Annotated in this window: 196 protein-coding genes and 2 tRNA genes (2 of these 198 only partly in view); 80 read left to right on the top strand and 118 right to left on the bottom strand. The window is 42.0% G+C overall.

Annotated features, from left to right (window positions below; translation table 11 throughout):
• A protein-coding gene (locus ACOOE0_RS13515) for an IPT/TIG domain-containing protein (protein WP_420399431.1) crosses the window boundary here: on the top strand, positions 1–980 show its 3' end. It extends 997 nt beyond the left edge of the window; 980 of the gene's 1,977 nt are visible here — the last part of the coding sequence; its start codon lies off the left edge, out of view; its stop codon occupies positions 978–980.
• A gap of 74 nt (positions 981–1,054) precedes the next feature.
• On the opposite strand, the gene ACOOE0_RS13510 is transcribed toward ACOOE0_RS13515, so the two are convergent.
• From ACOOE0_RS13510 to ACOOE0_RS13455, 12 genes are all read right to left on the bottom strand, one after another.
• A complete protein-coding gene (locus ACOOE0_RS13510; RefSeq protein WP_420399430.1) occupies positions 1,055–2,173 on the bottom strand; it encodes an AMP-binding protein in 1,119 nt (372 codons plus the stop codon).
• Positions 2,148–3,086, bottom strand: coding sequence for a CPBP family intramembrane glutamic endopeptidase (locus ACOOE0_RS13505; protein WP_420399429.1), 939 nt, complete (start codon positions 3,084–3,086; stop codon positions 2,148–2,150). The genes ACOOE0_RS13510 and ACOOE0_RS13505 overlap by 26 nt, the downstream gene beginning before the upstream one ends.
• On the bottom strand, positions 3,077–4,129 hold the full coding sequence (locus ACOOE0_RS13500) for an o-succinylbenzoate synthase (RefSeq protein ID WP_420399428.1): 1,053 nt from the start codon (positions 4,127–4,129) through the stop codon (positions 3,077–3,079). Before ACOOE0_RS13500 ends, ACOOE0_RS13505 begins: the two co-directional genes overlap by 10 nt.
• A 49-nt stretch (positions 4,130–4,178) precedes the next feature.
• Positions 4,179–6,140, bottom strand: a complete 1,962-nt coding sequence (locus ACOOE0_RS13495) for a sensor histidine kinase (RefSeq protein WP_420399427.1) — start codon at positions 6,138–6,140, stop codon at positions 4,179–4,181.
• A 511-nt stretch (positions 6,141–6,651) separates the two neighbouring features.
• A complete protein-coding gene (locus ACOOE0_RS13490; RefSeq protein ID WP_138832588.1) occupies positions 6,652–7,407 on the bottom strand; it encodes a LytR/AlgR family response regulator transcription factor in 756 nt (251 codons plus the stop codon).
• A 33-nt stretch (positions 7,408–7,440) separates the two neighbouring features.
• On the bottom strand, positions 7,441–8,349 hold the full coding sequence (locus tag ACOOE0_RS13485) for a 1,4-dihydroxy-2-naphthoate polyprenyltransferase (protein WP_420399426.1): 909 nt from the start codon (positions 8,347–8,349) through the stop codon (positions 7,441–7,443).
• Between the two features lie 2 nt (positions 8,350–8,351).
• Positions 8,352–8,951 carry an SPOR domain-containing protein gene (locus tag ACOOE0_RS13480; protein ID WP_420399425.1) on the bottom strand — a complete coding sequence of 200 codons (600 nt, stop codon included), beginning with the start codon at positions 8,949–8,951 and terminating at the stop codon, positions 8,352–8,354.
• Positions 8,952–9,105: 154 nt separating this feature from the next.
• A complete protein-coding gene (locus tag ACOOE0_RS13475) occupies positions 9,106–9,936 on the bottom strand; it encodes a S1 RNA-binding domain-containing protein (protein WP_420399424.1) in 831 nt (276 codons plus the stop codon).
• Positions 9,937–10,017: 81 nt separating this feature from the next.
• Complete coding sequence (locus ACOOE0_RS13470; protein ID WP_420399423.1) at positions 10,018–10,359, bottom strand: DUF2853 family protein; 342 nt, start codon at positions 10,357–10,359, stop codon at positions 10,018–10,020.
• 39 nt (positions 10,360–10,398) lie between these two features.
• Positions 10,399–12,120: a 2-succinyl-5-enolpyruvyl-6-hydroxy-3-cyclohexene-1-carboxylic-acid synthase gene (menD, locus tag ACOOE0_RS13465; RefSeq protein WP_420399422.1), complete on the bottom strand. Its 1,722-nt coding sequence runs from the start codon at positions 12,118–12,120 to the stop codon at positions 10,399–10,401.
• A 40-nt stretch (positions 12,121–12,160) separates the two neighbouring features.
• Positions 12,161–13,237, bottom strand: a complete 1,077-nt coding sequence (locus ACOOE0_RS13460) for a chorismate-binding protein (RefSeq protein ID WP_420399421.1) — start codon at positions 13,235–13,237, stop codon at positions 12,161–12,163.
• Positions 13,218–13,640: a PaaI family thioesterase gene (locus tag ACOOE0_RS13455; protein ID WP_420399420.1), complete on the bottom strand. Its 423-nt coding sequence runs from the start codon at positions 13,638–13,640 to the stop codon at positions 13,218–13,220. The genes ACOOE0_RS13460 and ACOOE0_RS13455 overlap by 20 nt, the downstream gene beginning before the upstream one ends.
• Positions 13,641–13,701: 61 nt before the next feature.
• On the opposite strand from ACOOE0_RS13455, the gene ACOOE0_RS13450 reads away from it, so the two are divergent.
• The gene (locus ACOOE0_RS13450; RefSeq protein WP_420399419.1) at positions 13,702–14,346 is read left to right on the top strand and encodes an alpha/beta hydrolase; all 645 of its coding nucleotides are present in this window, start codon (positions 13,702–13,704) and stop codon (positions 14,344–14,346) included.
• Positions 14,347–14,350: 4 nt separating this feature from the next.
• The gene (locus ACOOE0_RS13445) at positions 14,351–14,746 is read left to right on the top strand and encodes a VOC family protein (RefSeq protein ID WP_420399418.1); all 396 of its coding nucleotides are present in this window, start codon (positions 14,351–14,353) and stop codon (positions 14,744–14,746) included.
• On the opposite strand, the gene ACOOE0_RS13440 is transcribed toward ACOOE0_RS13445, so the two are convergent.
• The 4 genes from ACOOE0_RS13440 to ACOOE0_RS13425 form a co-directional block, all read right to left on the bottom strand.
• Positions 14,747–15,676 carry a hypothetical protein gene (locus tag ACOOE0_RS13440; RefSeq protein WP_420399417.1) on the bottom strand — a complete coding sequence of 310 codons (930 nt, stop codon included), beginning with the start codon at positions 15,674–15,676 and terminating at the stop codon, positions 14,747–14,749. It lies immediately after the preceding gene.
• Between the two features lie 78 nt (positions 15,677–15,754).
• On the bottom strand, positions 15,755–17,011 hold the full coding sequence (locus tag ACOOE0_RS13435; protein ID WP_420399416.1) for an NAD(P)/FAD-dependent oxidoreductase: 1,257 nt from the start codon (positions 17,009–17,011) through the stop codon (positions 15,755–15,757).
• 1 nt (position 17,012) lies between these two features.
• Positions 17,013–18,023: a 4-hydroxyproline epimerase gene (locus ACOOE0_RS13430; protein WP_420399415.1), complete on the bottom strand. Its 1,011-nt coding sequence runs from the start codon at positions 18,021–18,023 to the stop codon at positions 17,013–17,015.
• Positions 18,023–18,931 (bottom strand): dihydrodipicolinate synthase family protein, encoded by a 909-nt coding sequence (locus ACOOE0_RS13425; RefSeq protein ID WP_420399414.1) that lies wholly within the window; start codon positions 18,929–18,931, stop codon positions 18,023–18,025. The genes ACOOE0_RS13430 and ACOOE0_RS13425 overlap by 1 nt, the downstream gene beginning before the upstream one ends.
• 125 nt (positions 18,932–19,056) lie before the next feature.
• Here ACOOE0_RS13425 and ACOOE0_RS13420 point away from each other — a divergent pair, with 125 nt between their 5' ends.
• Both ACOOE0_RS13420 and ACOOE0_RS13415 read left to right on the top strand, forming a co-directional pair.
• Entirely contained in the window at positions 19,057–19,899 is an 843-nt protein-coding gene (locus tag ACOOE0_RS13420; RefSeq protein WP_420399413.1) for an AraC family transcriptional regulator, read from the top strand.
• 69 nt (positions 19,900–19,968) lie between these two features.
• Positions 19,969–21,525, top strand: coding sequence for a M28 family peptidase (locus ACOOE0_RS13415; RefSeq protein WP_420399412.1), 1,557 nt, complete (start codon positions 19,969–19,971; stop codon positions 21,523–21,525).
• A gap of 268 nt (positions 21,526–21,793) precedes the next feature.
• Here ACOOE0_RS13415 and ACOOE0_RS13410 read toward each other — a convergent pair.
• Positions 21,794–21,869, bottom strand: a tRNA-His gene (locus ACOOE0_RS13410).
• Positions 21,870–22,194: 325 nt separating this feature from the next.
• Between ACOOE0_RS13410 and ACOOE0_RS13405 the strand changes: the two genes are divergently transcribed.
• Positions 22,195–24,279, top strand: a complete 2,085-nt coding sequence (locus ACOOE0_RS13405; protein ID WP_420399411.1) for a tetratricopeptide repeat-containing sensor histidine kinase — start codon at positions 22,195–22,197, stop codon at positions 24,277–24,279.
• Here the strand turns inward: ACOOE0_RS13405 and bshB1 are convergent.
• From bshB1 to ccsA, 4 genes are all read right to left on the bottom strand, one after another.
• On the bottom strand, positions 24,276–24,998 hold the full coding sequence (bshB1, locus tag ACOOE0_RS13400) for a bacillithiol biosynthesis deacetylase BshB1 (protein ID WP_420399410.1): 723 nt from the start codon (positions 24,996–24,998) through the stop codon (positions 24,276–24,278). The two genes, ACOOE0_RS13405 and bshB1, sit on opposite strands and share 4 nt — an antisense overlap.
• Before the next feature lie 9 nt (positions 24,999–25,007).
• Positions 25,008–26,177 carry a trans-sulfuration enzyme family protein gene (locus ACOOE0_RS13395; protein WP_420399409.1) on the bottom strand — a complete coding sequence of 390 codons (1,170 nt, stop codon included), beginning with the start codon at positions 26,175–26,177 and terminating at the stop codon, positions 25,008–25,010.
• A 35-nt stretch (positions 26,178–26,212) separates the two neighbouring features.
• Positions 26,213–27,622, bottom strand: coding sequence for an MATE family efflux transporter (locus tag ACOOE0_RS13390; RefSeq protein ID WP_420399408.1), 1,410 nt, complete (start codon positions 27,620–27,622; stop codon positions 26,213–26,215).
• 173 nt (positions 27,623–27,795) lie between these two features.
• Positions 27,796–30,972 carry a cytochrome c biogenesis protein CcsA gene (ccsA, locus tag ACOOE0_RS13385; RefSeq protein WP_420399407.1) on the bottom strand — a complete coding sequence of 1,059 codons (3,177 nt, stop codon included), beginning with the start codon at positions 30,970–30,972 and terminating at the stop codon, positions 27,796–27,798.
• A gap of 153 nt (positions 30,973–31,125) precedes the next feature.
• Here ccsA and ACOOE0_RS13380 point away from each other — a divergent pair, with 153 nt between their 5' ends.
• The 6 genes from ACOOE0_RS13380 to ACOOE0_RS13355 all read left to right on the top strand — a co-directional run bounded on the left by ACOOE0_RS13380 (position 31,126) and on the right by ACOOE0_RS13355 (position 38,425).
• On the top strand, positions 31,126–31,887 hold the full coding sequence (locus ACOOE0_RS13380; protein ID WP_420399406.1) for a Rossmann-like and DUF2520 domain-containing protein: 762 nt from the start codon (positions 31,126–31,128) through the stop codon (positions 31,885–31,887).
• The gene (locus ACOOE0_RS13375; protein ID WP_420399405.1) at positions 31,871–32,398 is read left to right on the top strand and encodes a KdsC family phosphatase; all 528 of its coding nucleotides are present in this window, start codon (positions 31,871–31,873) and stop codon (positions 32,396–32,398) included. Before ACOOE0_RS13380 ends, ACOOE0_RS13375 begins: the two co-directional genes overlap by 17 nt.
• Positions 32,391–32,990 carry a Maf family nucleotide pyrophosphatase gene (locus tag ACOOE0_RS13370; protein ID WP_420399404.1) on the top strand — a complete coding sequence of 200 codons (600 nt, stop codon included), beginning with the start codon at positions 32,391–32,393 and terminating at the stop codon, positions 32,988–32,990. Before ACOOE0_RS13375 ends, ACOOE0_RS13370 begins: the two co-directional genes overlap by 8 nt.
• 34 nt (positions 32,991–33,024) lie before the next feature.
• Positions 33,025–33,972: a septum formation inhibitor Maf gene (locus ACOOE0_RS13365; protein ID WP_420399403.1), complete on the top strand. Its 948-nt coding sequence runs from the start codon at positions 33,025–33,027 to the stop codon at positions 33,970–33,972.
• A gap of 105 nt (positions 33,973–34,077) precedes the next feature.
• Positions 34,078–36,609 (top strand): PIG-L family deacetylase, encoded by a 2,532-nt coding sequence (locus ACOOE0_RS13360; protein ID WP_420399402.1) that lies wholly within the window; start codon positions 34,078–34,080, stop codon positions 36,607–36,609.
• Between the two features lie 109 nt (positions 36,610–36,718).
• The gene (locus ACOOE0_RS13355) at positions 36,719–38,425 is read left to right on the top strand and encodes a sodium:solute symporter (RefSeq protein WP_420399401.1); all 1,707 of its coding nucleotides are present in this window, start codon (positions 36,719–36,721) and stop codon (positions 38,423–38,425) included.
• Between the two features lie 43 nt (positions 38,426–38,468).
• Here ACOOE0_RS13355 and ACOOE0_RS13350 read toward each other — a convergent pair whose 3' ends face one another.
• Together ACOOE0_RS13350 and ACOOE0_RS13345 are read right to left on the bottom strand one after the other, a co-directional pair.
• Entirely contained in the window at positions 38,469–39,314 is an 846-nt protein-coding gene (locus ACOOE0_RS13350) for a DUF2911 domain-containing protein (protein WP_420399400.1), read from the bottom strand.
• 89 nt (positions 39,315–39,403) lie between these two features.
• The gene (locus ACOOE0_RS13345) at positions 39,404–40,555 is read right to left on the bottom strand and encodes a T9SS C-terminal target domain-containing protein (RefSeq protein ID WP_420399399.1); all 1,152 of its coding nucleotides are present in this window, start codon (positions 40,553–40,555) and stop codon (positions 39,404–39,406) included.
• 126 nt (positions 40,556–40,681) lie between these two features.
• On the opposite strand from ACOOE0_RS13345, the gene ACOOE0_RS13340 reads away from it, so the two are divergent.
• From ACOOE0_RS13340 to ACOOE0_RS13320, 5 genes are all read left to right on the top strand, one after another.
• Complete coding sequence (locus ACOOE0_RS13340) at positions 40,682–41,179, top strand: SRPBCC family protein (RefSeq protein WP_420399398.1); 498 nt, start codon at positions 40,682–40,684, stop codon at positions 41,177–41,179.
• 53 nt (positions 41,180–41,232) lie between these two features.
• A complete protein-coding gene (locus ACOOE0_RS13335) occupies positions 41,233–42,540 on the top strand; it encodes a cryptochrome/photolyase family protein (protein WP_420399397.1) in 1,308 nt (435 codons plus the stop codon).
• 110 nt (positions 42,541–42,650) lie between these two features.
• Complete coding sequence (locus ACOOE0_RS13330) at positions 42,651–44,078, top strand: amidohydrolase (RefSeq protein ID WP_420399396.1); 1,428 nt, start codon at positions 42,651–42,653, stop codon at positions 44,076–44,078.
• 6 nt (positions 44,079–44,084) lie between these two features.
• The gene (locus tag ACOOE0_RS13325; RefSeq protein ID WP_420399395.1) at positions 44,085–44,978 is read left to right on the top strand and encodes a VOC family protein; all 894 of its coding nucleotides are present in this window, start codon (positions 44,085–44,087) and stop codon (positions 44,976–44,978) included.
• A gap of 111 nt (positions 44,979–45,089) precedes the next feature.
• Entirely contained in the window at positions 45,090–46,094 is a 1,005-nt protein-coding gene (locus tag ACOOE0_RS13320; protein WP_420399394.1) for a pirin family protein, read from the top strand.
• A gap of 195 nt (positions 46,095–46,289) precedes the next feature.
• On the opposite strand, the gene ACOOE0_RS13315 is transcribed toward ACOOE0_RS13320, so the two are convergent.
• Positions 46,290–46,463, bottom strand: a complete 174-nt coding sequence (locus ACOOE0_RS13315; protein WP_420399393.1) for a hypothetical protein — start codon at positions 46,461–46,463, stop codon at positions 46,290–46,292.
• A gap of 167 nt (positions 46,464–46,630) precedes the next feature.
• Between ACOOE0_RS13315 and ACOOE0_RS13310 the strand changes: the two genes are divergently transcribed.
• The 5 genes from ACOOE0_RS13310 (at position 46,631) to ACOOE0_RS13290 (ending at position 49,414) form a co-directional block, all read left to right on the top strand.
• Positions 46,631–46,837 (top strand): helix-turn-helix transcriptional regulator, encoded by a 207-nt coding sequence (locus ACOOE0_RS13310; RefSeq protein ID WP_420399392.1) that lies wholly within the window; start codon positions 46,631–46,633, stop codon positions 46,835–46,837.
• Positions 46,838–46,841: 4 nt separating this feature from the next.
• The gene (locus ACOOE0_RS13305; protein ID WP_420399391.1) at positions 46,842–47,408 is read left to right on the top strand and encodes a YdeI/OmpD-associated family protein; all 567 of its coding nucleotides are present in this window, start codon (positions 46,842–46,844) and stop codon (positions 47,406–47,408) included.
• Positions 47,409–47,411: 3 nt separating this feature from the next.
• Positions 47,412–48,272, top strand: coding sequence for a polysaccharide deacetylase family protein (locus ACOOE0_RS13300; RefSeq protein WP_420399390.1), 861 nt, complete (start codon positions 47,412–47,414; stop codon positions 48,270–48,272).
• A 159-nt stretch (positions 48,273–48,431) separates the two neighbouring features.
• Entirely contained in the window at positions 48,432–48,809 is a 378-nt protein-coding gene (locus ACOOE0_RS13295; protein ID WP_420399389.1) for a nuclear transport factor 2 family protein, read from the top strand.
• Positions 48,809–49,414, top strand: a complete 606-nt coding sequence (locus tag ACOOE0_RS13290; protein WP_420399388.1) for a carboxymuconolactone decarboxylase family protein — start codon at positions 48,809–48,811, stop codon at positions 49,412–49,414. Before ACOOE0_RS13295 ends, ACOOE0_RS13290 begins: the two co-directional genes overlap by 1 nt.
• On the opposite strand, the gene ACOOE0_RS13285 is transcribed toward ACOOE0_RS13290, so the two are convergent.
• Positions 49,411–50,220 (bottom strand): sugar phosphate isomerase/epimerase family protein, encoded by an 810-nt coding sequence (locus ACOOE0_RS13285; RefSeq protein WP_420399387.1) that lies wholly within the window; start codon positions 50,218–50,220, stop codon positions 49,411–49,413. The two genes, ACOOE0_RS13290 and ACOOE0_RS13285, sit on opposite strands and share 4 nt — an antisense overlap.
• Positions 50,221–50,223: 3 nt before the next feature.
• Positions 50,224–50,934, bottom strand: a complete 711-nt coding sequence (locus ACOOE0_RS13280) for a phytanoyl-CoA dioxygenase family protein (RefSeq protein ID WP_420399386.1) — start codon at positions 50,932–50,934, stop codon at positions 50,224–50,226.
• Between the two features lie 93 nt (positions 50,935–51,027).
• On the opposite strand from ACOOE0_RS13280, the gene ACOOE0_RS13275 reads away from it, so the two are divergent.
• Positions 51,028–51,891, top strand: a complete 864-nt coding sequence (locus tag ACOOE0_RS13275; protein WP_420399385.1) for an AraC family transcriptional regulator — start codon at positions 51,028–51,030, stop codon at positions 51,889–51,891.
• On the opposite strand, the gene murA is transcribed toward ACOOE0_RS13275, so the two are convergent.
• The 3 genes from murA to ACOOE0_RS13260 all read right to left on the bottom strand — a co-directional run bounded on the left by murA (position 51,888) and on the right by ACOOE0_RS13260 (position 54,233).
• Complete coding sequence (murA, locus tag ACOOE0_RS13270) at positions 51,888–53,195, bottom strand: UDP-N-acetylglucosamine 1-carboxyvinyltransferase (RefSeq protein ID WP_420399384.1); 1,308 nt, start codon at positions 53,193–53,195, stop codon at positions 51,888–51,890. The genes ACOOE0_RS13275 and murA overlap by 4 nt on opposite strands.
• A 14-nt stretch (positions 53,196–53,209) precedes the next feature.
• Positions 53,210–53,863: a DUF4290 domain-containing protein gene (locus ACOOE0_RS13265; RefSeq protein ID WP_420399383.1), complete on the bottom strand. Its 654-nt coding sequence runs from the start codon at positions 53,861–53,863 to the stop codon at positions 53,210–53,212.
• Positions 53,864–53,945: 82 nt separating this feature from the next.
• On the bottom strand, positions 53,946–54,233 hold the full coding sequence (locus ACOOE0_RS13260; protein WP_420399382.1) for a DUF493 family protein: 288 nt from the start codon (positions 54,231–54,233) through the stop codon (positions 53,946–53,948).
• An 88-nt stretch (positions 54,234–54,321) separates the two neighbouring features.
• Here ACOOE0_RS13260 and ACOOE0_RS13255 point away from each other — a divergent pair, with 88 nt between their 5' ends.
• From ACOOE0_RS13255 to ACOOE0_RS13235, 5 genes are all read left to right on the top strand, one after another.
• Positions 54,322–54,885, top strand: coding sequence for an AAA family ATPase (locus ACOOE0_RS13255; protein ID WP_420399381.1), 564 nt, complete (start codon positions 54,322–54,324; stop codon positions 54,883–54,885).
• The gene (locus ACOOE0_RS13250) at positions 54,885–56,777 is read left to right on the top strand and encodes a RecQ family ATP-dependent DNA helicase (protein ID WP_420399380.1); all 1,893 of its coding nucleotides are present in this window, start codon (positions 54,885–54,887) and stop codon (positions 56,775–56,777) included. The genes ACOOE0_RS13255 and ACOOE0_RS13250 overlap by 1 nt, the downstream gene beginning before the upstream one ends.
• Positions 56,755–57,720 carry a methionyl-tRNA formyltransferase gene (fmt, locus tag ACOOE0_RS13245; protein WP_420399379.1) on the top strand — a complete coding sequence of 322 codons (966 nt, stop codon included), beginning with the start codon at positions 56,755–56,757 and terminating at the stop codon, positions 57,718–57,720. The genes ACOOE0_RS13250 and fmt overlap by 23 nt, the downstream gene beginning before the upstream one ends.
• 176 nt (positions 57,721–57,896) lie before the next feature.
• On the top strand, positions 57,897–58,169 hold the full coding sequence (locus ACOOE0_RS13240) for an HU family DNA-binding protein (protein ID WP_299381736.1): 273 nt from the start codon (positions 57,897–57,899) through the stop codon (positions 58,167–58,169).
• Positions 58,170–58,294: 125 nt separating this feature from the next.
• Positions 58,295–58,855 carry a YqgE/AlgH family protein gene (locus ACOOE0_RS13235; RefSeq protein WP_420399378.1) on the top strand — a complete coding sequence of 187 codons (561 nt, stop codon included), beginning with the start codon at positions 58,295–58,297 and terminating at the stop codon, positions 58,853–58,855.
• A gap of 1 nt (position 58,856) precedes the next feature.
• On the opposite strand, the gene ACOOE0_RS13230 is transcribed toward ACOOE0_RS13235, so the two are convergent.
• Entirely contained in the window at positions 58,857–59,702 is an 846-nt protein-coding gene (locus ACOOE0_RS13230) for an aminotransferase class IV (RefSeq protein WP_420399377.1), read from the bottom strand.
• Positions 59,703–59,757: 55 nt separating this feature from the next.
• Positions 59,758–60,141 (bottom strand): START-like domain-containing protein, encoded by a 384-nt coding sequence (locus ACOOE0_RS13225; RefSeq protein WP_420399376.1) that lies wholly within the window; start codon positions 60,139–60,141, stop codon positions 59,758–59,760.
• Positions 60,142–60,279: 138 nt separating this feature from the next.
• Here ACOOE0_RS13225 and ACOOE0_RS13220 point away from each other — a divergent pair.
• Positions 60,280–60,353 (top strand) — tRNA-Met (locus ACOOE0_RS13220).
• Between the two features lie 92 nt (positions 60,354–60,445).
• Here the strand turns inward: ACOOE0_RS13220 and ACOOE0_RS13215 are convergent.
• From ACOOE0_RS13215 to acs, 4 genes are all read right to left on the bottom strand, one after another.
• Complete coding sequence (locus tag ACOOE0_RS13215; protein WP_420399375.1) at positions 60,446–61,714, bottom strand: NAD(P)/FAD-dependent oxidoreductase; 1,269 nt, start codon at positions 61,712–61,714, stop codon at positions 60,446–60,448.
• A gap of 141 nt (positions 61,715–61,855) precedes the next feature.
• Positions 61,856–62,242 (bottom strand): DoxX family membrane protein, encoded by a 387-nt coding sequence (locus tag ACOOE0_RS13210; RefSeq protein ID WP_420399374.1) that lies wholly within the window; start codon positions 62,240–62,242, stop codon positions 61,856–61,858.
• A 94-nt stretch (positions 62,243–62,336) separates the two neighbouring features.
• Entirely contained in the window at positions 62,337–63,926 is a 1,590-nt protein-coding gene (locus ACOOE0_RS13205; protein WP_420399373.1) for a LamG-like jellyroll fold domain-containing protein, read from the bottom strand.
• Positions 63,927–63,992: 66 nt separating this feature from the next.
• A complete protein-coding gene (gene acs / locus ACOOE0_RS13200; protein WP_420399372.1) occupies positions 63,993–65,900 on the bottom strand; it encodes an acetate--CoA ligase in 1,908 nt (635 codons plus the stop codon).
• Positions 65,901–66,022: 122 nt separating this feature from the next.
• Between acs and ACOOE0_RS13195 the strand changes: the two genes are divergently transcribed.
• Together ACOOE0_RS13195 and ACOOE0_RS13190 are read left to right on the top strand one after the other, a co-directional pair.
• A complete protein-coding gene (locus tag ACOOE0_RS13195) occupies positions 66,023–66,886 on the top strand; it encodes a helix-turn-helix domain-containing protein (protein WP_420399371.1) in 864 nt (287 codons plus the stop codon).
• A 77-nt stretch (positions 66,887–66,963) separates the two neighbouring features.
• A complete protein-coding gene (locus ACOOE0_RS13190; protein ID WP_420399370.1) occupies positions 66,964–67,719 on the top strand; it encodes an SDR family NAD(P)-dependent oxidoreductase in 756 nt (251 codons plus the stop codon).
• Between the two features lie 38 nt (positions 67,720–67,757).
• On the opposite strand, the gene ACOOE0_RS13185 is transcribed toward ACOOE0_RS13190, so the two are convergent.
• The 4 genes from ACOOE0_RS13185 to ACOOE0_RS13170 all read right to left on the bottom strand — a co-directional run bounded on the left by ACOOE0_RS13185 (position 67,758) and on the right by ACOOE0_RS13170 (position 71,802).
• Positions 67,758–69,533, bottom strand: a complete 1,776-nt coding sequence (locus ACOOE0_RS13185; RefSeq protein WP_420399369.1) for a sodium:solute symporter family protein — start codon at positions 69,531–69,533, stop codon at positions 67,758–67,760.
• Between the two features lie 3 nt (positions 69,534–69,536).
• A complete protein-coding gene (locus ACOOE0_RS13180) occupies positions 69,537–69,791 on the bottom strand; it encodes a DUF4212 domain-containing protein (RefSeq protein WP_138832465.1) in 255 nt (84 codons plus the stop codon).
• A gap of 94 nt (positions 69,792–69,885) precedes the next feature.
• Entirely contained in the window at positions 69,886–70,842 is a 957-nt protein-coding gene (locus ACOOE0_RS13175; protein WP_420399368.1) for a phosphoribosylaminoimidazolesuccinocarboxamide synthase, read from the bottom strand.
• Between the two features lie 6 nt (positions 70,843–70,848).
• The gene (locus tag ACOOE0_RS13170; RefSeq protein WP_420399367.1) at positions 70,849–71,802 is read right to left on the bottom strand and encodes a PhoH family protein; all 954 of its coding nucleotides are present in this window, start codon (positions 71,800–71,802) and stop codon (positions 70,849–70,851) included.
• A 123-nt stretch (positions 71,803–71,925) separates the two neighbouring features.
• Here ACOOE0_RS13170 and ACOOE0_RS13165 point away from each other — a divergent pair, with 123 nt between their 5' ends.
• From ACOOE0_RS13165 to dnaN, 5 genes are all read left to right on the top strand, one after another.
• On the top strand, positions 71,926–72,756 hold the full coding sequence (locus ACOOE0_RS13165; protein WP_420399366.1) for an SAM hydrolase/SAM-dependent halogenase family protein: 831 nt from the start codon (positions 71,926–71,928) through the stop codon (positions 72,754–72,756).
• Entirely contained in the window at positions 72,757–73,068 is a 312-nt protein-coding gene (locus ACOOE0_RS13160; protein ID WP_420399365.1) for a putative quinol monooxygenase, read from the top strand.
• Between the two features lie 84 nt (positions 73,069–73,152).
• Positions 73,153–73,884, top strand: coding sequence for a gliding motility-associated ABC transporter permease subunit GldF (gene gldF / locus ACOOE0_RS13155; protein WP_420399364.1), 732 nt, complete (start codon positions 73,153–73,155; stop codon positions 73,882–73,884).
• On the top strand, positions 73,881–75,548 hold the full coding sequence (gldG, locus tag ACOOE0_RS13150) for a gliding motility-associated ABC transporter substrate-binding protein GldG (protein ID WP_420399363.1): 1,668 nt from the start codon (positions 73,881–73,883) through the stop codon (positions 75,546–75,548). Before gldF ends, gldG begins: the two co-directional genes overlap by 4 nt.
• Before the next feature lie 118 nt (positions 75,549–75,666).
• Positions 75,667–76,785, top strand: a complete 1,119-nt coding sequence (gene dnaN / locus ACOOE0_RS13145; RefSeq protein WP_420399362.1) for a DNA polymerase III subunit beta — start codon at positions 75,667–75,669, stop codon at positions 76,783–76,785.
• Positions 76,786–76,834: 49 nt separating this feature from the next.
• Here dnaN and ACOOE0_RS13140 read toward each other — a convergent pair whose 3' ends face one another.
• Positions 76,835–77,194, bottom strand: a complete 360-nt coding sequence (locus ACOOE0_RS13140; protein WP_420399361.1) for a DUF4870 domain-containing protein — start codon at positions 77,192–77,194, stop codon at positions 76,835–76,837.
• An 86-nt stretch (positions 77,195–77,280) separates the two neighbouring features.
• Between ACOOE0_RS13140 and mnmE the strand changes: the two genes are divergently transcribed.
• Positions 77,281–78,651, top strand: coding sequence for a tRNA uridine-5-carboxymethylaminomethyl(34) synthesis GTPase MnmE (mnmE, locus tag ACOOE0_RS13135; protein WP_420399360.1), 1,371 nt, complete (start codon positions 77,281–77,283; stop codon positions 78,649–78,651).
• Between the two features lie 50 nt (positions 78,652–78,701).
• Positions 78,702–79,442: a tyrosine-protein phosphatase gene (locus tag ACOOE0_RS13130; RefSeq protein ID WP_420399359.1), complete on the top strand. Its 741-nt coding sequence runs from the start codon at positions 78,702–78,704 to the stop codon at positions 79,440–79,442.
• On the opposite strand, the gene ACOOE0_RS13125 is transcribed toward ACOOE0_RS13130, so the two are convergent.
• The 4 genes from ACOOE0_RS13125 to ACOOE0_RS13110 are packed head-to-tail and all read right to left on the bottom strand — an operon-like array spanning position 79,443 to position 85,677.
• Complete coding sequence (locus ACOOE0_RS13125) at positions 79,443–81,836, bottom strand: GumC family protein (RefSeq protein WP_420399358.1); 2,394 nt, start codon at positions 81,834–81,836, stop codon at positions 79,443–79,445.
• An 11-nt stretch (positions 81,837–81,847) separates the two neighbouring features.
• Positions 81,848–82,624, bottom strand: coding sequence for a polysaccharide biosynthesis/export family protein (locus tag ACOOE0_RS13120; protein ID WP_420399357.1), 777 nt, complete (start codon positions 82,622–82,624; stop codon positions 81,848–81,850).
• Positions 82,625–82,651: 27 nt separating this feature from the next.
• Positions 82,652–84,592 (bottom strand): polysaccharide biosynthesis protein, encoded by a 1,941-nt coding sequence (locus ACOOE0_RS13115; protein WP_420399356.1) that lies wholly within the window; start codon positions 84,590–84,592, stop codon positions 82,652–82,654.
• Positions 84,589–85,677, bottom strand: coding sequence for a DegT/DnrJ/EryC1/StrS family aminotransferase (locus tag ACOOE0_RS13110; RefSeq protein ID WP_420402229.1), 1,089 nt, complete (start codon positions 85,675–85,677; stop codon positions 84,589–84,591). Before ACOOE0_RS13110 ends, ACOOE0_RS13115 begins: the two co-directional genes overlap by 4 nt.
• A gap of 431 nt (positions 85,678–86,108) precedes the next feature.
• Here ACOOE0_RS13110 and ACOOE0_RS13105 point away from each other — a divergent pair, with 431 nt between their 5' ends.
• From ACOOE0_RS13105 to ACOOE0_RS13075, 7 genes are all read left to right on the top strand, one after another.
• Positions 86,109–87,137, top strand: a complete 1,029-nt coding sequence (locus ACOOE0_RS13105) for an NAD-dependent epimerase (RefSeq protein WP_420399355.1) — start codon at positions 86,109–86,111, stop codon at positions 87,135–87,137.
• Positions 87,138–87,318: 181 nt separating this feature from the next.
• The gene (gene cysQ, locus ACOOE0_RS13100) at positions 87,319–88,137 is read left to right on the top strand and encodes a 3'(2'),5'-bisphosphate nucleotidase CysQ (protein ID WP_420399354.1); all 819 of its coding nucleotides are present in this window, start codon (positions 87,319–87,321) and stop codon (positions 88,135–88,137) included.
• A gap of 24 nt (positions 88,138–88,161) precedes the next feature.
• The gene (locus tag ACOOE0_RS13095) at positions 88,162–88,590 is read left to right on the top strand and encodes a DUF2061 domain-containing protein (protein ID WP_420399353.1); all 429 of its coding nucleotides are present in this window, start codon (positions 88,162–88,164) and stop codon (positions 88,588–88,590) included.
• Entirely contained in the window at positions 88,575–89,174 is a 600-nt protein-coding gene (gene cysC, locus ACOOE0_RS13090) for an adenylyl-sulfate kinase (protein WP_420399352.1), read from the top strand. The genes ACOOE0_RS13095 and cysC overlap by 16 nt, the downstream gene beginning before the upstream one ends.
• Positions 89,167–90,072: a sulfate adenylyltransferase subunit CysD gene (cysD, locus tag ACOOE0_RS13085; protein WP_420399351.1), complete on the top strand. Its 906-nt coding sequence runs from the start codon at positions 89,167–89,169 to the stop codon at positions 90,070–90,072. The genes cysC and cysD overlap by 8 nt, the downstream gene beginning before the upstream one ends.
• Positions 90,073–90,082: 10 nt before the next feature.
• The gene (locus ACOOE0_RS13080; RefSeq protein ID WP_420399350.1) at positions 90,083–91,339 is read left to right on the top strand and encodes a sulfate adenylyltransferase subunit 1; all 1,257 of its coding nucleotides are present in this window, start codon (positions 90,083–90,085) and stop codon (positions 91,337–91,339) included.
• Positions 91,340–91,560: 221 nt separating this feature from the next.
• Positions 91,561–92,889 (top strand): UDP-glucose dehydrogenase family protein, encoded by a 1,329-nt coding sequence (locus ACOOE0_RS13075; protein ID WP_420399349.1) that lies wholly within the window; start codon positions 91,561–91,563, stop codon positions 92,887–92,889.
• A gap of 147 nt (positions 92,890–93,036) precedes the next feature.
• Here ACOOE0_RS13075 and ACOOE0_RS13070 read toward each other — a convergent pair whose 3' ends face one another.
• Positions 93,037–93,765: a sulfotransferase domain-containing protein gene (locus ACOOE0_RS13070; RefSeq protein ID WP_420399348.1), complete on the bottom strand. Its 729-nt coding sequence runs from the start codon at positions 93,763–93,765 to the stop codon at positions 93,037–93,039.
• 345 nt (positions 93,766–94,110) lie between these two features.
• On the opposite strand from ACOOE0_RS13070, the gene ACOOE0_RS13065 reads away from it, so the two are divergent.
• Positions 94,111–95,019 carry a sulfotransferase family protein gene (locus ACOOE0_RS13065; RefSeq protein ID WP_420399347.1) on the top strand — a complete coding sequence of 303 codons (909 nt, stop codon included), beginning with the start codon at positions 94,111–94,113 and terminating at the stop codon, positions 95,017–95,019.
• A 199-nt stretch (positions 95,020–95,218) separates the two neighbouring features.
• On the opposite strand, the gene ACOOE0_RS13060 is transcribed toward ACOOE0_RS13065, so the two are convergent.
• Positions 95,219–96,223 (bottom strand): heparin lyase I family protein, encoded by a 1,005-nt coding sequence (locus tag ACOOE0_RS13060; protein ID WP_420399346.1) that lies wholly within the window; start codon positions 96,221–96,223, stop codon positions 95,219–95,221.
• 533 nt (positions 96,224–96,756) lie between these two features.
• Here ACOOE0_RS13060 and ACOOE0_RS13055 point away from each other — a divergent pair.
• Both ACOOE0_RS13055 and ACOOE0_RS13050 read left to right on the top strand, forming a co-directional pair.
• A complete protein-coding gene (locus ACOOE0_RS13055) occupies positions 96,757–97,890 on the top strand; it encodes a glycosyltransferase family 4 protein (RefSeq protein WP_420399345.1) in 1,134 nt (377 codons plus the stop codon).
• On the top strand, positions 97,877–99,136 hold the full coding sequence (locus ACOOE0_RS13050) for a hypothetical protein (protein ID WP_420399344.1): 1,260 nt from the start codon (positions 97,877–97,879) through the stop codon (positions 99,134–99,136). The genes ACOOE0_RS13055 and ACOOE0_RS13050 overlap by 14 nt, the downstream gene beginning before the upstream one ends.
• Before the next feature lie 61 nt (positions 99,137–99,197).
• On the opposite strand, the gene ACOOE0_RS13045 is transcribed toward ACOOE0_RS13050, so the two are convergent.
• The 5 genes from ACOOE0_RS13045 to ACOOE0_RS13025 form a co-directional block, all read right to left on the bottom strand.
• Positions 99,198–100,154 (bottom strand): sulfotransferase domain-containing protein, encoded by a 957-nt coding sequence (locus ACOOE0_RS13045; protein ID WP_420399343.1) that lies wholly within the window; start codon positions 100,152–100,154, stop codon positions 99,198–99,200.
• A gap of 78 nt (positions 100,155–100,232) precedes the next feature.
• Positions 100,233–101,690 carry a lipopolysaccharide biosynthesis protein gene (locus ACOOE0_RS13040; RefSeq protein WP_420399342.1) on the bottom strand — a complete coding sequence of 486 codons (1,458 nt, stop codon included), beginning with the start codon at positions 101,688–101,690 and terminating at the stop codon, positions 100,233–100,235.
• On the bottom strand, positions 101,687–102,544 hold the full coding sequence (locus ACOOE0_RS13035; protein WP_420399341.1) for a sulfotransferase: 858 nt from the start codon (positions 102,542–102,544) through the stop codon (positions 101,687–101,689). Before ACOOE0_RS13035 ends, ACOOE0_RS13040 begins: the two co-directional genes overlap by 4 nt.
• A gap of 30 nt (positions 102,545–102,574) precedes the next feature.
• Positions 102,575–103,699 carry a glycosyltransferase family 4 protein gene (locus ACOOE0_RS13030; protein ID WP_420399340.1) on the bottom strand — a complete coding sequence of 375 codons (1,125 nt, stop codon included), beginning with the start codon at positions 103,697–103,699 and terminating at the stop codon, positions 102,575–102,577.
• Entirely contained in the window at positions 103,699–104,880 is a 1,182-nt protein-coding gene (locus tag ACOOE0_RS13025; RefSeq protein WP_420399339.1) for an O-antigen ligase family protein, read from the bottom strand. The genes ACOOE0_RS13030 and ACOOE0_RS13025 overlap by 1 nt, the downstream gene beginning before the upstream one ends.
• 436 nt (positions 104,881–105,316) lie before the next feature.
• Between ACOOE0_RS13025 and ACOOE0_RS13020 the strand changes: the two genes are divergently transcribed.
• The 15 genes from ACOOE0_RS13020 to ACOOE0_RS12950 all read left to right on the top strand — a co-directional run bounded on the left by ACOOE0_RS13020 (position 105,317) and on the right by ACOOE0_RS12950 (position 121,188).
• Complete coding sequence (locus ACOOE0_RS13020; RefSeq protein ID WP_420399338.1) at positions 105,317–106,534, top strand: glycosyltransferase family 4 protein; 1,218 nt, start codon at positions 105,317–105,319, stop codon at positions 106,532–106,534.
• An 82-nt stretch (positions 106,535–106,616) separates the two neighbouring features.
• Positions 106,617–107,402 (top strand): VOC family protein, encoded by a 786-nt coding sequence (locus ACOOE0_RS13015; RefSeq protein ID WP_420399337.1) that lies wholly within the window; start codon positions 106,617–106,619, stop codon positions 107,400–107,402.
• A 305-nt stretch (positions 107,403–107,707) separates the two neighbouring features.
• Positions 107,708–108,319 (top strand): sugar transferase, encoded by a 612-nt coding sequence (locus ACOOE0_RS13010; protein WP_420399336.1) that lies wholly within the window; start codon positions 107,708–107,710, stop codon positions 108,317–108,319.
• 172 nt (positions 108,320–108,491) lie between these two features.
• Positions 108,492–109,535 (top strand): GNAT family N-acetyltransferase, encoded by a 1,044-nt coding sequence (locus tag ACOOE0_RS13005; RefSeq protein ID WP_420399335.1) that lies wholly within the window; start codon positions 108,492–108,494, stop codon positions 109,533–109,535.
• A 233-nt stretch (positions 109,536–109,768) separates the two neighbouring features.
• A complete protein-coding gene (locus ACOOE0_RS13000; protein ID WP_420399334.1) occupies positions 109,769–110,434 on the top strand; it encodes a hypothetical protein in 666 nt (221 codons plus the stop codon).
• Between the two features lie 581 nt (positions 110,435–111,015).
• Positions 111,016–111,495: a hypothetical protein gene (locus ACOOE0_RS12995; protein ID WP_420399333.1), complete on the top strand. Its 480-nt coding sequence runs from the start codon at positions 111,016–111,018 to the stop codon at positions 111,493–111,495.
• 244 nt (positions 111,496–111,739) lie between these two features.
• A complete protein-coding gene (locus ACOOE0_RS12990; RefSeq protein ID WP_420399332.1) occupies positions 111,740–113,260 on the top strand; it encodes an amino acid adenylation domain-containing protein in 1,521 nt (506 codons plus the stop codon).
• A gap of 65 nt (positions 113,261–113,325) precedes the next feature.
• Positions 113,326–113,535, top strand: coding sequence for an acyl carrier protein (locus ACOOE0_RS12985; protein ID WP_420399331.1), 210 nt, complete (start codon positions 113,326–113,328; stop codon positions 113,533–113,535).
• Positions 113,532–114,599, top strand: a complete 1,068-nt coding sequence (locus ACOOE0_RS12980; protein ID WP_420399330.1) for a 3-oxoacyl-ACP synthase III family protein — start codon at positions 113,532–113,534, stop codon at positions 114,597–114,599. The genes ACOOE0_RS12985 and ACOOE0_RS12980 overlap by 4 nt, the downstream gene beginning before the upstream one ends.
• A gap of 6 nt (positions 114,600–114,605) precedes the next feature.
• Positions 114,606–114,821, top strand: coding sequence for an acyl carrier protein (locus ACOOE0_RS12975; RefSeq protein WP_420399329.1), 216 nt, complete (start codon positions 114,606–114,608; stop codon positions 114,819–114,821).
• A 303-nt stretch (positions 114,822–115,124) separates the two neighbouring features.
• Positions 115,125–116,363 carry a GNAT family N-acetyltransferase gene (locus ACOOE0_RS12970; RefSeq protein WP_420399328.1) on the top strand — a complete coding sequence of 413 codons (1,239 nt, stop codon included), beginning with the start codon at positions 115,125–115,127 and terminating at the stop codon, positions 116,361–116,363.
• 10 nt (positions 116,364–116,373) lie between these two features.
• Positions 116,374–117,567, top strand: a complete 1,194-nt coding sequence (locus ACOOE0_RS12965) for a GNAT family N-acetyltransferase (RefSeq protein ID WP_420399327.1) — start codon at positions 116,374–116,376, stop codon at positions 117,565–117,567.
• Positions 117,568–117,578: 11 nt separating this feature from the next.
• Positions 117,579–118,745, top strand: a complete 1,167-nt coding sequence (locus ACOOE0_RS12960; RefSeq protein WP_420399326.1) for a GNAT family N-acetyltransferase — start codon at positions 117,579–117,581, stop codon at positions 118,743–118,745.
• A 3-nt stretch (positions 118,746–118,748) separates the two neighbouring features.
• Positions 118,749–120,203: an MBOAT family O-acyltransferase gene (locus ACOOE0_RS12955; protein WP_420399325.1), complete on the top strand. Its 1,455-nt coding sequence runs from the start codon at positions 118,749–118,751 to the stop codon at positions 120,201–120,203.
• A 4-nt stretch (positions 120,204–120,207) separates the two neighbouring features.
• Positions 120,208–121,188: a hypothetical protein gene (locus ACOOE0_RS12950; RefSeq protein WP_420399324.1), complete on the top strand. Its 981-nt coding sequence runs from the start codon at positions 120,208–120,210 to the stop codon at positions 121,186–121,188.
• Between the two features lie 228 nt (positions 121,189–121,416).
• On the opposite strand, the gene ACOOE0_RS12945 is transcribed toward ACOOE0_RS12950, so the two are convergent.
• The 12 genes from ACOOE0_RS12945 to ACOOE0_RS12890 all read right to left on the bottom strand — a co-directional run bounded on the left by ACOOE0_RS12945 (position 121,417) and on the right by ACOOE0_RS12890 (position 139,719).
• The gene (locus ACOOE0_RS12945; RefSeq protein ID WP_420399323.1) at positions 121,417–122,352 is read right to left on the bottom strand and encodes a type IX secretion system membrane protein PorP/SprF; all 936 of its coding nucleotides are present in this window, start codon (positions 122,350–122,352) and stop codon (positions 121,417–121,419) included.
• A gap of 21 nt (positions 122,353–122,373) precedes the next feature.
• Positions 122,374–125,739: a gliding motility-associated C-terminal domain-containing protein gene (locus ACOOE0_RS12940; protein ID WP_420399322.1), complete on the bottom strand. Its 3,366-nt coding sequence runs from the start codon at positions 125,737–125,739 to the stop codon at positions 122,374–122,376.
• Positions 125,740–125,787: 48 nt separating this feature from the next.
• Complete coding sequence (locus ACOOE0_RS12935; RefSeq protein WP_420399321.1) at positions 125,788–128,733, bottom strand: Ig-like domain-containing protein; 2,946 nt, start codon at positions 128,731–128,733, stop codon at positions 125,788–125,790.
• Positions 128,734–128,933: 200 nt separating this feature from the next.
• Positions 128,934–130,118: an OmpA family protein gene (locus ACOOE0_RS12930; RefSeq protein ID WP_420399320.1), complete on the bottom strand. Its 1,185-nt coding sequence runs from the start codon at positions 130,116–130,118 to the stop codon at positions 128,934–128,936.
• A gap of 119 nt (positions 130,119–130,237) precedes the next feature.
• Positions 130,238–130,654, bottom strand: coding sequence for a hypothetical protein (locus tag ACOOE0_RS12925; protein ID WP_420399319.1), 417 nt, complete (start codon positions 130,652–130,654; stop codon positions 130,238–130,240).
• Between the two features lie 36 nt (positions 130,655–130,690).
• Positions 130,691–131,833, bottom strand: coding sequence for an N-acetyl-alpha-D-glucosaminyl L-malate synthase BshA (bshA, locus tag ACOOE0_RS12920; RefSeq protein WP_420399318.1), 1,143 nt, complete (start codon positions 131,831–131,833; stop codon positions 130,691–130,693).
• A 29-nt stretch (positions 131,834–131,862) separates the two neighbouring features.
• Positions 131,863–134,778 (bottom strand): glycoside hydrolase family 3 N-terminal domain-containing protein, encoded by a 2,916-nt coding sequence (locus ACOOE0_RS12915; RefSeq protein WP_420399317.1) that lies wholly within the window; start codon positions 134,776–134,778, stop codon positions 131,863–131,865.
• 92 nt (positions 134,779–134,870) lie between these two features.
• A complete protein-coding gene (locus tag ACOOE0_RS12910; RefSeq protein ID WP_420399316.1) occupies positions 134,871–135,353 on the bottom strand; it encodes an ABC transporter ATPase in 483 nt (160 codons plus the stop codon).
• A gap of 1 nt (position 135,354) precedes the next feature.
• On the bottom strand, positions 135,355–136,140 hold the full coding sequence (locus ACOOE0_RS12905; RefSeq protein ID WP_420399315.1) for a (Fe-S)-binding protein: 786 nt from the start codon (positions 136,138–136,140) through the stop codon (positions 135,355–135,357).
• Positions 136,141–136,150: 10 nt separating this feature from the next.
• The gene (locus ACOOE0_RS12900) at positions 136,151–137,473 is read right to left on the bottom strand and encodes a 4Fe-4S dicluster domain-containing protein (RefSeq protein WP_420399314.1); all 1,323 of its coding nucleotides are present in this window, start codon (positions 137,471–137,473) and stop codon (positions 136,151–136,153) included.
• A gap of 3 nt (positions 137,474–137,476) precedes the next feature.
• Complete coding sequence (locus ACOOE0_RS12895) at positions 137,477–138,442, bottom strand: MlaD family protein (RefSeq protein WP_420399313.1); 966 nt, start codon at positions 138,440–138,442, stop codon at positions 137,477–137,479.
• 71 nt (positions 138,443–138,513) lie between these two features.
• Entirely contained in the window at positions 138,514–139,719 is a 1,206-nt protein-coding gene (locus ACOOE0_RS12890) for an N-acetylmuramoyl-L-alanine amidase family protein (protein WP_420399312.1), read from the bottom strand.
• A 262-nt stretch (positions 139,720–139,981) separates the two neighbouring features.
• On the opposite strand from ACOOE0_RS12890, the gene ACOOE0_RS12885 reads away from it, so the two are divergent.
• Both ACOOE0_RS12885 and ACOOE0_RS12880 read left to right on the top strand, forming a co-directional pair.
• Entirely contained in the window at positions 139,982–142,546 is a 2,565-nt protein-coding gene (locus ACOOE0_RS12885) for a putative LPS assembly protein LptD (protein ID WP_420399311.1), read from the top strand.
• Positions 142,547–142,590: 44 nt separating this feature from the next.
• A complete protein-coding gene (locus tag ACOOE0_RS12880; protein ID WP_420399310.1) occupies positions 142,591–142,971 on the top strand; it encodes a RidA family protein in 381 nt (126 codons plus the stop codon).
• Here the strand turns inward: ACOOE0_RS12880 and ACOOE0_RS12875 are convergent.
• From ACOOE0_RS12875 to ACOOE0_RS12860, 4 genes are all read right to left on the bottom strand, one after another.
• Positions 142,964–143,815 carry an N-acetylglucosamine kinase gene (locus ACOOE0_RS12875; protein ID WP_420399309.1) on the bottom strand — a complete coding sequence of 284 codons (852 nt, stop codon included), beginning with the start codon at positions 143,813–143,815 and terminating at the stop codon, positions 142,964–142,966. The genes ACOOE0_RS12880 and ACOOE0_RS12875 overlap by 8 nt on opposite strands.
• Positions 143,816–143,884: 69 nt before the next feature.
• A complete protein-coding gene (gap, locus tag ACOOE0_RS12870; RefSeq protein ID WP_420399308.1) occupies positions 143,885–144,886 on the bottom strand; it encodes a type I glyceraldehyde-3-phosphate dehydrogenase in 1,002 nt (333 codons plus the stop codon).
• A 21-nt stretch (positions 144,887–144,907) separates the two neighbouring features.
• Positions 144,908–145,894, bottom strand: coding sequence for a 6-phosphofructokinase (gene pfkA / locus ACOOE0_RS12865; RefSeq protein ID WP_420399307.1), 987 nt, complete (start codon positions 145,892–145,894; stop codon positions 144,908–144,910).
• Between the two features lie 129 nt (positions 145,895–146,023).
• Positions 146,024–150,451, bottom strand: a complete 4,428-nt coding sequence (locus ACOOE0_RS12860) for a translocation/assembly module TamB domain-containing protein (RefSeq protein WP_420402228.1) — start codon at positions 150,449–150,451, stop codon at positions 146,024–146,026.
• 102 nt (positions 150,452–150,553) lie between these two features.
• Here ACOOE0_RS12860 and tsaD point away from each other — a divergent pair, with 102 nt between their 5' ends.
• From tsaD to ACOOE0_RS12845, 3 genes are all read left to right on the top strand, one after another.
• Positions 150,554–151,582 carry a tRNA (adenosine(37)-N6)-threonylcarbamoyltransferase complex transferase subunit TsaD gene (gene tsaD / locus ACOOE0_RS12855; RefSeq protein ID WP_420399306.1) on the top strand — a complete coding sequence of 343 codons (1,029 nt, stop codon included), beginning with the start codon at positions 150,554–150,556 and terminating at the stop codon, positions 151,580–151,582.
• Positions 151,583–151,712: 130 nt separating this feature from the next.
• Entirely contained in the window at positions 151,713–152,039 is a 327-nt protein-coding gene (locus ACOOE0_RS12850; protein ID WP_420399305.1) for a TfoX/Sxy family protein, read from the top strand.
• A 3-nt stretch (positions 152,040–152,042) separates the two neighbouring features.
• Positions 152,043–152,747, top strand: coding sequence for a 16S rRNA (uracil(1498)-N(3))-methyltransferase (locus ACOOE0_RS12845; protein WP_420399304.1), 705 nt, complete (start codon positions 152,043–152,045; stop codon positions 152,745–152,747).
• Here the strand turns inward: ACOOE0_RS12845 and ACOOE0_RS12840 are convergent.
• Complete coding sequence (locus ACOOE0_RS12840) at positions 152,744–153,526, bottom strand: DUF1223 domain-containing protein (protein WP_420399303.1); 783 nt, start codon at positions 153,524–153,526, stop codon at positions 152,744–152,746. The genes ACOOE0_RS12845 and ACOOE0_RS12840 overlap by 4 nt on opposite strands.
• Before the next feature lie 39 nt (positions 153,527–153,565).
• Here ACOOE0_RS12840 and ACOOE0_RS12835 point away from each other — a divergent pair, with 39 nt between their 5' ends.
• The 3 genes from ACOOE0_RS12835 to ACOOE0_RS12825 all read left to right on the top strand — a co-directional run bounded on the left by ACOOE0_RS12835 (position 153,566) and on the right by ACOOE0_RS12825 (position 156,509).
• Positions 153,566–154,216, top strand: a complete 651-nt coding sequence (locus ACOOE0_RS12835; protein WP_420399302.1) for a DUF4159 domain-containing protein — start codon at positions 153,566–153,568, stop codon at positions 154,214–154,216.
• A 3-nt stretch (positions 154,217–154,219) separates the two neighbouring features.
• Positions 154,220–155,320, top strand: coding sequence for an AI-2E family transporter (locus ACOOE0_RS12830; protein WP_420399301.1), 1,101 nt, complete (start codon positions 154,220–154,222; stop codon positions 155,318–155,320).
• Between the two features lie 73 nt (positions 155,321–155,393).
• The gene (locus ACOOE0_RS12825; RefSeq protein WP_420399300.1) at positions 155,394–156,509 is read left to right on the top strand and encodes a THUMP-like domain-containing protein; all 1,116 of its coding nucleotides are present in this window, start codon (positions 155,394–155,396) and stop codon (positions 156,507–156,509) included.
• 36 nt (positions 156,510–156,545) lie between these two features.
• Here ACOOE0_RS12825 and ACOOE0_RS12820 read toward each other — a convergent pair whose 3' ends face one another.
• The 11 genes from ACOOE0_RS12820 to kduI all read right to left on the bottom strand — a co-directional run bounded on the left by ACOOE0_RS12820 (position 156,546) and on the right by kduI (position 169,190).
• Complete coding sequence (locus ACOOE0_RS12820; RefSeq protein ID WP_420399299.1) at positions 156,546–157,466, bottom strand: alpha/beta hydrolase; 921 nt, start codon at positions 157,464–157,466, stop codon at positions 156,546–156,548.
• Positions 157,467–157,479: 13 nt separating this feature from the next.
• Positions 157,480–158,193, bottom strand: a complete 714-nt coding sequence (locus tag ACOOE0_RS12815) for a M15 family metallopeptidase (RefSeq protein ID WP_420399298.1) — start codon at positions 158,191–158,193, stop codon at positions 157,480–157,482.
• Entirely contained in the window at positions 158,190–158,918 is a 729-nt protein-coding gene (locus tag ACOOE0_RS12810; RefSeq protein WP_420399297.1) for a dienelactone hydrolase family protein, read from the bottom strand. The genes ACOOE0_RS12815 and ACOOE0_RS12810 overlap by 4 nt, the downstream gene beginning before the upstream one ends.
• Before the next feature lie 8 nt (positions 158,919–158,926).
• Positions 158,927–159,448 carry a 5' nucleotidase, NT5C type gene (locus tag ACOOE0_RS12805; protein WP_420399296.1) on the bottom strand — a complete coding sequence of 174 codons (522 nt, stop codon included), beginning with the start codon at positions 159,446–159,448 and terminating at the stop codon, positions 158,927–158,929.
• Between the two features lie 129 nt (positions 159,449–159,577).
• Entirely contained in the window at positions 159,578–160,621 is a 1,044-nt protein-coding gene (locus ACOOE0_RS12800) for a LacI family DNA-binding transcriptional regulator (RefSeq protein WP_420399295.1), read from the bottom strand.
• 72 nt (positions 160,622–160,693) lie between these two features.
• Complete coding sequence (locus ACOOE0_RS12795; RefSeq protein WP_420399294.1) at positions 160,694–162,310, bottom strand: sodium:solute symporter; 1,617 nt, start codon at positions 162,308–162,310, stop codon at positions 160,694–160,696.
• A 12-nt stretch (positions 162,311–162,322) separates the two neighbouring features.
• Positions 162,323–163,648: a xylose isomerase gene (gene xylA, locus ACOOE0_RS12790; protein WP_420399293.1), complete on the bottom strand. Its 1,326-nt coding sequence runs from the start codon at positions 163,646–163,648 to the stop codon at positions 162,323–162,325.
• Positions 163,649–163,654: 6 nt separating this feature from the next.
• Entirely contained in the window at positions 163,655–165,136 is a 1,482-nt protein-coding gene (locus tag ACOOE0_RS12785) for a xylulokinase (protein ID WP_420399292.1), read from the bottom strand.
• A gap of 301 nt (positions 165,137–165,437) precedes the next feature.
• Positions 165,438–166,997, bottom strand: a complete 1,560-nt coding sequence (locus tag ACOOE0_RS12780; RefSeq protein WP_420399291.1) for a sulfatase family protein — start codon at positions 166,995–166,997, stop codon at positions 165,438–165,440.
• Between the two features lie 177 nt (positions 166,998–167,174).
• Positions 167,175–168,335, bottom strand: coding sequence for a DUF4861 family protein (locus ACOOE0_RS12775; protein WP_420399290.1), 1,161 nt, complete (start codon positions 168,333–168,335; stop codon positions 167,175–167,177).
• Positions 168,336–168,350: 15 nt separating this feature from the next.
• Positions 168,351–169,190 carry a 5-dehydro-4-deoxy-D-glucuronate isomerase gene (gene kduI / locus ACOOE0_RS12770; protein ID WP_420399289.1) on the bottom strand — a complete coding sequence of 280 codons (840 nt, stop codon included), beginning with the start codon at positions 169,188–169,190 and terminating at the stop codon, positions 168,351–168,353.
• Positions 169,191–169,301: 111 nt separating this feature from the next.
• Between kduI and ACOOE0_RS12765 the strand changes: the two genes are divergently transcribed.
• The 5 genes from ACOOE0_RS12765 to ACOOE0_RS12745 are packed head-to-tail and all read left to right on the top strand — an operon-like array spanning position 169,302 to position 174,297.
• Positions 169,302–170,345, top strand: coding sequence for a LacI family DNA-binding transcriptional regulator (locus ACOOE0_RS12765; protein WP_420399288.1), 1,044 nt, complete (start codon positions 169,302–169,304; stop codon positions 170,343–170,345).
• Positions 170,342–171,529 carry a glycoside hydrolase family 88 protein gene (locus ACOOE0_RS12760; protein WP_420399287.1) on the top strand — a complete coding sequence of 396 codons (1,188 nt, stop codon included), beginning with the start codon at positions 170,342–170,344 and terminating at the stop codon, positions 171,527–171,529. Before ACOOE0_RS12765 ends, ACOOE0_RS12760 begins: the two co-directional genes overlap by 4 nt.
• Positions 171,530–171,584: 55 nt before the next feature.
• The gene (locus ACOOE0_RS12755) at positions 171,585–172,535 is read left to right on the top strand and encodes a TRAP transporter substrate-binding protein (RefSeq protein ID WP_420402227.1); all 951 of its coding nucleotides are present in this window, start codon (positions 171,585–171,587) and stop codon (positions 172,533–172,535) included.
• Positions 172,536–172,537: 2 nt separating this feature from the next.
• On the top strand, positions 172,538–172,996 hold the full coding sequence (locus tag ACOOE0_RS12750; protein WP_420399286.1) for a TRAP transporter small permease: 459 nt from the start codon (positions 172,538–172,540) through the stop codon (positions 172,994–172,996).
• Between the two features lie 2 nt (positions 172,997–172,998).
• A complete protein-coding gene (locus ACOOE0_RS12745) occupies positions 172,999–174,297 on the top strand; it encodes a TRAP transporter large permease (RefSeq protein ID WP_420399285.1) in 1,299 nt (432 codons plus the stop codon).
• 11 nt (positions 174,298–174,308) lie between these two features.
• Here the strand turns inward: ACOOE0_RS12745 and ACOOE0_RS12740 are convergent, their stop codons facing one another.
• From ACOOE0_RS12740 to ACOOE0_RS12705, 8 genes are all read right to left on the bottom strand, one after another.
• On the bottom strand, positions 174,309–174,671 hold the full coding sequence (locus ACOOE0_RS12740) for a DUF7009 family protein (protein ID WP_420399284.1): 363 nt from the start codon (positions 174,669–174,671) through the stop codon (positions 174,309–174,311).
• Positions 174,672–174,706: 35 nt separating this feature from the next.
• Entirely contained in the window at positions 174,707–175,936 is a 1,230-nt protein-coding gene (dsrP, locus tag ACOOE0_RS12735; protein WP_420399283.1) for a sulfate reduction electron transfer complex DsrMKJOP subunit DsrP, read from the bottom strand.
• A gap of 19 nt (positions 175,937–175,955) precedes the next feature.
• Positions 175,956–177,053: a 4Fe-4S dicluster domain-containing protein gene (locus ACOOE0_RS12730; RefSeq protein ID WP_420399282.1), complete on the bottom strand. Its 1,098-nt coding sequence runs from the start codon at positions 177,051–177,053 to the stop codon at positions 175,956–175,958.
• Between the two features lie 12 nt (positions 177,054–177,065).
• Positions 177,066–177,710 carry a cytochrome C gene (locus ACOOE0_RS12725; protein ID WP_420399281.1) on the bottom strand — a complete coding sequence of 215 codons (645 nt, stop codon included), beginning with the start codon at positions 177,708–177,710 and terminating at the stop codon, positions 177,066–177,068.
• A complete protein-coding gene (locus ACOOE0_RS12720; protein WP_420399280.1) occupies positions 177,703–178,401 on the bottom strand; it encodes a cytochrome C in 699 nt (232 codons plus the stop codon). The genes ACOOE0_RS12725 and ACOOE0_RS12720 overlap by 8 nt, the downstream gene beginning before the upstream one ends.
• A 2-nt stretch (positions 178,402–178,403) precedes the next feature.
• Positions 178,404–180,731 (bottom strand): molybdopterin-dependent oxidoreductase, encoded by a 2,328-nt coding sequence (locus ACOOE0_RS12715; RefSeq protein WP_420399279.1) that lies wholly within the window; start codon positions 180,729–180,731, stop codon positions 178,404–178,406.
• 8 nt (positions 180,732–180,739) lie between these two features.
• The gene (locus ACOOE0_RS12710; RefSeq protein ID WP_420399278.1) at positions 180,740–180,973 is read right to left on the bottom strand and encodes a hypothetical protein; all 234 of its coding nucleotides are present in this window, start codon (positions 180,971–180,973) and stop codon (positions 180,740–180,742) included.
• A 211-nt stretch (positions 180,974–181,184) separates the two neighbouring features.
• The gene (locus ACOOE0_RS12705) at positions 181,185–182,468 is read right to left on the bottom strand and encodes an alginate export family protein (RefSeq protein ID WP_420399277.1); all 1,284 of its coding nucleotides are present in this window, start codon (positions 182,466–182,468) and stop codon (positions 181,185–181,187) included.
• Between the two features lie 123 nt (positions 182,469–182,591).
• Here ACOOE0_RS12705 and ric point away from each other — a divergent pair, with 123 nt between their 5' ends.
• The 3 genes from ric to ACOOE0_RS12690 all read left to right on the top strand — a co-directional run bounded on the left by ric (position 182,592) and on the right by ACOOE0_RS12690 (position 185,211).
• On the top strand, positions 182,592–183,302 hold the full coding sequence (ric, locus tag ACOOE0_RS12700; RefSeq protein ID WP_420399276.1) for an iron-sulfur cluster repair di-iron protein: 711 nt from the start codon (positions 182,592–182,594) through the stop codon (positions 183,300–183,302).
• 114 nt (positions 183,303–183,416) lie between these two features.
• Complete coding sequence (locus ACOOE0_RS12695) at positions 183,417–184,640, top strand: hypothetical protein (protein WP_420399275.1); 1,224 nt, start codon at positions 183,417–183,419, stop codon at positions 184,638–184,640.
• A gap of 103 nt (positions 184,641–184,743) precedes the next feature.
• Complete coding sequence (locus ACOOE0_RS12690) at positions 184,744–185,211, top strand: RrF2 family transcriptional regulator (protein ID WP_420399274.1); 468 nt, start codon at positions 184,744–184,746, stop codon at positions 185,209–185,211.
• Here the strand turns inward: ACOOE0_RS12690 and ACOOE0_RS12685 are convergent.
• The 11 genes from ACOOE0_RS12685 to nrdG all read right to left on the bottom strand — a co-directional run bounded on the left by ACOOE0_RS12685 (position 185,188) and on the right by nrdG (position 196,018).
• On the bottom strand, positions 185,188–185,430 hold the full coding sequence (locus ACOOE0_RS12685; protein ID WP_420399273.1) for a cytochrome C oxidase subunit IV family protein: 243 nt from the start codon (positions 185,428–185,430) through the stop codon (positions 185,188–185,190). The two genes, ACOOE0_RS12690 and ACOOE0_RS12685, sit on opposite strands and share 24 nt — an antisense overlap.
• Positions 185,431–186,006 (bottom strand): cytochrome c oxidase subunit 3, encoded by a 576-nt coding sequence (locus tag ACOOE0_RS12680; protein WP_420399272.1) that lies wholly within the window; start codon positions 186,004–186,006, stop codon positions 185,431–185,433. It abuts the gene before it with no gap.
• Positions 186,007–186,024: 18 nt separating this feature from the next.
• Positions 186,025–187,800, bottom strand: coding sequence for a nitric oxide reductase activation protein NorD (locus ACOOE0_RS12675; RefSeq protein ID WP_420399271.1), 1,776 nt, complete (start codon positions 187,798–187,800; stop codon positions 186,025–186,027).
• Positions 187,801–187,867: 67 nt separating this feature from the next.
• Complete coding sequence (locus tag ACOOE0_RS12670) at positions 187,868–188,689, bottom strand: CbbQ/NirQ/NorQ/GpvN family protein (RefSeq protein WP_420399270.1); 822 nt, start codon at positions 188,687–188,689, stop codon at positions 187,868–187,870.
• Positions 188,690–188,796: 107 nt separating this feature from the next.
• The gene (locus ACOOE0_RS12665) at positions 188,797–189,513 is read right to left on the bottom strand and encodes an SCO family protein (protein ID WP_420402226.1); all 717 of its coding nucleotides are present in this window, start codon (positions 189,511–189,513) and stop codon (positions 188,797–188,799) included.
• On the bottom strand, positions 189,500–190,207 hold the full coding sequence (locus ACOOE0_RS12660) for a formylglycine-generating enzyme family protein (protein WP_420399269.1): 708 nt from the start codon (positions 190,205–190,207) through the stop codon (positions 189,500–189,502). Before ACOOE0_RS12660 ends, ACOOE0_RS12665 begins: the two co-directional genes overlap by 14 nt.
• An 82-nt stretch (positions 190,208–190,289) precedes the next feature.
• Positions 190,290–191,750, bottom strand: coding sequence for a copper-containing nitrite reductase (gene nirK / locus ACOOE0_RS12655; RefSeq protein WP_420399268.1), 1,461 nt, complete (start codon positions 191,748–191,750; stop codon positions 190,290–190,292).
• Between the two features lie 16 nt (positions 191,751–191,766).
• On the bottom strand, positions 191,767–193,104 hold the full coding sequence (locus tag ACOOE0_RS12650) for a cbb3-type cytochrome c oxidase subunit I (RefSeq protein ID WP_420399267.1): 1,338 nt from the start codon (positions 193,102–193,104) through the stop codon (positions 191,767–191,769).
• Positions 193,105–193,114: 10 nt separating this feature from the next.
• Positions 193,115–193,555, bottom strand: coding sequence for a c-type cytochrome (locus tag ACOOE0_RS12645; RefSeq protein WP_420399266.1), 441 nt, complete (start codon positions 193,553–193,555; stop codon positions 193,115–193,117).
• A gap of 130 nt (positions 193,556–193,685) precedes the next feature.
• Positions 193,686–195,563, bottom strand: a complete 1,878-nt coding sequence (nrdD, locus tag ACOOE0_RS12640; RefSeq protein ID WP_420399265.1) for an anaerobic ribonucleoside-triphosphate reductase — start codon at positions 195,561–195,563, stop codon at positions 193,686–193,688.
• Positions 195,560–196,018, bottom strand: a complete 459-nt coding sequence (gene nrdG, locus ACOOE0_RS12635) for an anaerobic ribonucleoside-triphosphate reductase activating protein (protein ID WP_420399264.1) — start codon at positions 196,016–196,018, stop codon at positions 195,560–195,562. The genes nrdD and nrdG overlap by 4 nt, the downstream gene beginning before the upstream one ends.
• Before the next feature lie 153 nt (positions 196,019–196,171).
• Between nrdG and ACOOE0_RS12630 the strand changes: the two genes are divergently transcribed.
• Entirely contained in the window at positions 196,172–197,275 is a 1,104-nt protein-coding gene (locus ACOOE0_RS12630; RefSeq protein ID WP_420399263.1) for a bestrophin family protein, read from the top strand.
• 26 nt (positions 197,276–197,301) lie between these two features.
• Here the strand turns inward: ACOOE0_RS12630 and ACOOE0_RS12625 are convergent, their stop codons facing one another.
• The 20 genes from ACOOE0_RS12625 to ACOOE0_RS12530 all read right to left on the bottom strand — a co-directional run.
• Positions 197,302–198,915, bottom strand: a complete 1,614-nt coding sequence (locus ACOOE0_RS12625; protein ID WP_420399262.1) for a sulfatase — start codon at positions 198,913–198,915, stop codon at positions 197,302–197,304.
• Between the two features lie 8 nt (positions 198,916–198,923).
• Complete coding sequence (gene bglX, locus ACOOE0_RS12620) at positions 198,924–201,155, bottom strand: beta-glucosidase BglX (protein WP_420402225.1); 2,232 nt, start codon at positions 201,153–201,155, stop codon at positions 198,924–198,926.
• Between the two features lie 92 nt (positions 201,156–201,247).
• The gene (locus ACOOE0_RS12615) at positions 201,248–202,627 is read right to left on the bottom strand and encodes a glucoamylase family protein (protein ID WP_420402224.1); all 1,380 of its coding nucleotides are present in this window, start codon (positions 202,625–202,627) and stop codon (positions 201,248–201,250) included.
• On the bottom strand, positions 202,620–203,990 hold the full coding sequence (locus ACOOE0_RS12610) for a glucoamylase family protein (RefSeq protein WP_420399261.1): 1,371 nt from the start codon (positions 203,988–203,990) through the stop codon (positions 202,620–202,622). The genes ACOOE0_RS12615 and ACOOE0_RS12610 overlap by 8 nt, the downstream gene beginning before the upstream one ends.
• Before the next feature lie 29 nt (positions 203,991–204,019).
• On the bottom strand, positions 204,020–206,407 hold the full coding sequence (locus tag ACOOE0_RS12605) for a LamG-like jellyroll fold domain-containing protein (RefSeq protein WP_420399260.1): 2,388 nt from the start codon (positions 206,405–206,407) through the stop codon (positions 204,020–204,022).
• 26 nt (positions 206,408–206,433) lie between these two features.
• The gene (locus tag ACOOE0_RS12600; protein ID WP_420399259.1) at positions 206,434–207,972 is read right to left on the bottom strand and encodes a RagB/SusD family nutrient uptake outer membrane protein; all 1,539 of its coding nucleotides are present in this window, start codon (positions 207,970–207,972) and stop codon (positions 206,434–206,436) included.
• A gap of 10 nt (positions 207,973–207,982) precedes the next feature.
• A complete protein-coding gene (locus ACOOE0_RS12595) occupies positions 207,983–211,024 on the bottom strand; it encodes a SusC/RagA family TonB-linked outer membrane protein (protein ID WP_420399258.1) in 3,042 nt (1,013 codons plus the stop codon).
• 235 nt (positions 211,025–211,259) lie between these two features.
• A complete protein-coding gene (locus ACOOE0_RS12590; protein WP_420399257.1) occupies positions 211,260–214,013 on the bottom strand; it encodes a LuxR C-terminal-related transcriptional regulator in 2,754 nt (917 codons plus the stop codon).
• Positions 214,014–214,240: 227 nt separating this feature from the next.
• A complete protein-coding gene (pafA, locus tag ACOOE0_RS12585; RefSeq protein ID WP_420399256.1) occupies positions 214,241–215,860 on the bottom strand; it encodes an alkaline phosphatase PafA in 1,620 nt (539 codons plus the stop codon).
• Between the two features lies 1 nt (position 215,861).
• Positions 215,862–217,118, bottom strand: a complete 1,257-nt coding sequence (locus ACOOE0_RS12580; protein ID WP_420399255.1) for a ComEC/Rec2 family competence protein — start codon at positions 217,116–217,118, stop codon at positions 215,862–215,864.
• Entirely contained in the window at positions 217,108–217,986 is an 879-nt protein-coding gene (locus ACOOE0_RS12575) for a nucleoside phosphorylase (protein ID WP_420399254.1), read from the bottom strand. The genes ACOOE0_RS12580 and ACOOE0_RS12575 overlap by 11 nt, the downstream gene beginning before the upstream one ends.
• 7 nt (positions 217,987–217,993) lie before the next feature.
• A complete protein-coding gene (locus ACOOE0_RS12570) occupies positions 217,994–218,923 on the bottom strand; it encodes a glycerophosphodiester phosphodiesterase family protein (RefSeq protein WP_420399253.1) in 930 nt (309 codons plus the stop codon).
• A 140-nt stretch (positions 218,924–219,063) separates the two neighbouring features.
• Positions 219,064–220,479 carry a RagB/SusD family nutrient uptake outer membrane protein gene (locus ACOOE0_RS12565; RefSeq protein WP_420399252.1) on the bottom strand — a complete coding sequence of 472 codons (1,416 nt, stop codon included), beginning with the start codon at positions 220,477–220,479 and terminating at the stop codon, positions 219,064–219,066.
• An 18-nt stretch (positions 220,480–220,497) separates the two neighbouring features.
• On the bottom strand, positions 220,498–224,019 hold the full coding sequence (locus tag ACOOE0_RS12560; RefSeq protein WP_420399251.1) for a TonB-dependent receptor: 3,522 nt from the start codon (positions 224,017–224,019) through the stop codon (positions 220,498–220,500).
• A gap of 195 nt (positions 224,020–224,214) precedes the next feature.
• Entirely contained in the window at positions 224,215–225,339 is a 1,125-nt protein-coding gene (locus tag ACOOE0_RS12555) for a FecR family protein (protein ID WP_420399250.1), read from the bottom strand.
• A 123-nt stretch (positions 225,340–225,462) separates the two neighbouring features.
• Positions 225,463–226,053 carry a sigma-70 family RNA polymerase sigma factor gene (locus ACOOE0_RS12550; RefSeq protein WP_420399249.1) on the bottom strand — a complete coding sequence of 197 codons (591 nt, stop codon included), beginning with the start codon at positions 226,051–226,053 and terminating at the stop codon, positions 225,463–225,465.
• A 218-nt stretch (positions 226,054–226,271) separates the two neighbouring features.
• Complete coding sequence (locus tag ACOOE0_RS12545; protein WP_420399248.1) at positions 226,272–227,516, bottom strand: M14 family metallopeptidase; 1,245 nt, start codon at positions 227,514–227,516, stop codon at positions 226,272–226,274.
• 20 nt (positions 227,517–227,536) lie between these two features.
• Positions 227,537–229,069 carry a glutamate racemase gene (locus ACOOE0_RS12540; protein WP_420399247.1) on the bottom strand — a complete coding sequence of 511 codons (1,533 nt, stop codon included), beginning with the start codon at positions 229,067–229,069 and terminating at the stop codon, positions 227,537–227,539.
• Positions 229,070–229,103: 34 nt separating this feature from the next.
• Positions 229,104–230,672 (bottom strand): N-acyl-D-amino-acid deacylase family protein, encoded by a 1,569-nt coding sequence (locus tag ACOOE0_RS12535; protein ID WP_420399246.1) that lies wholly within the window; start codon positions 230,670–230,672, stop codon positions 229,104–229,106.
• A protein-coding gene (locus tag ACOOE0_RS12530) for a M14 family metallopeptidase (protein WP_420399245.1) crosses the window boundary here: on the bottom strand, positions 230,653–230,686 show its final stretch. It continues 1,136 nt past the right edge of the window; the window shows 34 of its 1,170 coding nt (coding positions 1,137–1,170); its start codon lies beyond the right edge, outside the window — the gene reads right to left on this strand; the stop codon is at positions 230,653–230,655. The genes ACOOE0_RS12535 and ACOOE0_RS12530 overlap by 20 nt, the downstream gene beginning before the upstream one ends.

The raw sequence follows: 230,686 nt of genomic DNA, 5'->3' as shown, positions 1-230,686 counted from the left end.
GTGTTCATTGGAGTGAAGTGCAAAAGTTAACAGGCAATCAATCTGAAGATAGGTTTGGGGTGGATGTAGATATCGATGACAATTATATCATTATAGGTGCCTATCTAAATGACACCAATTCAAAGGCAGAGGCCGGGGCCGCATATATCTTTAAGAAAAGTGAAGGTGATGTCTGGAATCAGATACAGAAAATAAACGCCGATGACCCAGCGAATCAAGATTATTTTGGGATATCTGTTGGGATATCTGGTGACAAAGCCATTGTTGGCGCCACCGGAGATGACGACCTAGGTAGCGAGAGTGGTTCTGCTTACATTTTTGAAAAAAATGAAGAAACATGGAGTCAAATTCAAAAGTTGAATGGTATAGATACCAAATCCGATGAATATTTTGGCAGATCTGTTTCCATTGATACTGATTATGCGGTTGTTGGTGCCCACTGGCACGACGGAAATGGAGGAACGAATAGCGGGGCTGCATATATTTTTAAACTAGAATCAGGTGCTTGGAATCAAAAACAAAAATTAAGTCCTTCATTGGCCAATGATAATTTTGGAAAGTCAGTCGATATTAGTGGAAGCTTTATAATTGTCGGAGCAAGGTTGAGTGATGAGCATGGCTCGAGTAGTGGTTCTGCATTCGTGTTCCAAATAAATAGTGAAATATGGGAACAACAAACCAAATTAATAGCAAGTGATGCTGAAGGTGGAGATTTTTTTGGTGTATCGGTCTCGATCTCTGGTAACTATGCAGTTGTTGGATCATATGGAAATGATGATGATGGGGCTAACAGTGGTTCCGCTTATGTCTTCGAAAACATTGGAGGTATATGGACGGAGCAGCAGAAGCTATTAGCTGCGGATGGCGCTGCCGGTGATGAGTTTGGCACCTCAGTAAGTATCAATGGAAATTATATCTGTGTGGGGTCCGCTCTAGACGCAGATAACGGTGAGGACAGTGGTTCCGTATATTTTTACTAAGCGGAAGGTTTCGGCAAATAAGCTCAAGGCCTAGGTCAAAATTAGTAAGGCGTTGCACAATGCTGTAACACTTTTTATTTTGTTTTTCCCATTCTTTTAAGGGTGGCAGTACGTTGCGGTTTTCCACTGGCTGTTTCCACAAAAGTTGAAACGAAAAAGATTTCTTTAGGTACTTCATACTTGTCTAAATCATTTAGCGATTTTATTTGCCGAAGTAATTCGGTGCGGTCCGTTTCTTCCCCTTCGATCACCAAAACCAGTTTTTGCCCCAAAGTTTTATCCGGGATTCCAGCTACAAAAAAGCGTGAGGGAATTATGGGAGCTAACTTTTGTTCAATTTGTTCTGGAATCAGCTTTACCCCTCCAGAATTGATGACGGAGTCATATCGTCCCAGCCATTTGAATTCCGATTCACTGATGAGTTCCACTATGTCATTGGTGATAACTGGCTTATCGGAAATTTTTGGGGCGTCAATAATCAAACAGCCTCGTGAGTCTTGGGAAATAGCTGTTCCTGGGAGAATAGTGAAAGCCTTGTCAACAGGTCCTTCACTTTGTTCAGGACGACAATCCAAGCTGGTATTGAGCTGCTTGACGGCAACATGGGTAATGGTCTCTGTCATCCCGTAAGTTTCATAACAGGTTGTGGAAACCGTTTGTAGTTTCTCCTTTAATCCGAAGGAAACAGGAGCACTACCAACAATCAAGGTTTTGATTTGACCCAATTGGGTCAAGGACCTTTCCACCTGTAAAGGCACCATGGCGGAAAAATCATAGGTCTTACGGATTCCTGATAAAGGCATGGACGAGGGTTCCACATAGTCCAGTTCCAGCCCCAACACCATGGCTCTGACCAACATCATCTTGCCAGCAATGCTGGAACAGGATAAACATAAAAGAGCGGAATTTCCAGGCTCAAGATTAAAATACGACCCCGTAGCCAAAGCGGAGTTGACCATATGCTCCTTTTTCAAGCCAATGTCTTTTGGCGTTCCAGTTGAACCAGAAGTTTGAACAACCACTGTGGTAGTTTCCATCCCCCACTCCACCAAAAAATCGCCTATGGATTTCTCAAAAGGGACACCTTCCTTGATCAAACTATAGCCTACCTCCAGCAGTTCATCAGAAGCATAATGAATGCCATTAAGCTTAAAACTAGGATGTATTTTATGCCATGAGGGATTCCGCATCATTCGAAGCTACAAATTCTTCCTTGGTCAACACACGACCAAATAATTTATCCTTCCAATTGGTCCATTTGTACTTTTTGCCAAAGAACCATAACAGCAACGGGAAGACCACAAAAATGGGAACCAGCACATCATATCCCATAACGGGATCAGAAATATCTTTGTATATGGAATTGGTTTGAAATGCCGTCCAATCCGCGGTTACCAAAAGCGCGGTAATCAAATTGTTGGCGGCATGAAATCCCAAGGCCAATTCCAAGCCTTCATCCATAAGCGTCAAAATACCAAGGAAAAGCCCGGTTCCAATGTAATACACCATAATCCCCATTCCCAATTTTTCTACTTCAGGATTGGCCGCATGCATCACTCCAAACAACGCAGAGGTAACCAACAACGGAATCCATCGTCTTCCTGTGGCAATCCCCAAACCCTGCATCATATGTCCTCGGAACAAATACTCCTCAAAACTCGTCTGCAATGGAATCAGTAAAATGGCAATTACTGCCAAAGAGAGGAATTTTGCCATGTCAAAATTCAGGACATAATCATCTGGAGAAAAATAAATGTCAATGGCCGTAATCAAGATCGTTACCCCACCCCATAATCCGAAAGCAAAAAAGATACGCTTCCAATCTATCTTTTTACGAGAGGTAGTCAAGGAGGTAATAGATTGCTGGTGAATCAATTTGGTCCATCCCAATACTACAAAAAAGCCCACAGCCAATGGAACCAAGGCCAGAATCAAAACCAAATTGGAACCCCATTCACTGATCATTTGCTGCATAGCATCTTCCACACTGATGGGAGAATTAATGGTCATCACATAATTCACTGCCATTAATCCAATAAAACCGAGGGGTAAAAAAAGGTACTTCCAAAGTCCTATATCTCCTTTATATCCTTGTGCTATGTACATAAATTATCAATTAAGTTCATATTCCATTTTTTGTCCGAGCGGTAAAACAGTTTTCCATCGGAAACTTCCAGTGGACTCTCTATATTGTTGGTGAACAAGCTACCTGTTCCCAAACCTTGGGGCATTTTGGTTCCCAACGTATAGGTCCATTGCGCTATGGAGTTAAGTCCAACGTTGCTTTCCAAGGCGCTGGTAATCCACCAACCTATATCTTGTTTTTGCGCCAAATCTATCCATTCCTGCCCACCTCCAAAACCGCCTATCAAGCTGGGTTTAATAATTATGTATTGCGGTTGAATGGTTTGTAGCATTTTTATCTTTTCCGTTACATCAAAAACTCCTATCAGCTCTTCGTCCAAGGCAATGGGTATTGGAGTTGTTTCACAAAGTTTCGCCATCGCTTCCCACTGTTTGGACTTTATGGGCTGTTCAATGGAATGCAACTGGTATTCCGACAAACGCTTGAGTTTTTCCAAAGCATCAGACAGCTCAAAAGCGCCATTGGCATCTACACGAAGTTCAATCTCTTCAGGGCCAAAAACTTTTCTGATGGATTTTAAAATGGTCAATTCCTTTTTAAAATCGATGGCTCCAATTTTCATTTTGATGCAATGAAAGCCAGACCTCAGTTTCTCCTCCAATTGGGAAAGCATGAAGTTCTCATCGCCCATCCAAATTAAACCATTGATGGTAATAGGGGATTCTTTCTGAACAAAATCCGAAGCGAAAAGTTCCATTGGATGATCTGATTCCAAGGACAAAAAGGCTTGTTCCAATCCAAATTGGATGGACGGGAATTCCAACAACTCCTCCAATAACTTTTCTTTGCCCAGGTGAATATTATCACAGACCCAGGCCAATTTTTGCTCGTAATGCGGCACATCATCCACACTTAGCCCTCTAAGGATTCCGCATTCCCCAATTCCCTTTTTAGCGCCTTCTTGAAGACACAGAAACCAGGTTTCCTTTTCAGTCATCACTCCTCGGGATGTCCCACTGGGTATTTTAAATTGTAGAATGTACTTTGAGTAGCTCGCTTTCATCCGATGGTTTCAAATTTAACCAATTTAGGATGCAATGAAAGGAAATAATTTAGCTGAAGTTGAACCAAAAACGGACTCCCTCGGTGGCCTTGTCTATATTGAGTTTGGACTGGAGTTGGTTCACCAATCTATTCATCAATCGGATTCCCATGGAGGAATGGGCGCGTTCATCCGCATCTTCAGGTAGACCTATTCCGTTGTCGGTATATTCAAAATAGCCTTGGTCCCCATTTTTTCGTAGGTGGATATAGATTTTTCCATTTTCATCATTTTCCGGGAAGGCATACTTAAACGAGTTGGAAACGAGTTCGTTCAGAATCAACCCAAATGGAATGGCCCTGTCGATATCCAATTCGGTGCCCTCCGCGTCAATGGTAATGCTGATGTTATGACCCCCTTTCTTATAAACAGACTGTACACTATTGATCAAGCTTTCGATATAGCCCTGCATTTCAATAACGGAAAGGTCATCATTTTGATAGAGCTTTTGATGTATCAAGGCCATGGCCTTTACCCTACTCTTTCCTTCTTCCAAGGCCTCAATTGCAGATTTGCTTCTGGTGTTTTTGGTCTGAAGGCTTAAAAGGCTGGAAACCATTTGAAGGTTGTTCTTTACCCTATGGTGAATTTCTTTCAATAAGGAATCCTTCTCCACCAAGGCATTTTCAATGATGTGTTTTTGCTCTGCGATCAAGCGTTGATTCTTGATACTTTTTAGGTAAGCATACACCAACCCAGCAAAACCCAGTAGCGTAAAAATCAAGGAGATAAACACCAGGTTGATACGCTCGTCCTTGGCCTTCATCTCGCTTCGGGCCAATTCATTGATACGCTTTTGCTCATCAATCAAACGCTGGGAGTTTTCCAAATCCTCATTGGCCACAATGGTCACCAACTGTTGTTTGATAATGGACGATTGTTTTTGGTTAAGGGAATCCTTGATACGTTCGTTGCGCTTGTAATACAATGCCGCACTTCTGAAGTTCTCCACCTTGTCATAAAAAGCAGCCAACAAACTGTTGCGTTTAATATTTTGTAGTATGCTAATATTCTCAAATTGAATATCCAGACTCCGCTTGGCAGCCACATACCGTTCCAAATGTAAATTTGCATCGGCAAGGTTGAGGGTATTCTCTATTACCTCGCTTTTATGATCACTCCTTGAAGAGGTGTTCAAGACCTCAATGCTGTTTTCCAGTAGCGGAATGGCTTCCTCATATTCACTGAGCAACACATGGCATTTCCCTATGTTACCTTCAATTTCGGCCTTGAGCAATTCGCTTTCAAAAAGCTGTTCCTCGGTTTTTTCTTTGGAGATATCGTTCAGGAATACATCTAAATAAGCCTTTGCTTTTTTTAACTCACTAAGGGCGGTTGGGGCCGAATTATCCAATCTGAGGTAGTTACCCACTTTGCTGTGATACTTGGCCAGACCATAGGAATCATTGTCGGCAATGGTGGGCTTGACCTCCATAATATATTGGTTCCTTGCTTTTCGGTGCAGGCCAAGGTTGCTGTAGATATCATAGAAAGCCACATTGTCTGTATAACCAAACTCCCGTTTTTGCTTTCGGATTTCTATCTGCTTGTCATACAGTTGAAGGTTCGCATAGTTGTTGTCCAGCACATCCAGTATTACCTTTCTGGAACCCGCGTCCATGGTATCTTTTGCAGCGTAGAGTTCCATGGCCAGTGCTACACTCTTATCGTACTCCCCCAAATCATTGTACAACTGCGCCTGCATTACCTTATACAATTGCGTAGCTGCACTATCATTTATTTTTTGGGCATTGGAAAGATATACTTTAACGGTATCCAACCAATCATAGGCTGAATTAACGTTGTATCGATTTACGACATTAAAGAAAACATCAAACCTGTCCTGGGAACCATTGGTATTCTGGAATTCCGTCAAAGCACTGATTTCTTCACTATCAACGGATTGTGCAGAGACATTCAAAAGCAGTACAAAAAATAGGACTGAAAATAATGGTTTGAGGTTATGCATCATTAATCTTACGGGTAGTGCTTATGAAGATTTTAGTTTGTACGTTCTGTTTTGTGTTGTTTCCTAGGTCAGCGTCTCATCATTCCTGCTTCCAATTCAAATGATGTCCTCCTTAATTTAACGTAGGATTTGAAACAAAATTAAATGCATTCGAAAAGACTTGTTGGGTATTGTTGTGAAAGTGTCCATTTCTGTTGTGAAACCCTCTCTGCTGTATGCAAAAATGTATTTTGTCGGTGTTTTGTGCATTTCATGGAACTGTAGCTCGCCAAAACCTTTGTAAAACCAAAAAGGTCCTGCCGATTACGACAAGACCCTTTTACGAGAACACTATATGAAAATGAAAAAATTACTTTTCTGAACTAATAACACTGCTAAAGTATGGGCGTTCTACCAGATGGGGAAACTAATGTTGTGAACCTTCCAAATCTTGTGGTAATTCCTATAATTGAGTGTGTGATATAAAAAAAGGTGCCCAAAGGCACCCTTATATATTCTTATCCATTCAATCTCTTTAGCTGTTCATGGAAGAGATGATAAACTCCTTGAAATCTTTGGAAATTGGAATGAGGTTGTTGTTGATCATGATATCCTTGGAGTTTATGGCATCTATATGATCCACATTTACAATGTAGGATTTATGTGCCCTATAGAATTTATTCTTTGGAAGTTTTTCCAAATAATCCTTCAAGGGCGATCTTACCAAGAATTTCTTATCCACCGTATTTACTTCCAAATAAACATTGTCCGCTTTGATGAACTGGATATCGCTAAATTGAATTCTGTAATACAGGTGTTGTTTTTTTACAAAAATGGAATCTTTCAACACGGAGTTGGAAGTAAAAGTATCTCCTTCGTTCCCTGCAATCTCCTTGCTCTTCTCCTTTCTTGCATAATCAAAATTGGAAAGTGCAATTTCTATCGAGGTATATAGGTCCTGCTGTTCAAATGGTTTTACCAAGTAGCCATCAGGTTTAACCGTCTTGGCATTTTCAACAGTGGCTCTGTCCGAGTTGGAGGTAACAAAGATGAAAGGAATGTTGTAGACATCCCTGATGTGTTTTCCAAGATCTATTCCTGTTTTGTCCGAAGCCAGTATGATATCAATAAGTACTAAGTCTACATGGTTGTTCTTCAGTACTTCCACAGCCTGCTCGTACACTATTACATTGTCCACAATCTCATAGCCGATTTCCTCCAGCATGGATTGCATATCATCTGCAATAATTACGTTGTCCTCTACAATCAATATTTTAATGGCGTGTTCCAAATTGTCTAATGTTTAGTGGGTTGTTAATCAAAATTACAAAAAAAACTTAACTGCCATGAAGAACAAAAGAGACAGTAAAAAGGTACTTAGCGCCAATTTTTTGAGCTCTCCATCCAGCAATATGGGCTCTTTGGTACGGACCACTTTGGTCAAGTGAACAAAAATGGGAATAAAGGCCAATAGGAAAAACCAATATTGAATTTCCTGGATACTTAAGATAGCATACGTCAAAAAACAGAAAAAGGATAACACAATCAAGAACTTATGGTAGTGCTTACCATTTTCAAAACCCATTTTAACGACTAAGGTATTCTTACCATGCTTCTTATCCGAAACCACATCCCTTAAATTGTTCAAATTAAGAACACCTACACACAACAGTCCTATGGAAATTGCAGGAAGTATTGAAATCCAATCCAAAGACTTGGTATACAAAAACATGCTTCCCAACACGCCCAATAAGCCGAAGAACAAGAACACAAAGATGTCTCCCAACCCCATATAACCATAAGGATTGTCCCCCATGGTATAACGGATAGCCGCCCAAATACTTAAGATACCCAATACAGAGAAGATGAGGATATACTTGAGATTTTCTTTACCAAAGGCAATATAAACCAAGGTCAGTGCCAATATCAAACTTAGGACTATAGCTGTAATGATGCCTTTTTTCAAAGCCTTTCGGGACAAGATTCCGCTCTGCAGTGCTCTCGCAGGTCCAATGCGATCTTCATTGTCAGTGCCTTTAACGCCATCCCCATAATCATTTGCAAAATTGGACGTGATTTGAAATCCTATGGTGGTCAACAGAGCCAGGGTAAAAATGGTGGAATTAAATTGCCCTTGGAATACAGCCAATGCAGTTCCAACTATAATACCTGATAAGGATAGCGGTAATGTGCGTAACCTAGCAGCTTGGATCCAAGCCTTAAAATTCCCCAAGATTAATACGGATCTTCAATTTTAACTCGCTTCCCGTCTTGATAAGAAGCTACAAAGGCATCCTTGAATCCCATATTGACCAACTGCTTCCTAAAGGATTGTGCCTCGCCCAAGGTTTCAAAGTTACCCAAGGAATAGGCATAGAAAGGATTGGTCTTCACGAAAAGGGTATTGGTCAATGCTTCGGAAGCCAAAGTTACGTTGTTGTCCACAAAGGATTTCACCTGTACCGAATAGATGGTCTCTTTTTCCAAAAAGGCCTTGGCCAAATAGAACTCCCTCACCAAACTCAATTCTTCGTTTTGAAGTTTTAAGTTGTCAATTCGGGCCTTGATAACATCCAAGCTATCTATGGAGACCAAAAGGCTATTCTGATTCTCATACGAATTTTTACTGCTCAGTCCTGCGGTAAAAGAAGTAATGGCCAAAGTACCCACGATAAAAAGGGCCGTGAATCCCAGAAGTATATTGCGCTGCAGTTTAATCTTGCGCAAATCTTTGTTCTTATATTTAATCTGGTCTAAAAGTCTTTCATTGATAATCTGGGCTTTATCAATATCCTTATGCAGATCCAGTAAATCGCTTTCTTCAATAAATGGCATATTAGGTAAGGCTAGTTTTCCTGTCGGCGCCCTAATCAGATAGCTGTCAAGGAGTTAATATACACTTATACAAATGTATAATTTTTGGGGAAAGAAAAAAACGGATTGGTATCAAATCCGTTAACAATTTTTAAACTTTTCCAAGGATTATTTACTACAACAAATAGATTCCATCGTCCTTGATAGCGATCTTTCGCTCCTTATACAAGGTGCCTATGGCTTTCTTAAAGGCCTTTTTACTTAAGTGCAATTGAGTTTGGATCTCCTCCGGGCTTGACTTGTCATGCAACCCTAGAAATCCTTGGCTTTCCTTTAATTTATCCAATATCAAGTTGGCAGTTGGTTCCAACATTCTGGCTCCCAGGGGTTGCAGGGAAACATCTATCTTATTGTCCGGCCTTACCGTTTTGATGTATCCCTTGAGCCTATCGCCAATGGCAATAGGTTTAAAGACATCACTTTCAAAAACAAGCCCTTTGTATTTGTCCTCAATAACAACTTCCCAGCCCAAAGGGGTTTTTCTACCCACAAGCAGGTTGACTTCTGTGTTGGGTTTGAGGTCAAAACCTTCATTGGACAGAAATTTATTGATTCGGCTGGAGCCGGTCAATCGGAAGGTAACCTCATCCAAATAGCAGTGTACAATGTAGCTTTTCCCCTCCTCCATTCTAACCGCCTGTTCTCTAAATGGAACCAATAGGTGTTTTTCCAGGCCCCAATCCAAAAACGCTCCGTATGAACCCACCTGAACCACCTTCAAATAAGCAAATCTGTCCCTTATAATATAGGGTTCCAAAGTAGTGGCAATTGGTCTTTCCGAACTGTCCAGATAGCAGAAGACCTTCAATTCCATGTCAATCTCAAAATCTTCGGGAACATATTTATTGGGCAACAAGACTTCCGTTCCCTCCCCATCTCCCAAGAAAAGACCAATCCTTGTACTGCGTAAAACTTTAAGCGTGTTATAATTTCCCAATGCTATCATGCGGCAAAGGTAGATTGAAATTATGGGTATAAAAAAGCCGGCCTCCCAAGAAACCAGCTAGATGATATTTTTTATCGCCGTCTAGTTATAGACCGACTCTTTTCCAAAGTGCTTACAGAGCATATAGTAGATTACTGCTCTATACTTGTTCTTGTCTGCGCGACCATACTGATCAATGACACCGTTCACAGCTTGCATAAGCTCGTCACTGTCCGCTAGCCCAAGTTTGTTAATGAGGTAATTGTTTTTCACGGTGTCCAGTTCTTTTTCATCAGACCCCGAAACCCTGGAGGCATCCAAATTATAAATGGACGGCCCCAAGCCCACCGTCACCTTGGTCAATAAATCCATATCCGGATTTTCACCAAATTTTTCTTTGATATCGGCGACGTACTTCACAATTAATTCCTCCCTTTTGTTCATGGTTAAAGTATTGGTTTTTATGGTTATTATCTATAGCTTCTAAGATATAAAATCGAAGTAGTCGAGCAAAATTTTGTTATTGGCTTCCCTAGGGGTGAAGATTTCCAAAATCTTGGGCTTTTGAGAGTTTTCATAGAAATTTTTCAGGGCCTGTCCTACTTCGTTTTCGTTCCCCGCTTTTAGATATTCAAATTGAAACATTTGCGCCAAATGTTCGGCCTTATGCTGATGACTGGTTTCAAAAAAAGTGGAAAACTCTTCCGTTTCTTCAAAGCCTGGCAAAATCCTAAAGATTCCTCCTCCTGAATTATTGATCAATATAATTCGGAAGTCTGGTCGTATGTATTGGTTCCAAAGCCCGTTACTGTCGTAGAAAAAACTCAAATCGCCAGTGATCAACAACGTGGGATTGTCATAAAAAACGGACGCTCCTATTGCTGTTGACGTACTCCCGTCAATTCCACTGGTTCCCCTATTACAATAAACATGCAATGAGGAATCCATAGGGAACAGTTGATTGTACCTTACCGTTGAGCTGTTGGCCAAATGCACTTGATAATCCTTGGGTATTTCACTCTGGATTTGATGGAAGACAGTGAAATCGGAAAAGCTAATTTTTTCCAGAAAGGCCTGTTTCTTCAGTTCATAATTGTTCTTGGTTTGTAGCCAACTATTTCTATAGGTGCTTTCAATTTTTTGAAAATTCCCGAGCCCATTTCCAAAAAATGCGTTGGGATGGGTTGTTATATGTTCTGATAAACAATAAAAGGTGTCATAAGCCTTCTTGGAATCAATATGCCAATGATGTTTTGGTTGGTACTTGCGTAGGAAGGCTTTTATCTTTTTGGAAACAATCAGCCCACCAAGGGTAACCAGCAAATCCGGCTGAAGTGCCTGGAAGAGACTTTCCCGATCTGAAGATTTTTCTATAGGCGCTATGATGCTGTCAATGCTTGGAAAAAAATTGGAATGGTGCACATTAGAAGTTGTTTCAGTAAAAACCAGTACACTCTCATCATTGGCCAATAACTCCACTATTGCCGTATCCAAGTCCTTGGGAGGGTTTACCCCGATCAACACCATTTTCCGTGGACTGGCATTCCAAATGGGTAGCAAATGTGACCAATCCGTTTCCTGGTGACCCCCATCATCCATGGTTTGAACCTTTGACAATTCAACAGTTGCATTTTCCATGAGATCATACAAGGGTTCTTCAAAGGGGATATTAATATGAACTGGGGAAGAGGTTTTAAAGGCAATATCGAGCGTCTTGCCAATTTCCAATTCATTGTAGTCCTGAATGGTCTCTTGCTTGTCGTTGGATTTGACCGGTTCAAGACCATGGGTATTATCCTGCTTTAGGTTGGCGGAATACCCAATGTGTTTTTCAAAAATATGCTCTTGTCGGATGGTTTGTCCATCCCCAATATCAATCTTATCAGTGGGTCTATCCGCAGAGACAACCACCAAAGGGATATCACTGTAAAATGCCTCGGCCACTGCTGGATAGAAGTTTAACATCGCACTTCCAGACGTGCATACCACCGCCACAGGTTCCTGCAACTGCTGCGCCATCCCCAAAGCAAAAAAAGCAGCGCAACGTTCATCCACAATGCTAAAACAGGAAAAAAATGAATTCTTGGTAAAACTCAGGGTCAAAGGAGCATTTCTGGAACCTGGGGAAATCACAATATTTTTGATTCCCCTAGATTGAAAATAAAGAACCAAGGTTTGGGCCGAGGGGATATTGGAATACATCATGGATTACAAAAATAAGCTCCAAAATGTTCTCCGCCTAAAATTAATGACTTACAAATTGCAAGATGTTAAGTAAGGTTTTGCTTTTATTCTGGGTCTCAGTCCATTCCTTTTCTGTATCGGATGCCGAGGTGATTCCGCCGCCTACAAAAACGGAAGCTTTTCCAGCCTCGATCTCCATACATCTCAGATTCACAAACAACGAAGTGGAAGCGGTTTCTTCCAGATTCAATTCCCCTAAAAATCCTGTATAGAAAGTGCGGGGATAGCCCTCATGATCTTGAATAAACTTCTTGGCCTCTTTAGTGGGAATACCGCAGACCGCTGGAGTTGGGTGCAAAGCTTTAACCACATCTTTTATCGTAGTACTGCTTTGTAGCTTGCCACTTATCTCGGATTTCAAATGCCAAAGGTTTCCCGCCTTGGAGGACTTTACGGTTTCCATCTCCAAGCCATGGGCTATTTCGGATAGCTGCTTCAGTATGTATCCCGAAACCATTTCCTGTTCCTCCACTTCCTTGGAACCCCACTGGGGTTGTACACCTTCCAAATAAGGTAGGGTTGCCGCCAAGGACATGGTCCTAAGTTCCCCATTGTCAATATGCACCAATGTTTCGGGAGAGGCACCACACCAAGTTCCCACCTTGGGATGATGAAACAGATAACAAAAAGCTTGGGCATAATTTTCAAGAAGTCGTTGAAACACCTCTAATGGGGACTGATGGAATTCCAAGTCTATTTTTCTGGACAATACCACTTTCTTTAAATCCCCCTGCTTGATTTGGGTCACTCCTTTTTGAACCAATTTCAAAAAGGGTTGTTTCCCTTTTTCAGAAAGCTCATCAACTTCCCCAACGGGCCCGCTATTTGCTTCATAAGAAGATGTCGCAACTTTGTCAGCCTGAATCAGTATCGCATTATCTTGCCAATCAAAAGGAGCAAAAATAAAACCCTCCTCGTCAAAACTTAAGGCTAAATTAAGTGCGTTGCTATCTTGAAAAACTGCTTTTACCCTAGTTTCGTTGGGTTTGCGATAAACCGCAAATGGCCGTTTATTGGCAAGGGCAGATGCCAAATCCTCCAACAACTCTTGGAAATCTTTATTTTCTGGGTAAGGCAATAGTAGTCAATTTACAATTGGAAATTAGGTCGCCCTCCTCATTGGTAATCTTTATCTCCCACAATTGGGTAGTGCGCCCTTTATGGATGATGGAAGCCTTGGCATAAACAAAACCATCTTTTATGGATCTGACGTGATTCGCGGAAATCTCGATTCCCCTAACAAAGAACTCCTGCCCATCCAGGAACACGTAGGATGCCGCGCTGCCCACACTTTCCGCCAAAGCCACTGATGCACCTCCGTGCAAAACGCCATCGGGTTGATGCACCTTTGGGGACACGGGCATTTTGGCAATCAAAAAATTCTCACCCACATCCACATAGCTGATGTCCAAGGTTTCCATTAAGGTATTCTTGCAAATGTTATTGCATACCTCAAGTATTTTGGCTTTGTGTTCTTCCATACCCTTAATTTTTGTAAAATTACGCAAAGGTATCGCTTTAAAATATTAAGTTGAACAGTTTATGAAACTGACAGAAAAAAGGGTGGTTTACCAAACCCAAAACAGTTATGAGACGTTGAACACCTTGAGCGAAAAGACCCAAAACGTTTGGATGGTCTTTCACGGAATGGGCTATTTAAGCCGATTTTTTATCCGATATTTTTCCAAGTTGGATCCAGAGGAAAACTATATCATCGCCCCGCAAGCCCCTTCCAAATACTACCTCAAAGATGAATTCAAATATGTAGGCGCAAGTTGGCTTACCAAGGAGAATACCCAACTGGAAACGGAAAATGTGCTGAACTATATTGATGCGGTTTTTGAAGCAGAGAACATACCCTCCCACCTCAATTTGGTGCTTTTTGGTTTTTCGCAAGGAGTGTCCATTGTTTCGCGGTGGATGGTTCGCAGAAAAATACAATGCCATTCTTTGGTGATGTATGCTGGTGGTATTCCTAAAGAATTGGTTCCTGCAGATTTTGATTTTTTGGATTGGAAATCCACAAAGGTCACCCTGGTATATGGCAGTAACGATCACTATTTAACCCCGGAACGCAGGAAGCAGGAACAGGCAAAAATGGATACACTTTTCTTGGGAAAAGCAGAGGTGATTCATTTTGAAGGAGGACATGAAGTGAAACCGGAATTATTAAACCAATTGATTTAGAATTATGACAAGCCCCAAACAGCATTTGACCCATGTTACGCTTGTGGTACGGGATTACGACGAGGCTATTTTGTACTACACGGACAAGCTGAATTTTGATTTGATCAAGGATATTGATTTGGGTGAGGGTAAAAGATGGGTGCTGGTCTCTCCCGAAAATTCGCAATGCCAATTGGTACTCGGTAAAGCAGTAGGGCCTGAACAAGAAGCTGCCATTGGCAACCAAACCGGTGGCAGGGTGTTTATGTTTCTACACACCACAGATTTTTGGGCCACCTATAGACAAATGCAATCCAATGATGTGGTTTTTAAAGAAGAACCCAGGGAAGAGCCTTATGGAACCGTAGTGGTTTTTGAGGATTTATACGGTAATCTGTGGGATTTGTTAGAGCTGAAATAATCAATTAGGTTCACCTTCTTCCCCAACTTCCGCTTCGGGAAAATAGGTTATCCGTCTGGTTGAATAGGTATTGTCAGGAGTAATAATCTGTTTAATCCAATTTTTATCCGGATTGCTATCAAATTGATGGATGTATTCTTTTACGGATTCTGAATTGGAGGTACGTGTAGTTACCTTTTCCAACATACTTTCCGTATCGTATGTGTAGATAAGTTTCCTTTCAGATTCGAATTTCTTTTGTACAGCATTGAAATGAAAAAACTCCTTGGAATCCAACTTTCCGTTAGCATTGAAAACTTCTTCTGTAGCCTTATTGGGTTCTCCGTCTATAAACTCCTTGGTCAGGACAATCCTTTGTGAACCTGTAGCCATCTTCTTTTCCGAAGTTCTTATTGACTTTTCCAAAACACCGTTGCCAAAATAACTCGTAGTAAGCTCATTCTTATAAGGGACATATTCAACGGTGCATTCATCCACACCCTCGGCATTGGAAGTGATGATTTTCACAAGTCGTTCCTCCTCATCAAACAGGTACTCTTGCTGCTCCAAGAATTCCTTGTCATAGGATACAATTCGCTCAAACAATTTCCCCGGTTGCAAACTATCCCTAGTATAAAAATTGACCATGGAGGTAGCCGCATCCAATATATTGTCTTTGTAGCTCTCCATTCGTTTTTCAACTAAATGGCCTTCCTCATATTTGTACAGGGTAATATCCTGATCCGTTTCATTGTACTGGGTAATCGTTCGGATTAAAAACCCATCTTCATCAAATTCAAAGAGTTCCTTTCCGTAATCTGTGATTACCAAACAAGATTTAACCTTCCCCCTTAAATCAAAGTCCTGAACCTTGAGCATTTGAAGGTCTTGGGCCAAAATCCCAAAATGTGCGGTTAAAAGAATAAAAACAAAGAGGTACTTTTTAATCATATTGTAAAATTACTTCGAAATGATACAATTATAAAACAAAAAGAATGCCAGTTGTCGATTATCCTTAAAAGCTGGGAATCAAAACTTTCGTTCAGGCTGAAATGGATTGATGTCCATGGAAGGTTTTGACCCCGAAATCAATTCCGTGATCAATTTTCCAGTAGCTGGTCCTAGGCTCCATCCCATCATGGCATGGCCAGTGGCCAAATGAAGGTTTTTGTGTTTGCTCGATGTGCCAATATAAGGTAATCCGTCAGGGGTTACCGGTCTTAGGCCACATTGGGCATTTTGTTTGTCCGCCTCCGGTATTTGAAGTCCTTTGTAATAGAGGCTTGCTCCCTTGGCAATGGCTTCCACCCGTTCTTTTCTAATCTTATTGTTGATTCCGGAAAATTCCATGGTTCCCGCAAAACGGGTAAAACCATCCATCGGCGTTACGGCCATTTTTGCTTCCATCAAAATGGCAGGCATGGAAATATTGGTTGGGGTTTCCACATTGATTCTATAACCCTTTCCGGCTTGAAGTGGTAATTTAATCCCTAATTTTTTTGACAATTTGTAGGTCCATGACCCAGCTGCAAACACAATCTCATCAGCCTGATAGTTGGCCTGATTGGTTTTAACCCCTGTAACCTTGTCTGAGCTTATGGTCACATCCTGAACCTCCTCATTTTTTCTAATATCAACCCCACTTTTTTGGAGATGGGCCAACATACGCTCCATAATCTGATGCGGAGTGGTATGCCAATCCGATTCATAGTGAAAAGCTCCCTTTGCATTCAGCTCCACATGGGGTTCTAGAATTCGTAATCCGTCCAAGTCCAGATGATGAACGGTTAAACCAAGTTCCTTGGCTCGCTCGGTAACTTCAAGCTCATGATCCCTTTCCTTTTTGGTCTGGTACATCATCAGCAACCCTTTACGTTCCAATTGAAACTCTCCCAAATCCCCAGAATTCCAAATCTCCTCATAAAGCGATCGGCTCAAAAGATTAATGTCCATGATTACAGGCATCGCCTTCCGAACCTTTTCCGTTGTAGAAGATTTTTTGAAGTACCAGGCCCATTTAATAAAATCTGGATCCAATCGGGGTTTCATATAAAATGGACTGGAGGAATTGAACATATATTTGATTCCTTTGGAGATCATTCCCGGGGAAGCCAAGGGAACAATATGGCTTGGGGTGATATAGCCAGCGTTAACATAAGACGCCCCGGAATCCATGTTGGATTTATCCAAAACAGTTACCTGATGTCCTTCCTTCTGTAAAAAATAGGCAGTGGAAAGACCAATGATGCCTCCACCTACAACAATTACACTCTTATTTTTTCCCATTTTAAATTACTTGGAACCCGTGGGCATAGGGATCATCATCCGTGTCAATGGTGATGGTATTTCTGCCATAGACCTTGGCCCATCCCTGAATACTGGGTATTATGGCCACTTTGTTGTCCAAGGTAGTTTCCCGCTCCACTTTCCCTACAAATGTAGAACCTATGTAGCTTTCATGGACGAATTCCTCCCCTAATTTTAATTTTCCTTGGGTAAACAATTGAGCCATACGGGCAGAAGTTCCTGTACCACAGGGCGATCGGTCAATAGCCTTATCCCCGTAGAAAACCGCATTCCTGCTGGAAGAAGTTTCGTTCAACGGATTCCCTGTCCATAACATATGGGTAACCCCATTAATAGCAGGGTTCTCTGGATGGATAAATGCATCTGGGTATTTCTCGTTGATTCGTTTTCGAAGTTCTTGGGAAAACTGTATCAATTCCCCAGCGGAGTAATCCTGCACCCCGGAAAAATTGGATTGCGGATCCACAATCGCATAAAAATTCCCTCCAAAAGCAACATCAAATTTCAATGCCCCGAGAAAGGAAGATTCAACCGTGAAGTTTTGCGCAGCCAAATAACTCTTCACATTGGTTATCCGCACCCATTCCACTTTCTCCTGAGGTTGTGAATAGGATATTTCAACCAATCCCGCAGGGGTTTCCAAGTTCACCTTTCCCTTTACTTTGGGTTGGATAAGTCCTTCCTCCAAGGCAATGGTCATGGTACCAATGGTTCCGTGACCACACATGGGCAGACAACCACTAGTCTCTATAAATAGAATGGCTGCGTCATTTTTTGGGTCATGCGGTGGATACAGAATGCTTCCGCTCATCATATCGTGCCCTCTGGGTTCAAACATAAGCCCTGTTCTGACCCAATCGTATTTTTTTAGGAAGTGTTGGCGCTTTTCCTCCATGGTCTTTCCCTGGAGTTCGGGGCCTCCCTCTACAACCAGGCGAACCGGGTTTCCACAGGTATGGGCATCAATGCACTTAAACGTATGTATGGGCATTAAAAATTTGGAATTTCTGGTCTTGTTTTTACTCCTTCTTCTATGATGGCAAGAACTCTTTGGCGTTCTTCGCCATGCAAAGGTAACCTTGGTAATCTTACCTGTTCGGTTCCAATGCCTGTGGCCACTTCGGCCAACTTAATGTTCTGTACCAATTGTGGGCTGATATCCAACTCCAATAAGGGCATGAACCAACTATAAATCTTTGAAGCTTCCTCAATTCTCCCTGCTTTGACCAATTCATAAATTGCGACTGTTTCCCTTGGGAATGCACAAACCAAACCGGCCACCCAACCGTCTGCTCCCATCACCATGCTTTCCATGGCCAAGGTATCCACGCCACATAAAATGGCTAGTCTGTCCCCAAAGCGGTTTTGAATTCGGATAATGTTGGTAATATCTCTGGTTGATTCCTTAACGGCTTGGATATTATCGTACTTTAAAAGTTCTTCGAACATATCCAAAGTTACCTCAATCTTGTAATCCACAGGGTTATTGTAGATCATTATGGGAAGCGAAGTGCTCTCCGCTACGGCCTTAAAGTATTCTACAGTTTCGCGATCGGTAGATTTGTACCTCATGGGAGGCAACATCATAAGTCCGGAGGCTCCTTGCTTTTGAGCAAGAGCTGCAGCTTTGACGGCCTGCCTTGTAGATTGCTCCGCAATGTTCATAATAACCGGAACCTTGCCGTCCGCCAATTCAACTGTGTGTTGCACCAATACCTTCTTTTCCTCATCTTCCAAGGTACTGGCCTCACCCAGTGTCCCTCCTAAAATAATTCCATGGACCCCAGCCTCCAATTGGGCATTGATGTTCACCGAGAACATTTCAAGATCTAGCTTATCATCTTGAGTAAATTTGGTGGTAACGGCAGGCATTACCCCTTTCCAGCTTATGTTTGTCATTTTCGATTAGTTTTCGCAAATGTAAATGGAGTTCCTTGCATACAATTCCTGAAAATTAGCCAAATATTACGATATATTATCTTCATTTGGTTAATTTTGCTTTATAGAAGGTAATTTTTGAACAAATGAAGGTTTATTCCTTTAAGATTCCCAAAAAACCCGGCGAGAACATCATCGTTCAAAAAGATCAAGGCACTGCCTTCTACGACAAGCTCCATCAGCACGAGGAAATACAAATAAGCCTTATTGCCCAAGGTAGTGGAAAGCTAATTGTGGGTGACAGTGTGCACTCTTTTACATCCGGAAATTGTTTTGTCATTGGTAGCCATATCCCCCATTTGTTTAAAAGTGATCAAAGCATAGATCGCGTGCAGATGATTTCCATATTCTTTGCGCTGGATTCCTTTGGGAATTCTTTTTTCAAGCTCAGGGAGATGGAAGAGCTTCAAGCCTTTTTCAGCTATGCGGAAAGCGGTTATAAAATACAAAGTCAAAGGGATGAAGTAGCGTTTACCATGCAAGGTATCCAAGTCAAGGGTCATTTTGCACGATTCATGACCTTGTTGGAACTCCTAAAAACGATAAGCGGTTCCGAAGGGCTACGACTGTCAAGCTTTGTACATTCCAAAGAAATTTCACATGATCACGGAGAAAGATTAAGGGTGGTTTTTGATTTTGTAATGGGGAACTTTGATCAAAAAGTGGATTTGGAAACAGTTGCGAGGCTAGCACACATGACGCCAAATGCATTTTGTCGATTTTTTAAACAGCGAACCAATAAAACCTTCTTCAAATTTTTGAGTGAAATCCGAATTGAGCATGTTTGTCAATTGCTGAACCAAAACAAAGACCTTTCCGTGGTGGAAGCAGCTCATGCTTCCGGCTTTAATTCCATATCCAATTTCAACAAAACTTTTAAGGATATCAAAGGAATCAACCCCACAAAATATAGAAAGGAAATAAGCTAATTGCTTAAAGCGATGTTTTGATACAAATTGTTTGTTACTTTTGGCAGATTATTGAACAAATTCCTAGAAATGAGATTCATACTTCTTTTGTTATTCGGTCTTCAAATTTCCTGCAATTCCGCACAAAAGCCGGTCGAAACCAATACGGTGTCCACAAGTATAGAAGGTCCCGTTACCTATGCCCAGACCATTACAGAAGAAGATTTAAAGGAACACCTTTATGTCTACGCTTCGGACGAGTTTGAGGGTCGGGAAACTGGACAACCCGGGCAAAAGAAAGCAGTGGAATATCTTAAGTCGTATTACGAATCTTTGGGAATCCCAGCCGCCAAGGCCAATGGCGATTATTTACAAAAAGTGCCCTTAGAAATTGCTCAAGTGCCCGAAGGTTCGGTCTCCTTTAATGGATCCACCTTTGAGTTGGGTGATGATATACTTAGTTTTTCGGAAGCGAAAGGAAATTACGAGGAACTGGTGTACGTTGGTTATGGCATTGAGGAAGATTCTTATTCTGATTATTCGAATGTGGATGTAACAGGAAAACTGGTTTTGATCAAAGCAGGGGAGCCTATAAATGAGGATGGCACTTATACCCTTTCAGGAAACAAGGAAAAGTCCATGTGGAGCAATATGAGCGAAGGGGTGGGGAAAAAATCAGGTCTGGCCATGGAAAAAGGAGCCCAGGCCGTGCTTTATTATGACACCACAAACTATCCCAGGTTCAAAGGATATTTTGACTTCATGAAAAATAACAAGAGTGGTCAAATGACCTTAAAGAATCAATCCGACACCCAATCCTTGATACTTTTGAATGAGAAATCAGTTAAAGCCCTAAAATCAGATATTGAAGCAGATCATGCTCCCAATACCCTGTCTGCCACTGTTCAATTGAGCATAGAAAGTTCCAATGGAAAAGTGGATTCTGAAAATGTTGCGGCTATTATCAAAGGAACCGAAAAACCTGACGAATACCTGATCATCTCCTCCCATTTGGATCATATTGGTATTACTGCAGATGGGCAAATCAATAACGGCGCCGATGATGATGGTTCTGGCAGCGTGGCTTTACTTGAAATAGCAGAAGCATTCAAAAAAGCGTCTGAAGCGGGGGAAGGTCCAAAACGTTCCATTGTTTTTCTTCATGTAACGGGTGAAGAAAAAGGGCTGTTGGGCTCCAAGTATTATACCGATGTAGATCCCATTTTTCCCCTAGAACAAACCGTTGCGAATTTAAACATTGACATGATAGGACGGATAGATCCCAAAAGAGGGGGAAACAGAAACTATCTCTATCTAATTGGTTCGGACAAGCTAAGTACGGAATTGCATAATTTATCCGAAGAAATCAACGCCAAATACACTCAAATAGAGTTTGATTACAAATACAATGACGAGAATGATCCCAATCGGTTTTATTACCGTAGCGATCACTACAATTTTGCCAAGAACAATATTCCCATCATTTTCTATTTTAATGGCACCCATGCAGATTACCACCGACCAGGGGATACTCCGGATAAAATAAACTATGATCTTCTGGAAAACAGGACCAGACTTGTTTTTTATACCGCTTGGGAAGTAGCGAATAGAGAAAAAAGGGTGGTTGTGGACAAGTCCGCAAAATAGAGGCTTAGTAGCACAAAAAAGCCCATCCTGAATGAGAAGGTTGACTTAGGGTGTAAGATCGAGTTCCCTTCGGCATAGCTCAGGACAGGCCTCTCACCCGTTCTTCCTTGATCATCTGGCACAAAAAAAGCCCATCCTATCGGAGGGCTTTGCTATTTGGGTGGAAGACCGGGTTCCCTTCGGCATCGCTCAGGACAGGCCTCTCACCCGTTCTTCCTTGATCATCTGGCACAAAAAAAGCCCATCCTATCGGAGGGCTTTGCTATTTGGGTGGAAGACCGGGTTCGAACCGGCGACCTCTGGAACCACAATCCAGCGCTCTAACCAGCTGAGCTACAACCACCATTTAAAGCGGAGGCAAAAATACTCCTTTTTATTTTTTCTGTCAAAAGAAATTCACCTTTCACAACCAATAAAATCAAAAAAGTTTTTAATGCGCTGTTCAACAGTATTCTTTTCCCGCTTTTTGTCCCAAACAAAACCCAACAAGCCAATTTCAGTCCACAACGTCTCTCATGGACTCACCCACTCAGACTGGCTAATTCTGTCAAAACATCGATGAAATGCGCATTTTGTCAGACAAAACACACAATTTTTGCATGTTCACAACATTTAGTTTCGAAAGCGGCCTCGCGCGGGTATTTTTAATCTCATTTAGTTTAAGGCCCCATGTCCCAAAAAAAGTATTGCTATCAGGAACTTTTTAAACCCGGTAAAGTAGTCGTTTGGCTACTTATGTTCATTATCGCATTTTCATCCTACGCCCAAAGTGGAGAGCGGGATAGCCTAGCTTTTCGATTAAAGCGTTTGGAAATCACAAACAGGTTTAATCCGAAGGATACCACCCATATTAAACTGCTTATTAATCTTGCTGACTCCTATAGATTCTTCAATAACGATAGCCTCTATTCCATTAACAACCGGGCCATGGATTATAGCAAAGCAATTGGCTATTCACATGGAGAAATTAGGGCGCTTGAGAATCTAGGGAGTTTTTACTCTGATCAGGGGAATCGAAAAAAGTCCATGCCCATCCTTCAAAAAGCATGGCAATTATCAAAAAGCACAGGGGATAAGGATTGTGAACTAAGCATCATAAATGCGCTCTCCAATGAATATTACTATGAAGGAAACGTGGCAGAGGCCCTAAGCCTATATTTAAAGGGAATTGACGTGGCCAAACAAGTTGGAAGTGATAGGATGTTGTCCATTTTAAACGAAAACATCGCTAGTCTGTATTCTGACCAAAAGGATTTTGCCAACGCGCTTGTTTACTATGATACGGTGCAAGCCATAAACCGAAAATTGGGTGATGAAATTTTCCATGCACAGACCCAAAGTAACATGGCTTCACTTTTCAAGGATGCGAAGAACTTTGATCATGCCATGTTCAACATCAACAAGAGTATTGCCAGTTTTGAAGAACATGGGGTGTACGAATGGTTGGCTTATGCCTACCAGGTTAAAGGAAGTATTTATTTGGAACAGAAAAAGTACCAATGGGCCTTGTACTGGTACGACCAAAGTAACTTACTCCATAAAGAGCTAGACGATGATCGGGAAAAAATCCATTTACTGAACGGGATGGCCAAGGTGTATTATGGCTTGGGGAAAGATAGTCTATCCATGGCCTACGCGAAGCAGGGCTTGTTTTTGTCCAAAAAAATTAAATCCCTGCAAGGTCAGATTGACTGCTCCGAAACTTTGTACAAATTGTACAAGGACAAAGAAAATACCCTTACGGCTTTGCTGCATTTGGAAACGTTCAAACAGCTTTCCGATTCCTTGTTTAGGGACAAAAACAGACAGAGCCTTTCCATGTTAAAGACCAAATTGCAGTATGAGCAGGAAAAGGAACAATTGATCAAGTCCAATAAATTGGCCTTGGCCAAGCAAAGAAGCTACATCTACTTTGCCATCATGATTCTAATCGTTCTCAGTGTGGTCACATTTATGGTAAGGCGCAACGCCCATATCCAGAAAAAGCTTAATGTTGAACTTCAGCAAAAATCGGAGGTGGTAAGCCAGCGGGAATCCGAACTTCATGAAATCAACAAAACAAAGACCAAATTGTTCTCCATTATCGGGCATGATCTAAGGGGACCTGTAGGCGCTATGCAAGGTATGTTGAAACTCTTTACAGATGGTGAAATAGGAAAGAATGAATTCATGTCGTTCATTCCCAAGTTCAAATCCGATGTTGAAAATATCTCCTTTACCCTAAACAATTTACTTTCTTGGGGACAGACCCAATTGAACGGGGTTGCCACCAAACCCAAAAGGATATCCTTGGACAAAATAGTAAATAGCAACATACAGCTGCTCTCGGAAGTAGCATCTGGTAAATCGATAAAAATTATAAACCAATTGCCTGAAAATCCTGTAGGTTGGGCCGATCAAAACCATATTGATATCGTTATTCGAAACCTGCTGAGCAATGCCATCAAATTCACCCCTGAAAATGGACTTATTACCATTGAAGCCGAAGAAAAGAGAAATGATTGGCAGATTATGATCCGGGATACTGGAATTGGGATGAACAAGGAAATCCAGAAAAAAATATTTACGGATACCACCAACATCACTACCTACGGTACCAATAATGAAAAAGGAACGGGTCTTGGACTTTCGCTTTGTAGGGAAATGATTCTAAAGAACAAAGGGGAAATATGGGTGGAAAGTGTGCTGCGAAAGGGATCCACTTTCTTCTTCACAGTGCCCAAAGCTGAGGACAAATATCAAAAAGCTAGTTAAATCAGCGCATCCAGGTTGTCCACAGCAACAAAGCGTTCCACATTAAATCCTTCGGCGTACCCAACACCCACTAAGCGTCCCATATCCCTTGCCCTGTAGGTTACACTATCAATAAAGTTTTTACTGCTGATAGGTGTTTCAGGTTCATCACTCTTGGGGTCAAAAAATTGGGAGCTATAGGCTAAAATAGCTTCATTCTTTTTTTCAATAAAGCCTGAGACATCCACCACAAAATCAGGTTCCAGGTTTTTCCATTGGATAAAATGATATACCACTCTTGGCCTCCAGGGTTGCTGCCATTGGTCATCTCCGTCCATTTTGGTGTCTATTTTTACCAAACCACTCAAAAAGCAGGCATCACTTACCAGTTGGCTGCCCTTGGCATGATCAATATGTCTATCATCAACGGCATTGCAAAGCACCACATCCGGACGATATTTGCGAACCATTTTAATGATTTCCATTTGATGGCTCTTGTCGTTCACAAAAAAACCATCCGCAAATTGCATGTTTTCCCTAACGGCCACTCCCAGGATCTCTGCAGCTTTGGCTGCCTCTTCATCCCGAATCTCAGCGGTTCCCCTGGTACCCAGTTCTCCTCGGGTAAGGTCAATAATTCCAACTTTTTTACCTCTTGCCACTTCCTTGGCAATGGTTCCTCCTGCTCCCAGCTCTGCATCATCAGGATGGGCGCCAAAAACTAAAATATCTAATTTCATGAATGTTTGCTATGCATGCACCTGCATGGATTTTACCTCCTTTATCGCTTGTTCGATATCCCCAGTTAGGTCTTCAATATTCTCAATTCCTAACGAAAAACGAACCAAAGAATCTTTAATTCCCTGTTTTTGCCGGTCTTCCGGACTCATGAGCGCGTGGGAGGTGGTTACAGGAGATGAGACCGTACTTTCCAATCCAGCCAGACTCATGGAGGGTTTTATCAGTTTTAATTGCTTGAAGAATTGGGAAACATCCACCTCATCGCTCAACTCAAAGGAGAGCATTCCCCCAAAACCTTTCATCTGGGATTTTGCCAACAAATGATCAGGATGATCCTCCAATCCTGGATAATGCACATGTACAATATCTGGATTTTCCACAAGGTAAGCGGCCATTTTAGCTGCATTGGCATTTTGCTCTTTCACCCTCAGGCCCATAGTCTTTAAACTGCGCTCCAATAGCCAAACGGTATAGTCGCTAAGACTTCCCCCAAAACAAATAGCGGTTTGGTATACCCTTTCCATGTTTTCTTTGGAGGAGGCCACAACCCCCGCACAGATATCTGAGTGCCCACCCATGTATTTGGTGGCACTGTGGCACACCATATCAATACCAAAATCGATGGGGTTTTGGTTGATTGGGCTTGCAAAGGTATTATCGATCATGGTCATGATACCTTTGGACTTGGCAAAATTGGCCACTCCAGCTAAATCTGTAATGGTCAACAACGGATTTGATGGTGTCTCAATATAAATAAGCTTGGTGTTGTCCCTAAGCTCTCGTTCAAAGTCCTCCACTTGCCATCCTGTAGTAAAGGAATAGGAAATACCGAACCTTTCCAATTGGGTCACCGCAAGATTATAGGTTCCTCCATACAAGGTCTGCTGAAAAACAACATGATCCCCTGCTTGCAGAAATGTCAACAAAGCAGTACTGATTGCTGCCATCCCACTTCCAAAGATCATGGCTTGCTCCGCATGTTCCAAGGCCGCCAGTTTTTTGCCCAATGCTTCTTGATTTGGCGTGTTGAAATATCTCGGATAGCGTTTTACATCCACATCTTCAAAGGCGTAGGACGTGCTTGTGTAAATTGGAGAGGTGGCGCCTTTGAACAAAACATCCTCAACGCCACCTTCATGGGTACATATGGTATTGATTCCCTTTTTTTCTGGATTCATATCTGCAAATGTTTATGCTAAAGATACGAAACAGGTCATACTTGGACCTTCTTCCAATTTCCTTTTTTGAACCAGATTACCGCCATTACCGCCAGCAATACTTCTGCCGCAGTTATGGCCACAAAAACGCCAGCCGCGCCCCAGTCCAATACCAAGGCAGTAACGTAGGCAATGGGCAATTGGAACATCCAAAAGGAAAAGAAATTGATCTTGGTTGGTGTCTTGGTATCCCCTGCTCCATTAAAGGCTTGGGTAACCACCATACCATAGGCATAGAACACATACCCAATGGCAATGACCTGTAGGCAAAGGGCGCCGCTTTCCACCACGCTGGGCGTATCGTTGAACAGGGAAATAATGTTCTTGGCAAATATCAAATACACCAAGGACACCAAGCCCATAAAATAGGCATTGTACTTTCCTGTTTTCCAAACTGAAACTTCCGCTCTATCCGGTTGTTGCGCTCCTAGATTCTGGCCTACCAAGGTGGCCGCCGCGTTGCTCATACCCCAAGCAGGCATCAAGGTAAACATGATGACCCTGATGGCAATGGTATATCCAGCAAGTACCTCGCTTCCAAATTCGGACATGATCCGCATAAGAAAAACCCAGCTAGAGGTACCTATCAAGAATTGGGCAATTCCACCTAGCGATACTTTGATCAGGTTGATCATAACTTGGATATTGACCACCAAATCTTTCATGGCCAATTTGATCTTGCCCCATCCGAAGAACAGAATTCCCAGTTGAAACAAAACGGCAGAACCTCTTCCAATGTTGGTAGCAATCGCAGCTCCCATAACTCCATACTCAGGAATTGGTCCCATTCCAAAAATGAAAATGGGGTCCAAGATTATATTGAGTCCGTTGGACAACACTAGGGTCCACATGGCGATGGACGCATCTCCTGCTCCCCTAAAAATAGCGTTGATCAAGAACAACAACATAATGGTGATGTTCCCTCCTATCAAGAATCTGGTGTATCCACTGCCTTCGGCAATAAGGTCCGGCTCTCCTCCCATCAACTGTAGGATTTCCTCTGCCCACAAAATGCCCACAATTCCCAAAACAATGGAAACCAGCACCCCCAAACCGATAGCCTGAACGGCAGCCACCCTTGCGCCTTGAACGTCTTTTTCCCCGATCCTGCGGGCCACTACGGCTGTTGCGGCCATGCTCAACCCAATAGCCAGAGCATAAATCAAGGTAATCACGGATTCCGTTAGACCGATGGTAGCCACAGCATTAACGCTGACCCGTGACACATAGGCGATATCCACAATGGCAAAAATGGACTCCATCAGCATTTCCAATATCATAGGAATGGAAAGCATGAAGATGGCCTTGCGAATACTTCCAGAAGTAAACTCAGTTTCCTTTCCGGATACAGCAATCCAGAAGTAATTGAAAAATTTTTTAAGTGATAATTTATTTGAATAAGTCATTGTAAAAGAATTATGAGTAAAAAAAGAGGGTAAACGTCACTAAACCGAAAGAAGATTTTCGGTTACATTTTCGGCCTAAAGGCCAATGTGACATCTATTGCGTACATAATTCCTATAACTTCATGATGGTGCAAAGATGCAATTTTTTTTGAAAGCACAAAGGGGTGCCCCAATTATTTGGCATAATTTACTTTATACCTCCACAAGCTAACACCTCCCAAAATCAACACACCCAGTACGGTATACCAGATAAAACTTGGGGTAATGACCTGTTCTCCGCTGGCATAGCTATGTAAGCCCACCAGATAAAAATTCACTCCAAAATAGGTCATCATAATACTGGCAAAGGCAACAATACTTGCAAAATTAAAGGTCCATCTGCCTCTCAAACCAGGAACCAAACGCATATGTAGGACAAAGGCATAGACCATTATGGAAACCAAGGCCCAAGTCTCCTTGGGATCCCAGCCCCAATAACGCCCCCAACTTTCATTGGCCCATTGACCACCCAAAAAGTTTCCAATGGTCAACATTACAAGTCCAACGGTCAATACAATTTCATTGATAAGTGTCAGTTCCTTTAAATTCAGCTCCATCCGTTGTTTATTCTTTTTAGTGGTAAGAATAATCAATATCATGCAGACAACACCCAAAATCATACCCACTGTCAATGGACCATAACTACCCACAATTACCGAGGTATGGATCATTAACCAATAACTATCCAACACAGGAACTAAATTGCCTATGGTAGGGTCTATCCAATTTCTATGCGCAAAAAACAATAGCATTGCACATACAAAAGCTGCCGCGGACAAGGTCAAAATGCTTTTTCGTACGAAGAGCATTCCCATCCCCATGGTAGCCCAAGCAACAAAAAGCATGCTTTCATACGCATCACTCCACGGTGCGTGTCCCGATATATACCACCTAAGAATTAAGCCTGCCGTATGCCAAATAAATAAAATGACTATGACTCCCTTGAGTGCATAAGCAGCTGCTTTCCAAATCTCCCTATCCTTAAAAATTTGGCATATTAGAATAACAAACAGCAACAGTCCAATCATACCATAATATTTGTACAATCGGTTGAAAATGTCCAATTTGTTATAGACAACTTCAGTCTCTATCCTTTTTTCGCTCGGAAGTACCTCTAGGCCATGATTTCTCTGATTTTGTTTAAAGGCTTCCAATAGTTTGTTGGGTTGGGAATAATCCCCCGTGGCTATTGCCGTTCTAAGCGTGCCCAAATAGTAAGGCATTGAATTTTTTATGAAATTGGCATATAAGGAATCCGACACATGATATTGTCCTCCCCTATACTCTACCGCAGAAATCCATTTGTTGTTTTCATCATTCAACAATGGAAATATTTTGACGATTTTTCCGCTCAATGCTTGATCCAAAAGACTCAGTCGAATGTTGGCGTCTTTTAAATCCTGCTGAAATTTATTCGGACTAAGTGCAGTGGTTGCCTCATCTAAAAACGGCCCTAACTTGTATACACCCCTGTCATCAAAAAAGTCGGTTGCCTTGATAAATTTTTGAGCCTTGGGAATACCCAGTACATTTCGAATACTATCGTTCTTTCCTTTTTTATCCACTGCAATGAACTCTGCATTGTACCAAGCGGGGGGATTGAGCATCATTGATAAAAATACCTGATCGGAATTCATATTCCCAAACTTGTCCTTTAGGCTCAATTTCCTTAGCAGCTCAGAAGAAAATGTATTGATAGGCTTCATCCGTCCTCCCTCATCTTGTATGACCAATTTTCCAAAAGCCTCTGCATGCGCCTCAGAAACAACAGTGCTTTGCAATATGGAATCAATCTCTGCTTGTGTAGGCATCGTCCTATGGTCGTGGCCGTCGTCTGCAGTATGTTCCTGGGAAAATGCAGTGAGGGTGCAAAGAATGGCGATAAGGGTGGTTAGTGATTTCTTTTTCTCCGATACCTTTTTTAAAGAAGCCGTTAAATCCCTAAATCGGGTTTTACCAAAGAACATGATACCCATTAGCCCTGTGTAGAGAAGAAAGTACCCGACATAGGTTATCCAAGTACCCCAAAAATCGTGATTGACCGAGAGTACGGTTCCTTTCTCATCGGGATGGAAACTGGCTTGGAAAAAACGGTATCCTTTGTGATCTAGAACATGATTCATAAACACGTCATAGTCAAAGGAACGTTGATCATTTACAGTAATCTTGCTCATAAAAGAGGCATATCCTGTTTCGGTTCCCGGATATTTTTCCGCAATAAAGTCGTTTAGCCTAATGGAAAAAGGAAGTTCATAGACCTTGGAACCATAACTAAGGCTAAAATCCAATCCTCCAACCTTTATTTTATCTGAAAAGTTAGAACTCCCCTTGCCACCCAATAGGGTTTTTTCCACCGTTTCCCCATTGGCAGTAATGGCAACCACCAAAGCATCCAAGGATTCCTTGGTGACCTCTTCCCTGGGCATCTCCACAATACCATAACTTCCCCTGACCAAAGGTTCCGGTATTACAAATTGCATGCCTGCCATGGTATAAAGCGACCGCAGTTGCAATTGCTGCAAACTATCTTTTGCAACTTCGCCTTGGAATTGGTCTGCCATGCGCATAAATCGACCTTCAAAAGGAGCATTTATTTGATAAGATTCCCCATCAGAATGAATATTAATAGCTCCCTCTGTTGGGTTGTTCAAAGCAAACAGTACATTATGAATACTAGCTACTTTCCCGCTTTCCAAATAGTGTTCATGCCTTTGTCCATCTCCCGACTCGACTAGCTTCAAATATTGATTTCCATTCTCATCAGGAATCAGCCCTTCTTTGGCCCCATCAATGAAGTTGACATAAGAAATGGTGAATGGTTGTCCATTGAAATCTGATTTCCATGGCAATCTTGACCGCATACCTTCTGCGGTAACCAAAAGGTCATCCTCCAAAATCCTGCGCTTCGTTTCCCCATTGATATCCCCATCTACATATGCAGTCAGATAAGTCTTGTCCGAAAAAAAACGATTTTCCGTAGCTCCCTCCCGTATGGGCATTACCCCTTCATAACTAATGTACCGTGTAACGAAAGCCCCAAGGATGATCAAAATCCATGAAAGGTGCAAAATCAAGACAGGCCATTTTTTCCAACTGAGGAGTTTGTAACGAAAAATATTCCCAATAAAATTGATCATAAAGAACACCATAATGGCTTCAAACCAGGTGGCGTTGTAGATGTAAATTCGCGCGGTTTCGGTGCTATACCAACTTTCCACAAAAGTGCCAATGCCCATAGCTGCTGCAAACAATAGAAAAAGTACAGCCATAAGTTTAGTGGAAAAGAGGGTCTTTTTAAGGAGGTCAATCATCTAACAGGACGTGATTTTAGCTTGCAAAATTAAGCTATTTTCCAATCAAAATATCCCAAGATTCCCATAAATCGAAATCCCTAAATCCGCTGAACATGTTAACAAATTTGGATTATTGTCAGCTTCGATATAATACATTCTTATTTTTGTGCCATGATTTCCGTTGTGATTTTGGGAACAGGTAATTTGGCCCAGCATTTGTGCCAAGCTTTTAGCAAAACAGATTCCATTCAATTGATTCAGGTTTACGGTAGGAACCAAGGCAATCTGCAGTGGTTTTCCAGCTATACCAAACTATGTTCCGAACCCAAAGACATTGCGAAGGCGGATGTTTACCTTATTGCAGTGAGCGATCAAGCCATTGAGGAAATTTCCCGTCACTTGCTGGACAAAAATGGGATTGTGGCCCACACTTCTGGAGCTACCCCAATGAACGTATTATCTGCTGAAAATCGTGGTGTTTTCTATCCCTTGCAAACCTTTACCAAAGGTAAATCCGTGGATTTTGATTCCATTCCCATTTGTCTGGAAGCTCAAAATGAAGGAAGTTTAGTGGTTTTACAAGACTTGGCTCAGGCCATATCTACCGAAGTCTCTCTTATCAACACAGAACAACGCAGGCAACTTCATCTTGCCGCAGTATTCACCAATAATTTTACCAATTACCTCTATGGAATTGGAGAAGCCATTTGTAAAAGGAACAAGATCTCATTTGATTTGCTAAAACCTCTGATTCAAGAAACGTCAAATAAAATTATATCCCTAACGCCCAAAGAAGCCCAAACAGGCCCGGCGCGTAGGGGTGATGAAAAAAGTATGAACCAACATTTAAGCTTGATGAGCGATCACACCGAACAAGAAATCTATCGCTTATTGAGTGAAGCCATAAAAACCGAATATGAAAAAGAACTATAAGGAACTGCTCCATCAGATTTCCACCTTTGTTTTTGATGTAGATGGAGTTCTAACGGATGGGTCGGTACTCGTGACCTCCAAAGGGGAAATGCTAAGAAAAATGAATGTCAAGGATGGTTATGCACTTAAGACCGCATTGACCAAGGGATACAAGATATGTGTTATCTCCGGCGGTACTAATCCAGGCGTTAAAGAACGACTCAAAGGTTTGGGGGTGACCGACATTTATATGGGAGCCCATCACAAACAAGAACCTTTGGAAGAATTCCTCGACATTTATGATATAGATCCAAATACAGTGCTTTATATGGGGGATGATCTTCCGGATATCCCGCCCATGAAAATGGTTGCCTTGGCTACTTCCCCCCAAAATGCCGTAGTGGAGGTCAAAGCCATATCCGACTACGTATCCCATAAAAATGGTGGCGACGGCTGTGTTCGGGATATCATTGAGCAGGTATTAAAGGTTCGTGGGGATTGGAACGACAATTACAGCGCTAGCAATGATTGAAAACCCGCTTAAGGAAAAACTCAAGGATCATAAATTGATATTGGGTTCAGGTTCCCCAAGACGCAAGAAATTCTTGGAAGACTTGGGATTGGACTTTGAGGTAAGGCCCAAATCGGTGGAAGAAATTTATCCAGAAGAACTGCAGGGCAGTCAGATTTCGGAATTTTTGGCCGTTTTGAAAGCGAAGCCTTTTCAGGGTACTTTGGAGCCCAATGAAATTGTGCTCACTTCGGACACTGTGGTTTGGCATAAGGAAAAGTCCTTGGCCAAGGCACCTAACCAGAAAGAAGCCCTGCACATGTTGCAAACCATGTCTGGAGATTGGCATGAGGTGATTACTTCTGTATGCTTTACCACAGCAAAACAACAAAAGGTGGTTAGTGCTACCACCCAAGTAAAGTTCATGGATTTTAGCGATGAGGAACTCCATTATTACATAGAGCAATGCGAGCCCTTTGACAAAGCCGGGGCTTATGGAATTCAAGAGTGGATTGGTATGGTTGGAATCTCCGAAATCAAAGGTTCCTATACTAATGTTGTGGGCTTGCCTACCCATTTAGTTTACAAAACGTTAATGCAACTGGTTTCCTAAGTATACATTCGTAACTTTAAAGAAATTTACTGCCATGAAAAACGTGTACAAATTTGCTTTTTTAGGGATCTTGAGTGCTGCATTCATCTATTCCTGTGTGGACACCACCAAAGCGTCCAATAAAGAAAATCCCGTGAATGCGGAAACAGCAGTCGTGAAACCCAAAAAACCTAAAAAGAAGTTATCCGAAGATTTTAAATCCTATTGGTATGCTGGCAATGCGGAAATAACTTCGTACAAACTGGAGCAGGCTCGATATGGGGAACTTAGGGACGGAACCGCGGTACTTATTTATGTTACGGAACCCTTTTTACCGGAAAAGCAAGTAAAAGCAGATGGCAATAATCAAGGTAATGTATCGGTTCTGAAGCTCAATGCCACCAAAAACTATCTCACTGGAATCTATCCCTATTCGGTTATGAGCAGCACTTTTTATCCTGTACATGATAATCAGCATGCGATCAAGACCAGTCTTTCCATGCAGGAATGGTGCGGGCATGTATATTCGCAAATTAACAATAGGAATGACTTTGAGTTTACCTCCCACTCTTATTTTGAGTCCGAGGCCGATCAAAACCTCAACTTAGAGAAAAACATCCTGGAAAACGAGATTTGGAACAGGATCAGAATCAACCCCAAAGATTTACCCACTGGCGAATTGAAAATCATCCCTTCCTTGGAATTTGCCCGTCTGCGTCACAAACCCTTAAAGGCCTATGACGCAACTGCCGAAATAAAACAAGTTGATGGCTTGAGCACCTATACTATCAACTATCCAGAATTGGAACGTAGCTTGGCTATTACTTTTACCACAGATTTTCCATATAGCGTTGAAAGTTGGACGGAAACCTTTAAAAGTGGTTTTGGTCCCAAGGCCAAACAGATGACCACCAAGGCCACCAAGTTAAAATCCATCAAAACAGCTTATTGGGGACAAAACAGTAATGATGACATGGTCTTAAGGGATAGTTTAGGTCTATAGAATACCCATTTTTATGCGGTTTATTGCTTGTTAAAGATGTTCTAAATTGCATTTAGGCTGGGGCTAATCTTTCTATATTTGGCGCAACCACCAAAATAATCAGGTATGCAAAAATATTGGGTTGGCTTATTAAGCTTCATTTGCTTTTCCACAGCTTTATTTTCCCAAGCTCCGGATAAACCTTCTTCAACAGAAATTCATCACAAACTTCAGAAACTGAACTTTTTGGGAACTGCCCTTTATGTGGCGGCCCATCCTGATGATGAAAATACCCGACTGATTTCCTATTTGTCCAATCACGATAAAGCGCGCACCGTTTATTTGTCCCTTACTCGGGGCGATGGCGGTCAAAACCTTATTGGCTCCGAACTTCGTGAATTATTGGGTGTTCTTAGAACCCAGGAATTGTTGGCCGCCAGACGGGTTGATGGTGGTGAGCAGTGGTTTACCAGGGCCAACGATTTTGGATACTCCAAACATCCAACAGAAACCCATAGAATTTGGGACAAAGACAAAGTGTTGGGCGATGTGGTCTGGGCCATTCGGAATATTAAACCAGATGTAATCATCAATCGATTTGACCATAGAACCCCAGGAACCACGCACGGGCACCACACCTCCTCAGCTATGCTAAGTGTGGAAGCGTTTGATTTGACCAATGATGCGAATGCCTATCCCGAACAATTGGAATTAACGTCCACTTGGCAGCCCAAACGCGTTTTTTTTAATACCTCATGGTGGTTTTATGGAAGCCGTGAAAATTTTGAAAAAGCAGATAAGTCAAAGATGCTAATGTTGGATACTGGTGTTTATTATCCCGAGCTTGGTTTATCCAATAATGAGATTGCAGCCATGTCCAGTAGCTCCCATTTGTGCCAAGGTTTTGGCAGACTCACTATTAGGGGTTCCCAAGAAGAATATGTTGAACTGTTGAAGGGCGATCTTCCGGGTTCCAATAATTTGTTTGATGGCATCAATACAACTTGGTCCCGCATAAAAGGTGGCAAAGCCATTGGGGACATCTTATATAAAATAGAGGAAAACTTCAATTACTCCAATCCCTCGGTTCACGTTCCCGAATTGGTACAAGCGTACCAACTTTTGCAAGCAGTTGACGATGAGCACTGGAAAAATCTAAAATCCGAGGCCTTAAAGGAACTTATCCTGGACTGTGCTGGATTGTATATGGAAGTGAGTGCGGATTCAGGTTCCACCACCATCGGAGATCAAGCCAAACTCAATATTGAAATTGTGAACCGCAGTGCCCAGCAAATCACACTTCAGGAAGTTTCCATCCTGGAATCCACCGAAAGATTGGAACCCAATCTTGCATTGGGCAATAACAAGAAGGAAACCTTGAGCTTGGATATTTTGGTCAAAGAAAATCTCGGAAATTCAAGTCCCTACTGGTTAACTACTCCTTGGAGCCTTGGGATGTATAAGGTTTCAAACCAACGTACGATTGGTAGAGCTGAAAACCAAAGTGCCTTTACAGCCAATTTCACTTTGGATTTCTCTGGAACTACCATCGATTTCAGAAAACCGGTTGTCCATAGGTATTCAAGACCTGATAAAGGGGAGTTGTATGAGCCTTTTACAGTGCTACCGCAGGTGACCTCAAAAATTTCTGAGGATGTGTTGATCTTCTCGGACGCCAAACCGAGAGATGTCCTGGTCCACGTGCGAGCCGGAAAAGATAACGTATCCGGAACGTTGGAGCTCCAACATCCCGAAGGATGGATGGTTTCTCCAAGAAATGCTTCCTTTTCCATAGAACAAAAAGGACAGGAACAAGCTATTGTTTTTAAAGTAACCCCTCCCGCTGGAGACCATGAGGGAAAAATCAAGGCTGCAGCCCATCTTGAAGGCCAGACTTTTGATAAGGAACTGGTTGAAATCGCATATGACCATGTTCCCAAGCAATCCATCTTACTTCCATCGGAGTCTAAGGTCGTCCGAATGAACATCCAGAAATCAGGAGAGCATATCGGCTATATCATGGGAGCGGGTGACAAAGTACCGGAAAGCTTAAAGCAAATTGGTTATCAAGTCCATACCATAGACCCTAATGACATTCAAAGTGGGTCGTTGGACAAATATGATGCGGTTGTTGTTGGGATTAGGGCCTATAATGTTGTGGAGTCCTTAAAATTTAAGCAACCTATTTTATTTGAATACGTCCAAAATGGCGGTAACATGATTGTTCAATACAACACCGCAGGTAGATGGAGCAAGCAGTTTGAAAACATTGCTCCTTACGACCTCACTCTTTCAAGAGATCGGGTTACGGATGAAAACGCCGCTGTAAGTATAATTGCCAATGATCATTCCTTGGTCAATTTTCCAAATACCATCAAAGAAAGTGATTTTGACGGCTGGGTACAGGAAAGAGGTCTCTACTTCCCAAAAGAGTGGAGTCCTGAGTTCACCCCCGTGCTCTCCATGACGGATGAGGGCGAGGAGGCCAAAGAAGGAAGTCTCTTGGTTGCCCCCTACGGAGAAGGCCATTACATATACACAGGTTTGAGCTTTTTCCGGGAGCTCCCCGCAGGGGTTTCAGGTGCCTACAAACTTTTCGCCAACATGTTGTCCATAGGTAAGAGCGAAGTCAAAACGGATAGCAATGTCAAAGGATAGCATGGAAAATAAATGGGTTTGGAAACGGGAATACTCCATTGTATTGCTGCTCAACTTCATTTACATTTTGATTTTCTACTTCATCATGACCCTTAATACCTAAACCTTAATGGGGATATTAGATTGGATTGTTCTGGGCAGTACGCTGCTTTTTATTGTAGTCTACGGTGTATGGAAAACCCGTGGAAGTAAAAATGTGGAAGACTATGTTCTTGGCGGAAATGATGCCAAATGGTGGACCATAGGATTGTCCGTTATGGCAACCCAAGCAAGTGCCATTACCTTTTTATCCACTCCTGGGCAAGCATTCCATGATGGGATGGGCTTTGTACAGTTCTATTTTGGATTGCCTTTGGCCATGATCGTCATTTGTTTGGTCTTTATTCCCATATATAGAAAACTTAAGGTCTATACCGCTTACGAAATGCTTGAAGGTAGATTTGACCTAAAAACCAGGTCTTTGACCGCCATTTTGTTCTTGGTGCAAAGAGGTTTGGCTGCAGGAATTACCATTTTTGCACCTTCCATCATCTTGTCCGCTGTATTGGGATGGGACTTGAGGACCCTAAACATCATTATTGGTATCCTTGTAATTATCTATACCGTTACGGGAGGAACCAAAGCGGTTAGCGTTACGCAGAAGCAACAGATGTTTATCATTATGGTGGGCATGTTCTTCGCTTTCTTTTTCATTTTAGGTTCCCTCCCCAACGGGGTGTCCTTTGGTGAGGCTTTGAAAATTGCGGGCGCCAATAACAAGCTCCAAATCTTGGATTTTAGTTTGGATACCAACAATAGATACACCTTCTGGAGCGGTATTACGGGGGGATTCTTTCTGGCATTGGCTTACTTTGGAACAGATCAAAGCCAAGTCCAGCGATACCTATCCGGGGAGTCGGTTCGGGAAAGCCAATTAGGACTGATTTTTAACGGTATCTTCAAGATTCCAATGCAATTTTTTATCCTGCTTGTAGGAGCCATGGTTTTTGTTTTTTATCAGTACAATGCTTCCCCGCTTAATTTCAACCCTGCGGCCACAGAAGCGGTAAAAGAGTCAAAATATGCAGCTGATTATGAGCTGTTGGAAGAGGGACATTTGGCCTTGGAGCAAGAAAAGAAAAAAGCCCAAGAAAGCTTCTCCTCTGCCCTAGCACTAAAGGAATACAATGCCATTCAGCAGGCCGAGTTGGATATCATGCAAATTAACCAACAGGAACGAGCCAATCGGGATGCGGCCAAAACCCTTATTGCCCAGGCCGATGATTCTGTTGAAACCAACGACAAGGATTACGTTTTTATCCATTTTATCCTGGATAATTTACCCACGGGGCTTATTGGGCTATTGCTGGCGGTAATTCTTTCAGCGGCCATGTCCTCCACTGCTTCTGAATTGAATGCTTTGGGTACCATTACAGCTTTGGACCTGTATAAACGAAACAACAAGGAGGAAAAAGATGCCAAACATTACGTTTGGGCCACCAAAGGATTCACTTTGCTATGGGGGATAATGGCTATTATCATTGCCTGTGTGGCCAACCTTTTTGACAATCTAATCCAATTGGTAAACATTATCGGCTCTATTTTCTACGGGAACGTATTGGGTATATTCCTTTTGGCCTTCTTTGTGAAGTTTGTTAAGGGTAATTCTGTTTTTGTTGCCGCTATTGTAACACAAATCATAGTAATTATCGGTTGGTATATGGACTGGATGTCCTATCTGTGGTTAAATGCCTTCGGTTGTGGTTTGGTCATTATCTTGGCAATGGTCATAGAGAGTTTTGACGGTTTATTGGGGAAACCTCCAGTCAAGACATAAAAAAACCCACGCAAGCGTGGGTTCAAAATCTTAAGGTAAACTACTAAAGTGCTCCCCATTCCTTTAAGGAATCCTTGTTCATTTTGACATAATCATCATTTCCTGCCTCTTCAGACTTGGCCAATGATTTTTTGGCAGTTTCAATAGCTGCTTTTTTATCTCCAGCCTTGGCATAGATCAATGACTGCTGACGCAATTGCCAGAATCTTGGCTCATCAGTCATGGATATAGCTTTTTCCATCCACTCTTTAGCTTTGTTGATGTCTTTCCCTTCACTGAAGTAGTATACTGCAGAAACATAATAATCACGTGCGCTTGGACCGGCCAAAGTGTTTTCGATGGATTTCATTACGGTAGCATCAGCAGGAACTCCAAAAGGAACGGCTACATAAGTGTTTTCCCAAATAAAACCAAGGTTCGCACTTGTAGTTTTTAGATCATCAATACTGATGGTAAAGGTTTCAACAGCCATGGGCATTTTATAAACGGGAACCGTAGCTTTGGCCACAACCTTGTTATCATCCCAATCTTGCGGAGTACCTCCCCCTTGGGTATCAGTATAAAAGAATACCTCCCAGTTTTCGGCACCAGGTTTTGTGAAAATGGAATAGGTCCCTGCCTTTACTTCCTGCTCGGCAATGGTTACGTCGGTACTAAAACTGATCGTGGTATATGCGTTGGCCCCTGTTCTCCATAATTTATCATAGGGTACCAAATCCCCATAAATGGTTCTTCCCCTCATGGATGGTCTGGAATAATCCACAGTAACATCTGTTAAACCTACTTTTTGCTCAAGTACAGAACTTGGACTTGGTGCAGGAGTGTCTATCTGTGCTTCCATGGAAACCGTTAGGAGTGCTACAAATACAAATAATGCTAATTTTTTCATTTTTAAATAGTGTTTTAGATTCGTTAGTATAACAAAGCTAAATATTAAGGTAGGTAGGGCTTGTTAAGAAATCTATAAAAGAAATCTGACTATTTTATGATAAAGGGTTTCGCAATTCTCCCGCTCCTAAGGTGGAAGGATATGAAGTAAATGGAGGGCTGCAAAAAAGAGGTGTCAATGGAGCCCTGAGGATTGGAGTTGAAATCATGGACCAAAATCCTCTTTCCGCCAACATCAAATATGGCATACCCAAAGAGGTCCGTTCCTTCGTTAAAATTATAGTCAAGGGTCAAAGTGCCCATGGGCTGATACAGGATAAGGTCTTGTTCCCCTTCACCCCCGCTAGGTGATTCAGGATTGGGATCTGGATCTGGAGTTGGTGCTTCAGAAAAAGTCAATGAAAATAGACTGGACGGCACTGAAATGGATGGAATGCGCCTTTTGAATTCTTCGGAACTTAAATAATAGGTATTGTTAAACTGCGTCACCCCCTCTATTTGATTGAAACCTAAATCCAGTGGCGTCTGGGCTATTGTCCCCGAAAAGATAGTAGCTTCTTGGGGTTGTTCCACTTGTACCAAGAACGGCATCAATAGTTGTGAATATCCCACCAAAACGAGCTGCTCTGTGTCAGCATCATAGGTAGCTCCCGTAATCAATCCATCCACTTGATAACTGTCCAAACGGATTGCATTATAGGTTCCTGGGGTGGTGGGAATCCGATAAGCAACAGTACCCAAATCCTTCCATTGTTTGGTAAAGACAATCAGACTGCCATTAAAATTAACCATGGCTTCCGCATCCCAATTGCTAAAAGAATCTGAGGTAAAACTGGTTTGATCCCCATAGGAAAAGTGTATTTCCTCTGCAAACACCGTGTTTGAGGCTAGGTAATCGGACTTTGCAATTCTATAGATTGTCAAATCGGTTCGATCTCCTTTGCTATTTCCAAAATCCCCTATATAGATGTAATTTGAATCCTGGGCCAAGTCTTCCCAATCTATGTTGGTAGCATTGGCCAAGGCTACCGTCCTAACAATCGAACCATCAGCTGGATCAAGTTCATAAAGTGCCGCATCGTTACCGGAATCATTATGGCTAATCAATTTGCCATCAAAATATATAAGTCCGGAAGTCTCGTTGATGGTCCCAGGTAAATCCGCAATCTTCTCAAAACTAATTTGTCCATGTGCTACGGACACCAGCAAGGACGATAAAAGTATTTGATATAAACATTTCATAGCAATCAACCTGTAATTATAGGTTCCAAGTTACAATTTTGGTCTAATAAGCTGTTAATCAATCCAATTATTGTTTTGTTTAACTTTTTTGTTATCATGTTAAACATTTTTAGTATCTTTGATATTATGCAACTACATAGGCTCCACACAAAACAGTTTCTTCCCATCAGCTTGATGGAAGCTTGGGAATTTCTTTCCAATCCTGAAAATCTTAGTACCATTACCCCAGCACACATGGAATTCAAGATTCTTTCAGGTGCTGATAGACCCATGTTTCCAGGTCAAATTATTTCATATACTGTAAGGCCTTTTCCCTTTTTTAAAGTGCGATGGATAACTGAAATTACCCATATGGAACATGGCCATTATTTTGTGGATGAGCAACGCCATGGGCCTTATGCCTTTTGGCATCACAAACATTTTATCAAAGAACACGGGAATGGTGTGATCATGGAAGATGTTGTGGATTACGGTCTGCCTTTTGGCCCTTTTGGTGAATTGTTGCATTTCCTATTTATCAAACGGCAACTGAACCAGATTTTTGAATATCGTAAGCAAAAGCTGGAAAATTTATTCGGTGAACCCCAAACCGACGACCAATTCTTGGTTTTAAAAACTGTTTAGCACTTTAGCCCGAAAGATTTATAGCTAAACCAACCAATTGTTAATTCGGAAAAATGAGTGAGTCCATTGCCATATTTTGGTTTAGGCGTGACCTACGCCTTGTAGACAACACAGGCTTATATCATGCGCTTGAAAGCGGTTTGCGTGTATTGCCCATTTTTATTTTTGACACAGAAATCTTGGATAGGTTACCTAAGGCCGATGCCCGTGTGACCTTCATTCACGACCAATTGCGCCGACTTAATAGTGAGTTGAATAATCATCATAACAGCGCCATAGGCGTTTACCATGGTAAACCCATTGAAGTTTTTGGCGAACTACTCAAAAAATACTCTGTGAGCTCAGTATTCACCAATCATGACTACGAGCCATATGCCATAAAACGGGATCAGGAAATTAAGGACTTACTAAATCGACATCAGGTAGCATTCAAAACCTACAAGGATCAGGTCATTTTTGAAAAGGATGAAATCCTGAATGGGGGTGGACTTCCCTACAAAGTGTATACGCCTTACAAAAAACAATGGATGGCCCTTTTCAATCCATCTGTACATTTAAAAAAGTACGATTCAGACAATTTTCACAAGTTTTATGGATCGGAAGAACTGCCGTTCCTTGATTTGGACGCCCTTGGTTTTGAACGTTCCAAAATACAAGTAGCGGATTTTAATCTGGATGAGGATATAATTAACCACTACGAGGAAACCCGAAACATTCCATCCATGGATAAAGGGACTTCCCGACTTGGACCCCATCTTAGGTTTGGTACCATATCCATTCGAGAGGTAGTTCAAAAAGCCGTAAAGTCGGAAAACAAGACCTTTTTGAGTGAACTTATCTGGCGTGAGTTTTTTATGCAGATTTTATGGCACTTTCCACATACCATCACCCAAGCCTTTAAACCCAAATATGACAATATCTCCTGGCGAAACAACGAAGCCGAGTTTAACCTTTGGAAAACAGGAAAAACTGGGTTTGTTCTGGTTGATGCCGGTATGAGGCAACTGAACACCACAGGATATATGCACAATAGGGTACGGATGGTGGTGGCCAGTTTTCTGTGCAAGCACCTGTTGATTGACTGGCGCTGGGGAGAGGCCTATTTTGCGCTTAAACTATTGGACTATGAATTGGCCAGTAATGTGGGCAATTGGCAATGGGCCGCTGGATCTGGGGTTGATGCCGCTCCCTACTTCCGCATTTTCAATCCCACAAGTCAGCTCAGTAAATTTGATGCCCAAGGAGAATATATCAACAAATGGGTGCCTGAATTTCAGGAACTTAGCTATCCTCCAGAAATGGTGAATCATCAAATGGCCAGGGAGCGTTGTCTAAAAGTCTACAAAGCAGCGGTGGGTTGATGCATTTTCAGTATTTTTAGTTTTCATTTTATCAGCAGAATCATTTCCCCGTCCCAAACTATTTCTGTTGACAAAATCCTACATCAGAGACTAATTCAAATATCTAGATAATGAAACAATTTTCAACCCTCCTACTCCTTGGTTTATTCTCGATGAGTTTGGGAGCACAAAAAATGAACTCCACCAAGAAGGCAATTGTCGCATCGGTGGAAAACCATAAGGAAAATCTTATCAAGCTTAGTGATTCCATTTGGGAATATGCGGAGACGGCCTTTAACGAATCTAAATCCGCAGAGGTACTTGCCTCATATGCCGAAAAAAATGGGCTGAATGTTACCCGCGGTGTGGCGGATATCCCAACGGCCTTTACGGCCACCTATGGTTCTGGTAAACCGGTCATCAGTGTATTGGGTGAATTTGATGCCCTTCCCGGGCTTTCCCAAAAAACAGTTCCAACCAAAGACCCGTTGGAAGATGGGGCACCAGGTCATGGATGCGGACATAACCTATTTGGAGCTGCAAGTTTGGGAGCTGCCATTGCCATCAAGGAACAGATTAAATCCGGTAAGCTCAAAGGAACCGTAAAGTTTATGGGGACTCCGGCCGAAGAGAAATATTTTGCCAAAGTCTGGATGGTAGAAGCTGGGATCTGGGACGATGTGGATGTAAATGTCAGCTGGCACCCGGGAGCCAATACCGAAGCAGATGTGCAAAGCGGATTGTCCTTAATTGATTTTATCGTGGAATTCTATGGTCAGGCTGCCCATGCTTCTGCTGATCCCTGGAACGGACGCAGCGCGTCAGATGCCTTGGAATTGTACACCACTGGAATTAACTTCTACAGGGAACATATACGACCCACTTCCAGAATCCATTATCACATTCAAAATGGTGGTGAGGTGGTAAACGTTGTTCCTGATTATTCAAAATTGTGGGTTCGGGTGCGAGATCCCAAGAGAAAAATTATGTTGCCTACCTACGAGCATGTGAAAAAAATGGCCGAAGGTGCCGCTATCATGGCCAATGTGGATTACAAAATCTCCTTGGTTTCAGGTATCTATGAGATGCTTGTGAATCGTACGGGAGGAGAAATAATGCAAAAAAACTTGGAGTTGTTGGGTCCTATTACCTATACCGATTCAGAAGTTGCCTTTGGTAAAGGCATTCAAAAGGTCACTGGAAAACCTGAGGTGGGAATGGACAGCAAAATTGAACCTTTGAGGGAAACGGAAAAGAATCCCGGTGGGGGTTCTACAGATGTGGCGGATGTCAGTTGGAATGTGCCTAACATCAATCTAAGTGTTACCACAGCTCCAAAGGATACCCCTTGGCACTCTTGGGCCGTTGTGGCCTGTGGAGGAATGAGCATTGGGCATAAAGGGATGATCTACGCCTCCAAAGCTATGGCTATGACCATGGCGGATTTATTTGAAAATCCAAAGTTGGTAGCCAAGGTCAAGGAAGAATTTAAAACCCGAAAAGGGGACGAAGTTTATGAGGCGATGATTGACGGCCCTCCCCCAATTGGAAGTAATTAAACCTAAATGAAAAAACTAACAGTTTTAAGCCTGCTTTTCGCAGGCTTAATGCACTTGCAAGGTCAGGACAACCCCTTATCCATGTTTGACCCCTTAATCGGAAAAACTTGGAGCGCAGAAGGAAACTGGGGCGATGGCTCTGTCTTTAAACAGGACATCACGTATAGATACGATATAAACAACGTACTTGTAATTGCAGAGGCCGATGGGCATACCAACCAAGAACGGACTACCTATGGGCCTAGAAATCATGGCATCCGCAAATACGACAAAGATTCTGGAACAATAAAGTTCTGGGAATTTGATGTTTTTGGGGGAGTTACCGAAGGTACCGTTGTCTCCAAAGGCAAAGATTTAATCTACACCTATGCTTATGGGCAATCTGTAGTGACCGATTATTGGGAATATGTGGATGACAACACCTATAATTATATGGTTGGGAGTTATGAAAATGGCGAGTGGAAACAGATGTATCTAAAAACCCAGTTCAAGGCAGCTCCCAAAGCGGGCTTTGACTTTAAGTTTGACCATAAGGCTATCCCCGTTAAGGACATTGGGGCAATGGGCGATTATTATCGGGACGTTCTAAATCTGGAAGAAATTCCGTTTCCTGGAAACAATCCCAATCGCCGTTGGTTTAGAATCGCAGGCCATACCCAATTACATTTGATTCAGGAAGATTTCAAGGATTTTGAAAGGGACAAGAGCTTGCACCTATGCCTGTCTACCCAAAAATTGGAAGACCTCATAACGCATTTAAATGAAAAAGAAGTGCCCTTTTATGACTGGAAGGGAAAAGAGGGACGCATTAGCGATCATCGTACGGATGGCGTTCTTCAAATATACATCCAAGACCCTGAGGGCTATTGGATTGAAATCAATGACGCAAAACATGATTAAATTTAGGTCAGAAATTTAATCAGATGTCAGTTCGAGCGGAGTCGAGAACTAATCCTAGCTGTCTTCTTGAACGCAAGTGAAAGATCTCAGCAACAACAAAATAAAAAAGCTATGCCAGATCCTATATTACAAACTTTCCCCTTGGGCTTCCCTTGGCAGACCCAAGACCCATTTTTATTCTGCGTGTACCACTTGGATCATTACCCAAAGGGTAACGGAGAATTGGGCCCGGATCCAAAACTGTTGGAAGGCCGTAACATCGGTAATGATTTTACCACTAAAGATGGATGGCGTATGTACCACGGGCAGACCATTCCAGGTTTTCCGTACCACCCCCATCGCGGATTTGAGACCATCACCATAGTCAACAAAGGCTTCTGCGATCATTCCGACTCCCTAGGTGCAGCTGGCCGCTTTGGTCAAGGCGATGTGCAGTGGATGACGGCAGGCCGAGGCGTGCAACATTCCGAAATGTTCCCTTTGCTCAACACCGACAAGGACAATCCACTGGAGTTGTTCCAAATCTGGTTGAACCTGCCCAAGGCCGATAAGTTTGTGGAACCTCATTTTAAAATGCTCTGGCACGAAGATATTCCCGTAATTGATGAGGACAACGCCCAAATAAAGGTGATTGCGGGAAATTACAAGGGCACCCAGGCCAATGACCCCGCTCCTAATTCATGGGCGGCCAAAAACGAGCATCAAGTGGCCATTTGGAACATTCATGTGGATGCTAAAACGGAATATACCTTGCCTAAAATTAGCTCCTTGGCCACACGGACATTGTATTTTTATGAAGGTTCCGAAATTTATATTGGTGACCGAAAGGTGAATCCCAATTTTGGAATTGCATTAGATCCATTTCAAGAAGTGACCATCAAAATCGGTTCTGAAAAAGCCCATTTTTTAATGCTACAAGGGCAACCTATAGATGAGCCCGTGGCCAAGTATGGCCCCTTTGTAATGAACACCGAAGAGGAGATCCAACAGGCCATGGAAGAATACCGTCTGACCCAGTTTGGTGGCTGGCCTTGGCCCTACCCCGATAATGTGCATGATCAGGATAAAGGACGGTTTGCGCAATATCCAGATGGAAGTTTGGTGGAGAAAGATTAATTCCACTTGGGTGAGTTTCGTGCAGCAGGGTTTGTTTTTGACTTGCAATTTCGCAATTGCGCCTTTTGTCACTTCGAGCGCAGTCGAGAAGCAATTAAATCTTGGCTTTTTCAAGTAGGTCTCGACTGCGCTCGACCTGACAGCACTTAAGTACTTGTTTTATTACAATAGACATAAATTTATTTCTAACCGCAACTATTCAAGTTTCTCCTTCAACTCCAAAACCTCCTCCCTTAACTTTACATTGGTATGGTATAAGATTTCATTCTGATGTCTTAGGGACATAAAAAGCCCATGTAGGGAATTTAGGTTTTTCTGTTGTGCTTCAACAAGGGCCTCCAAATCGGCCTTGGTCATTTTTTTGCTCATAATTAAAATTCAAAATGTTCATAAAATGTTTTTAAAGGCTGATTTGATGCTTTTAACGCATCACTAAGGTATATAAAATATTCATTAAAATATATAAAAGCATAAAATTTAGCTTAAAGCTACTATTTGAAAGATTCTATATTTGGTTGTATCCTATAGAGAATCAGATGGAAAAAGAGGTTTACAATCGCATTAAAGCGGTTCTGGCGGAACAGGGCAGGACGAATAACTGGCTTGCAAATGAATTGGGGATGAATAGGACAACCATTTCCAAATGGTGCAGAAACGATATGCAACCACGTGTTGAAAACTTATTTCAAATTGCCAAAGCTTTGGATGTTGATGTGAGAACTCTGCTTGTTTCTTCCAAATAAGCTCATGGAGACCCTCAAGACAAAATACTTTACAGATAGAAAGACATGGCGCAAATGGTTGGAGGCCAACTTTGATAAAGTGGATGATATTTGGCTGGAATATCCAAAAAAGCAGAGCGGGAAAGCTCGAATTTCCTATAACGATGCAGTGGAAGAAGCTTTGTGTTTTGGCTGGATTGACAGCACAGTAAAATCGTTAAACCCCGAAACCACCATTCAACGTTTCTGTAAAAGAAGGGCAAAATCCAGCTTTTCGCAACCCAACAAGGAACGTTTGATGTGGCTTTTGAAAGAGGATTTGGTTCATCCATCAATAAAGTCGGATATGCAAGCCGTGGTTGCCCAGACTTTTGTGTTTCCAGAAGATCTTTTAGCCAAAATTAAAACGGACAAGCTTGCTTGGGTCAATTACCAAAATTTTTCCGAGTCCTATAAACGCATACGTATCGCTTATATAGAAAGTGCCAGAAAAAGACCGGACGAATTTGAGAAGCGATTGCAAAATTTTATCGCCAAAACCAGGGAGAACAAACTGGTCAGGGGATTTGGTGGAATCGAAAAATACTATTAGAGAATGAACCTAGCACAAAAACTCGGCTACCCAGCCAACACCAAACTTCTAATGATCCATGCCGATGATGCTGGACTCTCCCATTCAGAGAATATGGCCACCATGCAATCTTTGCAAAATGGTATTGTCAACTCCTGTAGCCTAATGGTGCCCTGCCCTTGGTTTTACGAAATGGCGCAGTGGACAAAACAAAATCTTCAGTTTGACCATGGGGTGCACCTTACCCTTACTTGCGAATGGGAAAACTATAAGTTTGGCCCCGTGTTGCCCGTTTCTGAAGTACCTTCCCTGGTAGACTCCAATGGGCATTTCTATAAAAAGAGGGAACAAGTTCGGGAACATACCACGGCCGAAGATGTCCGCAAGGAACTCACTGCCCAAATTGAAAAGTTCCTGGCGTATGGTCTCTCCCCTTCCCATTTGGATTCGCACATGTACAGCGTGGGAAGTCGCCCCGATTTGTTTGAAGTCTATAAGGAACTGGGACGACGTTACAAGCTTCCTGTACAGCGTAGTCGAGAGTTATCTGATATGGTGGGCCTGGATGAAAGTAATCCGATAAAACCCGAGGCCATTCCAGTGGACAAAGTCCACATTGGGGATATTTCGTATTTTGAAAAGGGCGTATTATGGGACTATTACGCGGGTGTGTTTGATGACTTGGTGGAGGGTTTCAATGTCATCTTGATTCATCCAGCTTTTGACGAACAGGAGATGCAGGGGGTTACGGTGAACCATCCCAACTTTGGTTCGGAATGGCGACAGATAGATTTTGATTTTTTTACTAGCGATTTTGCCAAGGCTCAAGTAAAGCGGGATGACATTCAATTAATCAATTGGACGGATATTAAGCGTATTTTTTAAGTTGCCATACATTTAACAAGTCCCGTCAATTCGAGTAAATTTTATGATTGAAAAGAATAAAATTTGTATCGAGAATTAGGGATTTGCTCTGAAATGAGTTCTCGATATGGTTTTCTATCGAAAACCTACTCGAACTGACGATAACTAAACATAACAAACATGAACCTGGAACAAAACAAACAAAAAGCCATTGCCTTTTACAAGACAGCATATTTGGGCGACCCAAAAGGGGCAGTTGAAAAGTATATCGGTAAAGAATACATCCAACACAACCCAGATGTGGCCGATGGCACCCAAGGGTTTATCAACTATTTTGAACGGATGCAGGCTGAGTATCCTGAGAAATCCATTGAATTTGTGCGCTGCATTGCCGAAGGCAATTTGGTGGCCTTGCACACCCACCAAACATGGCCAGACAACGACCAATACGTGACCATGGACTTTTTCCGATTTGATGAAAATGGAAAAATCTGTGAGCATTGGGATGCCATCCAGCAAATTCCAAAAGAATCCGCCAACCCCAACACCATGTATTAATGAGCTGGATCAAAGTTATCGGCTACGAGGAAGCCAATAAGGAACTTAAACGAATTTATGACCGCGTAAAAGGGCCCAACAACAATGTGGACAACGTTTTGCTCATCCACAGTTTACGGCCACACACCTTGGTGGGCCACATGGCGCTCTATAAAAATGTGCTCCATAATTCCAACAACACCCTGCCCAAATGGTATTTGGAAGCTTTGGGCACGTATGTGAGCCATCTTAACCAATGTGATTATTGCTTTCAGCATCATTTTGAGGGTTTTAAAAGATTGTTGGGTGATGATTCCAGAGCAGACACTTTTAAAGAAACTGTCCTAAAGAACACCCTATCGGACTTCTTTTCCAGCAAATTTTATGCGGGTAGCAGGTATGCCAAAAAGCTTACCCTGAACCACGCAGATATCACCAAGGAAGACATTGAAGGCTTACGAGAAGTGGGCTTCACCGAAGGTGAAATCCTGGAAGTCAATCAAGTGGTCAGTTATTTCAATTACGTAAACCGAAGCGTGGTCGGACTGGGGGTGGATACTGAAGGGGATATCTTGGGGCTGTCTCCCAACGACAGCGATGACCCCAACAATTGGAGTCATAACTAATTCCATAAATCTTCGATTTCCTTTCGGATAAATTGGTTGATTTCCCATTGATTGCCCAACAAGTTGCCTGTTTGGGGGTGTTGCAAGGCATAGGGCAATGGGCCGTATTCAGGAGCTATGGTGATATAGGGTCTTCCAGTCGCTTGAGCATTGTTCAACATAGCCTTCCACCAGTTTTTAAATTGGGCTAATTCTTCTTTATAGGTATCAACCCTAGGGTCAATCACCTGCGGACTTTGGGTAGATCCCACCCTGGCATGAATGTGATACGTATGTTTTATGGCCAAATCCACTGCTTCTTGCTGGTTGTCCAATAGGGTTTCCGCCACACAGCACCAATGGGAAAGATCTGAGGTAAGCTTTAAAGACGGAACTTCATGCAAATATTGCTTACAAACATGAGCTGCAAAGGGAAATCGCGACCTATGCGTCTCATGGGCAACGGGGACACCCGTTTCTTCTTCGACATCTTGTGCAAGTTTGATCAACTCCAAATTCTGCTTAAAAGAAAAGAAGTCTCGCCCTGTATGTGAATTGATCAGCAAAGGCTTTTCCTCGGCTAAATTGAGCAAATGCCGTTTGTACTCCTCCTTGTGTTTTGCAAGATCTACTTCTTGGGTCTGCCAATGCTGCCCCACAAAGTCTAGTTCAAAATCCCTTAACATGGCCGCGATTTCTTTTTTTTCCTGACCAAATGGCAAATCTATTTCCACCCCGTGATAGCCTTGTTCCTTGACTTTGCCCAAAAATACTTTCCAATCCAAGTGGGCACTCCCCCATCTTGGACATATCCATTTTATTACCATAGACTATTTGTTCCGAACTTTTCGTTCCCCGGTATGATCCACACCTTGCTCCCGCTCCAACCGGATCATCGCCTTTGGCCTGAAATTAAGAATTAATGCTCGCCTATGCGAATCTGTGGTATTGCCTTTGCTAAAATGGAGGGTAAAACCATCATGAAACGTACAGCCTCCAGGTTTTAAGGGAGTACATTCGGCGTTCTTTCCGTCTGTTTCGCAATGCAAGGCACCACCTTCTGTATAATGCTTATGGGGTAGAATGCTATCTCCCTCCTTAGGAATGAACCACATACAGCCGTTTTCTTCATAAACCTCATCCAAAGCGATCCAACAACTGGCCGATCGTTTGTCGGGCATCTTGATCCAATAGGCGGCATCCTGATGCCAAGGTGTCGGGGCATTGGTGTGGGGTGCTTTGTTGATGAGCATATCAAAATCAAGCTCCATATCCTCCCCCAACATATCTTTTACATGATCCAATGCCAGTTGATAGGAAATAGTTTCAGAGAGTTTGGGTTCGACCAGACTGGGACGCATAATCTGGGTGATTCTTTCCACAGTACCTCCTTCTCCTCCGCCCAAATCACTTCGCAATCCCAAGGTGCGCTCCTTATCCTGAAGTAGATTATCGTACAAGGCCCTTAGATTCTCCACCTCTGAGTTTGGTATCAGACGGTCTAGTTTGGCATAGCCTTGTTTTAAAAACAACTCTTTCATTGGTTTATGGTTTATAGTTGACGATTCAAATTAAATGGGATTTCTGAAAAAAGTCTTCTAAATTCGTATGACCTTATTTTTTTATACAAATACATGCAAAATCAAACAAAACAGCGTAGAGTGTTTCACCTGCCGAACTTGGGCTATCCGAGGTTTGTGGATTTTGGACATTACCACTATCGCAAGGTGGAACCTATACTGGAAGCACACCAGCACCAGGATGTTATGGAAATTTGTTTTTGTATTCGCGGGCAGCAGTACTATGAATTGGGGGAGAACTTGCTAAAACTCAGAGGCAACGACATCCTTATTGTGCCACCCAACCAGGATCATAGCTCTGGGGTTTATCCAGAAGATATCGGAGAATTATATTGGCTTCAGGTTCATCTAGATCATACCAAAGGGCAACTTTGCTATCTACCCAAAGAGCAATCAGAATATCTTGTTTCTGCACTTCAAGAAAGGGCTGGATACATCTTTAAAGGGGCACTGGTTCTAAAGTCCCATTTGCAAAAACTGGTTGACCAATTGGAATCAGAACAAACCATTGTAAACCAACTCACCACAAACCAATTATTGGTTCAGTTGCTATTGGAAACTCTTGAATTATCCCAGACCGCACAGATTGTGGTTCCTTCGGAAAGAGTTAAGATTATTGACGATTTTATTGCCAAAAACTTGCACCGGATTATCTATGTGGATGAGTTGGCAGAATTGGTGAATTTCTCAACCGCCTACTTTAAAAGTTGGTTCAAACAACATTTTGGAGCTCCTCCCAAAGCCTACATCAACCGATTAAAAATTGAACGAGCCAAAGAAGATCTGCTAAAAAACAATTCCATAACAGAAGTAGCCTACAATTTAGGATTCAGTACATCCCAATATTTTGCAACTACTTTCAAGAAGTACACTGGAATGTCACCCAAAACATATAGAGCTCAGGTTAAACAGACTTAGACCCTAACAATCTTTGCTCCAATGGCGCGTAAACGTTCGTCTATGTTCTCGTAACCTCGGTCTATCTGCTCAATGTTGTTGATGGTGGAGGTTCCCTTGGCAGACAAGGCTGCTATCAAGAGGGAAACTCCTGCGCGAATATCCGGCGAAACCATATTGGTGGCCTTCAGGGTGGATTTAAAGTCATGTCCAATAACTGTGGCCCTGTGCGGATCACAAAGAATGATCTTGGCTCCCATGTCCAACAATCTATCCACAAAGAACAAGCGGCTTTCAAACATTTTTTGATGGATAACCACCTCGCCTTTGGCTTGGATGGCCACAACCAACAAAATACTCAACAAGTCGGGCGTCAATCCTGGCCATGGTGCATCCGCAATGGTCAAAATGGACCCATCAATATAACTCTGTACTTGGTAACCATTTTCGTGCTTGGGAATATAGATATCATCTCCCCTGCGCTCCAACTGGATCCCCAATTTTTGGAAAGCGTTTGGAATCTGTCCCAAATCGTCCCAGCTCACATTCTTGATGGTCAATTCGCTTCGGGTCATGGCGGCAAGGCCAATCCAGCTACCAATCTCAATCATATCTGGAAGCATGGTATGCTCTGTTCCTCCCAATTCCTCAACACCTTCAATGGTCAAAAGGTTAGAGCCGATTCCAGAAATCTTGGCTCCCATACGGTTGAGCATCTTACACAACTGCTGTAAATAAGGTTCACAAGCTGCGTTGTATATGGTGGTTGTTCCTTCTGCAAGTACCGCGGCCATTACAATATTGGCCGTTCCCGTAACAGAAGCTTCATCCAAGAGCATATAGGTTCCTTTGAGCTTATCAGTCTCTACCCCATAGAAATATTCCTCTCGGTTGTATCGGAACTTAGCCCCCAGTTTTATAAAACCTTCAAAGTGGGTATCCAAGCGTCTACGTCCTATCTTATCCCCTCCCGGTTTTGGGATATACCCTTTTCCAAAACGGGCCAAAAGGGGGCCAACCAGCATAATGGAACCTCGTAAACCCCGTCCATCCTGCTTAAACTGGTCCGTTTGTAGATATTCTAGATTGATATCGTCAGCCTTGAAAGTATAACTGCCCTTTCCCTTTTTTTGGATTTTGACACCAAGGTCTTCCAATAAGGCAATAAGCTTGTTGACATCTACGATGTCAGGAATGTTATTGATGGTGATTCTTTCTGGTGAAAGCAAGACTGCACAAAGAATCTGAAGTGCTTCGTTCTTTGCCCCTTGGGGTGTAATTTCACCATGCAATTGGTGTCCACCCTCTATTCGAAATGTTCCCATGGATACCTAAGGAATTAATACCGTTTTTTGCCTCTGTTATTTCTTTGTCCCTTTTTGTTGCTTCCGCCATTCCTATTGGACTTGGCCAAACGGTTTTTAAGGAACTGACCGCTATCGGTAAGGTTTTCACCATGCGGAGCCAAATCAATTTGGCCGTCACTCAATTCTTTCAAGTGTGCAAAGATGGCCTGATCTTCCACTGTGTCCTTGTTCCAATTGAGGTAACATTTTTTCATGTGGTTGGCAATGGCATATTCCAAACCTGAACGCATATCCCCTTTTTCCCATTTAATGGCCACATCAATCATACGCTTGATGTTGTTGCCATAAAAACGATACTTGGGGTGATTTTGAGGGTATTCCAGTGGTTCTGGTCGCTGTTGCAAAGTCTCTTGGGAAGTAATTGGAAAAGGTGAATCCACGTCCAGTTTAAAATCGGACATGATAAAAAGTTGATCCCAGAGTTTGTGCTGAAAATCGGGTACGTCGCGCAAATGCGGTTGCAAATTGCCCATTACGCTTATAATGGACTTGGCCACTTTGTTTCGCTCCTCACGATCTGCAATGGAAACGGCATGATCCACCATTTTCTGAAAATGACGCCCATACTCAGGGATGTGAAGCTTTGGACGCTCCGTATTATATTCTAAGTTGTCTACTGAATTCAAATTAAATAGGTTTAATGAAGTTAACTAACGGGAAGTCTTTCCTATAACGTCCGCAAAATACTAAAAATTATGGCAATTTGGCCTAAAGTGATATTACACCCTCTACTTGGGAAACTTCCTTGTACTTGGCAATCACAGCATCAGGACTTTCCAACTGTACCGTAACGGAGATACTGGTGTAAGTCCCTTTTTTGGATTTCTTGGATTCAATCACCGCTCCTGTATTATCAAATATGGCATTTATCTGCTCTATTTTATCCTCGTCCGTGGGCACAATAAACTTATAGAGGTACTTGGATGGCCAACTGCTGTTTTCCAACAATTGTTCCTTTAGACGTGAATAAAACTCCTCGGATTTCTCCTTCTCCATGCTGCAAGTTTTTACAAAGATATGGCTTCGCATGCAATTTTTTTTCCTTAGTCCGATTTCATTACTTTGTGTTGATAAAATTATCTGATTGAAGAACCATAAAGTTGTTATTACCGGAGCACCTGGCACCGGAAAAACGTCCATCATCAATGGCCTGGAAGACCAGGGTCATCACTGTTTTCATGAAATCATAAGGGATATGACCTCCAACGCCAAAATGGAAGGTGAACCCGATTCTTTTGTGTCCAACCCCTTGGTATTCGTGGACGATGCATTGCAGTTCAACAAAGACTTACTTTATGGAAGAACCAAGCACTATATTGACTCTTTGGACATGAAAGTCCCCATTAGTTTTTTTGATCGTGGGATTCCAGATGTACTGGCCTACATGGACTTTTTTGACCAGTCCTATGATAAAGAGTTTACGGATGCTTGCGAAAATCACCTCTACGATGCCATTTTTATAGTTCCCCCGTGGAAAGAAATTTATATTTCGGACAATGAGCGATTGGAAACCTATGAGGAGGCTGAAAAAATCCACGATGCCTTGATGGATACCTACACTAGATTTGGGTATAACCCCATTCTGGTTCCAAAGGATCCCGTTAATGCCCGTGTTGATTTTATCTTGGATAACTTGAAATCCACTTAGTGCAAAAAGATGCGAAATCCGTTTTAAGGGAATATTGGGGGCACGAAGATTTTAGAGGTTCCCAAAGCCAAATCATTGAGAGCGTTCTGGCCAAAAAAGATGTGTTGGCCTTGATGCCTACAGGAGGTGGCAAGTCCATTTGCTATCAGGTGCCGGCATTGGCCATGGAAGGTATCTGCATTGTGGTGTCCCCGTTGGTGGCGCTTATCCAAGATCAAGTACAGCAGCTCAAACAGAAAAATATCAAAGCTATAGCGCTAACAGGCGGAATCCCTTTTTCTGAACTCAATGACCTTTTGGACAATTGTGTTTATGGCAATTACAAGTTCCTCTATCTCTCCCCTGAACGATTGCAGCAATCCACGGTTCAAGAGCGGATTCGGGAAATGAACGTGAATCTTGTCGCTATTGATGAAGCACATTGTATATCACAATGGGGCAACGACTTTAGGCCTGCCTATTTGGAATGCTCCGTTTTAAAGGATTTAACCCCCGAAACGCCAACAATTGCCTTAACAGCTACCGCAACCCCAAAAGTGGTGCAGGATATCTTGGAAAACCTACAATTGGAAAAGCCCCAAGTATTCAAAGACTCTTTCTCCCGTTCCAACATCAGCTTTAGGGTAAAGCATACAGAAGACAAGAACTATCAACTCAAAAAGATTCTGACCCAATTTAGAGGGAGCTCCATTGTGTATGCGCGTTCAAGGAAAATGACCGTTTCCTTATCCGAATTCTTGAATAAGAATGGGGTTAAATCTACCTTTTTCCACGGAGGTATCTCCAAACGAGATAAAGAAGAGAAGCTACAGCAATGGCTCAACGGAAATGTGAGCTGTATTGTGGCTACCAATGCCTTTGGTATGGGGGTGGACAAACCCGATGTACGATGGGTGATCCATTACCAAATTCCGGATAGTTTGGAAAGTTATTTTCAAGAGGCAGGAAGAGCTGGAAGGGATGGGAAACCATCATCGGCCTTGATCGTAACTTCGCTGGAGGATGCTGACCGTGCAAAGCAACAATTTTTGTCCTCCTTGCCCGATGTGGCTTTTGTAAAACAACTCTATGTTCAACTCAACAATTTCTTTCAGATTTCCTACGGGGAATCGGTGTTGGAATCGTTGAGCTTTAAATTCAACACCTTTTGTAAGCGTTATGGATTCCCGCCCAATATGGCTTATCATGCACTGCGCATCTTGGATCAAAATTCAGTGATTTCCCTATCAGAGAATTTTACGGAAAAGACCACTTTGAAATTTGTGGCCTCCAGAAACGGGATTTTCCAATATTTACAGGACAATCCAAAGGTTGCCCATATTATTCAAACCGTATTGCGTACCTACGGGGGAATTACGGAGCATGAAACCAAGATAAACCTTCACTTGCTCTCCAAAAAAGTGGGAGAAAATGAAAAAACCATCAAAAAGGTATTGAAGCAATTGCAGGCCGATGGTGTTGCCGAATACCAGAGCTCCAACAGCGATTTGGAAATCCAGTTTTTGGTGCCCAGGGAAGATGACAGGACAATCAATCCCTTCGCCAAAAAAATAAAGGATTTCAACGCAGTTAAACAGAAAAATATGGCCGCCATGCTGGACTATGTCCAAAATACAAGGGTTTGCCGTAGTGTTTTCATCCTAAATTATTTTGGGGAAAAGACCAACGAAAAGTGTGGTACTTGCGATATTTGCACCCTAGAAGATACGGTTCCTTCCGAAGGATTAAAGAAAAGTATTTTTAAAATCCTAGTGACCGCACCACAAACATCCAGACAACTGGAACAGGTATTGGGCATTGAAGAAAAACTGATTTTGAAGGCCCTACAGGATCTTTTGGAAGACGAACGGATTCGATTGAATGCAAGTAATGAGTACGAAATTGAAAAATAACAGATTGCGAATTGTGTTTATGGGCACCCCTGACTTTGCCGTAGGTAGCCTAAAAGCTTTGTTGGAAGCCAATTTTAATGTGGTCGGGGCCATTACCGCTCCAGATAGGCCAGCAGGAAGAGGGCGGAAAATCCAGGAGTCAGCTGTGAAACAATTTGCAAAAGCACACCATATTAAGGTGCTGCAGCCGACCAACCTAAAAAGTGAAGCGTTCTTGAAAGAACTCAAGGAACTTCAAGCCAACCTGCAGGTTGTTGTGGCCTTTAGAATGTTGCCCGAGGTAGTTTGGCGCATGCCCGAACATGGAACCTTTAACCTTCATGCCTCGCTCCTTCCCCAATACCGTGGCGCAGCTCCCATCAACTGGGCCATCATTAATGGGGAAACAGAAACTGGAGTGACCACATTCTTTATTGACGATAAAATTGATACGGGAAGCATCATCCTTCAAAAAACAGCACCGATTTATCCTGAAGATGATGCTGGGGCTTTACACGACCGCTTAATGGATTTGGGTGCAGGTCTGGTTGTGGAAACCTGTAAACAAATTGAAGATGGAACAGTCACCAGCATTCCTCAAAAAGATGCCACGGATATTAAGTCCGCGCATAAAATCCATCGAAACACTTGTCAAATCAACTGGGATCATTCCCTACAGGATATCCATAATCATATTCGTGGACTTAGTCCCTACCCTGCTGCTTGGTGCTATTTGATGAACCATGGCAAGGAAGAACCCATCAAAATCTTCAAGACACGTATGGAGGTGGTAAATCACGACCATCCGACCGGAAAGTTGATCTTGGAAAAACGGACGTTAAAAGTGGCAGCATCAGGAGGTTATCTCCATCTTTTGGAAGTACAACTTCCTGGAAAAAGGAGGATGAAAATCGATGAAGTGCTTAATGGTCTAAATCTGGTTGAAAATGCCCACCTTCGCTGAACCCTTATTAACACTAGGCTCACAAAAGTCCCAATTTTAATTCGACTTTATCAACAAACGTTTCAAGTTATCAACAAAAAGCCCACTTTCCCTTGGTTTTACTTGCGTTTGAGGCAAATCCATATAAATTTGTTCAGCATTAAAATTATTTTAACAACAATTAATTTAATTCCATTATGAACAAAACAGAATTAATCGATGCTATGGCAGCCGATGCTGGCATCACTAAGGCAGCAGCCAAAAAAGCATTGGAATCTTTCTTGGGGAACGTAGAGGGATCACTTAAAAAAGGAAACAGAGTTTCTTTGGTAGGTTTCGGTTCTTGGTCTGTATCCAAGAGAAATGCAAGAGAAGGTAGAAATCCACAAACTGGACAAACTATCCAAATTGCAGCAAAGAACGTTGTAAAGTTCAAAGCTGGAGCAGAATTGAGCAGCTCTGTAAACTAATTAGATAGGTTATACAATATAACGAAGCACTTCCCCACGGAAGTGCTTTTTTGTTTTAAGTCCCTATCCAAGGTTTTTGTATTTAACGGATATTATGTTACATTTAATTATGAGAACCTAGTAAAATGGTAAGCCTAAAGCCCATAAAAGGAAGGTTGCTGGTTGCTGAACCAGCTCTTACAGGAGATGTCTCCTTCAACCGATCTGTGGTGCTTTTGGCGGAACACAATCAAGAAGGTTCTGTGGGTTTTATCTTGAACAAACCCTTGGATTACAGTATCTGCGACCTTATTTCTGAAATCACCATCCCTTTTAAGGTATTCAATGGTGGACCCGTGGAACAGGACAACCTCTATTTTATTCACAAGGTGCCCCATTTGATTAATGATAGCATTGAAATCTCCGATGGTATTTTCTGGGGAGGGAACTTTGAAAAGACCGTAGAGCTCATCAACAACGAAACTATAGGGGAACAAGACATTCGATTCTTTCTGGGTTATTCCGGTTGGGGTTCCCATCAATTGGATCATGAGTTGAATTCCAAATCATGGGTAGTGGTCCAAAACGAATATGAAAGCAGTATCCTTGAGAAATCCTCCAATGCTTTTTGGAAGGAAAAAATGGTGGAATTAGGCGGTGATTATCTCCTCTGGTCCAATTCTCCAGAAAATCCCTCTTTAAATTAGATTATCCCAATCTGGCCTTGGCATTTAATTTTCCCAAAAGGGATTTTGCGGTAGCATTTCCATATTCCTTTTTTCGGTACTTACCTATGGAAACAATTCCCTGGATGCTATTGGTAAGAAACAATTCATCCGCTTTTTGAAGTTCAAAGGGCGAGATGGAATCTTCTATGAAATCCATTCCTTCCGTGGCAGTTATGATTTCATTGAGTTTCTTTCGGATGATACCGTCCAAGCAGCCATCGGCCAAAGGCGGAGTTTTAATCGTGTTCCCTACTACCAAAAATAGGTTTCCATTGATGGCTTCAACCACCTGCTTGTCCCCATTGATCAGAAGACAATTGTTGTATCCATTTTCCTGGGCAAAAACGCTGGCCACCACATTCAATATTTTATTGGTGGTCTTTAGGTTGGAAAGCATATCCTTGTTCACATAATAGTCCTTGAACAACTCAACTTCGTAAGGTCCTTCATTGATCAAATAAAATGGAGACTCCATGGGCGACGCTTCAATCAAATAGGATATTTCATGGGTTTCAGGTTCGTACAATCCACCATCATTTCTAAAAACAGTGAGTCGCACCCTGGCAGGGCTATCCTCCAAGCCATTTTTTTCAACCGTGCGTTTGATCTCCCCCTCAAGAAACTCCAAGGTAAACTCCATGGGAATTTCCATACGAAGTATCCGCATGGAAGACATTAGCCTAAAGTAATGGTCCTCCCAAAAAAAGATGGTTCCGTTTACGCAACGGACAGTTTCAAAAAGGGCATCCCCAAACTTAAGACCGCGATTGGAATGTGTTAGGATATTGGAATCCTTGGTCAGTAAAGCACCGTTGAAATTGACCATAAAAAAAGTCCCGATTAAAATCGGGACCAAATATACGTTTTAGCAAGGAATACTTCTACTTGGAACCGAGTACTTGTTTTAAATCCGAAACTTGGTTTTCCCATAGCATTCTGGCTTCGTCCACTTCGTCTTCTTCGGCAAAATCTGTAATAAACAGCGAAACATCTTTGGTGATTTCATCTACGATGATGCGCATTTCAAAATAGCTGTCATCATCATTTTCTTCCCAGGCAAATTTCACAAATTCATCGCTTTTTCTTTTGAGCATTTTGGCATTCTCTTCAGCGCCGTCCCAAATAAAAGTGAACCGTTCACTTCGGGAATTAACATTGTCGGCATACCATTCTGATAGCCCGGAAGGGGTGGATATATATTGGTAAAGCAACTGCGGTGAAGCCTGTATTACAAACTCAATTTCAAATTTGACCTTATCACTCATTCTAGTGTTCTATTTTTCCTTTTCAAGATTGGTGTATAATCTGGGAAGATATAAAAATAAATATCAAATAATAAATTAAAATGAATTTTGATTCGGCGAAAATTAAACTTTATATTTGCACCCGCAAAACCGCAAAAAGGCGAGGTAGCTCAGGTGGTTAGAGCGCAGGATTCATAACCCTGAGGTCGGGAGTTCAAGTCTCCCTCTCGCTACTTTTAAACCCCATTTGTAACGAAATGGGGTTTTTTTGTGCTTTGGTATTACGGATATCGTTTTGACAGTTTAAATGTCTTTGTAATTGCCCCTATCCCCTCTCCCTAGGTTTAATAATCATTCTAAAATACTGGTCCTTATACAGATAATAACCAATCCAGTTATATAGGGTGCGTACCTTGTTCTTGAAGTTTACCAAGCCCATAATGTGAACAAAAATCCAGATGAGCCACGCCAAAAAACCCTTAACAAAGAAGCGTTCCTTGGGCGGGTCCAAAACCGCCTTATTTCTTCCAATGATGGCCAAAGAACCTTTATTTTTATATGCAAACGACTTCCACTTGCCATTTTTGGCCAAAAGGTTGGTGGCCAAATTTTTAGCCTGTTGCAATGCGGGTTGCGCCAGCTGTGGATGCCCATCAGGATATTCCTTGTCTCCCAAGATTAAAGCGCAGTCACCCAAGGCATAAATATTATCGTAACCCTCCACCAAATTATGCCTGTTGGTTTTCAATCTTTTGCCCCTACCAAAACTGGATTCCATAAAACCCTTAAAGGTTCTGGCTGAGACGCCCGCTGCCCATATTAGATTTTTGGCGTCAATTGTATTTCCATTGGACAAATGAACGGTTTCTTCCACAAAATCGGTCACCAAGGTATTCAGCATAATCTTTACACCCAGTTCCTTCAATTTCTTGTAGGTATATTTTTGTGATTTGGTGGACATAGCTGCCAAAACAGCATCTTGTCCGTCCAGCAAATAGATATCTCCCAAATCTTTTTTGTCCAATTCAGGATAGTCCTTTTGCAAGATGTGATCACGCATCTCAGCAAAAATCCCAGAAAGTTCCACCCCCGTGGGTCCAGCTCCAGCAATCACAAAAGTGAGCAACTTTTTCCGTGCAGCGCTATCGGTAAGTCGAGTGGCCCTATCCAAGCGCGTGAAGATCACGTTTCTGAGTGAAAGGGCATCACTTATCGTCTTCATTGGAAGGCTGTACTTTTCGATGTTCTTGTTCCCAAAAAAATTGGTTTCAGTTCCCGTAGCCATGATCAGGGTGTCGTAAAAGAGTTCCCCATTGTCCAAAATAATCTTGTTCTCTGTAGGCACAACTTCTTTCAGTTTCCCAAGCCTAAATCGCGTGTTTTTCTTTCGCCTCAAAATCTTTCTAAAGGGATAACTTATGGCCGACGGCTCCATGAATCCAGTGGATACTTGGTAGATCAAGGGTGGAAAGAAATTGTAGTTGTTTGCGTCTACCAAAATGATATTAAACTCGGGCGAATCCTGCATGCTTTTAATAAATTCCAAACCTGCAAAGCCCCCGCCAACAATGACAATCTGATGTTTATGTGTCAATCTAATCTTGTTTTAATAAAACCTAAAACAAAATTACTTCCGAATGGTGAATTTTTGATTAAGCTGGCTTAAGAAAATGAAGGATTTAACCTCGTTTTAAGGTTTTAGGATGGGCAATGGATTTCTTTTCAGAATTACTACTTACCGAAACAATAAAAGCAACCGTTTCAACTGCTCCCAGTACATTTTCAATAGCACCGCACAGCACAGAAAAACAATGACCGCCAAATAGAAGAGTAATCCACCATCTCCCTGAACTTCTATTCCCAAACTGGTCAAATGGAAGAAAATAGCGCCAGAAATCACCCCAATCCCCATCAAGGCGCCCAAACCTATGGTTCTGGGCCAAAGCAATAGAGCACTGGCAATTAGCTCCACTACCCCACTGCCATAACGCCCCCAGGGTTCCATGCCTACTTGCTCAAAAATATAGATGCTTTCAGGAGCACCGGTAAACTTAAAGAATAGGGTTTGCAATAAAATTAGGGCTGCGGCTAAACGTAATATCCAGGAAATAATATTTTTCATGATGCGAAGGTTTGTGATACTTGGTCTGTATCCCATAGCCTTGCCTTACACCCATGTGTTAACTTTTGTAATTTAAAAGTTGTTCCTTTTGATTTTAATCTATTCGGAAAACGGTCAATACTCCGGCATGATCTGACGGAAACATGATGGGGTGGTAATCCACCACCTTGGATTCAATTGCACTAAGATCTTCGCCTTGGTAAAAAATATAGTCGATTCTATCGCGCAATCCATATTTGTCCGATGAAGTTGCCGCTCTGGGAGTCCATGTAAAACCAGGGTAAAGCAGTGGGTCGATGTGCAGTTCCCGATAGCTATCCTTAAATCCGGCATTGGCCATTTCCAAAGTCACAGGCCATTTGATCTTTTTATTGTGATGGATTCCCTTGGTTTCCTCAATCCAATCCAGATGGGAGCCTACGTTAAAATCTCCAGACATAATTATGGGTGTTTCCGTGGACTCTTCCAGATAAGGTGCTATTTCCTTAAGTATAGCCCGTACCTCTGCATGGCGTGTCTTTCCCTCCTCTGCGATCAACTGCTTGGCCGATTTCTTTCCTTCGATCACCCCTTGGCCATAGTCTGGAAGGTAGTGCAGCCATGTATCGAAAAATATGAGGTCCTTGCCCTTACCCAAACTAAGTTTTGCCCCACCAAAGTTAAAGGGCTTAAATGCCGTTATCGTTTCGGTAATCGGATACCTGCTCATAATGGACAAGTTGGAACTGATCAAATAAAAGTGATATCCCAAGGCATCCGCTATTATTTCGCCCGAGCCATAGGTTTCAATCAAACCAATGATATCCGCATCCGTTGCTCTAATGGTTTCTATTACCCGCTGTACACCAACGGCCTCACCATACCTGTGTCCTCCATGCCAGATATTCCAGGCCAAAACTTTGAGATGTTGGGGTCGAATCAGATTCTTGTCCTTTTCAGAGCTTGGATAAAACCTGACATACTGCTCCTGAATTTCCTCTGGACTAACCACTCTATCCCAAATCTTTACTTCATCCAATAAACCATTGAAGGAATTCCATTGCGCATTGGATCCATATTCCCATTTTTCATCGGACCCTCCAACAACGGTGGCCAAGTCTGTTTGAAAATTACCAATGCCAGGGGTGTTGTAGATGGCTACATTTTTTCCGTTCCAATACATCCATACCTCTTCCTTGTCGTGATTGACCGTAAATGTGATTTGATGCCATTCCCCATCATTGATTCGCTGCCTTTTGGCAGTTGGCCTATATTCAAATCGATTTTTGCCATCGTGCAACGTCAGCCCCCATGCGCCGTTCTCCCGAGTATAGAGCTGCCATCCCTTGGAATCTGGGTCATTGGCCTTTTTATTACCCATTATTGGGGTACCCATTATGGCATTTGGCAGGGTTTTTACCCAAATCTGTACCGAAAATGATTTTTTCTGGGAGTATGGAAAGGTTTCTTTTTCCAACTTAACAGGTCTTCTAAGAGCGGAATTGGCAGAGAGATCCAATGCCCTTCCCGAAATTCCATGGGCAAACTCGGATTCCAATAGGTCGACCATATAAACAGCATCTTCCTTGGTAATTCTGGTCTCCTCAAATCCATGGGAGTCAAAGTCAAGTTGAAAAATAGGTTCTTGAGTTTGGCTATGGCCAACAATGTGGACAAAAAAAACCGTGATCGCCAATGTCCTCAAAATTTTCCCTTTAGAAGGGATTCCTTTGGTACTTTCAAGAAACAACAAGTGGGAAAACAACATCGGTTACAAAGCTTCCTCTATGATTTTTTCAACCACTTCTGGGTTCAATAAGGTGGAAATATCCCCAAGATTACTTGTGTCCTTTGAAGCAATCTTACGCAATATCCGACGCATGATCTTACCACTACGGGTTTTGGGCAAACCGGGGACAAACTGAATTTTATCCAGCTTGGCTATGGGGCCAATGTGTTCTGTGATCATTTGGTTGATTTCTTTTTTCAGATTATCACGATCACGAGATTCACCTGTTTCCTTTAGAATGACATACCCATAAAGCGCATTCCCCTTAATATCATGTGGGAAGCCTACGATAGCGGACTCTGCCACCGCTGGGTGTTCGTTGATGGCATCTTCAATAGGTGCTGTACCCAAATTGTGTCCCGAAACAATGATTACATCATCCACCCTACCAGTAATTCGATAGTAGCCAACCTCATCACGTAATGCGCCATCTCCAGTAAAATATTTACCCTCGAAGGCTGAAAAATAGGTATCCTTGTAACGTTGGTGATCTCCCCAGATGGTTCGTGCAATGGAAGGCCACGGGAATTTAATACAAAGTCGACCGTCTACTTGGTTTCCTTTAATTTCTTTGCCATTCTCATCCATTAATGCAGGTTGCACTCCAGGCATGGGTAAGGTGGCGTAAGTGGGTTTGGTGGGTGTGGAAAATGGAATAGGAGAAATCAGAATCCCCCCAGTTTCGGTTTGCCACCAGGTATCCACAATAGGACATTTTTTCTCTCCCACATGATCATTGTACCAGTGCCAAGCTTCTTCGTTGATGGGCTCCCCTACCGTACCCAATACTTTAAGGCTCGATAGGTCATAATTGTCCACAAATTCCAAATTCTCCTTGGCCAAAGCCCTAATTGCTGTAGGTGCTGTATAGAACTGGGTTACTTTATGTTTTTGTACAATTTCCCAAAATCGACCAAAATCCGGATAGGAAGGAACCCCTTCAAACATCACCGTGGTTGCTCCATTGGCCAGCGGCCCATAAACGATATAGGAATGCCCCGTAATCCATCCAACATCTGCGGTACACCAGTATACATCCTCCTCACGATATTGGAACACATTCTTAAAAGTAAATGCGGTATACACCATATAACCTGCGGTAGTGTGCATCATTCCCTTAGGTCTCCCTGTGGAACCGGAAGTGTACAGAATAAAGAGTGGGTCTTCCGCATCCATAATCTCCGCTGGGTAATCCGAGTAGGCTTTGTCCAGCAACGGTTGCAGCCACTGATCCCTACCTTTTTCCATATGGATTTTGGCACCGGTTCTTTTGGCTACCAATACAGATTTCACTCCAGGACATTGCCCCAAAGCTTCGTCCACTATTCCCTTCAAATCAATGGTCTTTGCACCACGATAAGAACCATCAGAAGTCAAAACCATTTTGGCATCACAATCGTTGATTCGCGTAGCCAAAGCTGTGGAGGAAAAACCAGCAAAAACTACGGAGTGAATCGCTCCAATTCGGGCACAGGCCAATACGGAAATGGCCAATTCCGGAATCATGGGGAGATAGATGACTACACGATCCCCTTTTTGAACTCCGTTATCCTTTAATACATTCGCAAACTTGCAAACGCGTTCGTGCAATTGCCTATAGGTGATATGCTCCGCTGGCTCCTTAGGGTCGTTGGGCTCAAAAAGAATTGCTGTTTTATTTCCCCTAATATGCAAGTGTCGGTCAATACAATTTTCTGTGATATTGAGCTGCGCACCGTCAAACCATTTAATCTCGGGCTTGGAGAAATCCCAATCCAAAACGGAGTCCCATTTCTTCCTCCAAACAAAATGTTCCTCTGCTACTTCTTCCCAAAATTCCTCAGGATTTCTGACTGATTTTCGATACACCTGAAAATACTCCTCTAGGTGTTTGATGTGGTAATTGCTCATGCGCTTGGTTTAGTTAATTCAGAACCTTAAAAATATAAAAAAACCAACCGTTTTTATAGCGATTGGTGTTTTATCGACGTAAGGGTTTTATGTAACTTCGACCTACTCATCAACTTAGACGAATGACAGAGATAAAAAGGTACGACCTTCATAAAAATGACCCTTCCAAGCTTCATTTTGAGGTAAACAATGCACGAAAGTACCTTGACAAAAACTTGAAACATGCTACCGTTCCGCACAGGCACAGCTTTTACCAAATTATCTGGTTCAAGGAAAAAGGAAGGCATTATGTAGATTTTGAAGTAATAGAGCACGAGCCACATTCGGTTTTCTTTATCAACAAAAACCAAATCCACTATTTCTGTCCGGATTCATCCAATGAGGGGTTTCTATTCCACTTTAACGATGAGTTCATCAATATCCATGGCCCAGGAAGGATGGAGCGATTCTCCACAACCATTTTCAATGAGATTGGAAATCGTTTTTTGAAGATGCCAACAACGGAAATTCAAAAAATGGGATTGATTACCTCTTACATTGAGTCCGAAATCCTGGCCAGGGAACAAAACTATCGTGAGCAGGTCTATCACCATTTTCAAACCATCTTGTACTTGGTCGAACGTTTGCGAAGCAAAGCCACTAACCTAGACCCCAAGTCGCATCCAGAGTACAAAATGGCCTCGGACTTTAAAAAACTCATTTTCCAATGGTTGGATGCATCCAAAAGTATTGACGACTATGCAAGTGCCCTTGGTACCAATACCAAAACCTTGACTCGAATCTGCAAAACATACTTGTTGGACACCCCAGCCCATATTATTCGGCAAAGCAAACTCTTGGAAGCCAAGCGAATGTTGTCCAATCAGAAAACATCTGTTAAGGAAATTGCATATTCCCTAGGCTTTGAAGATCCTACCTATTTTACCAAATACTTCAAAAAAGGTACGGGCACAACTCCAAAGGAATTTCAACGGAAGGTGCTCTAAACTACCAGAAACTGTCCCTGGATCACCATTTTTTCTTCTGCGTTGTCAGGAATTTTACATCATCTAAAATGTAACATATGACAAAGCAAGCTTTAATAGTAGGTGGCACCACTGGAATGGGAAGGGCCACCGCAGAACTTTTGTTAAATGATGGTGTTGAAGTCATTATCATAGGAAGAAATGAACAGAATCTTGGTAAAGTAGCGGCGGAATTGAGCACCAAAGGAAGTGTAAAAACCGTGGAACTTGATCTCAACGATTTTGGAGCCGTTACCCAATTTTGTCTGGAATTGCCCATGGAGATGCCCCATTTGAGCTATTTGGTAAATGCCGCTGGCTACTTTAGTCCCAAGCTTTTTTTGGAGCATGAAGAAGCTGATTATGACGCTTATCACAATTTCAACAAAGCTTTCTTCTTCATCACGCAGGCTGCTAGTAATATTTTGGTGAAAAACGGTGGTGGTTCTATTGTGAACATTGGTTCCATGTGGGCAAAACAGGCCATAAAAGCCACACCTTCCTCGGCCTATTCCATGGCAAAGGCCGGCCTCCACTCACTTACACAGCATTTGGCTATGGAACTGGCAGAGCATAATATTAGGGTAAACGCAGTTTCTCCGGCAGTTGTGGTCACTCCAATTTATGGTGCCTTTATTGAAAAGGATAAGATTGAGGAAACCCTGCAAGGTTTTAATGATTTCCACCCTATTGGTAGAGTGGGTCGAGCGGAAGACATTGCCAAAACCATCCACTTTTTGCTTACAGACAATAGCTCATGGGTAACAGGGGCCGTTTGGGATGTGGACGGAGGTGTTATGGCCGGAAGAAACTAAAATGGAGGCCCCATTAATGTCATTGACGTTGATGGGGTTTAATGATCCAGTGCTTCTCCTGCTCCACTTGGTATTCTGATATCTTCCACGATTTGCTGTACATTTTCTGGAGGTGCCGCTGTAAATCTGGATATCAACAGGGCTACGGCAAAATTGACCAACATACCCATGGTTCCGAATCCTTCAGGAGAAATCCCAAACCACCAATTATCAGCACCACTGGTTTCCGGACTTCCTATCCAGCCCAGTTTGAATCGTGCAATATAATAGGTGGTGATTCCCAAACCTGCCACCATTCCGGCAATGGCTCCTTCGCGGTTCATTCTTTTGCTAAAAATGCCCATGACAATGGCCGGGAAAAAGGAAGAAGCCGCCAGCCCAAAGGCCAGCGCTACCACCGAAGCTACAAAACCGGGTGGGTTGATACCGAAATAGCCCGCTACAATAACAGCCAGTACGGCAGAAAGTCGGGCGATGAGCAATTCCTTCTTGTCTGAAATGTCTTTGGCGAATTGTTTTTTGATCAAATCATGGGAAATGGAGGTAGAAATTACCAACAACAAGCCCGCAGCGGTAGACAATGCAGCCGCCAACCCTCCTGCAGCCACAAGGGCAATGATCCAATTAGGAAGCCCGGCAATTTCAGGGTTGGCCAGTACGGTGATGTCCCGATCCACATAGAGTTCATTTGGCGATGCGCTGGCATTGGAAATTAAACGCTGACCCGAGCTGCCTCTTTCGTCCACAAATAGTGGTTTTTTGCCATCTATGGCCGTTCCAGGTAGATATTGAATCTTGCCGTCTTCATTTTTATCGGTCCACGCAATCAGTCCAGTGTCCTCCCATTTGGTAAACCAGGATGGAATTTCAGTATAAGGTGTATCCTCCACCGTTTCCATCAAATTGGTTCTGGCAAACACCGCAATCGCTGGTGCCGTGGTATATAAAATGGCAATGAACAGCAAGGCATATCCTGCCGATTTCCTAGCATCCTTCACTTTGGGAACCGTGAAAAATCGGATAATCACATGCGGTAGTCCAGCAGTTCCCAACATCAAGGCCGCTGTGATAAAAAAGACATCTGTCATGGATTTAGTACCGTCCGTATAGGCAGTGAAACCCAAATCGGTCATTAAGCCATCCAATTTATCCAATAGATATACCCCGTCTTCGCCTGCAGAACCCAATCCTAACTGCGGAATTGGATTTCCTGTAGCCATTATCGAAATAAAAATAGCGGGAACCATAAAGGCGAATATGAGCACACAATATTGGGCCACCTGGGTATAGGTAATCCCCTTCATCCCACCTAAAAAGGCATAAAACAATACAACGGTCATTCCAATATAAACCCCTGTATTCACCTCAACATCCAAAAATCTTGAAAATACAACGCCTACGCCGCGCATTTGTCCGGCCACATAGGTAAAGGAAACAAATAGAGCAGCTATAACCGCTACTGTTCTTGCTACGTTGCTGTAATAACGGTCTCCAATGAAATCCGGCACGGTAAACTTGCCAAATTTTCTCAAGTATGGGGCCAACAAAAGAGCCAACAAAACATAACCGCCGGTCCAGCCCATCAGATACACCGAACCATCATAGCCTGAAAAAGCGATAAGCCCAGCCATTCCCAAAAAGGATGCTGCGGACATCCAATCTGCAGCTGTGGCCAATCCATTTGCCAAAGGTGATACCCCTCCTCCTGCCACATAAAATTCCTTGGTGGAACCGGCTCGTGACCAAATGGCTATTCCTATATAAAGTGCAAAAGTGAGTCCTACGATGATAAACGTCCAAGTCTGAATTCCCATAGCTTATTCGTTTACCTTATATTTTTTATCCAACTTGTTCATCAGGCGGACGTAAACAAAAATCAGAATCACAAAAACATAAATGGAGCCTTGCTGGGCAAACCAGAATCCCAGTTTAAATCCACCTAAACGAATTGTGTTCAATTCATCCACCAGGAGAATCCCAAAGCCGTAGGAGACCAGAAACCAAATAAATAAAAGGATAGTTAGGTACCGAAGATTTTCCTTCCAGTACTTTTTGCGAAGTGATGTTTCCATTAACAGGTTGGTTTATTCTTGAAATATATGAAATCTCAAAAAACTACCTGCCTTTATTCACAGATACTCACAAAAAGTGGTCTAATTTTGATAACTAGGAAAGCTGACCTAAAAAGTCTGATACGTTGCCACCAATACGCTCCTGTATGTTGGTCACATCTGCTCTTTCAAAAGTTTCGCCCGTAATGCTTTCATACAATTCAATGTATCGTTCGGAAACAGAATCAATGTACGCATCACTCATTTCCGGCAGGGTTTGCCCTTCCAATCCTTGGAAACCATTACTGATCAACCACTGGCGCACAAATTCCTTGGATAACTGTTTTTGTGCTTCACCTTTGGCTTGACGCTCTTCATATCCTTCAGCATAAAAATAGCGAGAGGAGTCTGGCGTATGGATTTCGTCAATCAATACAATTTGACCTTCTTTAGTTTTTCCGAATTCGTATTTGGTGTCTACCAAAATCAGTCCACGTTCCGCCGCCAATTCTGTTCCCCTTTGGAAAAGAGCCTTGGTATATTGCTCCAAGACCTCATAATCTTCTTGGGAGACAATGCCTCTTTCCAAAATTTCCTCCCGTGAAATGTCCTCATCATGATCTCCTTGCTCGGCTTTTGTTGCCGGAGTTATTATGGGTTCTGGAAATTTGTCATTTTCCTTCATACCCTCGGGCATAAGCACGCCACACAACATTCTTTTGCCAGCCTTATACTCCCTTGCCGCATGGCCAGACAGATAGCCCCTTATCACCATTTCAACCTTAAAAGGTTCGCAGGCCTTGCCCACTGCCACATTGGGGTCTGGGGTGGCCATTAGCCAATTGGGAACAATATCCTCGGTGGCTTTCATCATTTTGGTGGCAATCTGGTTCAGGATTTGACCTTTATAGGGAATTCCTTTGGGCATTACTACGTCAAAGGCAGACAGCCGATCAGTAGCAATCATCACCAAAATATCGTTTTCCAAAGTGTATACTTCCCTAACCTTTCCCTTGTAAACGTCTTTTTGTTTTGGAAACCTGAAGTTGGTCTCCATTATGGTATTGGACATGTGCAGTTAATTTTGATGCTCAATATTCTTGTAGGCGTCAATGACCTTTTTTACCAGTTTATGACGGATTACATCCTTATCATCCAGATAAATGATACTGATCCCTTCGACATTCTTAAGAATCAAGAGCGCTTCCTTTAATCCGGATATCACCCTTCGTGGAAGGTCTATCTGGCCGGGGTCACCGGTCAATAAGAACTTGGCATTTTTACCCATACGGGTCAGGAACATTTTCATTTGGGCATGGGTAGTATTCTGGGCCTCGTCCAGGATAACAAAGGCATTGTCCAAAGTTCTTCCCCGCATAAAGGCCATAGGGGCTATTTGAATGGTACCGTCCTCGATGTATTTTTCCAACTTTTCAGGGGCTATCATGTCCCTAAGCGCATCGTAGAGCGGTTGCATGTAGGGGTCTAGCTTCTCTTTGAGGTCGCCAGGTAAAAAGCCGAGGTTCTCCCCTGCTTCCACGGCAGGTCTGGTGAGAATTATTCTTCGGACTTGTTTTTCCTTTAAAGCCTTCACGGCCAATGCTACCCCTGTATAGGTTTTACCTGTTCCAGCAGGGCCAATGGCAAAGACCATGTCATCCTTTTTACAGGCATCGACCAATTTTCTTTGGTTTACGGTCTGCGCCTTGATCAATCTACCACTTACCCCATGTACCAGAACTTCCCCACTACTCTTGGATGAAGAAAGTTCTTCTTGGCCATTACTGGTGAGCACCCGCTCAATCATGTTTTCATCCAGCTTGTTGTATTTGGCAAAATGGTTGGTCAGCATATCAAAGCGCTTGTCAAACTCTTCCAAGAGTTCTTCATCGCCATATACCTTTATTTTACTTCCGCGCGCAACAATCTTAAGTTTTGGGAAATATTTCTTCAGTAGTTCAATATTCTCATTCCTCTGCCCAAAAAAGTCTTGTGGGCTAATCTCCGTCAGTTCAATAATAAGTTCGTTCAAAAAAAGTGGGCTGTTTAAAGGTTATTTTTGAAGAAATTTTATTCTTTCTTTTTTAGTTAATTTTACTCCACAAACTTAACCAAAAATCAATTTGAGCACCGAAAAACATATCAACAGTATTGCATGGCAATCATAACCTTAACTACAGATTTTGGATATAAAGACCACTTTGTAGGTGCCATAAAAGGGACTATCCTCAACAACCTTCCGGACGTTAATGTTGTTGATATTTCGCATGCCATAAGCCCATTCAATATCCAGGAATGTGCCTACATCCTTAAAAACGCCTATCGTTCCTTCCCTCCGGGAACCGTTCATATTGTGGGGGTCGATTCCGAACTTTCGCCGGAAAACCAGCATATAGTGGTTCAGGTGGAAGACCAATATATCATCAGTGCCAACAACGGGGTTATTTCCTTGATAACGTCAGAGTCCAGTCCTGAAAAGGTCATGGAGATTGATATTCCGAATCTCAACCCCAGTTCCTTCCCTGTCTTGAATGTTTTTGTGGAAGTGGCCTGTCATATAGCGAGGGGTGGAAAATTGGAGGTCATTGGCAAGCCATTTACAGCATTGAAGGAACTACGGGAGTTTGAACCCCGCATCACCAATGAAGGTAAGAGCATTGTTGGCAATGTTATTTATATTGATAACTACGGTAACGTGATCACCAATATCCAACGAAGCCTCTTTGAGGCGTACAGGAATGGACGTGACTTTGAAGTAATTGCGCGAACCAATAAAATCAAGACCATTCACAACAGTTATAATGGTATTATCAATTTTCAGTTGGATCGCGGGCAGCGTAAGGGCCCAGGGGATGCACTGGCCCTATTCAATTCGGCAGGGTATGTAGAGCTTGCCATTTATAAAAGTGATTTGAAAACGGTTGGTGGGGCCTCTAGCCTACTTGGTCTGGGCTATAGGGATACCGTAACCATAAATTTTTTATAAATGTTGGTACGCATTGTAAAACTCACTTTTAAACCCGAAAATATTCCTAGTTTTGAGCGAATTTTTGAAGCCTCCCAATCCAAAATCCTGGAATTTGAAGGTTGCCTAAAGGTTGAAGGGTATCAGGACATCAAAAATCCCTGTGTATTTTTCACTTATAGTCATTGGAACAAGGAATCTGATTTGGAAAATTACCGTAAATCGGATTTTTTCAAGGAGGTCTGGGGAAAGACAAAAGCTCTGTTTGCGGATAAACCCGAAGCTTGGAGCTTAAAACAATGTACAATTAACAATAAAACAATTGACAATTAGCAATGCAAATACTGATAATTCCCAACATCAACCTAACTATTGAATTATTGACCATTGACAACTGTTAATTGATAATTGAACAGCATGTTTGCCATTTTTAAAAGAGAAGTCCAATCATTTTTTACCTCTCCCATCGGTTATTTGATCGTTGGGCTCTTTTTATTGCTCAATGGACTTTTTTTGTGGGTATTTAAAGGAGCGTACAACATCTTTGATTATGGTTTTGCGGATTTGGGCAACTTCTTTCTATTGGCACCCTGGATTTTCACTTTTTTGGTTCCTGCGGTGACCATGAAGAGTTTTTCGGAAGAACGTAAGGCTGGTACGTTGGAGCTTCTCCTAATCAAGCCTATTTCCATTTGGAAGTTGGTACTGGGCAAGTTTTGGGGTGCTTTTTTCCTTTGTGTTATAGCCATATTACCTACCCTGGTTTATGTTTTCGCCATTTCGGAGCTAGGTATTATTGAAGGCAACTATGATTTTGGGGTTGTTTTGGGGTCTTACTTCGGACTGCTGTTTTTGATAGCTGCCTTTACCGCAATAGGTGTTTTCACCTCAACCCTGTCGGAGAGTCAGATTATTGCTTTTATCCTGGGAATTGTCCTGAGTTTTTTGCTTTTTAATGGCTTTGATGCGATGTCCTCTTTATTTTCCTCAGGTGAAACACAACAATTGGTTCAAGATATTGGAGGCAGCGCGCATTTCAACAGAATTTCCAAAGGGGTATTGGATACCAGGGATTTGGTATACTTTATTTCCATTACCCTCCTGTTTCTTTTCCTAACCCATCAACGTCTTAAACAATTGACCAAATGAGCGGAAAGTTTTTGATTTCAGTGGGAAAGGCCTTGGCAGTGGTTGTCATTCTTAATTTGATTGGGAGCTTTCTTTACGCCCGTTTTGATCTTACTGAGGACAAACGATTTACGCTTTCGGAACCTGCAATCGCTGTGGCCCAAAAATTTGATTCCCCGGTAGTCGTGGATGTTCTTTTGGACGGGAATATTCCTCCGGAATTTTCAAAATTAAAGGTTGAGACCATTCAGTTGTTGGAGTCTTACACCTCTAAAAACGAAAACATACAGTTTAATCTGGTGGATCCTTTGGAGAACGAAACCAACACCCAGCAGACTATTTCTGATTTACAACGTATTGGTTTGGAACCTGCCCGGGTTACGGTGGAGGAAAATGGAAAAGTGTCCCAAGAATTGGTCTTTCCATGGGCCATTGTCAACTATCAAAACCAGACCGTAAAAGTGCCATTGCTCAAGAACAAATTGGGCTCTACCATGGAGGATCGCGTCAACAATTCCGTTCAGCAATTGGAATATGCATTTGCGGATGCCTTTACCAAACTGAGTATATCAGAAAAAAAACGCGTTGCCGTTATCAAAGGAAATGGGGAATTGGACGACCTCCATATTGCTGATTATCTCACCACAATTCGGGACTACTACAATATTGGTGCAATTACCTTGGACTCTGTAGCTGCCAACCCCCAATCGGTTTTGGATCAACTCAAAGGTTTTGATCTGGCCTTGATAGCCAAGCCCACGGAGGCTTTTACTGATGAAGAAAAATACGTCCTGGACCAGTTTGTGGTGAACGGTGGTAAATCCATATGGCTTATGGATCAGGTGGCCATGGAACTGGACAGTATATTTGCGGGCGGTGGCAATGCCATTGCCTTACCCAGGGAGCTTAACCTGAAGGACTTTTTCTTCAAATTTGGGGTGCGTATCAATCCCGTTTTGGTGAACGATATGTACTTCACCCAGATTGTTTTGGCTTCGGGAGATGGGAATGATTCCCAATACAATCCTGTACCTTGGTATTACAACCCCATGGTGTTCTCACAGAACAACCACCCTATCAACACCAATATAGAGGCGGTTCGTTATCAATTTGCCAACGCCATGGAAGTGCTGGAAAACGACTATAATCATACCGTATTGCTCCGAAGTTCTCCCCTATCCAAGACAGAAGGAACCCCTAAACCCATTGGTTTGGACATTTTGAATCAACCTCCTAATCGAGAATCATATACTGATGGTAACCAACCTTTGGCTGTCCTTGTTGAAGGCGACTTTGTTTCCATGTTCAAAAACCGAGTCAAGCCTGTTGAATTGGAAAACACGCTTGAAGAGGGGTCATCCAACAAGATGATCGTAATTTCTGATGGAGATGTCATCAAAAACCAACTCCGCAATGGTGTTCCGCTGGAATTGGGTTATGATAAATGGACCAATAGTTCTTATGGAAACAAGGAATTTTTGGTGAATTGCATTAATTTTCTCTTGGATGATACTGGACTTATAAACATTCGAAATAGAAGGGTTTCCATTCCTCTTTTGGATGTTGAGAAAATTGCAGAGCAAAAAAGCAAATGGCAGGTCATAAACATAGCAATCCCAGTACTTTTAACCTTGGTATTCGGAATCCTATTTGGACTCTACAGAAAGCGGAAATTTGCCGTTTAGCTGTTGATAAGTTTGTTTCTTTGCTATGTCCTTTTAAGATATATTTGTTTTTATCCATTTTGAAAGCCTGTTTGACTTAACAAATTCAACAGGAAACCATGTTTAAAGAATTTCTTGAATGAAGTTTATTGTATCCAGCACATATTTATTAAAACAATTGCAAGTCTTGGGTGGTGTCATCAACAACAGCAACACTTTGCCCATTTTGGACAACTTTCTTTTTGATTTAAAACAGAACAAGTTGACCGTATCGGCATCCGATTTGGAAACCACCATGAGTTCTGTTCTTGAAGTGGATTCTGATGCGGAAGGAGCCATAGCGGTTCCAGCACGTTTGCTATTGGATACCTTAAAGACTTTTCCAGAGCAGCCCCTCACCTTTGTGGTCGAGGACAACAATACAGTTGAAATCAGTTCCAATCATGGTAAGTATGCCCTGGCCTATGCGGATGGAGCTGAGTTTCCGAAAGCCGTGGAAGTTTCCAATCCAAGTACAACAACTCTTTTGGGCGATATTCTGGCCACCGCAATCAATAAAACCATTTTTGCTGCAGGTAATGATGACCTAAGACCTGTGATGAGCGGGGTGTTCTTTCAGTTTTCCACGGAAAATCTAACTTTTGTGGCCACCGATGCGCATAAATTGGTTAAGTACCAGCGTCAAGATGTTACAGCTTCCCAGGTTGCAGAGTTCATCATGCCCAAAAAACCTTTGAATCTTTTAAAAGGAATTTTGGCGGGCTCTGAATCTGAGGTAACCATAGAGTACAATGACAGTAATGCCAAATTCATATTTGACAATTCTGAATTGATTTGTAGACTGATTGACGGTAAGTATCCCAATTATGAAGCCGTAATTCCAAAGGAAAATCCCAACAAACTGTCCATTTCAAGGAATCAGTTCCTGAGTTCTGTTCGGAGGGTTTCCATTTTTTCCAATAAGACCACGCACCAAATTCGATTAAAAATTGCGGGCGCCGAGTTAAATATTTCCGCAGAAGATGTGGACTACAGCAACAAGGCAGAAGAGCGTTTGTCCTGCTCCTATCAAGGAGACGACATGCAAATTGGTTTCAACTCCAGATTCTTACTGGAAATGTTGAACAATCTAAACTCTGAAGATGTTTCTTTGGAAATGAGTTTGCCCAACAGAGCGGGTATCTTGACTCCCATCGATGGTCTGGACGAGGGAGAACATGTGACCATGCTGGTGATGCCAGTGATGCTGAACAGTTAAGAAATCAACTTATAAAATAGGAAGGCTGGAATTTGAATTCCAGCCTTTTTTATACAAAGGGGATTGTTAAAAAGTAAGATGGTGGTTCCCCATTGGACGCTTTTATTGCATTGACTATGGGCAATACAAAACCCAGTATGGCTACACCAAGAAGGCCTACCAATCCCAAACCTACCAAAAGGATGGCCGGAATACTGACAATAATGTACAGTAATAGACTTAGTTGTAGGTTAATAATGGCCTTTCCATGTTCGTTCATCCCCTCAACGGTCTTCCTTGAAGACAGCCAAATAACAAGAGGGACAATAAATCCTCCAAACCCGGTAACATAATGTAGCAACTGGGTCAAGTGAGCTACGGACAACAACGTGTTGTCCTTTCGTAATACATTTTGATTAATGACTTCCATTTTTGATTGATTTTAATGATGTACCTTATTAGTGGTGATTTGCGCCCAAATGTTACACCTCTTGGGTATTTCGTACTTTTACGCACATGTCATATTCCGATAACATTGTTGCCATGGCCACGCCTCCAGGTACTGGAGCCATTGCTATTATCCGAATTTCCGGGCCTGAAGCCATTGCCTTGGTTTCCGAACATTTTGAACCCATAAAACCCAAAGACCTCACCAAACAAAAGAGTCACACCATCCATTTGGGTCATATAGTACATCAGGGAAAAGTACTGGACAAAGTGCTGGTGTCCATATTTAAGGGCCCAAATTCCTATACCGGAGAAAATGTAGTGGAAATATCCTGTCATGGATCTCCATATATTCAGCAACAGCTAATCCAATTGTTTTTGAGAACGGGATGCCGTATGGCCACTGCCGGTGAATTTACTTTGCGTGCCTTTTTAAATGGTAAAATGGATTTGAGCCAGGCCGAAGCAGTTGCCGATTTGATTGCGAGTGACAGTGAAGCTTCGCATGAAATAGCTGTCCAGCAAATGCGGGGTGGGTTTAGCAATGAAATTCAAAAATTACGCGAGGAACTTCTAAACTTCGCCTCCTTGATTGAACTGGAATTGGATTTTTCACAAGAAGATGTGGAGTTTGCAGATCGTACCCAATTCAATGCGCTGCTCAATCGAATAAGTGAAGTTCTAAAAAAACTAATTGATTCCTTTGCCATTGGCAACGTCATTAAAAATGGGATTCCCATTGCTATTGTTGGCAAGCCCAATGTAGGCAAATCCACATTGCTCAACGCCCTATTGAATGAGGAAAGAGCTATAGTGAGCAATATTCCCGGAACCACTCGAGACACTGTCGAAGACCAGATTAACCTTGGAGGAATCAATTTCCGGTTTATTGACACGGCTGGAATCAGGGAAACCCAGGATATGGTGGAGAAAATTGGGATTGAAAAGACTTTCGACAAAATTGAAAACGCCAAGTTGATCTTGTTCCTTTTCGACGGTTTGGATTTTGATGTAGAGGAGTTGGAAGACCTTAAACGTAAATACCCCAGCAAGGAGGTGCTTCCTATCTGCAACAAGGTGGATTTGTTGACCCAGGCTGAACGGAATCAAATACAGCGTTCCGTTTCGGATTTGTTGTTCCTGTCTGCCAAGGATAGGACAGGTGTTCCAGAGTTGGAGCAAAAACTGTCCTCCCTAGTGGTGTCGGGGGCTTTGAGTGGGGATGGCACGATTGTTTCCAACAGTAGACACTATGATGCCTTACTAAAGGCCTTAGAGGAAATTCAAAAGGTGAAAGAAGGTATGGACATGGGGCTCTCCAGCGATCTTATGGCAATAGACATTAGGCAAGCACTCTATCATTTGGGCGAAATAACCGGAAGTGTCACTACCGATGACCTCTTGGGTAACATCTTCTCCAATTTCTGTATTGGAAAATAGATCTTTGTGTAGTCGAGATATCCATTATCTTTGGATTCCAAATTTTATGCATGTTCAACTTTTTTAATAGAAAAGTTTTTTTAGCGGATTATCTTCATGGGCTGGTAGATATTCACAACCATATTCTACCGGGTATTGATGATGGTGCAAAAACGGTGGATGAATCCTTATCGCTCATCAAGGCATTTGCGGCATACGGGGTGACCAATTTTGTGTTTACCCCGCATATCATGAACCACTACTATCCCAATACTCCCGATTCTATTAATACTTCGTTTGAGCTACTTCAAAGTGAATTGGAGCAACAAGATGTTGAAAATGTCAAAATTGATTATGCCGCGGAACATATGATCGATGACGAATTTGAGCCTTTGTTGGAAAACAATGGGGTTGTACCACTAAAAACCGAGCATCTTCTAGTAGAAATGTCGTATTTACAGCCCGCCTTTGGCTTTGACAATGCAGTCAAAAAAATCTTTGAGCAGAAGTACTTTCCTATTTTAGCGCATCCAGAGCGATACAGCTACTTCCATCAACAACCCCAAATTTACTCGGAGCTTAAATCAAATGGGGTTCAACTGCAGCTAAACTTGCTGTCGGTTTCTGGATATTACGGTTCTGAAATACAAAGGGTAGCCCTTAAATTGTTGGAAGACGAGCTTTACGACTACTGTGCTTCAGATGCCCATCATATACGACATATTACTGCATTAAAGGAAATCAATGTGTCCCAAAAAGTGCTGGGTAAAATACTACCTGTTATAGAAAATACGATTCAGACCTTTTACTGATCAATTAAAGTTCCACCACTTCTTGACCGTTCTTCCATAACCGTAACCATAGTTTCGGCCATACCCCAAATTGGTTTCCTTAACGCCATTTACCACAAAGGACAGGTTCTTGACCTTTTTCTCATCCACAAGCTTAATGGGGTACTCCAATACTTTACGGTCGGTGACACCAGCTTTGGTCACGTATAAAATCTGATGGGCAAAATCGCTAATCAACAAGGTGTCCGTAACCACAAGCATTGGGGCAGAATCCACAACCACGTAGTCATATTTTTCAATGGCCTGGTCCATAAATTCCTTTAGTCTACCACTCATGAGCAACTCAGCCGGATTTGGCGGAATCTTTCCAGAAAACACAATATCCACCTTGTTATCATTGATGACAGCAGGGGTAATGGTATCCTTGAACTGAAGATTGTCATCATGCAGAAATTCTGTCAAACCTTTTTTGGATTTTCCATTGGCACCCAATTCCCCATTCATCCTTAGTCCAAGATCCGAATAGAAGTTTTGAAGTTTAGGGTTTCTAATATCAGCTCCAACTAGCAGTACTCTCTTTTTTGTGCTGGCAAATACCATTGCCAAATTGGAGGAGATAAAAGTTTTCCCCTCTCCAGGAACGCTGGAGGTAACCAAAATCATATGACCACGTTCCTGACCATTCTTATTTTTAAGAACATAGTTCAGGTTGGTTCTCAATATTCGGAGGGATTCACCCAAGACGGAGCGATCCATTCCATTGATCAATTTGCTTGCCTTTTTGCCAATTTTAGGCAATTCTGCAATGACAGGCGCCTTGTTGAAAATTGCCTTTTCAAGCTCAATCTTATTGTGCACCTTATTGTCCATCATATCCTTCAGATAGAAAAACCCAAAAGGAACCAAGAGGCCCAGAATGAATGAAGCCAAATAGATAACCGGTTTCTTTGGAGAAACTGGGTCTTTGCTCATCAGATAAGCCGAATCAATAATTTTCGATTTTGGCGAAGCAGAAGCAAAGGTAATCTGGGATTCTTCCCGTTTTTGCAACAAATACAGATATAAAGACTCTGTGGTTTGTTGCTGACGCGTAATATCGCGGAGCGCCCTTTCATTTTTAGGAGCGGAATATATACGGGAGTTTATTCTGGATAATTGACTGCTTAGACTATTTACCTGAAGTGTCAGGTTGTTTTCCACGCTATTTAAACTGGACTTCATGCTTCGCTTTAAACCATCCAACTGCCTATCCAAGTTTACAATAATGGGGTTTTTTTCATTGGAACTTTCAAGGAGTCGTTTACGCTCCAAAGCCAGTTCATTATATCGAGCTGTTGTACCCGCAATGGTTTCGTCGTTAAGTCCTACGTTGGTCGGAAGTAACTCGTAGCCATTCTGTCCGTCCACAAGGTCTTTCATACTAGATGCGATATCCAATTGAACAGATGCATTTTGAAGCTCCTGTTGGTTGGTTGCACCTATGTTCAGGTTTACATTGGTTTGCGCACCTATGTCGGTAATTCCCCTTCCGGATTTAAAATCCTCTGCACTTTGATCCACATTGGACAAATCCCCGTAAATATCAGCAATTCGGTCATTGATAAAATCAGAGGTCCGATCAGCGATTGCCTTTTTGTCATCAACCGCATTTTGGTTGTAAATGGAAATCAGGGTGTTTATTACATCCTTACCTCGCTTTTTTACCGCATCATTAAGATTGATTGAAATAATGTTGGAAAGCATGTCGGTGACCGTAATCAGAATATTCCTCTGATAATATTCCGCCACATTTGCAATAGGACTTACCTTGACCTTATATTTTTTTCCCTTGAGCTTCTCAATATCCAAAGTACTCTTTGGAGTTATGATCAAATCGCCCAAAGAAGAGGCAATTGGTGTTCCAAAGGATTCTTTGCTAAAAGGAGCATCCTCCTCGTTGGCAAAATCAAACGAGGTTTGGGAGTCCAAAGTGATGAAAAATTCGTGCTCCGTTTTTTGTACAATGGAATCAGGGGCCAAGAAACTTACATTAAAGGGTTGGTCGTCATACAAAACGGTGTTTTTTATGCTTCCAAGAGCAATTACCTTGGTGTTCAGTCCCAACTCCTCTACCACCTTCATCAAATTCATCCTGGAATTAAGGGATTCGATTTCATCCTGTACGTTGTTTCGACCTCCACCCAAAACTCCAAGGTCGCTGAACGCTCCCAACTCCGAAGTCGAGTTTTGATCTTCCAGAATCTTAATTTTTGCATGTATGCCATATTCCGGCACAGCATAGCGGATATATAAAAAGGCAAGTAGAATAGCTACAAAAATGGATGCAACAAACCATTTCCAATTCTTTAAAATTGGCTTAAGTAGGTCGCTGGTGGTCTCGTTACTATGGAGAGCTTCCGAATTTTCAGTTTTCATTAAAATCCAATTTAACTTCTTGTAATCATCAATACTGTGGAAGTAATCACCAACGAAATAATAGAAACATAGATAGATGCTCTCTCATCCAACGATGTTTCCTGAATACCAGATTTGTTGGGCTCCACGTATACCACATCATTTTGGGTTAAGTAATAAACGGGGGACTTTATCATTTCCTTAGAGGTCAAATTAATACGGGTATATACCTTTGTCCCATTAAAATCCCTAACCACCAAAACGTTTTCCCGAACACCTCGTATAGTTAAATCCCCAGCAAGACCAAGTGCTTCCAAAATGGTTATTTGCTCTCCATTTACTGGGTATGTACCTGGTCTGTTTACCGCTCCAAGTACCGTAATGGTAAAGTTGCGGAGTCTTATGTTAATAATAGGGTCTTTCAGATAATCTGATAATCGATCACGTAAAACAGCCCTCAATTCCTCTGGGGACAAGCCCTCAATTTTTAGCTTACCGATCACGGGAAAATCAATTTCTCCGTCCTGATCCACCAAATAGTCTACCTGTTCCGGCCTAAAGCCACTTTCCGAAGCTCCCCTGAACAGATTGAAAGGTGCACTGGCTTCAGGGTTTAAGGAAGATACGTGAATGGAAACCAAGTCATCCACCTTAAATTTGGATACGGAAGTATTGTTATTGACCAAAGTTTCGAAGTCCCCTGTATCCTGAAAGTATACTACATCTTTTCTTGAGGCACATGAAGCGAGGACTAGAAACAATAAACAAAAGCTATAACTTTTGATCGGGCTGCTGTTAAATCTAAACATGTTGATTATCTAATTTTAATTTAAAAATTACGAACTAGTTGGTTTTACAAGGGTACTTTTTTCAAAACTAACCTTTTCATCTTTATCCAATTCGCAAAGTTTTGAATTTTTCGAAATATATTCGGGAACTATACTTTTCATTAGTTGAATAGTGTTTTCACTGAAAAACAAGTTACTAATACAAAGTTCATCAATTTTAGATCGTAAGTCTACATAATCCAAATCTCTCGTCTTACTTATTTTTATTTTCTCGTGATAGGTCGGTAGTGTATTTTCACCATTTGCCAACAGTTCTTCATACAACTTTTCACCTGGCCTTAAACCGGTTACCTTAATATCAATGTCCTCGGGGTAACTCAAACCTGATAGCTTGATCATGTTCTTTGCCAAGTCGTAAATCTTAACAGATTCACCCATATCGAAAATAAAGATCTCCCCTCCTTTGCCCATGGCTCCCGCTTCCAAAACCAATTGGGAAGCTTCAGGAATTGTCATAAAGTAACGTGTAATCTCTTTATGGGTCAAGGTAATGGGGCCTCCATGTTCAATTTGCTTTCTGAACAAGGGAATCACAGAGCCATTGGAACCTAATACGTTGCCAAAACGGGTGGTGATAAACTTGGTCTTGCTTTCTTGCTGCTTGCAACTCACATAGATTTCCGCAATTCTTTTACTAGCCCCCATAACGTTGGTTGGGTTCACCGCCTTGTCTGTGGATACCAGTACAAACTTGTCAATATTGTACTGAATGGCCAGATCTACTATGGTTTTTGTACCAGCAATATTTATTTTGATTGCTTCATAGGAATTATACTCCATTAACGGTACATGCTTATACGCAGCTGCATGGAAAACCAAATCCGGTTTGTGCTCCTGGAAGATATAATTCATCCTATTTTTATCCCTCACGTCTCCTACTATCGGAATAAAATTATGATATCCCTTCTGCTTCAATTCCTGCTGTAGGTCGTACAAAGCGGATTCCGCCTGATCAATTATAACAAGGGAACGGAAGTTATATCTGCATATTTGTCGTACGATTTCACTTCCGATTGATCCGGCTCCACCTGTAACAAAAATCACCTTATCCCTTACTTCCTCACTTATTTTGGAATTGGTTATGGCAATAGGCTTGCGGTTCAGTAAATCTTCAATTTGAACCGTTTTAATCTGAGATGCCTTCAATTCTCCATTGATCCAGTCTTCAACAGGAGGGATAATCTTAACCTGTACAGGAAAATCAACCAAGCCCTCAACCAATTGGTTGAGTTTTTTATGATCTATATTTTGGATACAAAAAATGACCTCGGAAATTCTCTTTTTGGAAATGAAATCCTTGGTCAGAATTTCTGGGCCATAAACATTGACACCGTTGATCAACTTGCCAATCTTTTTCTTGTCCTTATCAACATAACCCACCACCTTTACATTACTCTTGGAATGATTGGTCAGTGCTCCGTGGGTCAAAATCCCCGAATTGCCTGCACCATAGATCACCACGTTTTTGGCAGAGTTGAATCCATTCTCTTTTATAAATCCATGAAAGAGTGTTTTAAAAACGTACCTGGATGCAACTAGGGTTACAAAAGAAATAAGGCTGTTTATGATAATGATGGACAATGGAATGGTAAAATTGTCCGCCAATTGAAATTTTCTGTTTGCCAGAACAAGGAAAATCGTAAAGATACTTGCCAAGCAAATGGCATTGAAGATGTTGTAAACATCCCGCATTCCCGTATGTCTCACAACGCCCTTGTAAGAGCCTATCATTAAAAAGGAAATCAAAGCAATGAACAAGACCCAAGGTAGTTGAACAAAAAGTTTATCTACATCAAAATTGAATGTCAGGTTGAAGCGTATAAAATACGACAGTACAAATGAAAATGCCACAATGACCACGTCAATTGCCAACACCAGCCATTTGGAGGCATATCTTTCTACAGTATTAGTTAGGTAGTTCTGTATCATGAAAGAGCAATTTTTATTGTTTTAATAATGCGCTCCAAGTCCTGTTCCAATAAATTGGAACCACTTGGTAAGCACAGGCCTCTTTTAAAGAGGTCTTCCGAAGTGCCATCGGAAAAGCTAACTTCTTTTTCATAAACCGGTTGCAGGTGCATGGGCTTCCAGAGCGGTCTGGATTCAATGTTCTCAAGCTCCAAGGCCACGCGGATCTTTTCCCTTACCTCATAAGAAGGTGTGAGAATGCAACTCAACCATCTATTGCTGAACATCCCGTAAGGTTCGTCCAGAAAGGATATCTCATCAAATTCACGAAGTTGTTCGGTATAGAATCTATAGTTATTCCTCCTTGCTGCAACCCTATCATCCAAAACTTGCATCTGACCTCTTCCAATTCCGGCCAATACATTACTCATTCTATAATTGTGCCCAATCTCAGAATGTTGATAGTGAACAGCTTTGTCCCGTGCTTGGGTTGCCAGAAAGATTGCCTTGTCCCTGTACTCTTTTCTTTTGGATACCAGGGCACCTCCTCCAGAAGTTGTAATGATCTTGTTTCCATTGAAAGATAATATGGCTATATCCCCAAAAGTACCACACGGCCTTGAACCGTAGGTACTACCCAGGGCTTCTGCGCTATCTTCCAAAACAGGGATGCCATAATCGTTTGCTATGGCATGAATCTCTTCCACCTTATAGGGCATTCCATAGAGGTGAACAGTTACAATAGCCTTCGGTTTATTTCCGGATGATATTCTTTGAATAATGGCTTCCTCAAGAAGTTTGGGCGACATGTTCCAGGTTTCCGACTCACTGTCAATGAAGACCGGTTTTGCGCCGAGGTAAGTTATAGGGTTTGCTGATGCTGAAAACGTAAAACTTTGGCAAAGCACCTCATCCCCAGCAGAAACTCCAAGCAACTTAAGGCCTAAATGTATGGCCCCGGTTCCCGAACTCAAAGCCGCCACATGTACATCATGTCCCAGATAGTTTTCAATATCCTCCTCAAATCCAGTAACATTTGGCCCCAATGGTGCTACCCAATTGGTATCAAAGGCCTCATGGACAAAAGAAAGTTCCGTTCCTCCCATATGCGGCGAGGACAGCCAAATTTTAGATTGAATTTCGGTTTCCAAGTTCAGTGGTTTTACTTTAGTTGTAACTAATAGATTTTTATCAAATCAGGTACTAAAAACTTTTAATTAAGGGGACTGCAATTCGTTGAAAATTAACTCAAGAGTCACATTAAAAACTAAAGTTACCAACTTAACATAGAGTTAGGATCAAAACCATGTGATATTTCGCCGAACATGTAAAAAAAATCGATTGAATGCCATTACCATTTAGTTGACCCCTTCATTTCCAAATAAAGAAGGCGGGGAATTACCGTTCATCCGTTTATCGGGTATTACAACTAACCGTACTATAAATAAGGTATACTTTCCTCGTAATTATTTAATTTGGCCGCTCAATAAAATCGCATCCATACATTAAATAGTATAACCTCAAAAAACAGAATTGAATGAAGGTATTGGTAACTGGGGCAGCTGGGTTTATTGGATTTCATACAGTGGCCCAGTTGATAGCGCAAAATTGTCAAGTAGTTGGACTTGACAACATTAATAGTTACTACGATGTGGGTCTTAAATATGCTCGGTTAAAAGAACTGGGAATAGACCCTTCCCAAGCTGAAAAATTCAATTCCATTTCAGAAAGTTCCATTCATTCTTCCCAGTTCAAATTTGTTAGAATGAATCTGGAAGATCGCACCGAATTGCCAAAATTGTTCGATACCGAAAAATTTGATGTGGTTTGCCATCTTGCCGCGCAAGCCGGTGTTCGATATAGTCTTGAAAATCCTGAAGCTTATGTGGATAGCAATGTGGTGGGTTTCTTGAACATATTGGAAGGTTGTAGGCATAATAAGGTAAAACATCTTGTGTATGCCAGTAGTTCAAGTGTGTATGGCTTAAACAAAAAGATACCTTTTAATACTTCAGATAATGTAGACCACCCTATCAGTCTATATGCAGCCACAAAAAAGAGCAACGAGCTTATGGCACACACCTACAGCCACTTATATGGTTTCTTAACAACAGGTCTTCGATTCTTTACGGTATACGGTCCATGGGGCCGACCAGATATGGCCATGTTCCTTTTTACGGATGCCATGCTAAAGGGCAAACCCATTAAGGTATTCAACAGTGGTGAAATGGAAAGGGACTTCACGTATATAGACGATATTGTGGAAGGTGTAGTACGCGTGGTGGCCAAGGATGTTACAGAAAGAAAGTCCACTGGGGAATTGTACAAGGTTTACAATATTGGCAACAACAAATCCGTTAAGCTAATGGCTTTTATCAAAGCAATTGAAAAGAGCTTGGGGATTGAAGCCAAAAAAGATATGCTGCCCATGCAACCTGGTGATGTTAGTAAAACCTGGGCCAATGTGGATGAGCTTATCAAAGATTATGACTACAGCCCTGACACACGGATAGAAAATGGGGTACAAGAATTTATAAACTGGTACAAACAATATTATAAGGTTTAAAAGTTATACTGACGTAAATTGCCATTCATTTGTAATTTTTTACTTTCATCCGATACTCTCACCCCCCTGAAGCAACCTTAAAATTTAGAATTGTTCATGATAATCGATTTTTTTAAACATACACCGTAAAAACGTGTCAAAAATTGTTATTGCTGACTGTATTTTTGAATTTTGTCATCATATGAAAAACAACACACAATCATTTACCGAACCTATTGAAATAGCCATCAAAGCCGCCATCTCCGGTGGTTCGGCTATTATGGAAATTTATAGAAAACCCGATTTTGAACTGGAAATAAAAGATGACCGTTCCCCTTTGACTGAGGCGGATACTGCGGCCAACACCCTTATCAACCAATATCTGGTTGAAACCGATATTCCTATTATCTCCGAGGAAAACAAAAACCTGGAATACGATGATAGAAAGCATTGGGATAAATGTTGGATTGTAGATCCACTGGACGGCACCAAGGAGTTTATCAAGCGAAATGGCGAATTTACCGTGAACATTGCCCTTTGTGAGAAGGGAAGACCTGTTCTAGGCGTGATCTATGTTCCTGTTAGCCGTGAACTTTATTACGCAGATGTTACCAAAAAGATTGCTTATAAAACGATCTTAGATGAAGAACTCAATCTTACAAATGAACTATTTGCGAAAGAAGATCGTATTTCTATAAGCAAATCAACTAAAGCGTTGGCTCGCGTTGTAGGCAGTCGCTCGCATATGAACCAAGATACACTTGATTTTATCTCATCCATTGAAAATGACTTTGATGAAATAGAAGTTGTTTCCAAGGGAAGTTCGCTTAAATTCTGTCTAGTCGCCGAAGGCAAGGCTGATTTTTATCCTAGATTTGCTCCAACCATGGAGTGGGATACTGCAGCCGGCCATGCGATTTGCAATGCAGTTGGATTAAAGGTGATTTCCCAACAGACCAATGAGGAATTACCTTATAATAAAGAAAATTTGTTGAACCCCTATTTTTTAGTAAGCCAATAAGCTGTGGGTAAGATCTCTGGATTTATGGGTAGAATATCCCATAAAAGACATATTGCCAAAACCATCACCTGGAGGTTGGTAGGAACCCTGGACACCATAGTGTTGTCCTGGATTATTACAGGGAACCCTGCCACTGGACTTAAGATTGGTTTTTCAGAGGTTTTTACCAAAATGGTTTTGTATTACCTCCACGAAAGGGCTTGGGTAAGAATCAAGATGCCCGAAAGTAGAAAACGACATTTGTTCAAGACCGTTTCCTGGCGTGTGATCGGTACTCTTGATACAATTGTAATTTCTTGGATAATCTCTGGAAACCCGCTTACAGGATTGAAGATTGGAACCCTGGAAGTAATCACCAAAATGATATTGTACTACTACCATGAAAGGGCATGGTACCGTATCAACTTTGGACTTGACAAAATAGTTAGATCAAAAACATGGAAAAGAATATAATTGCCCATTCCTATAAGATCGATGTAGAAAAAAGGAGAAAACTGAATGGACACAATTCAGTTCTTGTTTTCTTCACGGGGCTTTCCGGTTCGGGGAAATCCACTTTGGCCAATGCTTTGGAAGAACGATTCCATAAGGATGGCGTTAAAACATATGTGTTGGATGGGGATAATGTTCGCAAGGGCATTAACAGCAACCTCACGTTTAAACCTGAAGACCGCTCAGAAAACCTTAGGCGCATTGCCGAAATCTCTAAACTCTTTATTGATGCAGGTGTTGTAACCCTCGCAGCCTTTATTGCCCCTTACGAAAAAGACAGGGAATTCATAAAGCAAACCGTAGGGCCGGACAACTATATTGAAGTGTTTGTGAACACTAGTTTGGAGGTATGCGAGCAAAGGGATGTAAAGGGGCTGTACGCAAAGGCACGCAAAGGTGAGATCAAAAACATGACTGGAATTTCAGCGCCATATGAAGCGCCTAAGAATCCGGACGTGGAGGTCTCAAATGAATATGGCATAGATGAATCTGTTGACATCATATATAATAAGATAAAGAACCAAATAAGACTCAAAAATGAGTAAGTACTATTTAAACTATTTAGACGAGTTAGAGTCCGAGGCCATCTTCGTGTTACGGGAGGTTTGGGCACAATTTCAGAATCCCGTGATCCTCTTTTCAGGAGGAAAGGATTCCATTGTAGTGACCCACTTGGCAAAAAAAGCATTCTTTCCTTCCAAAATTCCATTTTCCTTGATGCATGTGGATACGGGTCATAATTTCCCGGAGACCATCCAATTCAGGGATGATATCCTAAAACAGCTTGGTGTGAATCTTATTGTAGGTTCTGTTCAGGAATCCATAGACCAAGGTAGAGTTGCCGAAGAGAAAGGAAAAAGTGCAACCCGAAATGCCTTGCAGATCACCACCCTTTTGGACGCTATTGAGGAACACAAGGTAGACTGTGCCATTGGCGGTGGAAGACGAGATGAAGAAAAGGCAAGGGCTAAGGAACGGTTCTTTTCCCACCGAGACGATTTTGGCCAGTGGGACCCAAAAAACCAGCGTCCTGAACTGTGGAACCTTTTCAATGGAAAACATTTTGAAGGAGAACATTTTAGAGCGTTCCCTATTAGTAATTGGACAGAAATGGACGTTTGGAACTACATCAAACGCGAACAAATCGAAATACCTTCATTGTACTATGCCCATGAAAGGGAAGTAGTTTGGAGAAGCGATGCATGGATTCCCAATTCGGAGTTTTTAAAGCTTGAGGATGGAGAAGAAATCGTAACCAAGAAAGTTCGATTTAGAACACTTGGTGATATTACCATCACTGGTGGTATAGAATCAGATGCTGATACACTGGAAAAAATTGCTGCGGAAGTTTCTGGTATGAGACAGACCGAAAGAGGCAATAGAACCGATGACAAACGCTCTGAAAGCGCAATGGAAGACAGAAAAAGACAAGGGTATTTTTAGAAAAATAGATATGGAATTAAACAATAGTCAACTATTAAGATTTACTACAGCCGGAAGTGTTGATGACGGAAAAAGCACACTAATTGGAAGGCTTCTATATGACTCTAAATCAATCTTTGAAGATCAATTGGAGTCCATTGAAAATACCAGCTTAAAAAAAGGTCATGACGGCTTGGATTTGGCATTGTTCACGGATGGTCTAAAAGACGAGCGTGAGCAAGGTATTACCATTGACGTAGCCTACCGCTATTTCACCACTCCCAAGAGAAAATTCATTATAGCCGATACACCTGGACACATTCAGTATACGAGAAATATGGTCACTGGTGCATCTACCGCCAATGCCGCCATTATTCTAATTGATGCAAGACATGGGGTTATTGAACAAACAAAGAGGCACTCTTTTATTGCTTCCCTGTTACAAATTCCCCATTTGGTGGTTTGTATCAACAAAATGGACCTTGTAGATTTCAAGGAGGAAGTATATAATGACATTATAAAGCAGTTTCAAGATTTCTCATCAAAGTTGTTGGTAAAGGACGTACGCTTTATTCCAATTAGTGCCCTGTTGGGGGATAATGTGGTGAACAGGTCCGAAAACATGCCTTGGTATAAAGGCGCACCTTTGTTGCATACCCTTGAAACCATTCATATCAGCAGTGATTTCAACAGCGTTGATGCACGCTTCCCAGTACAGACCGTATTGCGTCCACAACGAGAAGGGTTCATTGACTATCGCGGATACGCCGGTAGAATAGCCAGTGGTATTTTCAGACCAGGTGAGGAAATTACCGTAATGCCTTCTGGCTTTACCTCAAAAATCAAAACTATTGAAGGGCCAGATGGTGAGCTTGAAGAGGCCTACGCTCCCATGTCAATTTCCATGACTTTGGAAGACGATATCGATATTGGTCGTGGCGATATGATCGTTAGGTCCAACAATAAGCCGGAACCTGCCCAGGATTTGGAGGTGATGTTGTGCTGGATGAACAACGATCCTGCAAAACCCAGGGCCAAATACACCTTAAAGCACACGAGTAATGAGCAAACAGCCATGATCAAAGAGGTGCTGTACAAAATTGATATTGAGACCCTTGGGCGAAATATGGAAGACAAGGAAATAGGTATGAACGATATATGTAAAGTACGCATACGTTCAACGAAACCCTTAATGATAGATTCCTATAGGGACAATAGAAGCACAGGGAATTTAATTCTGATTGACGAAAACACCAACGAAACAGTTGCCGCGGGTATGATTATTTAATCCTAGCTTTTAAATGTGCCGGCTTTGGACAATGACTGCCTTTTGGATTTAATGGAAATTGTCCGCTACACCTTAAAAAGTTAGCATCAAGATGTAGTGTTTGTTAAGTGCTCAAATGAAAAATCAAAATCCCCCAAAACAAATTTATTCTCATTAAATAATAATTTGATGGTTCTGTCATTATTATTATGACATTTACATTGTTTAAAAAATAACACAAAATGAATCTTACAATAATTGGTACCGGATATGTAGGTCTTGTGAGTGGAACTTGTTTCGCTGAAATGGGTAACAGAGTTACCTGTATCGATGTGGACGAAAAGAAAATCACAAATCTTAAAAACGGAATCATCCCAATATACGAACCTGGCTTGGAGGCCATGGTCGAAAGAAATATTGCGAACAAAACACTACACTTCAGTACCAAATTGGCTGAGAATCTTGATAAATGTGATATCGCGTTTATTGCTGTAGGTACTCCAATGGGCGAAGACGGTTCTGCCGATCTAAAGTATGTGTTGCAGGTGGCCAAGGAGATTGGGCAGAACATGCAGCATTCCTTGGTAATTGTTGATAAATCAACTGTGCCCGTTGGCACTGCAGATAAGGTAAGGGAAACGGTTCAAAAAGAACTGGATTCCAGAAATGCGGACATTGACTTTCATGTGGTTTCAAATCCTGAGTTTTTAAAGGAGGGTGATGCCATAAATGACTTCATGAAACCTGATCGCGTGGTGGTAGGTTCCGATCATGAAGAATCCACCAAAAAGATGCGCAATTTGTACAGCCCATTTTTTAGAAGTAGCACAGATCGTTTGATCACTATGGACGTTCGCTCTGCAGAAATGACCAAATACGTTGCCAATGCCATGTTGGCTACCAAAATTTCGTTTATGAACGAAATTTCCAACATTTGCGAATTGGTAGGTGCGGATGTTAATAAAGTACGCGTAGGAATTGGTTCGGATAGCAGAATTGGATATAGTTTCATCTATCCTGGAAGTGGATACGGGGGATCCTGTTTTCCAAAAGACGTCAAGGCCCTGAAAAAAACAGCCCAGGAACACGGTTATTCCGCTAGAATAATCGGTGCGGTTGAAGACGTTAACGATGACCAGAAGTTTGTAATAGCAAAGAAGGTGGTGAATCGTTTTGGGGAGGACCTTAAAGGAAAAACCTTTGCCGTCTGGGGATTGGCCTTTAAGCCACAAACAGATGATATGCGGGAAGCACCAGCAATCTATATCATCAAGGATTTGGTTGAAAGAGGGGCCAGTATCCAAGCTTATGACCCAAAAGCAATGGGTGAAGCACAGGAGTTTTACCTCAAAGACGTTCCAAATGTTTCCTATTGTAATTCCAAATATGAAACCTTACAAGGGGCAGATGCCATGATTCTGCTCACGGAATGGAAAGAGTTTAGAGCACCGGATTTTGAAGAGCTCAAACAACAGCTCAACGAACCCATTATTTTTGATGGAAGAAATCAGTACGATGACCAAACGTTGGAAGAGCTTGGTTTTGAGTATTTCCAAATTGGGAAAAAGTAATACGCTTCAAACAAGTGTATAAATCGAAAGTAAAAAGGGCTGGATTTTAAAATCCAGCCCTTTTTTTGTCTTATCCAAGTCTTAAACTGAAAAGACCGATCTTTCTATATTTTTATATTGGAGCTTCATTGTTGCGCGTACAACCGGTTAGGATAAACTGCGCCTTAGTTCAAAAATGAGGAAGTAACCCAGTTTGTCCAATAGGTTGTTCTTTTTTTGGATTCTTTCCAAATCCTTTTCCATTGAAGCCGTTAGGTAATTCTTATAATCCCCAATTTCACCTTTTCTAAAAAACCATTTGCGTGGAGAATTCTCCCTTACCTTCTTAATACTGTTGGTTTCAATGATATCCTCAATTTGCTTCTGGTCTAGGGTAACACCAAGAAATTCCGCAAACCGTTTCAATTCTCCTGGAGTGTCCTTTTTTAAGGATTCAAAGGTTGAATGAAAGACATTGTTTTGAAATGATGCCCAATTCTTATTGTACTTTGCTAACTGTATGGCCTTATAGCGTCCAACCAACCAATAATAGGTCTTAAATGATGGTTTAAAGGAGCGCACATTAATGAAGTGGTTATAATGGGAAACTATGGCGTCCCGAATATCCCGCTGAATCATGAATACTTTTACATCATCCACGTTGCTGGCAAGCAATTCTATGTGGTCTTTTTTGTAAATATGTCCTTTTGCCAAATAGTTGTTCGATTTAATCTCCGAGGATTTAACAATATCTGCCAAACGATCAATACCAACAAAGCTATCATGCTTCTTGCTTTGAAAATTTTCAGGTAGTGGCTGAAAATCCATCAAACCTTTTAACAAATTTCGCTGCCAGGTAGAACCTGACTTGAACGCACCATTTGCAATTACTATCATATTTATGTTTTATTCCCGTTTAGTTCAAAAATTGAGACGCCAATTTATTGAATTTAAAACTCATAACGCCAATACCCGGAAAGTATTTGTTGAAGCGGCAATTATTTCAGATGTTCTCAACCATTTGTAAAAATTAGGGGTTTAATCCGTATAAACAAATAACAGGAAATGGGGTAAAATAACCGTGGAAACCTTGCAGGGTTCACCTGTTTTAATGGTATCCAAAAATGGGAAACTTTAAGTCATTTTCAGTTTCCCGAGTATTTATTCCTTTAAACGTGTTTGCACATCATCCAACTATTTTTTCAGTAGTTTTGAATCGGAAAAACCAATTTTAATTTCTTGATGAAATACATATACATTACAGGCCGAGGACGCAGTGGCAGTACCGTTATTGACGCGATGCTTGGAAATTCCAAATCAATTGAAAGCGTCGGTGAATTGGTTTCCGGACTGGGAAGGTTCAATGCTATGTGTAGTTGTGGAAAGGGAATGAATGATTGCGGCTATTGGACCAGTGTTCGTCAGAATTACGAGTCAAAGACCGGACAGAGTTGGGACAAGTTTGCCAAAGACACGGTAAAATCAGGACATGTCAAGGAATTTATGGACACCTTATTTGGTAAATCCAAATTCAATAGGGAATTGGTGAAAGATACAGAGCAATTTACCCAAGGATTGTTGGAGGTAGCTGGAAAAAAAGCCATACTTGATTCCTCAAAAAATCCCAACAGGGCTTTATGGCTTGCCAAATTTTATGATGACTCCAAAATCATACACTTGGTCAAACACCCGGATGGGGTTGCTGCAAGTAAATATAAATTCATAGGAAGAGGTAAAGGCTATAAGTTTCTTCGAAAAACCTATCTCAATCCAAAACTGGCCCCTTTGTATATGACGGTGGAAGCCATATCTTGGATGGTAGGTAATACCATGATAGGGTTGATTAAATTAATAAGGCCAAAAAAGGTGATGCTCGTCAAATATGAAGATTTTGGTGCAAAACCAGAGGTTATTTTCGAAAAACTCTCCAGGTTTTTGGAAATAGACCTTAGTGAGGTCCGTGATTCCGTGATCAATGGCCACCCTTTAACTTTTGGACATACCATTGGAGGCAATGGCGTAAGAAATAGCGAGACCTTTGTATTTAGTACCAAGAAAGGTAAGAAACGGCCGATGCCTATTTTTTACAAATTTCTTATCCGCATTTTCTGTTGGCCTCTAATGTTGATTTACGGCTACAGATTCATATAATCTGCCCACAAATAGGTTAAATCCAATTACCGAAGTACATTCCAATTTTTCCAAAGGTCGCAGAAGTGCTTATTCTCCGTCACAGAAAGGACGGCTCACAGCAATGCTATGCTTTGTAAAGGTTAGGTTGTAAAGGTTCCACTCTTAAACCACTGAATAGGGTCCAAAATCAACAATGTGGTACCTGTTGTGATTGAGATTAGTTATTGGGACTAAGGCCTCCTGGACTTACATTTTCGTAAGTCCCTGGTCCTTTCCAGACCTTATATTCATCAAAGTAAACATCTCCTTGAGGGGAATTTTTTGATGACCAATAAACTCCAATGGTGTGCTTGATTTCTCCAGTGTAGGGAATTCCACTTACGTTGGCGTATTTGTAGGTTGTGGTTCCAGTTTCGTCAACAATCTTATCCCCGTTTACCCAGATTTCCAAAAATCCATCAGCAGGGTCTAGTTCCCAATGGATCACAATATCAATCCATTCATCAAGATTATAGTTGAAGTGTGTACTTTCTGTACCCGTGCTTGCCCCACTGTCTTGAACCACATTAACTTTTGATTCATCTGTTGCAGTGGCGAAAAACATTTTCCCATTGGAACCTTGTCGTAAGGTAACAGGATTGATACCTCCGTGATCAGGAGCACCTTCTGGCCTCATGTTTCTAAACTGGGCATAAACCCTGGAGCTTTGGGCAGCTTTTTTCACTTTCATGGAGAAACCTATCCAATGCTCGCCCCAATCGGACAATCTATTTCTATGGATTTCATTTCTAGTAACGTGATTATTGTAATCACCCAAATGAACCGCTTTGGAGCCAGCTCTTGAATCTGAGGTAGTATGTGGTTCTCCCCTATTTGCTTCATACTCCCAGATATTGTCACCTGATCCACTTAGGTTCCACTGATCTGTTTCAAAATCTGAATACCAAATTAAGGAGCCTTGTCCTTTGGATTGGTCATCAGTATTGTCTTCTCCGTTGTCCGTATTATCTTCCTCTGAAGTATTGTCTTCTTCGGAAGTATCTTCTTCACCGGTTGACGCATCTTCATCTTCATTATTGCTTTCCTCTATCTCCTTGTTCGTTTCTGTTTCCTCTTGGATAACATCATAGAACAAGTCCGAGTCCTTGGCACAAGAAAGATTAAATATTAGAATGTAAATTAGTAAAGAAAACACTTTGAGTGGGGTATTAGTGTTCAGCATGGCAATATAATTAGGTTAAGTAAATGTCGAGTAATTCGATTCAGGGTTTATAAATGGATTACTGCTAAATTTTTTCGATGAAATGCCCATTAATTTGGTTAAAGTGCAATATTGGGTTTCAATTCGTTTTCAAAGTACGGTAATTTACATGGGTTTGGATGTTCATCGATTTTTTATTCGATGAACTACATATTTATTTAACATTTCATAAAGATTTGGATCGTTGAAATTCAGGCTGTTCCGAGATAAACCAATACTGCACCAAGGAATTTTGAACGGGGGTTTACAACCGTTTAGCGGTACTCCAAACTACTTTGATTCCAAGCTTGCCCGCCCAAAAAACCAAATGGCTTTGTCTATTACCAACTTAAACATTTCAACAACATTTCCTTCTTCTTAACGTTCAGAATAAATCATAAATATAGTGGGGCCAGTAATCCGTAAACTAGTATTTTAGCAGCGCACTTATGTGAGGTTCAAATTGAAGCGGTAAAACGCTAACACATTAACTATATTTCAAAGATCGTTTATCAATGAAGATTCTCCACCTCAATGCATATTATATAGATAACCACCTCTATTCCCAATTGTATTCCACATTGGATGCTGAATTGGAACAACGGGTCTACATTCCCATCAAGACGGACAGGAAACCGGAAAACGAAGTGGACTTAAATCAAGGGGAACTGATTTTTGAGAAGGTCATAAAACCCAACCACAAGTATAACTATTTCCGAAAGATCAAAGAGATCACCAATGCCCTGATCCAAAAAAAAGCGCATCAGGACGTAGACTTTATACATGCACATAATCTATTTACGGATGGTGTGGTGGCCTATAATCTAAAGAAGAAGTTTGGTCTAAAGTATATTGTGGCTGTCCGTACCACGGACATCGCTTTGCAATATAAGTATATGTACCACCGAAGGTTCAAGGCCAAAAAGGTGCTTGAGGAAGCGGAACAAGTTATTTTCATTTCACCTACCTATCGGGATAAACTCTTCCAGATGATGTCGGATGCGTTTATATCCAAGATTTCCCCCAAAGTCAAAATCATGCCCAATGGAATCAACGATTTTTGGCTGGAAAATCTTCAAAATCCATCTGGGAAATCATTGGACAAAAGAGTCAATTTGCTATACGTGGGACAGATTATGCAAAGGAAAAATGTGCTCCCTTTGATTCAGGCCCTTGAAAAACTAAATGAAACCACGGATAAGGAGTACCACCTGACAGTTGTTGGAGGAGAAAACCAATACGAAAAGGAATTCTACAACAGCTTTTTAAACGAGATAAAACCATACGATTGGGTAGATTACAAAGGAAAAATCAAGGACAAGGAAAAACTGCTGCAAGCATATCGACATGCTGATATTTTTGCCATGCCCGCCAAAGGAGAACTGTTTGGTTTGGTTTACATAGAAGCCTTATCCCAAGGGAAACCTGTACTTTATGCCTCTGGTGAAGGTATAGACGGCTTCTTGGAAGGAAAAGGCGTTGGGGTATCCGTGAACCCGGATAATCTGGAAGAAATCTGCAATGGAATAACACAGATGGTCAATAATTATAAAACCTATAGGGATTTTAGCCAAATTGTAAAGCCCTTTAATTGGAACAGCATAGCAAATCTTTATAAAACAATGTACCAGCACAATGAACAAGATTGAAAAACTAGTTTACGATACCGTAAAAGGCAATCCAAAAATCAAGATTGCTATCCGAAACTTATACCAATCTTTTTTTGATATCCTCCCCAATAAAAAAGACTATTCCATCAATGAGATAGATGCCAAGGAAAACCATTTCTTTGGATTTCATGACGTTTCCCCTTTTTCCTATGACAGTTCCAAAGTGTTGGCGAATAAACTGACGATTCCCTTGCATATGCCCACGCGTGGAGATGTACTGGAAATAGGATATTTTCCATTTAATGGTAAAATGGGGGATTTTGTCAAAATTGGTGAAACCCTGGCTTGGAATTACCATAAGGGAACTCGTTTGCAATGGTTGGGGAAGAACAGCCTCATTTACAATAATGCAAGTGGGGACAAGCTAATTTCCACGATTTACGATTTAAGTACCAACACGGAGAAATCCCTTTCCTTTCCCATGGATTCTGTTTCCGCTTGTGGGAACTATGCCGCTACTTTCAGTTATGGCAGGTTGGAACGATTAATGCCAGGTTACGGCTATGCTGTTTACGATGACGACAGTTTTAACGATATTAAAATCCCGGATAACACCGGATTGTTTCTTGGGGATGTAAACAAGGATTCCAAGGAAATGCTGGTTAGCCTCAAGGAACTAACGGAAATAGGTACGCTTACCCCGGAGTATGAAGACTGCCACCATTTTGTAACCCATACTTTGTTCTCTCCTGATGGCAGATATATCTCCTTCTTGCATCGATGGGCAGATGTGTCCTACACCAACAAAAGGCATTCCAGGTTACTGACCATTGATTTGGAAACAAGAAAATGTCACGTTGCGCCAACCAATGACATGGTTTCGCATTACGTATGGAACCATAAAAATCAAATAATCGCGTATTGTAGAACTGGCAACATTGATAGCCATGTACTTTTTGAAGAGCCTACTTTACAAAAACACAAAAGAGTGGCCTACCCTAGATTGAATTCAGATGGGCATCAAAGTTTTATTACCGATGATTCCTTTGTAACGGATACCTATCCTGACAAATACAGAATGGCCAATTTATACAGCGTGGATTGCAACACAGATGAAGTTGTGCTTTTGGCTCGATTGAACTCCTTTAAACGATTTCAATCCCAAAACTTCAAGCACTGGTGCTGCGACCTACACCCTAGAATGGATCCAAGCGGGGAGTATATCTGTTTTGATTCAGTGCATACTGGGAAAAGGGCCCTTTGCGTAATGAAAATCAGCAAATAACAACCTCACCTCCGAATACGCTTTTCCGCTTCAACCAATGGCTATTGGGTTTGAGCCGGTGCTATTTTATCATGGTAGTACAGAACAATCTACCATCCTGGTTTTCTGAAGGCTTACCATAAGATTCCAAGTACCATTTATTGAAGTAGCCTCCATATTGGTTGGCCAGGTCCAATATCATATCGTGATACATATCCTTGAGTAAAGCCAAAACTGCTGGTGGGCAATCCAATTCTATGGATTTATTTACCACTTTTTTGGTTGCGGCTTCATCTGCATTCCATGACTTGTTCAAGGCTTCCTCAGCATCATTGCTGGTTGAAATAAACTGAATTACCTCCTCCAGTAATTGCTCCGGAGCTTCAACTATGGCATCAAAGAATCCAATCAACAGTTGTTCCTTCGGAAAGATGCTGGTAAAATTTTCGATGGTACGAACATAATCGGATCGTAGCACCTGTCCTTCACTTTTCATAAAGGCCAAGATCTCGCTCTCCTCAAAATTGTCAAGGGTAAAACCTTCAATACGTTTTTTGGTATGTCTGAAATGAGACCAAGCCCTATCAATGGGGTTTCTAAGCATCAGGACCAACTTTGCATTGGGAGCCATGGCATACATTCTGGAAATATCCTCTTTGCTCAGCATGGAATAACTGGGGGTAATCTCCCCCTTTAGTCCTTTAAAAGGAGCAAATATGGATTTGTACCACTCATCACTGTAATCCGAAAAGAACCATTTGAAAGAGAAGGCCACATGCTTCATTTTCCCTTTCACGAGTGAGGAGCCTATGGACCTGGCAGCCTTTTTCAAATACGCCGAGCTCCCAATCCTATCCTTTACCTTGGTCTTGGAAAGGAAGTTGGGCGAAGGATATTTGGTATCCCGGTCAAAATAGTGGAATTCCTTAACAGGAGGTATCGCAAAACCAGGGGTTTTGGATAGATTGTAGTATAACCATGAGGTCCCAGCTTTTTGTGCCCCTATTCCCCAGAAGTTGATTGGTTCCTGACTTTTCATAATTGAAGTAACATTTAAAATGTATAATCTTTTTAAGTAATCAAAATATGTTTGCCACGTTCAACACTATGAACGTTTTCAAATCTTTTTTATGGTGTTGTTGATCGCCTCTTTTAGATAATATCCAAACAGGGAGGGTCTAAATCTAGCTATGCCAACAGCTAGTACCATTAAGCCCACCACGAATACAATAAACATGGTCACATCCGTCTCTCCCCATAAATTGAATAATAATTTATATCCAACTATCAACATTCCAAGGTATAGTCCCAGTCTCAACCCTGCTAGAAAGGGCTGAAAGAAGTACTCGCGAAAAGTTCCCTTGAAAACATTTTTCACGAGAACGATCATCATTAAATAATTTATAAAGTGGCTGATCACAATTCCTACGGCGGCTCCATTGATTCCGAAAAAGTATCCCAATGTCCCTGAAAGGACGATTATAATTGCCGTAAAAATGTACTTGCGGGTCACATTCTTGTAAATAAGTCCTTTGGATCGAATGACCGCATCGGTCATTTTTCCAGAATTGCTAAAAGTAAGGACCAACAACATGATCTGTAAAGGCAGCACCGCTTCTGTCCAATTAGATCCCATAAGAATCTGTACAATTTCGGAAGAGAAAAACACCAACAATACGGTGGTAGGAATCATTAGTGAATTACTCAATCCCAGCCCAAACTTGTAAATTTTGACCAGTTTTTCATTTTCATCCTGAATTTCCGACATGACCGGAAACATTACCTTATTGATAATATTGGCAAGAAATTGACTTGGAAGATTCTTCACCCTAGCGGTCCTTTCATAGATACCCAGAATATCTTGCGTAAAAATCTTTCCAAAAACCAGATTCAATCCCTTGTTCGACAAAAAGTTACTAAAGGACAATAACATCATCCCGGAGCCAAAGCCGAACAATTCACGGGCTTCCCGATAGTGAATTTTAAAACTGATTTTTATGGGGGCAAAGTAAAACAACACTATGGTACTGATGAAAGAAGCCAGCAGTGTTGCAATGATAAGTGACCAAACGCCATACCCATTAAATGCCAAATAGACCCCAAGTCCATAACCAATAATATTCGAGGTTATGTTGACCAGGGATACATGCTTGAAATCGAAATTTTTTAATAGTAAATTGCCAGAAATATTGCTCAGGGAAAGCAATATTAGGTTTAAGGATGCAACCTTGATCAATTCGTCCAATCGGGCATCATTATAGACAGAAGATATGAATGGAGCCATTAAATAGAAAAGGGCATAAAGAACAAACCCTATCAAGAGGCTGGTTTGCAGCGCTCCATTTATGTGCTTGTTATTTACATTCTGGCGTTGGATCAAGGCCGAGCCCATTCCTCCTTGTATGAAAATGTTGCCTATTCCTATAATTCCGTTTACCACTGCCATTAGACCATAGTCTGTTTTTAGCAGTAGCCTGGTCATTATAGCTATATACCCTAGCTGCAAAATGTTCAAGGAGATAACAGACAATGACTGCCATTTACCAGCCTTCTTAATTTTTTTGGTGAGGCTCATCCTAGTTTATTAAGTATATACCCTAGCCCGTTAAAAACTGGATGCTTTTTGGCTACGTTATGCCATCGGTCATCATATTGAATTTTGGTCTTTTTAAAACGGTTGGGGGTACCGGCAATGGTATGGTCATCATTAAGTTCCATGTATTCTGGGACCTCGTATCTATCGAAACCGAAGAAATCCGACATTTCGTCCAAGGTCTGCTGGGGGTTTTTAAAAAACTCCTCGTATTTTAAATGAAAAACATCTTCTTTCTTCACGTTCCTCAGCATGGATTTACAGGTTAACCTGTGCAGGTAGTTGGATGCAAGCAACTTGAGAAGACTCATGTCTTTTTTGTTGTATTTTTTTCGCCATTTATCCCTTGAAATGGATACGGCACGTAAATCCCTTTTTAAATAGATAAATTTAAAATTAAAAGGAGATTTTTGGTAAAGGGAAGTTCCGTAAAAGGCCTCTTTCGAGGAGTCCACCAGTACGTCACAATTGGTAATCTCAAATACGGCTTTGTACACCTTATTCATCAAAGATCGCGCCTCCTCATTCATTTCTATTTGGTGCGCCGCTTCCTTTCCCTTGGGAACATCAATCTGCGTATTTTTTATTTGCTTGGGGTCCGAAACACCAAGCTTTTGATAAACTTTGTTCCAAAATTCGCAGGTTTCCATACTGGAACCACAGGAACAATTCCAATCCCAAGCTCCACCAGGGCCCGTCTTCTGAATATGGCCGCCCAAAAGATAGGATTCCCCAATGGAGACCATTTGGGAAGACTTCGACAGAATGTTCTCAATGAGTGTGGATCCCGATCGTTGGTTGGATAATATATAGATGATGTTTTGTTTTTCTTTCATAAACTTTGCTTGGCGAAGTGACCGTTTATCCTATGCCTCTATCCTACCCTTTATAAAATTCAGAATACTACTTGCCCTCTCCCCTATCTCAAAATTCTTGGAATACTCCAAGGCGTTACTCGACATTTCAACCCTTCGTTCTTCATTGGATAGAATAGTATCTATCCCCTTTTCCAAGCCTTCTACATCCAAAGGATCCACCAAAATGGAAAAAGAGGGGGTGCATTGATCTCGTACTTCTGGAATATCTGAGGATACAACTGGTAATCCACAGGCGAGGGCTTCTGCAATAGCATTGCACGATCCCTCTTTTTGTGTGGGCAATACAAAGAGATCAGAGGCAGAAAGCAACTCGGGTATTTGATAGGAAGGTACACTGCCTTTAAAGATAACGGAATCGCCTTCCGGGTCTTGAGGCCCACTACCCATGAAAAGCACACCAACATTGGCCAAATTTTTAACCGCTGCCAATACCCGTAAAGGTCCTTTGTGGTGCATAAACCTGCCTACGAAGGCTACCAGTTTAAGATCTGCGGGTAGATTGTATTTCTGCCGCATTTCTTCCTTGTTCCTTTTATAGAATTTTGTTAGGTCCACAGCATTGGGTTTCATATAAATACGATCGGGAGAAATCCCAAAATCCACCAACTGGTCTTTTAATTTATTTGAAACAGCTATATAACCATGAATTCCATGACTGCTCTTTCTAAAATAATCCTTCGGATACCATTTTGTAAAACCTAGGAGATTGCTTTCCCCTATGGCACAGAATACGGGTTTATTATATTTTTTGAGCGCGTTTACGGCAATTATCCCATTCATCATAAAATGTGCGTAAACAAAATCAAACTCCAAATTGTGCTTTCTTACTGTCCTCTGAACCGCTTTTACCTGACCCCAATTGGTAATCATGTAAGTATATAGGGGGCCTATTTTTCTGGCGGACGCCGAGATAAACTTAGGGCGGTAAACGGTACAGTTCTCTTCCCCATAGGATTCAACCTTTTTGCGGCGGGAAGCCATGATGTTTTTAGGGGAAATTACCGTTACCTCATGTCCCAATTTGCAAAATTGCTGTATCAGGTTGTAGACAAACACACCTCTTGTTGGATACTCTAACGATGGATAATTATTAGATACTACCAATATTTTCATTAAGCCAGCTTTTTTTGTTTAACCCTGGATAAGACGTGGGCAGTGGAACCCATCAACACCGCAAAAAAGAACCAAAACAGTGTTTTTCCTATACTACCACCTTGTTTGGACATATTGAACACAACGATCACGAACATAACCAGGTTCAAGGAATCTCCATACCTTTTGTAGTGCAGAAACAATAATTTAACCAAGCGGGCCAAAAAAGTAACAAACAAGATTATTCCAGGGAGGCCGCTGGCTATATAAACATAGAGCAAAATGTTATGGGGATTCATAAAAACACCCGAATGCTCATACATGCGCGGTTTTACACCTTCAAAACCGGCGCCAATAAAAATATTGTCTTTTATAACTTCAATAGCAGCTGCCCAAAGTACATTTCTTCCAATATCCCCCCTTTCCACCGTAGCGGCAAAACGTTCTGCCATTACGGGATTTGTTTCCAACAAATAGGTAATCAGCATGGCCGAGGCAAGTACTCCAAAAATGATCAGCGCCATTTTATTTAGAATATCCGTCTTTCTATACAGGAGCAGAACCGTAAGTCCCAAAAACATGGAAACAAAGGCTCCCCTTGATCCGGACATTGCAATTATGCTTATAAATGGAATGCAAATGATAAGGATAACAACAGCCCTTTTAATAGTGAACTTGTTTATTAACCTTGAAATGGTAATTAAGAAAGCCAAGGCTGATTTGGCCCCAATAATATTGGGATTCTCCCCAAATAGCAATAGCCTGCCATTTTCATACGTAACACCTTTGCCAGCCGTTATCAGCAAAAAGGCCAAAAGCACACTGGCCAAATAGCAATTCAAAACCAGGGGCAACATTTTTGGTTTGGAGTATATATGGGAGGCGATAAATGTCATCAGCACTATTAAAAGAAGTGCTCTATAATGGTATGCAAATTTCAATTCGTGGACATACTCCGAGTGTATGGCAGAACATATAAACCCCACCACAATAAAGAGCAGTAAGGGTATCACAATTTTTTTAAAGGGGGTAAATTGAAAATTCCTGGCTATCAACGGAACCCAGGTTCCCAAATACATGATGGTTGCAAAATAGGTGACCGAATAGCCTACCAAATTAAAGGGATCCCAGTTCTCAAAAGTAACGGAAAACACCAGAAGGTACAGACAATAGTCGTTTATCCTATTTAATAAGCTTATCATTTAGACACTTTGAAATCTGAGGGCAAATTAAATTAAAAAAAGAGTGGATGCACCAACTTACTAGTCAAAATACTAGTTTTATCGAATAATTGAATCCAATGTTCCAAATACCACATCGGAATTCATCCAATAAATAAAAAAAAAGGGAATTTTTAAGATTGTTCTTCGAGCGAATAAAATTTTTGAATCTCGGCAATTGGTCGCACAGATTATCCTGAAAATCCTATTTTTGCGCTTTCCTCCAAGTCTTACATAAATGTACCGGCCACTAAGTAATTCTTGCCATGCTTGCCTTCAATTTTTTTATGGCAATTAAGCTTGTGGCAAGTAATATGTAATGCATGACAACGTTAAGGTTAAAGATTTGGTCTTTATTTTAAACCAGAGAATTTCCAAATGCTCATAAAAGTGCAATCCGATTATTGAATAACCATTAATGAAAATACTTTACATACACCAATACTTCGCAACACCAAAAGAACCCGGAGGCACCCGATCGTATTGGATAAGTCGTAAACTTATAGAAGAGGGTCACCAAGTTACCATGTTGGCCACCTCCAGTAAAATAGATTCAAAAATCAAAAGGGTCAACATTGATGGGATAGATGTTATCTATTTAAAGGTACCCTATAGCCAATACATGAGCATTTTTAAACGGTTGCTCTCCTTTGTCAGCTTTATGCTCAAATCGGCCAGAATGGCCCTTAAGGAAAAAAATGTGGATTTGGTCATTGCCACCTCTACTCCCCTAACCATAGGTTTTCCAGCGTTGGTGGTCAAAAAATTCAAAAAAACCCCATTCCTTTTTGAAGTAAGGGATCTTTGGCCCGAAGTTCCAATACAAATGGGCGGATTGAACAACAAGCTTCTGATCAAATTGGCATTGTGGTTCGAAAAGACCATTTATGTAAATGCAGAACATGTTGTTGCCCTTTCTCCCGGCATGGAAGATGGGGTGACAAAAAGAGGGATCGCTCCGGAAAAAGTATCCATGATTCCCAATATGTCCAAGATAGATGTCTATTGGAATCGGGAAAAGAACGATGCTTTTTGCAAGGAACTGGGATTAAATCCGAATTCGTTCAAAACGGTTTATTTCGGATCCATGGGATTGGCCAATGGCATGGACTTCATTATTGAGGGAATCAAACATTTAAAAGACAATCCAGAGATAGAATTTGTTTTTATGGGAGGAGGGGCTACAGAACCCATACTCAAGGCAAAATGTGAAAACCTGGGAATACAAAATGCACATTTCCTTGGTGGATTTGGCCTAAAAGAACTATCGGAAATTGTGAATTTATGCGATGTTTCCATGGTAACCTTTGCAGATATTCCAATCTTGGCCACCAATTCCCCAAATAAACTTTTTGATTCTTTATCTGCTGGAAAGCCCATAATTGTCAATTCTCCAGGTTGGACCAAGGACATGGTGGAAAAATATGAGTGCGGGGTTTTTGTAGATCCAAAAAATCCAGAGGATTTGGCCAACCAAATCACTTTTTTAAAGGACAATCCAGAGGTTTGCAAAAACATGGGATTGAATGCCCGAAATCTGGCCGAAACCAAATATGATAAATCTATTTTGTGCAAAGAATTTGCCGAAGTAGTCAATTCAGTTTCAGAGAAAATTCAGACCCATAATTCCCAATGAGCTTAAAAAGTTTCGCTTTTATATTCAGGGATTTCCGTAAGCAGAAAAAGGCTTTTTCCAACCAATATTAAAAGAACCTACCATGACTAAGGCAAATTTTCACCATATCCATCTAAATGTCACGGATATCAATAAGAGTTTAGCATTCTATGAGAAATATTTTGGTGCCAAAAGAATCCTATACAGAGGAAAATCGGATGCCTTGTTTACCGAAAAGTCATTTCTGTTGCTGGACGAGGTAAAGGAAGCCCCTGAAACACATGATGGATCCAGTTTATGGCATATTGGATGGTCTGGAGTAGACGGGCCTTCGGAGTTTGACTGGCGGGTAAAGCAGGGCATAGAAGTGCATACGCCCATAAATCCATTGAACGATAGCCATTGGATGTACTTTTTTGGTCCTGACAAGGAGGTTGTGGAGGTGTTTACCGGCAACAGAAACCATACTTTTGAACATATTCATCTTTTGGCCACCGATGTAGATGAAACCATGCATTGGTTTGAATCCCATTTGGGCCTGGCCCCGGAATACGAAAGCGCACAAACCTGGGCAACCGGCTTGTTCCAATGGAATAGGTTGTATGTGGGTAACATTAATATTACTGTAAACGGCAAGCCTGTGGAGGAAAGAACGTGGTTTCCGTCAGAGTTCAAGCTTACAGATGGGACCTCGCTTGACCATCTTGCCTTTTCTTTTGAAAACATTGAACCTGTCTTTGAACAAATGCAGTCTTCCAAGGTTGAAATAGTGCAAGGGATTAAGACCGATCAGGTACACGGACTGAAGAGTTTCTTTGTTCGCGGGCCCAACCAATTGCTCATAGAGGTGGTTGAAGAGAAACCTATTCCCGAAGGTATTTGGCTCTAGTTCACAAGTGTCTGGAAATGAATATTTTACGGGATTTGCACCTAAATTAGGCTTTCAACGTTAAATAAATAGGGAATTAGGAGAATTTCCGAGGGCAACAGCGAAAAAAATGTCATTTTCCGAAATTAGCCTTCGTTCATCCAAAGGATTTAGCATTTTGGCTAATATTTGCTTTGGTTGGTACAGGAACAACTTTTTTACTATTTCTTTGTGCCTGAAAAAACCAATTTTTAAGACTTTAAATTCCAAAAATCCAAAATCTTGGAAGTATTATAAAGAGATATTACTAAAAAGATTCATTCATTATGTACAGGAAGTTTTTTAAAAGAGTTCTAGATTTTTCAATATCACTCGTGGCGTTGATCGTATTTTCGCCAGTCATAATTATCTTGATTATTCTATTGATGTTTGCCAATAAAGGCAAGCCTTTCTTCTTTCAGCAGAGACCAGGTAAGGACGAGAAAATATTTACCATTATAAAGTTCAAGACGCTAAGAGACCCAAAAGACAAGGACAGCGAATTGGAAGATCAGGCAGATCGCGTAACGAAAGTGGGTGCTTTTGTCCGAAATCATTCTTTGGATGAATTGATGCAATTGGTGAACGTATTGAAGGGAGACATGTCCATAGTGGGCCCAAGGCCCCTATTGACCATTTACCTTCCCCTATATAATGAAGAACAAGCACGAAGACACCAGGTAAAACCTGGAATAACAGGTTGGGCACAAGTAAATGGCCGAAACATGTTGTCATGGGAAGAAAAGTTTGAACATGATGTGTGGTATGTGGACAACCTTAGTTTTGGCACTGATGTAAAAATTCTGTTTAAAACGGTTCAGAAGGTATTCCAATCCGACGATGTGTATACCGAAAAACAAGAAGATGCTTGGGCCGCATGGGGTGGAAACGCAAGTTAATTGCCATATACCCTGTATGAATACATGAAATTAGGCTTTGACTTCAAAAAATCGGCTGATAAAATGGGAATATGGACTAATGAATTTTGTTGTCAAAGGTTGTATGGAATATCAAACCAATACCTTAACTAGGGACCAAACTTAATACCAATCGAAAGACCAAATTCTTAGGATGATTGAAATCGTAAAGGAGAAGAAAAAATGGGATGCTCTTGTAAAAGGATGTGATTCCGCTGATTTTTATCACACCTATGACTACCACCATGCATCCAAAGTGAATGGAGAGGAACCTGTTTTGATTCATTATCATGACAAGGACAGAACCATTCTTTTGCCATTGCTCTTTCGTGATATTGAATATTCCCTGTACAAAGATGCGACCTCGGTATACGGGTATCCTGGACCCATCACCAAAAATGTAACTTCAGAATGTGATTTCAGTGATTTTCGGAAAGAGATTCAGGATTTGTTCGAACAACAAAACATTGTTTCCATTTTTTCCAGACTAAACTCCTTTATTCCCAATCAAGAACACTGTTTGTTCCATTTGGGACAAACCGAAACCTTGGGCAGGGTGGTTTACATTGATCTCACCAAAAGCTTGGAAGAGCAGTGGGGAAATTATTTTAAAAGGTTAAGGACCTACATAAACAAATCCAGGTCCATTTATACTATAAGGCATGCCGAAACGGATTCGGACATTGACACCTTTATCTCATTGTACCATGAAAACATGGTCCGGGTAAATGCCAACAAAGAATACCTTTTTGATAAGAAATATTTTCTCGATTTACTGGAAAGCCCCCACTTTGATACGGAATTGCTATTGGCCACACAGAACAAAACGGGCAAAATAGCTGGTGGAGCACTTTTCACGAAGAAAGATGCCTACATTCAGTACCATCTCTCAGGAACCAGTGAGCAATATCTTGACCTAAACCCTGTGAAGTTATTGATAGACGAAATGAGAATCAGGGGAACCCAGGAAAAATATCGCTATTTCAATCTTGGTGGCGGAGTTGGTAGCAAGGAAGATTCTTTGTTCTATTTCAAATCTGGATTCTCAAAAGATACGTTCCCTTTTAGGGTTTGGAAGTATACAGTAAACAAGGAAATCTATCAAGAATTGGTTGAGCAAAAAAACGGCCTTATGTATTGTGACAATTTGGATCTTAGATTCTTCCCTCAATACAGGGCTAGCGTAGTACACAAATAATGTTGCCATAAAAGTTGCCCCACATCAACAGGAATTTAAACTGAAAGCAGGGTTCAACGGGAACAAGCAGTACGGAAGCGAATCTTTTAAATGACTATATCAATACATTAAATTAAACAAATAGGGCAAATTTGATTCATAGAAAATACATAATTTCGCTATGAGCATTAAAACACCCCCGCTTAAATCAAAAAAACACAAAAGGTCTAGTCCGACCAAATAATACGGAGACAATGAGAAACATTATCATTTTAGGAACTGGGGGTTGCGCCTCGGAAGTTACATTCTACATAGAAGATCACAACACAAAAGTCCCTGAAGAAGAAAAAATCAATATCCTAGGTTATATAGACTATGCGGAGCACGTAAAAGACCATTACGAAAAATACAACTTTTCCGCTCCTGTCCTATGCGATATAGATTCCTATGAACCCAAGGAAGATGAGGAAGTTTTGATTGCCGTGATGAGTATTCCGTTTAGGGAAAAAATGATCAAGGCTTTAAAAGAAAAGAACGCCAAGATTGGAAGCTTTATCCACCACAGTGTGGTAATGGCTAAGGAATTGACCATTGGAGAGGGAAACATTGTGTTTCCGTTCTGTATCCTTGAAAAATATGCTACCATAGGAAGTTACAATCTTCTTACCTCCTATTGTTTTATTAGCCATGATTGTGTTGTGGGAGACAATAACTTCTTTTCAGTTGCTGGTGTAGCCGGATCGGTGAAAGTGGGAAATAACAATCAATTTGGACTACGCTCTTTGGTGATTCCAGGTATTGAAGTGGGCAACAACAATGTGATCCAAGCGGGTATGATCGTGGACAAAAATGTAAAGGATGATACCACCGTTTTCTATCGCTTTAAGGAAAAAGTAATGGCCATACCAAAGGTGGGCTAGATTTAAACCAAGGTCTAGTTTCAATTATCCGAACTAAGCTTGGCTTCTTGACATGTTGGAATAGGATTTCCATGGGTTGGTTTCGCTTAAATTCAGTTGGATGTTGATTTCGTTCAATAAGTTACCTATTGATCATATACGATTTCTATCAGATGTAATCCAATGAAACAAAGGTTATTCCGATTGAAAACCCAAATGTGAAGGGATTCTTTTCAACTCCAAAATATGCACATCATTCCAGTTGGATTTCAAAAATAATTTGGGCTGCTGTCATTTTGGGAGGATGGTCGATACTTTTAAGGCTTTCAACTGAAAAAAATTCGGTTGTCAGGAAGATGTATTTTTTTTGTAATGGTTTGGGAACCAAATCAAGGACCCTAAAACGTGATTTCAAAAGCAAAAAAAGGAAACTCGTTTATTTAAGTCCTCTGAATAAATTCCTACAAGCAGACCCATCAAGGTTTACAAAATCATGACTGGTTTGTAAGAACAATGAAATAACAATAATAATAGTAGACAAATCGTTCTAGCTGTTTAATTTTTAAAATAAATATTATATAACCCAAAACAACATTTCTATTATGAAAGAAGAATATCTGAAAAGTGTACAGACGATGGATGACATCATAAAAACCTCCTATGCATGTATAGGTGGAGAGCCAGGAGAGCCCAGAGATTGGGATTTCTACAGGTTCTTATTCCATCCTGAGGGCAAATTGATCAGTTATGAAAACGATTCAAACGGTAATATGAGGCCTCAGTTCTTGTCTTGTAATGAATATATTGAGCGAATTGGGAAGTGGATGGAAACCACTAGAAAAACCGGTTTTTATGAAAGAGAAATTGGACGGGTAGAAGAAACCTACGGTAACATCGCACACGTAGTTAGTACTTGTGAGTCTTTCCACAGCAAAGAGGACATGGCCGCTGGTAAGTCTTATGTGAGAAACGTGCACAGTATTCAGTTGGCCTACTATCAGGAAAGATGGTGGATTCTAAGTATGTACTGGCAAAGAGCTACTCCAGAATTCCCAATTCCAGAAAGGTACTTGAAATTCTAAAGCACGATTACTGACTGTTTTAACTAGCTGTTCAAAGACACCGAAGCGGTGTCTTTGAACGGTCAAGTTTCCAAATACATTTTGTCACCCCCAAATTTGTTAATCAGCAGAAAAGTAAGCAATCGGATTTCAACTGAGTTCGGCAACAAGTACACAGACCATCCCCCTAACAATTGTATTCAGCTATGGAATGGTTTTCTTGTCGCCACAGATTTCAACCTTTTTATGTGTTTAGCGTACCATTATGATAAAAATTAACCTAATTGAATATTTCGAAAGTACCGTTGATAAATTCCCGGATAAGTTAGCGGTTGTAGATGGTACTTCCCAATTAACTTTCAAGGAGTTAACCCAACGCGCAAAACTTATAGCAACCCAAATAGCTAAGAAAAGTGATGCCATTAATAGCCCTGTTGCCATCTATTTACCAAAAACCAATGATGCCATCGCTTCATTTTTGGGTACCATGTACAGTGGCAACTGCTATACCCCGTTGGACACAAAAAATCCAGTTCCGAGAATTGAGGCCATTCTAAAAGCTTTAAAGCCCTCATGCATCATTACCAACAACAAATTCTTGGCTAATCTTCAGAAATGTGATCTGGACGTTGACATTATCAATTTGGACGAGCTCGATGTCAATGAGAAGGTAGACGAAAGTTACAATTACAAAAAATGTGTGGATACCGATCCTGCCTATATTCTACATACCTCAGGATCTACAGGGGTACCTAAAGGTGTCGTTATCTCACATCTATCCATAATCGATTATATCAACTGGGTTGCCGACACTTTTGACATAACCGAAAACGAAAAAATCGGGAATCAGACCCCATTTATCTTTGATATGTCCACTTTGGATATTTACCTCATGATATTCAGGGGGGCAACACTTTATATCATTCCTGAACAAAAATTTATTTTCCCCGCCACCTTGTTGGATTACATCAACGAACATGAAATCAACTTCATCTTCTGGGTGCCAGCGGTATTGGTCAATATTGCCAATCTTAAACTGCTGGATTCAAACAAGATCCCTACTGTACAAAAGGTATTGTTTGGTGGAGAGGTAATGCCTCCCAAGCACTTGAACTATTGGATCAAAAGCTTGGAAAGGGAGATTGTTTATGGCAATATGTACGGCCCAACAGAAATAACGGGAACCTGTGTCTATCATATTGTAGATGATTCCTTTAATGAGGACGAGTCCTTGCCTATTGGCATACCTTGTAGAAATACGGACATTCTTGTATTGAACGATAAGGACGAGCTTTGCGAGGTAGGTGAACAAGGGGAATTATGTGTTAGGGGATCATCTCTGGCCCTGGGCTATTGGAATAATTTTGAGAAAACCAATACGGTTTTTGTGCAAAATCCGTTAAATAAGTCAGTACCTGAAAGAATCTACAGGACTGGTGATATTGTCTTTTTAAACGAAAAAGGAGAATATATCTATATCGGAAGAAAGGATTTTCAAATCAAGCTTTCCGGATATAGGATCGATCTAGGGGAAATAGAACATTATATTTTAAGTGTATTCGATACCATCAACGCCGGCGTATTTTTTGATAAGGCGAAGGAGGAAATCGTTTTGGTGTACGAATCGGAAACCGAAATACCTGTAAAGGATTTCAGGATAAAGCTAAGGGAGGTATTGTCCAAGCATATGATACCTACCAAATACATTAAGATGGATGTATTGCCCAAGTCAACCACGGGAAAAATTGACAGGGCCTTGTTAAATAAACAAATTAATAATATATAGGGTATCATAAAAGACGCCCATAACTAACAATACGGTTCAATTTGAAAGATAAAATTTTAACATTCTTGACGGAGATCAGACCAGAATTTGATTTTTCTGAAAGCAGCAACTTCATTGAAGAAGGCATGTTGGACTCATTTGATATAGTGAGTTTGGTTGCTTCCCTGGATGAAGAATTCGGAATATCCATTGACGGTACTGAAATTTTACCTGAAAACTTTTCAAGTGTTGAAGGTATTATTCAATTGCTTAACAAAAACGGAGTTACGGAATGAATCTAAAATTTCGAAATAAGAAAATTACCGGGATTCTTACGGTTTTACCTGAGAATGAGGTCAATTTTGATGATGAAATTGACAACTATGACTTCTCGCGGGCACAATCCATGAAGCTTAAGCTGATTATGGGTTATGGAAAGCGTAGGGTCGTAAAAGAGGGTACCGCGGTATCCGATTTATGCATTTATGGCATGAATTACCTTTTTGACAAAGGTCTTTTAAAGAAGGAAGACGTTGATGGTATCGTATTGGTAACCCAATCCCCTGACCATTTTGTTCCAGCTACCAGTCACATTATCCAAGGAAAGCTTGGTTTAAAACAGGATATGATGTTGTTGGACATTAACCAAGCGTGTTCTGGATATCCCGTTGGCCTTAACCAGGCCTTTATGCTGTTGGATCAGGAAGAAGTGAACAAAGTAGTCCTCCTGAATGCCGATATGATGAGTTGCAAAGTTTCTGCCAAGGATAGGGGTAGCCGTCCATTGACAGGCGATGCAGCTTCCATTACCATCGTAGAAAAAGATTCCAATGACAGCACCATTTATGGCACCATTAACGTGGATGGAACAGGTGCAGAGTCGTTGATCATACCCGCAGGTGGATTTAAAATGCCATCTACACCGGAGACAGCTGAACTACAGACGGATAAGAATGGAAATTCCAGAGCTTTGGACCATTTGGTCATGAAGGGTGATGACGTTTTTAATTTTGTGCAAAAACAGGTGCCTCCCATGATCGATAATTTACTGTCAAAGGCGAATTGCGACAAGGAAGATGTGGACTATTACCTATTCCATCAACCTAATAAGTTTATGCTAAAGAAGCTTGCTGATAAAATGGGAGTGCCACATGATAAAATGCCGCACAATGTGGTTGAGAACTTTGGAAACGCCAGCGGTGTTAGTGTTCCTACCGCCATTACTTTCAATTTAGCCGATAAACTATTGACAGAGTCGTTTTTGGTTTGTATCGCAGGATTTGGTGCCGGTTTGAGCTGGGCCTCTCTGCTAATGAAACTGGAAAAGCTCGATTTTTGTGAAATGATTGACTATAAATAACAACGAATGGAAAATTTTGAAACTTCAATTGCTGAATTGCTGGAAGAAGAGGCTGTAGGTCTAAGCGATGAACTTCAATCTTTTGAAGCTTGGGACTCATTGACTGTTTTGTCCATTATTGCCTTTTGTGATTCAGAGTATAGTGTACCATTATCTGCCGAAGAAATTGAAGGCTCAGGTACGGTTTCTGGATTAAAAGATTTGATAGAAAGCAAAATGTGATTCTGTTTCAGCTATGAGAAAGAGGTCGCAAATCCACTTGGCCCTAAAAGCCTTAACCAGTGGAAAATTGCATGGATAGATGAATTAATCCAGTGGTTGTGGCAGATAGACCACATATATTGATTTTGGTAGTTACCTTTTGTTAGTTACGTAAAGTCATTTTCCCCAAAGACATGTACAACTGCTATGTTTGGTACCTGGTTAAATAACCCAGGGTTAAGTGCAATCAATGGAGAAATGAAATAACAAAAAAAGGTGTACAGCACATTATTTTTAAAATGATGTGCAGCGCAATACTACAAAATGATCAATACCAACCCATTCAATTCAACCACTTTTCTGTCTTTCTGGTCCAAGCATTTCTTGGGGGACAAGAAGGCCAGCACTTTCAATTTTGCCAAAAACCTTTCATTTTACGAGTCAAAGATTCCCGGTCTGCACATCAATGCAGGTAAAAATTTGACCAAAGGGGTACACTACGAGTTCGACCCAAATTGTGGAAAAGAAGAAAAGGGCAAAACCTTTCTTATTTACGATGTAATTGATTTTGCCACTCCAAAGGAGGATATCAAAAACAGTCCTTTGGGCCTATATTCGGTGAAACAATATCCTGGATTCCTGATAGAATTGGGTGACTTTAGCTCCTTGGATGACTATATGTCCAAGACCTTCAAAAAAAGTAGTCGCTACAAGCTGCGTAAATACAAAAAAAGGCTTGAGGAGTCTTTCCATATTTCCTTCAAAGCCCATTGTGGTGAAATGTCAAAAGAGGAGTATGATGCCATTTTTGACAGTTTCCGAAACCTTTTGGAGAAACGCTTCGGGGAAAAACAAATTTCCAACAATAACCTAGATCCCGAAGAATGGAACTTTTATAAAGACGTGGCCTATCCCATGATTTTGGAGAAAAAGGCCGTACTCTTCGTCCTGTACAACAACAACGAGCCTATTAGCGTAACCTTGGGCTACCTATCGGACAAGAGAATATTTGATGCCATTACGGTTTTTGACATAGATTATGCAAAGTTTCATTTGGGAAGCATCAAAATCATGAACTTGATAGACTGGTGCACAAAAAATGGTTGGGATATCCTTGATTTCTCCAAGGGGTATTTCGATTACAAAACACGTTGGTCAAACAAAAAGTTCGATTTCCACTATCACATTGTATACGATAAAAGCTCATTTAAATCTCGAGTTTTGGCCTATACCCTTAAAAGCTTGTTTTCCTTGAAACAATACTTAAGGGAGAAAAAACTCAATGAAACCTTGCACCGATTTACCTATGCCCTAAAAAACAAGAAAAAGGAAAGTTTGGATTACCAATTTTTGGAGGTGGACGATAGGCATACCCAAAAAGAATTGGCCCCTTTGGATCTTAGTTTATCGGAACATAGTTCGCTAAAAGGGATTTGCTATGAGTTTTTATATCTCCATCAAGAACATTTGGAAAATCTGAATGTTTTTGAGATGGATGAAATGGACAAGACCTTCCTTTTGGTTGGCCAAGACAAGAAAATGGGTGTAAAACTAAACGTATAGTAAAAAAGGTATGGGAATTGTCAAAATCTCCAATTACAATTTTACCTTTTGTCTGTTTAAAGAACAGCATGTTCCACCTATTTACCAAACGATTCGTAATACCCGAACAGGGAAAAATTATGTAAACCCCGATTCAACCCCATCAAAAGCTTGGTTATCCAGAATTACGGAAATACGATGCATTCCCGAGTATCTAAAACCTGTACCACACACCCTTGATAATCGCCTTAAAACATTAAAAATCAATAGAATTAAGGGTTTTCATATTGATCTTACTGGATTTTCATGCGTCACGGACTATATGAACTCCAAAATGGGCTCCAAGCAACGAAGTCGATTAAAAAGTAGGATGAAAAGGCTTGAGTCCTGCTTTGATATCCGCTACGAGGTATACTTTGGGGAGATAGAAAAAGACAGGTATGAGGAGTTGTTCCATAACATGCAGGAACTTATTAAGCGTCGTTTTGATCAGATAGGTAGGGAATTCAATCAAGCTGGAAAATTAAAAGCCCTTAAAAAAAGAGCATTTGACTTGATCTTGGATAAAAAAGCTTCTTTTCATGTCATCTATGCGGACTCCCGCCCCATTGACATCTGTCTGAATTTTCATTTTCAGGACATCTTAAATGGTGCCATTAGATCCTACGATATTGATTACGCCAAATTTGGGCTGGGGCATATAGACATTACCAAGCATGTGGAATGGTGTTTGGAACACAACTATGGCATTCTTGATTTTATGTGGGGGGACCAATCTTACAAATACGATTGGTGCAACAATGTAGCCTTTCTTGGTCATCACATTTACTATAATCCCAAATCTTTGGTACATCGATTAATCGTCCCATTAAGAGTTTTGACCTATCGATTTAAGGATTACAAGGAGGCTAAAAAGGTGGAAAAGCAAAAAAAAGCAGCTCGAAGCCGCACTGCCAACAAAGCCAAACCTACCAAAAGACCCGAAATTCAGGAAATAGACCTACAGAACAAAACTAACGCAATCCTGAGCGAACCCTATAAAGAAGTTAACATTCATACAGCAAACTACTTTTGGCTTAAGCCCTTGGTTTTCAATTTTCAATATCAATATCGGGATCATTCCACGGACATCACGGTAAGGAAGTTGACCAATCTTTCGAATACGTACCTTGTGTTGGGAAAAAATAAAGGTATCAAAGTCCTAAGGTCAACCCTAGAAGCGTAACCAACTGTTTTATGAAAAAAGAAAGTGTATCGCTATTTACTGACCTATACATAAAACAAGGGCCTATTTCCCAAGTGTATTCACATATTAGGCTCTCGGACGGACAGGGCAACAACCTTATTGATCATCCAAACACCTCGGATAAAGACAAAAAAATCTATTCCTTTTCGCATGTGCCGGACCATCTTAAAATCAAGGTTCTTGATTCAGAAGGTTTGACAGAAAGAATGTTCCCCACGGTCAAGGGTCATGCAATCCGATTGGATGGTTATTCCAGTGCGGACGATTATTTACGCCATCAAAACAAAAAACAACGCGAAAACATTAACCGCGCACGCCGCAGACTGGAAAGCTGTTTTGATATACAATACAAGCTGTTCCACCACCAAATAGAGGAATCGGATTACCAATTTTTAATGGAACGCTTAAGATCCATGATAGTCCAAAGGTTTGAGCAGCGTGGACAGAAAAGTAGCACCCTGGCCATCTGGGATAAAGTATATGCCACTTCCTTTGATCTTATAAATCAGGGAAAAGCCTCATTGTTTGTGGTTTATGACAAGGATTTGCCCATAGCCTTTTCCTTTAATTATATCTATGATCGGCTGTTGTTTGGGTACATTTCCTCCTATGACTTGGATTATGGCAAGTTTAGTCTTGGTCAAATCGTAATCTATAAATTGTTGGAATGGTGTATGGATAATGGATTTATCCAATATGATATGGGCTGGGGCGATTTGGATTATAAAAAGTGGTGGTGCAATACCAGCTACCGCTTTAATCATCATTTTTATTACCCAAAGTACTCCATAAAAGGATTTTTACATGCCCAATTCAAAGGCAACAGATCTAGGATTTTGGCGTTTCTAATAGCTAAGGGAGTCAATACCAAAGTGAACAAAATCAAGAGAAAATTGAAGGGACAACCTATGAAACCAAATTTGGGTCCACAATACAGGTTTATGGATATGGATTCCTCCCAAACAGGGGCAATGGAAGAAATAAAGATGCATCATGAACAGTTACCTTTTAGCAAAAAAGTGATTAACGATTTTCTTTTTGCGACCCAGGAACATTCGGATCATGTGGCTCTCTATTATTCCGCTAACAAGGACCACTATATTTTAAAAGGTCAAAAAAAAACAAAATCAATCCTATTCAATCCAACAAACCACTAATACATGTTATTTAATTCCATTGAGTATCTGCTATTTCTCCCTGCAGTTTTTTCCCTGTATTGGTTTGTGTTCAAAAAAAATGTTGTTGTACAGAACATTTTCCTCATTGGTGCCAGTTACCTCTTTTACGGTTGGTGGGATTGGCGGTTTCTGTTGTTGATTTTCCTCAGTACGGTTGTCGACTTTTTTGTTGGACAAAAGATTTACCAGAATATCGATGTTAAAAGGAAGGCCAGGTATTGGTTATGGGTCAGTATGGCCTTTAACATTGGCATGCTAGGTTTTTTTAAGTACAGTAATTTCTTTGTGGATTCCTTTATTGACCTGTTCCACACCTTGGGTTATGACATAAAGAGCACTTGGACGCTCCAAGTTATTCTCCCGGTGGGTATCTCCTTCTATACCTTCCAAACCATGTCCTACTCTTTTGACATTTACTATAAAAAACTAACCCCTACCAAAAACTTTATTGCGTTTACGGCCTTCGTATCCTTCTTTCCACAATTGGTTGCCGGCCCAATTGAAAGGGCTTCCAATCTATTGTCTCAAATAGCGAATAGTCGGGTTTTTAATTATGCGCAGGCCAGTAGCGGTTTAAAGCTCATTTTGTGGGGTCTTTTCAAGAAAATGGTCATAGCCGACTCTTTGGCCCCGCTTGTGGATGATATTTTTGCCAATTACGGTACCTATTCCGCCTCTACCTTGATTATGGGGGTCTGTTTTTTTAGTTTTCAGGTCTATGGGGATTTTAGTGGATACTCCGATATCGCAATCGGAACCGCCAAGCTCTTCGGGATTGAGCTCATGTCCAACTTTAAGTTTCCCAATTTCTCTAGAAATGTGGCGGAGTATTGGCAGCGATGGCACGTATCGCTATCCACTTGGTTCAGGCATTATCTCTATATACCCATGGGTGGGTCACGGGTAAGCAAACTTAAGTCCGTCAGGAACATCATCGTCATTTTTGTGATCAGTGGTTTTTGGCATGGGGCCAACTGGACCTTTATCTTTTGGGGAGCGTTACATGCTGTATTCTACATCCCCGTTTTCTTAATGGGCAGAAACCGAATGTATGCGCATAATGTGGTGGGTGAAAATAGGATTTTCCCTACCCCATTTGAAATTTTCCAGGTGCTTTTGACCTTTGCATTGGTCACTTTTTCCCGCATTTTCTTTAGATCCCCCACCTTGACGGATTCCTTTCAGTACATAGACCAAATCATCAACAACTTTACCTTTGAATCCTACGTCAACCCTATGGGGTATAGGATGATGGACTATTATGTATTGCTGGCATTTTTTGTAATTTATGAATATCTGATTCGAAAAGACGAACGCAGTCCGTTCAAATTCAAATCCAAGACAGTGCGGTTTTTAATGTATACCATCATTGTACTGGCCATGCTCCTATTCTATGATGATGGGGTGAACCGTTCATTTATCTATTTCCAATTCTAGCGGTATGAAGAAGTTAGTGTTAAAATTATTGTTATACATATTTCTGATTCTTCTACTATTGGAGATTATGGTAAGAGCCTTTCATTTATATGCCGAAGACCCCCCACGATTTATAGATGATTTGGGTGTGGAAAAGCGTGTGCCAGGATATCGGGGCTATTCGGTTACCGGAAATCGCAATCAAAATTTTTCTGAGTTCAACATCAACAAGGCTGGGTTTAACTCCCACCGGGAATTTACCCCTTCCAAGGATAAATTTGAGATTGCTTTGATTGGGGATTCCTTTATAGAGGGATTCCACCAAGATTTTGACAACTCCATAGCCGTTAAGATAGAAGCGCAACTGGATGATACCGAAGTGTATCAATATGGCTATGCAGGTTATGATCTGGCCAACCAAATGCATCTCATCCACGCCTACAAAGAGCAGTTTGACCTGACTGATGAAATTATCCTGTATCTCAACTATCAAAGTGATCTTTACCGTGGTTCGTATGAACCCAACGTGGGGCGAATTAAAAAGTTATCCTCCACCATTTTTAAGGTAAGGGACAATATAAAGCTGCTTTCCTATGGTTCTAAAATTGGTGTTATTGAGCCTATCAAGAATTTGTTGACAGGACGATCTCTGGATGACAACCCCGACCAACGATTCCAGGAGCATTTGGAGAAACTGGAGCATCAAGAAACCCCGGAAACCCAAAAGGAGTTTTTGGACAACTTTAAAAGCCTCGTAGAGCTATATGGTTATGATAAATGCAAGACTACCCTTTTGCTCGACTCCAGAAAAACCAGCGATTCGTTTTTAAAGTATTGTAGGGATAACAATTTCAAGTACATCGATTTTGCACCTACTTTCGAGCTTTCTAAAGAACCGGTCACACTTATTTATGATCGGCATTGGAACAATCATGGGAGGGACTTGATCGCCAAGGTTGTATCCGACTATTTTAAAACCTTGGACAGAGCCCAAGATTGCGAGTAGCGGTGTGATGGAATCCTTAAACACTACCTTCAAACTCCTAAAAGGTATATTAAGCTTTTGGTAATAAAGATGGAATAAAAAGGAATCCAATCAAGTTTGCCATAATAAATAAAGACCAAAGCGTATTATGTTCGTCTGCAATACGCAATGGTCAAATCAATATCAAGCGGTAAAAGAAAGAGCCTTGTTGGGAGTTGTTTTCCCCCCAACAAAGCCGAGAGTCCGTTTCTAATAAAAACGGCCGCTTACGTTTCTTCTATTAATTCTATTGATAAAGTCATATCTCAGAAAAACTTCGAATGACCCATCATTGAATTGTGTACTTCCCAGAGTAGATGTTTCCACATCATAGGCAAGCCCCACTAGGAACTTTTCCGCAAACTTAACCCCAAAAAGGGCACTTACAGCGGAATCCAATCGATATGCCGCTCCTACGGAGAACTTGTCGTTAAAGGTCATATTGGCGGTCAAATCCACCTGAACAGGACCTCCACTTACAGCTCTAACCAAAAATCCTGGTTGCAACACAAGGCTAGGATTAATTTCATATCTGTACCCTGAAATCAAGTAATAGGTCATTCTATCCTTGGCCAAGAAGGAAGTTCCATCGGAGGAATTATCAAAATGCTCTGTTTCCAACAAACTTGGCACAGAAACACCCGCAAAGAATTTTTCCTGATAGTAATACACCCCTAGCCCCACATTTGGCGAGAACTTGCTATCTATATTGGGTAGATTGGGTTCTACGCCATAGTTTACCAGTTGGGTGAAATCCACATTCAGCAGTTCTCCACCAACATTCAGACCAAAGGCCAGACTGCCCTCACGGGAAGCTGGAATGGTATAGGAAAATGCGAAATTGAAATCGGTTTGCTGCACGGTTCCATCCCCAATATTGTCATTGATTACGGTCAATCCTCCCCCAAGTCTTTCAGATAATGGGCTTTCTATGCTTACTGTTTGTGTTTTTGGTGCTCCATCCAGGCCAATCCACTGTGACCTGTGCAATGCCGTAACACTTAGGACGTTGCCGGTACCAGCAAAGGCTGGATTAACCACAATTGTGTTCAGCATATATTGCGTATACTGTGGATCCTGCTGGGCATTGGCCAGATTGACAATTCCCAAAGCTGTGATTAACGTAATTATAATGGACTTTTTCATTGTAAGTTTTTCTTAAGTTTTTTATTGGTTAATGTACAAGTATCCAGAGGCATTTCTAGATCGACCTTCATCTACATAATTGATTATATAGAAGTATACTCCAGCCGGTAGTACATTTCCTTTATTAAGTGAAGCCCCTGTATTCGCAATTCCTGCAAAAGCGTTGGAACTGTTGTCATAATTATCCGTTCTGAAAACCGTTGCACCCCATCGGTTAACAATTTCCACACTGTTGTTGGCATACAATTCAATGTTCTCAATTCTAAATACATCGTTGATACCATCTCCATCAGGAGTCAAAATGGAATTCCCGATTTCAACACCACAGATGGTTCCTTGTGGCGGTGTTCCACCTTCCGAATCACATGGATCCAATGGATCGGTCTCATCAGCTACTTCCTGACCATCTTCAATGGTATCGCCATCGGTATCAGGGTTATCAGGGTCAGTTCCCAAAGTAACTTCCTCATCGTCGCTTAGTCCGTCATTATCCCTATCACAGAATGTTTCGGGTAGTGGAGTACCTCCAATAGAATCACAATCATCAAAAGGGTTGGTTCCATCAGTAACCTCTTGACCATCATTGATGGTATCACCATCCGTGTCGGCATTGTAAACTTCGGTTCCAAGGGTAAGTTCTTCACTATTGGTTAGACCATCGCTATCACAATCAGCCGCTGCCCAAATAGCATTTGCAGCATCATATCCCGTATAACCGGGAGATTGTACCGGGTCACAGGGATCGTTAAGATCTGTTCCATTATTTACCTCTGCATCGTCAACTATTCCGTCACCATCCGTATCACTGGATGCCTCATAAGGGTCGGTTCCGTTGGTAACCTCATCTCCATTGGTCACTCCATCACTGTCGCAATCCGCAGCAGCCCAAGTTGGGTTGGCAGCATCATATCCCGTATAACCCGGGGATTGAACCGGGTCGCAGGGATCCGCAGCATCTGTCCCATTGTTAACTTCGTTATCGTCGTCAATCCCATCTCCATCCGTATCAACCATTGAATAAGGATCCGTTCCATTGGTAACTTCCAAACCATTTGTAAGGCCATCGCTGTCGCAGTCTGCAGCTACCCATATCGCATTGGTAGCATCGTAACCTGTGTAACCTGCAGATTGGACGGGTAAACATGGGTCTAACGCCTCAGCTGGAGTAGCCTCCGCATCATCTGTGGTGCCATCGCCATCGGTATCCCCATTGTATGGATCTGTACCGTTGCTATTCTCATCCCCGTTCAGTACCGTATCGCCATCACAGTCGGCGGCCGCCCATGTCGCATTGGTGGCATCATAACCAGTGTACCCTGCAGCCTGTATTGGAAGACAAGGATCTACTGCCTCAGCTGGAGTTGCCTCAGCATCGTCTGTGGTGCCATCACCATCGGTATCCCCATTGTATGGATCCGTACCGTTGGTATCCTCATCCCCGTTCAATACCGTATCGCCGTCACAATCAGCGGCTGCCCAAATGGCGTTGGCGGCATCATAACCAGCATAGCCAGCTGCCCTTACAGGTAAACAAGGGTCCAGAGCCTCAGCTGGTGTGGCCTCAGCGCCATCTCCCGTACCATCGCCATCTGTATCGGCATCATAAGGGTCGGTACCGTTGGTGTCCTCATCCCCATTCAAAACCGTATCGCCATCACAGTCGCCAGCAGCCCAAATGGCATTGGTAGCATCGTAACCTGTATAACCTGCCGCTTGGACAGGAAGACAAGGATCTACTGCTTCTGCAGGAGTAGCCTCCGCATCATCATTGGTGCCATCACCATCCGTATCCACATTATAAGGATCGGTGCCGTTGGTGTCTTCATCCCCATTCAGAATTGTGTCAGCGTCACAGTCAGCGGCTGCCCATATCGCATTGGTGGCATCGTAACCTGTGTATCCTGCCGCCTGGACCGGAAGGCAAGGATCTAAAGCTTCGGCCGGAGTGGCCTCCCCATCATCAGTTGTGCCATCACCATCAGTGTCCGCATTATATGGATCCGTTCCATTGGTGTCCTCGTCTCCGTTTAGTACGGTGTCACCATCACAGTCCCCAGCGGCCCAAATGGCATTGGTAGCATCGTATCCCGTGTAGCCTGCTGGCTGAACTGGTAGGCAAGGATCTATTGCTTCGGCCGGGGTGGCCTCCGCATCATCATTGGTGCCATCACCGTCTGTATCCACATTATAGGGATCAGTGCCGTTGGTGTCTTCGTCCCCATTCAATACGGTATCACCATCGCAGTCCGCGGCTGCCCATATCGCATTGGTTGGATCGTAACCTGAGTAACCTGCCACTTGAACAGGAAGACAAGGGTTTAAGGAATTTGCTCCATCCGTAACATTGATTACGCCATCCCCATCATCATCGCATTCATCCGAAGTAACACCGGCATTAATGCTGCTCACATCAGCCTGACCAGCACCAGCAATGGTTGGAATACCATTTAAATCCACCGTATCACCCAAACTATCGTCTGCGTCCACATCGGCCAAAGTAAATCCACCATCTCCTTCCAAGGCGTCGACACAAGTATCGTTATCACTATCCGTATCGAAATGATCCGCAACTGTATCACTGTCAAAATCCCTATAGGCACAGTCCCAGGTCATGTCTGAAATCAGGAATGCCATAGCTTGGGCACTGGTGCTCACTTCTGTGGTCAAAAAGGAAAAAACCACCCGGTCAACCGCCTTGCCCAATGTGAAATTGACGTCACCAATATCGGTGTTCCCAGCAACTAGAGAGTTACCTTCAAAAACCCCACCACCCAGGTCGTCTACGGCACTTCCAAATGTATACTCGGTGGGATCCAACGCAAGTGTAGCCCCCTCCTTGAAAATACTGACAGTCAATCGTTCAGTGTAGGGATTACCAGCTGGGGCCTCTAAAGTTGTACGTTTGTCAATGTCCACAGCGCTAAAGGAAAGTCCCGTGACTGGACGATCAAACCTTATCTCATAAACTATCGGACTATCATCCAACTGTCCAATCTGCGACTGGAGTAACAGGCCGTCGGTACCATTGAAAGCCTGAGTGTTGGCGTTGTAGTTTGCCACTATGACAAAATCTGTATTCGAATTGTCGGCTGTGACCACGGTGCCATCAATGGTCGTGCTGGCAACGGAGGAAAAGTCATCTTCGGGGTCGCCACCCGTCCATACAGGAGGAGTGCCCCATACCAAAGCCGAACCCCCAACAGGGCAATCGTACTCATCAACATCCAGAATCCCGTCATTATCATCATCAAAATCCGCACCGTTCAGGACTCCATCCCCGTCAAAATCCTCATTGTCTGCCGTTTGGGCAAAAGCACTTGAGCTTATCAAAAACATTAGAAAGGTCAATAAACTAATTCCTTTCCCTTTTAAAATTGAATGAATCATCTGGTTATCTATTTATCATTTTTTCGTTAGTTCTATTAAATTGATCTATCACTTTTTAATGACCTTATAGTGGGTCAGTGAATTTATGGTGGTCACTGTCAAAAAGTAAACACCTTGGGACAGTGACGAGATATTCGTTTTCACAAAACCATTTGCATCTGTTTCCAGATTATGGTTCGCAACCAGCGCTCCATGGATGTCGAATACGCTTAGTTGTACTTTTTCAAAATTTTCAACGCCCACATACACGTTCAAATCCGATTCGTCAACAGGATTTGGATATACATAGCCCTTTGATCCAAGAATGATCAACTTTTCATAAGTACCTTGACAATCTTCTTCTGTACTGATCCTTACTTCGTTCTCATTCTTGTTAAGGTTTAATGTGATATCACTCTCGGACGTTTTAAAGATTTCACCATTGAGTTCCACCGTATATAAGTCTGATCCGGAAAGTTTCAATTCCACCTGATTTTCTGCCGTGACTGCACTGAGATCCACACTTAAGGGTTCAATGCCTTGCACTTGAAGGGTATAACACTGTTCAAAATTGAGAGCACCTGAAATTGTAATACACAATCCATAAGTTCCGGAGGGAAGATTCCCAAATTCCAAATTTTGTGTGAACTGCTCGCTTTCAAGCTCTGTCCCCGCATCATTGGTTAGTACCGCATTATAATTTAAAATGGCTTTGGCGCTTACCGAAATACTCCCATTTCCGCTTCCAATACAGGACTCACCGGTTACCATGACCTCGAAATTATCGGCATCCAGGGGAATGGTACATCCATTTTCATCCACTACAGCGCCAGGAGCAGTGTCATCACAGTCGTCTTCCAAATTTGGTATCCCATCGTTGTCCATATCATCATCGCAACTATCACCTATTCCATCCTGATCAAAATCTTCTTGTCCCGGATTGGCCGTTGTAGGACAATTGTCATCTCCATCCGCAATTCCATCATTGTCCATATCATCATTGGAAGTAAACTCATAAGGGTCGGTACCGCTGGTGACCTCTTCATCATTGCTCATCCCATCGCCATCGCAATCTGCTGCTTGCCATATGGTATTGGAAGCAACGTATCCGGAATATCCGGCACTCTGTACGGGGTCACAAGGATTGTTCAAATCCGTTCCGTTATTGGTTTCGTTGTCATCGTCAATGCCGTCGCCATCCGTATCAACGGAAACCTGATAAGGGTCGGTCCCATTGGAGTCCTCTTCCCCGTTGCTCACCCCATCTCCGTCACAGTCAGCGACGTTCCAGATGCCATTAGCGGCATTATATCCGGTGTATCCTGCACTCTGTGCCGGATCACAGGGATTGTTCAAATCTGTTCCGTTATTGGTCTCGTTGTCATCATCGATGCCGTCACCATCGGTATCACCTGAAACTTGGTAGGGGTCGGTCCCGTTGGAATCCTCGTCCCCATTGCTCACCCCATCGCCGTCACAGTCTGCGGCACTCCAGATGCCATTGGAGGCATTATATCCAGTGTATCCGGCACTCTGTACGGGATCACAGGGGTTGTTCAATTCTGTTCCGTTGTTGGTTTCGTTGTCATCGTCGATGCCGTCACCATCGGTATCACCGGAAACCTGATAAGGATCGGTCCCATTGGAATCCTCGTCCCCATTGCTTACCCCATCTCCGTCACAGTCCGCGGAACTCCAGATGCCGTTGGCGGCATTATATCCGGTGTATCCAGCACTCTGTACCGGATCACATGGGTTGTTCAAATCCGTTCCATCATTGGTCTCGTTGTCATTGTCTACACCATCGCCATCGGTATCACCGGAAACTTGGTAGGGGTCGGTCCCGTTTGTGTCCTCATTCCCATTGCTTACGCCATCTCCGTCGCAATCCGCGGCGCTCCAGGTGCCATTGAATGCATTATATCCAGTGTATCCTGCTGCCTGAACCGGGAGGCAAGGATCAAGCGCCTCTGCCGGACTAGCTTCAAGATTGTCCGTTATGCCATCTCCATCTGTATCATCGTTCACCGTAATAATCGCAGTATCGGTGTAACCTCCGTCATCCGTAGTAACTGTAATTGTTGCAGTCCCTGACGAAAGGGTATTTACTAGGCCATTGGTTACCGTTGCAACCGCTAAATTATCGCTACTCCATGTTATCGTTTGATTGGTGGCATTATTTGGAATTATTGTTGCAACCAAGGTCACTGATTCTCCCGTAGTCAGGCTTTCTGCGTTTGAAGACAGACTTACCCCTGTTACCGCAATATTTGAAGTTAACGGGTCTGGGACTGCTCCACCATTAACCCAGTATGAAGCTCTGCCACTCATAAAATCAGATAGAAGCGTGCGTCCGGGCACTGAAGGATGAATACCATCAAAACCTGGTCCTCCTATATCAAAATAGGTGGTATAATTTTGATGGGTGAAATTGTATAGGTCTACAATGGGATTCCCATCAATATTAATCTGTGAAGGGGTGTTGGCCAGTATTTTCGGAATCAAAATTTCCCGATTGTACGGTAAACTACCCAATTCTTGATTAGTTGCAATATCCTCTGCGATGGAATAGGTTCTAAAAGTAATGGGCATGAGGATTACATCCTCTTTCCGTGTTTGTCCAATAGCCGTGATCAGCGCATCGTAGTCATCGCTTATACTTTGAAGCTCTGCAGGGGTGGCGGTACTGTAAGGTCTTGTGGTACTTACATTATTACCCCCAATATGAATCATGAACAAGGTATTGGTGGTGTAGGTGCTCATGGCCGTTTGCACCTCGGTAATTATATCATTGATTTCATAGCCACTAAAACCGTAGCCATATACATCGACATTCACTCCATTCGCCTGCCATTCTGCTGTCCTGGTAGCATTGGGATTGTTTAAGTCCCGCCCAAAAGTCTGTTGAACAATAGAGGCACCAATAATAACAACCTTGTCATATTGGCCAAAGACCGATGATGAGATAATAAAGGTAAGTAGCAGTAAAAATTTACCAAATACTTTCTTTTTCATGTCTTAATTAGTGTTCTTGTAGGCCAACCAAATGGGGTAAAAATACCAATTGCAATCATTCCATCGGCAACCTTCTAATTTAGCTTCTTTTTTTTAAAGATTCTTTACATATTTTAAGTTGCAATCTTCTTTAACTATTAGCTTTTATCTTGCAGGTCTGAACAAAACCCATTTGCTTCAAACCACAATCAGGATTCCCTTTAATCCAATGCCTGGATAATAAACTCTGACCTTCTATTTTTAGAATGCTTTTCCTCGGAACAAGGTGTAATGTCATCGCATTCATTTTTCAATTTGCTTTCTCCAAATCCTTCATTCAGCACCTTGTCTTCAGATACTCCCTTGCTCACTATATATTCCCATGTTCGTTTGGCCCTTCGTTCCGATAACCATTGGTTATAATGGTCGCTTCCCCTAGAATCCGTATGCCCTTCAATTTTAATTATCAAAGATGGATTGTCCGTTAAAATCTGTGCTAGCTGGTCCAATACTTGCTTATCCTTTCGAGTCAGATAGGAAGAGTTCAAGCTAAAGAACACATTGCCCAGGCTTTCAATATCACTTCTTATCTTAGCTCTGCGGGCTTCTTGGGCTTCTTTTTTGGCTTTCTCAGCGGCTGCCAATTCAGCTGCCTCCTTTTCTCTTTTTAATCGTTCTGCCAACAGACGTGCTTCTTCCTCTGCTCTTTGCTGTTCCGCTATGGAATCTTGGATGCGCTGTTGCTCTTTTTCAATTTCGTCCAACAATGCTTTCTTTTCCTCACCTTTTCTGGAAAGTCCTTTTTCGGTTGCAAAGCGATAAGCCAACCCTACGGCATGCTGAATGTGATTGGAAGAGTTTTCGGTATTCATGGTCCATTTACCTGTGGAGCTAAAATCCAATCCCCAATGTTCAGAAAACCAGGTCCTAAATCCCAAGACAGCATTGTATGTTCCCCTACCTTGATTGTTGGCATCCGTATAACCTGCTCCAACGCCTACATATGGGTCAAAAAAACCAGTTTCCCCCAAAATCATATTTAGATCATAGCTGACTCTAAAATCCAGCCCAAGATAATCTATATCCTCAGTGTTGATTTGATTGTCCACAACTTTGCCCTCCTTGTACTTGTTATAAGAGGCAATTGCTTCCAAACCAATTCCATTCTTAAGATATCTCCCTATGCTAATCCGAGATGGGTAAGGAACCGTATTCCAACTGTCCTCAATATCAAAAAGGCTTCCAAATTCGTCACCGGAATCGTCAACGAAATTGGTTCCCACGGTAAAGATCCAAGAACTTTTTACGATACTGTCCTTTGCAGTCAATTCTGGCCGCTCCTGTGCCTTCAAATGAAGAGAAATCAAGCACATAGCTAAAATGAGCAGCGTTCTCAAAGTTTTCATAGCTGTGATTTGAGGTTATCTATGACAAAACTAAATTAAAGAGGGCAATTTACCAGTTTTGTACTTTCAAGTACCTCAATTTTTCGATAATAAGATGAAAGGCAAAAAGTATCGATAAGCTACCTCGCAACTTTCTGAATATCTACCTTTTTGGTAGTCAGAGGCATCTTAAATACGTAGAAGGGATTTGAGATTACGGTGGTTTGAATTTCTTCTTTGGAAGCGCTGCCCAATTCCAGTGCCAAAGATACGTCCGTATCTGTTTCGGCCACCCGTGCAATTACTGGTTTTGGTTGACCTTGATAATCGCCCAAACAAACCACAATAACCATTTCTTGAGAAAAATCCACCTGAGGAACTGGTAGACCCGGCTTTCTGGTGCGGTTGATTCGGGAATAGAACTTGTTAAGGGACTTGGCATCCTTTATGGCCTCTGCTTCATATTCCTGTATGCCGCTAAAACCATCCTGGGCTATCAGCACAATGTCTGGGTCGCCTTGGGATTGACCCTCTTTCTGCGCCTTACAGGAAGCCATGCAAACAAGTATAATTAACAGGGCGTACTTCATACATCAATAGGTGTTCTTGAATCTGTACTTAAAGGCTTTTTCGTAAACCTCCTCATACAAGGGCAAAATATTCAAAATATCGAACTTAGATGCCACTTTGAAGGCATTTTCCTTGAATTTTTCCAAAACTTCGTCATTACGAAGGATTTCCAATGCTTTTGCTGCCATAGTATCCACATCCCCAACATCTGCCAAATAACCTGATATTCCTTCCTTGTTCACCTCTGGAATACCGCCTGTATTACTGGATACGACCGCTACCCTATTGATCATGGCTTCCAAGGCAGCCAAACCAAAGCTTTCTGATTCCGAAGGCAATAAAAACAAATCACTAAAACAGAGAATCCTATCAATTTCAGTGCTATTCCCCAAGAAAACCACTTTTTCCTTTATTCCTAGATCGTCACACTGTTGCTCCGCGTATTCCTTTTCCGGTCCTTCGCCAACCATAATCAGCTTGGCAGGAATTTCCTTTTGGACCTTATAAAAGATGTTGAGGACATCCGGAATGCGTTTTACCTTTCTAAAATTACTGATGTGCGTGATGATCCGCTCATCATCATTGGCCATCAACGACCGCTGACAATCCGTATAATCCTGACTGTATTTGGAGCTATCTATAAAGTTAGGGATGACCTCTATTTCCTTTTCAATGGCAAAGGTATCCAAAGTATTCTGTTTCAATGCTTCAGAAACAGAAGTGACAACATCTGATTTATTAATGCTAAAGGTTACCGCCGGTTTGTAAAAAGGATGTTTACCCACCAAGGTAATATCTGTACCGTGCAGGGTAGTGATCATCGGAATAAAAACCCCTTCTTCCTGTAGCATCTTTTTAGCCATAAATCCAGCGTAGGCATGCGGAATGGCGTAATGCACATGCAAAAGTTCTATTCCGTAGAATTTAACAGTATCCACCAATTTGCTGGACAAAGCCAATTCATAAGGCTGATAATGGAACAAAGGATACTCCGGTACATGCACCTCATGAAAATGGATGTTATTACCCAGTAACTCCAGACGAACGGGCTGTTTGTAAGTAATAAAATGTATCTCGTGTCCGCGTTCGGCCAAGGCAATTCCCAATTCGGTAGCTACAACACCACTACCTCCAAAAGTGGGATAACAAACTATTGCAATTTTCATAGGAACAAATCTAAAGCAATATTTACATTCTAATTTATAATGGAATCATAAATAGCTTGCTGAATTCGGGTGCGCAGTCCTGATTTTACCAAAAGTGTGTTGGATGCAGAAGGGTATGTTCTGTTCGATAAAAACACATAAACCAGCTCCTCATCCGGGTCTGCCCAGGTGTAAGTTCCTGTAAACCCGCTATGTCCGAAGCTCTTTCTGGACACACAACCACAGGTTGGTCCTTTTTCTTTCAGTTGGGGCTTGTCAAATCCGACTCCCCTTCTAACATCCTTATGACAGAAGTAGCAGGTATTGAATTTTTTAATGGTACGCTCGTTCAAGAAACGAACCCCACCATACACCCCACCTTGGAGGTACATTTGCATGATCTTGGCCACGTCATTGGCATTGCTGAACAAGCCTGCATGACCCCCAACACCCCCTTGCATGGCCGCTCCCATATCATGCACATACCCTTGAATGGTCTGGTGCCTGTAATAGTTGTCCTCTTCCGAAGGGACTATTTCTTCTTTGGAAAACCTATCCAAAGGATTAAAGGTGGTCCTTCGCAATCCCATGGGAACATACAAAAAGTCATTGACCAATTTATCTATGGATTCTCCATAAGTTTCTTCTATGTACTTTTTAAATACATAATAGGCAACATCACTGTAGCGGTATCTGTTGGATTTTAGTTCTTGTCTCCCAATCCGATTGTATATGGAATCCTTATACGCATCGGTTAAATAGAGGTTGTCCGCCACCTTATAGGAATACCCTTCCGTAGGTGTGCTTCTGTAAAAATCAGGGGAAGGTCTTCTGTTTTTGGTCAAAGTCTGGATATAAAATGCAATCCAAGCTGGAAGTCGGCCGTAGTGGGACAAGGCTTTTAGTACAGTTACATCCTTTAATTCGGTTTCCTCATACTCTGGCACCAATTCCTTAAAGGTATTGTTCAACGCTATTTTTCCTTCTTCCTCCATCTTCATGATCATGGGCAAAGTCGATAGGATTTTAGTCAAGGAAGCCAAATCATAGATATGGGATTCGTCGATTATCTCTTCCGAGTTGTAGGTAGGTTTTCCGAAGTTCTTTTGATAAACCACCTTTCCTTTTTTTGCAATCAACACCTGTGCTCCAGGGTACATCAAAGAATCCAGTCCTTGCCTTACCAAACTATCCACAGCAGCCAGTTTTCCAGAACTCATGCCTACCCTTTCCGGGATGGTATACCCCAATCGTTGCAGCGGTTTGAGTTGAATCCCTGTATTTACCGGAAAATCTGGATGGGCCGATACCGGTAGCTTTCCATTGGCCCCGATAGCCCCAAAGATGACCTCCGCGACACTTTCCTGTGCAATCTCGCTATTTTGATACCCTACCACTAAAGCATCAATGGTATCAAATTTGGCAACATCCAATAGCGCGTACGGCTTTGCAAAAAGTGCCAGAATGGTGTTGCTGGTCCGCAATCTTGAAATTTCCTGAAGCCAGAACAATTCGTTTTTGGAAAATTTATAGGATTTCCAAGGGCTCGAATTGTTTTTATGAAAACCTATGATTACCAAGTTAAAAGGGGTCAATTGATTTCGGTAGCCCGCTGCATCCTTGGCCTTTATCTCCGTTACTTCTGCATATTGATTCAAGGTTTGAAGAAAGGTCTCGCCTGAATCATCACCAAAATGTACATAAGCAATTTTTTTGTTCTCCAATTTCTTGATTGGAAGCAATGAAAAATTGTTTTTAGCCACCGTTATCGCATTTTCCATGGCCTCTTCATGGAGGGCATCATTATCTACCGTATTCAAATCTTCGTAGAGTCCATCCAGCTTAATTGGCTTGTAATCATGAAGTCCAACCTTATACTTCGCCATCAAAATCTTTTTAACGGACATTGATAACCTAAATTCAGTAACAATCCCCCTATTGTAGGCTTCCACAAGCTTTGCCTTGGCCTGAAGTACATCTTTGGGCATCAAGAGCATATCATTCCCAGCAAGAAAGGCGTTGAGTTCCACTTCCCCCTCTGGTGCAAATTCAGCAACAGCATTCATGTTTAGGGCATCCGTGATTACCAAGCCCTTAAATCCCAATTCATTTTGTAAAAGTTCAGTAATCACCTGATCGGAAAGTGAAGAAGGTAGTCCGGCCCTCAAAAATTCCACTTGGGGCACCTCCAAATGGGCCACCATAACAGAACTGAGTCCATTATCTATTAGAGATTTAAAAGGAAGCAGTTCCACAGTGTCCAATCGCTGTTTAGTAGATGCAATTATAGGAAGGGATTTATGGGAGTCCGTTGCCGTGTCTCCATGACCGGGAAAATGTTTCCCGCAGGATAAAATCCCTGCTCTTTCCATACCGTCCATAAATGCAATACCTTTCTGGGCAACACTTTTGGGATCTTCCCCAAAGGAACGATTCCCTATAATGGGATTCTGCGGGTTGTTGTTTACATCGATATCCGGTGCAAAATTGATGTGAACCCCGAGTCTTTTGGCGTGTTTTCCAATTTGAAAACCTACTTTTTCAACAATACAGCTGTCCTTGATGGCTCCCAGGGTCATATTCCAAGGAAATGCATGGGTGGAGTCCAAACGCATGGCAAGTCCCCATTCGGCATCCAGACCTACCAGCAGAGGTGTTTTGGAAGCTTCTTGAAATTCATTGGTTAGGTTAGCTTGTCGAACCGGACCTCCTCTAGAAAAGACCACCCCGCCAATATGATGTTCCGTAATCAACTGCTTGATTTTGTCGCTGGCCTCCCTATTCTGGTTGGATGTGGCCATGACCATAAACAACTGACCGATCCGCTCTTCCAATGTCATGGCATTGTACTGGGCATCTACCCAGTTCTGCTGCGCCAAAGTATCGTTGGCCACCAACGGGTTATGTTGGGCCTGCATACTAATTAGAACAAATAAAAAGAGGGGAAAGTAAAAGTTTATCCGCATAAGTAACATTCTAGGGCATATACTTATTGCTGATAAAAATATTGCATTTCATCGAACAATGCACTGAAATTGGGATAATTTACAGATATCCTCTATAAAAAACGGGAATGCCAGCTTTCTTCGGCAGGAACTTCCCAATGTTCCAGATACTCCAATTTGTTGGCTACAAGGTTGTTAAAAACAATGGTGTTCTTGGAAATGGACTTTGCTTTTGCCATTTTTTTGAAGTCTTTCAAAGACTTATACGCAATGAACTCCCCTTGCTTGAAAGAGACATTCATTCGATCCATGAGTTCCACACCATATTTTTGCTCCAAACTTTGTATAAAATGGACGGAGGCATCAATAGAACAGCCTGAAGCACTTGATTGGGACTGATCCAATCCGATAATAATGAAACGCTTATATCGTATCTCGAAGCCTGCTTGTAAATCGCTTCCATGAGCAGTCCATTCCTGTAAGAAACTGGATAGTCCAGCTTCAATTTCCTTCAGTTCATCCTCTGTAAAGCTTCGGTTGGACTGATAAATCCATATTCTTGAATTATCCGCAAGGGATTCAAAGTCAATTAGCATGTTAAATAGAATTTGCAATAAGTTCGGCTACATCCAAAACAGTAACGCTGTCTTCCTTTTCATGTGCCTTAATTCCGTCAGTCATCATGGTATTGCAATACGGGCAGCCCGTGGCAATGATATGCGGCTTGGTTTCCAAGGCGTCCTTGGTTCGCATTACATTAATGTCCATATCCCCTTTTTCCGGCTCCTTGAACATCTGCGCCCCACCGGCTCCGCAACACAGTGCAGTTTTCTTATGGCGTTTCATTTCCACTATATCCGCATTGGTTTTCTTGAGCACCTCCCTTGGCGCTTCATAGACCGAGTTGGCCCGTCCCAAATAGCAAGGGTCGTGAAAGGTGATGCGTTTTTCTTTATAGACTTGGCCTTTCAAGGACAGACGTCCATCATCTAATAATTCCTTGATATATTGTGTATGATGGACAACTTCATAGTTCCCTCCTAGACCAGGGTACTCATTCTTAAGGGTATTGAAGGAATGGGGGTCACAGGTTACAATTCGCTTTATTTCGTAACCATTTAAAATTTCAATATTCATCATGGCCTGCATTTGGAACAGAAATTCGTTACCGGCACGCTTGGCCACATCCCCAGTACAACTTTCCTCGGGCCCCAAAACTGCAAAGTCCACATTGACTTTGTTCAATATTTTCACAAAAGCCCTGGAAATCTTTTTGGCCCTATCATCATAACTGCCAGCAGAACCCACCCAAAACAATATTTCGGGCTGTTTGCCTTCAGCCATAAACTCTTCCATGGTCTTCACCGTAAGTGCTTCACTCATAGGACTTCATTTATTCGTTTACCCAGTTCAATCGGTCCATTTGATTGTAAGGCCAAGGCGCCCCGTTGTTTTCAATATTGGACATCATATTGTTCAATTCTGTTGGCGCAGCGGACTGCTCCATGACCAAATACCTTCTCATCTCTACAATTATCGAAAGTGGATCTATGCTAACGGGACAGGCCTCCACACAGGCATTGCATGTGGTACAGGCCCAGAGTTCCTCTTTGGTAATATAGTCATCCAATAATTGCTTTCCATCCGAAACAAACTCGCCTTTATTGGCATCCATAATTTTGCCCACTTCCTCCAATCGGTCACGGGTATCCATCATAATCTTTCTGGGTGAAAGCTTTTTTCCGGTTTGGTTGGCCGGACATTCCGAGGTACATCTACCACATTCCGTGCAGGTATACGCATTCATCAACTGCACCCAACTCAAATCCATAACGTCCGAAGCTCCAAATTTCTCGGGTTCGGGGGCATCATCTGCAGGAGCAGCATAAGGATCCGCCGATGGATCCATCATCAACTTGACCTCGTTGGTCACTGCCTCTAAATTGTTGAATTGCCCTTGTGGCTTCAACTTTCCATAGAACGTATTGGGAAAGGCCAAAATAATATGGAGGTGCTTGGAGTAATAGAGGTAATTTAAAAATGCTAGAATGCCCAAAATATGAATCCACCAGGCACTGCGTTCAATCAAAATCAAATTGGAAATGGAAAAATCCTGGAATAGGCCAGCTATATATTGACTAACTGGAAAAGCTCCCGCCTTGACATAATGTGGAGCATCCAGCTGCTGCAATTGAAAATCGGCCGCATTCATGGTAAGGAACAGGCACATAAGCACCGTTTCTATATATAGGATCATATTTCCATCCTTTTTCGGCCAACCTTCCATTTCCGGCTTGATAAAACGCTGTAGTTTGATCGTATTTCTTCGAATCCAAAAAATTACTACCGAAACAATGACCAAAACTGCCAATATCTCAAAAGAACCAATCAAGAAGTCATAAACAGCTCCCATTGGCGCAAATATGCGATGGGTTCCCAAGATGCCATCCAAGATAATTTCAAGCACTTCAATGTTGATGATCAAGAAACCTGCATACACAATAATATGTAAGAGTCCAGCAATAGGTCTGACCACCATTTTGGTTTGACCCAAGGCAATGCGAAGCATGTTTTTCCAACGTTGGGGCTTGTGGTCACTTACATCCACATCCTTTCCCAAGTTGATATTCCTGGTTAGTTTTTTTACATTTTTGATGAAAAATCCGATTCCAAAAATCAGGGCTAGGGTGAATAAAATATTGGGTAAGTACTCCATCTATTATTCCTGTTTTTGAGCTGCGGGATCGTTTTCCGGAAGTTCGTAATCCTTCTGTTTTTTACCAAATACCGAAACATTGACATAACGCTTTGGATTCAATCGGAAATCCTGTAGCAATAAATCGAGTTCCCTGGAAGCGGCCGCTAAGTTGTCATATAATTTGTCATCTTGGGCCAATTTGCCCAATGACCCCTCCCCTTTCTCTATCTTTTCCAGAACGGCGTTCAATTTTTCAACGGTGGTCTTAAAATTGGATACCGTTCCTGCCAATCCTGCGTTGGCCAAGGAATCTGAGAGTTTGGAGAAGTTGGTCGTTATTTTGTCCACATTCTTCAAGGAATTGTCCAGTTGTTCCTTGTTGTTCTCCAATAAGATACTGAACTTATCCGCGCTTACTTTAAACGATGCAATAAGCTCATTAAGGCCTGCAATGCTCTGTCTTAATTCCTTTCGGGTTTGGTCATCAAGCACCTTATTTACATTCATCAATAGGGTGTCAGCATGAGACACGGCTCCCTCGACCTTCATTTGTAAGGGGGTCAATTTTTGCTGAACCAGTTCGGTTAATCCAGGTTTGGTGTTGGTAATTAAGGTATCCCCAGACCTGGCGCTGGGTGCTCCATCAAACACAGGGTTGATTTGAATGCCTTTACCCCCTATGATTCCCGTATCATATAGCTCAGCTTTGCTGTTTTTGGAAAACTCAAAATCATTATTGATGGAAAAAGTGACCAATAATTTACCCGATCCGTCTTTGAATTTGATGCTGTTCACATTGCCAACCGCCAAGCCATTAATGGTTACCTGGGTGCCGGGTTGCAAGCCTCCCACATGATCGTAGATGGCATAAAGGGTTTTGCTGTCTTCAAATAAGGAGGAGGATTTAAGATAACTAAGGCCAAAAATGAATGCCAGGATTCCAGTAAGTACGATAATCCCAGTTTTAATTTCCCTGGATAGCTTCACAAGGTACGGTTTACGGTTCTAAACAAAATTAGGAATAATTTTGACAAAGCAACCACGGTTTTAATCACCTCTTATAACACGGTCTTAATAGGGACCCTAACCCCATTTTTGTAAGCCACAATGTAGGATGTGGTATATCCTTTGGCGTCCGCTTGGGATTTGAGCGCCTTGGCTTGATCATAGGAGGTAGCATTGCCATACATATAGCGAAATAGGTTTTTGTAAGGCTCCCTGGAGAGTTTATCCAATCCTCTAAAGTTCGCCGCATTTAGGGCTATATTTTTAGCGCTGGCCATCAATTGCACTTTGAAAATAACCTCACTTTTGGGCGCTGTTTTTATTTCCTCCTTTATAACCGTGACCGTTTCTTTTTCCTTTGAAGTATTTGTATTTGTGCCAACAACTTCTTGTTTGGACTGTCCTTCGTCCTGTTTGGTCATATGCACAGCTCCTGATGAATCTTCTATGACCACTGGGGTGGATGAGGTATCCGTCACAGTTGATATGTCATTCTTGTAGCCCAAAATGGCATCAGCTATGGCCTTTCCCATTTCTGCTTGGCCTTTGGACGAATTTAGGTACCCTCCCTCACTTTTATTGGTTAGGAATCCTGCTTCCACCAGTACACTGGGCATAAAAGTTTGGTGCAATACAATGAATCCTGCTTGTTTTACCTTACGGTCCTTGCGCTTCAATCTTTTGGTGAAGTTATCCTGTAATTTCTTACCCAACATAATGCTTTGCTCCAAAAACTCCTCTTGCATAATGGTCAATCCAATTACTGACTCTGGAGAATTGATATCATATTCGGCATAACGTTGCTCATAGTTGTCCTCTAAATAAATCACGGAGTTTTCCTTTTTGGCCACTTCAAAATTTTGACGATTGGCGTGGAGACCAAGAACGAAAGTCCCAGCTCCATAGGCATCGGAATTATGGGAATCACAATGCACGGACACAAATAGGTCTGCATTGGCCTGATTGGCTACTTCCCCGCGAACAAAAAGATCCACAAAACTGTCATCCTTTCGGGTATACACCACCTTAATATCCGGATGCTTTTCCAACTCCGCTCCTGCTTTGAGCACAATCCCCAACGCAATGTTCTTTTCGAGGTAGCCATTGCCCAAATTGCCTGGATCATGTCCACCGTGACCAGCATCCAAAACAACCACAAACTTATCTTTAGGAGGGACTTCGGTATCATTATTGGTGAACGAAGTCAGGGGGAGAACAATTAAAAGGACTATAAGAAAAGATGACCAACTTTTATTCATAAGAACTGTACAATAAAGGTGTTCCGCTAAGGTTAAAAATATTGTAATCCCCAATCAACAGAACAAAAAATATATGTAAGTTTGATCCCAAAAACTGAGCCAAACTAGCACAAAAATAGGATTTATAGCGTTGCAATCAAATAAACATTTTCTAGTTCTCCTATTTGTTCTTCTCGGTAACTTACTAATCCTAAGAGCTCAGGAAGATCCCATTATCCCTTTGCCCATTAAGCCATTGCAGGATAGTATAACAGCGCCATTAATGCCTGCCAACATTCTTAATGACTCCATTTCCACTGATTCCATTGCTACGGACACGGTAAGAGGCAAAAAACCGCTTTTGCTGGATAAAATCAAGTATAAGGCCAAGGATTATGTGAAGTTAAGCCAAAAAGACAATAAAATTTACTTGTACGACGAGGCCGAGATTTATTATCAAGACACTGAATTAAAGGCCGGGGTCATTGTAATGGACTATGTTAAAAACGAAGTGTATGCCGGACGCTTAAAAGACTCCACAGGTACCTATTCCCAGTTGCCCTTTTTTAAACAAGGAACCAATGAAGTAAGACCCGATTCCATTCGTTTTAATTTTGACACACAAAAGGCCCTTATCTGGAATTCCCGCTCCGAACAGCAAGCTGGTCTGGGAAAACTGGGGAGTGATGCCATGAAGGTCTATGCGGAAGTGACCAAAAAGGAAAACGATTCCGTTTACTTCTTAAGTGAAGGAAAATTGACCACGTCCAAGGATACGGTTGATCCTGACTACTACATCAGAATTCGAAAAGCCAAGTTTGTACCCAAACAGAAGATCATAGCTGGGTACAGTAATCTTTACATTGTTGACGTCCCAACCCCGATAGCGTTGCCTTTTGCGTATTTCCCACTAAGCCAGGGACGGGAAGGGGGGCTTATTTTTCCAACATTTGGAAATGACCCGCAGCGGGGGTATTTTATTCAAAACGGAGGGTATTACATCCCCATTGGCGATGTTGCGGACATTGCCATTACTGGGGATTATTATACCAACGGCAGTTATGGTTTCCGATCGGCAACCCGTTATCGTAAAAGGTATAAGTTCAATGGGGGCATCAATATTAGTTATGAAAACCTGATCAGAAGCCAGAAGGGATTTGACGATTTTAGCCGAACCAGCAACTACAACATCCGAATACAACATACCCAGGATCCCAAGGCTAGTCCGTACTCAAGATTCTCGGCATCGGTAAACTTGGGTAGCAGTCAGTTCTTTACCAACTCGCTGAATCAGATCAATAGATCCAATACACAGACCAACACTTTTGCTTCGTCCATTAGTTATTCCAAGACGTTTCCGGCCTATCCTTCGGTCAATACCAGTTTGACCTTGACGCACTCGCAAAATTCAAGAACCCAGGCCATAAGCATGTCCTTGCCGACATTTCAGGCGAGTATGGAGCGTATTTTTCCTTTGGCCAAACGTGATGGGATTAAAAAAGGAATCTTTCAAAATATCAACTTTCAGTATGACGTTAATGCACAAAACAGCATTACTACCACGGAGGAGGACTTTTTTACCAGTAAGATGTTTGAGGATGCCCGTGTTGGGGCAAGACACCGAATCCCTATCGGAACCAACTTTAAAGTGGCCAAATACCTCAGTGTGAGCTTGAATGGAAATTATGAGGATGTGTGGACCTTGGAGACCATCAACCGAAGGTTTGATGAAGATGAACAAACTGTGGTCACCGATACCATCGCAGGGTTTGACCGCTTTAATCGCTATAGTATGGGAGCCAGTATTGGAACCGTGCTCTACGGAACCTTTAACCGTGGGGAAGACAAGAAAATCCAGGCCATAAGACATACCATAAGACCTTCCATAAGTTATAGCTACTCGCCCTCCTTTGAAAAATTCTATGAGACCTACACGGATGGTGATAATAACGAAGTGCAATACACTCCTTTTGAAACCAGTATTTATGGTAGACCTTCCCTAAGTCGTGGGAATTCCATTGGCTTTGCCATTCAGAATACCTTGGAGGCCAAGGTACGGGATAAAGATTCCACGGTTTTGGAACCCAGGAAGGTGCAGATATTGAGCAACCTCAGCTTCTCTACCAATTATAATTTTGAAGCGGATTCCCTTAAGTTAAGTCCGGTGAACGTTAGTGGGGCCACCCAAATCATCAAGAATGTTCCCATCAACTTCTCGGCCACCTTGGATCCTTATGCCATTGATAATAATGGGCGACGTATCAACACCTTTAATATTAAAAATGGCGGTGGTCTCTTTAGATTAACCTCGGCTCGATTGAACACCGGTTTTAGGCTGGACAGCGAAATGTTCAAGAAAGGAGGAAAGAAAAGTGAGGATGATTCCAAGGATAGAGACCCTGATTACAGTGCCAACCCCTTTGAGTTGAAGGGAGCCAGGGATGGGGAATTCCAATTTGATCGAGATGAACGGGAAACCGACGATGATGTAAATAATCCATTATATGCCAATGAAATTCCTTGGGATATGCGGATTACCTATGTGGCCACATATAATAACAGCAATAGGCAAAAGGAAATTACCAACCATTCCATCATGTTCAATGGAAATGTGAAGCTAACCCCAAAATGGGAGGTTGGTGTCACTTCTGGTTACGATATTAAGAACAAAGGATTTGCCGATACCCGATTTGCATTTAAACGGGATTTGGACAGTTTTAGGTTGAGCTTTGACTGGACGCCATTTGGACGCTTTGAGCGCTGGTACTTTTTCATTGGTATAAAGGCCAATATTTTGAGTGACTTGAAATGGGAAAACCGAAGTCAACCTTTTAGAAGCGTTAGGTAAATTCGCTAACTTGTTAACATTAGCTGTACCAAAATTACATCTCCATGAAAAAAATAATCAACACTCCACATGCCCCAGCCCCAATTGGGCCCTATAATCAGGCTGTATTGATCAAGGATACCCTTTATATTTCAGGGCAAATTCCCATTGACCCCAAAACGGGCAATTTGGTAGAAGGGGATATTCAAAAAGAGACCCAACAGTCCATGGAGAATTTAAAGGCCATTCTACAAGAGGCGGGAATGACTTTTGAGCACGTTATCAAAACGTCCATCTTTATCAAGGATATGCACCAATTTGCCCAAATTAATGAGGTGTATGGCTCCTATTTTGATGCAGATACGGCACCAGCCAGGGAAACCGTGGAAGTAGCCAACCTTCCAAAGTTTGTAAATGTGGAAATTTCTATGATTGCGGTTAAATAGTTTCTTTGTGAAACTCCATTAGGCCTTCTATAGGTCTACGTCGAATTACCCCCAAAATTAAATCGTTGCGCTCCAATACGGTAGCCAATTCATCTTTGAGGAAATGTGCAATGCTACCCACAAAGTTGATGGGTACCTTGGTGGCCAATTCGAACTGCATGATGTAGTTGTTGACAAACTGTTGCAATCCTTTATCTATAACACCACGGCAGTAGGGGTGTTCCTTGTTTTCGATGATAAAACGGGCAAATGTTGCCAAATAGGTATTTGGATTGGGCTGTTTGTATAAGTTTTCCTTAATGGCATCGGCTTCCAAGTTATATTCCTTGCTAAACTTGATGCCCAAATCTTGCGGCATTTTATGGAAATAATAATCCCGAAGTAATTTTCTACCGAAAAAATTCCCACTACCGTCATCCATAAGAATGTATCCGAGGGAGGTCACTTTTTGAAAGAGTTGGTGTCCATCGTAGTAACTACAATTAGATCCAGTCCCAAGAATACAAACTATTCCTTGATGTCCAATCTTGGTTGTGGAATATATGGCTGCAAAGGTATCTTCCCGAACTTCTGCTTTTGCATTGGGGAAAAAATCTTTAAAGATTTCCTTAAGGAAGTTTTTCATTCTATCGGTGCCGCAGCCCGCCCCGTAGAAGTATAACTGACTTACGACATCCTTGTTTTTGGACAATTCAAAATTGTTGGCCAATCGGTCCTCGATTACCTCACGGGTGAGCACCTCTGGACTGAGTCCCAAGGTTTGGGTCATAAATAATTGCTCCCCTTTCTCATCCAAGGCAATCCAATCCGATTTGGTTGCTCCACTGTCAACAATCAATATCATAGGTCGGTTTTTAGTTAGGTTTCGGGAAGCGGGTGACCACTTCCCGAAATTCTATATTAAGATAGTAAATTATAGGCTTGCAACGTGCTCGGCCAAATCCACCAATTTGTTGGAATATCCAGATTCGTTATCGTACCAAGAAACTACTTTAAAGAAGGAGGAGTTCAATTCCATCCCTGCTCCTGCATCAAAAATGCTGGTTCTCGGATCCGCAACAAAATCCTGGGACACCACTGCTTCTTCGGTATAACCCAAAATTCCGGCCAAATCACCTTCAGATGCTTCTTTGAAAGCTGCTTTAATTTCATCGTATGAGGTCTCTTTCCCCAACTTAACGGTCAAATCCACAACAGAAACATCTGCAGTGGGAACCCTAAAGGCCATCCCGGTAAGCTTGCCTACTAGTTCTGGAATTACCTTGGTCACCGCTTTTGCAGCTCCAGTGGATGCAGGAATAATGTTCAATAAAGCACTTCTTCCTCCTCTATAATCTTTTCTGGAAGGTCCATCCACGGTCATTTGGGTAGCTGTGGTAGCATGAACGGTTGTCATCAAACCTTCAACAATACCAAACTTGTCGTTCAATACTTTGGCCATAGGTGCCAAACAGTTGGTAGTACAGGAAGCATTGGATACTATGTTATCAGAAGCTTTCACGTCTTGGTGGTTCACTCCCATCACAAACATGGGCGCATCCTTTGAAGGAGCAGAAATAACCACTTTTTTGGCACCGCCATCAATATGGTATTGGGCAGTTTCCAAAGTGGTAAAGATCCCTGTACATTCAGCAACGATATCGGCACCAACCTCATCCCACTTCAAGTTCTTTGGGTCTCTTTCTGCAGTAATCCTGATTGTTTTTCCATTTACAACCAAGTTTCCATCCTTTACTTCCACAGTTCCATCGAACCTTCCATGTACAGAATCGTACTCCAACAAATATGCAAGATGCTCCACATCCAACAAATCATTAATGGCAACAACATCAACGTTGTCCCTTTTCACGGTAGCCCTAAAGACCAATCTTCCAATTCTCCCGAATCCGTTGATTCCTATTTTCAAATTTGACATTTTTACTTTATTTGGTTTTAATTATGTAGTCATTATATCGGAGACACGGATGAGTTCTTCATCAATGTCCGTATGTGCTTTGATTGCTTCAGCAATCGGGGTCAAAATCAGGTTATTGTCCCGTATACCAACCATATAGTTGGATTTTCCTTCCAAGAGGCTTTCCACAGCTTTTACTCCCATTCTACTGGCCAGTACCCTATCAAAACAAGTGGGATTTCCGCCTCGTTGCATGTGTCCCAAAACCGAAACCCTTACATCGTATATAGGAAGATGTTCCTCCACATATTCTTTAAGCTCAAAAACGTTCTTTCCAATTCTATCCCCTTCGGCGACAATAACAATACTGGAAGATTTTCCTGATTTCTTACTTCGTTTCAAGGATTCCACCAAGCGCTCCAGTCCCAAGTTCTGTTCAGGAATCAAAATTTCCTCCGCTCCTGCTCCAACACCTGCGTTCAAGGCAATATGTCCAACATCACGCCCCATTACTTCCACAAAGAACAGGCGGTTATGCGAACTTGCCGTATCGCGAATCTTATCAATGGCCTCCACAACCGTGTTGATAGCGGTATCAAAGCCAATAGTATATGTAGAACCTAAAATATCGTTGTCTATGGTACCAGGAATTCCCATTACCGGAAAGTTGAACTCCTCGTTAAAAATCAGTGCTCCGCTAAAACTTCCATTACCTCCAATGACCACAAATGCGTCAATGCCTTCCTTGACCAACTGATCGTGGGCCTTCTTACGTCCCTCTGGGGTGCGGAACTCCTCACAACGAGCAGATTTCAATATAGTTCCGCCCTTGTTGATAATATTATTGACACTACGGGCGTCCAAAGTTTTAAAATCACCTTCAATCATTCCCTGATACCCTCGGTAAATCGCCACACATTCAATTTCCAAATATGCGCAAGTTCGCACAACAGAACGAATGGCGGCATTCATTCCCGGAGAATCACCTCCCGACGTGAATACGCCTATTTTCTTAATTTCTAAAGCCATTAAATGATTTAAAAAGCCAAAACTAGGAAACTTTATTTAATTTACGAATGACATACTAACTAATTTGATTTCAGTAAAATTCTCAAACGTTTTCGTGAAAATTTTATTGAATAATCAAAAAAAATAGCCCTATTTGAATGACTTTTTGGTAACGCGGTTTTTTGGGGTAAAGCGAATCAAACTATCCTTACCCATAATTTCTGTGGATTGCTCTGGTTGTGTTGTTGGAGCAGGTTGTTCTTCCTGTTTCTTGAAAATTCGCTGCATCAGCTCTTTGAAACTATTGAAATCTACCTGATAAGATAGCCCCACTCCTTGTGTATATCCTTGACGTTCAGCCCATTGCCTAATTTGATTTTCCCTATTAAAAATCTTGGCACTCAGCGTGCCCTCCTCATTCAAAAGCACTTGCACTTCCACATCGCCTGCAACAACAGATTCCGATACTCCGGCTCCACCTACAGGGACCCCCACTCTTCCATTCACCAAGATCCTATCCGATATCTGGGTAGAAACGGTGACCCCAATTCTATTCTCTGTCCGAATGTCAGCTTCAGTATTAAACTGCCCTTGCTCATAGGAAAGCCCCAAATTAAATTTATCATTTTCCCCTCCGAGAAGTTGATTGAGCAAACCTGATGCCGTCTGAATTAGGTTTCCTGTTACCGCTTGTTGGCTGATTCCAGCTTCCTCATCAACAAAGGTTCCTTGAGCCAAAAGGAAAAACGCGTTTCGTTCCTTTACCGTTGGGTCTTGGAGTCTGTACTCAAGCTCGGATTGAACCACAGAATTAGTTCCTGGAAAATCAATGTCAAAAGCTATGTTCGGGCTCTCCAGTTCCCCGTCCAACCGCACCACCACTTCGGTAGGAATTCTGGACTGGTATGCCTGACCGTCCAGCAAGGGAGCTGGGTTGGCATTGAGCCTGTACACCGCTTCCAAATCCAGTTGTGCTTCCAAGGGATCTCGCTCCCATAGAATGGTTCCTCCAGGTCGTACCTGGAATTTTTTATCAATGACTCCCCCGTACTTAAAGTTGTATTCTCCGGTAACCGCCACAAATTCCCCATACATGTTGAACTTACCATTGGTATTGATCTCAATCAACAGAATTCCTTCCCCTGTTCCCTTAAGTGAGCTACCTGTGTTTTGATCCACCACAATCTCTACCTCAGCATCCGGTGTTACAGCCAAGTCAAAGGCCATTTCCAAACCTTGATAGTCTTCCAGGGTCCGTTCTTCCTTAAAAGCCTCCGCGCTACCCTTTTCCACAAAGTTGATAAAGGAGTAATCCCCTACCGTGGTTACGTCGCTCAATGGTATTTTTAATGAGGTTCCTTTTGCCGTTGTAGCGTCAACCGCAATGGTCAATGCATCCGTGGAGCCATAAATACTTCCCGTTCCATTTATAAAACCTGTACCGTAGTAAAGGGCCTCTTCATCAAAATCGGTATTGAGAATCATGAAACGATCATTGTTGGTATCCACGTCCAAATCCAAAGACCAATCTCCAAATGCTGTATGGTTTATAGTGCCATCCAAAGTAGCCTCGGTGCCCTCCACTACGTCTGAAACCCCTACTTGTTCAAAGTAAAAGGTTTGGTCAAACAGGCGGACCCGTGAATAGGGTGCAAAATTGTAGTCCACGTTCAAATAGGGTATCCCCAGGCCTGCATCATTCAAGCTGAGAATCCCATTAATGGAAGGATTGTCCAAATTCCCCACAATTCTGGTATTACCATCCAATCTTCCCCTAATGTTGGAAATAACCCCATCACCCAATGGACTAAAGGGTTCCAATTGAAAGCCCGTGAAATTGGCAAAGAGGTTAAGCTCTTGTTGATTATTGCGATTGAACACCTTCCCGTTTACGCTCATCACTTCCTTGCCGTTATCAATCAGCCAGGAATTCACCCCAAACTGGGTGAGGTCATTGTTACCAAAAATGCCTATCTCCAAGTCGCCCATGCGCATATTGTTCACGCTAAAATCCCTCACATTTAGACTGGAAGTGGGCAAATACTTGCCATCTTTCTGAAGTATATTCAGGAATCCGTCAACCGACCCATCCAACTTTAAGCTATCAATAGTTGGGGTAATTTTGTTCAGGGAGACAATTTTAAACTGTAGGTCCAGGTCCTTATAGGTGGAATCTGCCAGCTCACCCCTTAACCTGATCTGTTCCCTGTTGTTATTGTCCATCACCACATCCTCAATACGGATACTGTCCAGGGTTTTATTCAGGATGACCTTGTTCTTATTATCCCCGTCCTTGTTCAAAACCCAAGTGTTGCCCTTAAAGTTGATATCCGATGTCTTCAATCCTATAACAGATTTGTTCTGCTGATTAAAGGTGTGGTAAAAGTTGAGCTTGTAACTGTCATCATAACCTCTTCCCCCCTTGAACTCCGTTCTAAAGAACAAGGTATCCTTCAGGGTGGTGTTGATCAGGTTAAAATCCTTTACATCATAATAAATGGTGGACATGTCGGCGACAGAAACAAACGTATTGAACAGCGGGTTCTTATTGTCTATCTTCAGCTCAATATTGTCCAGTTCATTTCCATAGGCCTTTATGCTGGGGGATTTAAAAGTTAGCTTGAAATCCCCTTCATCAGAAACTATATTGCCACGAATAAAGGTATTGGGGTCAAAGGCCACCTCTGGGAAAAAGACATCCACAATCTTATTATAGATCTTGAAATTAAAACTGAGATGTTGTCCTTCTGAAATTTCAAAAGGTTTATAGTTGGTATAAATACTTCCGATGGAATTCTGCACCAATCTGCCCAGTTCCTCCACCTTAAATTTCCCTTTTACATAGCCTGTAATGATGTCCGGGGAATTAATTTCCACCGTTCGTATGGTATCTGAATCAAAAGAAGAGGTGACAGCAAAATCGTCAAAGTAGTAGGTTTCATTCTTGTTCTGATATACGGTGTTGGAGAAACGCACTTGTCCAACAATATTATCCAAAGTACTTCCTGCAACATTCATATTAAGGTCCCCCTTAAACACAGACACGCTGTCCTGAATAAAATTCATTTTCTTGAGGTCTGCATGATCTACCGAGGCAATGAAGTTGAATTGGTTTTCATCTTCCGCAAAATCTGCCAATCCCTCAAAGGTAAATTTCACATTTTGGTCGTTACTGACCAGAGATCCATCAAAAAGCTGTTCCTTCAAAATTCCGGAGACCCTTATGTTGGTGTACATATAGTCATTGTAATCCAACTTGTAGACCTGCCCGATGATTTCGGTATTCAGGTATTCGGAAATCAAGCCTTTACCCTCCACATTTACGTCCATGGAAGTCAGGCCCAATTGCTCTTCCTCCACAAAATTTCCCAGATCAAAATCAATCAAGGAAATAAACCCAATATAGGATGCATTTTCATTGGTCTGTATGTTGGTCATTTGAAGGTCGGCATAACTGCTTCCTATGGCTGTATTCAGATTCACCTGAACATCCAAGGAGGTTTCTGTGACCTCAGCATCTCCTCTAATGGTAAACTGACCCAATTTTCGCAAGGGTGGAGGTATGGTCTTTCCCAAAATATTGGGCAAAATAGCCCTTAATTGATAGTAACTGGAGGTCAAATTCTTCATCTCCGCCTGCATCACGAAAGGTGCATCCTTGCTGAACATATTGTTGAATTCAAAATCGCCCCTGATTCCCGTTCGACCTGATTCCAGAAAGAGATTGTTCACGGACAGGGCATTCAATACCCCGCCAAAGTCACCAGAAAATGTAACAGACCTATCCTTTCCAAATTCGTTATAGAAGCTATTGACATCATTCAGGGATACAGTGGACTCGGTAAACTGGGCCTTTATGTTGACTTTGTCCAAGAATTCCTTAAAATCTTCACGGTCGTATTCAAAAACCAGCTGCCCCTTCAATTCTGATTCTTTAGTGCGAATGTTGAGCGATTCAAATCGCATATATTCCTTGGTATAGGTAAATTCCGTTGCCAGGTTTTCCAAGCGCACTCCTCTTTTACTCAGTAAAGACAACTCTTCGATATCCAAGGTCACATCAGGTCCAAGAATTTGAAAGTCCTTGGCCTTGACTTCCAAGTCCACAAAATCCAAGACCACCTGTTTTTCCACATTTTCATCGGTTAACCTGAATCTCCCGTCTGCAATTTCTATTTCATCCGAAGCCATGAAAAATGGTGGTGTACCGGGCGCCCGTGGCTGTCCGTCATCCAATTTTGCCACAAAAACATCCAGATTGGTGTCCCGTTCACCCTCATACGTCTTTAGGTTGAAGAACAATCCATCAACAGCAATGTCTCCAAATTCCATTTTGCCATTCGCCATGTTCCTAAGATTCAGAATGGAGGTGGTGAGTTTTTCAATGTAGGCCAAAGTATCTTTCTTGTAATCTTCTACGTAGATACCCTTGATACCCGTGTTCAAACTAAAAAGTGAAAGACTTACCCGATCAATGTTGATGTTGGTACCAAACTCAGTGTTGAGGGATTCGGTAGCGTATCTCGCCATCCGGGTCTGAACCGCTGGAATGGATAAAATCAACGAGCCCAAGACCATGATCAGCAGAATTGCCAATACCAAGCGCAACAGTATTTTCCTTAATTTTTTGATAGGGCTTTATGTTTTACCTTTGCTCGACCAATTTTTGTTCCAAAATCCGTGACTACAGAAAAAAAATACATCCTTGCCATAGAATCTTCTTGTGACGATACTTCGGCGGCCGTACTTTGCAATACCGAGGTGCTCAGTAATGTGGTGGCAACGCAAGAAATCCACAGGCAATACGGAGGTGTTGTCCCAGAACTGGCTTCCAGGGCACACCAGCAAAATATTGTTCCTGTGGTCCATCAGGCCTTGGCCAAAGCAAATATCGACAAAAAACAACTATCCGCCATAGCATTTACCCGCGGACCGGGACTTATGGGATCCTTGTTGGTGGGCACTTCCTTTGCCAAGTCATTGGCTTTGGGACTGGATATTCCCTTGATCGAGGTCAACCACATGGAGGCCCATATTTTAGCCCATTTTATTGACGATGAGGACACCCAAAGACCAGAATTTCCGTTTTTGGGAATGACCATTAGCGGTGGACATACCCAAATTGTCCAAGTCAATGATTATTTTGATATGATGGTTTTGGGCGAAACCTTGGATGATGCGGTTGGGGAGGCCTTTGACAAGAGTGCCAAGCTCATGGGACTGCCCTACCCAGGAGGGCCGTTGGTGGACAAATATGCTCGGGAAGGAGATTCCATGGCATATCCTTTTCCAAAACCTAAGGTGGACGGTCTCAACTTTAGTTTTAGTGGGTTAAAAACTAGTATTCTCTACTTTTTGCAACGGGAAACACAGAAAAATCCAGACTTTGTCCAGGAAAACATAAAGGACATTTGTGCTTCAGTTCAGCATACCATATTGGAAATTCTGATGGACAAACTAAAACTGGCTGTAAAACAAACCGGGATAAAGCAGGTTGCCATTGGAGGTGGGGTCGCCGCTAATTCAGGTATAAGGGCTCGATTGAAGGAAGCTGAAGAAACCCTGGGATGGAAAACCTATATTCCAAAATTTGCCTACTGTACGGATAACGCCGCCATGATCGGGATTGTGGGTTATCTTAAATTTTTGGAAGGGCAGTTCACAGACCAAAGTGTAGCGGCCAAGGCGAGATATGCAATCGGAAGCTAATGTTCAATTTTAAGTTATGAATTTTAAATGTTGAATTAGAAATCCATTGAGCATTTAAAATTTAAAACTCAACATTAAACCTTCTACTTTGGACTTTCAACTTTCAACTATTAACTATTAACTTAGCTCCATGGCTTATAGTGAAGAACTTGCAGAACGCATTAGAGCAGCAGTAAAATTGTTTCCAGAACCCTTTACCGAAAAGAAAATGTTTGGCGGTATCGCATTTTTATATGGAGGAAAGATGACTGTAGGGCCCGTTAAGGATGATTTGATGGTCAGGGTAATCTCCGAAAAAATGGAGGCGGTGTTGCAGCAAGATTTTGTAAAACCCATGGACTTTACAGGCAAACCGATGAAGGAATTCATCTTTGTGTCCCCTGAGGGGTTCAAGACAGAGGAGCAACTTCATGGTTGGATCGAGCTGGGATTGGAACACGCCAAAAGTAAATTGTAATTTATGCAGCTCTTCTACAATCCTTCGTTGGACAATAGTTTTAAACAATTCTTTTTTAACGCTGAAGAAAGCAAGCACATCGCCAAGGTACTTCGGAAGAAAGAGGGAGACATTCTTCATATTACCAATGGGATGGGTTATCTGTTTGAGGCAGAAATCTTGATTGCAGATCCCAGAAAGTGTAAAGCTCAGATCGTATCGGAAAAGAAGAGCATTCCCAAGCGCTATCATTTGCATCTGGCCGTAGCCCCTACCAAAATGAACGACCGCTACGAATGGTTTTTGGAAAAAGCTACAGAAATTGGAGTGGACAAGATTACTCCAATTATTTGCGAACGGTCCGAACGCAAGGTCATCAAACAAGAACGTATGGAGCGGGTACTGCAATCAGCGATGAAACAATCCTTGCAGACTTTTTTACCAAAATTGAATCCAGCTATTTCATATAAACAGTTTATGGAGCAGCAAGTGGAAGGGCTAAAATTTATCGCTCATTGCGAGGACGGTGAAAAAATGGAGTTGAAGAGAAGGGCAGCTGCGGATAAAGATGTTACTATTCTTATTGGTCCCGAAGGGGATTTTTCAACTGCGGAGATTCAACTGGCGTTGGAAAAAGGTTTTGTTCCTGTTTCCCTAGGGAACAATAGGCTGCGCACGGAGACAGCGGCCATAGTCGCTTGCACCACTGTTGCTATGATCAATAGCTAGCGTAAGGCCTTTTTGGTCGCCCCGACAATATCCAAATTCTCCGTTTCCACCAGGGCCATCACTGTAATCTTATCAGTTGGGGAAACCAAACTTGGGATGGGTAGGTAAGCGCCCCCATTTCTCTCAGGTGACATGATGTACTTTTCGGCAACCACAATATTGCTGTTCTTGAGTGATCTGTTTCGGTTTTCTCCACGCTTGACTTGGGTTGTGCGCTCATCCAAGACCAAAACAAACCTTACTTGTCTCCCTTCCAAATTCCCAGATAAAGTATAATCAAACTTTACTTCAGAAGATGTATGCTGAACATTGTTAAGTTGAATTGTATTTGCAGGGTTTTCTGCGGTATAGGTGTTGATCCTTGCATATAATTTTGAGGAGTTGGATCCCACAAAGTGCTCCTTTCCATTAACCACAAGCTGTGGAGTATAGTTGCTGCGGTTTCTGAACTTTACATTGTATTGTCCTTGTTTTTTGCTGTATCCCGATTTACTAAAAGGATCTTCCCAACCAATGTAATTCCAATAGTCCACATGATACGAAAGTGCAAAAACCTCGTCAGGGAATTGGTTTTTCACCTTGTCCAAAAGCCGGTCGGCGGGTGGGCAACTGGAACATCCCTGGGAGGTAAACAGTTCCAAGACCACAATGGGTTCATTGGCCACGTTTTCAACTTCCACAGGTGGACTGGGCATAACCTCAATCTTATCCGCCTTGTACAAGGTGGCCAAAGACATCCCAAAAAGTGCCATGGAAGAAATTATGATTTTTTTAATCATGAATACTGTACATTTGATTCATTGGTTAATCGGAGGTTCATGAAACTACTTACGAAACACTTGCTCTTTTTAACTTTTTTTGTGATGACCATAGGTCATGCGCAAGACGTAGCCGTACTCAAATATGGAGGTGGAGGGGATTGGTACTCCAACCCCACTGCACTGCCCAATCTGATAGCTTTTTGCAATGCCAATATTGGAACCAAAATCAATCCCGAACCACAAACCGTGGAGGCTGGTAGTATATCCATTTTTAGATATCCATATTTACACATGACCGGTCACGGGAATGTTTTTTTCACTGAGGAAGAAGCGCTAAATCTAAGAACGTACCTACTTTCTGGCGGTTTCCTTCATGTGGATGACAACTACGGCATGGAGCCTTATCTGGTAAGTCAACTGGAAAAAGTCTTTCCTGAAAAACAATTGGAAGAATTGGGAGCGGACCATCCCATTTTTAATCAACAATACAAATTCCCCAATGGCTTGCCCAAGATTCATGAGCACGATGGCAAAAGACCTCAGGCATTGGGAATCTTTGACCAAGGTCGCCTACTCCTGTTATTCACTTTTGAAAGTGATTTGGGGGATGGATGGGAAGACCCTTCCGTGCATAACGATCCTGAAGAAGTTAGATTGAAAGCCCTGCAGATGGGAGCCAATATTGTGGAATACGCATTTAAAAGTTAAACCATGAGATCCAAAACCATTGCCAACGGAATTTTAAGGGCGGTAGCCATCATAGTAGGTGTAGTGCTTATTGGCTATTTGCTGTATAAAATCCAGTCTGTTCTGGCGTACTTGGCCATAGCCGCAGTTATTGCCTTGTTGGGAAGACCCATTGTTCTGTTCCTCAGAAGAAAACTCAAATTCCCAAATACCCTGGCCGTGATTGCAACCATGGTATTTATGTTGGCTATTTTTTTGGGCATTCTGGCGTTGTTTATCCCATTGATCAACGAGCAGAGTAGAAATCTTTCCCTATTGGATATTGATTCGTTAAAAGCAGACGTCAATACCCTATACCTTCAGATTCTGGAATATTTTGGGGCAACTACCGACAGTGTAAGCCATTTGATAGAGGACTCTGATTTGGAGAAGAATGTTCTGGAAGGATTAGATCTTGGCTTTATTCCCAACTTTCTTAACTCCTTCATGAATGCCTTGAGCAGTTTTAGCATTGGTCTTTTCTCGGTGCTGTTCATCTCTTTTTTCTTTTTGAAGGACAGTAAACTTTTTCAAAACGGGATGCTCACTTTTGTCCCCGATGACAAGGAAAACAACTTGGTAAAGTCTGTTGACAAAATCAATAATTTGTTGTCCAGATACTTCGCGGGAATCCTGTTGCAATTGTTCATCCTCTTTGTAATTTATACCATAGCCCTTTTAATTGTGGGGGTGGAAAATGCCATCGTGATTGCATTCCTTTGTGCTCTTTTCAACATCATTCCGTACATAGGTCCGATCATTGGCGGAGCCATCATGCTCACCCTGACCATGACCAGTTTTTTGGGTGCGGATTTCAGCACTGTAATTCTCCCCAAAGCCATGTATGTTTTGATTGGTTTGGTAATCGGTCAATTGATCGATAATTTCTTTTCCCAGCCCTTTATTTTTTCCACAAGCGTGAAGTCCCATCCCTTGGAAATCTTCTTGGTGATCATCATTGCAGGCTTGCTTTTTGGAGTCGTTGGAATGGTAGTTGCCGTACCGGGATATACGGCAATTAAGGTGATTTTGAAGGAGTTTTTAGCGGAAAACGAGGTCGTGAAAAAGCTAACAAAAAACTTATAGTATCAGTTTGAATAAATTGATATTAAATACTGGTGTTCAAAACTTTATAGAAAATAATTGGAATACTGACATCATGTCAGTTTTGCTTAAGAAACCGCTTTTTGAGGGCATTTCACAAAAAGAGCTTGTGATACAGCTTGAATCCAAAAAAAAGTGTGGTGAAAAACTACCAACCTGGTTCCAAACACCAACCATTTACTACCCTCCCAAACTGCATATTGAACAAACAAGTTCAGAGCAGACCGCAGGTTACAAAGCAAGTTTGATCCAAGGAAAAAAACTGTTGGATCTTACTGGAGGATTTGGCGTGGACAGCTACTTTTTTTCATTCCAATTTGAGGCGATTTTTCATTGCGAAATGAACACGGATTTGAGCCAAATTGCGGATCATAATTTCATGGTTTTGGATAGAAAAAACATCACCTGCATTCCTAGTGATGGATTGGATTTTTTGAAAACAACCGAACATACTTTTGATTGGATCTTTGTAGACCCCTCCAGAAGGAATGATAAAAAAGGAAAGGTGTTTTTACTTGAGGATTGTTTGCCCAATTTACCAAAACATCTTCCGTTGCTTTTTGAAAAAGCATCCCGAATCTTGATCAAAACCTCTCCCCTTTTGGATATAAAACAGGGCATCCAAGAACTCAAATTCGTAAAAGAGATTCACGTGGTTGCGGTTCAAAATGAAGTAAAGGAACTTCTATACATTTTGGAACAAGGTTATGCTGAAGAAGTCAGGATTAAAACAGTCAACCTATTTCAAGACCAACAAGATTGTTTCGATTTTGACCTACAGGACGAACAACGGATAAACGTTCAATTGGGAATACCCAAAAACTATCTTTATGAACCCAATGCGGCCATTTTAAAATCTGGCGGATTCAAATCCATTGGCAAGTCCTTTGAGGTTGGGAAACTGCATCAGCATTCCCATTTGTACACTTCGGAAAATCGCTTGAATTTTCCGGGTAGAGCTTTTAAAATTGTAGAAGTCCTACCCTATTCCAAAAATGGAATGAAATCCTTATCAAACTCCAAAGCCAACGTAAGTACCCGCAACTTTCCCCTCTCCGTTTCCGAGCTGCGTAAAAAGCACAAGATCAAGGATGGCGGGGAAACTTATCTGTTCTTTACCACGGATAAGGACAACAAGCGAATTGTTATCGTATCACAAAAGTGTAATTGATAACAGTTTAAAAGGGGTAAGGCGAAAAGCAGATACCTAATCCATGGACGACATCCATTTAATAAATCCATTGAGCCAACCGTTCAATAAAGTATGGTTCAGTCCCAGTGCAAATCCATGTCCACCTGAAGGATAAATATGCATTATTGCCGGCACCTTATGGTTCTTTAGGGAGCTATAAAACCTAAGACTGTTTTCAACCACTACAGCTTCATCGTCCGTGGCATGCAATAAAAATGTTGGTGGAGTATCGGCGTTCACATGCAGCTCGTTGGAAAAACGCTTTATAAGCTCATCTGACCCTTGGTCTCCTAACAGGGCTTCCCTAGACCCTCGATGGGTTATCTTATTGTCCAAAGTGATCACAGGATAGATCAATGCCATAAAATTGGGTCTAGCCCCAAGATCGTCCGCCTCATCCTGTTTTTCATAGACATTGTCATCATAGTGAACGCCCAAGGTTGAGGCCAAATGGCCGCCAGCTGAAAAGCCCATGATTCCAATCTTGTTGGGATCAAGGTTCCATTTTGGTGCCATCTTCCGTACCAACCTAATAGCCCTTTGAGCATCTTGCAAGGGCACTTCATGCCTGTTTTTAACTATGGATTTGGAATTGGGCAAACGATATCTTACCACAATGCCCGCTATTCCCTGGGCATTGAAAGCTTTGGCAAAATCCACTCCCTCCCAGTTGTACGCCAATCCTTGATAGCCTCCACCCGGAAATAACAAAATGGCTTTCCCTGTATTGTTTGGAAGACTTGGAAGATATACCTCTATGGATGGTTGTTGTACGTTGCGCACCCAGCGAATATTTTCCAAAGTATCCACTTCCCTTTCTCCTATGTCTATCTGATTGGGTACGCTTTTAGGCCACAGATTCATAATTGTATCTTGCCCAAATAGGCCATGCATAAACAGTAGCATGAAAACAAGAAATAGGTAGTATCGTTTCATATTCTTTTTGGTTTTAATCACAATCCCATTTAAAATCTGCTATCTTATCATTGGAACCGGCAGATAAGTTATAGTGCCACCACTCTGTTCGGATGGACCAAAAACCATGGGCCTCCATAGTCTCCTTCAACAATTTCCTATTGTCCAAGATGTTTTGGGGCAAATCCATATTATCGTGATAGGCACGTTTACCGAAGAAATCGAAATCCGTTCCCATATCCAATTCTTTCCCCTCCATATCTACCAAGGTGATATCCACGGCACCTCCTTTATTATGGATGGATCCTTTCACCGGATCGGCAACATATTGCGGATTGGGCACTATTTTCCACATCTTAAACTGAACACTATTGGGTCGGTAGCAATCAAAAAATTTGATTCTAAACCCCTTACTTAAGAAATCCTTGTTTACTTCGATCAAGGCTTTGGCTGTTTTAACCCTAGTGTAACATTCCGCACAGTCATACACCTTGGCCTTTAAAAAGTTGTTTTCCGTGGCGTACCTCATATCATATGCGAAATCATCACTAAAATCGGCCAATCGTACAAAAGTGGTATCCGCCAACCCCTCAAAAGATTTAAAAACACGTTTTGGAGCCTCAACTATAGTGTCCTTTGTTTCTTGTTGCACTGTTTGTTCCTGAGAGGTGTTAGCTTCATTTGGTTTTTCTTTGACCTCTTTACATGCAGCGATCAAAACTATCACTATGAGCAAAAGCTTTTTCATCTTATTCGTTTTTGATTGGCAAACCAAGTATATAAGGAATCGGTGGTATAGGCCCGTTCCCATGAATTATGTCCAACATTCCTATATCGGGTATACCTCACTTTGTAATTCATTTTCCGCAGCTTTTCCACCATTTTATCCGATTCTTCTACGGATATCACCTTGTCATCCTCGCCATGGAAGACCCAAATAGGCATGTTCTTATCTATCCAATGCGCGTAGGGCAATGGGGTCATTCCACAGACCACAGCCATGGCTGCAAAAGTGTTGGGATGTTGGGTAGCTAATTCCCAGGCTGCACTTCCACCCCGGCTTAAACCCGTTAGATAAATTCTATTTATATCTACATTATTTGTGGTCACCACAGAATCCAAAAGTTGTTTTACAGCCTCAGCGTTCCACCATTTCTTTTTATGTGGATTTTGGGGAGCCAAGACCAAAAAAGGAAATTGTTTGCCCTCAACCAAAAGTTTGGGAGGACCATTTTCCTTGATTTCCTCCAAATCGCCTCCGGCTTCTCCTCCCCCATGCAAAAACAGCAACAAACCGAAACTTTGATCACCATCGGTTTCATAATCGTGGGGATAGTACAGATAGTATCTAAGGTTTTCCCGAGTGACCGTTTCAACGCTATCCTCAATAATCTGTGTCTGCGCGGAACAGGCTTGAAGTAGAAAGAAACTGCACAACACAAAAAGCTTGCACCAAGGTCTAAGGATTTGCATACCCCAAGTTACAAAAGTTTGGCTGCGATTTCCTCCCAATTGTTCGCTCTTTCAAAGCCATTTGTATTTATATTGTGGGGAGAACTAAACATAATGGAACGTCCCTCGAAGTTCTCCAAATTATAAGCCCTATCATCAATGAGAATGTCTCCCTTTAGGATGTACTTGTGTCCGCACAATATTCTACGCTGCCATGGGATAAAGGGGAAGAACTCATCCAACCAATCCGACTTCTCTTTTAAGGATTCAGGAAATTGCATGGCTGCGGAAGCTATATAGAGCTCGTATTTTTTATCCAGTTCGGACATGACTTCCTGGCTTCCCTCGATAAGCTTCAAATTCCTGAAAAAGCCCTTTTCCCAGGCATGGCCTTTCATGTATGCAGAATGCTCCTTTGGAACACTCTCCCATGCCTCCTTGCCTTGATAATCTTCGGGGGTTAGTTTGATTCCATAATCCTGTTCGTACAATTCCAAATGGGCCAAATAGGTGTCGGCCAACACCTCATCCATATCAACAAAAAGCGTCATCTCGATTAAATTAGTCCCGAAGGAAATAAAAAATGGGCAGCTTACCAATAGACTTGGGTTTTATAATGATTATTTAACCCGAGCTCATCTTGAAGTTCAGGATTAGATCAATTTATGATTACGGATGGTCTATCCTAACCGAATATTGGACTTGGCTCCCAGTTTTTTGGTAGATTCCCGCTCAATAAGCGTAGTCTTCACAAGCTTGGTAGTAAAAGGCATTTCTCCCTCGTATTCAATTCTGTCAATCAGAATGTTTGCGGCCAATTCACCAATGTATTTTCCATGTTGACTCACCATACTAAGGGCAGGGGAAACGTATTTGGACAAACGTCCATTGGTAAACCCAACAATGGATATTTGATCGGGCACGTCCACACCTTTCATTTTAAGAATATTCAAGGTGTCCACCGCGGTCATTTCGTCCAAAGCTATGATGCCATCAATTTCTGTATCGGCAATAAGCAGGGAAATGAGAAGCTCCAAATCATCGTTCCTTCCCACTTTTACTATGCGTTTTTCATCGAAGTCCTTTCCATTTTCCTGAAGTGCCTTTTTATAGCCTTCCACTCGCAACTTTCCAACACTGGAATTATAGATGGAAGAGACAATGGCTATTTTTTGGCACCCCGTCCTCAGTAAATGTTGGGTTGTCTTGTACCCTGCTTCAAAATCATCAACTACGATCTTATCACAATCCAAATCATCTGAAACCCTATCGAACATGACCATGGGTATTTGATTTTCAATGAGGTCTTGAAGATGTTCCACATTACCTTTTGCCTGTGTTTCTTCAGAAAGTGACATAATAATACCATCAGCCGTTCCCGAACTTAGTAAATCCACGGTCTGACATTCCTTTAAATAAGATTCATCCGAAATACAACTGATGATGCCGTACCCACGGGCATTGGCTGTTTGCTCAATCCCATAAAAGACCTGGGTGAAAAAATAGTTCAAAATATTGGGAACAATGACCCCGATTGTCTTGGTGCTCTTTTTTAAAAGACTCAATGCTACATGGTTGGGCCTGTAATGGTGTTCCTTGGCAAATTCCTGGATTCTTTGTTTAAGGTCGTTGCTTATTTCATGGCTATCATTAATGGCCTTGGAAACCGTGGAAACGGAAACCCCAAAGTGGGCTGCAATATCTTTTAAGGTTATTTTTTTCATAGGTTCATTCCAAAATGATAAACCGTATCCTCGAAAATCAAATTAATCCCCAACAAGCAAGGGCTACATCATCTAGCCCACAAAATAGGACAAAACGCTTATCACCACAACGAGTAAAAGTACCGAAAGTACGATGTCAATGGTGGAAATACTTTCCTTGTTCAGTCTTCTGTCTTCCTCAGTTAAAGTCCCTAATGATAGTCCACTAATGGTTACATAATTAGGCGGATTGGTACCGAGGCTGACAGCAATGCATACCACCACGGAAAAAATGAACATAAAAATGGCCATATGGGCAAAGTTTATGGTAGCAAAGGTGAGCAAAGCTCCAGATAAGTCAGCTTGATATATTTCAGCCATTATACGCAAGGCCGCTATGACCAACCCACTGAACAGGGTAACAATGGCCGCTTGCGAATTCACCCTTTTCCAAATAATTCCCAATAGAAAAACCGCGGTTATGGGTGGAGCGATGTACGACTGAACACTCTGGAGGTACTGATATAGAACACCTCCGCCTATTTTGTCCATAATGGGAATCCAAATGATACCCAATATCACAACAATGGATGTGGCTATTTTTCCAATACGAAGCAGCTTTTTCTCCTCGGTCAAGGGTTTCAGCTTTTTATAGATATCTATAGTGAATATGGTAGAGCAAGAGTTAAACACGGATGCCAGTGAGCTCATCAAAGCCGCCATAAGACCTCCCGCTACCAAACCTTTTAAACCTACGGGCAACAAAGTTTTGACCAGTACTGGAAACACCTCATCACTTTTTTCATAGGTCAATACGCCCTGTTGAGCCAATGCAAAAGCTATAATACCAGGGATTAGGAATATGAAAATGGGAAGTAGCTTCAAATAGGCGCCAAAGATGGCTCCCCTTCGACCAATCTTAATATTGTTGGCCGCCAGGGTACGCTGAACAATGTATTGATCCGTACACCAATACCATACCCCAACAATGGTTCCTCCAATCAGCATCCCTGTCCATGGAAAATCAGGATCAGATATGGGTCGCCACATATTGAAATGTTCACTACCCGCTGCCTCTCGCAATTGCTCCCATCCTCCAACTTGTTGAAGCCCCAAATATGTGATGATCAAGGAACCTGCAATCAAAATTACCGTTTGGAGCGTTTCCGTATAGATTACGGCCTTCATTCCACCAATAATGGTATAAGCTCCCGTAAAAATTACAATGCCAATGGCTCCGTACCAAAAGGGGATTCCCAATAATTCGGAAACCACGATTCCCCCGGCATAAATAGTCACCGACACCTTGGTAATCACGTATCCCACCAAGGAGAATACCGATAAAAACCAACGGGAACGGCTATCAAATCGCTTTTCGAGGAATTCAGGCATGGTAAAGGCCCTGCTTCTAAAATAGAATGGAAGGAAAAGCCAACCCAATAACAACACAATCCATGCATGCAGCTCGTAGTGTGCCATGGGCATCCCGGACTCAGCTCCTGTTCCCGCCAAACCCACAACATGTTCAGAACCAATATTAGAAGCAAAAATTGAGGCTCCGATTACAAACCAGCCCACATTTCTACCGGCCAAAAAGTAATCCTCAGTGTTTTTGTTCTTTTGAAGTACGACCCAAACGGCCACTGCAATCAAGGCCACCAGGTATCCTCCAAGGACCCACCAGTCCGCTGTTTCCAATATTGATTCCATATGGTTGGTTTTTTAGCTGTATTGGTTTAAAATGTTCTCATATAATTCCTGCTTGCCGCTGATTTGTTCAGGTTCACCATTGGCTCCTGCATAATCATATAAATCGCTCAAGGAAAGTTTTCCAGCCACATAATCTGCACCCTTGCCCGATTGGAACGAGCTGTAGCGCTTATCCAACAAGGATTCGTAAGGAGACTTTTGCAATACCTCATCGGCTAACAATAAAGCTCTGGCAAAGGTGTCCGCACCACCAATATGCGCTAGGAAGATGTCTTCCAGATCCGTGGAGTTTCTTCGGGTCTTGGCATCAAAGTTGATTCCTCCTCCTTGCAGTCCACCAGATTTTAGGAAGACCAACATGGCCTCTGTGGTTTCCAAAACGTTGTTCGGAAATTGGTCGGTGTCCCATCCGTTTTGATAATCACCACGATTGGCATCAATACTACCCAACATTCCGGCATTGGCCGACACTTGTAACTCATGTTGGAAGGTATGCTGTGCCAAAGTAGCATGGTTCACCTCAATGTTCAATTTAAAATCGTTCTCCAGGCCATATTCCCGTATGGTGTTGATGGAGGTAGCGGCATCAAAATCGTATTGATGTTTGGTAGGTTCCATAGGCTTTGGCTCAATGAAAAATGTTCCTTTGAACCCTTGGCTTCGTGCATAATCCTTGGCCATATTCAAGAATCTACCTATGTTGTCCTGTTCCAACTTCATGTTGGTGTTCAACAAGGACATATAACCTTCCCTGCCTCCCCAGAACACATAGTTTTCACCATCCAACGCCATGGTAGCATCCAAGGCAATCTTTACTTGGGCACCTGCCCTGGCCACCACATCAAAATCGGGATTGGAGGCTGCCCCGTTCATATATCTTGGATTGGAAAAACAGTTGGAGGTTCCCCACAAAAGCTTGGCACCCGAGGCGTCCTGCTTTTGCTTCAAGTATTCCACAATTGCTTGGATCCTTTTTTCTGATTCGGCCAAAGTCGAAGCCTCATCCACCAAATCAAAATCGTGGAAGCAGTAGTAATCAAAGCCCATTTTGGTTATAAACTCAAATGCGGCATCTGCTTTTTCCTTTGCAGCTTGCACTGCGTCAGAACTTGTAGCCCATGGAAACTGTTTGGTACCTGGACCAAATGGATCTCCGCCCGTTCCACAGAGGGTATGCCAATACGCCATTGCGAACTTGAAGTGGTCCCGCATGGTTTTACCGGCAACTACTTGCTCAGGATTATAAAATTTAAAAGCCAAGGGGTTGTCCGATTCCTTGCCTTCATACTTGATCTCGCCAATTCCTTTAAAGTATTCTTTGTCTCCTATAAGTGCCATTTTATCTTATTTTTTAATGATTAGTTCCAATTCTTTTTTCCAGTTATGATATGCTGTTTGATACGCTTCTCTATCCTCGAAGGGCATGTAGGTCATTACGTGATCGTTTCGCATAAAGGCCGAAAAACCGTCATAACCTTGTTCTGCAATCGCACAGGCCCTGGCCGCTCCAATGGCCCCTGTGGTATTGTATATTTCTATTTCTTGTTGAATTAATGTTGCAATGGTATTTGAAAAGATATCCGAACGGAAAAGATTGTCGTTCCCCGCCTTGATTACCTTGGGATCAATACCATCAGATTTCATTATTTCCATTCCATACACAAAGGAAAAGGCAATCCCTTCCAGGGCAGCCCGGCACATATGTGCTTTGGTGTGACGGTTGAGATCCAAGTTTAGGATGCGGGTTCCCACATCTTGGTTCATCAGCATGCGTTCGGCCCCATTGCCAAAGGGAACAATACAAAGTCCATCTGAACCTATTTCCACTCCCGCTGCCAAATTGTTCATTTCCTCATAGGACGAAACTGCCAAGTTGTTGAGCAACCATCGGTATTGGATTCCAGCTCCATTGATGCAAAGAAGCTTGCCTATATTCTGGACTTCACCTTTGATGTAATTCACATGGGCAAAGTTGTTCACCCTTGAGCTTTCCTTTACAGAAAGATTATCGGTTACCGCGTATACCACACCCGAAGTTCCTCCAGTTGCCGCTACTTCCCCTGGGTGAAACACATTTAATGACAGGGCATTGTTGGGCTGATCTCCTGCCCTGTACATGATAGGAGTTCCTTCCAATAGCCCGCTTTCCTCAGCTCCTTTTGCTGATACTTTGCTTTGAACACCAAAAGTTTCCACTATTTCTGGGACAAGGGCATGGGAGAAGTTATGGTAATCCAAAATGTCCTGTGAAATTTCATCTTGTTTGAAATCCCAAAAAATACCTTCGGACAATCCAGAAATTGTTGTATTTATCTTGTTGGAAAACCGATAGGCCAAATAATCTCCTGGCAACATGAACTTATCTATGTTATCATAGATGTCCTTCTCGTTGTCTTGGACCCATCGCAATTTGGAAGCGGTAAAATTTGCTGGGGAATTCAACAGATGCGTATCACACTTTTCCATTCCAATGGCTTCATAGGTTTGGTTGCCAATTTCAACGGCTCTACTATCGCACCATATAATGGATTTACGAAGCGGAATACCTTGCTTATCCAGCACTACCAAACCATGCATCTGATAGGATATGCCGATACCTATTATCTCCTTTTTGGAAACATTGTGGTTTTTCTTTATTCGACGAATGCCCTCACACACATGAAACCACCAGTCCTCTGGTTTTTGTTCTGCCCATCCCTTTTGGGCGGCATGCATGGACATCTCTTCTTCGGGTTGCTGAACCACCCCAACGCTCTTTCCTTTGGAGCTATCCACTAAAGCAACTTTGATGGAAGAACTTCCTAAATCAATTCCTAAGTAATACATGTAACAAGTGGCTTGGGTTTAACCAAATGTAGAAATTGCCATGGGTAAATGGTGGTGTTTTTATGGAAAATGGTTCCATTTGAATACAAGTCAAGCTTTATTCTAAATGGAATAATACTCTTACATCATTGATTATGAGATAATTATAACGATGTAATTTTTACGAAACTTTTTCGAAAACCTTTTCGTAAATTTTCGTGAAACACAAAGAAAAACGGAAATGGATTCCTCATTTTCAGGAAAATAGCAATTACTCTCAATCAGATGGAAGCAGGATTTTAAAGAGCCCTGGAAACAAATCCTATTTGAGTTCCAGCGGCTCAATATTCATGTTTTCTCCCCTAATCCTTTCGAATACCGCAATCAATTCTTGAAGTTTATCCGGATTGGATTCTGCCAAATTTTGGGTTTCCCCAATATCCTCTTTTAAGTTGTAGAGTTGGAATGCATCCGAGTTGCCCAATTCTATTTGTACATTGGGGCTCACTTTTTGTCCTCCATAGGGCGGAATCATTACCCAATCTCCTTTGCGGAGGGCAGTTCGGGTTGAAGCTTCAATGACCAGCTCCTCTCTACCTTGTGAGCTCTCTCCCAAAAATGCAGCCAATAAATTCTCACTATCTTCAAGTTCAACATCACTACCCACAAGTGTGGCCAAAGAAGAGAGCAAATCCATTTGGCAGACCAACGCACTTGAGGTTCCCGGCTTAATGGTTCCTTTCCAATAGGTGAAAAATGGCACGTGCGTACCCGCCTCGAACAAGCTATACTTCCCTCCTCTAAAGGGTCCCCAAGGAGTATGGGTCCCATTTTTTTCTACCGCATCATCATAATAGCCATCGTTGAGTACAGGTCCATTGTCGCTGGTAAAAACTATCATGGTGTTTTCCAATATTCCCTCAGTTTCCAGCGTCTTTACCAATTCCCCTATGCACCAATCCGCTTCAAAAATGACATCACCTCTAGGTCCCAGTCCTGTTTTCCCTATAAAACGTTCATGTGGGGTTCTTGGCACATGGGGCTGCTGTAGCGCATAGTACAGGAAAAAGGGAGTATCCTTCTGTGCTTTGATATAATCTTGAGCTTCTTTTAAAAATACATCGGCCATATCCTCATCGCGCCACTGCGCCTTTTTACCCCCTTTCATGAACCCAATTCTAGGGATTCCGTTGACCACACTATTGTTATGACCGTGATGCCATCTCATTTTTAGCTCTTCCGGATTGTCCAATCCAGTGGGTTCCCCTTCAAAATTCTCTGCATAATTAATTTCGATGGGATCATCAGGCTCAAGTCCTTCCACGGTACCATTTTCAATATAAACGGTTGGAACCCGGTCCTGGGTTGCCGCCATTATATAGGAGTGGTCAAAGCCAACCTCATTGGGTCCAGGCGATACTGTAGTGTTCCAATCCACCTGTCCACTTCCCAAACCTAAGTGCCATTTCCCAACTATTCCGGTATGGTATCCAGCCCCCTTAAGCATCTTGGGCAAGGTCATCTGCTCAGTTCCTATAATCAAGGGAGCGGTGCCGGGCAAAATTTTCGCGTTCTTCTCGCGCCAGGGGTAGACCCCAGTTAGCAGCGCATATCTGCTTGGTGTACAAGTCGCCGAGGAGGCATATCCATTGGTAAACACTAAACCTCCAGAAGCCAGCTTGTCCATATTGGGCGTTTGCAATTCGGTAGACCCGTTAAATCCTACGTCTCCATATCCTAAATCATCCAAGTAAATAACAATGATGTTGGGTTTCTGCGCAGTTTTCTCTTTTGGTGCTTGCTTTTCCTGTTTACAGCTGTTAAAAGCTAGGAGTAGCATGGTGCATAAAGCAAATGATGAGATTGGTTTAATGGAGTTCATGGATGGTTGTTTAATTGGATTTCTGGCTTTGCTCTTTTTAACTGAAATATTTCGATTTCAATTTGAGCAAACAATATACTTCATCATAGGCATAGGAATCAATCACCTTGAGCCATTTATTTGTTATAAATACATTGAAAACTGTTTAGCAATTCAAAGGACGTAGTTGTCAATTGATTATTGAACTTTCAACGGCTTGGAAAGTTTTAGGGCAAATTGGGACAAATAGTCCTCCCATTCTTTTTGGGATTCAAACTGACCACTTTTTTTCCATCCAAAACCAGCATAGTAGATTACTTTGCCATTTTCCATTTGTAGATGCGCATAGGCGTTGCTCAAATCCGTTTGGTCTGTTTCGTACGATTCCATATCCTTGAAAACAGAAGTAGGTGCTACAATCGCCGTACCCAACTCAGAATCACCATGGGGTTGCCAATAGCTTAGCCAGCCCTGCGCTTTGTTTCCATTGACTACTCCGTCTTTTTCATGTAAGGTAATCCCAGCAGCAATGTATTCCGCTCCCTCAAGACTTACCTCGTATTTTGATAGGTTGCTTCCCTTATCCAAGCTAATAATCTTGGATTCCTTGATTAAAACACCCTTGGCATCCCAATCCTCGTACTCCAAATAAAAACTAGTTCTAATAGATCCAGATGCAATGTGTTTCCATTTGCTGAAATTCTTGGAAAAATGATATGTACTGTCCCTTTTTACAGCCAATCCTCCTACGCCTCGGCTTGTCCCTACATGAAAATTATCCAAACCCTCACCATCATCCTCATGATAACTTCCTTCTGTGTTCAATTCTTTGCGGTACCATTTGTTGATGATGGGACGTTCCACCCTTTTTAACCAAGCATCCACTCCGCTGGATAGCGTACCTCCCTCTTGATTCTCTTCTGCCATTTTCTGTGCCTTTGGGCCAAAAACCCGGAAAGCCACCTTGTCGTTTTCCCAAGCATAATCGTCCATCCGTTCAGGAACAAAACGTGAAAAACATACCAATTTGGACTTGGGTCTTTTTGAATGATGGATTTCAATTAACTCAAATTTTCTCTTGGAATTTGCCTCTATCCTTGGTTGGAACAAAAGCACATCGGCATACTGATCTTTATCCGTATCAACTCCCTGGGTTACCAAAATTTCTTTCGTTTCAAAATCCTGGACGCCGTAGTTATTCAGATTGTCAACCCCTAAAAAGGCGCCAGTAAGTTCAACAGTCTCAAATGCTCTATCCATATCCAATTCATTTTCAACGATAAAGGTGAAACCAGAATCTTTGGGGGCGCAAGCATTTAGAAAAGCGACACTTAAAAGGGTAATTAGAATTCTATTCATGGTCAACGGATTGATTTAGCGAAGTTCGGTAATCGGAGCCACATCCATATCGGAATAGTCCAGATTTTCCCCAGCCATACCCCAAATAAAAGAGTAGTTTGAAGTCCCCGAGCCGCAATGTATGGACCAAGGTGGAGATATCACCGCTTGATGATTATGCACCCAGATATGTCTTGTTTCTTCCGGCTGGCCCATAAAATGACATACGGCTTGTTCCGCTGGAACATCCAAGTAAAAATAGATTTCCATACGCCTATCATGCACATGGGCGGGCATTGTATTCCAAACACTTCCTGATTTCAAAGTGGTCATTCCCATTTGCAATTGACATGTATCCACCACCCCTCCTATGATCATCTGATGTACTATTCTGTGGTTGGCGGTTTCCATGCTTCCCAGTTCCAATGCATTGGCCTCTTGCACGCTGACCATTTTAGTTGGATATGAAGTATGCGCTGGTGCGGAATTGAAATAAAACATAGATGGTTGCTCAGGCTCATCGCTCTTAAACACAATTTGCTTATTTCCTTGCCCTATGTAAAGCGCATCTTTATGGCCCAACTGGTAAGGAACCCCATCCACTTCAACGGTTCCGGCCCCTCCTACATTCATGATTCCCAATTCCCTGCGTTCCAAAAAATAATCCGCCTTTAATGGCTCTATGGGTTCCAATTTTAAACTTTTCCCAGGAACCGCAGAACCCACAATGTAGCGATCGTAGTGGGAATACGTTATGACAATCCTATCTTTTTGCATCAGATTGTCCACAAGAAATTCTGATCTGAGATCGGTGGTGTCATATTGCTTTACAGTCTCTGGATTGGAGGCGTATCGACTTTCATACTGGGTGTTCATGTTGTTATATTTTCATTGAAATCAATGAAACAAAGTTATGTAAAAAAATAAAATACAATCGATTGTATTATTTTCATATATTTAGACCTCAGTGTTGATTACACAACCCTTATGCATGCCAACAATGTTACCATACACGATATAGCTGCTGCGCTCAAGATTGATAGTTCCACGGTATCCCGTGCCCTCAACAACAGTCCCAGGGTCACCGCAAAGACCAAGCAACGCATCTGGGCCAAGGCGGAAGAAATGGGCTATCAACGGAATGTTTTGGCTTCCAATCTTCGCAAGAACAAAACCAATACCATAGGGGTTATCATTCCCAGAATTTCCAGGTTTTTCTTCTCCTCGGCCATTGAAGGTATTGAAGAAACTGCCTTTGAAAATGGCTACAACGTAATCATGTGCCAATCCTTGGAAAAATTGGAACGGGAAACCAATCTGGTGCAAACCCTGGTCGCCAACAGAGTGGATGGTATGATTGTATCCATTTCCATGGAAACGCTGGACTATGAGCATATGGAATTGGCTCGAAAGAACGGTATTCCGACGGTCTTCTTTGATAGGCATTGCGACATCCCTGGAAACAACAATGTGCTATTAAACGATTATCAGGGCAGTTTTGATGCCACAGACCATCTTATTACACAGGGATGCAGCAATATTGCGCATCTTGCCGGGCCCAGGGATTTAAAACTCTATCAAAACCGATTCAATGGATACAAGGAAGCGTTGGAGAAAAATGGTCTTCCATTTCAACCCGATTTGGTCATCGATTCCAATTTGATGGAAGAAGATGGGGCAAATGCAGCCCAAAAAATATTGGAGACGCTACCCCAAGTAGATGGTATTTTTTCTGCCAATGATGTAGCTGCGGTAGGAGCCATGCAGTTCCTAAAAGGAAAAAAGGTCAAAATCCCAGACGAAATAGCCATCGTGGGTTTTAGTAATGGCCCAACTTCCTCAGTAATTGATCCGTCTTTGACCACAGTGGATCAATCGGGTAAAAAAATGGGGAGATTGGCCACGGAACTGCTGATCAAGCAAATCCATGCAAAACCCAATCTGCTTGACCCTGAGACCATAATTCTGGAACCTACTTTGATTCAACGGGGTTCTACCCAAAAAAAGCCAATCATACTCCCAAAGACATGAAGTATTTCAAACTTATAACAATATTCCTGCTATGTCTGGTGCTGTTTTTTTGCACCAAAAAGGAGACAGTTCCAAATGCTGAACAATTGTTAGGAAAGGCCGAAACACAATTGAACCATCTACTTCAAGCGGCCGAAAAAGCCAACGACATTCCCAGAACTTTAAATGCTCAAAGGGAAATCATTTGGATCAATAAGGGGTTTGATTGGACGGAAGGATTTTTTCCTGGGAGCTGCTGGTATCTATATGAGCATACAGGTGATGAAAAATGGAGAAAGGCCGCAGAAAAGTTTCAAGCTCCCTACGAATCCCACAAATACAACATTGATAATCACGATCTAGGCTTCATCTTCAACTGTTCCTACGGGAACGGGTACAGGATTACCCAAAACCCAGCCTTTAAAGAAGTGATGGTGACAGCTGCGGACTCACTGATTACAAGATTCAACCCTAAGGTGGGCTGTATACAGAGCTGGAATGTGGATAAAGGATGGCAAGCAGAAAGGGAATGGAAATTCCCTGTGATTGTGGACAATATGATGAACTTGGAACTACTATTCGAGGTTTCAAAACTGACAGACAATCCAAAATATGCCAATATCGCCATTACCCATGCCAATACCACGCTTCAAAATCATTTTCGACCAGACCATAGTTCCTATCATGTAGTGGATTATGATTCAGAAACTGGAGAAGTCCGAAGCAAGGAAACCGCTCAAGGGTATGCCCATGAAAGTTCTTGGGCCCGAGGACAAGCATGGGGTTTGTACGGATTTACCTTGTGTTACCGCTACACCCAGAACCCAGAATATTTAAAACTTGCCGAGAACATTACGAGTTTTTACCTGCAGCATAAAAACCTTCCTGCGGACCTAATTCCTTATTGGGATTTCAACGCTCCCAACATTCCGGAAGAACCTCGGGATGTTTCAGCTGCGGCCATAGTAGTATCGGCCTTGATAGAATTGGACGGTTTCACTAGCACCTCCTATCGACCCGTCATTGATAAGATACTTTCATCGCTAGCCTCTGAAACCTACACAGCTTTTCTTGGAGAAAACAAAGGATTTATTCTTGACCATTCCGTGGGCAGTATTCCCCATGGGGCAGAAATAGATGTGCCTTTAAACTATGCGGATTATTATTATTTAGAGGCCTTGACTCGTTATAAACAACAATTTTAACCACATGACACAGTTCATTCGATTCCATAAAAAAATCACACGCCATATCTTCCCGATGTTGGCAGTAATCGCACTTCTAGGTTGTAATACAACTGGTGGCATACGTACCTTAAAATTAGCCCATGGACTGGATGTGAAGCACTCTGTACATTTAGCTATGGTGCAAATGAGTAAGGATCTGGATAGTATTTCCAAGGGTCAAATGCAATTGGAAATTTATCCGAACCAACAATTGGGTACAGAACGACAATGTCTGGAGCTTTTGCAACTGGGAGCCTTGGACATGACCAAAGTATCTGTTGGTGTATTGGAAAACTTTGCACCAAAAATGAAAGTTTTGGGTCTTCCCTTTGTCTTCAGGGACCGAGAACACTCCTTCCAAGTTCTGGATGGACCTATTGGGCAGCATCTATTGGATGAGGGAGAAAAATACTGGTTAAAAGGATTGGGATACTATGATGCAGGATCCCGAAGCTTTTATACCAAAGACCGACCTGTTCACAAACCAGAAGATCTGGATGGACTTAAAATCAGGGTTATGGAGAGTGTTACCGCTATGGATATGGTGAATGGGCTTGGTGGAGCCGCCACACCCATTTCTTGGGGCGAACTGTATACTTCACTACAACAAGGTGTGGTGGATGGTGCAGAGAATAACCCTCCAAGCTTTTATCTATCCCGACACTACGAAGTCTGCAAATACTACTCTCTGGACGAACATACGGTTTTGCCCGATGTGGTTCTGTCCAGCACACATACTTGGAAGAAGCTTAACGAACAGGAGCGGCAATGGTTAAAACAGGCCGTGGACCTTTCCGTGGTGCATCAGAGAAAGCTTTGGGCAATATCCGAACAAGAGGCATTGGATGCAGTTCAGGAAGCAGGGGTTGAAATCATTAGACCAGATAAAACACTTTTTGCGGAGAAGCTCAAATCCAATTTGGATAAATACAAAGAGGATAAAGCATTTTACGATTTAATTAAAGCAATACAGGAAACCAAATAATTATGGGATTACGTAACAAAATAGACCTAATAGTAGGTAAAGCTTTGATTGTCATTATGGCAATCATGGTTATCAACGTACTATGGCAAGTTTTTAGTCGATATATTCTAAGCTCGCCCAGTTCCTTTACCGATGAACTGGCACGGTATTTAATGATTTGGCTGGGTGTTTTGGGTGCAGCTTATGTTTCTGGCAAGAATGGTCATGTTGCTATTGACCTTATTCCATCCAAAATGAGTGGCAAAGCACAAAAACGATTCAAGAAAATCGTGGGCATCATGATTATACTATTCAGTTTGGCGGCATTGGTTATTGGGGGTTCCAGACTGGTATATATTACCTATGTTTTGGAACAATACTCCCCTGCGCTGCAACTGCCTTTGGCTATAGTGTATTTGATTTTGCCCATAAGCGGTATCCTCATTATTTATTACAAACTCCTTGATCTTAAAAAATTATAAACATGGACTACATTCCTATTCTAACCTTGATATTGAGTTTTATAGTGCTTTTGGGCATGGGCACACCGGTAGCCTGGAGTATTGCCATCTCATCTTTGTTGACCATGTTAGTGAGTATTCCAGCTTTACCGGCTTTTACCGCAGTATCGCAACGCATTGGTGCGGGACTTGACAGCTTTGCGCTTTTGGCCATCCCGTTCTTTGTTTTATCGGGCGAGTTAATGAACAAAGGAGGTATTGCGCATAGGCTGATTGCTTTTGCCAAAACATTGGTGGGAGCACTTCCTGGAGGTTTGGCTTTGATCAACATCATTTCTGCCATGCTTATGGGAGCCATTGCCGGTTCTGCAATGGCATCCGCCTCTGCAATGGGAAGTATTCTGGGTCCTGAAATGGAAAAGGATGGATACTCCAAAGAATTTGGTGCGGCTGTAAACATTACCTCGGCAACCACAGGTCTGCTGATTCCTCCCAGTAACATTCTCATTGTGTATTCCTTGGCCAGCGGAGGTGCTTCCATTGCGGCTCTGTTCCTAGCTGGTTATATTCCAGGAATTTTGACCGGTGCCTTCTTAATGATCGTGGCTTCTATCTGGGCCAAAAGAAAAGGTTATAAGCTTGGAAATAGAAGTTCCTTAAAAGAAGTAGTAAAGACTTTTTTCATAGCGCTGCCCAGTTTGTTTATGTTGATTGTTGTTATCGGAGGCATTGTTTCTGGAATCTTTACTGCCACCGAAGCATCAGCAATTGCCGTGCTCTACAGTCTTGTTCTGGGCTTTATCTATAAAGAAATCAACTTTAAAAAACTTCCGCAAATTCTGTTGGATTCCTCTGCGACCACAGCTGTGGTAATGCTACTGATTGGAGCTTCCATGAGTATGTCCTGGGCTTTGTCCTATGAAAATATTCCACAAGACATCAGCACCGCTTTGTTGGCCTTAAGCGACAATAAAATCATGGTCTTGATCATCATTAATTTGTTGTTGCTGTTTGTTGGGATTTTCATGGATATGACACCAGCCGTACTGATTTTCACTCCCATATTTCTTCCGATAGTGACCAAACTTGGAATTGATCCAGTTCACTTTGGAATTATCATGATTTTGAATCTTTGCATTGGGTTATGCACCCCTCCAGTGGGTTCTGTGCTCTTTGTTGGCGTCGGTATTGCCAAAACTACCATAGAGAAGGTGGTAAAGCCTTTACTCCCACTCTTTGTGGCCATGATTATTGCGTTGTTCCTGATTACCTATTTCCCACAATTAAGCCTCTGGTTGCCGAAGTTGTTTGAACTGCTATAGTCCTATTAGGGTTAACAGGCTTTAGGATTGGGGTAATTATCGGATTGATCCTCGGTAGTATTGTCCAAACACGCAAAATCCTTTTCCAATAGAAGGAAAAGCTCACTTTTGTTGTCCAATAGCATCGTGTTTTCAAAGCCGACCTTGTCGTTTTCAAACCAGTTTGCACTGAATTTTTTAGGCACCAATAAAGTTATGGTGTCCACCTTAAATTCGGCTCCCAAGTTATCCGCATCCACCGCTTTCAATGCATAGGTCAAAGTCTTGGTATTGAATGCCGTTCGTTCCTCAAAATATCCGGTCTTACAAAAGGTTTCTACCTCTGTCTTGGTCAATCTATATCGAACCGAATTGCCTTTAATTCTAATTTTCATGCTTTACTTAAAGATTTTACACCATTTTTTCATCCCTATTCGGAACCTTTCCTTTTGTACCGAAGTTTTCCTGTTTCAATTTTGATTGCCGTTTTGGCCAATATGGTAAACACGAACGCTCCAAGCGCCCAAATCCCCATGGTAACTCCAATTTCTACTCCAGTGGGTGTATATTCAGCAATCTTACCATAAGGTCCTGGGATAAATCCAGGAACAATCAGGCCAAAACCTTTTTCAATCCAAATGGCCACAAACAAGATAAAGCAACAAAAATAGAGTACTTTGAAGTTATTTCGAAGTTTTCCAAAGGTAAGTAACACCGTGGCCAGGACATTCAAAGGAATAGAAGTCCAGATCCAAGGTAGCAAGGCATTCTTTCCATGCAATCCAAAAAATAGATAATATGCACTTTCGCTGTGGTGTGTTGGTGCGTAAAATTCCTTGAACAATTCCGAAACCAACATGATAAGGTTAATTTGCGCAGCCACGGTCACAATCATTGCCAATTTTCCAATCGTCTTGTTCTCAACCTTAAAAGCAGTATAATTTCTGATAATGGCCAATACTAAAATAATCAGAGCTGGTCCTGCCGCAAAAGCGGATGCCAAAAAGCGGGGTCCCAAGAGCGCATTGTTCCAAAAAGGTCTGGCCTGCAAGCCTTGGTACAAAAATGCAGTGACCAAATGAATACTTACGGCCCAAAACACTGAAATCAATGCCCCTGGAACATATATTTTTGGATTGGCATCCTTACCCTGATAATGCCTAAACAGGATGTAATAGGGAATACTGATATTGAGAAAAAGATATCCGTTTAGGACTATTACGTCCCAGGTGAGCATGGAACTGGGAAAATTGAAAACACCTATTCCTGGGATCATGTGCCATAATACCGAAGGACCGCCCATGTCCGCAACTACAAAAGCCAAACACATAATCAAGGCAGCAACCGCCAGCCCTTCTCCTATTAGGACAGCTTGCTTAAAATCGATATCCCTTAGCACATAGGTTGGCATTACCAGCATCACCGCCGCTGCGGCTACACCCACCAAAAAAGTAAAATTGGAAATATAAAGTCCCCAACTCACCCTATCGGTCATTCCCGTCACACTCAAACCTTGATCCAGTTGTATGGAATAGCAATACATGCCCACCAACATCACAAAGGTTAGAAAACCCATCCACAGATGATATTTTCGAGATCCATGGGTGATTACGTCCAGGCTATCTATCAGTAAACTTTTAAAAACTTTGAGTCTTCTCATTGTGTCTTTACTTTGACCATCAATCCATAAAGTACCAGAACTTAGGTTCTGTCCCCAAATCCTCCTTTAACCTAAATACTTTTTTATTCTCCAGTACCCATCTAATAGTGCTATTGGGATCTAGTAGATTCCCGAAAATCCTTGCACCTGTTGGGCAAGCATCAACACAGGCTGGATTTTTGCCCTTTCGTGATCGTTGCACACAGAAGGTGCACTTCTCCATCACCCCTTTTTTTCGCATGCGATTGCCCAAATAATGTTGGTTTTTGTTGATTTCTTCCTCAGGTACTTCCGGTTTGCTCCAATTGAACCTTCTCCCATCGTAGGGACAAGCAGCCATACAATAGCGGCAACCTACGCACCAATCATAATCTACCACTACCAGCCCATCTTCTTCCCTCCATGTAGCCTGCACGGGACAAACATCAACACAGGGTGGATTATCACAGTGAAAACATTGGGTGCCCAGATAAAAGTGCCCTTCGGCGGGAACTTCATGGTAATAGTTATCGTCGGCTTCGTCAAATTTTAACCCCTTGCCATCCTTCATTTCATGAATTCGGATATATTGCATCTCGGAATTTCTATCTTGATTGTTCTCTTCTACGCAGGCACTTACACAATCCATATAGCCCTGACATTTGGAAATATTGAACGCATACCCAAAAAGCACATTTTCTTGGGCATTTTCCGAAGTCATGGAGATTGTTTTGTTGGTACGAAGCTCATACGAACGCACCAATCTGTCCACGGTTGCCTTCTTCTCATCATCAGTCATTAACTTGTAGTTCCCCTTGAATTGTTCTTCCCAATCTATTTGTGCTTTTTCCTTGGATTCTTCATCGGCTACAACACTGCAAGAAGTGGCAACGGCACCAGCACCCACAAGTAAACTGGCTGTCAATTTCTTAAATGCGCTTCTACGATCCATCTGCACATCAAAAACTTGCTCAAACCCATCTTTATGCCTCTCATCCCCGATAGCATTTCCTTTAATCTCCTTTTGATGCCCCCCACAACCGCCAGAAGTATTGCCGCAGCCACAGGTTGAAGCTTGTTGCTTTGGCTTGCTATTGGACAGGTTTAGTGAAAACCATTTCGTGTTATTTTCGCTCATACCTCAATAGTGTTAATGTGACAAACCTTCTTTTCTTTCCTTTTCCATCTGCGTATTAAATCGTGCTGGCCAACGGGTATCAAAACTCGGGCTATGGGGATTATGGCAATTCACACAGGTCATGGATGCCCTTGGGGGAGCCCAACCTGCCAATTTTTTGCCATGGGCTCCACCGGCCCAATCCTTGAATTGGGCAGTATGGCATTGGCTGCACAGCTTATAACTTAAATCAAAATCAATTTCTGAACCCGTCAAACTGGTTAGAGCATCCAAGTTGCTTTCACTATGGCAAGTAATGCAGTTCATGGTAGTGTTATCTGCATGGGACACTTTCACATCCCAATGTGCCTTTTTGCCTTTTTGCAGTGAAACCATGGATTCCAAGGGTTTGGTATGGCATTCTGTACAGGCGTATGATTTGAGCTTTGATTTTCGTTCTGGGATCAAAAACGTTTGCCCTTGCTCGTGAACTCTTAACAGTTCCAGTTCCTCAAGTAATACTTCCGAACTAATAGGTGTACCTTCATAGTTTTTACTTTCTTCTTCAATTTTCTCTGTAAGACTATGGTACTCGGATTCCTTGTGTTTGCAAGAAATGGAAATGAACAAGACCATGATCAGGCAACCAATACTATATGTATAGCGATTGTTATTCATGGCTTTCCTGCAGGTTTCTTGAAAAAACTTCAACTTGATCATATTCAACAGTATTGGGAACATGGCATTGACGACAATTGATGCGTTCCGGATGGGTTACCCGAATTTCTACCGGTGCACTTGGCCCTGCATGACATGACAAACAATTTTCCCGCATGGTCAATGCGTGGGGAATCATAGGAGGGCTTCCCAGTAGCGCATTGTTGACGCCAACTTGAGGTGGAGATACCTTGGTAAAGGTGGTCTCTGCAAATAGCCCTTTGGTATTCTGGGTCACGTGGCATTGCCTGCAGTTGATCATTTCAGGATGAGGAGAGATTGGCGCATAGGCATCAAACTTTTGAACAAAACCTCCATTTTGATGACATTGTAAGCAAACATTTCCTCCTAAATCCCGTTCCTTTCGCACTGGATGCTGAATACTGGGTGGGGCTCCTGGATAAGCCCGATTATTGTAATAAGATTCCAATGTTCGTTGATAGCTTTCATCAATAATCATTTGTTCGTAATCCAATGCATGGTCCGAATCTCTAAAAACGCCGCTTTCCGAAGGAATCAACGTTCTTGTAGCATTGGATTCAACAGGAATATATGGGCCTTCCAAGCCCTGCTGGTAGCTGTAGTTCCAAACCACAACAAAGCCAATGAACAACAAGGCAAACAACGATATGATTCCTAGTCTTTTTCTCATATTTAGGCTTTTTCCACCCTCACCGCACACTTTTTATAATCGGGTTCCTTGGATATGGGACAAAAGGAATCAAGCGTAATATCATTGATGAGCATATTTTCATCAAAGAATGGCACAAAAACCTGCATGGGAGCAGGAACTCCTCTTTCATTGATGGATGCCGGGAGTGTAATTTCCCCTCGCCTAGTGGTCAGTTTCACAGCATCTCCTGTCCTAATCTGCATGCGTTCGGCATCATCAGGGTGCAATTCCACATAGGCATGTGGCATGGCTTGGTGCAATACGGGAATCCTCCGAGTCATAGAACCGGTATGCCAGTGCTCCACCACCCTCCCGGTATTGAGCCAATATGGATACTCCTTGTCCGGTTCTTCTGCAGCGGGTTCATAAGGGCGTTGCCAAATAATGGCCCTGCCATCGGGTTTTCCGTAAAAATGGAAGTCCTCCCCATTGGAACACGCTGGGTCATATTTGGCATTGAACCTCCATTTCGTTGATTTCCCTTCCACATACGGCCATATGGCACCCGACTGGGATTTTAAGACCTCCAATGGGGCCATGTTGTGCTTCTTATTGTCGTGGTGTTTTCGATATTCCGTATAAATCTCTTCAATGTGCGTTTCTGCCTTATACGGAAATTGTTTTTCATAACCGAGACGCTTGGCCACCTCAATGAGTTGCCAAGTATCGCTAATAGCTTCACCCGGTGGCTCCACCATCTGTTCAAAATACTGGGTTCTGCGCTCAGAATTGCCATACATCCCTTCGCGTTCAATCCACATGGCAGAAGGTAAAATAACGTCTGCTATATCTGTTGTAGGGGTTGGATATACATCGGATACGACAATAAACCGACCTTCTTTTTTAGCCCCATCCCTATAGCGTTTCAGCTTGGGCATGGTAACCATGGGGTTGGTCACCTGAATCCACATAAAACGAATATCCCCTCTATCCAATGCCCTAAACATTTCCACGGTGTGGTAGGTTGGTTTGGAAGGAATATTCTCGATAGGAACATCCCATATTTTCGCAGCAAATTCACGGTGTTCCTTGTTCATGACCACCCCATGCGGAAGCTTGTGGGTTAAAGTACCAACTTCCCTAACCGTGCCGCAAGCACTAGGCTGTCCCGTCAAGGAAAATGGGCTGTTGCCTGGTTGGGAAATCTTGCCCGTCAGCAAATGGATGTTATATACCAAATTGTTAATCCAGGTGCCTCGTGTATGTTGATTCATCCCCATGCACCAAAATGACATGACCTTCTTATTGGGATCCCCATAATACGAGGCCATGTATTTAATATCCCTAACCGAAACTCCAGATATTTTAGATACTTTTTCAGGGGTGTAATCCTCTAGGAAGTCTTTAAAATCGTCAAAAGAAATTTTCTCGGGCTTATCCTTAAAACTATAATTGTCCTCTAGTCCATAGCCCATGTTGGTAAGCCCTTTACTAAAATTGCAATGTTTTTCAACAAAGGAGGAATTGACCCATCCATTTTTAATGATTTCATAACAAATGGCATTGGCCACGGCCAAGTCTGTCTGGGGAAGGAACAGAATAGATTTATCCGCAGCGGTACTGGTGCGCGTTGTCCTAGTAGCAAAATCTATGATTTTGACTCCTCTTTTCAGACGCTGGTCCAACAGGCGTGAAAACAGCACGGGATGCATTTCTGCCATGTTGTTTCCCCAAAGAACAAACACATCGGCATGATCAATATCCTCATAACAACCCATGGGTTCATCCAAACCAAAGGAGGTTAAGAAGCCTGTTACCGCGCTAGCCATGCACAAACGGGCATTGGCCTCTACGTTGTTGGTGCCTATACATCCCTTAAATAACTTGGAAGCTGCATAACCATCAGGGATGGTCCATTGCCCAGATCCATAAATGGAGACCGCATCCTTTCCGTGTTCGGCAATGGTCTCTTTCATCTTTGATGCCACAAGATCCAAAGCCTCTTCCATGGTAGTTTTTACATAGCGGCCATTCTTTTTGACCAAAGGGTGGGTTAAACGGTCTTTTCCATATAGGGCCATTATGGAATGGTAGCCCTTTACACAGCAAAGTCCCTTGTTTACCGAAGAATTAGGGTCACCCTTAACGGCAACTGCCTTCCCATTTTCTGTACCTACAAGTACACCACAGCCCACACCACAAAATCTACAGGGAGCTTTTTTCCAATCGAGTTTTGCATTGGACGGAATTCCCTCTTCCTGTTCTGCGGCGAACATTATTCCCGGAAACATGGACGCAGCCGCAGCCATTGCGGAAGCCATCGCCATTTTCTTTAAAAAGCTTCTACGGTCAGTAAGTGTAGTTTGCATATTTGATTCTATTGTGGTGTATTAAATCCAGATACCAAGGCCAACAACTTTAAGCTTTTTATGGACTCCAACCGTGTTTTAAGTGCTTCTTCTTCTTGTTTGGTTTCCGTTTCGGTAACCAACGCGATTATCTCCCTATTCCGGGCAGCGACCACTTCACAGGAAGGCATTGCAGATAGTTCTTGTAGAAGTTCTTCCTTTTTGCCGTCATGGGGATGCGCTAAATAGCTTTTTATAGGCATATGGATTGGACTGGTATTACACGGTAAACACAACCATGTTGATAGTTCATAATTGATTAGTCTTGAATAAAAATGAAATCATGTGCAACCTGGAATCCAGGAAGGAGGGCTCATCTTTTTCAATTTACTCAAAAATGGACATATTTCCACGTCAGTTTTATGACTTTTGTCATGTTTTTGACAATAAAAAAGACCTGCCTTTGATAAAATGTTATTTTTTTAGGAAATCTGTTTTAAAAAGCTCAGGTTTGATTATTAGTTGGACCCAAGCCCAATTGTTGGTATTGTCATGCGGCCTACCCCCTTTGATCAAACTCATACTTTCTGAAGCAAACATATGGGAATAACCCACATTGAGTTTGGCATACTTCATTAATTGTTGGTTGAAAACCAGGTCCAGTTCCGTTCCCAAATAGCTGTCTTCGTCATTCGCAAATGCCGCATTGGCCACAAAGTAATGGCCTTTTACCAGCAAGCTGTTCTTCTCTCCAGTGGCAAAGACCACTTTGGCGTACAAGTCGTTCAAACCTACATTATTGGCGTGGTTCCCTACATAAAAGTAGTCCATAAACCCGTTGAATTTGTGGTTGGTGCCATAGAGAGGAAAGAAGGATTTGTTCTTTGATTCCCCAGCTTGGTCGGTTCCGCTTATAAGCTCAAAACCCAAACCAAACAGGGTTTTTCCAGGTTTATAATTGGCTTCCAGGGCCAGAAGATAGCCAGCTAGGTCAGTATTGGCATTGGCCTTCCCAAATTGGTAGTACACGTTTCCATTGAACTTGATCTTGTCTATTGGAAAAGTAAAATGTGAACCAGCGGTGTGTCTATAAAAAGTTCCGTCCGGTTGGTCATTGTCAATCCCCGTGAATTTTTGGAAACCTGTATTGAGTGCCAAAAAACTAATGGAACTCTTCTCCCATGTTTTCTTTACATGGGCATATTGCATGGCTTTGTAGGTAAAAAAACCTTGAATAAAAAACCCTGAACCTTCATTGGATTGTCCTTCCTGACTAAAGGCAAAACCCAAATCGGCTTTCCAGTCATCCTTTTCATATTTCAGCAAAGCTGCGTCATGAAATCGTCCTTGCATGGTCCAGTCCACCTCACCAAAAATACGTTGGTCATCATATGAAATGGCTTGACGACCAGCTTTTACTGACCAATTTTCATCCAAATAAAGCCGCCCCCAGGCTTGGAACAATCCAAAGGAACTATTGTCATCCCCTATCTGAAGTTGGCGTGTGTCTCCCCAAGTACTTACATCCTGTACACTAATGTATAGTCTAAGCATCTCATTTTTATAGCCCAAATTTAACCGGGAACGCTGGGTGACAAAGGCAGCGGGATCCGCATTGTCCGGGAACAGATTGTTAAATCCATGGCGGTATTCGAATCGTGCTCTAAGGTCGGCCTCCAAAGTAAGTTGAGCCTTTAGTTGAAATACGGAAAGCATCGCAAAGGCAATAAGGATTGGTATAAACTTGTTGTTGGTCATAAATAAGTTATTTAGCGATACAAAAGTTGCCCGAGTTGTCCATTAAAAATATGATAAATGTCATAACCTCAGTCACTTTGGGCCCATATCTTCGCTCAATAATTGCATTCTAAATCATACCATATGGAAGTCGTCAAGGACAAAACGGTTGCAGAATTTGTGACTGAAAACATAAAAACCGCCCATGTATTTAAGAAGTTTGGAATTGATTTTTGCTGCGGGGGCGGTATCACAATAGCCAAGGCATGTGCCAAATTTGAAGTGGACCAGGAGCGGTTGGAAAATGAACTTTTGGAAGTGAACAAAACGGTGGATCGAAACCACAACTACGACCAATGGAATCTTTCATTTCTTATAGACCATATCGTCAATGTTCACCATACCTATGTGAACGAAAGTTTACCCATTATTTCTGAATACGCAAACAAGGTGGCCAAAGTACATGGCCATCATTACCCTGAAGTTGTAGAGATCAATAGATTGTTTCATGAAGTGGCCAACGAGTTGCTTTCTCATCTTCAAAAAGAAGAACAGGTATTGTTTCCATACATTAAGAAAATGACCGAAGCGGAGAATTCAGGAATTTCGGCACCTTTTGGATCAGTAAACAATCCCATAGGGATGATGGAACACGAGCATGAAAGTGCTGGGAACATTTTTAAGGAGATCGCAAGTTTAACCCAAAACTATACCGCGCCACCTGAGGCTTGTAATACCTTCAGGGCACTTTATTCCAAGTTGGAAGAATTTGAACAGGATTTGCATCTGCACATCCATTTGGAGAATAACATCCTGCACCCAAAAACCATAGCATTGGAAGAGAAATTAGGTTAGGCCTATTTGTTGGGCATAAAACTTTGGTTCATCCAGTATAGCCTACCTTTTTAATTCGTCCGCTGTGCGGTAGAAATTACTTTAAACTGTACTTTTAGAACGTAAATTGGTTTGGTGCACTCACTCAAAAAACACAGCGTTCTTGCCTTGGGGTATTTTCTTTTGATTGCTCTTTTAGGCCTTGCATTGCGGTTATTCCCAGTTGTTGAGCTTTCCTTTGATTACCGTTATATGGTGCACACCCATTCCCATGTGGCTTTGTTGGGCTGGACCTACACTGCCTTGACCACCTTGATCTATAAGGCGTACCTGGGCAAAGCATCCATAGAAAGAAAGTATCGAGTTTTGTTTTGGTGTACCCAAGTAACCATTATTGGAATGTTGTTGACCTTTCCATTTACGGGATATGCTTTATTTTCAATCATTTTTTCTACGCTTTTCCTTTTTGCTTCCTATGTGTTTATGTGGTTTTTTGCGAGACACACTTCAAAGAAACAAAAGAAAACCCCCGCCTATAAATGTATATATGTCTCCCTCTGGTACATGGTGCTATCCAGTTTGGGTCCATGGGCCTTGGGAGCAATAATGAATACCGCTGGAAGTGGTTCGGATTTGTACAGGAATGCCATTTATTTCTATTTGCATTTTCAATACAATGGATGGTTTATAATGGCGCTCATTGGGCTTTTGCTGTATTTTTTGGAACAAAAAGAAATAGCATTACCCCGCGTTGCCTTCACACAGTTCTTTTGGACCATGAACCTTGGTGTCGTGACAACCTTTTGCATCTCTTTATTATGGATGAATCCTACCAACTCCATCTATGTCATTTCCATCTTAGGGTCTGTATTGCAGCTGTGTGCTTTTTTTATTTTGATCAAACATGTATTGCCTTTCCAAAATGAGATCAAAAGGATGGATTCCAAACTATTCCATCTTTCACTAAAAATTGCAGCTATCTTCTTTTTGGTCAAATTGCTATTGCAACTATTGGGGTCCATTCCCTATTTTGCCTCCAAGATTTCTAGCAACATTGACCTGGTCATTGGGTATTTGCATTGGATTTTTTTAGGTGTTGTTAGCGTGACCGTCCTTTCTTTTTTATTCCATTCCAAATTAATCCGGCTTACATCAAGGTCCATGGCATTGTACTTTCTAGGTTTTATACTAACAGAAGGACTTATCTTCTATAAAGGTACAATGGCTTGGTTCAAAGAACCTGTGATTCGGCATTATCCATGGCTGTTGGCATTGGTAACAGGTATTCTGGCATTTGCCATCGGTAATATTTTGGTTCTTCAATTGAGGCGAAAAGACATTTCAGACAGTGCGCTTTGAATGATTACAAAACATTTTTCTGCTGGATAGCCCTTGTAAGAATTCCAGCGATTCTATTTCGGACTAAAACATCTTTCTATACATTTGAACAAAGCAAAAGTTTATGTTATCCAACGCATGCAAATATGCTATCCGATCCATTCTTTATTTGGCAATGTACATCAAGGAAGATGAAAAAGTGGGGGTTAAGAAAATTGCCGAAGCCTTGGAAACTCCCCAACCTTTTTTGGCCAAATTGTTGCAACAGTTAGCCAAAAACAAGTTGGTCTCTTCCCATAAAGGGCCAACAGGAGGTTTTTTCTTGGATGAACACAATCTAGAAAACTCCATTTGGGATGTTGTCAAGTGTATTGATGGCACGTCAAAATTTGATAGCTGCTTTTTGGGCTTGCCATCGTGTGGAGATGAAAATCCATGCCCCGTGCATTTCACCGTGGCTCCGTTCAAGAAAAAAATCTATGCCGATTTCAAAGACAAAACCATAAAGGAGTTTGTTGCGGAAATTAAACAAAAAGGCAGGCATATTTCACTTAAGGGCTTTGACATTTTACACCCTCAAGACCAACAATAGAAGAACAATAAAAATCAATAGGTAAGCAACAATCAAAAATTGCCAAAAGTAATGGGCTATTTTCAATTCCATGAACTGAAAGGCCACCGCCAAAAATTTTAGGCCAGCCAAAATCATAATTGAAATCACAAGATATATTCCTTGTATTCCCGAAAGAAACGAAGCCAAGATGGTCAGCACCACTAAGAACACCCAGGTTATTGTTGTTGTTTTATCCATTTAAAAGAATAAATAAAGTACAGGGAACAGTAACAGCCAAATAAGGTCGCACATGTGCCAAAAAGCAGCACTGGCCTCTATATCTTCAATGGTTGTCTTTTCTTTTTTTAATCCAAAATACACCGAAGTAAGAATAACCAGTCCAATGATTACATGTACCACATGAAATAGGGTAAGCATCCAATAGTAGCTAAAAAAAGTATTGTAACCCATGTCAAATCCAGCACTCAGTTTTTCATGATATTCCAAGCTCTTTAACATCAAAAACATACTGCCAAACAATAAGGTAGCAGGAAGGTATTTCTTAAGCGCATGCTTTCCTTTGACTTTTACTTCTATAATGGATAGTGCCATAAAAAATCCACTTGTGAGCAAAAAAATAGTATTGATCATTCCATAAGTGACATTTAATGTCAACCTGGAATCATGAAATTGAACTTCCTCGGTTTTGCTTTCATATACCATGGCTATCAGGGCAACACCGAAAGTTATCAACTCCAAAAAAATGATAATCCAAATTAAAATTCCGCCAGGTGGAAAATAAATACTCCTATAATTGATTTGCTTTGAATCCATATCTACGCGACACCCCTATTAGGACTGATGTTTTATTCTTTCATAAAGCTTTACCAACGATTGCAATAACTCCACCGGCGTGGTCAGAATTTGATAGTGGTTTTGACCGAACATTTGAGGCAGATAGTATTTGGCTTGGGCCTCAATGGCCAAGGCATAGGAGTTTATTTGGCGTTCGTTGAGTTCCCGTAAGGCTTGCTTGATATCATTTATTCCATATTTTCCTTCATACCTATCATAATCATTGGGCTTTCCGTCAGAAATAAGAATGACCCATTTGTTTTTGGTATCTCTTTGGTCCAGCAAGGCTCCCGAATGTCGTAAGGCAGGACCAATTCTCGTATAACCGCTGGGTTCTATTGCCCCGATTTTGAATTTGGCTCGATTCCAATCCTCATCAAAGCCCTTCATCGTGATATAGGAAGAGTGATTCCTGGTCTTCGAATAAAAACTATTGATGGAGAAATCAATATTGAATTCCTCCAATATTTCACCAAAAAGAATGGATACTTGCTTTTCAACATCTATCACCCTGTTCCCAGCGGCATAACCATCGCTGGACAAGCTACTATCCAAGAGTAAAAGGATGGAAAGATCCTTTTCCTTTTTGCGTTTGGACAGATATACTTTTTCCGAAGGGGTATGACCCGTATTCACATCAACAAAAAGGTCTGTTATGGCATCCAAATCAAATTCCTCCCCTTGGGTCTGTCTCCGTTGCTGCTGATATTTGTTATTTACCGTTGTCAGCATTTTTCGCAGTCCCAATAAAGTTGACCTGTTTTTCGCAATTGCTTCCTTATAATAATCTGGATTGATCCTCTCGATGGTTTTGGGGTACACCTTGCAAAAATCTTCTTTGTAGCTGCGCTTGGATTGGTCCCATTCATCGTAGCGGACAAAATAGCCGCTGCTATCCCTATCCGCACTTTCTGCAATGGTGGTGTTCTCCACAAAATCTGCTTGGTAAACGGAATGTGCCGTATCATCAACCCGAACGGTAAACTTCATGTTTAAATCCTCCAGAGCATTGGCATGGTCTTCCAAGTCATCATCTCCATCCATGTTCCTGAAATTCCCTCCAAACTCATCTGCAGTTTCCACTTTTTCAAACTGGTGTTGCAATACCGCATCCTCCACTTGTTTTTCATCTACCTGAACGGAAACAATTTCTTCTACGGCATTGGCTTTTAAGGTTGTTTTGGGCTGGTCTTGTGTTGTCTTTTTTACTTTCTGGGAAAAATTTTCCAGAGTGTCCCCTATTTCTTCCTCAGCAGTGTCACGCATCCATTTGCCATATATAAATGAGAAATCCGGTAACACTTTCGGTTTTGTCTGAACCGAATAATGGGATATCAATCTTTGATAATACTCTTGGGTAACAGGAAATTCCCTGAACAATTGTTCCAACACCAACGAAGAGGTTTTTTGGGCTTGTTCCTGGGAAGTTTTCAACTCATGTTCGTTACTGTCCTTCCAGTTTAGGCTCAAATTTTTTTGAACGGATAAGTAGAGGATTCTGAACAGATAAAAAGAGAGGTTTTCCTTGACAGTGGCAAATTGGGCATATTTTGGTGGCAGAAAGAAATTGTTGTTTTTGTAGCCCCCTTCCCTTTCGGCTGCATAGAGTTCTATAGGTTTTCCCGTAACTGCCCGAGCAAAGATGGTGAGTCGAGGTTTTATATCGGAAAGGTGAACCGCATGGGACCAGTTGGCCTCTCTATTCTTCTTTCGTTTTTTGAAATAGTGGGCAAACTTGGTAAAGATGTATTCATCCGGCTCAAACTCAAACATGCTTTTATCTTTTAGTAGTGAGACTCTCAAGATTCAAGACCCAAGACCCAAGACTCAATCTTAATCTTTAGATCATTAAATCACATAGATCGTTCAGTGCACTAATAACCTCCAAATCATCTGTTAATGGTTCCACCACAGCAGCATGTACCGCCAATCTTTTGGGCAAACCTGAACGTATCAATTTAGCGGCATCCACCAATAATCTGGTAGAGACCGTTTCTGTTAGTCCCAACTCTGTCAGATTTCTAATTTTATTTGCGATGTTGACCAGCTTCTTGGCATCAGCCTCCAAAATATTGGTTTCTTGTACCAAAATTTCCGCCTCAGCTTTGGCTGCCGGATAGCTAAAGGATATAGCAACAAAACGTTGCCGGGTTGAAGGCTTTAGTTCTTTAAATCCTCTTTGATAGCCAGGGTTAAAGGAAGCGACCAACATAAAGTTGGGATGTGCTTTAACAGTAGTTCCCAATTTATCGATAAACAGCTCCCTACGATGATCGGTCAACGAATGTATGGCCACGATTACATCAGGCCTAGCCTCGGCAATTTCATCTAAATACAATATGGCCCCTGTTTTAACCGCCATGGTCAAGGGACCATCCATCCAAACCGTTTCAGCTCCTTTGATAATATATCGCCCTATCAAATCCGTAGACGAAGTTTCCTCATGACAACTGACCGTAATCAAATGTTGGTCAAGTTCATGGGCCATGAATTCGATAAATCGGGATTTGCCAGTGCCTGTAGGACCCTTTAATAAAAATGGAATCCTGCCACTATACGCATGCTTAAAAATGTCTACCTCCTTCCCTACCGATTTGTAAAAAGGCTTGGACTTGGAATTTATTTTCGTTTGGGTGCTTTTTGTTTCCACTGAATTGATCATTGCTTATAATTTAAGGTCTAAAAAGCAATCATGATTGAAGCAATCCTTGAAGAGTCAGGTATGAGTAAATTGAATGCTTCACCACTGGCTAAGATTGCTTAATAGACCTATTTTTTTACTGTTTCAATTATTTTTTCAACCGTTTCCTTGTTGTCCACACCCAGCCCTTCCTGTTGGTGAACCAGCTCTCCCTGCGGATTAAATACGCTAATGATGTTGGAATGTGAAAAGTCCATTGGGGAAATTTGCTTATACTTTACCGCAAGTACATTGGCAAATTCCCTTACCCCCGTCTCCGTTCCTTGCAAAAAAGTCCAATGATCAGCATCCATAAGATTTTCCTTTGCGAATGCCTTTAAATGGACTGGTGTATCTGTTTTTGGATCGATGCTTACCAAAACATATTGCAAGTCTTCGGTTAAGGATTTTGGAATCTGTTTTTCAATATTTCGCATGTCGGCCACCAATCTGGGACAGGCAGCTTTGCATGTGGTGTATATCATTACCATGACCAGGGTCTTCCCCTTTAGATCCTTTAATTCGATACTGATGCCCTCCTCCGTATTCCACTTGGAGGTTAGATTGAAAATGGATTCCTCCGAAATAGCATCCAGTTCCATAGGCTCTACCGTCAGCGATGCCAATGACATCAAATCCATCTTACAAACCGGACAACTTCCTGCCTCATAATAGGTTTTGTCACTTTCGCATTTCATAGGACATGTATAGGCTAGCTCACTACTTGCCATCTTGGCTCCATTGTTACAGGAAACCAATACCAAAAACATTGTCAAAATGCCAATAACCCGCTTATAGTTGTTCATCATCTTTGTTTTTCACACATCTAAACCCAAGGTTTTTCATGGTGTATTTTGCCTTCAAGCTTCCTCTGGTTGCATATCGCATAAAGGCAGCATAGTTCATTAAATCTGTGGCTCCTATAGCACCGCTTCCGCAGAAAAGGTTGCTATCCTTGTCCACATCTTTTCGTGATTCACCTGATACCAGTACTGAATTAAAATCCGAAGTCCATTCCCAAACCAGACCATGTAGATCATAAACACCCCAAAAGTTTTTAAAAGTGGAGCCAACTATGTTGTTGAACGTCTTTGGCTTCTCGTACCACCCTAGGATGTAAGTGTTATAGGTTTCATTTTTTCTTGCGTCCGGTTCATATTCATCTGCCATGGCCGCATACTCCCATTCATCAATGGTGGGCAAGCGTTTTCCCTGGCATTCACAGTAGGCATTTGCTGCAAACCAACTGATATTGGTTACAGGAGCGTTCAATTCCAGTCCCTCTGCCAAAGTGGTATCCGAAATCCAATTCATTAAATAGCTTTCATCGGCAAACAGCTTTTTTACCTTGGATTTTCGCCATTTGGGATTTTGCTTTACAAAAGCAATAAACTCTTGATTGGTTACCGGATATACATCCATATTAAAATCAGAAATGGTAACTTTTAAAGAATCCCTGCCGTAAAGTGGAATGTAGGTTCCGCCAGCAATAGCGACCATTTTAGATTGACAATTTGCATTGACCACCCAAAGAAAAAGTATACAAAATGTCAATCTTAAAACAGTCATCCGCTATTATTGATTAGTGCCCATTTTTAACCTGATCTACCATAGATCGGGTCACATTGGTTTTATTATTTCCCCAAGAATTGTAGATATAGGTAAGCACATCGGCTATCTCATCACTGCTAATGGCCTGTTTGGTCATTACGCTGTTATACTTTTGCCCATTTACCGTGATTTCACCCGTTTTACCATTCAAGACAATATCTATTGCACGATTCACATCGGCATTGAGATAATCCGATTCGGCCAAGGGTGGAAAAGCATTCGGGATTCCCTCTCCGTTGGCTTGGTGACATGCAAAACAGGTTTTGGTATAGATCTGCTTTCCTGATTCCATTTTTTCCGCCAAGGTTTTGGTACCTGAACTTGTATCTGCTTTATCCCCTCCATTGGGCATGGCCTGTATTCCTCCACCTTCCGGGTTGTAAATTCCTTCTTGAATTACCCCGGAATAAATGGTTTTGTTTTCCTCACCCTGAACCTTAAGCATACCCAATGCACCTTTGTTGAAAGCCCGGAAAATGGAATGATCTACCAAAATGAAGGTGCCAGGGACATCCACCCTGAACTCCACAATTGCAGCTCCACCAGCAGGAATCAAAGTAGTTTGTACATTCTTATTGATGCTGCTACCTCCTTCGACCATTACCTTGTCAAAAATTTCTCCAATCACATGAAAGGAGGACACCAAATTGGGTCCACCGTTCCCAACATAAAGCCGGACCGTTTCCCCTACATTGGCCGTTATGGCATTATCCCCCGTCAAGGAACCAACACTCCCATTGAACACCACATAATCGGCGTCTTCGTCCACTGCTTTTTGCATATCGAAGGGTTGTAGGCCCGGATCACCGTTTTCGCCTTGGGTGTAGAAATCGCCCTGCATAATGTAATATTCCTTGTCCACTCTGGGTAATCCTCCTTCGGGTTCCACCAAAATCAATCCGTACATTCCATTGGCGACATGCATCCCAACGGGTGCTGTAGCACAGTGGTATACATACAAACCTTCATTGATGGTCTTAAAATTGAATTTCTTTTCATGCCCAGGAGCCACAAAGGACGATGTCGCTCCGCCGCCAGGACCAGTTACCGCATGTAAATCTATGTTGTGGGGCAGTTTGTTATCTGGATGATTCGACAGGGTGAATTCCACTTCATCCCCCACCCTGGTTCTGATAAAGCTTCCTGGCACGGAACCACCGAAGGTCCAATAGTTATATGTGGTTCCATCGGTCATGGTGCCTTCCTTTTCAAGAATTTCCATGTTCACGATAAGCTTTTTGGCTTTACGGTCGCCTACCCCCCTAGGTACATTTGGTGGGGCAGTAAGTTCTGCCGTCATTTCCCTGCTCACTGGAATATCTGCCGCCGCAGCATATTCTTTTTTTGTGGTATTGTCTATACAACTTTGCAAGCCAATGGCTCCAATTGCCATTAGGCAAAGTGCTACTAGTCCGTTTTTAGGTATTCTCATTTATATAATTTTTGGTTTATGGTTGTAGTTCCAAAGCTTGATCGGTTGGTTTACCATGTTTGACAAAGTCTATAATGTACAAGGCAATTCCCAAGGTTAATATGGTTGCGCAGATCAATAACACCCAAAAGTGTATGCTAATTTCATTCTGCACTGCCATAAACTCCATTTTAAACTTTCGTTCCAAGTACACCTGGGCAACACCTGCAACTCCAAAGGCCACGGTCATTCCAATCATACCAATATTTGAAAGCCAAAATGCGGCTCTACCCCTTGCACTTAGATACAGTTTCCTTCCTGTCATGTTGGGCATACTATAGCTGATAATGGCCAACACAATCATTGCATAAGCGCCCCAAAATGCCAGGTGTCCGTGCATGGCCGTCACCAAGGTTCCGTGGGTATACAGGTTGGTTTGTGGTAGCGTATGGGCAAAACCTAGCAACCCAGCGCCCAAAAAGGACACGATGGCAGCACCCAAGGTCCAGAACAATGCCAACTTGTTGGGGTGTCTTTTTTCCCCTTTGCGGTACATGTTCACCGCAAACAAGGCCATGGCCAAGAAAGCCAAGGGTTCCAGTGCGGAGAATATCCCTCCAACAACCAACCAAATCTTGTTCACCCCTATGTAATAGTAATGGTGACCCGTTCCCAATACACCTGAAAGGAATGTAAGTCCTACAATAACGTAAAGCCATTTTTCTATGACTTCCCGATCCACTCCTGTAAGTTTGATCAGCAAAAAGGAAAGGATACCTCCCATAATCAGTTCCCAAACACCTTCAACCCAAAGGTGAACTACCCACCAACGGAAGAAAGAGTCCATTACCTGACTATCAAAGGGCAACATTCCAGGCAAATACAGGAGTGCTGCAAACAAAAGTCCCATGGAGAGTACCAAGGCTGTTGTGGTCCTTCGTTTTCCTTTAAACAGGGTGACCAAGATCAAGCCTAAAAACAAGAGTACATTGGCTACTACCAAAAAGTCCAATTGTCTTGGAATTTCCAGGAATTTTCGTCCTTCCCACCAGTTAAAATGATAACCCACTATGGCTGCAACACCTACCAAAGCAAGTGAAATCAATTGCACATAGGCCAATTTCACGTTGACCAATTCGCGCTGTGCTTCCTCCGGAATTATGTAATAAGCAGCACCCATAAAACCGGAAAGCAACCAAACCACCAATAAATTGGTGTGTACCGCCCTTGCGGTATTAAAGGGAATAAAATCATGAAGTCCATCCAGCCCCACACGGGCAAATCCCATGATGAAGCCGTAGGTCAATTGTAAAACTAATAGCAGCATGGAAAGTGCAAAAAACCAATAGGCTACTTTTTGTGATTTGTATTTCATAACGTTGGGTTTAGTTGTTGGTTTTATCTTTGGCCAATGGAGATACCACAGTATCAAAACCATTGAGATCAATGTCATCTATCCAATCAAAAAATGCGATTAGGTCTGCCGCTTCCTCATCCGAAAATCCATAGGCCACCATTTTTCTTCCATTGGGTGCCCAGGCATTTGGAGTGGTAAGTACTGCCTTGATATAACCTTCCCCCCTTCGGTCTATGACCTTGGTGAGTTCAGGCGCATAATAGGCGCCTTCACCTAGAATGGTGTGACACCCCATACAATTGTTGGCTTCCCACAATTGTTTTCCCCGAACAACCTGCTCGGTAATGTTCTCATAGTTGGATTGATCCTGTTCCTTGCTAAAGGAATAAATCGTAAGTCCGATAAAGACAAGAAATGTCACCACCGTCCCTCCAAGAAAAAAAGTACGTGCTTGTTTTTTTGATAACATGGTAAATTGATTAGTATTCGATAATAAAAGACTATTTTATCCTTTATTATGTAAAAATAGATAGGTGTCTTAGTTGAACACATGATATTTATCATGTTTCCCTTAAAAGAGCATCAAGATTGGATAAATATCAGATGATGTGTTGCGTTTCCGAATAGTCTGGCAGAGGTTGATTCTTGGACTGATAACCGTTCAGGACCTGAACTCTCTTCTTGCCCAAGCGACTTTCTTTCCTATTTGCATGATAGTATCTTAAGTCATGCTCCCTTTGCCGTCCCGAACTAAAACTGGAAACCTTTTTTAGGTATCCTATCACCCGAGTGGCGTGGTCTACTTCTTTGGAGTTGCATTTATGGCAGCTGTGCAAGGTTCGTTTGTCGATATGCCCACAACGGTTACAAATGGTGATTTTAATGTTGAAGCAGAAATAGTTGCATCCTGCTCTGGCCGTTGCATGAATCAACTTTTCAAAACCCTCTTGATTGGGCGTCTCCTCCAAATTCAGATGCAGTGCTGAACCACCATCCAAGTATTGAATGGTTTCCTTGCCATGTAAAATTATTTTATCCAAGGTGTTGGTACTGATGTCCTCCACTTTGTAGAAATAAGAATTGTAGCAATCACGTGGCACAAACAGTCCATCTTTCCTATCCCAATGGGCATTTTTCACGCCCAAGTTTTCAGCTGGTACAAACTCAGTGTTGAACATATAACCATGCTCCTGTTTGGCTTTTTTATTTTCAGTATAGATTGCTTTGAGGTATTTGTTGACAAAGGCTTTGTAGTTTTCATTGTTGCCAACATCGATTCCCTGGCTTTCCGCCGCTTCTACCATTCCATTGATTCCAATGGTCAGGAATTGTTTGTCCAGCCCAATAAATCCTGCTTTGTATACAGGCAGCAGTCCGGCAGCCTCATATTCCTCAATGAGTTTCCTAAATGCAACTTGATATTTATGTATTTTACGAACTTCTTCCACCATATCCGCCCCATTTTGAACCAAGCGATTCATATTGAGCGTTATGACATTGATGGATCCTGTAGCCACTCCTCCAGCACCCAGTGAATAACTAAAGGTATTGTCACTAATCTCATTACGGAGGCGGCAGCAAGAAGCCAAACTATCCGCATTTTCTGATTGGTAAATGAAAAACGAATTACCCTCACTCAATTCCTTTGCGCACATTTGTGTAAACTCCCTGTCCACAGGTTTCCCATCTTTTGTAAGCATGGCAGCAGTGACAACAGGGAAGGTTAATATGGCCTTGGTGCGTTCGGTGTTGAACCATTTCATAAAATACGATTGTAGCCTTTTCACATTTTCCCACTGCGGTTTTGTCATATCAGGAAAAACAAAGTCCCCAAACATGCTATTAAAATAAGCTTCATCATAAAGGGAAATGTTCCAAAAGACAGACTGGTATCCCCTAGCCGCGGCAGGTTGATTGATAGCATATACCACATGCTGCAAATGGTTGGCAATGGTCTTTTCATGGGATTTTAGATAGTCTTTACCATAATCAATGCTGGCAAAATGATCAAAGTACATCAAAAACTCCACCGTGGCCAACGCCCCTGCAAACTGGGAACTGATAGCAAATACCAGATTGACAAACTCCCCACAAAAACTCTCCAAATGTTGGGGTGCCCTACTCTCCCCTCCCAATTTGGTAAGTCCATCCAACAGAAAAGGATACATGCTAATGGAAACGCAGTATGGTTTTAAAGAGGTTTCATCATGAACGTAGATTTCATGGGATTCAATTTGCCTGGTATACTCCTCTGCGAGTTCATTTCCGAAAAGCGATTCAATCTTATCTTTTACCAATTTTCTATTGACCTGGATGTTGATGTCCTTGTTCAATTCGGCCTCCATAGTGGCAATGTTTTTTGAAGTTACATTGGCATTCGCATCCAGTTTTGATCCGTCCGCGGCATTGGCAGAATGCATATACTGGTTGATAAACTTTACTTTTTTTGAAATCTGTGCGTCGGTAAGTCGTATCATATTTGTTGTTCTTTTATAAATAAGTGATTGTATAATTTTTTGGTTCGTACTTCTATAAATTTTTGATTGGTCTTTTTGCTGTCCAATCCTCCAAGGGCTTGGATCCATTTTCCGGTTTTAATCCAGGTCAACTGCTGTAAAATGCTATCTTCAACTCGATCCAACCCTGTGTACAAACAAGTTTTGTAACCTTTGTCCTTGGCATATTTTAAATATTGGATGAGTTCATCCTGGTGCCATTCCCCTCCCATAAAAAGGACACAACTTGCGAATCCGTAGTATTTATAAAGAATATGGTCAAATAGATGAAGTGTAAGCTTTTCCCCATTCCCCTCTTTCCATAGAAATGGGGAATGACAGCCCTTACAGCGCAAGGGACAGCCAGAAATACTAAAGCACAAACTTATCTCACCGGGCACTTCCTGAAGTACAATTTGGAATCTGCTGCAATACATAAATTAATAAAAGACCTTTTTATCCTTTAAAATTATAAAAGACATACATCCAAAAGTTTCTTATTGAAAATGAGTTATTAAAGATGTTATCAACATTTGGGAATTGTAAAAAATGGCTATTTTGTAGTTGAATCCTTTTGACCCAACTAACTCATGTACACCCGCAGAATATTTCCAGTTAAAGGCGTAATCCGATGGACCCGTAGACATATTTTACTCTTTCTTTTATTAGCCACTGTTCCCGTTATTCTTTTTGATGTTTTACGCTGGAAGTGGCTCCATATACCATGGTTACCGCTAGGAGTGCTGGGAACCGCTGTGGCCTTTATCGTGAGTTTTAAGAACAACGCGTCCTACGATAGACTCTGGGAAGCGCGAAAGATTTGGGGAGGAATCGTTAACACCTCTAGGTCTTGGACTATCATGGTCAAGGATTTTATCACCAATAAACACGCTAAAAATCCGATTGCCGATGAAGAGCTCAAAACCATAAAAAGAGAATTGGTACACCGACATGTTGCCTGGCTCACTGCCCTTCGATATCAATTAAGGAAGGACAAACCCTGGGAATCGCACCTTAAAAATCAGAAGTCCAACAAGGAATTCCGGGAATCCCAATATACCGTGTTGGAAGATACCGTCCCCATAGAAGAGGTCATCGCCACCTATATTTCCAAAGCTGAATTTGATACCATTTTCAAAAAAGGAAATCAGGCGTCGCAACTGTTGGGAATTCAATCCAAAAGGTTGGGAGAGCTGATGGATCAAGGTTTGATTGAGGATTTTCGTCATATGGAAATGATGTCAATGCTCACCGAACTATACACCCTCCAAGGGAAAAGTGAGCGAATCAAGAATTTTCCGTACCCCAGACAGTTTGCCACCTTGAACTATGTATTTGTCTGGGTATTTATCCTATTGGTTCCCTTTGGTATCATGGAAGGGTTTGAAGTGATAGGAGATCGTATTGTTTCGGACTTAAATGAGAATCCGGCCTATTTTGAGGTAACGCAAAATCTTCAACTCTTCATAGGAAAGCATTTCGCGTGGTTTTCCATTCCATTCAGCGCTTTGATAGCTTGGGTCTTTCACACCATGGAGGCCATTGGGGAGAACACGGAAAATCCGTTTGAAGGGGGACCCAATGACGTTCCCATCACTGATTTGAGTCGAGGAATAGAAATAGATATCCGACAGCTCATAGACGATACGGATATCCCCGAACCTTATCAATGGATCAATGACATTGTGATGTAACCTCTCAATCACTGGATGATTGCAGCTTAGTAGGCACCTCTAAGTTTTTTAAACTGGGCAAAAGCCTTGTCCACATCCTGTTGTGATGCCCTTTCAAATTCCTTTTGGGTTACTCCATAGTACGCTTGGAGACTGTCCAATTTTCTATGCAACTCTTCAATCTCTTCTGTGTAACTGGGGTCGTTGATGGCATTGTTTATCTCACTGGGATCTTCTTTCAGGTCATAAAACTCCCATGCATCAATGTCATCATAGAAATGAATGAGCTTGTATCTTTTGGTTCGTATACCATATTGTTTTTTGACCATATGGAAGGCCGGGTAGTCATAATAATGGTAGTAAATGGCTTCTTTAAAACAAGATTGGGAACCCTCCAAAACTCCTGTAAAAGATTCACCCTGCATCTCCGAAGCGTATTTACTTCCACCCGCCAATTCCAAAAAGGTGGGTGCAAAATCCAGATTCTGTACCATCGCATCCACTGAGGAACCCGGCTCAATAACACCTGGAAGTTGCATCACTAAAGGCATTCTCAGGGATTCCTCGTACATAAATCGCTTATCGAACCATCCTTTCTCTCCCAAATAGAATCCTTGGTCCGAAGTGTACACCACCAAAGTGTTTTCATCCAGTCCCGTTTCCTCCAGATAATCTAGGATTTGCCCTACTCCTTCATCCACAGCGGCTACTGTGGCCAAATAATCCTGTAGATAACGTTGTCCTTTCCAAATGTCCAATTCGTTACCAGAAAGCTTGGATTCATGAAAAGCATCATTCTTGGCCCTATAAGCATCGTCCCAAGCGCTCCGTTGTTCCGGTGTCATCCGTTCAAAATCCGTTGTCCAAGGATTATGGGCCAACCTTGGGTCTCCCGCTGTTACAGTCATTTTTAAATCATGACCCTCGTACATATCCTTATAAATGGTCTGTTGCTGCAGTTGTGCAGCCATTTGACCTTTATGCTCATTGAAATAAGTATCGGGCAACGGAAAAGTAACCGAATCATATTTGTTTGTATGTCTCAAAGCCGGCATCCAGTTCCTGTGAGGGGCTTTGTGGTGGACCATCATAAAAAAAGGTTTCCTACCATCTCTTTTATTCTGTAACCAGTCCAAGCTTTTATGGGTAATGATATCCGTTGCATATCCTTCAACAATAGTGGTGTCTTTTCCTTGAATAAACTCTGGATTATAGTAATTCCCTTGATCATTCAAAATTTCCCAATGATCAAATCCTGTTGGTTGCCCATGTAGGTGCCATTTTCCAATGACCACTGTTTGGTAGTCCAGTTTTTGGAGGTATTTGGGTAAGGTAGCCTGATTGTTATCAAACCGTTCCCCATTCATTCTAAATCCGTTGAGATGGCTGTGTTTTCCCGTAAGAATAACAGCCCTACTAGGCCCACAAATGGAATTGGTGCAAAAACTGTTCTGAAAAATTGTTCCGTTGGTTGCAATGCGGTCAATATTGGGAGTGGGTGCTAATTGTGACAACTCATGGCCATATGCACTGATTGCCTGGAACGCATGGTCATCTGCCATGATAAAAATAATATTGGGACGAGCGACTTCTATCTCCTGCTTCTGACCTTCACAAGCCACAAGCAATAAAATGCCAATGTATATAATCACTCTTTGCATCCTATGTTCTATTTTAATATGAATGTTGTGCTCAGAACGGCATTGGAATCCGTTCCAACAAAAACTTCAAAGGCGCCGGGTTCAGAAAGAAATTCCAAGTTCCCGTTGTAAAACTTCAAATCATCAGGATTCAATGTCAAGCGCACCGTTTTGCGTTCACCTTTTTTGATAAAAACCTTTTTAAATCCCTTAAGTTCCCTCTTGGGCGGGGTAATGGATCGAACCACATCGCGCAGGTAGAGCTGAACCACCTCTTCCCCATCAAAATTTCCAGTGTTCTCAACTTCCACCTGTATTTCCAATGATTCATTCTGATGGATTTCCTGTTTGTCCAATTTTAAGTTTGAATATTCAAAAGTGGTATAACTCAATCCATACCCAAAGGGAAACAGCGGGGTATTGGGAGCATCCAAATAATTGGAGGTGAACTTTTGAAATTTTTCGTCTGGAGCTGGCCTTCCTGTATTTTTTACACTGTGGTAAATGGGAATCTGTCCCACATTTCTTGGCCAAGTTGCTGTAAGCTTCCCTGATGGGTTATAATCCCCAAAGACCACATCGGCAATTGCATTTCCGGCTTCAACACCCGGATGCCAAACTTGCAACAGGGCAATTGGCAAATCAAATTCTTCTGGAATGGTCAGCGGTCTTCCACTCATTAAAACCACTGCCACGGGTTGCCCGGTATCCACCAAGGTTTTAATTAGTTTTCTTTGATTTTCAGGAATTGAAATATCGGTACGACTTGCAGCTTCCCCGCTCATTTCCGTGGCTTCACCCACTACAACAACCACAACATCTGCTTTTTTCGCAATTTCTATGGCCTCGGTCAGCAACAGGTTTGCAGGCCTTTTATCAATTTGAATTCGAGGGCCAAATACATTGACCTTTTTAGCAAAATTCGCATCATTGGAAATATTGGCGCCTTTAGCATATTGGATATCTGTACCTGGAGCTACATGTTTAAACCCTTCCAAAATGGTAACGGCCAAATCTGGATTTCCCGTAGGAGCCCAAGTACCCAACATATTGTTTCTGCTGTCTGCCAATGGCCCAATCAAAGCGATTTTCGCACTCTTTTGCAGCGGGAGGATTTGATCATGATTTTTGAGAAGAACAAAAGAACGAGTCGCCAGTTTTCTAGCCAATGCCCTATTTTCAGCGGTCAATATGTCCTGTTTGGGCCTATTTGGGTCAAGATATCTGAAGGGGTCATCAAACAGACCTGCTTTGTATTTAGCCTCCAAAACTCTTCTACAAGCTTGCGTAACATCAGCTTCGGTCACTTTGCCTTCTTCAACAGATTTTTTCAAGGTAGTTAGAAATCCTTCTCCCACCATATCCATATCCAAACCAGCCTTTATGGCCAAACTGCTTGCGGCTTGTAAATCGCCTAGACCGTGTGCCACCATTTCATTGACGGACGTATAATCCGAAACCGCAAATCCATTGAACCTCCAACGTTCGCGCAACAATTCTGTCAGCAACCATTTATTGCCCGATGCGGGAATCCCGTCTATGTCATTAAAGGAACTCATCACACTGGCAACTCCCGCATCCACAGCAGCTTTGTAAGGAGGCAAGTACTGATTGAACATCTTAATCTTGCTCATATCCACGGAATGATAGTCCCTTCCAGCTTCGGAAGCTCCGTAAAGGGCCAAGTGTTTTACACAGGCCAACATCGTGTTTGGAGCCGTTAAATCCTGTCCCTGATATCCTTTAACCATAGCCCTGGCAATGGCTGAACCCAAATAGGGGTCCTCTCCAGCTCCTTCCGCTATCCGTCCCCATCTGGGATCACGGGCAATATCCACCATTGGAGAAAAATTCCACATAATTCCATCTGCTGTGGCTTCTTTTGCAGCCATCTGCGCAGCCTCTTCCGTCAAGTCCATATCCCAACTACAGGACATTCCCAATGGAATGGGATAGGTGGTTTGATATCCATGAATGACATCAGCTCCTATGAGCAACGGAATTTTAAGCCGCGTATGGTTTACAGCCATTTCTTGTGCCATCCGGACCTTGTCTGGGCCAGAAACCCCAAAAAGTCCCCCAACCTGACCTGCCTTGATTTTGGCTTCCACATTTTTGCTTACCACTGCGCCAGTTGCCACCCCACCTCCTGGAGTAAGTAAATTTAATTGCCCAATTTTTTCCTCCAAGGTCATTTTCTCCAGCAAGGTTTCTACCTCTGGAATAGGAGATTTAATTTGACCCCAAGTATGGCTTGTCATTATGAAGCCTATCAGGAAGAAAAAAAAGTAATGTTGGATTTTGGTCATGTTGAATTGTTAGAAAAAGATTGTCCCCCTAAAATGTTAAGGGGTTAATTGTTGTATTGGAATCCCAATAGATCAAGTCCGTTCTGAACATCTTCATTCTGCATGAAAAGATTCCAGAGCAGTTCCGTTCTATAATTTTCTATCATGAGTATTTGAGGCCCCTGATCAATGGCCAAATACGCTTCTGCCACCCAAAAATCATTTTCGGGGCTAAAGGCATCATAAAATCCAGCCGGGCCGAGTAACTTGTCCTTGTTCCTATGGAAATAATGCATGGCCTCCAGTGCCTTTTCGGGAGCATAGGGAATTGAAGAAATAGCAGCAGTGGGCGAAATCACCCCTGTATCATTGGCGGGATGATGGGCATTATAGCCCAGGTTTCCATCACTGTTTCGGGTATAACTAGCGGTAAGGCCCCAACAATCGGGTCCGTAATCCTCAAAGTTTTTGGGATTTTCAACGCAATAGTTGTAGTTGATGTTGGTATGATTAAGGTTTACGCTCCAATAGTTTGCGAATTCATCCGAAAGCCCTTTTGGGTTCAGTCCCAAATAGGAATAATGCGCCCAAAACAAAGGCCCTCCATACTGTTGGGCTCCTGGATGCCTTACAATTAAAGGAATGTCGTACTGGGTATTGGAGGATCTGATTCCGCCATTTGAAGCCCAACCGTTGGTGTAGACTTCCTTGGTAATTCCATAATCAGGAGATGCAGCTGCCAAAACATAGGCTATTAGCACCTCATTATATCCTTTTAGTTCGAGATTGATATCGAATTCAAAATTGGGGCTCCAATGCCAATACAAAGCATTTTTTTCTTGGGTGTACCAATTCCATTCCACTCCTTTCCACAGCGTATCAGCCTGTCCTGACAGCTCTTTTTCTACATCTGTTCCATTTTTGAAATACTCTTTTACGCAGATCAGTCCCTGGACTAGAAATGCGGTTTCCACCAAATCCCCGCCATTGTCCGTTGGGCTAAAAGGTATAACGTTGCCCGTACTTCCGTTTATCCAATGGGACCAAGCCCCGTGGAATCTATCTGCATTTTCCAAAAAGTCCAACAGTTGGGAAAGACGTTGCACTGCCTGTTCCCTTGTGATATATCCCCTTTCAATACCCACCAAAATAGCCATCAGTCCAAAGCCTGTTCCCCCAGAAGTGACCAAATGCGAGTCCCTGTCTGGATCATTGGGGTGATACCGTTCTTTCGCCCCACCCGAATTGGTCTCTGCAAAATCCCAGAAATATCTGAAGGTCTCCCTTTGTGTCAAATCCAAAAGTTCCTCATCGCTAATTGAGGGTTCTGGAACCACAGGCTCGTCATCGTCTGGAAATGCGATTGGGGTGTAGGTATAATCATCTTCTCCACAGGCGCAAAAAAGACAGAGTAAACAGAGGAAAAAACAATGGACCTTACCCATCATTTTCGGTTTTGGAATGTTGAAAACCTAGTTTATCAAGACCTTTTTGCACTTCCTGGTTAGACATGAACAGCTTCCAAAATAATCCACTTCGATGATTTTCAATCATTACAGGAATAGGACCTTGGTCGATGGCCAAGTACCTGGGTAAGTACCAATTTTTATCCAAGCTAAATGCATCGTACGGTCCATATTTGCCTACCAGACTATCCTGTTCTGTGTATATATATCGAAGGAAACGCATGCTTTCTTTAGGGGTGTAGGGCATGGACGAAAGTGCTGCCGTGGGTGAAATAACACCAATGTCCCTATCCGGTCGGTGGCTAGCGTATCCTTTGGGAGAATAACTGGAAGTCAGGCCCCAGCATTTCTCTCCATATCCCTTAAAGCCTTTTGGATTTTCCATACTGTGGTTGTAGTGGATCCGAGCATGGTTTACGTTCAATTTCCAATAATCGGCATAAGCATCCGTGAGACCTTTGGGGTTTAACCCCAAATAAGAATAATGTGCCCAAAACAAAGGTCCAACTGGCGAACTATCGTGTTCGTAATGATCCAGTTCTGTTTCCAAGCCATAATAAACCGTATCCTTGGTGATATTACCGCTTTTGGCCCAACCTTTTTCGTACACACTTTTTTCAATAGGGTGGGTAGGAGAACTGGCAGCCAAAATGTACATGATCAAGGCTTCATTGTATCCACCCACTGGAAAATTCATTTCCCATTGATATTCCGGGCTCCAGTGCCAGTACAGTACCTTTTCCCCATTTTTGGTATACCAATCCCACTCTACTTCCTCCCAGAGATTCTGAATGCGCTCACAGAGCTGTTGTTCCTGTTCATTTCCGTTTCCAAAGTATGCTTTTACCGTAAGCAGACCTTGGATAAGGAAGGCGGTTTCCACAAGGTCTCCCCCATTGTCTTTTGGACTAAAAGGTGCCGTTTTGCCGCTTGGTTGCAGCCAATGGGGCCAAGCCCCATGAAATCGGTCGGCTTTTTCCAAAAAGGATACTGCTTTTTCATAGTGAAGCAAGGCCTGTTCCCTGCTTATAAAGCCACGTTCAACGCCAACCAAAATGGCCATCAAGCCAAAGCCGGAACCTCCAATGGTGATCACGTCCTTGTCATGACTGGGGTAGATGTTATCCAAGTGGATGCGCTCACGGGCGAGTCCTGAAATTGGTTCTGCTCCTTCCCAAAAATAATTGAAGGTCTGTTCTTGAACCAAGTTCAACAAATCTTCATCTGAATATGTTTTAGCCGAAGTATTTTGAGCAATGGCTTTTTTGTTGGTCCCTTGGCCATTGCATCCCGCTACTATGGATGCAACGACCAAAAGAACTGAAATTAAAAATAACCTCATTGAAAACTAACTAACTCTAATAATTGCTACTAATTTATAATGTCTTGAATCTCGGTCTGTGTCAAAGCTTTGTTGAACAATCTAAGCTCATCAATATAGCTCAAATCCGATTTGTGATTCCATTGGGTGAATCTCGGAGCACCCGATCCAATGGACAATACGTCACATCCGCTCCAATCGATTCCGTCAAATGCACCTTGTGCCACAACATTGCCATTGATATACACCACACATTCTGTTCCTGAGATGGTGAAGGCCAAATGAACCCAATCTGTAGTGTCGCTGGGAATTGAAGCTGTTGCTCCGCCGTCAAACCAGCTATCTGCTGTGCCGTTACCAGCATTGAGCTTGAATACCTGTCCATCTCCCCCAGCTTCCCTAAAGAATCTGAAACCATTGGTTCTCAAATTCTGGACATCAGGATATTCTGCATTTTCCGTATCTGGCGGTCCCATGACCAAAATTCCAGCCCTATCAGGATCAGCGTTAATCTTGTACCACATGGTGGCACTAAATTCATCGCCTGTCAGGTTTGTGGTTGGAAAGGTTAAATAGGAATCCGTAGCGCCAGCATAGGCCTCATCCCCACTGACTCCTTCGCCTGCCGTTCCAGGTGTTCCCACCGTAGTGGCATCAGCTCCACTCACCAAATCGGTATTGTTACCATTGAATGGAAGGTACAATGTTTCTCCATCAAGTGGTTGATATCCTCCCCCATAGACTTCTTGTACTTCCTCAAAACTCAATGCTTTGGTAAAGAAACGAAGCTCGTCCATGGCACTTAGGTCGGACAAATGGTTCCAATAATCAAAGGTGGGACCTCCCGAACCAATATTAAAGGTTTCACAGCCTGTCCAATCTATAGGTGCGGACATATCCGAAGAGCGAACTTCCACCCCATTAAAGTAGATGGTGTTCTTATCATTGGCTATGGTAAAGGTAATATGGACCCATTCTCCTGCAGCCACATCAATCACATCTCCATCGTTCCAGCTTTCACCTGCACCTGTTCCTACATTTAGTTTAATACGCTGCTCGTCCGCACTACCTTCCCTGAACAATCTAAATCCTTGGAAACGGTCATCCGCATCGTCCCCAATCACAATGATTCCTGCACGATCTGGATCTGCATTGACCTTGTACCAAAACGCACCACTAAACTCATTGGTTAAAAGTCCTTCAGCGGGGTAATTGATATAGGAATCCGTGGCTCCCATAAAGGCTTGGTCTCCTTCCTTACTATCATTGGTAAATCCAGTTGACCCCACTTGTTGAGCCACTTTGCTTCCCACCAAGTCAATGTAATCCCCTTCAAACGGCATGTACAATGACTCACCAGGGAACTTAGGGATATACGGATTCACCGCATTCAGCATGATTTGAATATCAGTTTGCGAAAGCGCCTTGTTGAAAATACGCAGCTCATCCATATCACTGGAATCGGACTTGTGATTCCAATAGTCAAATGTTGGACCCCCTGCTCCAATGGTCATCACCTCACAATTGGTCCAATCAATGGGTGCCGCCAAATCTGCTGAAAGCGTCTCCATTCCGTTGAAGTAGATGGTACTTTTTGTTCCCGAAATAGAAATGGCAATATGCACCCACTCCCCGGCATTAACATCTATAACACCTCCATCGTTCCAGCTTTCGCCAGCTCCTGTGCCCACGTTCAACTTGATTCGCTGCTCATCAGCACTTCCTTCCCTAAACAACCTAAATCCTTGACGGCGGTCATCGGCATCATCGCCAACCACCAAAATACCTGCGCGGTCTGGGGTGGAATTTACTTTGTACCAAAATGCAGCACTAAATTCATTGCTTTTCAAATTGTCCATAGGAAATTCCAAATAGGCATCCGTGGTACCTCTGTAGGCATCCGATCCCACAAAGCCGCCCCCTGCAAAGCCAGGCGCTCCAACTTCTGTAGCCTGTTGAAATCCAATCAAATCCCTATAGTCACCATCAAAAGGCATGTAGAACACTTCCCCATCAAACATGGAAACATAGGGAGGGGCTTTGGCGAAATTCACTTCTTCCGTTGTTGTTTTTCCCTCTATATCCGAAGCCGTGACCGTTAGTTTGTGGTCTCCGTCCTTCAGCCCATCATAGGTGAATTCTTCCAAAACAATCCTATAGTCCTTAAATGTATTGAAGGACGCTATTTGGTTTCCATCCAAAAGTACCTTGATGTCCTTGACCTCAATGTCATCTGTAACCCTAATGTCGACATCCAAAGTGGTCTCATCCTCAAAAACCTTGATTTCTGTTCCTTCAGTAGGGTAATTGATGGTCACCTGTGGGGCAGATTCATCTGCACCTGCACCGACTTCGGTTATAGGATCTATACCTTGATCACAAGCGGTAAAAAATACCACCGTGACTAAGGCTGCTAGTATTTTATATGTTTTTTTCATCGTTTAGTTCTTTTCGGTTATTTCTGTTAGTTGCCCAGGATTGGAAACTGATCTACTTGTGCCTGAGGATAGGGCAAGAATGCCTTGTCGGCACTAAAGGTTCTTCCATCATAACTTAGTTCACTGGTTCTATTGAGTCGGACCATGTCATAGTATCTCTTTCCCCATTCCATTCCCAACTCAGCGAACTTTTCATCCAAAATTTGATCTAAGGTAGCTCCTGAAACAGCAGGCATATTGGCCCTGGCCCGAACCAAATTCACGGCTTGATCCGCGGACATTCCCGATGCGGTTGCACCTTGGGCCAAAGCTTCGGCATACATGAGCAAAATCTCAGCATACCTTATAATGTTGAAGTTTTTATTGCTCCCATATGCTGTTCTTCCAGATATCAATTGATTGGATGGTAAATAGTGTTTTCCACTGGCAAACAGGGCTCGGGCATAATCTTCAATAACATCCCCATCTCTTGTAGTGTTGCTTACAAAAGCAGGCAATGTGGCATAATTGGGATCAGTTTGGAGTTCTGCAATCCCCCTATCCGTGAACAATACGCTAGTTTCCAAACGAACCGTCTCTCCGCGATCCAACATAAACTTGATGAATTTCATACTGGGCTCAAAAAAGCCCCAACCGCTGGAAGCTCCGTCCACAGCTGGTGTCCATCCCTGTGGCCCGTAAGGTGCATACAAGTGACCCTCGCGATCTCCTTCACCTTGTCCAAAATCTGAGTATTGCATGTCTAGAATGCTCTCATCACTTAATTTCCCAGGGGTTTTAAATAGCTCGTAGAAATCTGGGAACAAACTAAACTTGTTGGAGCTGATAATCTCAGAGCAGGCATCAGCCACCATTTGATAATTTCCCAATTCTTGGTTGGCCAAGGCCTTAATGGCCAATGCGGTATATTCGGTTACCCCACCTGGAAGATCTTGTCTCTCATTTGGACGTACATCGGGTAAAAATGGCAGAGCCTCATCCATTTGATCCGAAATGTGCTGCATGACCTCGGCTTGGGTTGGCACCGTCTCCACATCAAAAAGTTCTGATGTTTCTGAAGAAGTAGGAATAAATACATCACCCCAAACTTGTGAAATATGAAATAACATGATAGCCCTCAACACTTTCGCCTCTGCAATGTACTGGTCTCCCAGAGCCTGCCCTGCCGCATCTGCGACTTCTTGGTATCTCGCTATTTGCTCCATACCCGTGTGAGCCGTAATCACGTCAACATAGATGTTTTCCCAAAGGGAATTATACATCCAATAATCTTTGTTGTAGTTGAACAGATCAGTTTCCGCAAAATCCTGCTGATCTCCCAATCCACCGGCATTGACATCATCTCCGCGTACCGCTATAAGTAGTGGTTGTTCCCAACCTCTGGATTGAAAGGCTTCGTACACTCCAATGATGGAGAGTATCATGTCATCAGTATTTGTAAAGTCCGTCCCCCCAGCAAAATTGTTATTCAATTGTGGCTCATCCAGTTTGTCCGAGCAACCTACTGCGGCAAAAAGAAGGAGTGCCGCTAGGGTTATGTTCTTGATTTTCTTGATTAGCTTCATTTTCTTTTTTTTAGATTTTTACGTTTACTCCAATGGTATAAACTGCAGGTATTGGATAGGTTTCGTTATCCACCCCATTCGGCACCTCGGGATTGAATCCGTTATAATTGAACAAGGTCAACGGCTTTTCAGCAGTAGCATAGATTCTTACCTGTGGTATTCCTTGTTGACTCCCATCTTTATTGATGGTATATCCCAGGGTTATGTTTTGAATTCTAAAGAAATCGCCGTCTTCTATGAAAAAGTCGTTCAGTCTTTGATTCCATCCCTTTCTAATTCCTGCTGAAGAGGGATAGCTGTTCGATGTACCTTCACCATGCCATCTGTTTACGGCAAAGTCACGGTCCCAATTGGTATCGTTTGTAAAGATGACCTCACCGCGCTTTCGGTTGAGAATGGAATTCCCTCCTTGACCAATGGCACTAGTGCTGAAATCCCAATTTTTGTAATTGAATCCTATGTTGAATCCATAGGTATATGAGGGAAGGAAAGATCCTAAAACGGTTCGATCGTCATCGTTAATGTCCCCATCTCCATTGATATCCCTGTAAATAAAGTCCCCAGGTTCCAAGTCATTGGCAACCGCAACCGGATCGGCTTGTATTTGGGCATCATTTTGATACACCCCTACAATCTCCCTGCCGTAAAAGGCAAATATAGATTCACCTACAATGGATCGCTGACGGAATTCGGCAGTACCGGCATCCAAAAATTCCGCTCCGCCCAGACCCAGCACCTCGTTATCCAAGGAAGCAAAGTTGGCCCCAATGGAATAGCTGAAGTCATTAGAAACTCTTTTGTCCCAGTTCAGGGCGATTTCCAACCCGCTATTTCTGATTTCACCCACATTTTGTCTAGTGGAACCAGGAATAAGAGGGCGGAGAACAGGAATAACAGCGTCTTTGGTGTCCCTTATATAATAGTCGGCTTCAATTGAAAGATTATCGTTGAACATTCTTGCCGAAAGTCCAGCGTTGATTTCTTCGGTTACTTCCCATTTAAGGGCTGTGAAATCGCTACTGGTATTTAAACCACTGAAAAGAATGTCGCCTAGAGCTGTAGTCACCACTTCCGAGGTAATGGAGCCCTCACTGGAAGGAACTCTGTCGTTCCCCAATTCACCCCAGCTACCTCTTAACTTTAGGTAGTTAAGTGTTTTGTTTTCTGGGAAAAAGCTCTCTTCCGATACCACCCAACCAGCACCAACCGTAGGGAAATAACCCCATTTCTCCTGATATTTATTGGTACCATCCGCGCGAAACGTTCCGTATAACAGGTAGCGGTTGTCAAAGTTGTAGGACACCCTTCCGAAATAGGAAAAACCAAATTCCCTAGCACCTCCGTCGAAGGTGTCTTCTTCCACAATGGTTTGCGCAAGATTGATAAAATAAGCTTCTTCACCCGTTAGAGGAAAGTTCAAGCCTCTTGCCTGAATCAAATCTATAGCTTCATCCCTAAATGAGGAACCCGCCAATACTGTGAGGTTGTGCTTGCCGAAATCATCCGTATAGGTAAGGGTATTATCCCAAATCTGGTTGGAGGTGGTCGTACTTCTTTTTAAGAGCGATGCATCCACTCTTTGGAAATTATCGCCTATGAAATAGGGTAGTCGTACTTCCCTTCTGTCAATGGTCTCAAAGTTGTGGTTGTACGCCGTCCTAAATTTCAATTTCTCCGGGACAAGGTCAACCTCTGCATAGAAATTGGCCACAATGTTTCGGATTTTGGAACGGTTCTCGCTGAAGTCCATAATAGGAAATGGATTTTGTCCACCACGATAACCCAAATCCTGGGCGTTGGCATAAGGGGTTGGAAAAACATTGGGATCCTCTGCCAAAAGTGGATCAAAAACAGGTAGTATAGGTACGGCAAAATACGCAGTTCTCCATGCGGAATTTTCGGCATCAAACCGAGTTGAATTACTGAATACAACACTTCCACCCACCTTAAGCCAATCATTGGCTTTATAGTCTATTTTACTTCTTAAGTTAAAGCGTTCATATTCGTTTTTCATTTTAAGAATTCCTCCTTGCTCAAAATAGTTGGCTCCAATGGCATAGGTGGCATTTTCACTACCTCCAGAGATTCCAATGCTGTGATTTTGAATCAAAGCCAACCGCATTACCTCATCGTACCAATCTGTGTTTACATCTGGTACGTTGGGATTAATTCTACTACGTCCGTATCGTTGCATCGCATTTAGAATAAACTCCGCATCCGGATCAGAACCTGATTCCAAAGCCAAAGTTGTAAACTGTTCGGCATTGGCCATTTTCAATACATTCTGTGGAGCTTGGTAACCGGAATAACCATCATAGGTGATTTGTGGTTTTTGATTGAATTTTCCCGATTTGGTTTCTATAAGAACAACCCCATTGGCAGCGCGTACCCCATAAATGGCCGCGGCCGAAGCATCCTTTAAAATGGAAACCGATGCGATATCCGTTGGATTTAGGAAGGTGATATCCCCAAAAAATGCACCATCCACCACATAAAGCGGTTGACTTGGATCAAAGTTGTCGTTTAGATTGGTGTCATAGGATCCAATACCCCGAACTCGCACGGTGGGCGACTGCCCTGGACCTCCATTGTTCACAATTTGAAGTCCAGCTACCCGTCCTTGTAAGGCTTGCATGGGTTGACCCACTGGGGCAAGCTCCAACACCTCAGAATCAACCGTGGTGATGGCAGATGTAAGGTCCTTTACCTTTAATTCACCATAACCTACCACAACTACCTCGTCCAGGAATTGGGTGTCTTCCTGTAGTGTTACGTTAATAGTTGTTTGACCATTTACAGCTATTTCTTGTGTGCTATAGCCAATATAGCTAAACGCCAAGGTGCCATTAGGGTCAATGTTGGAAATGGAGTAATTTCCATCAAAATCAGTCTGTACCCCAATTGTAGTACCCTGTAAGATTACTGAAGCTCCGGGTAAAGGTTCTCCCAGCTCATCATTCACGGTTCCTGAAACTGTAATATCATTTTGCCCAAATGCAACGATTTGGCAGCACAAAAGTGATATTACCAATAATACGTTTCCAAATTTCATAATTGTTTAATAGTTGAGTTATGTTTTTGCTAATTTAATAATGGAACTCCCCCTCCATAGTTAAAAGGGGTACATAAAAAATACATCACTTTGGAACCGTCTGGAAAGCTCTATTTTCATAGGCTTTGCAGTAGTAATATTGTTCAAATGAGAAAGATTTTTTTAATAATGATGTAGTAATGATGTATTGCTGTTTTGCAGCGAATTGTAGGAAAACTTCAGTTTTCTAAGGTTCTTAGAAGGTTATTAAAAAGTTAGATAAACTTTTAGAGCTATCTATTTCCAGTTTTTTCCGTAATCTGTACCGATGTATTTCCACACCCCTTACTGAAATGGCCATCAGGGGGGCAATTTCCTTGGTGGATAAATTCATTTTAAGATAGGCACATAGTTTAAGGTCTTTTGGAGTGAGTTTGGGATAGGCTTTGAGCAAACGTTCAAAAAAGTCCTCATGAAGCTCCTTAAAATTGACCTCAAAACGCTTCCAGTCATCCGTGTCTTGTATGGAACTGTTTAGCTTTTTAATAAATGAACGGTAGCGCTGCGAATTGGAAAATTTGTCTTTATTGACCAACAACATATTTTTTAGTTCAAGAATCATTTCATTCTTTTTGGCTATGTTGAGCGTTGTACTGGCCAATTCATTCTGTTTGAGTTTGATCTCCCTGGCCAGTTTTTCCTTTTCCATGGCCGCCATTTGCTCTTCTTGTTCCTTCTTCATTTGCAACTCCAGTTCCTTTTGCTTTCTCCTTAACTTTCGTCTGTTGTAATAGCGAACTACAAATACCGTAGCAATCCCCAACAATACATAGAGTGCCATACTAACACCCGACAAAAACCAAGGCGGTGTAATTTCGAATGCAAAAGTTCGAGCTTCAGAAATTTTATTGTCATGACCTACATTGGAAACCTTGAAAAGGTATTCCCCATGGGACAGGTTTTGGAATTGAATGGTTCCGCTTTCCACAAACTCAGCGTAACTTTTTGGTCCCAGGAGTTCATAGTGATATCTGGATTGCAAAAGTTCCGGCGAAGAAACCTCAAAAGTCAATATCTGTGAGTTTTTATATGGTACACGAACAGGATCCTGTATACTGGAATAGGCTGAACGTTCATCCCGAACAAGATTTATATGTGGAGTAGGAAGACTTAATCCATGTAACCAATCCTTTAAGGTGTTTTCATGAATCATTGCAAACCCATCACTTAGGGTTATGTAAGAAGTAGAATCGTTAACCTTGATCAAGTTTTGGGAATCAGGCGCCAAACGTTCATTCAGCGAGAAATCTGATATGGCCAGGCTGTCCTGCTTTAAATCCGTATGTATTATTTCCTTTTTACCATCCCTGTTGACAAACCAAAATTGATCTTCGTCATAGAACAACAATTCCTGGTCATTAAATTTTTGAAATTCCTCAAAAACACTAATACGGTCAAGAATGGGATCGTATTTGTACCAAGATTTCTCCCCCCGAAAAACAATTTGGTTTTTGATTTGATAAATTTTGATGTTGTAGGCACTTGGCGTCTGTGACCCAAGGTACTCTTTTAACTCCACCACTTTTGAATAGGTATCATCCAGTTGGATTCTGTAAAACCCCTTGTAGGAATGTGCGGCCCATAGCACATGAGGTGTTTCAAAGCACAAATATTTGATGGGCACGTTAATGCCCTCAATTTTGGAAACTTCCCAGTCTCCTACCCCATCTTTTTCATATTTAACCAGACCATTATAGAAGCCTTGTATATAACCCGAGGAGCGTTCAGGTATTCTCACCAAACCATAACCCCCTGAAAAAGAAGAAATTTGCTCAAAGTTATCTGGTCCCACTTTATAGGTGCCTGTATTATGACCGCATAGTAAATCCCCTTCCACAACTTCCAAATCCCAGACATGTCCCTGTGATCCCTCTACAAACTTGAGTTCGTTTTCATCAAAATAAAATACCCCGGTATTACTACCTAAATACAGTTTATTATTATGAAGGGCCATATCATAGACCATTCCCAAGGTTCCCGAAAAATCCGTGTAGTAAGAAATGGGGTTGTGAAGTTCAGCTCTAGCAATTCCATTATCCAAACCAAGCCATAATTGATCCCGAAACCGTGCCATGGATAAGACTGTATTGTTTTGGAGACCCGCTTCTCGGTTCAGTACCTTGGACTTATCGGTGTTATGATTGTACAGATAAATTCCATTTTTAATGGTGCCAAACGCAATTTGTTCGCCATCAAATCTCAAGATTTTGTTCAGTTGGTGTTGCTTGAGTTCCTGGTTCAATGCCGCCTCCCAGGGCCTAATCCCATTTTCATTCAAGACGTAGCAGCCGTTGAGTTTGGTTCCAACTAGAATACCATCCCCATAAGGAATCATATCCGTTACTGCTTTGCCCATCAAAATTTCCTGATTTTCCAAGGGAATCAATTCATCTTGTCCCAACTCAAACAGACCTTCTGAGCTACCGCCAATAATCAGTTTGCCATCATGTACAAGGATATCTGAAATAACCTGGGTCGGATCCAAAACCGTAATTGTATCACCATTATAGGTATATATGGCAGAAAAAGATCTAAATACGACTTGGTCTTTTACGGATCGAATCTCCCAGAACTCCTCGCTTGTAAATTCGTGGTCTTTAATAAGATGTGTAAGGGAGGTATATTGTAACGAGCCCAAATCATCCTTTAACCAGTACCCAAACTCCTCATAAGATCCCGTAAAAATTTTATCTCCGATCACGGCAACCGACCTAACAATGGTGTTGTTTGGAAGTTTGTACAAAACCCATTTTTCACCATTGTAATGCAACAATCCTTTATTGTTGGCCACAAAAAGCTCGCCATCCGGGTTGACCGCTACTCCCCAGTTTTTACTTGCCCCTTTATACTCTGACAGTTTGTAATTATAAATAGGGGGCAATAAGTTTTGCGAGTGAATGGAAACCGTGCAAAAGAAAAGGACAACAATGATTCGGTAAGCGGTGAGCATTCTTTTTTAGGTTAAACCCATTAAAATTTTGTTCTGGTGGTTTGGTTTGTAAACCCAGCCTTATGGATTCCAGAAGTATAACTTATACAAACAATTGCAAGAAATGACCCCTAAGATAGTCAAAGTCCCCAAAAATACTCGCAATCACGGATGGAATCTTTAACCAGTGCAATGGGAGTGAAATCCACTGGCCATGGCTCCGAATTACATGTCACCAGAGTTACCTTTTAACGGAACAAATCCCCAATCGGCTTATTGGAAGCATGGGAAGGGAGGGGTATATTCAATAGCATGGAAAGGGTTGGTGCAATTTGGTCAATACTTTTGGGGCTTACCGTCTCCCCTGTTGGGACGTTCCATCCAAACCATAGGCAAGGCACATGCTTGTCATTATTGTAGAAAGCACCATGAGTGGTTCCCGCCAACCGTTTTGGCATCCAACCAGATTTGAAATGCAACAAAATATCACCTGAATTATCCGAGTGGAAACTTTTCCTAAAAACCGCATCCATATCCCAATTTCTATTGGAATGGAATTCAGGAACATACAGTTCTTTAATTCCTTCCACCTTACTTAAAATATCAATGGTCGCTTTGAGGATTTCTTTTTTTGACGTTTTTACTGGATTAAGATAAATCTGCGTTTTGTCCATGTATGCAACATAGTTTTCCACTCCAAAAAGCTTGGACAGTTCCTCATTCAAGTGTTGTTTGATGGATTCCACTCCAAAGTAATTCCCCGGTAACTTTGAGGTTTTAAGAAAATCCGGATGATCACTGGCAGCATGGTCTGCTGTAAGAAACACAAGATAGTTGCCTTTTCCCACTTTGGAATCCAAGAAGGACAGCAAATTGGCTATTTCCCCATCCATTCGTATGTAGGTATCCTCCAATTCCTTGGATCTAATACCATAACTATGTCCTATATAGTCGGTACTGGAATAGCTTATGGTCAAAAAATCGGTTTCATTTCGTTGTCCTAGACCTTCTTCTTTCACAACCGTTTTGGCCAAGGCTGTCAGTAGTGAATTCCCAAAGGGAACGTAAGGCATCATGGCAAAGTTTCCATTGGCTTTGTGAAGTCGTTTTAAACCATATGGAAATGTGGCATCCGTCCTTCCATTGAACACCTTTTCCATAGAAGCAGCATCAGGTCCACTATTTTGATATATCCCAGAGGGTTTTAACATATTCCAAGTCAAATTGAGCAAGGAATCCGCTAGTTGTCTTTTGTTGAATTCCATTAACCAATGGGGAAGTTTTTCAGAGTAATACGAACTGGTAATGAACTTGCCAGTTCGCTCATGATACCAAAAGGCGTGGTTAGCCAAATGACCAGCAGGAAATATGGCTCCTCTGTCCTTAAGGGAAATCCCAATCACTTTGGAACGACCATTGGTAAACAGTTTCAATTCATCTGTAATGGTAGAGGCCAATAGATTTTTGGGAGATCGGGAATATCTACTGATTTCCTTTTTTGCATTGGAGATTCCATCTGTTAAAAAAACTCGCTCATCTTGGGCACAATACATATTTCTTTCCGCAGTTTTGTCATACCAATCATTGGCGACTATTCCATGGTTTGCCGGTGTAGTACCTGTATAGATTGATGCATGTCCAGGACCTGTGGCCGTTGGCACGTAGTTGTAGTGCATGTTCTTGACATTAAAGCCTTCCCGCATTAATCTTTTAAAACCATCCTCTCGGTAGTTTTCTTGGAAGCGATATAAATATTCTGCTCGCATTTGGTCAACCACAATTCCAACAACCAGTTTAGGTTTGGCTTGCTGCTGTGCTAGAGCCAATTGTGTAAAAAATATTATTACTGCGTAAATTCCAATCTTCACTTTATTTGCTTTGATAAGGGCCATATTCTTCTTTAATCTTGAGGTTGGATTCGTCCAAAACATAGACTTGATAGGTTGAACCATTGGGAGCTACCCGAACAACAATGTGTCCTTGCAGGCTTTTGTAATTGTCTTTAAACCACGGGCCATAGGTCACCAAGGTCTCTGGGTGCATATTGGTGGAGAAAATATGTCTGGAACTTGTTTCGTCATCTTGATAAACAAGCCGTTGGTAAACTTCCTGGCCTGGATGGTCTGAGCACCACAACTGCTGAACCACAACCTTGGGATCAAGCGTTTCCACAAAAAAAGCATTGGTGGCATCCCGATTACCATGATGATTAAGGGTAGTGACCTCTACAGGCCCCACCACTTTAGCCATAGGGGTCTCCACATCAAACCATGGTGGTAGTCCATACCCCTGAAGCCCCGTATTGTCACCCCCTGTGAAATAATCAAAGGAGCCATAGGATATTTTAATTGCCAGACTTAATGGGTTCTCATTATACCCTCCGTTGTAAAAAGCAGTCATGTCCTCAGCAGTAAAAAGTTCACGGGTTTCTTTTTGATTTCCTGTCCAAAGCGTTGCGTTGGTCTTGATGTTTCTTATAGAAAAACCAGGATATTTAGCCTGTCTATTTCTTAAGTGAATCTGGGATTTACTACCAACTTTCAAGGCTTCAGTCGGCACGTTTTCTTCGGAAATAAAAGACAGGTAATCCTGAAAAATTTTATCGTCCTTCAAATGGCTTGTAAGATCAACGGGGAAACTTAGGGAGGGGGAATCCCGATCTACAATTTTCCCAAAGGGAATTTCCTTACCCAATTCTACCAAACTTCCATAGTGGTCGGAATGAAAATGGGAAACCAGCGCATAGTCAATGGAATCTTGATGTGCCGTGGGGGTAACCCGTCTTATATAGTCGGAAATCCACTCCCAAGTGGGTTTACTATTATCAGGAACTGGAGCAGTTGCCTTTAAAGGAGCGTACTTTTTCTCAAACCCTTCCTTGTCCATGCTTCCAGCATCAAATAGCATGGTGGTGCCGTCAGGCAGCACAAAAAAGGTAGTGTTACCGCTTCCCGTATTAATATGATGGATGTCCAAATAGCCTTCTTCCCACATTGGAAAACTCCTATTGGATTTCTCAGGTTCTGAATCCGTTTGACAGGCTTTATACGCCTCGGGTTTGGGTGCAAAGCCCGTCCCCAATATCAAGGTTAGGGCAATACATATTCTGGTTCTCTTAAGCATCATCTGTGGTTATTTTGTATAAAACATAGCTTATAAGTTCTTTTACTTTGTCCCGATAATTCTGATTGGCCTCCTTATTCAGCCTATTGGCAATAATCAAACAAATGGCAATGGCTTCGTGCCCCAACATTTTGGCAAGACCATAAAGCGCGGAGCTTTCCATTTCGTAGTTGGTGATTTTGTATCCGTGATATTCGAAGTCGGAAAGTTTGTTATTGATATCATCCAGCTTTTTGGAAAGGCGCAGTTCCCGTCCTTGCGGAACATAAAATCCCGGTGCCGTAATGGTTATTCCTGTGAACGTGTCCTTACTTTTCAACATATTCAGTAGTTTCGGGGAGGCATCCACCACATAAGGGTTTAGAAAAATGGAATGTCCTCCTACCAATATCCGAAGTAACCTTCGAAACTCCTCATTTACTACTTCCGCCTCATCATCATAGAAATATAAGAGGTTGTCAAATCCAACCGATTTTTCGGAAATCACGTAGGAGTTGACAGGGATATCTTTTTGAAGGCTCCCCGAGGTACCAATTCTTATAAACTGGAGCTTTCTTTTTGCCTTTTTGATTTCCCTTGATCCAAAATCAATATTGACCAAGGCGTCCAGCTCATTCATGACAATGTCAATATTTCCAATGCCAACGCCTGTTGAAACCACGGTAATCCGCTTCCCATTGAATTGGCCTGTTATGCTAACATATTCTCTATTGGCAATCTTGAACTCGATCTCCGTAAATAGGGATTCAAATACGCTCACCCTCTTGGGATCTCCCACAAGAATTACAGTATCTGCAATTTGACCAGGTTTAAGGTGCAAATGGAAAATACTCCCGTCAGGGTTGACAATTAATTCAGAATCCAAAATCATAGCACCCTTACTTATGCAGATTCTTGCTTCTTAGAAATTCCAATAGCAACTTTGGCCTATCCGTTTGGATGATATCTATATTATTGTCAATATACCATTGATAGGTATTGATATCCATTGCGGCTTTTTCATCATCGTGTCCCGCGCTTAAACGTGGCCATAGGGAATTGACCCAAACCCCAGCTCCTTCTTTCCGAATTTGATTGAAATAGGAATCCAAGCCAAGCGTATCCTTGGTAACAATAAATTCGAATGCAACAGGTTTCCTATGCTTTATATAATCCGCTACAATTTGGTCACTCCCATTTTTTAACCGAATTATAGGCATGAAGTAAACCTGGTCTAGATAAGCTCCAAATTCTTGTTCAACTTCCGCTCTGGTCTTGGTTCCCTTTATAATGACCTGATCCAAGGTTCCTGTCATCTTTACAATTTGAAAACACTTATCAAAAATGGGGTAGCTCTTATCCAAATTCACCAAAATTTTGTCCTTGGTCGTTCTAAGCGCTTCTTCCAGGGTTGGGATTCCATGGGGAGTGGGAACGCCCAAACCGTCTTTCAGTCTCAAGGTTCTCAGGGAATCCAAAGTCCATTCCTTCACTGCACCTTTTCCCGTGGTTGTCCGATCGATAGTTTCATCGTGCATAAGCACCAAATGTCCATCCTTGGTTTCCCTGATGTCGATCTCAATCATATCAACCCCCATATCTATGCAGTTTTGAATAGCTTGTATGGAGTTTTCAGGGGCATTTCGCCAATCACCACGATGGGCTACTACCATCACTTCCTTGTTTTTCGAATCCTTTAGATTGGCGATTTTATCTGCAATCGAGCTTACATTTGGTGTTGCATCAGAGGTAATATGCCCCTTGATTTCATTTTGTTCCTTGCAACCAACCCATATGAGGAGAGCGGTCAAAAAATATAATCGTTTCATACTGTGTGCTTCGTTAGTTAGAAAGTAAAAAGAAGTAAAGGGGGGACATAGTCCCCCCAATTGAATTAAAAAAACTAACTCAAACTAACTATCTCTCTACTAGTTACAAGAATTCATCTTGTGTATGTTTAGCCCTTGGATTAATATCCCGGGTTTTGTGTAATGGATGCGTCGGTGTCCAATTGACTTTGCGGTATGGGAAGGATCAACTTAGTGGCGTCAATGGTAACATTGGCTCCCGTACTGCTAAAGAAAGCATTCATGACCTCCACCGCATTGCCGTACCGCTTAAGATCCAGCCATCGATGTCCTTCCCCTATAAACTCGAAACGTCTTTCTTGCTTAATAGCATCCCTAACGTCTACTTGCGTGGTCGCCGTTGTACCAGCCAGTCCAGCTCTGGCGCGTACTGCATCCAGTTGCACTATGGCTTCTGCAGTTTGACCGTTTTCGTTTAAAGCTTCCGCATATTTAAGGATCACATCGGCATAACGGATAATGAGATGATCACTGCCACCATCGTCAGCACCAGTGGCAGATACCTCGTACTTTGTGGAAAAGTAAAAGGGGTTGGCACCCACGTCAACTGCCACATAGTCATTAAGTCTGGTGTCCCCTGCCTCAAAGGAATCTATAAAGGCCTGTGTAGGCAAATTATGCCCTTTGGCGTTTGCCGTGGTTCCAGATGGGCGAAACTGGGATCCCGCGGGACTACCCTCGAATTCTCCATCCACCAAAAATCCACTTGCAAATTGCACTTCAAATAAAATTTCGGAATTTCCTTCGTTGGCTACCCCAAAAATATCGGCTGTTGTTGGAGCCAAGTCATAAACCCCTGAATTAACAACGGCTTCATAATTGGTTAGTGCTCCACTGAAGTTACCTTGGGTCAACAGTACATCGCCCAAAAGGGCCTGGGCCGCGCCCCTAGCAGGTTTTCCAGAGGATTTCTCTACAGGTAAATCTTGGATAGCATCGTTGAGATCTGCCTGAATTTGGGCATAGACCTCGGCGGAGGCTGTACGACCCTGGCCAAAGAAATCAAAAGGACTTTCGGTTTCTATCACAACCAAGGGAACATCCCCATACAAACGCACCAAGTTGAAATACAATAGGGCGCGAACAAACTTCATCTCCCCTATCCTGTTGGTTTTTAAGGCACTGGACTCATATTCGATATCCGTTATTCGATTCAAAACCGTATTGGCCCGTTGGATTCCTTTGTAAGATTCTCTCCAAATATCCCCTACCAAATCATTTCCTGCATTGGTGGAAAAGTCGTCCAATTGTCCAAAACGACCACCATCATTGGCGGCTATTTCTTCAAAGGAGTCTTCTCCGGAAATCTCGCCAACACCAATTAAATCAAGTCCGTAAAGCCCTCCGTTCTGAAGCTGGGCATAAACTCCCGCTACAGCACTCTCCAACTCCTGTTCGTTGGTGTAAAAATTGTTGGAAGCCTTTTCCGTGATAGGTACGATGTCCAATTCCTTTTCGCAGGACGTCAATCCTATCAAGACACCAACCATTAGAAATATATATTTATTGAAATTCATTTGTCTTAAGTTTTTGGTTTAAAATTTAACGTTTAATCCAAGCGCTATAAAGCGTGTCAACGGACTTGCAGACTGGATCCAGCCCCTGGTCAAGGTCTGTTGGTTATTGGTGTCCCTAGTATCCAAGGCATCAGGGTTATATCCCCTAAATTTGGTACTGTTAAAAATGTTGTTTCCAGTCAGGTAAAGTCGTAGGAAATCGATGCCCAAATACTCCGTGGCGCTTTCTGGGAAGTTGTATCCCACTTGCATGCTTCTTAAACGGAAGTAGTCCGCATCATATACCGAAAGACTGGAGGCACGGGTCAACCTACCTGCCGATGAAAAACTGGAAAAATCCGGTCTTCTGAAAAAACCATTTGGATTTTGATCCGAATAGTAATTGTCAAAATAGTGTTGGGTAGGTACAAAAAACCCTTCCCCACTTTCAGCAAAATAGACCATACGGTCCGAGACCTTCCGTCCCTCAACTCCTGCAAATTGCGCGGTAAAGTCAAAACTTTTATAGTTCAGGTTAAACCCAAAACCATAGGTAAAATCAGGGTTGTAATCCCCCAAGGTGACCCTATCATCCGGGGTTATTTGCCCATCTCCATCGGCATCCCTTACGATATAATCCCCAACCTCGGTACCGGCCAATGGCGTAATGGTGGCCGCATCAATCTCCGCTTGGGTCCTGAAAACTCCTTGGATATCGTACGCATAAAATTCCGCTATGCTTCCGCCCACTTTGGTAAGAAAGCCCATACCCCCATTGTTCTGGATAATCTGTTCCTGTCCTTCTCCCAATGCCAAAACTTCGTTTTGACTACTGGTGATATTGGCGTTGAACGAGAGGCCCAACTCGCCAATCTCAAAGTTATTTCCGCGGATTTCGAATTCAAATCCCCTATTCTCCAATTCGCCAATATTTTGCAAAGATTCAGAGAATCCTGATTGCTGTGGTACGGGTACCTCCAACAATAAATCCGTAGTATTGGATTTATAGTACTCTGCAGTAAACAGCAACTTGTTGTCCAAGATGCCAAGGTCCAATCCAACGTTTAGTGCGGTGTTGGTTTCCCAGGACAAATCTGGGTTAGGCGACGTTGCGGTATATGATCCAGGAACCAACTGCCCATCTACCACGTAGTTGTCTGGTTCGATCAAGGCTATGGAACCGAAATCCCCTATCTGGTTATTTCCCGTTTGTCCCCAACTTGCCCTTAATTTGGCAAAGCTTACCAATGCGTCTTCTGGGAAAAATGATTCATTGCTCAATGTCCAACCCGCTGAAACCGAAGCAAAATTTCCGTATTTGGTATTGGCTCCAAAACGGGATGAACCGTCTCTTCTGAAGGAACCGGAAAGGGCATATCTGCCGTCATAATCGTATTGCAAACGGGTAAAATAGGATTCAAGTGCCCATTTGCTTCTTCTAACCTCGGCAGAAGGATTGGTTGCTCCCGAGATATTGCGAAGGTTGTCGTCCGCAAAGTTGTTGCTCTCCAATCTGGTGTTAAAAAAATTCTCCTCTTGATAACTGAAACCCAACAAAACATCAAAATTGTGTTTGTCCAAAGACTTGTTGTAGGTCAAGAGGTTCTCTGTGATGAAGTTTTCCCTTCTTGCATTGTTTTCCATTGCCTGGGTGCGATTGTTGGCCACAGGGGTTCTGTAATTCCCAATGTTGGATGGTGCAAAAAACTCGGTAAAAATGGAATTGTAGTCACCTCCCAAGGAAGTTTTAAACTTCAATCCTTCCAAGGGCTCCACTTCAAGGTAAGCGTTTCCAAAAACCCGAAGTCTTCTTTCAAAAAAGTCTGTCAATGCAGTTTGGGCCACAGTGTTTTCTGAAATGGGCCCATCCCAATTGTCATTGTTGTCATGCAATTGGTTTGCAATGGCAAAGGTTCCATCTTGGTTGCGGATGGGATAATAGGGCTGCATCAAAATAATGGAAAAACTGGGGTCTGGCTGTGCCCTATTCCCTAATCCATAGTTAGACCAACCGGCCTCACCCGTAGGATTTGAATTCACTAAAGAGACATTGGAAGTAACCCCAAAGCGAATGCGATCACTAATCTGCGAATTGAGTTGTACATTGGCGGTGTAGCGCTTGTAATCAGAATCCATGATAATGTTTTCCTGATCCAGGTAGCCAAAGGATATGGAGTAATCGGTTTTTTCAGTTCCACCGCTTAGATTTAGGTAATGATTTTGTTGGGATGCGGTACGAAAAACGGCGTCCGTCCAGTTGGTATTGGTCAGTCCAGCTTGTCCATCGAGGTACCCTTGAAGATAACCAGGAATTCTACTTCGTTTTCCTCCTCCATTGGCATCACGGGTGGCATTATCATCAGAAACACTTCGTCCTGGGCCTCCCGAAACATATCCAAAATTTCTGGAATCTGAATCAAACAGCGCCGCATCATAGGCATCTACCAGTTCAAAATTGTCAATACGGTCTTGGAATCCATAGTAGGTGTCATAGGTAACTTTTAAGCTTCCCTTTTTTCCTTTTTTGGTGGTAATCAGAATAACCCCATTGGATGCCCTAGATCCATAAATGGCAGCCGATGCTGCATCCTTAAGGATGTTAACGGATTCGATGTCCTGGGTGTTGACGGAACTAAAGGAGGATCCTTCGGACAGCGGGTTCCCATCTATCACAATCAAAGGGTTTGTTCCAGCAGTAAGGGTGTTGAGACCCCTAATTTGAACCACGGAATTTTCCCCTGGGTTTTTTCCATTTCCCAAAATTTGTATCCCCGAAACGTTCCCTGCCAAAGCCTGCTCAAAATTGGCTGTGGAGAAGTTGTTCAACGCTTCGCTATCCACTTTGGAGACAGCTCCATTAAATTTTTCCTTGGTAGTGGAACCATAACCTATGATCACCACCTCGGCCAGTTTCCCTGCATCGGGTTGCAATTGCACATTCACTGTGGATTGACCACTAACGGCAATTTGTTGGGTGGAAAATCCTAGATATGAGACCTCCAAAACAGCATCTGCAGAGGATACTTCAATAGTATAATTGCCATCAAAATCAGAACTGACCCCATTGGTGGTTCCCTGCTCAATGATACTGGCTCCCGGCAGGGGTTGCCCATCTACATCCGATACCGTTCCGTTAACAGAAAACTGCAGGTTGGGCTGAACATTGGACTCTTGCGGTTGGGAAGTTGGTTCCGGATTGGCACGTTTCACCAAATAAATCCGACGGTCATTAAGGTTAAAAGTGGTGTTGGTATTTTGAAAAATCTGGTTAAGCACCTTGCTTATACGCTCTCGATCCACTTTGATCGATACAATCCGATCTATGTTTACATCTTTGATCTTGTAAACAAACTCAAACTCGGTTTTACTTTCAATTTCATCTATTAATTGTCCAACTGAAACGTTGTCCAAATCCAGCGTCACCTTTGTACGTTGCCCGTAGGCGTCGTTGGCCTGCATAGTAAAGAAAGCGGCCAAGATGAACAACGTACTGAGTTTCATTTTTAGGTCATATTTAAATACTGGAAATAGGCTTCTTTTAGGTGTAAGAAGTTTTTTCATACTTTTATAGTGTTAATTGTGGTTAATCTTTTAAGTTTAATCACTTCGACCAATCGGAAGATGTTCCTAGCATTTTCCGATTTTTTTATGGCCTTTTTTTGACCATAACAAGAAGTAATCATTCGTAATTGGTTACATCTTTTTTGAATTTTATCCCATAGGCAGTTTTGTGTTTTAAGTTTAGCTGTTTGTTAGTTATTCTATGATTATTTTTTCATCCAGAATTTGGTAATCAATGCCATAATTGGCCTTTAGTTCCATAAGTACATTTTCTATGGGCTCTTTACCAAAATTGGCATTGAACAGATCATGTGTCAAATCCTTGTTGTTGTTTATAATGGTGACATCATAATGTCTTTCCAACTTCTTCATGATGTTGCTAAAGGTCATATTTCGGAACACCAGTTTACCATTGATCCAAGAGGTATACAGACTGGTAATGACCTTGGAGGTGTCGATATGGTTGCTGGTTTTATCAAAACTCCCTTTAAACCCAGGCTCCAGTTTTACATTTTTATCTGAACCGTATCCATCATCTTCCGTATATAGACTTACTGCACCCTCAACAAGGACTACCTCTGTGGTTTCATCCTCTGGATAGGCAGAAACATTAAATTGCGTTCCCAAAACCCGAACATTCAGGCCATTGGTGTTCACTACAAATGGATGATTGGGATCTTTGGCAACATCCAAAAAAGCTTCCCCTTCCACAAATATCTGTCGTTGCGAGTCTTCCATGAATTGAACAGGGTATTTTATGGACGATCCCGCATTAAGGTGCGCAATTGTACCATCGGAAAGTTGAAGTTGAAAGGTTTTTCCATGGGGAACAGTCAAGGTGTTATAGGCTAATTCCCTGTTGGAACCAACCTCTGAATATTTTAAGCTTTTACCATCTTGTTTCCCTATTATGTTGCCATCCTTGTCCAGTACTTCCACTTCGCCATCCTCGCTGATTATCTGAATATCCCCGTTTTCAAGTTGCAGGGTAATTGCGTTTTCAGGTATTACAACATCTGTTCCTTGGGCAGTATTTTGCAAAAGGAGATAGGCCGAAGCAAGCAAGGCCAGGAAAGTGGCCGCTATTGCAGATACCTTCCATATAGAGGATTTTTTCCTGGAATCTTCTTGGGTTTGTGAGTGGATTGTATTCCACAAAGCATCTTTTATGGCTTTTTTGTGTGCCTCGGATTTAAAGTGGGGTTCTAAATTGGCTAGATTGACGTCATCCTTAAACTTTTCCAACAGTTCCAATTCTTGGTCGGAAATGGTTCCATCCAAGTATTTATCCAATAACTTTCTGAATTCGTTCTCTTGCATAATTGGTGCGCTATACTATGATGAACCGGAAAGGGCTTGCTACTCACATCACAAATTACATTTTAACATTTCTTTACCATAATGGGGTGGCAATAGCCAGAGCTACCTTAAGACTGAAGAAAATCAAAGAATTGCAATCAAGGTAATAAGTGTGGTAAGGGAGGATTGTGCCAATCTCAGATTCTGGCGAATGGATTTCAGTGCTATGGACATTTGATTTTCCACAGACCTTTTTGAAATACCTAATTTTTTGGCGATTTCTTCATTGGAAGCTGCCTCCATTCTGCTAAGTCGGAAAATTTGTTGGCACCTCGGGGATAATTCCGTTAATGATTTTTCTATAATAAACTGCGTCTGTTCCAGGTTATGCTGGTTTTCCACTTTTGCCGTGCGACTCAGTTCCAGGGATTCCAGTACTTGCAGATGCACTGAATTGAGTTTGTTATCCCTCAAATATTTAAAACAACCATATTTGACCGAACGGAAGATGTACGCCTCAAAATAAACAATGTCCAAATTTGCTCTTTTTTGCCACAAATTGATCCATATTTCCTGGACAATATCTTTGGCTGCATCTTCATTTAAAACGATGGATTTGGCACGAATAAACATGGGTTCCCAAAAAAGTTCAAATAGCTTACGATAAGCTTTTTTGTTTCCTTTTTTGAATTCCGCTAAGAGTAGTTTGTTAGTTTTCCTTTTAGTGCCTGACATTTCAATCTAATACTTGATTAAATGAAATTTTCATGCAATAAATGTATAAAAAATGTCATTATTATTGAAAAATGACAATTATTGTAACCGATTCATAAGGATAATTTAATATTGGGAGAAAAACCGGTAAATCTCTCTAGATGTCCCTAAATAAAAGGCGCCAATCAGGTTTTGATTCCTAATTAATGTTTCAATTATGTAAACAAATTTCCCTAGTTCTACTTGTTTTCCAACAACACATTCATCATGGCCTTGGCTGAAGTTGAACCAATTTCCACAATCCGTTCCCTAGGGGTATGATCTCCAATCTCATAGGTGATTCCAACGGCTTTCTGTCCATATAGAAACCATCCTTTGGACACCGGACGGGTACTGTTTGACGCTGATTCATTTACCTTATAACCTTCAATCTCACTTTCCAAAGTTTTGAACCAATCTTCAATAAAAGTGGGCAAGGTTGTCCGCATACGCTCCACATTCGTATAAAAAACATCCTCGTAGGTAGAGTGGAAGTCCAGTCCCAAAATGATTTTGCCCTGATCAGCTTTGCTGGTTTTGAGGATATGCGACACCACATTTCTAATTTCGGGCTGTCTGTATTTGGACCAGTCCCGATTAAGGTCTACCCCATTGGCATTGTGTCTCCAATGTCCCAAATCCACTCCATCTGGATTCATTATTGGAAAAACCAAGACCCGGTACTTGTTTAAAAATTGGGTGGAAAGTTCGGATTGGTCAACAAGGGTGGTCAAAAAATTTTGGAAAGCAAAATAGCCTGTTACCTCTGGAGGATGTTGCCTTGTCATGAGCACGATAATGGGTTTTCCAGTCGTGCTGCCTTGATAAATATCCAATATAGGGATGTTACGCCCTAATTTAGTCTCTCCAACACTCCCTTCGTGAACAAAATCCCTATTTCCAATAATTTCTTTCCTATACCATTCCTGTACGTCCTTGGAATTATTTACTTCCTGGCCCGCAATAATTACGGGGTCTTGTTTCACGTTCAGTTTTAGTAAAATCCCTGATTCGGTCTCCACTAAATCCAATGAATCTATTTCGCTCCAATTGCCATGCTCTTGCTTTTTGGGTTTATACCGATGATCAAATCCTTCTGGGTAGTCAAACAGGAAGTATGCCTGCTTTGGGCTATCCGACCAAACCTTGAAGCCATAATATGGACTTTTATTTATGGGTGTGTTCTCAGGGTCAAACCGCAAAACAATGGTTGAATCATTCAGTTGTTGCGCTCCGTTAAGACGGGCTCCATCAAACTCATTACTGACCCATACCCCTAAATCCTCAAAGGCATAGCTCTTTTTTTCTTGAAGGGCAATGGGCTTGTTCTTGGTATCCACAGGTATAGGGAATTTCACCCTTTTGGGCCCTGAACAATGGACAAAAAGTAATATGGCAGGAACGATTAAAAGCCATTTGGTCTTTGAAATAAATTGTCTTTTCATTGGTTTCACAGTTTGATGGATTAAATCTTGATTTCCTCTTTCAATTCTTGCGTCTTTTGACTGGTGTGACTAAAATGTTGCATCAATTGATAAACATGGGGAATCTGTTTTTGAAAACGCGTTAAAATGTCTTCGGAAATGTTGTCCCTGCTAAATGGAACTATTTTCACGTACTCTTGAATCTCACCTGCATTTCTTCCATATTTAAAATCGTAAGGGAAACGCCCAGTTTGGTCAATTACATTTGACTCATTGTCCCTGTTGGCCACGCTAATATAGAATTCGCTTTCCTTTATGCTTCCTTCTGGATTAAAAAGTGACTCCTTTTTTAGATGTGCGAAAAGCTCTTTTGCCGTATCCACTGCTGGATCAATCAATTTAACTTCCTCGGCCATGAAAGCTCTATATCTATACGCATCATTTTCTGATTGGTAATTGTATAGCTCTCCCAGAATCTTTTTGATTTCCTCGGTCATATAAGGATAATGGGTACAGCCCAAAATCAAGGATTTTAGCTTGTTTTTGGTTCCGGATTTTCTGATTTTCTCCATGAGGGTAACCAAATGATAACGTACATAATTCTCAGCGTCATTAATTTGGAGCAAGGAACAATCATCCGTTTTTTCTGAATCACAAAGCATCTTATTATCCTCAAAATCAAAATTGTATATCGAGAAAAGTGTTTTCTCAATTTTAAAATCACCTTCAAGTCCAGGGCCTTTGTAATCCTTTCTAGGTGCGGTCAAATTTTTATCGAAATAATCCGGGTCTTCGTCAACTGCCTCCGCTATGCCCACTCCTCCTTGGGAAAACACTTCAATATTTCCTGTGTAATCCATTTTATCCTTGAGCTTTACGATAGTATTGTGGTATCCTTTTGAAGATACTGTTCCCGCTGTGGCCAGGACACCAATAATTGCATCTTCATCTTTATCCAATCCTTCCAAAGTTCCCCTCACACCGGCGTCTATGACCCCTATGACCTTTATGTCCGTATTCGCTTTGCTCAGAAACTCTTCGATATATTCCTTGCCATAGGCGGTAGCCGTATTACAGGCAATGACCAAGGCCTTTACTGGTTTTTTGTCTGTGTTTACCCCCTTGTCGGCCCTATGGGAATAATACTTGTTACCCAACAAAAATTGGGCATCCTTGATGATATGTTCTTTCAACAAATCTACTTTTTCCACTTCGGAATAGTTTCCATATGGCATATTGGCCTGATCCCCCAGATAGATAAAGGATTCCTGATCAAAGTCCAACTGGCCATCACTGCCTTGGGTATAGCTTGTATTGCTGTTTTGATCATAATTTACAATGGCCTTCAGCACGGTCAATCCTCCTGTTCCAGAGTCAAAAACACCTATGGGCAATGTTTTATCATTGATGGGATAATTTTTGAAGTCGATATGGTAGAAACTATCCTCTTCCTCAATAATGGTATTAACGATATCGGTCGCAATATTGACCTCATTCGAAGTTTTCCTTTTATGTTCCATCTTACAACCTATAATGAATAAGGATGTCAGAATAAGTAAATAGTAATATTTCATGTTTTTATTTTATGGGTCAAATCCTATGTTGTTGCTAGTTTGAATCATCTTTTCTCAACACCTTGCCGAACAAGCCGTTGGTGTATTCGCCTTTTTCCACGGCCAGTTTTCCATTGATTATGGAATACTCCAATCCCACGGCGTATTCAAACGCATTTCTGTAATCCGCTTTATCCTTGAATGTTTCGGGGTCAAACAAAATAATGTCCGCATAATACCCTTCCTTCAGTTTACCACGTAGCGGGATTTTAAAAATCTCTGCGGTCTTGGCAGAACTTCGGTTGATAAATGCAGGTAAATCCAAAATGCCCTTCTCCTTTACGTACCTGTGATATTTTCTTGGAAAAGAGCCATACTTTCTGGGATGACCCGTATTTCCATCAGAACCGGTGGTCACCCAATCCTCAAGCATAAAGTTTTGTATGTCGTAGCTGGACATATTGAATGATGCTACCCGAACAATCCCTTTGGTCCTTAAAATTTGGTACACTGCCTCTTCTGGCGATAGATTGAGTTCCTCGGCTATTTGCTTTAGGGTTTTGTTGCGATAATCTGGATTAGCAACAACCACAATCAGCAGGGATTCGGGCCCGCCACGTCTTCTGATATTGTTCTTGGTTTCTTTTAATATCTGTGGTTTGAGGGTTGGATCATCAAACCTGATCAGCAGGGAATCCTGCCCCCCACTTTGAGCCCATTTTGGTGTTGTGGCTGCTTTTAATCCAGTCGCAGAAGCCTCATACGGATATTGATTGGCGGATACTTGAATGCCCTCTTTTTGCGCATTTTCAACCAACGTAATAATTGAATCGCTCTGTTTCCAAACATCCACTCCCAAACATTTGATGTGCGAAATATGAATGGGCAATTTGGCCTGTCTCCCAATTTCAATAGCTTCTTCCACAGCAGCAACAAGGCCAACGGTATATGAGCTCTCGTCCCGTAGATGCGAATCGTATATCCCCCCCTTTTCAGCACAGGTTTTTGCAAGTTCTATCACTTCCTCGGTTTTAGCATAGCTCCCAGGAGCATAGAACAAACCTGTTGACATTCCAAAATTCCCCGCATCGTCCATTTCTTTGTTGAGAAGTTCCTTCATTTGGACAATCTCTTCATGGGTGGCCACCCTATCACTCAAGCCTATAACCTCTTTTCGCATGGTCTCGTGGCCAATCAACAAAATCGCATTGGTACCAATACCGTGCTTATGATATTTTTCAACATATGTTTTCGCTGGGAAAAAACTGTCTCCGTCATTGCCAACGACAACTGTGGTAATTCCCTGCATTAAAAAAGGAAGGTTGTGGGCGGTCTTTGGCTTGTTCAAATCCCTGTCCGCATGGGTATGGGGATCAATAAATCCGGGAGAAACTATCAAACCCGTTGCGTCTATGGTTTTTTGGGCAACAATATTTCCAGTTTTGTTCCCAATCCAAGCGATTTTGTCTCCCTTAATCCCAATTGCAACCTCAGCGGGTTCATCCTCGACCCCATTGTATACCTGTCCTCCCACAATGAGCAAGTCTAGTTGCTTAGGAGGTTGGGAACAGGAAATCACAACCCAGAAACCTAGGAATAAAGCCTTAGTTCGTAAACGCGCCATTTTTCTGTTTTTCA

Origin of the sequence: Flagellimonas sp., assembly GCF_965215805.1 — a bacterium.
Taxonomy (GTDB): Bacteria; Bacteroidota; Bacteroidia; order Flavobacteriales; family Flavobacteriaceae; genus Flagellimonas.
Note: the sequence above shows the minus strand (reverse complement) of the source record. Positions and strands in the feature narration are given on the sequence as shown.

Bases quoted from the DNA above. Each gene is read 5' to 3' on its own strand.
- ACOOE0_RS13510 (WP_420399430.1), bottom strand. From the start codon at position 2,173: ATGATGCGGAATCCCTCATGGCATAAAATACATCCTAGTTTTAAGCTT.
- ACOOE0_RS13505 (WP_420399429.1), bottom strand. From the start codon at position 3,086: ATGTACATAGCACAAGGATATAAAGGAGATATAGGACTTTGGAAGTAC.
- ACOOE0_RS13500 (WP_420399428.1), bottom strand. From the start codon at position 4,129: ATGAAAGCGAGCTACTCAAAGTACATTCTACAATTTAAAATACCCAGT.
- ACOOE0_RS13495 (WP_420399427.1), bottom strand. From the start codon at position 6,140: ATGATGCATAACCTCAAACCATTATTTTCAGTCCTATTTTTTGTACTG.
- ACOOE0_RS13480 (WP_420399425.1), bottom strand. From the start codon at position 8,951: ATGCCATTTATTGAAGAAAGCGATTTACTGGATCTGCATAAGGATATT.
- ACOOE0_RS13475 (WP_420399424.1), bottom strand. From the start codon at position 9,936: ATGATAGCATTGGGAAATTATAACACGCTTAAAGTTTTACGCAGTACA.
- ACOOE0_RS13470 (WP_420399423.1), bottom strand. From the start codon at position 10,359: ATGAACAAAAGGGAGGAATTAATTGTGAAGTACGTCGCCGATATCAAA.
- menD (WP_420399422.1), bottom strand. From the start codon at position 12,120: ATGATGTATTCCAATATCCCCTCGGCCCAAACCTTGGTTCTTTATTTT.
- ACOOE0_RS13455 (WP_420399420.1), bottom strand. From the start codon at position 13,640: ATGGAAGAACACAAAGCCAAAATACTTGAGGTATGCAATAACATTTGC.
- ACOOE0_RS13450 (WP_420399419.1), top strand. From the start codon at position 13,702: ATGAAACTGACAGAAAAAAGGGTGGTTTACCAAACCCAAAACAGTTAT.
- ACOOE0_RS13445 (WP_420399418.1), top strand. From the start codon at position 14,351: ATGACAAGCCCCAAACAGCATTTGACCCATGTTACGCTTGTGGTACGG.
- ACOOE0_RS13440 (WP_420399417.1), bottom strand. From the start codon at position 15,676: ATGATTAAAAAGTACCTCTTTGTTTTTATTCTTTTAACCGCACATTTT.
- ACOOE0_RS13435 (WP_420399416.1), bottom strand. From the start codon at position 17,011: ATGGGAAAAAATAAGAGTGTAATTGTTGTAGGTGGAGGCATCATTGGT.
- ACOOE0_RS13430 (WP_420399415.1), bottom strand. From the start codon at position 18,023: ATGCCCATACATACGTTTAAGTGCATTGATGCCCATACCTGTGGAAAC.
- ACOOE0_RS13425 (WP_420399414.1), bottom strand. From the start codon at position 18,931: ATGACAAACATAAGCTGGAAAGGGGTAATGCCTGCCGTTACCACCAAA.
- ACOOE0_RS13420 (WP_420399413.1), top strand. From the start codon at position 19,057: ATGAAGGTTTATTCCTTTAAGATTCCCAAAAAACCCGGCGAGAACATC.
- ACOOE0_RS13415 (WP_420399412.1), top strand. From the start codon at position 19,969: ATGAGATTCATACTTCTTTTGTTATTCGGTCTTCAAATTTCCTGCAAT.
- ACOOE0_RS13405 (WP_420399411.1), top strand. From the start codon at position 22,195: ATGTCCCAAAAAAAGTATTGCTATCAGGAACTTTTTAAACCCGGTAAA.
- bshB1 (WP_420399410.1), bottom strand. From the start codon at position 24,998: ATGAAATTAGATATTTTAGTTTTTGGCGCCCATCCTGATGATGCAGAG.
- ACOOE0_RS13395 (WP_420399409.1), bottom strand. From the start codon at position 26,177: ATGAATCCAGAAAAAAAGGGAATCAATACCATATGTACCCATGAAGGT.
- ACOOE0_RS13390 (WP_420399408.1), bottom strand. From the start codon at position 27,622: ATGACTTATTCAAATAAATTATCACTTAAAAAATTTTTCAATTACTTC.
- ccsA (WP_420399407.1), bottom strand. From the start codon at position 30,972: ATGATTGACCTCCTTAAAAAGACCCTCTTTTCCACTAAACTTATGGCT.
- ACOOE0_RS13380 (WP_420399406.1), top strand. From the start codon at position 31,126: ATGATTTCCGTTGTGATTTTGGGAACAGGTAATTTGGCCCAGCATTTG.
- ACOOE0_RS13375 (WP_420399405.1), top strand. From the start codon at position 31,871: ATGAAAAAGAACTATAAGGAACTGCTCCATCAGATTTCCACCTTTGTT.
- ACOOE0_RS13370 (WP_420399404.1), top strand. From the start codon at position 32,391: ATGATTGAAAACCCGCTTAAGGAAAAACTCAAGGATCATAAATTGATA.
- ACOOE0_RS13365 (WP_420399403.1), top strand. From the start codon at position 33,025: ATGAAAAACGTGTACAAATTTGCTTTTTTAGGGATCTTGAGTGCTGCA.
- ACOOE0_RS13360 (WP_420399402.1), top strand. From the start codon at position 34,078: ATGCAAAAATATTGGGTTGGCTTATTAAGCTTCATTTGCTTTTCCACA.
- ACOOE0_RS13355 (WP_420399401.1), top strand. From the start codon at position 36,719: ATGGGGATATTAGATTGGATTGTTCTGGGCAGTACGCTGCTTTTTATT.
- ACOOE0_RS13350 (WP_420399400.1), bottom strand. From the start codon at position 39,314: ATGAAAAAATTAGCATTATTTGTATTTGTAGCACTCCTAACGGTTTCC.
- ACOOE0_RS13345 (WP_420399399.1), bottom strand. From the start codon at position 40,555: ATGAAATGTTTATATCAAATACTTTTATCGTCCTTGCTGGTGTCCGTA.
- ACOOE0_RS13340 (WP_420399398.1), top strand. From the start codon at position 40,682: ATGCAACTACATAGGCTCCACACAAAACAGTTTCTTCCCATCAGCTTG.
- ACOOE0_RS13335 (WP_420399397.1), top strand. From the start codon at position 41,233: ATGAGTGAGTCCATTGCCATATTTTGGTTTAGGCGTGACCTACGCCTT.
- ACOOE0_RS13330 (WP_420399396.1), top strand. From the start codon at position 42,651: ATGAAACAATTTTCAACCCTCCTACTCCTTGGTTTATTCTCGATGAGT.
- ACOOE0_RS13325 (WP_420399395.1), top strand. From the start codon at position 44,085: ATGAAAAAACTAACAGTTTTAAGCCTGCTTTTCGCAGGCTTAATGCAC.
- ACOOE0_RS13320 (WP_420399394.1), top strand. From the start codon at position 45,090: ATGCCAGATCCTATATTACAAACTTTCCCCTTGGGCTTCCCTTGGCAG.
- ACOOE0_RS13315 (WP_420399393.1), bottom strand. From the start codon at position 46,463: ATGAGCAAAAAAATGACCAAGGCCGATTTGGAGGCCCTTGTTGAAGCA.
- ACOOE0_RS13310 (WP_420399392.1), top strand. From the start codon at position 46,631: ATGGAAAAAGAGGTTTACAATCGCATTAAAGCGGTTCTGGCGGAACAG.
- ACOOE0_RS13305 (WP_420399391.1), top strand. From the start codon at position 46,842: ATGGAGACCCTCAAGACAAAATACTTTACAGATAGAAAGACATGGCGC.
- ACOOE0_RS13300 (WP_420399390.1), top strand. From the start codon at position 47,412: ATGAACCTAGCACAAAAACTCGGCTACCCAGCCAACACCAAACTTCTA.
- ACOOE0_RS13295 (WP_420399389.1), top strand. From the start codon at position 48,432: ATGAACCTGGAACAAAACAAACAAAAAGCCATTGCCTTTTACAAGACA.
- ACOOE0_RS13290 (WP_420399388.1), top strand. From the start codon at position 48,809: ATGAGCTGGATCAAAGTTATCGGCTACGAGGAAGCCAATAAGGAACTT.
- ACOOE0_RS13285 (WP_420399387.1), bottom strand. From the start codon at position 50,220: ATGGTAATAAAATGGATATGTCCAAGATGGGGGAGTGCCCACTTGGAT.
- ACOOE0_RS13280 (WP_420399386.1), bottom strand. From the start codon at position 50,934: ATGAAAGAGTTGTTTTTAAAACAAGGCTATGCCAAACTAGACCGTCTG.
- ACOOE0_RS13275 (WP_420399385.1), top strand. From the start codon at position 51,028: ATGCAAAATCAAACAAAACAGCGTAGAGTGTTTCACCTGCCGAACTTG.
- murA (WP_420399384.1), bottom strand. From the start codon at position 53,195: ATGGGAACATTTCGAATAGAGGGTGGACACCAATTGCATGGTGAAATT.
- ACOOE0_RS13260 (WP_420399382.1), bottom strand. From the start codon at position 54,233: ATGGAGAAGGAGAAATCCGAGGAGTTTTATTCACGTCTAAAGGAACAA.
- fmt (WP_420399379.1), top strand. From the start codon at position 56,755: ATGAGTACGAAATTGAAAAATAACAGATTGCGAATTGTGTTTATGGGC.
- ACOOE0_RS13240 (WP_299381736.1), top strand. From the start codon at position 57,897: ATGAACAAAACAGAATTAATCGATGCTATGGCAGCCGATGCTGGCATC.
- ACOOE0_RS13235 (WP_420399378.1), top strand. From the start codon at position 58,295: ATGGTAAGCCTAAAGCCCATAAAAGGAAGGTTGCTGGTTGCTGAACCA.
- ACOOE0_RS13230 (WP_420399377.1), bottom strand. From the start codon at position 59,702: ATGGTCAATTTCAACGGTGCTTTACTGACCAAGGATTCCAATATCCTA.
- ACOOE0_RS13225 (WP_420399376.1), bottom strand. From the start codon at position 60,141: ATGAGTGATAAGGTCAAATTTGAAATTGAGTTTGTAATACAGGCTTCA.
- ACOOE0_RS13210 (WP_420399374.1), bottom strand. From the start codon at position 62,242: ATGAAAAATATTATTTCCTGGATATTACGTTTAGCCGCAGCCCTAATT.
- acs (WP_420399372.1), bottom strand. From the start codon at position 65,900: ATGAGCAATTACCACATCAAACACCTAGAGGAGTATTTTCAGGTGTAT.
- ACOOE0_RS13195 (WP_420399371.1), top strand. From the start codon at position 66,023: ATGACAGAGATAAAAAGGTACGACCTTCATAAAAATGACCCTTCCAAG.
- ACOOE0_RS13190 (WP_420399370.1), top strand. From the start codon at position 66,964: ATGACAAAGCAAGCTTTAATAGTAGGTGGCACCACTGGAATGGGAAGG.
- ACOOE0_RS13185 (WP_420399369.1), bottom strand. From the start codon at position 69,533: ATGGGAATTCAGACTTGGACGTTTATCATCGTAGGACTCACTTTTGCA.
- ACOOE0_RS13180 (WP_138832465.1), bottom strand. From the start codon at position 69,791: ATGGAAACATCACTTCGCAAAAAGTACTGGAAGGAAAATCTTCGGTAC.
- ACOOE0_RS13175 (WP_420399368.1), bottom strand. From the start codon at position 70,842: ATGTCCAATACCATAATGGAGACCAACTTCAGGTTTCCAAAACAAAAA.
- ACOOE0_RS13165 (WP_420399366.1), top strand. From the start codon at position 71,926: ATGGCAATCATAACCTTAACTACAGATTTTGGATATAAAGACCACTTT.
- ACOOE0_RS13160 (WP_420399365.1), top strand. From the start codon at position 72,757: ATGTTGGTACGCATTGTAAAACTCACTTTTAAACCCGAAAATATTCCT.
- gldF (WP_420399364.1), top strand. From the start codon at position 73,153: ATGTTTGCCATTTTTAAAAGAGAAGTCCAATCATTTTTTACCTCTCCC.
- gldG (WP_420399363.1), top strand. From the start codon at position 73,881: ATGAGCGGAAAGTTTTTGATTTCAGTGGGAAAGGCCTTGGCAGTGGTT.
- dnaN (WP_420399362.1), top strand. From the start codon at position 75,667: ATGAAGTTTATTGTATCCAGCACATATTTATTAAAACAATTGCAAGTC.
- ACOOE0_RS13140 (WP_420399361.1), bottom strand. From the start codon at position 77,194: ATGGAAGTCATTAATCAAAATGTATTACGAAAGGACAACACGTTGTTG.
- mnmE (WP_420399360.1), top strand. From the start codon at position 77,281: ATGTCATATTCCGATAACATTGTTGCCATGGCCACGCCTCCAGGTACT.
- ACOOE0_RS13130 (WP_420399359.1), top strand. From the start codon at position 78,702: ATGTTCAACTTTTTTAATAGAAAAGTTTTTTTAGCGGATTATCTTCAT.
- ACOOE0_RS13125 (WP_420399358.1), bottom strand. From the start codon at position 81,836: ATGAAAACTGAAAATTCGGAAGCTCTCCATAGTAACGAGACCACCAGC.
- ACOOE0_RS13120 (WP_420399357.1), bottom strand. From the start codon at position 82,624: ATGTTTAGATTTAACAGCAGCCCGATCAAAAGTTATAGCTTTTGTTTA.
- ACOOE0_RS13115 (WP_420399356.1), bottom strand. From the start codon at position 84,592: ATGATACAGAACTACCTAACTAATACTGTAGAAAGATATGCCTCCAAA.
- ACOOE0_RS13110 (WP_420402229.1), bottom strand. From the start codon at position 85,677: ATGGGAGGAACGGAACTTTCTTTTGTCCATGAGGCCTTTGATACCAAT.
- ACOOE0_RS13105 (WP_420399355.1), top strand. From the start codon at position 86,109: ATGAAGGTATTGGTAACTGGGGCAGCTGGGTTTATTGGATTTCATACA.
- cysQ (WP_420399354.1), top strand. From the start codon at position 87,319: ATGAAAAACAACACACAATCATTTACCGAACCTATTGAAATAGCCATC.
- ACOOE0_RS13095 (WP_420399353.1), top strand. From the start codon at position 88,162: ATGGGTAGAATATCCCATAAAAGACATATTGCCAAAACCATCACCTGG.
- cysC (WP_420399352.1), top strand. From the start codon at position 88,575: ATGGAAAAGAATATAATTGCCCATTCCTATAAGATCGATGTAGAAAAA.
- cysD (WP_420399351.1), top strand. From the start codon at position 89,167: ATGAGTAAGTACTATTTAAACTATTTAGACGAGTTAGAGTCCGAGGCC.
- ACOOE0_RS13080 (WP_420399350.1), top strand. From the start codon at position 90,083: ATGGAATTAAACAATAGTCAACTATTAAGATTTACTACAGCCGGAAGT.
- ACOOE0_RS13075 (WP_420399349.1), top strand. From the start codon at position 91,561: ATGAATCTTACAATAATTGGTACCGGATATGTAGGTCTTGTGAGTGGA.
- ACOOE0_RS13070 (WP_420399348.1), bottom strand. From the start codon at position 93,765: ATGATAGTAATTGCAAATGGTGCGTTCAAGTCAGGTTCTACCTGGCAG.
- ACOOE0_RS13065 (WP_420399347.1), top strand. From the start codon at position 94,111: ATGAAATACATATACATTACAGGCCGAGGACGCAGTGGCAGTACCGTT.
- ACOOE0_RS13060 (WP_420399346.1), bottom strand. From the start codon at position 96,223: ATGCTGAACACTAATACCCCACTCAAAGTGTTTTCTTTACTAATTTAC.
- ACOOE0_RS13055 (WP_420399345.1), top strand. From the start codon at position 96,757: ATGAAGATTCTCCACCTCAATGCATATTATATAGATAACCACCTCTAT.
- ACOOE0_RS13050 (WP_420399344.1), top strand. From the start codon at position 97,877: ATGAACAAGATTGAAAAACTAGTTTACGATACCGTAAAAGGCAATCCA.
- ACOOE0_RS13045 (WP_420399343.1), bottom strand. From the start codon at position 100,154: ATGAAAAGTCAGGAACCAATCAACTTCTGGGGAATAGGGGCACAAAAA.
- ACOOE0_RS13040 (WP_420399342.1), bottom strand. From the start codon at position 101,690: ATGAGCCTCACCAAAAAAATTAAGAAGGCTGGTAAATGGCAGTCATTG.
- ACOOE0_RS13035 (WP_420399341.1), bottom strand. From the start codon at position 102,544: ATGAAAGAAAAACAAAACATCATCTATATATTATCCAACCAACGATCG.
- ACOOE0_RS13030 (WP_420399340.1), bottom strand. From the start codon at position 103,699: ATGAAAATATTGGTAGTATCTAATAATTATCCATCGTTAGAGTATCCA.
- ACOOE0_RS13025 (WP_420399339.1), bottom strand. From the start codon at position 104,880: ATGATAAGCTTATTAAATAGGATAAACGACTATTGTCTGTACCTTCTG.
- ACOOE0_RS13020 (WP_420399338.1), top strand. From the start codon at position 105,317: ATGAAAATACTTTACATACACCAATACTTCGCAACACCAAAAGAACCC.
- ACOOE0_RS13015 (WP_420399337.1), top strand. From the start codon at position 106,617: ATGACTAAGGCAAATTTTCACCATATCCATCTAAATGTCACGGATATC.
- ACOOE0_RS13010 (WP_420399336.1), top strand. From the start codon at position 107,708: ATGTACAGGAAGTTTTTTAAAAGAGTTCTAGATTTTTCAATATCACTC.
- ACOOE0_RS13005 (WP_420399335.1), top strand. From the start codon at position 108,492: ATGATTGAAATCGTAAAGGAGAAGAAAAAATGGGATGCTCTTGTAAAA.
- ACOOE0_RS13000 (WP_420399334.1), top strand. From the start codon at position 109,769: ATGAGAAACATTATCATTTTAGGAACTGGGGGTTGCGCCTCGGAAGTT.
- ACOOE0_RS12995 (WP_420399333.1), top strand. From the start codon at position 111,016: ATGAAAGAAGAATATCTGAAAAGTGTACAGACGATGGATGACATCATA.
- ACOOE0_RS12990 (WP_420399332.1), top strand. From the start codon at position 111,740: ATGATAAAAATTAACCTAATTGAATATTTCGAAAGTACCGTTGATAAA.
- ACOOE0_RS12980 (WP_420399330.1), top strand. From the start codon at position 113,532: ATGAATCTAAAATTTCGAAATAAGAAAATTACCGGGATTCTTACGGTT.
- ACOOE0_RS12975 (WP_420399329.1), top strand. From the start codon at position 114,606: ATGGAAAATTTTGAAACTTCAATTGCTGAATTGCTGGAAGAAGAGGCT.
- ACOOE0_RS12970 (WP_420399328.1), top strand. From the start codon at position 115,125: ATGATCAATACCAACCCATTCAATTCAACCACTTTTCTGTCTTTCTGG.
- ACOOE0_RS12965 (WP_420399327.1), top strand. From the start codon at position 116,374: ATGGGAATTGTCAAAATCTCCAATTACAATTTTACCTTTTGTCTGTTT.
- ACOOE0_RS12960 (WP_420399326.1), top strand. From the start codon at position 117,579: ATGAAAAAAGAAAGTGTATCGCTATTTACTGACCTATACATAAAACAA.
- ACOOE0_RS12955 (WP_420399325.1), top strand. From the start codon at position 118,749: ATGTTATTTAATTCCATTGAGTATCTGCTATTTCTCCCTGCAGTTTTT.
- ACOOE0_RS12950 (WP_420399324.1), top strand. From the start codon at position 120,208: ATGAAGAAGTTAGTGTTAAAATTATTGTTATACATATTTCTGATTCTT.
- ACOOE0_RS12945 (WP_420399323.1), bottom strand. From the start codon at position 122,352: ATGAAAAAGTCCATTATAATTACGTTAATCACAGCTTTGGGAATTGTC.
- ACOOE0_RS12940 (WP_420399322.1), bottom strand. From the start codon at position 125,739: ATGATTCATTCAATTTTAAAAGGGAAAGGAATTAGTTTATTGACCTTT.
- ACOOE0_RS12935 (WP_420399321.1), bottom strand. From the start codon at position 128,733: ATGAAAAAGAAAGTATTTGGTAAATTTTTACTGCTACTTACCTTTATT.
- ACOOE0_RS12930 (WP_420399320.1), bottom strand. From the start codon at position 130,118: ATGAAAACTTTGAGAACGCTGCTCATTTTAGCTATGTGCTTGATTTCT.
- ACOOE0_RS12925 (WP_420399319.1), bottom strand. From the start codon at position 130,654: ATGGCTTCCTGTAAGGCGCAGAAAGAGGGTCAATCCCAAGGCGACCCA.
- bshA (WP_420399318.1), bottom strand. From the start codon at position 131,833: ATGAAAATTGCAATAGTTTGTTATCCCACTTTTGGAGGTAGTGGTGTT.
- ACOOE0_RS12915 (WP_420399317.1), bottom strand. From the start codon at position 134,778: ATGCGGATAAACTTTTACTTTCCCCTCTTTTTATTTGTTCTAATTAGT.
- ACOOE0_RS12910 (WP_420399316.1), bottom strand. From the start codon at position 135,353: ATGCTAATTGACTTTGAATCCCTTGCGGATAATTCAAGAATATGGATT.
- ACOOE0_RS12905 (WP_420399315.1), bottom strand. From the start codon at position 136,140: ATGAGTGAAGCACTTACGGTGAAGACCATGGAAGAGTTTATGGCTGAA.
- ACOOE0_RS12900 (WP_420399314.1), bottom strand. From the start codon at position 137,473: ATGGAGTACTTACCCAATATTTTATTCACCCTAGCCCTGATTTTTGGA.
- ACOOE0_RS12890 (WP_420399312.1), bottom strand. From the start codon at position 139,719: ATGAATAAAAGTTGGTCATCTTTTCTTATAGTCCTTTTAATTGTTCTC.
- ACOOE0_RS12885 (WP_420399311.1), top strand. From the start codon at position 139,982: ATGCCTGCCAACATTCTTAATGACTCCATTTCCACTGATTCCATTGCT.
- ACOOE0_RS12880 (WP_420399310.1), top strand. From the start codon at position 142,591: ATGAAAAAAATAATCAACACTCCACATGCCCCAGCCCCAATTGGGCCC.
- ACOOE0_RS12875 (WP_420399309.1), bottom strand. From the start codon at position 143,815: ATGATATTGATTGTTGACAGTGGAGCAACCAAATCGGATTGGATTGCC.
- gap (WP_420399308.1), bottom strand. From the start codon at position 144,886: ATGTCAAATTTGAAAATAGGAATCAACGGATTCGGGAGAATTGGAAGA.
- pfkA (WP_420399307.1), bottom strand. From the start codon at position 145,894: ATGGCTTTAGAAATTAAGAAAATAGGCGTATTCACGTCGGGAGGTGAT.
- ACOOE0_RS12860 (WP_420402228.1), bottom strand. From the start codon at position 150,451: ATGGTCTTGGGCTCGTTGATTTTATCCATTCCAGCGGTTCAGACCCGG.
- ACOOE0_RS12850 (WP_420399305.1), top strand. From the start codon at position 151,713: ATGGCTTATAGTGAAGAACTTGCAGAACGCATTAGAGCAGCAGTAAAA.
- ACOOE0_RS12845 (WP_420399304.1), top strand. From the start codon at position 152,043: ATGCAGCTCTTCTACAATCCTTCGTTGGACAATAGTTTTAAACAATTC.
- ACOOE0_RS12840 (WP_420399303.1), bottom strand. From the start codon at position 153,526: ATGATTAAAAAAATCATAATTTCTTCCATGGCACTTTTTGGGATGTCT.
- ACOOE0_RS12835 (WP_420399302.1), top strand. From the start codon at position 153,566: ATGAAACTACTTACGAAACACTTGCTCTTTTTAACTTTTTTTGTGATG.
- ACOOE0_RS12830 (WP_420399301.1), top strand. From the start codon at position 154,220: ATGAGATCCAAAACCATTGCCAACGGAATTTTAAGGGCGGTAGCCATC.
- ACOOE0_RS12825 (WP_420399300.1), top strand. From the start codon at position 155,394: ATGTCAGTTTTGCTTAAGAAACCGCTTTTTGAGGGCATTTCACAAAAA.
- ACOOE0_RS12820 (WP_420399299.1), bottom strand. From the start codon at position 157,466: ATGAAACGATACTACCTATTTCTTGTTTTCATGCTACTGTTTATGCAT.
- ACOOE0_RS12815 (WP_420399298.1), bottom strand. From the start codon at position 158,193: ATGAAAAAGCTTTTGCTCATAGTGATAGTTTTGATCGCTGCATGTAAA.
- ACOOE0_RS12810 (WP_420399297.1), bottom strand. From the start codon at position 158,918: ATGCAAATCCTTAGACCTTGGTGCAAGCTTTTTGTGTTGTGCAGTTTC.
- ACOOE0_RS12805 (WP_420399296.1), bottom strand. From the start codon at position 159,448: ATGACGCTTTTTGTTGATATGGATGAGGTGTTGGCCGACACCTATTTG.
- ACOOE0_RS12800 (WP_420399295.1), bottom strand. From the start codon at position 160,621: ATGAAAAAAATAACCTTAAAAGATATTGCAGCCCACTTTGGGGTTTCC.
- ACOOE0_RS12795 (WP_420399294.1), bottom strand. From the start codon at position 162,310: ATGGAATCAATATTGGAAACAGCGGACTGGTGGGTCCTTGGAGGATAC.
- xylA (WP_420399293.1), bottom strand. From the start codon at position 163,648: ATGGCACTTATAGGAGACAAAGAATACTTTAAAGGAATTGGCGAGATC.
- ACOOE0_RS12785 (WP_420399292.1), bottom strand. From the start codon at position 165,136: ATGTATTACTTAGGAATTGATTTAGGAAGTTCTTCCATCAAAGTTGCT.
- ACOOE0_RS12780 (WP_420399291.1), bottom strand. From the start codon at position 166,997: ATGAACTCCATTAAACCAATCTCATCATTTGCTTTATGCACCATGCTA.
- ACOOE0_RS12775 (WP_420399290.1), bottom strand. From the start codon at position 168,335: ATGAATAGAATTCTAATTACCCTTTTAAGTGTCGCTTTTCTAAATGCT.
- kduI (WP_420399289.1), bottom strand. From the start codon at position 169,190: ATGAACACCCAGTATGAAAGTCGATACGCCTCCAATCCAGAGACTGTA.
- ACOOE0_RS12765 (WP_420399288.1), top strand. From the start codon at position 169,302: ATGCATGCCAACAATGTTACCATACACGATATAGCTGCTGCGCTCAAG.
- ACOOE0_RS12760 (WP_420399287.1), top strand. From the start codon at position 170,342: ATGAAGTATTTCAAACTTATAACAATATTCCTGCTATGTCTGGTGCTG.
- ACOOE0_RS12755 (WP_420402227.1), top strand. From the start codon at position 171,585: ATGTTGGCAGTAATCGCACTTCTAGGTTGTAATACAACTGGTGGCATA.
- ACOOE0_RS12750 (WP_420399286.1), top strand. From the start codon at position 172,538: ATGGGATTACGTAACAAAATAGACCTAATAGTAGGTAAAGCTTTGATT.
- ACOOE0_RS12745 (WP_420399285.1), top strand. From the start codon at position 172,999: ATGGACTACATTCCTATTCTAACCTTGATATTGAGTTTTATAGTGCTT.
- ACOOE0_RS12740 (WP_420399284.1), bottom strand. From the start codon at position 174,671: ATGAAAATTAGAATTAAAGGCAATTCGGTTCGATATAGATTGACCAAG.
- dsrP (WP_420399283.1), bottom strand. From the start codon at position 175,936: ATGAGAAGACTCAAAGTTTTTAAAAGTTTACTGATAGATAGCCTGGAC.
- ACOOE0_RS12730 (WP_420399282.1), bottom strand. From the start codon at position 177,053: ATGAGCGAAAATAACACGAAATGGTTTTCACTAAACCTGTCCAATAGC.
- ACOOE0_RS12725 (WP_420399281.1), bottom strand. From the start codon at position 177,710: ATGAATAACAATCGCTATACATATAGTATTGGTTGCCTGATCATGGTC.
- ACOOE0_RS12720 (WP_420399280.1), bottom strand. From the start codon at position 178,401: ATGAGAAAAAGACTAGGAATCATATCGTTGTTTGCCTTGTTGTTCATT.
- ACOOE0_RS12715 (WP_420399279.1), bottom strand. From the start codon at position 180,731: ATGCAAACTACACTTACTGACCGTAGAAGCTTTTTAAAGAAAATGGCG.
- ACOOE0_RS12710 (WP_420399278.1), bottom strand. From the start codon at position 180,973: ATGCCTATAAAAAGCTATTTAGCGCATCCCCATGACGGCAAAAAGGAA.
- ACOOE0_RS12705 (WP_420399277.1), bottom strand. From the start codon at position 182,468: ATGACCAACAACAAGTTTATACCAATCCTTATTGCCTTTGCGATGCTT.
- ric (WP_420399276.1), top strand. From the start codon at position 182,592: ATGGAAGTCGTCAAGGACAAAACGGTTGCAGAATTTGTGACTGAAAAC.
- ACOOE0_RS12690 (WP_420399274.1), top strand. From the start codon at position 184,744: ATGTTATCCAACGCATGCAAATATGCTATCCGATCCATTCTTTATTTG.
- ACOOE0_RS12685 (WP_420399273.1), bottom strand. From the start codon at position 185,430: ATGGATAAAACAACAACAATAACCTGGGTGTTCTTAGTGGTGCTGACC.
- ACOOE0_RS12680 (WP_420399272.1), bottom strand. From the start codon at position 186,006: ATGGATTCAAAGCAAATCAATTATAGGAGTATTTATTTTCCACCTGGC.
- ACOOE0_RS12675 (WP_420399271.1), bottom strand. From the start codon at position 187,800: ATGTTTGAGTTTGAGCCGGATGAATACATCTTTACCAAGTTTGCCCAC.
- ACOOE0_RS12670 (WP_420399270.1), bottom strand. From the start codon at position 188,689: ATGATCAATTCAGTGGAAACAAAAAGCACCCAAACGAAAATAAATTCC.
- ACOOE0_RS12665 (WP_420402226.1), bottom strand. From the start codon at position 189,513: ATGAACAACTATAAGCGGGTTATTGGCATTTTGACAATGTTTTTGGTA.
- ACOOE0_RS12660 (WP_420399269.1), bottom strand. From the start codon at position 190,207: ATGGTCGCTATTGCTGGCGGAACCTACATTCCACTTTACGGCAGGGAT.
- nirK (WP_420399268.1), bottom strand. From the start codon at position 191,750: ATGAGAATACCTAAAAACGGACTAGTAGCACTTTGCCTAATGGCAATT.
- ACOOE0_RS12650 (WP_420399267.1), bottom strand. From the start codon at position 193,104: ATGAAATACAAATCACAAAAAGTAGCCTATTGGTTTTTTGCACTTTCC.
- ACOOE0_RS12645 (WP_420399266.1), bottom strand. From the start codon at position 193,555: ATGTTATCAAAAAAACAAGCACGTACTTTTTTTCTTGGAGGGACGGTG.
- nrdD (WP_420399265.1), bottom strand. From the start codon at position 195,563: ATGATACGACTTACCGACGCACAGATTTCAAAAAAAGTAAAGTTTATC.
- nrdG (WP_420399264.1), bottom strand. From the start codon at position 196,018: ATGTATTGCAGCAGATTCCAAATTGTACTTCAGGAAGTGCCCGGTGAG.
- ACOOE0_RS12630 (WP_420399263.1), top strand. From the start codon at position 196,172: ATGTACACCCGCAGAATATTTCCAGTTAAAGGCGTAATCCGATGGACC.
- ACOOE0_RS12625 (WP_420399262.1), bottom strand. From the start codon at position 198,915: ATGCAAAGAGTGATTATATACATTGGCATTTTATTGCTTGTGGCTTGT.
- bglX (WP_420402225.1), bottom strand. From the start codon at position 201,155: ATGACAAGCCATACTTGGGGTCAAATTAAATCTCCTATTCCAGAGGTA.
- ACOOE0_RS12615 (WP_420402224.1), bottom strand. From the start codon at position 202,627: ATGGGTAAGGTCCATTGTTTTTTCCTCTGTTTACTCTGTCTTTTTTGC.
- ACOOE0_RS12610 (WP_420399261.1), bottom strand. From the start codon at position 203,990: ATGAGGTTATTTTTAATTTCAGTTCTTTTGGTCGTTGCATCCATAGTA.
- ACOOE0_RS12605 (WP_420399260.1), bottom strand. From the start codon at position 206,407: ATGAAAAAAACATATAAAATACTAGCAGCCTTAGTCACGGTGGTATTT.
- ACOOE0_RS12600 (WP_420399259.1), bottom strand. From the start codon at position 207,972: ATGAAGCTAATCAAGAAAATCAAGAACATAACCCTAGCGGCACTCCTT.
- ACOOE0_RS12595 (WP_420399258.1), bottom strand. From the start codon at position 211,024: ATGAAATTTGGAAACGTATTATTGGTAATATCACTTTTGTGCTGCCAA.
- ACOOE0_RS12590 (WP_420399257.1), bottom strand. From the start codon at position 214,013: ATGCTCACCGCTTACCGAATCATTGTTGTCCTTTTCTTTTGCACGGTT.
- ACOOE0_RS12580 (WP_420399255.1), bottom strand. From the start codon at position 217,118: ATGATGCTTAAGAGAACCAGAATATGTATTGCCCTAACCTTGATATTG.
- ACOOE0_RS12575 (WP_420399254.1), bottom strand. From the start codon at position 217,986: ATGATTTTGGATTCTGAATTAATTGTCAACCCTGACGGGAGTATTTTC.
- ACOOE0_RS12570 (WP_420399253.1), bottom strand. From the start codon at position 218,923: ATGAAACGATTATATTTTTTGACCGCTCTCCTCATATGGGTTGGTTGC.
- ACOOE0_RS12565 (WP_420399252.1), bottom strand. From the start codon at position 220,479: ATGAATTTCAATAAATATATATTTCTAATGGTTGGTGTCTTGATAGGA.
- ACOOE0_RS12560 (WP_420399251.1), bottom strand. From the start codon at position 224,019: ATGAAAAAACTTCTTACACCTAAAAGAAGCCTATTTCCAGTATTTAAA.
- ACOOE0_RS12555 (WP_420399250.1), bottom strand. From the start codon at position 225,339: ATGCAAGAGAACGAATTCAGAAAGTTATTGGATAAATACTTGGATGGA.
- ACOOE0_RS12550 (WP_420399249.1), bottom strand. From the start codon at position 226,053: ATGTCAGGCACTAAAAGGAAAACTAACAAACTACTCTTAGCGGAATTC.
- ACOOE0_RS12545 (WP_420399248.1), bottom strand. From the start codon at position 227,516: ATGAAAAGACAATTTATTTCAAAGACCAAATGGCTTTTAATCGTTCCT.
- ACOOE0_RS12540 (WP_420399247.1), bottom strand. From the start codon at position 229,069: ATGAAATATTACTATTTACTTATTCTGACATCCTTATTCATTATAGGT.
- ACOOE0_RS12535 (WP_420399246.1), bottom strand. From the start codon at position 230,672: ATGGCGCGTTTACGAACTAAGGCTTTATTCCTAGGTTTCTGGGTTGTG.